The 230,686-nt window shown below is 38.0% G+C and carries 206 protein-coding genes, 10 tRNA genes, 10 rRNA genes, 1 other RNA gene, 1 pseudogene, 3 riboswitches and 1 other annotated feature (1 of these 232 running past the window's edge); of the genes and pseudogenes, 192 read left to right on the forward strand and 36 right to left on the reverse strand.

Going from position 1 to position 230,686, the window contains the following annotated elements; genetic code table 11:
• The 8 genes from chrA to GJE18_RS00345 form a co-directional block, all read left to right on the forward strand.
• Nucleotides 1-103, forward strand: partial view of a chromate efflux transporter gene (gene chrA, locus GJE18_RS00310; protein WP_060552196.1) — the end only. 1,055 nt of this gene lie to the left of the window's left edge; only the last 103 of its 1,158 coding nucleotides appear in the window; its start codon lies off the left edge, out of view; its stop codon occupies nucleotides 101-103.
• 123 nt (nucleotides 104-226) lie between these two features.
• Nucleotides 227-1,423 (forward strand): glycerate kinase family protein, encoded by a 1,197-nt coding sequence (locus GJE18_RS00315; protein ID WP_107368689.1) that lies wholly within the window; start codon nucleotides 227-229, stop codon nucleotides 1,421-1,423.
• A 1-nt stretch (nucleotide 1,424) separates the two neighbouring features.
• Entirely contained in the window at nucleotides 1,425-2,822 is a 1,398-nt protein-coding gene (locus GJE18_RS00320; protein ID WP_107368690.1) for an SLC13 family permease, read from the forward strand.
• Between the two features lie 9 nt (nucleotides 2,823-2,831).
• A complete protein-coding gene (locus GJE18_RS00325) occupies nucleotides 2,832-3,509 on the forward strand; it encodes a response regulator transcription factor (RefSeq protein ID WP_060552199.1) in 678 nt (225 codons plus the stop codon).
• Nucleotides 3,510-3,513: 4 nt separating this feature from the next.
• A complete protein-coding gene (locus GJE18_RS00330; protein WP_107368691.1) occupies nucleotides 3,514-4,884 on the forward strand; it encodes a sensor histidine kinase in 1,371 nt (456 codons plus the stop codon).
• Nucleotides 4,868-5,566 (forward strand): PepSY domain-containing protein, encoded by a 699-nt coding sequence (locus GJE18_RS00335; RefSeq protein ID WP_107368692.1) that lies wholly within the window; start codon nucleotides 4,868-4,870, stop codon nucleotides 5,564-5,566. The genes GJE18_RS00330 and GJE18_RS00335 overlap by 17 nt, the downstream gene beginning before the upstream one ends.
• 133 nt (nucleotides 5,567-5,699) lie before the next feature.
• On the forward strand, nucleotides 5,700-6,692 hold the full coding sequence (gene bioB / locus GJE18_RS00340) for a biotin synthase BioB (protein ID WP_037565066.1): 993 nt from the start codon (nucleotides 5,700-5,702) through the stop codon (nucleotides 6,690-6,692).
• A gap of 147 nt (nucleotides 6,693-6,839) precedes the next feature.
• Nucleotides 6,840-7,790 (forward strand): DUF1002 domain-containing protein, encoded by a 951-nt coding sequence (locus GJE18_RS00345; protein WP_060552203.1) that lies wholly within the window; start codon nucleotides 6,840-6,842, stop codon nucleotides 7,788-7,790.
• A gap of 120 nt (nucleotides 7,791-7,910) precedes the next feature.
• Here GJE18_RS00345 and GJE18_RS00350 read toward each other — a convergent pair whose 3' ends face one another.
• The 4 genes from GJE18_RS00350 to GJE18_RS00365 form a co-directional block, all read right to left on the reverse strand.
• Complete coding sequence (locus tag GJE18_RS00350) at nucleotides 7,911-8,384, reverse strand: hypothetical protein (protein ID WP_060552204.1); 474 nt, start codon at nucleotides 8,382-8,384, stop codon at nucleotides 7,911-7,913.
• Nucleotides 8,385-8,595: 211 nt separating this feature from the next.
• Complete coding sequence (gene ahpF / locus GJE18_RS00355) at nucleotides 8,596-10,119, reverse strand: alkyl hydroperoxide reductase subunit F (RefSeq protein WP_107368693.1); 1,524 nt, start codon at nucleotides 10,117-10,119, stop codon at nucleotides 8,596-8,598.
• Between the two features lie 341 nt (nucleotides 10,120-10,460).
• Complete coding sequence (gene ahpC / locus GJE18_RS00360) at nucleotides 10,461-11,030, reverse strand: alkyl hydroperoxide reductase subunit C (protein WP_037565060.1); 570 nt, start codon at nucleotides 11,028-11,030, stop codon at nucleotides 10,461-10,463.
• 369 nt (nucleotides 11,031-11,399) lie between these two features.
• Nucleotides 11,400-12,176, reverse strand: coding sequence for a 2-keto-4-pentenoate hydratase (locus GJE18_RS00365; RefSeq protein WP_060552206.1), 777 nt, complete (start codon nucleotides 12,174-12,176; stop codon nucleotides 11,400-11,402).
• 141 nt (nucleotides 12,177-12,317) lie between these two features.
• Here GJE18_RS00365 and nfsA point away from each other — a divergent pair, with 141 nt between their 5' ends.
• Nucleotides 12,318-13,073: an oxygen-insensitive NADPH nitroreductase gene (nfsA, locus tag GJE18_RS00370; RefSeq protein ID WP_060552207.1), complete on the forward strand. Its 756-nt coding sequence runs from the start codon at nucleotides 12,318-12,320 to the stop codon at nucleotides 13,071-13,073.
• Between the two features lie 40 nt (nucleotides 13,074-13,113).
• Here the strand turns inward: nfsA and GJE18_RS00375 are convergent, their stop codons facing one another.
• The 5 genes from GJE18_RS00375 to GJE18_RS00395 all read right to left on the reverse strand — a co-directional run bounded on the left by GJE18_RS00375 (nucleotide 13,114) and on the right by GJE18_RS00395 (nucleotide 17,841).
• Nucleotides 13,114-14,505, reverse strand: a complete 1,392-nt coding sequence (locus GJE18_RS00375) for an L-cystine transporter (RefSeq protein WP_085622253.1) — start codon at nucleotides 14,503-14,505, stop codon at nucleotides 13,114-13,116.
• A gap of 74 nt (nucleotides 14,506-14,579) precedes the next feature.
• Complete coding sequence (gene thiO, locus GJE18_RS00380) at nucleotides 14,580-15,686, reverse strand: glycine oxidase ThiO (protein ID WP_107368695.1); 1,107 nt, start codon at nucleotides 15,684-15,686, stop codon at nucleotides 14,580-14,582.
• 84 nt (nucleotides 15,687-15,770) lie between these two features.
• Nucleotides 15,771-15,874, reverse strand: a riboswitch (TPP riboswitch).
• Nucleotides 15,875-15,897: 23 nt separating this feature from the next.
• On the reverse strand, nucleotides 15,898-16,500 hold the full coding sequence (locus tag GJE18_RS00385; protein WP_037565048.1) for a DNA-binding protein: 603 nt from the start codon (nucleotides 16,498-16,500) through the stop codon (nucleotides 15,898-15,900).
• A gap of 112 nt (nucleotides 16,501-16,612) precedes the next feature.
• On the reverse strand, nucleotides 16,613-17,287 hold the full coding sequence (locus tag GJE18_RS00390) for a hypothetical protein (protein WP_060552210.1): 675 nt from the start codon (nucleotides 17,285-17,287) through the stop codon (nucleotides 16,613-16,615).
• Between the two features lie 143 nt (nucleotides 17,288-17,430).
• Nucleotides 17,431-17,841 carry a general stress protein gene (locus GJE18_RS00395; protein ID WP_107368696.1) on the reverse strand — a complete coding sequence of 137 codons (411 nt, stop codon included), beginning with the start codon at nucleotides 17,839-17,841 and terminating at the stop codon, nucleotides 17,431-17,433.
• A 241-nt stretch (nucleotides 17,842-18,082) separates the two neighbouring features.
• A riboswitch (purine riboswitch) is annotated at nucleotides 18,083-18,185 on the forward strand.
• A gap of 249 nt (nucleotides 18,186-18,434) precedes the next feature.
• Here GJE18_RS00395 and xpt point away from each other — a divergent pair.
• The 6 genes from xpt (at nucleotide 18,435) to GJE18_RS00425 (ending at nucleotide 26,193) form a co-directional block, all read left to right on the forward strand.
• Nucleotides 18,435-19,016 carry a xanthine phosphoribosyltransferase gene (gene xpt / locus GJE18_RS00400; RefSeq protein ID WP_060552212.1) on the forward strand — a complete coding sequence of 194 codons (582 nt, stop codon included), beginning with the start codon at nucleotides 18,435-18,437 and terminating at the stop codon, nucleotides 19,014-19,016.
• Entirely contained in the window at nucleotides 19,016-20,284 is a 1,269-nt protein-coding gene (gene pbuX, locus GJE18_RS00405; protein ID WP_060552213.1) for a xanthine permease PbuX, read from the forward strand. Before xpt ends, pbuX begins: the two co-directional genes overlap by 1 nt.
• Nucleotides 20,285-20,319: 35 nt before the next feature.
• Nucleotides 20,320-21,786, forward strand: a complete 1,467-nt coding sequence (gene guaB / locus GJE18_RS00410; RefSeq protein ID WP_107368697.1) for an IMP dehydrogenase — start codon at nucleotides 20,320-20,322, stop codon at nucleotides 21,784-21,786.
• A 20-nt stretch (nucleotides 21,787-21,806) separates the two neighbouring features.
• Nucleotides 21,807-23,348: a glutamine-hydrolyzing GMP synthase gene (guaA, locus tag GJE18_RS00415; protein WP_039647288.1), complete on the forward strand. Its 1,542-nt coding sequence runs from the start codon at nucleotides 21,807-21,809 to the stop codon at nucleotides 23,346-23,348.
• Between the two features lie 451 nt (nucleotides 23,349-23,799).
• Nucleotides 23,800-24,099, forward strand: a complete 300-nt coding sequence (locus tag GJE18_RS12315) for a hypothetical protein (protein ID WP_420853488.1) — start codon at nucleotides 23,800-23,802, stop codon at nucleotides 24,097-24,099.
• Nucleotides 24,100-25,362: 1,263 nt separating this feature from the next.
• Nucleotides 25,363-26,193 carry a class I SAM-dependent methyltransferase gene (locus tag GJE18_RS00425; RefSeq protein ID WP_107368936.1) on the forward strand — a complete coding sequence of 277 codons (831 nt, stop codon included), beginning with the start codon at nucleotides 25,363-25,365 and terminating at the stop codon, nucleotides 26,191-26,193.
• A 291-nt stretch (nucleotides 26,194-26,484) separates the two neighbouring features.
• Here the strand turns inward: GJE18_RS00425 and GJE18_RS00430 are convergent, their stop codons facing one another.
• Nucleotides 26,485-27,411, reverse strand: a complete 927-nt coding sequence (locus tag GJE18_RS00430) for a TDT family transporter (protein ID WP_107368937.1) — start codon at nucleotides 27,409-27,411, stop codon at nucleotides 26,485-26,487.
• 353 nt (nucleotides 27,412-27,764) lie between these two features.
• On the opposite strand from GJE18_RS00430, the gene GJE18_RS00435 reads away from it, so the two are divergent.
• Nucleotides 27,765-28,037, forward strand: a complete 273-nt coding sequence (locus GJE18_RS00435) for a DUF2087 domain-containing protein (RefSeq protein ID WP_107368938.1) — start codon at nucleotides 27,765-27,767, stop codon at nucleotides 28,035-28,037.
• A gap of 787 nt (nucleotides 28,038-28,824) precedes the next feature.
• Here GJE18_RS00435 and GJE18_RS00445 read toward each other — a convergent pair.
• Complete coding sequence (locus GJE18_RS00445; RefSeq protein ID WP_107368939.1) at nucleotides 28,825-29,388, reverse strand: hypothetical protein; 564 nt, start codon at nucleotides 29,386-29,388, stop codon at nucleotides 28,825-28,827.
• 241 nt (nucleotides 29,389-29,629) lie between these two features.
• Here GJE18_RS00445 and GJE18_RS00450 point away from each other — a divergent pair, with 241 nt between their 5' ends.
• From GJE18_RS00450 to GJE18_RS00460, 3 genes are all read left to right on the forward strand, one after another.
• Entirely contained in the window at nucleotides 29,630-30,604 is a 975-nt protein-coding gene (locus tag GJE18_RS00450; RefSeq protein WP_107368940.1) for a LacI family DNA-binding transcriptional regulator, read from the forward strand.
• 97 nt (nucleotides 30,605-30,701) lie between these two features.
• Nucleotides 30,702-31,664, forward strand: coding sequence for a carbohydrate kinase family protein (locus tag GJE18_RS00455; protein ID WP_107368941.1), 963 nt, complete (start codon nucleotides 30,702-30,704; stop codon nucleotides 31,662-31,664).
• Nucleotides 31,665-31,688: 24 nt separating this feature from the next.
• Complete coding sequence (locus GJE18_RS00460; protein WP_107396900.1) at nucleotides 31,689-33,107, forward strand: sucrose-specific PTS transporter subunit IIBC; 1,419 nt, start codon at nucleotides 31,689-31,691, stop codon at nucleotides 33,105-33,107.
• A gap of 85 nt (nucleotides 33,108-33,192) precedes the next feature.
• Here GJE18_RS00460 and GJE18_RS00465 read toward each other — a convergent pair whose 3' ends face one another.
• A complete protein-coding gene (locus GJE18_RS00465; RefSeq protein WP_107368943.1) occupies nucleotides 33,193-33,801 on the reverse strand; it encodes a stage II sporulation protein M in 609 nt (202 codons plus the stop codon).
• 170 nt (nucleotides 33,802-33,971) lie between these two features.
• Between GJE18_RS00465 and GJE18_RS00470 the strand changes: the two genes are divergently transcribed.
• Nucleotides 33,972-36,371 (forward strand): polysaccharide lyase 8 family protein, encoded by a 2,400-nt coding sequence (locus GJE18_RS00470; protein WP_107368944.1) that lies wholly within the window; start codon nucleotides 33,972-33,974, stop codon nucleotides 36,369-36,371.
• A 111-nt stretch (nucleotides 36,372-36,482) separates the two neighbouring features.
• Here the strand turns inward: GJE18_RS00470 and GJE18_RS12320 are convergent.
• A pseudogene (locus GJE18_RS12320) lies at nucleotides 36,483-36,608 on the reverse strand (hypothetical protein); the annotation flags it as partial.
• A gap of 235 nt (nucleotides 36,609-36,843) precedes the next feature.
• Between GJE18_RS12320 and GJE18_RS00480 the strand changes: the two are divergent.
• The 9 genes from GJE18_RS00480 to GJE18_RS00520 all read left to right on the forward strand — a co-directional run bounded on the left by GJE18_RS00480 (nucleotide 36,844) and on the right by GJE18_RS00520 (nucleotide 45,580).
• On the forward strand, nucleotides 36,844-37,095 hold the full coding sequence (locus GJE18_RS00480) for a hypothetical protein (protein ID WP_060552229.1): 252 nt from the start codon (nucleotides 36,844-36,846) through the stop codon (nucleotides 37,093-37,095).
• 268 nt (nucleotides 37,096-37,363) lie between these two features.
• Nucleotides 37,364-37,702, forward strand: coding sequence for a DUF4064 domain-containing protein (locus tag GJE18_RS00485; RefSeq protein WP_060552528.1), 339 nt, complete (start codon nucleotides 37,364-37,366; stop codon nucleotides 37,700-37,702).
• A 113-nt stretch (nucleotides 37,703-37,815) separates the two neighbouring features.
• On the forward strand, nucleotides 37,816-38,193 hold the full coding sequence (locus tag GJE18_RS00490) for a YbaN family protein (RefSeq protein ID WP_060552230.1): 378 nt from the start codon (nucleotides 37,816-37,818) through the stop codon (nucleotides 38,191-38,193).
• Nucleotides 38,194-38,196: 3 nt separating this feature from the next.
• Nucleotides 38,197-38,517, forward strand: a complete 321-nt coding sequence (locus GJE18_RS00495) for an antibiotic biosynthesis monooxygenase (RefSeq protein WP_039647259.1) — start codon at nucleotides 38,197-38,199, stop codon at nucleotides 38,515-38,517.
• A gap of 303 nt (nucleotides 38,518-38,820) precedes the next feature.
• A complete protein-coding gene (locus tag GJE18_RS00500; RefSeq protein WP_107368945.1) occupies nucleotides 38,821-39,735 on the forward strand; it encodes an iron-hydroxamate ABC transporter substrate-binding protein in 915 nt (304 codons plus the stop codon).
• 134 nt (nucleotides 39,736-39,869) lie between these two features.
• Complete coding sequence (locus GJE18_RS00505; protein WP_060552231.1) at nucleotides 39,870-40,661, forward strand: trypsin-like serine peptidase; 792 nt, start codon at nucleotides 39,870-39,872, stop codon at nucleotides 40,659-40,661.
• Between the two features lie 293 nt (nucleotides 40,662-40,954).
• Nucleotides 40,955-42,484 carry a coagulase domain-containing protein gene (locus tag GJE18_RS00510; RefSeq protein WP_107376467.1) on the forward strand — a complete coding sequence of 510 codons (1,530 nt, stop codon included), beginning with the start codon at nucleotides 40,955-40,957 and terminating at the stop codon, nucleotides 42,482-42,484.
• 563 nt (nucleotides 42,485-43,047) lie between these two features.
• Nucleotides 43,048-44,643: a coagulase domain-containing protein gene (locus GJE18_RS00515; RefSeq protein ID WP_107368792.1), complete on the forward strand. Its 1,596-nt coding sequence runs from the start codon at nucleotides 43,048-43,050 to the stop codon at nucleotides 44,641-44,643.
• A gap of 253 nt (nucleotides 44,644-44,896) precedes the next feature.
• Nucleotides 44,897-45,580 carry a YjjG family noncanonical pyrimidine nucleotidase gene (locus GJE18_RS00520; protein ID WP_107368791.1) on the forward strand — a complete coding sequence of 228 codons (684 nt, stop codon included), beginning with the start codon at nucleotides 44,897-44,899 and terminating at the stop codon, nucleotides 45,578-45,580.
• Nucleotides 45,581-45,623: 43 nt separating this feature from the next.
• Here the strand turns inward: GJE18_RS00520 and GJE18_RS00525 are convergent, their stop codons facing one another.
• Nucleotides 45,624-46,298: a hypothetical protein gene (locus GJE18_RS00525; protein ID WP_107368790.1), complete on the reverse strand. Its 675-nt coding sequence runs from the start codon at nucleotides 46,296-46,298 to the stop codon at nucleotides 45,624-45,626.
• A gap of 262 nt (nucleotides 46,299-46,560) precedes the next feature.
• On the opposite strand from GJE18_RS00525, the gene cntK reads away from it, so the two are divergent.
• Genes cntK through cntE form a run of 9 tightly spaced genes read left to right on the forward strand, consistent with a single transcriptional unit; the run spans nucleotide 46,561 to nucleotide 55,685 of the window.
• Nucleotides 46,561-47,370, forward strand: coding sequence for a histidine racemase CntK (gene cntK / locus GJE18_RS00530; protein WP_107368789.1), 810 nt, complete (start codon nucleotides 46,561-46,563; stop codon nucleotides 47,368-47,370).
• A 9-nt stretch (nucleotides 47,371-47,379) separates the two neighbouring features.
• Nucleotides 47,380-48,207 carry a staphylopine biosynthesis enzyme CntL gene (gene cntL, locus GJE18_RS00535; protein ID WP_165886063.1) on the forward strand — a complete coding sequence of 276 codons (828 nt, stop codon included), beginning with the start codon at nucleotides 47,380-47,382 and terminating at the stop codon, nucleotides 48,205-48,207.
• Nucleotides 48,204-49,496, forward strand: coding sequence for an opine metallophore biosynthesis dehydrogenase (locus GJE18_RS00540; protein WP_107368787.1), 1,293 nt, complete (start codon nucleotides 48,204-48,206; stop codon nucleotides 49,494-49,496). Before cntL ends, GJE18_RS00540 begins: the two co-directional genes overlap by 4 nt.
• 28 nt (nucleotides 49,497-49,524) lie before the next feature.
• Nucleotides 49,525-51,123: a staphylopine-dependent metal ABC transporter substrate-binding lipoprotein gene (gene cntA / locus GJE18_RS00545; protein ID WP_107368786.1), complete on the forward strand. Its 1,599-nt coding sequence runs from the start codon at nucleotides 49,525-49,527 to the stop codon at nucleotides 51,121-51,123.
• Between the two features lie 11 nt (nucleotides 51,124-51,134).
• Nucleotides 51,135-52,067, forward strand: a complete 933-nt coding sequence (gene opp1B / locus GJE18_RS00550; RefSeq protein WP_039647238.1) for a nickel/cobalt ABC transporter permease — start codon at nucleotides 51,135-51,137, stop codon at nucleotides 52,065-52,067.
• Nucleotides 52,068-52,934, forward strand: coding sequence for a staphylopine uptake ABC transporter permease subunit CntC (gene cntC, locus GJE18_RS00555; RefSeq protein WP_107368785.1), 867 nt, complete (start codon nucleotides 52,068-52,070; stop codon nucleotides 52,932-52,934). It begins immediately after the preceding gene.
• Nucleotides 52,931-53,749 carry a staphylopine uptake ABC transporter ATP-binding protein CntD gene (cntD, locus tag GJE18_RS00560; RefSeq protein WP_060552240.1) on the forward strand — a complete coding sequence of 273 codons (819 nt, stop codon included), beginning with the start codon at nucleotides 52,931-52,933 and terminating at the stop codon, nucleotides 53,747-53,749. Before cntC ends, cntD begins: the two co-directional genes overlap by 4 nt.
• The gene (locus GJE18_RS00565) at nucleotides 53,743-54,483 is read left to right on the forward strand and encodes an ABC transporter ATP-binding protein (protein WP_060552241.1); all 741 of its coding nucleotides are present in this window, start codon (nucleotides 53,743-53,745) and stop codon (nucleotides 54,481-54,483) included. The genes cntD and GJE18_RS00565 overlap by 7 nt, the downstream gene beginning before the upstream one ends.
• Before the next feature lie 11 nt (nucleotides 54,484-54,494).
• Complete coding sequence (gene cntE, locus GJE18_RS00570; RefSeq protein ID WP_107368784.1) at nucleotides 54,495-55,685, forward strand: staphylopine family metallophore export MFS transporter CntE; 1,191 nt, start codon at nucleotides 54,495-54,497, stop codon at nucleotides 55,683-55,685.
• 224 nt (nucleotides 55,686-55,909) lie between these two features.
• Here cntE and GJE18_RS12245 read toward each other — a convergent pair whose 3' ends face one another.
• A complete protein-coding gene (locus GJE18_RS12245; protein ID WP_275087391.1) occupies nucleotides 55,910-56,035 on the reverse strand; it encodes a hypothetical protein in 126 nt (41 codons plus the stop codon).
• 532 nt (nucleotides 56,036-56,567) lie between these two features.
• Nucleotides 56,568-56,671: riboswitch (guanidine-I (ykkC/yxkD leader) on the forward strand.
• A 50-nt stretch (nucleotides 56,672-56,721) separates the two neighbouring features.
• Here GJE18_RS12245 and GJE18_RS00575 point away from each other — a divergent pair.
• The 4 genes from GJE18_RS00575 to GJE18_RS00590 all read left to right on the forward strand — a co-directional run bounded on the left by GJE18_RS00575 (nucleotide 56,722) and on the right by GJE18_RS00590 (nucleotide 58,207).
• Nucleotides 56,722-57,042 (forward strand): DMT family transporter, encoded by a 321-nt coding sequence (locus GJE18_RS00575; RefSeq protein ID WP_085622274.1) that lies wholly within the window; start codon nucleotides 56,722-56,724, stop codon nucleotides 57,040-57,042.
• Nucleotides 57,043-57,357, forward strand: a complete 315-nt coding sequence (locus GJE18_RS00580) for a DMT family transporter (protein WP_085622276.1) — start codon at nucleotides 57,043-57,045, stop codon at nucleotides 57,355-57,357. It begins immediately after the preceding gene.
• A 30-nt stretch (nucleotides 57,358-57,387) separates the two neighbouring features.
• Nucleotides 57,388-57,573, forward strand: a complete 186-nt coding sequence (locus tag GJE18_RS00585) for a hypothetical protein (protein WP_107368783.1) — start codon at nucleotides 57,388-57,390, stop codon at nucleotides 57,571-57,573.
• Nucleotides 57,574-57,655: 82 nt separating this feature from the next.
• Nucleotides 57,656-58,207 (forward strand): hypothetical protein, encoded by a 552-nt coding sequence (locus GJE18_RS00590; protein ID WP_085622285.1) that lies wholly within the window; start codon nucleotides 57,656-57,658, stop codon nucleotides 58,205-58,207.
• 127 nt (nucleotides 58,208-58,334) lie between these two features.
• Here the strand turns inward: GJE18_RS00590 and GJE18_RS00595 are convergent, their stop codons facing one another.
• Entirely contained in the window at nucleotides 58,335-59,204 is an 870-nt protein-coding gene (locus GJE18_RS00595) for an oxidoreductase (RefSeq protein ID WP_107368782.1), read from the reverse strand.
• Between the two features lie 66 nt (nucleotides 59,205-59,270).
• Here GJE18_RS00595 and panB point away from each other — a divergent pair, with 66 nt between their 5' ends.
• Genes panB through panD form a run of 3 tightly spaced genes read left to right on the forward strand, consistent with a single transcriptional unit; the run spans nucleotide 59,271 to nucleotide 61,313 of the window.
• Nucleotides 59,271-60,083: a 3-methyl-2-oxobutanoate hydroxymethyltransferase gene (gene panB, locus GJE18_RS00600; protein WP_107368781.1), complete on the forward strand. Its 813-nt coding sequence runs from the start codon at nucleotides 59,271-59,273 to the stop codon at nucleotides 60,081-60,083.
• Nucleotides 60,076-60,933, forward strand: a complete 858-nt coding sequence (gene panC / locus GJE18_RS00605) for a pantoate--beta-alanine ligase (protein WP_107368780.1) — start codon at nucleotides 60,076-60,078, stop codon at nucleotides 60,931-60,933. Before panB ends, panC begins: the two co-directional genes overlap by 8 nt.
• A complete protein-coding gene (gene panD / locus GJE18_RS00610; protein WP_107368779.1) occupies nucleotides 60,930-61,313 on the forward strand; it encodes an aspartate 1-decarboxylase in 384 nt (127 codons plus the stop codon). The genes panC and panD overlap by 4 nt, the downstream gene beginning before the upstream one ends.
• 47 nt (nucleotides 61,314-61,360) lie before the next feature.
• On the opposite strand, the gene GJE18_RS00615 is transcribed toward panD, so the two are convergent.
• Nucleotides 61,361-62,233 (reverse strand): CHAP domain-containing protein, encoded by an 873-nt coding sequence (locus tag GJE18_RS00615; RefSeq protein ID WP_107368778.1) that lies wholly within the window; start codon nucleotides 62,231-62,233, stop codon nucleotides 61,361-61,363.
• A gap of 303 nt (nucleotides 62,234-62,536) precedes the next feature.
• On the opposite strand from GJE18_RS00615, the gene GJE18_RS00620 reads away from it, so the two are divergent.
• The 21 genes from GJE18_RS00620 (at nucleotide 62,537) to GJE18_RS00720 (ending at nucleotide 86,255) form a co-directional block, all read left to right on the forward strand.
• The gene (locus GJE18_RS00620; RefSeq protein ID WP_039647212.1) at nucleotides 62,537-62,830 is read left to right on the forward strand and encodes a WXG100 family type VII secretion target; all 294 of its coding nucleotides are present in this window, start codon (nucleotides 62,537-62,539) and stop codon (nucleotides 62,828-62,830) included.
• A 201-nt stretch (nucleotides 62,831-63,031) separates the two neighbouring features.
• On the forward strand, nucleotides 63,032-66,109 hold the full coding sequence (gene esaA, locus GJE18_RS00625) for a type VII secretion protein EsaA (protein ID WP_107396899.1): 3,078 nt from the start codon (nucleotides 63,032-63,034) through the stop codon (nucleotides 66,107-66,109).
• Complete coding sequence (gene essA, locus GJE18_RS00630; RefSeq protein ID WP_060552253.1) at nucleotides 66,109-66,543, forward strand: type VII secretion protein EssA; 435 nt, start codon at nucleotides 66,109-66,111, stop codon at nucleotides 66,541-66,543. Before esaA ends, essA begins: the two co-directional genes overlap by 1 nt.
• Entirely contained in the window at nucleotides 66,530-66,772 is a 243-nt protein-coding gene (locus tag GJE18_RS00635) for an EsaB/YukD family protein (protein ID WP_060552254.1), read from the forward strand. The genes essA and GJE18_RS00635 overlap by 14 nt, the downstream gene beginning before the upstream one ends.
• A gap of 12 nt (nucleotides 66,773-66,784) precedes the next feature.
• Entirely contained in the window at nucleotides 66,785-68,101 is a 1,317-nt protein-coding gene (gene essB, locus GJE18_RS00640) for a type VII secretion protein EssB (protein WP_107368775.1), read from the forward strand.
• Nucleotides 68,102-68,124: 23 nt separating this feature from the next.
• Nucleotides 68,125-72,558: a type VII secretion protein EssC gene (gene essC / locus GJE18_RS00645; RefSeq protein WP_107376465.1), complete on the forward strand. Its 4,434-nt coding sequence runs from the start codon at nucleotides 68,125-68,127 to the stop codon at nucleotides 72,556-72,558.
• 5 nt (nucleotides 72,559-72,563) lie between these two features.
• Nucleotides 72,564-72,863 carry a TIGR04197 family type VII secretion effector gene (locus GJE18_RS00650; RefSeq protein ID WP_060552257.1) on the forward strand — a complete coding sequence of 100 codons (300 nt, stop codon included), beginning with the start codon at nucleotides 72,564-72,566 and terminating at the stop codon, nucleotides 72,861-72,863.
• 9 nt (nucleotides 72,864-72,872) lie between these two features.
• Nucleotides 72,873-73,274: a YwqH-like family protein gene (locus GJE18_RS00655; RefSeq protein ID WP_060552258.1), complete on the forward strand. Its 402-nt coding sequence runs from the start codon at nucleotides 72,873-72,875 to the stop codon at nucleotides 73,272-73,274.
• Between the two features lie 13 nt (nucleotides 73,275-73,287).
• Nucleotides 73,288-74,886: a T7SS effector LXG polymorphic toxin gene (locus GJE18_RS00660; RefSeq protein WP_060552259.1), complete on the forward strand. Its 1,599-nt coding sequence runs from the start codon at nucleotides 73,288-73,290 to the stop codon at nucleotides 74,884-74,886.
• A gap of 11 nt (nucleotides 74,887-74,897) precedes the next feature.
• A complete protein-coding gene (locus GJE18_RS00665; RefSeq protein ID WP_060552260.1) occupies nucleotides 74,898-75,578 on the forward strand; it encodes a DUF5079 family protein in 681 nt (226 codons plus the stop codon).
• Between the two features lie 22 nt (nucleotides 75,579-75,600).
• Nucleotides 75,601-76,050 carry a DUF5085 family protein gene (locus GJE18_RS00670; protein ID WP_060552261.1) on the forward strand — a complete coding sequence of 150 codons (450 nt, stop codon included), beginning with the start codon at nucleotides 75,601-75,603 and terminating at the stop codon, nucleotides 76,048-76,050.
• Entirely contained in the window at nucleotides 76,043-76,492 is a 450-nt protein-coding gene (locus GJE18_RS00675; protein WP_060552262.1) for a DUF5085 family protein, read from the forward strand. Before GJE18_RS00670 ends, GJE18_RS00675 begins: the two co-directional genes overlap by 8 nt.
• Before the next feature lie 13 nt (nucleotides 76,493-76,505).
• Nucleotides 76,506-77,114 carry a DUF5080 family protein gene (locus GJE18_RS00680; RefSeq protein ID WP_060552263.1) on the forward strand — a complete coding sequence of 203 codons (609 nt, stop codon included), beginning with the start codon at nucleotides 76,506-76,508 and terminating at the stop codon, nucleotides 77,112-77,114.
• Nucleotides 77,115-77,252: 138 nt separating this feature from the next.
• Nucleotides 77,253-77,852: a DUF5080 family protein gene (locus GJE18_RS00685; protein ID WP_060552264.1), complete on the forward strand. Its 600-nt coding sequence runs from the start codon at nucleotides 77,253-77,255 to the stop codon at nucleotides 77,850-77,852.
• Between the two features lie 374 nt (nucleotides 77,853-78,226).
• Complete coding sequence (locus tag GJE18_RS00690; protein WP_157953375.1) at nucleotides 78,227-78,871, forward strand: DUF5079 family protein; 645 nt, start codon at nucleotides 78,227-78,229, stop codon at nucleotides 78,869-78,871.
• A gap of 126 nt (nucleotides 78,872-78,997) precedes the next feature.
• On the forward strand, nucleotides 78,998-79,663 hold the full coding sequence (locus GJE18_RS00695; RefSeq protein ID WP_107368806.1) for a DUF5079 family protein: 666 nt from the start codon (nucleotides 78,998-79,000) through the stop codon (nucleotides 79,661-79,663).
• 11 nt (nucleotides 79,664-79,674) lie between these two features.
• Nucleotides 79,675-80,340, forward strand: coding sequence for a DUF5079 family protein (locus tag GJE18_RS00700; protein WP_060552267.1), 666 nt, complete (start codon nucleotides 79,675-79,677; stop codon nucleotides 80,338-80,340).
• 11 nt (nucleotides 80,341-80,351) lie between these two features.
• The gene (locus GJE18_RS00705; RefSeq protein WP_107368807.1) at nucleotides 80,352-81,017 is read left to right on the forward strand and encodes a DUF5079 family protein; all 666 of its coding nucleotides are present in this window, start codon (nucleotides 80,352-80,354) and stop codon (nucleotides 81,015-81,017) included.
• A 273-nt stretch (nucleotides 81,018-81,290) separates the two neighbouring features.
• Nucleotides 81,291-83,915 carry a pyruvate, phosphate dikinase gene (gene ppdK, locus GJE18_RS00710; protein WP_107368808.1) on the forward strand — a complete coding sequence of 875 codons (2,625 nt, stop codon included), beginning with the start codon at nucleotides 81,291-81,293 and terminating at the stop codon, nucleotides 83,913-83,915.
• 1 nt (nucleotide 83,916) lies between these two features.
• Nucleotides 83,917-84,723 (forward strand): pyruvate, water dikinase regulatory protein, encoded by an 807-nt coding sequence (locus tag GJE18_RS00715; protein WP_086375134.1) that lies wholly within the window; start codon nucleotides 83,917-83,919, stop codon nucleotides 84,721-84,723.
• 203 nt (nucleotides 84,724-84,926) lie between these two features.
• Nucleotides 84,927-86,255 (forward strand): sodium-dependent transporter, encoded by a 1,329-nt coding sequence (locus tag GJE18_RS00720; RefSeq protein ID WP_107368809.1) that lies wholly within the window; start codon nucleotides 84,927-84,929, stop codon nucleotides 86,253-86,255.
• 107 nt (nucleotides 86,256-86,362) lie between these two features.
• Here the strand turns inward: GJE18_RS00720 and GJE18_RS00725 are convergent, their stop codons facing one another.
• Both GJE18_RS00725 and GJE18_RS00730 read right to left on the reverse strand, forming a co-directional pair.
• A complete protein-coding gene (locus GJE18_RS00725) occupies nucleotides 86,363-87,700 on the reverse strand; it encodes a carboxylesterase family protein (protein ID WP_107368810.1) in 1,338 nt (445 codons plus the stop codon).
• Nucleotides 87,701-87,711: 11 nt separating this feature from the next.
• Nucleotides 87,712-88,131, reverse strand: coding sequence for a GNAT family N-acetyltransferase (locus GJE18_RS00730; protein WP_060552272.1), 420 nt, complete (start codon nucleotides 88,129-88,131; stop codon nucleotides 87,712-87,714).
• A gap of 158 nt (nucleotides 88,132-88,289) precedes the next feature.
• Here GJE18_RS00730 and GJE18_RS00735 point away from each other — a divergent pair, with 158 nt between their 5' ends.
• The 3 genes from GJE18_RS00735 (at nucleotide 88,290) to GJE18_RS00745 (ending at nucleotide 91,755) form a co-directional block, all read left to right on the forward strand.
• Nucleotides 88,290-89,201 carry a PLP-dependent cysteine synthase family protein gene (locus GJE18_RS00735; protein WP_107368812.1) on the forward strand — a complete coding sequence of 304 codons (912 nt, stop codon included), beginning with the start codon at nucleotides 88,290-88,292 and terminating at the stop codon, nucleotides 89,199-89,201.
• Nucleotides 89,194-90,333, forward strand: a complete 1,140-nt coding sequence (locus GJE18_RS00740; protein WP_107368813.1) for a bifunctional cystathionine gamma-lyase/homocysteine desulfhydrase — start codon at nucleotides 89,194-89,196, stop codon at nucleotides 90,331-90,333. The genes GJE18_RS00735 and GJE18_RS00740 overlap by 8 nt, the downstream gene beginning before the upstream one ends.
• 405 nt (nucleotides 90,334-90,738) lie before the next feature.
• The gene (locus tag GJE18_RS00745; RefSeq protein WP_107376464.1) at nucleotides 90,739-91,755 is read left to right on the forward strand and encodes a LysM peptidoglycan-binding domain-containing protein; all 1,017 of its coding nucleotides are present in this window, start codon (nucleotides 90,739-90,741) and stop codon (nucleotides 91,753-91,755) included.
• 220 nt (nucleotides 91,756-91,975) lie between these two features.
• Here GJE18_RS00745 and GJE18_RS00750 read toward each other — a convergent pair whose 3' ends face one another.
• The gene (locus GJE18_RS00750) at nucleotides 91,976-92,248 is read right to left on the reverse strand and encodes a hypothetical protein (protein ID WP_037564939.1); all 273 of its coding nucleotides are present in this window, start codon (nucleotides 92,246-92,248) and stop codon (nucleotides 91,976-91,978) included.
• 226 nt (nucleotides 92,249-92,474) lie between these two features.
• Between GJE18_RS00750 and isaB the strand changes: the two genes are divergently transcribed.
• Nucleotides 92,475-92,981, forward strand: a complete 507-nt coding sequence (isaB, locus tag GJE18_RS00755) for an immunodominant staphylococcal antigen IsaB family protein (RefSeq protein WP_060552276.1) — start codon at nucleotides 92,475-92,477, stop codon at nucleotides 92,979-92,981.
• A gap of 105 nt (nucleotides 92,982-93,086) precedes the next feature.
• Here isaB and GJE18_RS00760 read toward each other — a convergent pair whose 3' ends face one another.
• From GJE18_RS00760 to gltC, 4 genes are read right to left on the reverse strand one after another with little or no spacing between them, the layout of a single operon-like run.
• Entirely contained in the window at nucleotides 93,087-95,345 is a 2,259-nt protein-coding gene (locus GJE18_RS00760) for an ATP-binding cassette domain-containing protein (RefSeq protein ID WP_107368815.1), read from the reverse strand.
• A gap of 40 nt (nucleotides 95,346-95,385) precedes the next feature.
• Nucleotides 95,386-96,168: a YibE/F family protein gene (locus GJE18_RS00765; protein WP_060552278.1), complete on the reverse strand. Its 783-nt coding sequence runs from the start codon at nucleotides 96,166-96,168 to the stop codon at nucleotides 95,386-95,388.
• A complete protein-coding gene (locus tag GJE18_RS00770; protein WP_107368816.1) occupies nucleotides 96,165-97,277 on the reverse strand; it encodes a YibE/F family protein in 1,113 nt (370 codons plus the stop codon). Before GJE18_RS00770 ends, GJE18_RS00765 begins: the two co-directional genes overlap by 4 nt.
• Nucleotides 97,278-97,289: 12 nt before the next feature.
• Complete coding sequence (gene gltC / locus GJE18_RS00775; RefSeq protein ID WP_085622527.1) at nucleotides 97,290-98,168, reverse strand: glutamate biosynthesis transcriptional regulator GltC; 879 nt, start codon at nucleotides 98,166-98,168, stop codon at nucleotides 97,290-97,292.
• Between the two features lie 122 nt (nucleotides 98,169-98,290).
• Here gltC and gltB point away from each other — a divergent pair, with 122 nt between their 5' ends.
• From gltB to rrf (GJE18_RS00845), 14 genes are all read left to right on the forward strand, one after another.
• Nucleotides 98,291-102,793, forward strand: a complete 4,503-nt coding sequence (gene gltB, locus GJE18_RS00780; protein ID WP_165886064.1) for a glutamate synthase large subunit — start codon at nucleotides 98,291-98,293, stop codon at nucleotides 102,791-102,793.
• Nucleotides 102,794-102,806: 13 nt separating this feature from the next.
• Nucleotides 102,807-104,264 (forward strand): glutamate synthase subunit beta, encoded by a 1,458-nt coding sequence (locus tag GJE18_RS00785; protein WP_107368819.1) that lies wholly within the window; start codon nucleotides 102,807-102,809, stop codon nucleotides 104,262-104,264.
• A 66-nt stretch (nucleotides 104,265-104,330) separates the two neighbouring features.
• Nucleotides 104,331-104,423 (forward strand) — tRNA-Ser (locus tag GJE18_RS00790).
• Nucleotides 104,424-104,777: 354 nt separating this feature from the next.
• Complete coding sequence (gene treP / locus GJE18_RS00795; protein WP_107368822.1) at nucleotides 104,778-106,214, forward strand: PTS system trehalose-specific EIIBC component; 1,437 nt, start codon at nucleotides 104,778-104,780, stop codon at nucleotides 106,212-106,214.
• A gap of 18 nt (nucleotides 106,215-106,232) precedes the next feature.
• The gene (gene treC, locus GJE18_RS00800; protein WP_107368820.1) at nucleotides 106,233-107,873 is read left to right on the forward strand and encodes an alpha,alpha-phosphotrehalase; all 1,641 of its coding nucleotides are present in this window, start codon (nucleotides 106,233-106,235) and stop codon (nucleotides 107,871-107,873) included.
• Between the two features lie 15 nt (nucleotides 107,874-107,888).
• Entirely contained in the window at nucleotides 107,889-108,614 is a 726-nt protein-coding gene (treR, locus tag GJE18_RS00805) for a trehalose operon repressor (protein WP_085622535.1), read from the forward strand.
• Nucleotides 108,615-108,708: 94 nt separating this feature from the next.
• Nucleotides 108,709-108,978: signal recognition particle sRNA large type (gene ffs / locus GJE18_RS00810), an RNA gene on the forward strand.
• Between the two features lie 158 nt (nucleotides 108,979-109,136).
• Complete coding sequence (locus tag GJE18_RS00815) at nucleotides 109,137-109,661, forward strand: GNAT family N-acetyltransferase (protein WP_060552286.1); 525 nt, start codon at nucleotides 109,137-109,139, stop codon at nucleotides 109,659-109,661.
• Between the two features lie 65 nt (nucleotides 109,662-109,726).
• Complete coding sequence (dnaX, locus tag GJE18_RS00820) at nucleotides 109,727-111,409, forward strand: DNA polymerase III subunit gamma/tau (RefSeq protein ID WP_107368821.1); 1,683 nt, start codon at nucleotides 109,727-109,729, stop codon at nucleotides 111,407-111,409.
• A gap of 97 nt (nucleotides 111,410-111,506) precedes the next feature.
• A complete protein-coding gene (locus GJE18_RS00825) occupies nucleotides 111,507-111,827 on the forward strand; it encodes a YbaB/EbfC family nucleoid-associated protein (protein ID WP_037564914.1) in 321 nt (106 codons plus the stop codon).
• A 1-nt stretch (nucleotide 111,828) separates the two neighbouring features.
• A complete protein-coding gene (gene recR / locus GJE18_RS00830) occupies nucleotides 111,829-112,425 on the forward strand; it encodes a recombination mediator RecR (protein ID WP_037564912.1) in 597 nt (198 codons plus the stop codon).
• Between the two features lie 405 nt (nucleotides 112,426-112,830).
• A 16S ribosomal RNA gene (locus tag GJE18_RS00835) occupies nucleotides 112,831-114,382 on the forward strand.
• A 381-nt stretch (nucleotides 114,383-114,763) separates the two neighbouring features.
• Nucleotides 114,764-117,690 (forward strand): 23S ribosomal RNA (locus GJE18_RS00840).
• A 244-nt stretch (nucleotides 117,691-117,934) separates the two neighbouring features.
• Nucleotides 117,935-118,049, forward strand: a 5S ribosomal RNA gene (gene rrf, locus GJE18_RS00845).
• Together the 16S, 23S and 5S rRNA genes form the textbook arrangement of a ribosomal RNA operon.
• 76 nt (nucleotides 118,050-118,125) lie before the next feature.
• On the opposite strand, the gene GJE18_RS00850 is transcribed toward rrf (GJE18_RS00845), so the two are convergent.
• Nucleotides 118,126-118,317 carry a hypothetical protein gene (locus tag GJE18_RS00850; RefSeq protein WP_037568125.1) on the reverse strand — a complete coding sequence of 64 codons (192 nt, stop codon included), beginning with the start codon at nucleotides 118,315-118,317 and terminating at the stop codon, nucleotides 118,126-118,128.
• Between the two features lie 139 nt (nucleotides 118,318-118,456).
• Between GJE18_RS00850 and GJE18_RS00855 the strand changes: the two genes are divergently transcribed.
• From GJE18_RS00855 to GJE18_RS01125, 55 genes are all read left to right on the forward strand, one after another.
• Nucleotides 118,457-119,797 (forward strand): Orn/Lys/Arg family decarboxylase, encoded by a 1,341-nt coding sequence (locus GJE18_RS00855; RefSeq protein ID WP_060552288.1) that lies wholly within the window; start codon nucleotides 118,457-118,459, stop codon nucleotides 119,795-119,797.
• A gap of 1 nt (nucleotide 119,798) precedes the next feature.
• Complete coding sequence (gene tmk / locus GJE18_RS00860) at nucleotides 119,799-120,413, forward strand: dTMP kinase (RefSeq protein ID WP_060552289.1); 615 nt, start codon at nucleotides 119,799-119,801, stop codon at nucleotides 120,411-120,413.
• A 147-nt stretch (nucleotides 120,414-120,560) separates the two neighbouring features.
• Entirely contained in the window at nucleotides 120,561-120,890 is a 330-nt protein-coding gene (locus GJE18_RS00865; protein WP_037568119.1) for a cyclic-di-AMP receptor, read from the forward strand.
• A gap of 144 nt (nucleotides 120,891-121,034) precedes the next feature.
• Nucleotides 121,035-121,964, forward strand: coding sequence for a DNA polymerase III subunit delta' C-terminal domain-containing protein (locus GJE18_RS00870; RefSeq protein WP_165886065.1), 930 nt, complete (start codon nucleotides 121,035-121,037; stop codon nucleotides 121,962-121,964).
• A 5-nt stretch (nucleotides 121,965-121,969) separates the two neighbouring features.
• The gene (locus tag GJE18_RS00875) at nucleotides 121,970-122,773 is read left to right on the forward strand and encodes a PSP1 domain-containing protein (RefSeq protein ID WP_060552291.1); all 804 of its coding nucleotides are present in this window, start codon (nucleotides 121,970-121,972) and stop codon (nucleotides 122,771-122,773) included.
• A 12-nt stretch (nucleotides 122,774-122,785) separates the two neighbouring features.
• Nucleotides 122,786-123,142 carry a DNA replication initiation control protein YabA gene (yabA, locus tag GJE18_RS00880; RefSeq protein WP_060552292.1) on the forward strand — a complete coding sequence of 119 codons (357 nt, stop codon included), beginning with the start codon at nucleotides 122,786-122,788 and terminating at the stop codon, nucleotides 123,140-123,142.
• 42 nt (nucleotides 123,143-123,184) lie between these two features.
• Nucleotides 123,185-123,910 carry a tRNA1(Val) (adenine(37)-N6)-methyltransferase gene (locus GJE18_RS00885; protein WP_037568110.1) on the forward strand — a complete coding sequence of 242 codons (726 nt, stop codon included), beginning with the start codon at nucleotides 123,185-123,187 and terminating at the stop codon, nucleotides 123,908-123,910.
• Nucleotides 123,903-124,157 carry a GIY-YIG nuclease family protein gene (locus GJE18_RS00890; protein WP_037568108.1) on the forward strand — a complete coding sequence of 85 codons (255 nt, stop codon included), beginning with the start codon at nucleotides 123,903-123,905 and terminating at the stop codon, nucleotides 124,155-124,157. Before GJE18_RS00885 ends, GJE18_RS00890 begins: the two co-directional genes overlap by 8 nt.
• A complete protein-coding gene (gene rsmI, locus GJE18_RS00895; protein WP_060552294.1) occupies nucleotides 124,154-124,990 on the forward strand; it encodes a 16S rRNA (cytidine(1402)-2'-O)-methyltransferase in 837 nt (278 codons plus the stop codon). Before GJE18_RS00890 ends, rsmI begins: the two co-directional genes overlap by 4 nt.
• A 97-nt stretch (nucleotides 124,991-125,087) precedes the next feature.
• The gene (metG, locus tag GJE18_RS00900; RefSeq protein ID WP_060552295.1) at nucleotides 125,088-127,055 is read left to right on the forward strand and encodes a methionine--tRNA ligase; all 1,968 of its coding nucleotides are present in this window, start codon (nucleotides 125,088-125,090) and stop codon (nucleotides 127,053-127,055) included.
• Nucleotides 127,056-127,218: 163 nt separating this feature from the next.
• Nucleotides 127,219-127,989, forward strand: a complete 771-nt coding sequence (locus tag GJE18_RS00905; RefSeq protein WP_107368843.1) for a TatD family hydrolase — start codon at nucleotides 127,219-127,221, stop codon at nucleotides 127,987-127,989.
• Between the two features lie 14 nt (nucleotides 127,990-128,003).
• Entirely contained in the window at nucleotides 128,004-128,543 is a 540-nt protein-coding gene (gene rnmV / locus GJE18_RS00910; protein ID WP_037568101.1) for a ribonuclease M5, read from the forward strand.
• A gap of 3 nt (nucleotides 128,544-128,546) precedes the next feature.
• A complete protein-coding gene (gene rsmA, locus GJE18_RS00915) occupies nucleotides 128,547-129,440 on the forward strand; it encodes a 16S rRNA (adenine(1518)-N(6)/adenine(1519)-N(6))-dimethyltransferase RsmA (protein WP_171509158.1) in 894 nt (297 codons plus the stop codon).
• A 99-nt stretch (nucleotides 129,441-129,539) separates the two neighbouring features.
• Nucleotides 129,540-129,806: a biofilm formation stimulator Veg gene (veg, locus tag GJE18_RS00920; protein WP_037568096.1), complete on the forward strand. Its 267-nt coding sequence runs from the start codon at nucleotides 129,540-129,542 to the stop codon at nucleotides 129,804-129,806.
• 259 nt (nucleotides 129,807-130,065) lie between these two features.
• Entirely contained in the window at nucleotides 130,066-130,914 is an 849-nt protein-coding gene (gene ispE / locus GJE18_RS00925) for a 4-(cytidine 5'-diphospho)-2-C-methyl-D-erythritol kinase (protein ID WP_060552298.1), read from the forward strand.
• Nucleotides 130,915-130,937: 23 nt separating this feature from the next.
• Nucleotides 130,938-131,765, forward strand: coding sequence for a pur operon repressor (purR, locus tag GJE18_RS00930; protein WP_037568092.1), 828 nt, complete (start codon nucleotides 130,938-130,940; stop codon nucleotides 131,763-131,765).
• Nucleotides 131,766-131,783: 18 nt separating this feature from the next.
• On the forward strand, nucleotides 131,784-132,164 hold the full coding sequence (locus tag GJE18_RS00935) for a RidA family protein (RefSeq protein WP_037568090.1): 381 nt from the start codon (nucleotides 131,784-131,786) through the stop codon (nucleotides 132,162-132,164).
• A gap of 63 nt (nucleotides 132,165-132,227) precedes the next feature.
• Nucleotides 132,228-132,542, forward strand: a complete 315-nt coding sequence (gene spoVG, locus GJE18_RS00940) for a septation regulator SpoVG (protein WP_037568088.1) — start codon at nucleotides 132,228-132,230, stop codon at nucleotides 132,540-132,542.
• A gap of 365 nt (nucleotides 132,543-132,907) precedes the next feature.
• Nucleotides 132,908-134,272 (forward strand): bifunctional UDP-N-acetylglucosamine diphosphorylase/glucosamine-1-phosphate N-acetyltransferase GlmU, encoded by a 1,365-nt coding sequence (gene glmU / locus GJE18_RS00945; RefSeq protein ID WP_060552299.1) that lies wholly within the window; start codon nucleotides 132,908-132,910, stop codon nucleotides 134,270-134,272.
• A gap of 69 nt (nucleotides 134,273-134,341) precedes the next feature.
• On the forward strand, nucleotides 134,342-135,307 hold the full coding sequence (locus GJE18_RS00950; protein ID WP_037567998.1) for a ribose-phosphate diphosphokinase: 966 nt from the start codon (nucleotides 134,342-134,344) through the stop codon (nucleotides 135,305-135,307).
• A 138-nt stretch (nucleotides 135,308-135,445) separates the two neighbouring features.
• Nucleotides 135,446-136,120 (forward strand): 50S ribosomal protein L25/general stress protein Ctc, encoded by a 675-nt coding sequence (locus GJE18_RS00955; RefSeq protein WP_060552300.1) that lies wholly within the window; start codon nucleotides 135,446-135,448, stop codon nucleotides 136,118-136,120.
• Nucleotides 136,121-136,500: 380 nt separating this feature from the next.
• On the forward strand, nucleotides 136,501-137,070 hold the full coding sequence (gene pth, locus GJE18_RS00960; protein ID WP_085622955.1) for an aminoacyl-tRNA hydrolase: 570 nt from the start codon (nucleotides 136,501-136,503) through the stop codon (nucleotides 137,068-137,070).
• Nucleotides 137,071-137,078: 8 nt separating this feature from the next.
• The gene (gene mfd / locus GJE18_RS00965; RefSeq protein ID WP_420853505.1) at nucleotides 137,079-140,579 is read left to right on the forward strand and encodes a transcription-repair coupling factor; all 3,501 of its coding nucleotides are present in this window, start codon (nucleotides 137,079-137,081) and stop codon (nucleotides 140,577-140,579) included.
• Complete coding sequence (locus GJE18_RS00970; protein WP_107368840.1) at nucleotides 140,569-142,098, forward strand: polysaccharide biosynthesis protein; 1,530 nt, start codon at nucleotides 140,569-140,571, stop codon at nucleotides 142,096-142,098. The genes mfd and GJE18_RS00970 overlap by 11 nt, the downstream gene beginning before the upstream one ends.
• Nucleotides 142,095-143,282 carry a MazG nucleotide pyrophosphohydrolase domain-containing protein gene (locus GJE18_RS00975; protein ID WP_107368839.1) on the forward strand — a complete coding sequence of 396 codons (1,188 nt, stop codon included), beginning with the start codon at nucleotides 142,095-142,097 and terminating at the stop codon, nucleotides 143,280-143,282. The genes GJE18_RS00970 and GJE18_RS00975 overlap by 4 nt, the downstream gene beginning before the upstream one ends.
• Entirely contained in the window at nucleotides 143,269-143,526 is a 258-nt protein-coding gene (locus GJE18_RS00980; RefSeq protein ID WP_060552305.1) for an RNA-binding S4 domain-containing protein, read from the forward strand. Before GJE18_RS00975 ends, GJE18_RS00980 begins: the two co-directional genes overlap by 14 nt.
• 24 nt (nucleotides 143,527-143,550) lie before the next feature.
• Nucleotides 143,551-143,937: an FtsB family cell division protein gene (locus GJE18_RS00985; protein WP_060552306.1), complete on the forward strand. Its 387-nt coding sequence runs from the start codon at nucleotides 143,551-143,553 to the stop codon at nucleotides 143,935-143,937.
• Between the two features lie 203 nt (nucleotides 143,938-144,140).
• Nucleotides 144,141-144,518, forward strand: a complete 378-nt coding sequence (locus GJE18_RS00990; protein WP_037568011.1) for a S1 domain-containing RNA-binding protein — start codon at nucleotides 144,141-144,143, stop codon at nucleotides 144,516-144,518.
• Nucleotides 144,519-144,590: 72 nt separating this feature from the next.
• Nucleotides 144,591-145,871, forward strand: a complete 1,281-nt coding sequence (gene tilS, locus GJE18_RS00995) for a tRNA lysidine(34) synthetase TilS (protein ID WP_060552307.1) — start codon at nucleotides 144,591-144,593, stop codon at nucleotides 145,869-145,871.
• On the forward strand, nucleotides 145,861-146,400 hold the full coding sequence (gene hpt, locus GJE18_RS01000) for a hypoxanthine phosphoribosyltransferase (RefSeq protein ID WP_037568015.1): 540 nt from the start codon (nucleotides 145,861-145,863) through the stop codon (nucleotides 146,398-146,400). The genes tilS and hpt overlap by 11 nt, the downstream gene beginning before the upstream one ends.
• A 124-nt stretch (nucleotides 146,401-146,524) precedes the next feature.
• Nucleotides 146,525-148,639, forward strand: coding sequence for an ATP-dependent zinc metalloprotease FtsH (gene ftsH, locus GJE18_RS01005; protein WP_060552308.1), 2,115 nt, complete (start codon nucleotides 146,525-146,527; stop codon nucleotides 148,637-148,639).
• Nucleotides 148,640-148,784: 145 nt separating this feature from the next.
• A complete protein-coding gene (gene hslO / locus GJE18_RS01010) occupies nucleotides 148,785-149,675 on the forward strand; it encodes an Hsp33 family molecular chaperone HslO (RefSeq protein WP_105996154.1) in 891 nt (296 codons plus the stop codon).
• A 166-nt stretch (nucleotides 149,676-149,841) separates the two neighbouring features.
• On the forward strand, nucleotides 149,842-150,771 hold the full coding sequence (cysK, locus tag GJE18_RS01015) for a cysteine synthase A (protein WP_037568020.1): 930 nt from the start codon (nucleotides 149,842-149,844) through the stop codon (nucleotides 150,769-150,771).
• Nucleotides 150,772-151,167: 396 nt separating this feature from the next.
• Entirely contained in the window at nucleotides 151,168-151,959 is a 792-nt protein-coding gene (folP, locus tag GJE18_RS01020) for a dihydropteroate synthase (RefSeq protein WP_165886066.1), read from the forward strand.
• Complete coding sequence (gene folB / locus GJE18_RS01025; protein ID WP_037568024.1) at nucleotides 151,949-152,320, forward strand: dihydroneopterin aldolase; 372 nt, start codon at nucleotides 151,949-151,951, stop codon at nucleotides 152,318-152,320. The genes folP and folB overlap by 11 nt, the downstream gene beginning before the upstream one ends.
• Nucleotides 152,313-152,792: a 2-amino-4-hydroxy-6-hydroxymethyldihydropteridine diphosphokinase gene (gene folK, locus GJE18_RS01030; RefSeq protein ID WP_060552311.1), complete on the forward strand. Its 480-nt coding sequence runs from the start codon at nucleotides 152,313-152,315 to the stop codon at nucleotides 152,790-152,792. The genes folB and folK overlap by 8 nt, the downstream gene beginning before the upstream one ends.
• Before the next feature lie 85 nt (nucleotides 152,793-152,877).
• Nucleotides 152,878-153,873 (forward strand): tRNA dihydrouridine synthase DusB, encoded by a 996-nt coding sequence (gene dusB / locus GJE18_RS01035; protein ID WP_037568028.1) that lies wholly within the window; start codon nucleotides 152,878-152,880, stop codon nucleotides 153,871-153,873.
• A 19-nt stretch (nucleotides 153,874-153,892) separates the two neighbouring features.
• The gene (gene lysS, locus GJE18_RS01040) at nucleotides 153,893-155,380 is read left to right on the forward strand and encodes a lysine--tRNA ligase (RefSeq protein ID WP_060552312.1); all 1,488 of its coding nucleotides are present in this window, start codon (nucleotides 153,893-153,895) and stop codon (nucleotides 155,378-155,380) included.
• 398 nt (nucleotides 155,381-155,778) lie between these two features.
• A 5S ribosomal RNA gene (rrf, locus tag GJE18_RS01045) occupies nucleotides 155,779-155,893 on the forward strand.
• A 9-nt stretch (nucleotides 155,894-155,902) separates the two neighbouring features.
• Nucleotides 155,903-155,978: transfer RNA gene (locus GJE18_RS01050), tRNA-Val, on the forward strand.
• Nucleotides 155,979-155,984: 6 nt separating this feature from the next.
• Nucleotides 155,985-156,060: transfer RNA gene (locus tag GJE18_RS01055), tRNA-Thr, on the forward strand.
• Nucleotides 156,061-156,067: 7 nt separating this feature from the next.
• Nucleotides 156,068-156,140: transfer RNA gene (locus GJE18_RS01060), tRNA-Lys, on the forward strand.
• A gap of 18 nt (nucleotides 156,141-156,158) precedes the next feature.
• Nucleotides 156,159-156,233 (forward strand) — tRNA-Gly (locus tag GJE18_RS01065).
• An 8-nt stretch (nucleotides 156,234-156,241) separates the two neighbouring features.
• A tRNA-Leu gene (locus tag GJE18_RS01070) sits at nucleotides 156,242-156,330 on the forward strand.
• Between the two features lie 9 nt (nucleotides 156,331-156,339).
• A tRNA-Arg gene (locus GJE18_RS01075) sits at nucleotides 156,340-156,416 on the forward strand.
• A gap of 10 nt (nucleotides 156,417-156,426) precedes the next feature.
• Nucleotides 156,427-156,500 (forward strand) — tRNA-Pro (locus GJE18_RS01080).
• A 23-nt stretch (nucleotides 156,501-156,523) separates the two neighbouring features.
• Nucleotides 156,524-156,599, forward strand: a tRNA-Ala gene (locus GJE18_RS01085).
• Between the two features lie 134 nt (nucleotides 156,600-156,733).
• Nucleotides 156,734-158,285: ribosomal RNA gene (locus GJE18_RS01090) — 16S ribosomal RNA — on the forward strand.
• 381 nt (nucleotides 158,286-158,666) lie between these two features.
• Nucleotides 158,667-161,593 (forward strand): 23S ribosomal RNA (locus GJE18_RS01095).
• Between the two features lie 244 nt (nucleotides 161,594-161,837).
• Nucleotides 161,838-161,952, forward strand: a 5S ribosomal RNA gene (rrf, locus tag GJE18_RS01100).
• Nucleotides 161,953-162,186: 234 nt separating this feature from the next.
• A 16S ribosomal RNA gene (locus GJE18_RS01105) occupies nucleotides 162,187-163,738 on the forward strand.
• 98 nt (nucleotides 163,739-163,836) lie between these two features.
• Nucleotides 163,837-163,913, forward strand: a tRNA-Ile gene (locus GJE18_RS01110).
• Between the two features lie 293 nt (nucleotides 163,914-164,206).
• A 23S ribosomal RNA gene (locus tag GJE18_RS01115) occupies nucleotides 164,207-167,133 on the forward strand.
• A 198-nt stretch (nucleotides 167,134-167,331) separates the two neighbouring features.
• Nucleotides 167,332-167,446 (forward strand): 5S ribosomal RNA (gene rrf, locus GJE18_RS01120).
• Between the two features lie 116 nt (nucleotides 167,447-167,562).
• Nucleotides 167,563-169,506, forward strand: a complete 1,944-nt coding sequence (locus tag GJE18_RS01125; protein ID WP_240928887.1) for an FUSC family protein — start codon at nucleotides 167,563-167,565, stop codon at nucleotides 169,504-169,506.
• Between the two features lie 82 nt (nucleotides 169,507-169,588).
• Here the strand turns inward: GJE18_RS01125 and pdxR are convergent, their stop codons facing one another.
• Entirely contained in the window at nucleotides 169,589-171,004 is a 1,416-nt protein-coding gene (pdxR, locus tag GJE18_RS01130) for a MocR-like pyridoxine biosynthesis transcription factor PdxR (protein ID WP_060552314.1), read from the reverse strand.
• 109 nt (nucleotides 171,005-171,113) lie between these two features.
• Here pdxR and pdxS point away from each other — a divergent pair, with 109 nt between their 5' ends.
• Complete coding sequence (pdxS, locus tag GJE18_RS01135; protein ID WP_107368325.1) at nucleotides 171,114-172,001, forward strand: pyridoxal 5'-phosphate synthase lyase subunit PdxS; 888 nt, start codon at nucleotides 171,114-171,116, stop codon at nucleotides 171,999-172,001.
• 1 nt (nucleotide 172,002) lies between these two features.
• Nucleotides 172,003-172,563, forward strand: coding sequence for a pyridoxal 5'-phosphate synthase glutaminase subunit PdxT (gene pdxT, locus GJE18_RS01140; protein ID WP_060552315.1), 561 nt, complete (start codon nucleotides 172,003-172,005; stop codon nucleotides 172,561-172,563).
• A gap of 194 nt (nucleotides 172,564-172,757) precedes the next feature.
• On the opposite strand, the gene GJE18_RS01145 is transcribed toward pdxT, so the two are convergent.
• Nucleotides 172,758-173,963, reverse strand: coding sequence for a NupC/NupG family nucleoside CNT transporter (locus tag GJE18_RS01145; protein ID WP_060552316.1), 1,206 nt, complete (start codon nucleotides 173,961-173,963; stop codon nucleotides 172,758-172,760).
• 164 nt (nucleotides 173,964-174,127) lie between these two features.
• Between GJE18_RS01145 and GJE18_RS01150 the strand changes: the two genes are divergently transcribed.
• The 30 genes from GJE18_RS01150 (at nucleotide 174,128) to tuf (ending at nucleotide 205,855) form a co-directional block, all read left to right on the forward strand.
• Entirely contained in the window at nucleotides 174,128-174,589 is a 462-nt protein-coding gene (locus GJE18_RS01150) for a CtsR family transcriptional regulator (RefSeq protein ID WP_037566295.1), read from the forward strand.
• An 11-nt stretch (nucleotides 174,590-174,600) separates the two neighbouring features.
• The gene (locus GJE18_RS01155) at nucleotides 174,601-175,119 is read left to right on the forward strand and encodes a UvrB/UvrC motif-containing protein (RefSeq protein ID WP_060552317.1); all 519 of its coding nucleotides are present in this window, start codon (nucleotides 174,601-174,603) and stop codon (nucleotides 175,117-175,119) included.
• Nucleotides 175,112-176,116 carry a protein arginine kinase gene (locus tag GJE18_RS01160; RefSeq protein WP_085622202.1) on the forward strand — a complete coding sequence of 335 codons (1,005 nt, stop codon included), beginning with the start codon at nucleotides 175,112-175,114 and terminating at the stop codon, nucleotides 176,114-176,116. Before GJE18_RS01155 ends, GJE18_RS01160 begins: the two co-directional genes overlap by 8 nt.
• Nucleotides 176,117-176,128: 12 nt before the next feature.
• Nucleotides 176,129-178,591: an ATP-dependent Clp protease ATP-binding subunit gene (locus GJE18_RS01165; RefSeq protein WP_107368324.1), complete on the forward strand. Its 2,463-nt coding sequence runs from the start codon at nucleotides 176,129-176,131 to the stop codon at nucleotides 178,589-178,591.
• 201 nt (nucleotides 178,592-178,792) lie between these two features.
• Nucleotides 178,793-180,163, forward strand: a complete 1,371-nt coding sequence (gene radA, locus GJE18_RS01170) for a DNA repair protein RadA (protein WP_165886067.1) — start codon at nucleotides 178,793-178,795, stop codon at nucleotides 180,161-180,163.
• A 14-nt stretch (nucleotides 180,164-180,177) separates the two neighbouring features.
• Complete coding sequence (locus GJE18_RS01175) at nucleotides 180,178-181,239, forward strand: PIN/TRAM domain-containing protein (protein WP_107368323.1); 1,062 nt, start codon at nucleotides 180,178-180,180, stop codon at nucleotides 181,237-181,239.
• Nucleotides 181,240-181,241: 2 nt separating this feature from the next.
• A complete protein-coding gene (ispD, locus tag GJE18_RS01180) occupies nucleotides 181,242-181,937 on the forward strand; it encodes a 2-C-methyl-D-erythritol 4-phosphate cytidylyltransferase (RefSeq protein ID WP_060552321.1) in 696 nt (231 codons plus the stop codon).
• Entirely contained in the window at nucleotides 181,930-182,406 is a 477-nt protein-coding gene (gene ispF / locus GJE18_RS01185) for a 2-C-methyl-D-erythritol 2,4-cyclodiphosphate synthase (protein ID WP_060552322.1), read from the forward strand. The genes ispD and ispF overlap by 8 nt, the downstream gene beginning before the upstream one ends.
• An 88-nt stretch (nucleotides 182,407-182,494) precedes the next feature.
• On the forward strand, nucleotides 182,495-183,949 hold the full coding sequence (gene gltX, locus GJE18_RS01190; protein ID WP_107368322.1) for a glutamate--tRNA ligase: 1,455 nt from the start codon (nucleotides 182,495-182,497) through the stop codon (nucleotides 183,947-183,949).
• A 329-nt stretch (nucleotides 183,950-184,278) separates the two neighbouring features.
• Nucleotides 184,279-184,905 (forward strand): serine O-acetyltransferase, encoded by a 627-nt coding sequence (gene cysE, locus GJE18_RS01195; protein ID WP_168429109.1) that lies wholly within the window; start codon nucleotides 184,279-184,281, stop codon nucleotides 184,903-184,905.
• Nucleotides 184,889-186,289, forward strand: coding sequence for a cysteine--tRNA ligase (cysS, locus tag GJE18_RS01200; RefSeq protein WP_060552324.1), 1,401 nt, complete (start codon nucleotides 184,889-184,891; stop codon nucleotides 186,287-186,289). The genes cysE and cysS overlap by 17 nt, the downstream gene beginning before the upstream one ends.
• Complete coding sequence (locus tag GJE18_RS01205) at nucleotides 186,282-186,683, forward strand: Mini-ribonuclease 3 (protein WP_037566306.1); 402 nt, start codon at nucleotides 186,282-186,284, stop codon at nucleotides 186,681-186,683. The genes cysS and GJE18_RS01205 overlap by 8 nt, the downstream gene beginning before the upstream one ends.
• A gap of 5 nt (nucleotides 186,684-186,688) precedes the next feature.
• The gene (gene rlmB / locus GJE18_RS01210; RefSeq protein WP_107368321.1) at nucleotides 186,689-187,441 is read left to right on the forward strand and encodes a 23S rRNA (guanosine(2251)-2'-O)-methyltransferase RlmB; all 753 of its coding nucleotides are present in this window, start codon (nucleotides 186,689-186,691) and stop codon (nucleotides 187,439-187,441) included.
• A complete protein-coding gene (locus tag GJE18_RS01215) occupies nucleotides 187,441-187,968 on the forward strand; it encodes an NYN domain-containing protein (RefSeq protein ID WP_085622192.1) in 528 nt (175 codons plus the stop codon). The genes rlmB and GJE18_RS01215 overlap by 1 nt, the downstream gene beginning before the upstream one ends.
• 71 nt (nucleotides 187,969-188,039) lie before the next feature.
• Nucleotides 188,040-188,612, forward strand: a complete 573-nt coding sequence (locus GJE18_RS01220; protein WP_085622190.1) for a sigma-70 family RNA polymerase sigma factor — start codon at nucleotides 188,040-188,042, stop codon at nucleotides 188,610-188,612.
• A gap of 92 nt (nucleotides 188,613-188,704) precedes the next feature.
• The gene (rpmG, locus tag GJE18_RS01225; RefSeq protein WP_081858204.1) at nucleotides 188,705-188,848 is read left to right on the forward strand and encodes a 50S ribosomal protein L33; all 144 of its coding nucleotides are present in this window, start codon (nucleotides 188,705-188,707) and stop codon (nucleotides 188,846-188,848) included.
• Nucleotides 188,849-188,921: 73 nt separating this feature from the next.
• On the forward strand, nucleotides 188,922-189,101 hold the full coding sequence (secE, locus tag GJE18_RS01230) for a preprotein translocase subunit SecE (RefSeq protein WP_037566310.1): 180 nt from the start codon (nucleotides 188,922-188,924) through the stop codon (nucleotides 189,099-189,101).
• An 18-nt stretch (nucleotides 189,102-189,119) separates the two neighbouring features.
• Nucleotides 189,120-189,668 (forward strand): transcription termination/antitermination protein NusG, encoded by a 549-nt coding sequence (nusG, locus tag GJE18_RS01235; protein ID WP_037566311.1) that lies wholly within the window; start codon nucleotides 189,120-189,122, stop codon nucleotides 189,666-189,668.
• A 331-nt stretch (nucleotides 189,669-189,999) separates the two neighbouring features.
• Nucleotides 190,000-190,422, forward strand: a complete 423-nt coding sequence (gene rplK / locus GJE18_RS01240) for a 50S ribosomal protein L11 (RefSeq protein ID WP_037566312.1) — start codon at nucleotides 190,000-190,002, stop codon at nucleotides 190,420-190,422.
• 212 nt (nucleotides 190,423-190,634) lie between these two features.
• On the forward strand, nucleotides 190,635-191,333 hold the full coding sequence (gene rplA, locus GJE18_RS01245; protein WP_037566313.1) for a 50S ribosomal protein L1: 699 nt from the start codon (nucleotides 190,635-190,637) through the stop codon (nucleotides 191,331-191,333).
• 107 nt (nucleotides 191,334-191,440) lie between these two features.
• Nucleotides 191,441-191,581, forward strand: a sequence feature (ribosomal protein L10 leader region).
• 45 nt (nucleotides 191,582-191,626) lie between these two features.
• Complete coding sequence (gene rplJ, locus GJE18_RS01250; protein WP_037566314.1) at nucleotides 191,627-192,127, forward strand: 50S ribosomal protein L10; 501 nt, start codon at nucleotides 191,627-191,629, stop codon at nucleotides 192,125-192,127.
• A 53-nt stretch (nucleotides 192,128-192,180) separates the two neighbouring features.
• Complete coding sequence (rplL, locus tag GJE18_RS01255) at nucleotides 192,181-192,546, forward strand: 50S ribosomal protein L7/L12 (RefSeq protein WP_037566315.1); 366 nt, start codon at nucleotides 192,181-192,183, stop codon at nucleotides 192,544-192,546.
• Nucleotides 192,547-192,624: 78 nt separating this feature from the next.
• Nucleotides 192,625-193,233, forward strand: a complete 609-nt coding sequence (locus GJE18_RS01260) for a class I SAM-dependent methyltransferase (RefSeq protein ID WP_060552328.1) — start codon at nucleotides 192,625-192,627, stop codon at nucleotides 193,231-193,233.
• Between the two features lie 211 nt (nucleotides 193,234-193,444).
• On the forward strand, nucleotides 193,445-196,996 hold the full coding sequence (rpoB, locus tag GJE18_RS01265) for a DNA-directed RNA polymerase subunit beta (RefSeq protein ID WP_060552329.1): 3,552 nt from the start codon (nucleotides 193,445-193,447) through the stop codon (nucleotides 196,994-196,996).
• Between the two features lie 174 nt (nucleotides 196,997-197,170).
• Complete coding sequence (rpoC, locus tag GJE18_RS01270; RefSeq protein ID WP_060552330.1) at nucleotides 197,171-200,788, forward strand: DNA-directed RNA polymerase subunit beta'; 3,618 nt, start codon at nucleotides 197,171-197,173, stop codon at nucleotides 200,786-200,788.
• A 144-nt stretch (nucleotides 200,789-200,932) separates the two neighbouring features.
• Complete coding sequence (locus GJE18_RS01275; RefSeq protein ID WP_037566319.1) at nucleotides 200,933-201,187, forward strand: ribosomal L7Ae/L30e/S12e/Gadd45 family protein; 255 nt, start codon at nucleotides 200,933-200,935, stop codon at nucleotides 201,185-201,187.
• Between the two features lie 98 nt (nucleotides 201,188-201,285).
• Nucleotides 201,286-201,699, forward strand: a complete 414-nt coding sequence (rpsL, locus tag GJE18_RS01280) for a 30S ribosomal protein S12 (protein WP_037566320.1) — start codon at nucleotides 201,286-201,288, stop codon at nucleotides 201,697-201,699.
• An 81-nt stretch (nucleotides 201,700-201,780) separates the two neighbouring features.
• Nucleotides 201,781-202,251 carry a 30S ribosomal protein S7 gene (gene rpsG, locus GJE18_RS01285; protein ID WP_014614746.1) on the forward strand — a complete coding sequence of 157 codons (471 nt, stop codon included), beginning with the start codon at nucleotides 201,781-201,783 and terminating at the stop codon, nucleotides 202,249-202,251.
• A gap of 143 nt (nucleotides 202,252-202,394) precedes the next feature.
• Entirely contained in the window at nucleotides 202,395-204,476 is a 2,082-nt protein-coding gene (gene fusA, locus GJE18_RS01290; RefSeq protein ID WP_060552331.1) for an elongation factor G, read from the forward strand.
• A 191-nt stretch (nucleotides 204,477-204,667) separates the two neighbouring features.
• Nucleotides 204,668-205,855 carry an elongation factor Tu gene (gene tuf, locus GJE18_RS01295; RefSeq protein WP_037566322.1) on the forward strand — a complete coding sequence of 396 codons (1,188 nt, stop codon included), beginning with the start codon at nucleotides 204,668-204,670 and terminating at the stop codon, nucleotides 205,853-205,855.
• 396 nt (nucleotides 205,856-206,251) lie between these two features.
• On the opposite strand, the gene GJE18_RS01300 is transcribed toward tuf, so the two are convergent.
• Entirely contained in the window at nucleotides 206,252-207,424 is a 1,173-nt protein-coding gene (locus GJE18_RS01300) for a M20 family metallopeptidase (protein WP_165805066.1), read from the reverse strand.
• A gap of 99 nt (nucleotides 207,425-207,523) precedes the next feature.
• Here GJE18_RS01300 and GJE18_RS01305 point away from each other — a divergent pair, with 99 nt between their 5' ends.
• The 3 genes from GJE18_RS01305 (at nucleotide 207,524) to GJE18_RS01315 (ending at nucleotide 211,213) form a co-directional block, all read left to right on the forward strand.
• Nucleotides 207,524-208,714: a glycine C-acetyltransferase gene (locus GJE18_RS01305; protein ID WP_107368317.1), complete on the forward strand. Its 1,191-nt coding sequence runs from the start codon at nucleotides 207,524-207,526 to the stop codon at nucleotides 208,712-208,714.
• A 169-nt stretch (nucleotides 208,715-208,883) separates the two neighbouring features.
• A complete protein-coding gene (locus GJE18_RS01310) occupies nucleotides 208,884-209,843 on the forward strand; it encodes an L-threonine 3-dehydrogenase (RefSeq protein ID WP_060552333.1) in 960 nt (319 codons plus the stop codon).
• A gap of 293 nt (nucleotides 209,844-210,136) precedes the next feature.
• Nucleotides 210,137-211,213 (forward strand): branched-chain amino acid aminotransferase, encoded by a 1,077-nt coding sequence (locus tag GJE18_RS01315; RefSeq protein WP_060552334.1) that lies wholly within the window; start codon nucleotides 210,137-210,139, stop codon nucleotides 211,211-211,213.
• Nucleotides 211,214-211,263: 50 nt separating this feature from the next.
• Here the strand turns inward: GJE18_RS01315 and GJE18_RS01320 are convergent, their stop codons facing one another.
• Both GJE18_RS01320 and GJE18_RS01325 read right to left on the reverse strand, forming a co-directional pair.
• Entirely contained in the window at nucleotides 211,264-211,731 is a 468-nt protein-coding gene (locus GJE18_RS01320) for a 2-thiouracil desulfurase family protein (protein WP_060552335.1), read from the reverse strand.
• A gap of 202 nt (nucleotides 211,732-211,933) precedes the next feature.
• On the reverse strand, nucleotides 211,934-212,269 hold the full coding sequence (locus tag GJE18_RS01325) for a hypothetical protein (protein ID WP_107368316.1): 336 nt from the start codon (nucleotides 212,267-212,269) through the stop codon (nucleotides 211,934-211,936).
• A 280-nt stretch (nucleotides 212,270-212,549) separates the two neighbouring features.
• On the opposite strand from GJE18_RS01325, the gene GJE18_RS12250 reads away from it, so the two are divergent.
• The 5 genes from GJE18_RS12250 to GJE18_RS01350 all read left to right on the forward strand — a co-directional run bounded on the left by GJE18_RS12250 (nucleotide 212,550) and on the right by GJE18_RS01350 (nucleotide 215,852).
• Nucleotides 212,550-213,422: a DMT family transporter gene (locus GJE18_RS12250; protein ID WP_261370722.1), complete on the forward strand. Its 873-nt coding sequence runs from the start codon at nucleotides 212,550-212,552 to the stop codon at nucleotides 213,420-213,422.
• 5 nt (nucleotides 213,423-213,427) lie between these two features.
• A complete protein-coding gene (locus tag GJE18_RS01335) occupies nucleotides 213,428-214,024 on the forward strand; it encodes a type 1 glutamine amidotransferase family protein (RefSeq protein WP_107368314.1) in 597 nt (198 codons plus the stop codon).
• A gap of 43 nt (nucleotides 214,025-214,067) precedes the next feature.
• Nucleotides 214,068-214,565 carry a MepB family protein gene (locus GJE18_RS01340; RefSeq protein ID WP_107368313.1) on the forward strand — a complete coding sequence of 166 codons (498 nt, stop codon included), beginning with the start codon at nucleotides 214,068-214,070 and terminating at the stop codon, nucleotides 214,563-214,565.
• Between the two features lie 21 nt (nucleotides 214,566-214,586).
• Nucleotides 214,587-215,006 carry a metallothiol transferase FosB gene (gene fosB, locus GJE18_RS01345; protein WP_107376401.1) on the forward strand — a complete coding sequence of 140 codons (420 nt, stop codon included), beginning with the start codon at nucleotides 214,587-214,589 and terminating at the stop codon, nucleotides 215,004-215,006.
• Between the two features lie 147 nt (nucleotides 215,007-215,153).
• Entirely contained in the window at nucleotides 215,154-215,852 is a 699-nt protein-coding gene (locus tag GJE18_RS01350) for an HAD family hydrolase (protein WP_060552337.1), read from the forward strand.
• 29 nt (nucleotides 215,853-215,881) lie between these two features.
• Here GJE18_RS01350 and GJE18_RS01355 read toward each other — a convergent pair whose 3' ends face one another.
• Complete coding sequence (locus GJE18_RS01355; RefSeq protein WP_107368311.1) at nucleotides 215,882-216,547, reverse strand: deoxynucleoside kinase; 666 nt, start codon at nucleotides 216,545-216,547, stop codon at nucleotides 215,882-215,884.
• Nucleotides 216,540-217,157, reverse strand: coding sequence for a deoxynucleoside kinase (locus GJE18_RS01360; protein ID WP_060552339.1), 618 nt, complete (start codon nucleotides 217,155-217,157; stop codon nucleotides 216,540-216,542). The genes GJE18_RS01355 and GJE18_RS01360 overlap by 8 nt, the downstream gene beginning before the upstream one ends.
• Nucleotides 217,158-217,223: 66 nt before the next feature.
• On the opposite strand from GJE18_RS01360, the gene tadA reads away from it, so the two are divergent.
• The 3 genes from tadA (at nucleotide 217,224) to GJE18_RS01375 (ending at nucleotide 219,313) form a co-directional block, all read left to right on the forward strand.
• On the forward strand, nucleotides 217,224-217,721 hold the full coding sequence (tadA, locus tag GJE18_RS01365) for a tRNA adenosine(34) deaminase TadA (protein WP_060552340.1): 498 nt from the start codon (nucleotides 217,224-217,226) through the stop codon (nucleotides 217,719-217,721).
• 138 nt (nucleotides 217,722-217,859) lie between these two features.
• Complete coding sequence (locus GJE18_RS01370) at nucleotides 217,860-218,729, forward strand: Cof-type HAD-IIB family hydrolase (protein ID WP_060552341.1); 870 nt, start codon at nucleotides 217,860-217,862, stop codon at nucleotides 218,727-218,729.
• A 17-nt stretch (nucleotides 218,730-218,746) separates the two neighbouring features.
• On the forward strand, nucleotides 218,747-219,313 hold the full coding sequence (locus tag GJE18_RS01375) for an NADPH-dependent FMN reductase (protein WP_060552342.1): 567 nt from the start codon (nucleotides 218,747-218,749) through the stop codon (nucleotides 219,311-219,313).
• Between the two features lie 107 nt (nucleotides 219,314-219,420).
• On the opposite strand, the gene folE2 is transcribed toward GJE18_RS01375, so the two are convergent.
• From folE2 to GJE18_RS01395, 4 genes are all read right to left on the reverse strand, one after another.
• Nucleotides 219,421-220,299 (reverse strand): GTP cyclohydrolase FolE2, encoded by an 879-nt coding sequence (gene folE2 / locus GJE18_RS01380; RefSeq protein ID WP_107368310.1) that lies wholly within the window; start codon nucleotides 220,297-220,299, stop codon nucleotides 219,421-219,423.
• A 78-nt stretch (nucleotides 220,300-220,377) separates the two neighbouring features.
• A complete protein-coding gene (gene bshB2 / locus GJE18_RS01385) occupies nucleotides 220,378-221,055 on the reverse strand; it encodes a bacillithiol biosynthesis deacetylase BshB2 (protein ID WP_107368309.1) in 678 nt (225 codons plus the stop codon).
• Nucleotides 221,056-221,067: 12 nt separating this feature from the next.
• Complete coding sequence (locus tag GJE18_RS01390) at nucleotides 221,068-221,427, reverse strand: YojF family protein (RefSeq protein ID WP_037566337.1); 360 nt, start codon at nucleotides 221,425-221,427, stop codon at nucleotides 221,068-221,070.
• A 109-nt stretch (nucleotides 221,428-221,536) separates the two neighbouring features.
• Entirely contained in the window at nucleotides 221,537-222,346 is an 810-nt protein-coding gene (locus GJE18_RS01395; RefSeq protein ID WP_060552345.1) for a MurR/RpiR family transcriptional regulator, read from the reverse strand.
• Nucleotides 222,347-222,472: 126 nt separating this feature from the next.
• On the opposite strand from GJE18_RS01395, the gene GJE18_RS01400 reads away from it, so the two are divergent.
• The 10 genes from GJE18_RS01400 (at nucleotide 222,473) to GJE18_RS01445 (ending at nucleotide 230,577) form a co-directional block, all read left to right on the forward strand.
• The gene (locus GJE18_RS01400) at nucleotides 222,473-223,999 is read left to right on the forward strand and encodes a PTS transporter subunit EIIC (protein WP_107368307.1); all 1,527 of its coding nucleotides are present in this window, start codon (nucleotides 222,473-222,475) and stop codon (nucleotides 223,997-223,999) included.
• 17 nt (nucleotides 224,000-224,016) lie between these two features.
• On the forward strand, nucleotides 224,017-224,688 hold the full coding sequence (locus GJE18_RS01405) for an N-acetylmannosamine-6-phosphate 2-epimerase (RefSeq protein ID WP_060552347.1): 672 nt from the start codon (nucleotides 224,017-224,019) through the stop codon (nucleotides 224,686-224,688).
• Nucleotides 224,689-224,693: 5 nt separating this feature from the next.
• The gene (gene nagB / locus GJE18_RS01410; RefSeq protein WP_107368326.1) at nucleotides 224,694-225,422 is read left to right on the forward strand and encodes a glucosamine-6-phosphate deaminase; all 729 of its coding nucleotides are present in this window, start codon (nucleotides 224,694-224,696) and stop codon (nucleotides 225,420-225,422) included.
• Nucleotides 225,423-225,507: 85 nt separating this feature from the next.
• A complete protein-coding gene (gene hxlA, locus GJE18_RS01415; RefSeq protein ID WP_107368306.1) occupies nucleotides 225,508-226,146 on the forward strand; it encodes a 3-hexulose-6-phosphate synthase in 639 nt (212 codons plus the stop codon).
• Nucleotide 226,147: 1 nt separating this feature from the next.
• Nucleotides 226,148-226,693, forward strand: a complete 546-nt coding sequence (gene hxlB, locus GJE18_RS01420; protein ID WP_107368305.1) for a 6-phospho-3-hexuloisomerase — start codon at nucleotides 226,148-226,150, stop codon at nucleotides 226,691-226,693.
• Between the two features lie 126 nt (nucleotides 226,694-226,819).
• Nucleotides 226,820-228,178 carry an AMP-binding protein gene (locus GJE18_RS01425; RefSeq protein ID WP_107368304.1) on the forward strand — a complete coding sequence of 453 codons (1,359 nt, stop codon included), beginning with the start codon at nucleotides 226,820-226,822 and terminating at the stop codon, nucleotides 228,176-228,178.
• Nucleotides 228,171-229,310, forward strand: a complete 1,140-nt coding sequence (locus GJE18_RS01430; RefSeq protein WP_060552351.1) for a thiolase family protein — start codon at nucleotides 228,171-228,173, stop codon at nucleotides 229,308-229,310. Before GJE18_RS01425 ends, GJE18_RS01430 begins: the two co-directional genes overlap by 8 nt.
• The gene (locus tag GJE18_RS01435) at nucleotides 229,285-229,641 is read left to right on the forward strand and encodes a hypothetical protein (protein ID WP_060552352.1); all 357 of its coding nucleotides are present in this window, start codon (nucleotides 229,285-229,287) and stop codon (nucleotides 229,639-229,641) included. Before GJE18_RS01430 ends, GJE18_RS01435 begins: the two co-directional genes overlap by 26 nt.
• On the forward strand, nucleotides 229,638-229,898 hold the full coding sequence (locus tag GJE18_RS01440) for a hypothetical protein (protein ID WP_107368302.1): 261 nt from the start codon (nucleotides 229,638-229,640) through the stop codon (nucleotides 229,896-229,898). The genes GJE18_RS01435 and GJE18_RS01440 overlap by 4 nt, the downstream gene beginning before the upstream one ends.
• Before the next feature lie 382 nt (nucleotides 229,899-230,280).
• Nucleotides 230,281-230,577, forward strand: a complete 297-nt coding sequence (locus tag GJE18_RS01445; RefSeq protein WP_060552353.1) for a hypothetical protein — start codon at nucleotides 230,281-230,283, stop codon at nucleotides 230,575-230,577.
• The last annotated feature ends 109 nt before the right edge of the window (nucleotides 230,578-230,686 follow it).

A 230,686-nucleotide genomic window follows, 5' to 3' on the forward strand; every position in this document is an offset into this window, starting at 1 on the left:
CTTTGTATTTGCGGCTATTTTATTTGTATTGTTGGCGTACTGTAAAGTGCCTTCTTGGGCGATTGTGATTTTAGGTATTATTGGCGGTGTCGCGCTGTATTAAACATATAAAATAGTAGTTACCTTTTTAATCGTTTTTTAATTTTTCTTTAAGTCAATTTCAATCTCTAATGATTAAAGTAACCATATATAACAGGGCGTTATTTAATTTGAGGAGTGTTGAAAGATGAAATGTACAGTGATTCCATCAGGATTTAAAGAAAGTCTGAGTGCAGAAGAAGTGGGTTATGCGATTAAAAAAGGGATTCATAATGTTTCACCGACACATGATGTTCACGTCATTCCTATGGTGGATGGTGGTGAAGGATTCGTTGAAACAATGATTAAAGTGAAAAATGGTTACAAAATAAAGACGCAAGTGACAGGACCTATAGGTAAACAAATCTCTTCATTCTTTGGTGTTTTTAAAGAAGACGGCCAAACTGTGGCGGTGATTGAAATGGCAGCTATTGCAGGACTGAGACATGTGCCTAAAACGAAGCGTAATCCTTTATATACAACGACATATGGTGTAGGAGAAACGATTTTAAAAGCGCTAGATTATGGTGTGGATCGTATTTTGATAGGTTGTGGAGATTCAGGCACATCGGATGGTGGAATTGGCATGGCCCAAGCAATAGGCGTACAACTATTCGACGCACAAGATGCGCTGCTTCATATACAAGGTGCTGCCGATATTCATAAAATTGCGTATATGGATTTGTCAGGTGTCGATCCACGGATACAACATACGCAAATGGATGTCGCTGTGAATTGGACTAATGTGTTATGCGGTGAAAACGGTGTTGCACGAGTGTTTGGACCTCAAAAGGGAGCGACATCAGAAGAAGTAGAACACTTATCTGCTAACCTTGAACATTTAGCAACTCTAATTGAACGTGAGACAGGTAAAAATTTACGAACAGTTGAAGGGTCAGGTGCTTCAGGTGGTCTCGGGGCAGGCTTAAGCGCATTTGCAAATGCGACGTTACATCCACGTTTTGATGTCATTATGACTTACATTAATGTTGAAACGGCGATTAAAGATAGCGATGTTGTTATTACCGCTGAAGGTTGTATTGATGATCAAACGCCTAATGGAAAAATACCAGCTGAAGTAGCACGAATCGCTAAAACATATGACAAACCCGTCGTGGCACTTGCAGGTACAATTGGTAAAAATGCGAAACGCAATTATCAAAGTGGTATCGATGCGTTTTCAAGCATTATTCCGGGTCCTACGACACTTGATAATGCTATTGAAGATGCAGAAAAATGGCTAGAAGGCTGTGCAGAAAGCGTCATCCGACATATTACTATTGGTATGTCTTTGATAGGATCAGAACAAAAATTTGATGCATCAAGCAAGAAAGTAGCGCTATAAAATGTTCAATAATGTATCATTAACCCAACTGATGGCGTGGTTAGGTTTTATCATTATCGCATTAAGTATCTTTTTAGGAACATCGTTAGCGTACCTGGGTAAGGTCAGTTTAATGTGTTTTGTTTTGGCACTAGGGCTATTTGTATTTTCTAAAGTACCTGCTGGACTTGTAGGGATGTTATGTCTTGTTGTCGCAGTAGTGTTAGGTGTGCCTGAAGCGATGTTATTTAATGCACTGAATCAACACATTGTATGGTTAATGATAGGTGCCTTTATCATGAGTGCTGTGATCGAATCGAGTGGATTGTTGCAGCGTTTGGTAAAGTGGATGGCTATGCACTGCTATACACCTTTACGTGCGATAGGGTTTATGAGTCTAGCTATTTTACTCATGACGTTTACGATTCCTTCCACATCGAGTCGTGCTGCAGCATTTATGCCTATTTTTCTAGCGCTTAAGACGCATTTTCCAAAATATCAAACATTCTTTGGTCTTTTAATTCCAATGTTGATTCTGATGATGACCAATGCCACATTAATGGGGGCAGGTAGTCATCTGATAGGTATTGGTATTTTAGAAGGTCAAACAGACGCTCAAATCAGTTATATGGCATTTTTGCTATGGGGGTTACCATTTGCATTAATCATAAGCTTATTAACGATTTTTGTACTGAGATGGCACATCAAGCCCAATACCGTCAATGTGCCTCTTGATAATGCTTCTGTACAGTACATTGAACATGCACGCGAGCCATTGACATCACAAGAAAAGATTGCGTTGAGTTTGATCGGACTAACGATTTTATTATGGCTTACAGAGGCGCTGCATGGCTTTGATATAGCGTTTGTGACGATAGCGATGAGTTGTATTATGGTGTTACCACAGTTCAAGTTAATTGCTTGGAATACCGCGTTAAAAAAAGTGTCTTGGAGTTTAATCTTTTTTGTTGCAAGTGCATCAGTGTTGGGAGAACTCCTTGTGAAGTACAAAGTGATTGCCCATTTCCAAACACTATTTATGCAAGGGTTACAACATATATCAATTATGAATGAATGGTTTTTAATTTTACTCATTAGTGTCATTAGCGTGATGTCACATTTATTGATTACAAGTCATACGACACGAGCGGTAGTGCTTATACCGACATTTCTAATACTCTGTAAGATGTTTGACCTTAATCCTGTTGCAGTAGTTTTTATTGCACTTATAGGTATCAACTATTGTGTGACATTTCCAGTAAGCTCTAAAGCATTACTTATTTTTTATGAGTTAGATGAACGACCATTTACAACGAGACAACTTGCTTATTTGAGTCTTTATTTAATGCCGATGTACATCATTGTAATGGTTGTTATGTATTTTATTTATTGGCAGTTTACGGGGTTACATTTAAAGTAGGGGGCTGACATGGAACATATTTTAATAGTTGAAGATGATGAAAAAATTGCACGTGTATTACAATTAGAACTTGAATTTGCAGAATATCATGTGACGAATGTCTACACAGGTAAAGAAGCATTACATGCGTATAATGAAGGGGCCTTTGATTTAATTTTATTAGATGTCATGTTGCCTGAACTCAATGGATTAGAAGTTTTAAGGCGCATTCGAATGAAAGATAAAAATATAAAAGTGATTATGTTGACGGCGAGAGATGCGGTTACTGACAAAGTCGGTGGTCTGGACTCTGGGGCGAATGATTATGTGACAAAACCGTTTGAAATTGAAGAGTTGTTGGCACGTATTCGTGTGCATTTAAAATCAGCGCAAATCGAAGCGAAATCACCTTCACACACACTTCAGTATAAACATATTCGTGTAGATACAAATTCACGAGAAGTATTCCGCGATGATACCTTAATCAATTTAACACCAAAAGAATATGAGCTCCTTGTGTTTTTATTAGAGCACAAAAATCAAGCATTAGAACGTGAACAAATTATTGAAAAAGTATGGGCTTATGACTATCAAGGAGATACCAATGTTGTAGATGTGTATGTACGTCATTTGCGAAAAAAGCTCGATCAATCTAAGCCATCGCTCATTTCAAGTGTTCGCGGTTATGGCTATATGATAAAGGATTGAAGTCATGCGTTTAGGAACTCGAATTCAACTGTATATTACGTTAATGACGGTAATTATAGTCATTTGCGTGAACATACTTGTCTATTTTCTATTTAAACATTATGCACTGGAATCCGAACTGAATCAACTCGAAAACCGTAGTGTCAATATTATGGAAGAAATGAAAGCTTCTGAAAACCAAACGAATACGGAAATTATGAACCACGGATATATTTTATCAGATGGCTATATTAGCGTGGTCAATCAAGATGATGTAGCAATTGTAAAATTTGCGACAGATGTGACTTACAACAATATGGAATTAGACTATCGTGCGCATCAATATAAAAGGACGATTGACTACAAAGGCCATCACTTTGCGATGGTGTCATTACCTATTGTTTGGAAAGATGGCAATGTCGTTAATTTACAATTATTTGAAAATGTCGACTTTAAATATGAATCTTTTCAAATGTTGAAATGGATTTTAGTCGGCTCCACCTTATTTGTATTAATCCTCATTTTTTATATCAATAATATGATAACCCGTATCATTACAGAACCGATATTGCAATTAATTCAACATATTAAAAAAACAGAGGATACTAAAGACTATCAACCTGTTCACATTCAAAAAAATGATTCATATGAAATTAAAGTATTATCAAATTCGTTTAACGATATGATGAACAAATTAAAAGAACATGATGAGAAACAACAAGCATTTATTATGAATGCGTCACATGAATTAAAAACGCCAATCACTGTCATTAGTGCCTACAGCCAAATGTTGAAACGTTTTGGAAAAAAAGATGAAAGAACATTAGATGAAAGTATTCACGCAATTCATGATGAAGCGCAAAAAATGAAGTTTTTAACTGAACAGCTACTGTATGTGGCTCAAATTACAGAAAATAAGACGGAGCGCAGTCTTGAATGTGTTCATTTACCGACCATTGTTCAAGAATTAGTAGACAGAATGACTAATGTCTACACTCATACCTTGAAAGTGGAAGATTATACGGCTTCAGGAAATGTACAGATAGATGTCCAATCCTTTAAACAATTGGTCCATATATTTTTAGATAATGCACACAAATATGGACGCACGTCAATTAATCTTATATTAACCGAAACAAAACAGCACGTGATGCTATCAATATCTGATGATGGTATAGGAATTCCTCAAGCGGAACTGCCGCACATTTTTACGCGATTTTATCGTGTGGACAAAGCACGTTCACGACAAACAGGCGGTTCTGGTTTAGGATTATCCATTGCCCAAGAAATCGCTAAGAAAGAACATATTACAATTCATGTGAATAGCGAAGTGAATCATGGAACGACTTTTACATTAACGATTCCAAAGGAGGTAAACTATGAAATCACTCCTTAAAATAGTTGTACTTATCATTAGCATCATATTAGCCGTTTTTTTAGGTATCGTTATTTATCTTAGCGCCAATCAATCATACATGAGTAAAGCGAGCGCAAAGCAATTGGTGGAAAACCGTTATGATGGCACAGTAAAATCAATTCATACGAATCAAAATGAAGCTGAATTTAATGTAAGAATGGTGAATAAAGAGGCAGAGTATCACATTGTGATTGATCGAAAAAAAGGGTCAATTATGCAAATGACGAAGACGAAAACATTTAAAAAGCAAGCAGCTCTGAAAAAAAGCCAAAAACAAAAGAAGAGGATGCATCACATCAGTGAAAACGAAGCGAAAACCATCGCTAAAAAGCATGTCGGTGGTACGTTTGTCGCAATCAAATTACAACAATCGAAAAATGCGCCACACTATGCAGTGACACAACATGTGAATCAAAGCGAAGGCGCTAATGTGATGATACATCGCCTAACTGGTAAAGTGACCTCAGTGTCATGGTTCACCCGTGCAGGCGCGACAACTCAAGAAGAACATGCTGCGACGCATCATCATTCACATGATGCATCAGCACCACAGTCCCATGAAACGCCAAACACGTCACAAGTGCCATCCTCGCCACAATCGCCAACATCTACCTCTGAGGATGATGATGTTGGAGAGGATGACTGGGGTGAAGACGACTAACACGACAAAATGCAACGCTAACCCGATTCGACATTAATCATGGGGACGTTGCATTTTTAACGTCAAATGTAAACTTATTTAAAATTTTGTTTACAATTATGCTATACTGTCCTATAGATTAGGAGGTTTTAGAATGAATTTAGCAATGCGCATTTTACAAGGTCACCCTTTAACACATCAAGAAGCTTATGACATATTTATTGATGATACGATGGATACGATGGATTTGGTACATGAAGCGTATCAACTGAGAAAACATTATTATGGGCACAAAGTGAAACTAAATATGATATTGAACGCTAAAAGTGGCATTTGCCCAGAAGATTGTGGTTATTGTGGTCAATCACGTGAAATGAAAGAAAAACAACGCTATGCTTTAATTCCTGAAAACCAAATTACTGAAGGGGCTAAAGTGGCAGCGGAGCATGAAATTGGTACATATTGTATTGTAATGAGTGGTAGAGGACCAAGTGATAAAGAAGTAGATCATATTACGAAATCTGTTGAGCGTATTAAATCAGAGCACCCACAATTGAAGATTTGTGCATGCTTAGGATTAACGAATGAAAAACAAGCAGCGCAATTGAAAGCAGCGGGTGTGGACCGTTATAATCACAACTTAAACACGAGTGAAAATTATCACGACGAAGTTGTTACCACACATTCATATCAAGACCGCGTTGATACGATTGAGACGATGAAGGCACACAATATTTCACCATGTTCGGGGGTCATTTGTGGTATGGGAGAAACGAACGAAGATATCGTGGATATGGCGTTTGCCTTGAGAGACATTGACGCAGACAGTATCCCGGTCAACTTTTTACATCCGATTAAAGGAACGAAATTTGGAGAGATGGATGATTTAACACCAATGCGTTGCTTACGTATTTTGGCACTATTTAGGTTAATTAATCCAACGAAAGAGATTCGTATTGCTGGTGGCCGTGAAGTCAACTTGCGTTCATTACAATCTACAGCTTTGATGGTAGCGAATTCTATTTTCGTTGGCGATTATTTAATCACAGGGGGTCAGCCAAATCAATTAGATTACGATATGATTAAAGATATGGGATACGAGATTGATTATAACCATGACGTTGCACAACCGGTTAAAACGGTATAATGATGTGTGTAAAAACTGTCGATGAAGCCATGTGCTTGATTGGCAGTTTTTTATTTAAAGTAAAAAGATAATAATTACGTCTATGGAAGGATAGCACGACACATCATCCATGTTAAAATAACGTTAATGGTAAAAGGAAGTGAACACATGTATAAGAAATTACTCGCTAGCGGTCTAGTCCTCACCTTATTAACGACAGGCACAACGTATCAAGCTGAAGCGGCCAATGAACATAAACCTAAAGAAGATATCTTTATTCAAGGGGCGGATTTAAATCAAAATCAGCTACACGAAACGAAAGAGCTTCTTGGCGTCGGTAAGAACGTCACAACATACGAAGTGAATCATAACGACGTTGTTCGTTATACAGGAACAGAATATGATTTCATTCATTCCAGTGCTTATATTAAGCCGAAGAAATTTGGTAGAGGCGTCTCTGTAACGATTGAAACCCCTGACAACATTACGCGTATTACACGTGAACAATATATCAACGCTGCGATTACCGCGGGTATTCAAGATGCGAAAATTAAAATTGCTGCAATTGATCGTGTTTCTGGAGAAGGCGCGCTCACAGGTATATATAAAGCGTACGAGACACAAGGTCACACATTAAATCAAAAAGACATTCAAAATGCACACCAAGAAATGAATGATTTAGCGAATATTAGTGAAACGCATGCGAAAAAAGAGGGCTATTCAGATGAAGTGTTGAACCAATCCATTGCTGATATGAAAGGTCAAATTGCAGAAGCCAAACAGAATAATCAACAAATTAATCAAACAACGATTAACCATATCGTTAATCAAACGATACATGAACACAACTTACATCAAATATTAAGTGATAATGATATTGCAGTGATTCAAAATTTGATGATGAATGTTGCAAAATCTGATGTCATTAACCAAGATCCGAAAGCATATGAAAAACAAGCGAACGCACTAAAAGATGATATTCGTAAACATGCAGGGGATAAAATTGAAGCGTTAAAAAACTTAAATCCTGAAGAAGCAGGCAACTTCTTCCAAAGAATATGGAATGCGATTGTCGATTTCTTTCAACGTATTTATTTATGGCTCATGTCATTTTTATAATGAATAATGCGTACTGGATATGTCTAATTAGATTAACAGAAAGCCTTCAAATTCATTGACTAGAATGTATTTGAAGGCTTTCTATATTGGGGAGTTATAAAGCATGAGTGTGGGCGTGAACTATTTACACAGCGCTTGAATCACAGGACGTCGGCTTAACGTTGGATAGAGTAATGAAACAACGATAAGTGTAAAACAAATGCCTGGCAATGCATGAGCAACCAGTACAATTGGCGGCAAATGTAAAAATTCAGCAAGAACAATACGAGATACTAGCGTTCCTACGCATCCAGCAATGCATAGCGTTCTTAACGATACCCCTAAACAATACACCACACTTATTGAGAGTATTCTAAAAATCAAAGAGATACATAAATGAAGTGGATTGAATGCGCCAATGATGAATAGAATCGCACTTGAAATCAGGCCACCAATAAAATAGCGTTTAATTCCAAAAAAAGCCAATATTAAAAGCGATACAGGTGCCGAAAGTTGGAATTCCAACCCAGGCAATATAGCCGGTAGTTTAAACAAAGCAAAAACAGTTAACAGTGCAGCAATAGCACTGATTTGAGTAATGGATTTCGTCGACATGATGAATTAACCTCTAAATAATAACTTATAATATTATTATATATTATAAACGCATATATGGTTAGGGTCAAATGCCAAAAACATAGCGTTCATTGTTGGTGTCCATGAGACGTATGAAGAGGCAGTCAAATTTAGAGATGCTACATTTTTATAAATAAAAAAGACTGGTAACATGAAGTGTTCATGTCGCCAGTCCGTTGTATTATTGATTTTAATTACGGATGAGGTAATCAAATGCAGATAATGCTGCGCTTGCACCAGATCCCATTGAAATAATAATTTGTTTGTAGCGTTGGTCTGTACAGTCACCTGCTGCGAAAATGCCAGGGACATTTGTTTGGTTCAATCTATCCACTTCGATTTCACCCATACGGTTACGTTGGACAGCATCGCCAACCCATTCTGTGTTAGGTGATAAACCGATTTGAACAAAGACACCGTCTAGTTCAACGTGTTTAGATTCGTCAGTTGCACGGTCTGTATACGTAATGCCGTTAACACGGTCAGTACCTGTAATTTCAGAAGTTGCAGCATTTGTGATTACTGTCGTATTTGGTAATGAGCGAAGACGATCTTGTAACACAGAGTCTGCACGCATTTCTTCACCAAATTCAAACAATGTAACGTGGTTACAAATACCAGCGAGGTCAATCGCTGCTTCGACACCTGAATTACCGCCACCAACTACAGCGACATCCTTACCTTCAAATAAAGGACCGTCACAGTGTGGGCAGTAAGCGACACCTTTGTTCGCAAATTCGCTTTCGCCAGGAACGCCAAGTTGACGCCAACGTGCACCTGTTGCAATGATTAAGGATTTCGTTTTTAATGTCGCACCGTTATTTAACGTAACGTCTGTGCCTTCGTCCGTTTTTTGAATCTTATCAGCACGAACACCTTTCATGATGTCTACTTTGTAGTCTGAAATGTGTTGTTCAAGGTTTGATGATAATTCAGGACCTGTCGTTTTCTTCACGCCGATTAAGTTTTCGATATCAGCCGTATCATTCACTTGACCCCCAATACGGTCAGCGACAATACCTGTTTTTAAACCTTTACGCGCAGCATAGATGGCTGCACTTGCGCTTGCAGGGCCACCACCGATGACAAGAACATCAAATGTTTCTTTACCTTCAAATTCAGATGCATCAGGACCTTCGCCTAATTCGTTTAAAATATCAGAAACAGTCATACGGCCATTTCCAAATGATTCACCATTTAAAAAGATAGCTGGAACTGCCATAATGTCTTCAGCTTCTTTTTTGAATACTGCACCATCAATCATCGTATGTGTAATATTTGGATTGATTACAGACATTAAGTTTAATGCTTGAACGACATCTGGACATTTTTGACATGTTAAGCTAACAAATGTTTCAAAGTTTAATGGTTTGTCGATAGCTTTAATTTGATCGATAACAGATTGAGACTCTTTTGGTGCACGACCACTGACTTGTAATAAGGCGAGTACAAATGAATTGAATTCATGACCTAATGGTACACCTGCAAATGTGATACCAGACTCTTCATTTGGACGATTAATACTGAAACTTGGTGTGCGTTTTAAATCAGCTTTTTCAACTGTAATGCGAGATGACATTTCTGCAACTTCATTGACTAAGTCGCTTAATTTTTGTGAGTGTTCATCAGTGCCAGCACTTAATTTGAACACCACGTCACCTTCCATTAAATCAAGAAGCTGTGTAAGTTGTTGCTTTAACTCTTGGTTTAACATATGTTTTGGCCTCCTAAAAATGTGAATGGATTGAGAGCGGGACAACAATCTCATTCAACGGGAAGATTGCTGTCCCGCCCAGGCAATAAGGAAACGTTTGAATACCTTCAAAAGGAGGCAATCAAACGCTTCATGTTGTGCCTAGACGGAATATTTATGAATAGAATTGGAATAAAATTTTATGGACAGTATGAACGGAGGAGCCAGAACTTAACACCTGGCTTGCCTAGTCCTTCATCATAAATACTAAAATTCATATTTTGCTTGGGTGATCAGATAGAATTTTAGTATTTCGAGTAGGCGTTGCCGCTCATGCATCATAAAGATTGTATTCGAACTTCTTAGATTTTACCTACTAAGTCTAAACCTGGTGTTAATGTGTCGTTACCTTCTTCCCATTTTGCAGGACAAACTTCACCTGGGTTTTGACGCACGTATTGCGCAGCTTTGATTTTGTGTACTAATGTGCTTGCATCACGACCGATACCATCTGCGTTAATTTCAGCTGCTTGAACAACACCGTCAGGGTCAACGATGAATGTACCACGTTGTGCAAGACCAGTGTTTTCATCTAACACGTCAAAGTTACGTGTAATCGCTTGAGATGGGTCACCAATCATTACGTATTGTAATGTGCTGATCGCATCTGAATGGTCATGCCACGCTTTGTGTACGAAATGTGTATCAGTTGAAACTGAGTAAACATTTACACCAAGCTCTTGTAATTTAGCGTAATGGTTTTGAACGTCTTGTAATTCTGTTGGACATACGAATGAGAAGTCAGCTGGATAGAATACAACTACACTCCAGTTACCTTTTAAATCTTCATGAGATACCTCAACGAATTCGTCTGTTTTTGCATTGTACGCTTGTGCTGAAAATTCTTCAATTTGTTTACCGATTAAAGACATAATGAAATTCCTCCTAAAAAATGATAATCATTATTATTGATTAGAATTGATGTGATTGAGTTCTTTATCATCATTCCTTATTAATAATAATTCTAATCTTGACTCTTATTATACACGAAAAGTGATAGACGTCAAACGAAATTACTCTCTTTTTACTTTAAATGCATTTTAAAGAATCACTAAATTCTTGTGAAAACCTCATACTTAACGTATCGACCTCAATACAATTTACACGTTTTCAATATTATTGACGATATAATTTTCTCAATTAGAGCTATATTTTATCAATTAAAGGCATTGAAGTTGATAAAATAACATAAATAGAAGTAAAGCCGACCCACACTCATTCAGCTTTACTTCTTAAATGCGTTATTCAAATGTGACATTGACATTACCAATATGCGTATACTCTACATGATACGTACCGACCTCTGCTTGAAGTGGTGTGATAAAAGTGCCTGAAGACACAATATCACCCGCTTTTAATGATTTGCCATGTGCAGCTAATTTTTCAGCTAACCATTGAATTGCTTTTACTGGATGACCTAAGACGGCAGACGAATGTCCTTCGGCGAGGGCGGTCTCATTATGTTGAAGTGTCATGGAGATATCTCCAAGCGTGTCATAATCAGGGGTATCTACAGCTTCTCCAACAATGACAAGGCCTGTAGCTGTATTATCAGCTAGTAAGTCGCCCAATGTAAAATGTGGAAACCAATCGATATAACGTGCGTCTGGCACTTCAATTGCTGGGGCAATCTTTGATTTAGATAGTACTTCTTCTACAGTAGGGTGATTAGATACATCTTCTGTGAACTCAAATACCAATTCGGGTTCAATTAAAGGTGAAAACAAGTCGTGTAAGTTAAGCGTGGTATTAGACGCTTTAACGACATGGCTTAATAATGTTCCATATGCCGGCTCATGAGTGTTCGCATACGCTTGAGTTGCTTTACTTGTCATACTGACTTTGTATCCAGCAACTGTTGATCCTGTCGCGGATTGAATGCGTTGTGTCAGTTCTTGTTGTACCGCATACCCTAACGTTTCATCTACAGCTGCATCGGGATTAAGAAAAGGGATGGGTTGATGATTTAAATACGCTTGATGAAGTTGTTTTGCTAAAGATTTTGTTTGATTCGTCATAGTGTCTACCCCTTTATTCTGAAAATTGTTACAATTAGGATAACTTTTATTTAAAAGTATTGCAAGTTAAGGTGAAACACGATTTATGCGCTAGGAAATAGATTTTGATAAAATGAGAAAAAAGTAATAGGGGTGGCACATATGTCTGAACATGTTTATGCGTTAGCGAAACAACATCATTCGGTACGGAAATTTAAATCAAAAGCGATTGACCGAGAAGTGATTCGTAAACTGATTGAAGCTGGTCAAATGGCGTCGACATCAAGTTTTTTACAAACGACTTCCGTTATTGGTGTTGAAAATCTAGACAAGAAAGAAGCATTAAAAGAAGTATCTGGACAACCTTACGTTGTTGAAAATGGCTATTTATTAGTATTCGTTTTAGATTATCATCGACATCATTTAATTAGTGAAAAGCGAGACGCACAATTAGAAGGTAGTTTTGAGTCAGCTGAAGGTTTACTCGTAGGTACAGTAGATGCAGCATTAATGGCTCAAAATATTGCGTTAACTGCAGAGGATATGGGTTACGGCATTGTTTATTTAGGATCATTGCGCAATGATGTACCGCGAGTACGTGAAATTTTAGGACTACCAGAGTTTACATTCCCGTTATTCGGCATGGCGATTGGTGAACCTGCGGATGATGAAAATGGTACACCAAAACCCCGTTTGCCGTTCGAACATGTCTTTCACGTCGATGGCTACAACACAGATGATACCCAACTAGAAGCACAACTTGAGGCCTATGATGAGACGGTTTCTAACTATTACAACGCACGCACACATGGAGAACGTACGGAAACTTGGTCAGAACAAATCACGCAATTTATGAACAGTAAACAACGGTTAGAAATGTTGAACTGGTTACAAATGTCAGGATTTAATAAGAAATAAAAAATAGAGAGTGTGACGTATTAGGGCACACTCTCTATTTTTAATGCTGTGATGCGAGTTCGTCATAGTGGTTAGATTTAAATGTTTCTTCATCTAATTGTTTCGTTAATTTTGCAGTGCCTGTACCGGCGAGTAATGAATCGTTCACGTTAAGTGCTGTACGTCCCATGTCGATAAGGGGTTCGACTGAAATTAAGACACCCGCAAGACCGACTGGAAGGTTCAGTGCGGATAATACAAGAATGGATGCGAATGTCGCACCACCACCTACACCTGCCACTCCGAACGAACTCAGTACGACAACAACGATTAACGTTAAAATAAACTGCCAGTTCAGTTCAACACCTGCCACTGGGGCAACCATCACGGCTAACATGGCAGGATAAATACCCGCACAGCCATTCTGACCGATAGAGAGGCCGAATGATCCCGAAAAGTTCGCAATCGCTGGTGGCACACCTAAACGTTCAGTTTGCGTTTGAATATTGAGGGGTAACGCACCTGCACTTGAACGAGACGTAAACGCAAATAAAATAACTTCTGCTGTTTTCTTCATAAACTGAAGGGGATTCACGCCCAAAATTGCCAAGATAATCATATGAATGAGATACATCGTGAGTAAAGCTGCATATGAAGCAATAACGAATTTACCTAATGTCCATATGGCCGCAAAGTCACTTGTCGCAATCGTCGTAATCATAATCGCTAAAATACCATAAGGTGTAAGGCGTAAAACAAACGTCACAATTGCCATAACAAGTGAATAGACGGCGTCAATGCCACGTTTTAAAATGTGACCTTTTTCTGGTTCTTTACGTAACACACGTAAGAAAGCAAATCCGATAAATGCTGCGAAAATCACGACAGCAATCGTAGACGTTGCACGCGCACCGGTAAAATCTAGAAATGGATTTGAAGGTAATAATTCTAAAATTTGTGCTGGTAACGTCGTTGCGGTCATTTCTTTTGCTTGGTTCGTAATTTCAGAGCTACGGGCATTTTCAGCCTGGCCTAAATCAATCGATGAGGCATCTAAACCGAATAATAACGCAAAAACAATTCCTACTATTGCAGCAATGGCTACAGTGCCAATTAAAAACATTAAAATGAGACTACCCATTTTAGCAAATTTTTCACCGATGTCGATTTTTGTAAATGCGACGACAATCGATACGAAAACAAGTGGAATTACAATCATTTTAAGTAATGAAATGTAACCTTGACCGACGATGTCTATCCAAGATGTTGTTTCAGTGATTATTTTACTTCCCGCGCCATAAGAAATATGAAGGATTAGACCGAGAAGAATTCCTAAACCTAATGCGATGAAGACACGTTTGGGGAATTTTATATGTTTTTTAGCCATCCACCATAGCCCAACAAGAGCAATGATGAAAATGACGAGATTAAGAATAATTAAAAATGTAGACATGGCAACACGCTTCCTTTTAATTCCGATTTATATAATAAGAATAATCGGTATGCGGTACAAAAGCAAGTACATTTTTAGTTTTGTTGCACGTTTGGTGTAAAAGGTTGCAATGTATCGAGCGCTTGCACGTCACCTTGAATCGCTTTCGCCATTAATTGACCTACAATTGGAGAGAGTAAAATACCATTACGGTAATGTCCCGTCGCTACAAAAAGCGAAGGGCTAATTGGACCCATGATAGGGACTTCTTGATGTGTAATAGGCCTAATACCCGTCCAAGTTTTAATAATGCGATGGTTTCGAAGTTGAGGGAGCATTTCCTGACTTTTATCATCAAGCCATTTTAAATTTGACGCATCATTATCAGTCGACCAATTGTCCCATTCAGAAGTCGCACCGATTAAATACCGATTGTGATGTTTTGGAACAATATAGCAACCATTGGCATTAAAAAGGGTCGTCTTTAAAATAGGGGATTGGGTTTCGACTAACTTCACATCGCCTTTCACAGGACGGGTAGGTAATGAAATATGTATATCTGATAACAATTTGCCACTCCAGGCACCTGCCGCAATAACGAGTAAATCTGCCATCATAGCGCCTTGAGAGGTATGAACGGTATAGCCATCTCGATGTTTTTCAATGTGTGTGACTTCAGTATGTGAATACAATTGCGTGTTTTTTTGAGATATTACCGCTTTTGTGAGTGCTTGAGTATAAAGGTTGGCATGGATTTGACCATCGTCTTGAATTTTAAATGCGGCTGTTGTTTTGGGGTTGAGGTGTGGAAACAAACGGTGCAAATCTTTCGGATGGAACCATTGAATGTGATGGTCATCTTGTTTTAAAAATGAAAATTGTTTTTTGATATTTTCGATATGTGTGACTTCTGTCGCGATTTTAATGAGACCGTGACATTGGAATTCAATATCTATACCTGTATCACGTTGGAGTTGTTGAGCAACATGTGGCATTAACGCACGACTTTGCATCGCTAATCGATAGAGTGGGGTAGCTTCAAAAAATTCATTTTGAGCACCTAACATTCCTCCAGCTGCATACGATGCATTCATGCGAGGTGTGGTGCGATCAATAATAGAGATATTATAGGGAGCGTTAGATAATTGGCGAGCGATAGAAAGCCCCATTACGCCGCCACCGATAATGATTAATTTTTGCATAAAAAAACCTCCTGCAATCTTGTGCAAGAGGTGTCACCTGTATTGAAACAATCTGAAAAAAGGACTTTTTCCAGACACATAAATTGTGTTCACATACGGCTTCCCTTCGTTGGTACTAACCACTTCAGGTTCAAAGAGTTAAGATGACGTCTTTCTCAGCTCACTTAAGAGCACCCCTAGCACTTGTATTGCGTATTTATTTTAGTGAATCTTAGCCGCCGAATAAGCGTGCCCAAAAACCTTTTTGCTCTTGGTTGTTTTTAATCGTTGTCACAAGTTCTTGTTGTTCTTTAGTTTGTGTTTCGATGCTTTCTTGTGTTTTAGATAATTGATCCGCTTGTTGTTTTTGACTTTCGGTAATGGCATTTAAAGATTTTGCGTTTGTTTCAAGTTGGTTGTTTAACTGTGTATGTAATGATTTCAATTCTTCTTGTTGTTGGTGGACTTGAGAAATCATTTGTCCCAAAAGTTGGCGTTCTTCGCGCATTTTATCGATTTCTGCTTTTAGTTCTTGCATCATTTGAGGGAATTGTTGGTCTGATGGCAAGTTTTGACCATTATCTTTGACGATGACTTGTAAAAAGTCTTTTTCTTGTTCTAATTCTTCAAATGCAAGTTCATAACTGTTCGTGCGTCCAACACGTTCTGCAATTTCTTGGAATAATTCAATGTCTTCTTCTTGGAAATCCGTTGCTTCACGTCCACGGTATTCCGTTTTTTTCAACTGGTAGCCACGTTCTTCTAGGTGCTGTACAATTTTGCGCACTTGCTTTTCACTAAGCTCTGATTTCTGTGCAAACTCTTTTGTTAGCATGTTCATAAATCCTTTCTGTCAGTCATTTTAGACTTACGGTAGCCTGAGTTCAGTGACCCGTCAGTCTTACCTCTATCTTATTGTAACGGCTTTAAGACTGGATTTCAAGGGCTTACGTATTCATATCTTTACTCAAATTCATTTTTATTAATAGTGGATAAATCACACGTCTTGGAATGCGATTAGCAAAGACGTATTTCAAAATATAGCACGATTTTACACTTGTACCGTAGATATCTTTCGTTAAAGGAATGTTTGCTTTGATATATAAATCAAGAGGTACAGGTTTTCCTTTACGGTCTAATGAAGGTTGAATATAAGGGATTTGCGTTTGTTTTTCATAACCATGATGTGTTAAGAAATGACGTCGAAACGCGATGTCTTCTGCTGTTTTGGCATCGACATCTGGATTTTCGAGCGTTGATTCAAACATAAAGAAGTTCACATCGCGCCCGTGCAATTGATTAGATAATCGATTAATGCCTTTTTCCACTTCTTCTAGCATCATAGCTAAATATGTTTCCTGTTCTGCACCAGGTTCTGCGATTAAATAGACAATGAAGCCTGTGTTAGTTGTTGCTTCATAATGTGCTGTCGCAAAACTCACCACACGATTGTCTTCAATGCCGACTAGAAAAACGTAATCATTGTGTGTTTTTTCAGTTTTTAAAGATTGCACAAAGACAGATTCGTCTTCTGTTACGAGGGGATCTAATTTATCCATATAAAAATCGAGTGCGGGTTCATACCATTGATCTTGGGTAGATTTTATTTGTACAAATTTCATTACGTTCACCTCTCTTGATTGATAACAGTATAGCACAGATAGTTAAAAACAGGCGTAGTAGACTGGCGCTTTCATATAAAAAGGACTAGAACATTTTATAATGTCCTAGCCCCAAAAATTCATCATTATGATTGATTTGAATTTCACTCGATATCACCTTTATGTTCAGAAGGCTTATGTTTATCTGTTGAAGGTTCAACATAAGCGGCATTGTTTTGCGTGACTTCACCATGTTTAATTGTGTCTTTTTGAACGATGACAACAATTTTATGATTGTTCAAGTCTTGTTTTAAATCTTCAGTTTTTTCTTCGCCAAAATCATAACGACTTAATGCGGCACTTTCAGCGTCTTCACCGATAAACATACGCATGAATTTATCACTGATCGTACCGTTAGTCGATTTGTGTTGAATTTGACAATCATTGAATCGATCTGTTTTTAATTTTTCTTTACTAATGACTACGATTTCTGATTCCTTATAACCGTTTCGTAAAAAAGAATCTACGACTTCAATTGCATCTTCTTCTGTGCGTGCTACTTTAAAATCTGCCATAATCGACGCCTCCGTTTTTAATATTCATATTAGTTTTACCCATGTTATATCGCAATTAACCGTTTGATACCTATAAGATAATCATAACAAATTTACGGCATTTAATTAACAAATTTATGATTGCGCTTCCATAATAATGTTGCCCTTAAGAAGGGTATTCTGCAATTAATTTACATAAATTTCTGAAAATAATTGATTTGACGCGACGGTATTGCGTATTAGCTTCAAATTTGCTATTATCATTAAATAATTTATACGCACTCATATAATCTGAAGAATATGGCTTTGGAAGTTTCTACCACGTTGCCTTAAACAATGTGACTATGAGTAAATGAAAATCAATGTAATGCTTTGTATCATTTTGTCATGTGTTTCATGATTTCAATGATATTTTTAGTGATACCTTTTATGTCTCACCCAATTCATGTCAATGACACACGTATCAAAGTGAACGCTATGACTATTTTGTTGAATGAATAGGGATTATAAAACGTGTCACACTTACAACTGTATTTCACTTACTCGTTCCTAAAACTATATTCTGAAGTTTTGGGCTTTTTTATTATCTTGACCAAAATTGAGGAGGAACCGAAGTGGAAAGGTTAAAAAACAAAGTCATTGAAGATGGCGTTGTCATTGATGAAAAAATCTTAAAAGTGGATGGTTTTCTAAATCATCAAATTGATGCTGAACTGATGCACGAGATAGGAAAAGTCTTTCATGAACAATTTGCGCATGAAAACGTCACAAAAATCTTAACGATTGAAGCCTCAGGTATTGCCCCGGCCATTATGGCAGCTTTACATTTTGATGTCCCTTGTCTATTTGCGAAAAAAGCAAAGCCGAGCACATTGAATAAAGGTTTCTATCAAACAGATGTGCATTCATTTACGAAAAATAAAACGAGTACCGTCATCATTTCAGAAGAATTTTTATCACCTGATGACCGCGTATTCATTATCGATGATTTTTTAGCGAATGGCGAAGCCGCACTTGGGCTACACCGTCTCGTACAACAAGCGAACGCGACAACTGTAGGAGTTGGGATATTAGTAGAAAAAAGCTTCCAACAAGGACGTACACGTCTTGAAGAAGCAGGACTCAATGTATCGTCATTGTGTCAAATTGGCTCTCTTAAAGGCAACAAAATTACATTAGTTGGAGATCAAGCATAATGAAAAGATTTCTATTAAGTTTACAACATCTCTTAGCTATGTATGCGGGTGCCATTCTTGTACCTATTATTGTAGGAACAAGTTTAAAATTCACCCCTGAACAAATCGCATTTCTTGTTACTGTCGATATTTTTATGTGTGGTGTTGCGACATTTTTACAAGTGTACCGCGGGGTCGGAATAGGTCTCCCGGTCGTGTTAGGATGTACGTTTACTGCTGTTGCGCCAATGATTATGATTGGGCAGTCTAAAGGGGTAGACGTCTTGTACGGTTCACTTTTCGCATCAGGGCTTTTGGTCATTATCATCGCACCATTTTTCGCTTATCTTGTGCGTCTTTTTCCACCAGTTGTGACGGGAAGTGTCGTAACCATTATCGGTATTACGTTAATGCCAGTCGCAATGAATTATATTGCTGGAGGGCAAGGTGCCAAAGATTACGGTTCACCGAAGCATATTTTACTTGGTTTTGCGACACTCATCATCATTTTAGTCATTCAACGTTTTGCGACAGGTTTTATTAAATCTATTGCCATTTTATTAGGATTAGTGAGTGGGACAGTGATCGCAAGTTTCTTAGGACTTGTGGATATCGCCCAAGTGGGTCAAGCCCATTGGTTTGAATTACCACGCCCATTCCGATTTGACGGATTCGCTTTTGACTTTGGTGCCATCGTCGTTTTCTTTATCGTCGCGCTCATCAGTTTAATCGAGTCAACGGGTGTGTATCATGCGTTAAGTCAAATTACAGAACGTCAATTAGAACGTAAAGATTTTAGAAAAGGCTATATGGCTGAAGGAATTGCGATTACGTTAGGTGCCATTTTTAATGCCTTTCCATATACAGCATATTCTCAAAACGTAGGGCTTGTGTCCTTATCTGGCGCTAAGAAAAATGATGTCATTTACGGCATGGTCATCATGCTTATCATTTGTGGCTGTATTCCTAAAATTGGCGCATTAGCGAACATCATCCCTTTGTCTGTTTTAGGTGGTGCGATGTTAGCGATGTTTGGTATGGTGATGGCTTATGGTGTCCGCATCCTCGGTGACATTAATTTCAAAAACCAAAACAATTTGTTAATCATCGCGATTTCAGTCGGATTAGGGGCGGGGATTACTGCCGTTCCAGAAGCCTTTAAAGCACTCGGTGATCAATTTACATGGTTTACTCAAAATGGTATCGTTTTAGGAACAATTTCCGCGATTATATTGAATTTATTTTTTAATGGTCTAAACTATCAACAAAACGAAGAAAATGTGAAATAATATAACTATCAATTTGAATGGAGGCTATACGAAAAATGTGGGAAAACAAGTTTGTTAAAGAAGCACTAACGTTTGATGATGTATTACTAATTCCAGCAGAATCAAATGTATTACCGAAAGAAGTAGATTTAAGCGTTAAACTTTCAGAACGTATTCAATTAAATATTCCAATCGTATCAGCAGGTATGGATACTGTTACAGAATCAAAAATGGCGATTGCGATGGCACGTCAAGGTGGTTTAGGTGTCATTCATAAAAATATGAGCATCGAACGCCAAGCAGATGAAGTTCAAAAAGTAAAACGTTCTGAAAATGGCGTTATTACGGACCCATTTTATTTAACACCAGAAGAAAGCGTATATGAAGCTGAAGCATTAATGGGGAAATATCGTATTTCAGGTGTGCCAATTGTAGACAATAGAGAATCACGCAAACTTGTCGGCATTTTAACAAATCGTGATTTAAGATTTATTGAAGACTTCTCAATCAAAATTTCTGATGTTATGACTAAAGAAGACTTAGTGACAGCACCAGTAGGTACAACACTTGAAGAAGCTGAGAAGATTTTACAAGACCACAAAATTGAAAAACTTCCATTAGTAGAAGATGGTATTTTACAAGGCCTCATCACGATTAAAGATATCGAGAAAGTGAACGAATATCCATATGCGGCAAAAGACAGCCACGGTCGTCTTATCGTAGCAGCGGCGATTGGTATCGCTAAAGATACAAGCATTCGTGCTGAAAAACTTGTAGAAGCGGGTGTTGACGCATTAGTGATTGACACGGCACACGGTCATTCACAAGGTGTTATCAATCAAGTGAAAGAAATCAAAGCAACATATCCTGAAGTAACAGTGATCGCAGGTAACGTTGCGACAGCTGCAGCAACAAAAGCATTGTTTGAAGCAGGTGCAGATGTTGTGAAAGTGGGTATCGGACCAGGTTCAATTTGTACAACACGTGTTGTAGCAGGTGTCGGTGTGCCTCAAATCACAGCAATTTACGACTGTGCGACAGAAGCGAAAAACCATGGTAAAACAATTATCGCAGACGGCGGTATTAAATTCTCTGGTGATATCGTAAAAGCCCTTGCGGCAGGCGGACATGCGGTTATGCTTGGTAGCTTACTTGCAGGTACTGAAGAGAGCCCAGGTTTAGTTGAAATGTTCCAAGGACGTCAATACAAAGTTTACCGCGGTATGGGTTCATTAGGTGCAATGGCGAGTGGTTCTAACGATCGTTACTTCCAAGAAGATAAAACACCTAAAAAGTACGTTCCAGAAGGTGTTGAAGGACGTATTGATTACAAAGGACCATTACAAGATACGATTTATCAATTAATTGGTGGCGTGAAGAGCGGTATGGGTTACACAGGCTCAAAAGACTTAGAAACGTTACGTGAAGAAGCACAATTTACAAAAATGAGTGCTGCAGGTCTAGCAGAAAGCCACCCACATGATGTTCAAATCACAAAAGAATCACCAAACTACTCATTCTAAGGGATAAAGGAGTACACATTATGGAAATGGCAAAAGAACAAGAACTGATTCTTGTCCTAGACTTCGGAAGTCAGTATAACCAACTGATTACACGACGCATTCGTGAAATGGGTGTGTATAGTGAATTACACGACCATGAAATTTCTATTGAAGAAATTAAAAAAATGAATCCAAAAGGGATTATCCTTTCAGGTGGACCAAACTCTGTTTACGCAGAAGATGCGTTTACTATTGATACGGAAATCTACAACTTAGGTATTCCAGTTTTAGGTATTTGTTATGGTATGCAATTAACTACAAAATTATTAGGTGGTAAAGTTGAGCGTGCGAACGAACGTGAATACGGAAAAGCGACGATCAACGCAAAATCAGACGAGTTATTCTTCGGTTTACCAGAAGAACAAACGGTTTGGATGAGTCACTCTGATAAAGTCATAGAAATTCCAGAAGGCTTTGAAGTCATTGCAGATAGCCCAAGCACACAATATGCGGCCATCGAAGACAAATCACGTCGTATCTACGGTGTACAATTCCACCCAGAAGTGCGTCATACAGAATTTGGTAATGACTTATTACGTAACTTTGTACGTCGCGTATGTAACTGTACAGGCGAGTGGACGATGGAAAACTTCATCGATATCGAAGTCGAAAAAATCCGTGAAAAAGTCGGCGACCGTCGCGTACTTTGCGCAATGAGCGGTGGGGTAGACTCCTCTGTCGTTGCGGTATTATTACACAAAGCGATTGGGGATCAATTAACATGTATCTTCGTTGACCACGGTCTTTTACGTAAAGGTGAAGGCGACATGGTAATGGAACAATTCGGTGAAGGTTTCAACATGAATATTATTCGTGTAAACGCACAAGACCGTTTCATGTCAAAACTTGCAGGCGTATCAGATCCTGAACAAAAACGTAAAATTATCGGTAACGAATTCGTATACGTCTTTGATGATGAAGCATCAAAATTAAAAGGTGTAGACTTCTTAGCGCAAGGTACACTGTACACAGACGTCATCGAATCAGGTACAAAAACAGCACAAACAATCAAATCTCACCATAACGTAGGTGGCTTACCGGAAGACATGGAATTCGAATTAATCGAACCAATCAACACGTTATTCAAAGATGAAGTACGTGCATTAGGTATCGAATTAGGTATTCCAGAACACCTCGTTTGGAGACAACCATTCCCAGGTCCAGGATTAGGTATCCGCGTCCTAGGTGAAATCACAGAAGAAAAATTAGAAATCGTCCGTGAATCCGATGCGATTTTACGCCAAGTCATCCGTGAAGAAGGCTTAGAGCGTGACATTTGGCAATACTTTACAGTATTACCAGATATCCGTTCAGTTGGTGTAATGGGAGACTACCGTACGTATGACTACACAGTCGGTGTACGTGCCGTAACGTCGATTGATGGTATGACAAGTGACTTCGCACGTATCGATTGGGAAGTTCTACAAAAAATCTCAACACGTATCGTGAATGAAGTGGATCACGTCAACCGTGTTGTTTATGACATCACATCAAAACCACCAAGCACAATCGAGTGGGAATAGTATTTTAAAAAGAAGAAACCCTTTAACCGCAATGGTTAGAGGGTTATTTGTGTGAGTTGAGGGTGGAAAAAGGGAGATGTGGAATGAGCTAGAGAACAAAGAAACAGCAGAACTTGCTAGAGTTATTAAAACAACAGTGATTAGCAGGGTCCAAATTTGGAATTTGTTAATTCAAATGATAGTATAAGACAATTATATCCATAATTTAATGCGTTAAATTGACGTAAGGAAGATAAGTATTTTTATGCTGTTATAAATCAAGCAAAGCTCAAAAATGAGCTGTGATAATAAATATAAAATGCGTAGTGAAATGTGACGACAATCATCGTTGGTTAATCAATTCGAGATTGGACGAAGATTAAAACATGTTAAAGAAAATGATAATATGATAGGCTAAATATCGGGATGTTTATTAAGGGATTGTTTAAATTCTGAATAAGGAGTTTTTACAATGTATCAGTTTAATAATTCAAAAGTTTTAAAGGGGTCACTTGCAATCGTTATTGCTACTGGTCTAATTGTAAGTTCAGGAGTAACTAGTGAGTATTCCTATGCAAAAGAAACTAATGTTACGCATCCATCTAAAAAAAGTTCAGGTGAAATTGTTAAATTGAATGATAATACAGCTAGAATTGATTTGAATAAAGGCATTGACTTTACTGTTGATAAAAATGGAGTAGCAACATTAAAAGATGTAAATACTGGTAAAAAGGAAATTTTGCCATCAACTGCAAAAGATAAAAATGGTTAAAATGTTACGCTGATTTATTATGAAAAAGGCGGTAAATTAGGAGTTTATGTTCAGAAAGCACAAGAAGATCGCGGCATTGGAAAATGCGTTTCTGGTATAGCAGGTGGCGCAGTTACAGGAGGTACTACCTTAGGTCTAGCAGGCGCAGGAGTTGGAACTGTTACGCTTCCATTAATTGGTACAGTTGGTGGAGGAGTAGTAGGGGCTGTTGGTGGTGCTGTCGGCGGTGGACTAACTGGTGGAGCTACTTTTTGCTAATCGGTAGGAGTGATACCATGGAAAAATTTTTCAATATATGGGTATGTTTTTTACTGTTTTTACTAATAACATCATGGTTAGTAATGAGTGTGAAATTTGGTAATATTAGCACTGATCAAATATTAATTTCTAATCTTTTTATTTTTATCGCTTATATACTATATTTAATTAAATTCATTAGTTTTATAAAAAAGAATGAAGATAAGTAAAAACGAAAAGTATCGTTAACTTGACTGACACTTATTGATGAGCTACTTTGTATCTAAACTAACAATTGGCGATATTTTAAGATGAATCTATCATACTTATGTAAATAATTTAGAATGAAAATTATGCATAATAAGACAAATGAATTGCGAGCAATTACTTTCGCAAATAGGGCGGTCAATATGACTTCCCTATTTTTTGTGTCATAAAGTCATTCTCTCAGCAAATATAATGTAATGTCCTGAAATGCCATAACATCTATTGCTGGTCAGTCGATTTTTGAAATAGTGCGGAGATTGAAACACGTGAAAGAAAATGACTTAGCACATGGTGAATTTGGTAAGTGGTTAGAAAAAGGCAGATGTGAAATGAGAGTTATAATTTTTTAAGCTCCATTGATCGTTCTAATATAAAAACTGATAAAGGTATAGCAGAAAAAGAAGGGTCAAAAATAGTTTTTTGAAATAGCTTATCTTGTCTATATAATTAGAGCAACCGTTGAGGTAACTGTTTTTTTAATCACAAAATATAATTCGCGTGAATTTAATTGAGCTAAATAGCATTGCTAATTAAGGTCTAGGGGAATAGTTGCAGCTATTGGAATAGGGAATGCAATTGGAGAACTCTTTGAAAAATAAAAAAATAATCTTAATCTTAGTTGTTTCGATATTTTGTATATTAAAAAGCGTCCAGTAAAAGTGGTGTTTTTTATTTGTGATGAATAATAATTATTGACTATCGTTTTGGATAATTTATAATTGATAATGATTATCAATTATTATTCTGAGGTGAGATACAATGGAAAAGCTCAACGGAATACCTGAATCGATGTTAATACCATTAGCTGCAAGAGCTTTGGAGAATAAAAGTGAAAGACCAATAATTGTAGATAAATACTCTGAAATGATATTTAATAAAATCGATTATGATTTTAATTTAATCTCTAAAGATTGGACTTCGCAAGTTGGAATAAGTGTTAGGACATACATATTAGATAAAATAGTAGATAGTTTTATAAAGAAATACGATAAAGTAATGATAGTAAATATAGGTTGCGGCCTTGATACAAGACAAAAAAGACTTAACATAGAACATATTCCTTGGGTTGATATAGATGTGCCTGATGCGATACAAATTAGAAAGAAATTCTTTTATGAAAGTGAACATCATAAGATGATAGCTAAATCCATGTTTGATTATACGTGGATAGAGGATATTAAGAAGTGGCATTTATATGATAAAGATGCACAAATGTTAGTTTTATTCGAAGGTGTCCTCATGTATTTTGATGAGACAGAAGTGAAAAATATTTTAAAGCATATAACTGATAGTTTTGATCAAAATGGATTATCTTTTGCTATTGAATGCTGTTCTAAAACTATAGCAAATAATACCAATAAACATAAAGCAGTTTCTAAACTACAATCTAAACCTGTTTTCAAATCAGGATACAACACTATCAAAGAAACGAAAAAATGGATTCCAAGCAATGTTACAATTGTTAAAGAATATAATTATTTTGATTATTTTCATAGTAGATGGAAAATGTTTGGTTTATATCGTTATATACCTTTTCTAAAGAATAGGTTTAACAATAAAATCCTTTTCTTAACAAAGAATAAGCAATAGAAATACTATATAATTAGAAAACACATGTTGCAGGTAGTGAATACGTATATGAATATGAAATACTGTAATGTCAATTGTTGTAAACACACATAAATGAATAAGAATTTACCATTTCATCGAATAGGAATTACGCAAACAAACACCCCTTTAACTACTATGGTTAGAGGGTTGTTTGTGTAGTTTGAGATAAGAAAAAGGCAAAACATCTGCGACCTGTGGGTTCTAGTTTTTTATAAACAAAAATAGGCAGAGTTATAAATTCAGCAGACGTTTAAGAACCTAATTGTTCGTTTATTGTGCATTTTTTGCCGGTTTTAAGAATAAATGAACGTAACCCAAAAATACTCTAAAAACGATTACAGTTGCTAATAACACTTCAAAATATAAGAGCCAATTCCAAAATTCTGGCAATATCAGTAAGGGGATACTGTTTTTTAAAGCCGTTGCTGAAATGACTAAAGGGAATGTGAATGCTGAAAATACCGGTGAAAAGGGTTCTCTTAGCAATTTTGGCAGCTGAAAAACGATATAAAAATAAAAAACTTGAGACAATATTAAAAAAAGGATGACAACAAAATCATGCGCCTCTGGGAAAGCCAAAACATAGGCTGCTGCTACTAAAGAAAATGGTGCACAAATTGTGGATGTGTTTGGTTTAATGGACGTTTGCAAAGGATAGACCTTTAAACGTTTGAAAACCAGTGGTAAGACGATGCATGTGGCTAAAAAACCATAAATCACTGTTAATTTACCTATAAAAAAATAGCCGCTTACTGGCGCTGTTAATCCCGCAATCGCTATACCAATATAAAGTACAGTCCAAGAAGGATATACGTTTTCAAGAGAGAACGACTTTAAATATTTGTGCGAAAAAATAATCATATGCGTCAAGATTCCAATAAGGCATAGAAGCCATAAAGGTGTGATGAGATGATGAACGAAGGAGATATGGCTGAAAAACGTGTTCAAATAAGTCGTTCCTAAAAAACCAGACATGAAAAAAGTGGTGAACACAGAAGAAACAAGAGGGCTATTTAATTGATCTTTAACATGATTCACATTATTGAACATACTGTATAAAAGATGAAGCCAAACGAGGATAGCTAAAATTCCGCATAATGCATTCAAACTAAGCGATATGTCTTTTAATAAATTCCCTAGCCCTAATAAACCTAAGACCAGTCCTGATGATACTAATGGTATGTTTTGAAGTCTCATGATTTATAACCTTCTCTTTGTGATTTTCTTCACTAATTATACCATGATATTTCGGTATTCTGAATATTTGGAAAGGAATTTTTGTAATGTATCGCATAAAATAGAAAAGAATTTCATCAAATCATTCAAATTAATTTACGAAGCTGAACACATCAAGTTAAAACTCCCTATACCTCTCACGTAATTTAAAATAGTCACATGAGTGTATGTTGTAATATAATAAAAAATAATTGTAAGATATCTAATATGCTAAGAATTATGTAAATTGTTCATAAGAGAAATACAGAATAATGGGGATGGGTTTAGTACAAGTAATAAACAAGCATCTATACTGAGATAAAGGGGAGTAAAAAATGAATAAGATTAAAGAAAGATTTATAAAAAATAATAGAATACAAGTCATACCTCGAAAAGAAAAGGATAAAAAAGCATTGATGGAAATCCTTGCCTCAGAATTTGAAAAAGGGAAAATCTATAATGAGAAAGAAATAAACGAAATACTAAAATCGTATTATGATGATTATGTATTATTAAGACGATATATGATAGATTATTCATTATTATCTAGAGATAAAGGTGGAAAAGAGTATCAATTAATAGCTAAAGAAAATAATGAAGATGCCTAGCAATAAATTAGATGTTTATTGTTAGGCATCTCTTTAAATATCCAGTGATTTTACATATTACTTAAAAAGATTTAAATCATTTCTTTCGACTAAAATACATTAATGTAATGATGATTGAATAAATGAATAGAAATAACATGATAAACATAACCATACGAATCACCCATTTTACTTCATTAATATTTATTTCATCTATTAATGTAACATTATTTAGATATAATATCAGTTCTGTTGAAATAATTTGTTATGTGTTGTGAAAATGACGTTTTAATATATCAGACAGATAAGCACGCACATCAAACACCTAAGAATTATGGAACACAAGTATTAATTTGTTTGATAGTGTGAATGACGTAACTTAGATAAAGGAGATATGGGTAACTGGTGGTATGTCAGATGCAGCAGTTAGTTGTTTTTAGGGGGTTAAACATGTTTAATAAACCACAAATAGCAGATAATACTTTTTTCAACATATGTCTAATTGTTGTCGGAATTATAGCGTTTCTAGTGTTTCATTTATATTTGATGCGGGGTATTTATTAAGCTTTATTATTGCGTTTTTGCCTGTACTTGTAGGAATAGTTAACTTAAAAGAAATTAGAAAAGATAAGTCTTAAATGTGTTAATAATTAATAAGCTAAGAAGAATAAGACATGCCTAAATTAGACAGTTTTAAAAAAGATAGCCTCCTCACATGGACGCTATCTTTTTTAAGTGAACTTATAGAATTATATTAATATGTGCGTAAGTCTTAATTTGTAAGAGAAATGAAATTTAAAAACAATTATCAATCATATAGTTCAAGGTAACGATCTGTAAATTCTTGAGACGTAATTTGGCCACTATCTCGCTGTTGTTGTAATTCTGCGGCTTGTCTTTGAATTTCATCATATTCTTCACGAGAATAGCCTTGTTTTTCCATCTCTTGATAATTGGATTCTTCTTGCGCTTTTTGTTGCTCAGGTGTTACACAACCGCCGACTGTACACTGAGTGCCATCGGGTTTGGTGTAGCCTACGACATCTCCGTTACCTGGTGCTTGATACCATGTATCTCCGTCGGCATCTACCATACCATTTACGTTTTCCCCATTACGCATTCTTTGAGATATTTCATCTTTCGTTAACGGTCTATTAGTTTGCTGTACTACTGAGGGCTGTTCAATAGTATTAGACTCAGCAGATTGTTCTTCAGTAAGATTTTCCTTAGATGCGGTTTTCTGTTTTTTATCTTCTTTCGTTTTCTTTGTTTCTTCTTTTGGCTTATTGTCTTTAGATGGCTTTTCATCATCATTTCCACATGCACTTAATATTAATGTGCTTGAAAGTAGAAAAAATAATACTTTTTTCATAAAATCCCCCCGAAATGTTTACTGTAAAACTTTTAACTAAATTTTTGTAAAACGAAACATATACAATATAAAGTATATATTAAAAACGCTGTGCACGTGATTGTTTTTAGTTATATTAAATGGTTCGCATGATAAGGTTAACTTTTATAAAAATCTTAAATGAATTTTTGAGTTAGATTGTATACCTATTCTTTACTTTTCCGCTCTATTGATGTGCTATGATATAAGCGAGGTGAATGCTATGAATATTCGTGATATCGCTAAGCTAGCGTGTGTTTCGAAAAGTACAGTGTCGAGGTATTTAAATGGGGGTTCGATTAGTCCTACAACACGTCAGAAAATTGATCGTGTGGTACAAGAAACAGGATATAGTCCAAATCAATTTGCGCAAAGTTTAAAGGCGAAACGAACGCAAATGATGGGTGTTATCGTGCCACGTTTAAGTTCTTATGCATCGAACCAAACGCTTTATGGCATTGAAACATATTTGAGAACGCAAAATTATCAAACCATCATCGTGAATACGGATTTAGATCAACAACGTGAAATTCATGCGATATCTACACTTGCGAAGAATAAAGTCGATGGCATCATTTTGCTTGCGACTGCGTTGACAGATGCGCATTTAAAAGCGATTCAATCGATTAAAGTGCCGATTATTTTAGTAGGACAGTCGTATGAAGGCATTCATTCAATTATTCAAAATGATTATGATGCGGGACGTCTTATGGGTAATTATTTTGGTAAGAGAGCGTTTGAACGCATCGCATATTTTGGGGTGGATGAAAGGGATGAAGCGGTAGGCGTACACCGCCGTCGTGGTGTCCTCGACGGACTTGCGGATTATCATCAAGATGCAACGATTTATACGTCGACATTTAAGTTAAGTGATGCGCAAGAACGTTCTAAAGCTTTTATTCATGATTATGATGCCATTATTTGTGCGACAGATAATATTGCTTTGGGCGTGTTAAAAACCGCGCTTGATATGAATATTGATGTTCCTCAAACATTATCCATTTCAGGGTTTGGAGGTTATGAAACAACTTCAATTGTGACACCGCGAATTACGACAATCGTGTTTCCTTATGAAGAGACAGGTCAGTGTGCTGCGGTATCGATGATGGCTTTATTAAATGGTGAGGAAGTCCCGCTATTACAACGCATGGATTACGCTATTGACGAAAAAGAAAGCGTTGACATTTTGCACCACTAAACGTAAAATTCTCGGTGAAGAGGGTTTTACTTTATAAACTATTTTGGTACCGGTTCCAATTTATGAATCATAAGTCATTAATGAAAGAAGTGAAATGATGGGAAAGTTGTATGCAATTGGTGAAGCTTTAATTGATTTCATTCCTCAAACGAAAGGCGTTGAGCTTAAAGACGTTAATGGGTTTGATCCTCAAGTGGGTGGTGCGCCAGCGAATGTTGCGAGTTGTGTGGCGAAGCTCGGGGAAGCCTCCGCGCTCATTACGCAACTAGGTCAAGATGCGTTTGGAGATCAAATTGTAGAAATGTTAGCACATCAAGGTGTTGATACATCTTTGGTTCAGCGCACAACTGACGCAAATACTGGCCTCGCGTTTGTGAGTTTAACAGAATCTGGTGAACGTGACTTCGCATTTTATCGCAACCCATCTGCGGATATGTTGCTTGAAGCTGCTACATTGAATGTGAATTTTCAACAAGATGACATTCTTCATTTTTGTTCCGTAGATTTGATTCCATCACCGATGAAAGAGGCGCATGTTAAAGCAATCGAATTAATGGAAAAAGCGGAAGGCACGATTATTTTTGACCCGAACTTACGATTTCCTTTATGGCCTTCGGTTGACGCTTTGAAAGCAACCGTACTTGAATTTACTCCGAAAGCCCATATTTTAAAAATTTCTGATGAAGAACTTTCGTTTTTAACAGGAAGTGATGACACTGCGTCCCTTCAACAATTATTTAAAGGTAAAACAGAAGTGATCATTTATACAGAAGGTGCGAACGGGGCCTCCATTTATACCAAAGAGGGTCAAATTGGTTATCACCCGGGTTATACCGTCGACGTTCAAGATACGACGGGTGCGGGAGACGCCTTTATTGGATCGGTTATTTTTCAATTGTTAAAAGCACAACAATCACTTAAGCCAATGGATAATCTTAAACAACATGCCAATGATATTTTGAAATTGAGTAATGCGGTAGGCGCTTTGACAACAACGAAAAAAGGTGCAATCGGGAGCTTACCAACTATTGATGAGGTACGTACATTAACACGTCGTTAGAGCTTTTATAAGGAGGGGTTACATATGGCAATGTCAGACCAACAAATCGCGAAACAAGTCATTGATGCGGTAGGCGGTAAAGAAAATATAAAATCTATTGCACATTGTGCGACACGATTACGCATTGTGGTTCATGATAAAGAAAAAATTGACCAAGCACAAATTGATAGTACCGATAAAGTAAAAGGTGCATTTTATAATTCTGGCCAGTATCAAGTGATATTTGGAACAGGAACCGTAAATAAAATTTACAGTGCTGTTGAAAGTTTAGGTATTGAAGGGCAATCGACAAGCGATGTCAAACATGAAGCAGGAAAACAAGGGAATATGTTCCAACGTGCGATTCGCACATTTGGCGACGTATTTGTTCCAATTATTCCCGTATTAGTCGCAACGGGTTTATTCATGGGCTTACGTGGCGTATTGATGAACGAACAAATTTTGTCATGGATGGGTATGACACCGAAAGACATTTCACCTAATTTCATCCTGTTCACACAAGTGTTAACAGATACAGCTTTTGCATTTTTACCTGCACTTGTCGCATGGAGTGCGTTCAAAGTATTTGGCGGAAGTCCGGTGCTCGGCATCGTGCTCGGTTTGATGCTTGTCAATCCTGCCTTACCGAACGCATATGAAGTAGGGAACGGCTCTACTGAAGCATTGAAATTTTTCGGTTTTGTCCCAGTTGTAGGCTATCAAGGCTCCGTTTTACCGGCATTCTTTGTAGGTCTCATTGGCGCAAAATTTGAAAAAATGTTACGCAAAAAAATACCAGATGCCATAGATTTAATCGTTACTCCGTTTTTAACATTACTTGTGATGATCACACTCGGATTGTTTATCATTGGACCGGTATTTCATGGGTTAGAAACTGTGATTTTAACAAGCACAATATGGGTATTAAATTTGCCATTCGGGATTGCAGGATTGTTAATCGGTTTTTTCCAACAAATAATTGTAGTCACAGGTGTGCATCATATCTTCAATTTTATGGAAATCCAGCTGTTAGAAGAATTTAAATACAATGAATTCAACCCAATTATCTCTGCGGCTATGACCGCACAAGGTGCCGCAACAGTAGCGGTTGGTCTGAAAACACGTCAGAAAAAGTTAAAAGCACTCGCATTACCATCAGCGTTTTCAGCATTTTTAGGGATTACAGAACCTGCTATCTTCGGTGTAAACTTACGTTACTTTAAGCCATTTGTATGTGGATTAATAGGTGGGGCAGTCGGAGGATTCCTCGCATCGTTATTCCATTTAAAAGCATCAGGGATGGCGATTACCGTACTACCAGGTATGTTGTTATTCATTAAAGACATCGGTCAATTGCCGTTATACATTTTAGTATTATTCGTTTCATTCAGCGTAGGATTCGTACTCACTTGGTTCTTCGGCTATAGTGATAAAATGGCACAAGAAATTAAAGAAGCGAAATAATAGAATAGAAGATGAAACACTCCCTAAAAGTACATAGGGAGTGTTTTGTTTATGTGGTGCTAAATTCAATAGTACATATACTAGATTATTGAAGTATCTCATAAATAAAATTCGATACATATGTTTCAGTAAAAGCTGCTAATATATACAGAGGTAAAGCAATTAAAAGATAAGATTTCATCAAGTTCATACATGCTGTTTTAAAGGAATAATTTTGTTTTTTATCTTGCCTGAAAAAGTTAGTGATTTTCCTGACGATAGATTGATTTAATTTAAATAAACTGCTCACAACGATACACATTGCAAACAATTCAAGAAAGTGATGAGGAATTGTGGAAATAATCATACTGATACCTTTATGTAAATCTATTTGAATCGCAATACTACAAATTACGCCTAGCAATGCTGATGTTGTAATGTAGTTTAAACAATAAAAAAATGGAATGGGAATGAATGCAAGAAGAAGCATTTGAAAAGGGACCATCGCTGCATTATGAACAATATATTCCCATACTTTTTCCAAACCTTGTGCTTGAGTCACACTGTCAGGAACCTTTCTAGCGATATTTTTAAAGGTATCTATAGAAGGGTTAACAATCAATGTTAAAACAAAAGAGATAATTGTAATCGCTAATGATAGTATGAAAAATTTCAAACTTCTTTTAAACCAATTCGTATCTTCAAAATTAAGCATAAGGCACCTCATAAATTATTTTATCTATATTTTATTAAAGATAATGTATTTAATTCAAATACTTAACTTTATAACTGGATATACAAAGAATAAAACTTATATATAATTAAGAGTATGTAAATCAATAAGGTGATTTACGCATTTATACACCTATGATAAGGAGACATAAGATGATATTAAATTTAAAAAGATATACGAAGCTCTATGCCATGATGCTTGTTGTAGTTACTATGAGTTGTATTGATGTTACTGAGGTAAAGGCGAATGAAGAGCGCTATGAAACTCAGGAACAGTCTCATCAAAGATCAAAATATCAAAAACTCAAGAAAATATGGCTTTCTACAAATTATGGTTATGAATACTATGATGCGCATAATGATGCGATGAAGAAACAACACGACTATATTGAAAAAGAAGCACAAAATTTATTGAATGACATGAACACACATTCTGATAAAACGTACTTATGGGATAGTGCGAAAGATGTTAAAACAGATTCGAGTCATATGACAAAAAGTTATAAAAATATTGAACGTATTGCGGAAGCGATGGGTCACCCTAAATCATCACTTAATACAGATGATAATGTGAAAAAACTAAAAGAAGCAATCGCTTGGATGCATGAACATGTTTATGGTAAACAAGTAGAAAATAATATAAGAACTTTGACAGCTAATTTTAAAGAAACAGATACGAATAAAAAGAAAGCAATAAATTGGTGGGATTACGAAATAGGGGCACCGAAATCATTAACGAATACGCTCATATTAATGGATGACAGATTCACTAGAGAAGAAAAGAAAACATACACGGCTCCGATTCAAAAATATGTACCGAAAAGTGATGAAATATTGGCCTCTGTAGGCAAACCTGAAAAAGCGACAGGTGGAAATTTAGTCGATATTACGAAAGTAAAATTACTGGAAAGTATCATCAACGAAGACGACAGTAAGATGAAATCAGCGATTGATTCGTTTAAAAACGTTTTTACATATGTTCAAGAAAGTGCGACTAGAAAAGCACGTAATGGTTTCTATAAAGATGGGTCATATATCGATCATCAAGATGTGCCATATACAGGGGCATATGGTGTTGTTTTATTAGAAGGCATATCTCAAATGTTGCCAGTAGTGAACGCGACATCTTTTAATTTAAATGAGACTCAAATGAAAACATTAGATCATTGGATAGATGATGCTTTTATGCCTATGGTACACAAAGGCGAGTTATTAGATTTTGTAAGAGGTAGAGCAATCAGTCGTGAACATGAAACCAGCCATTCTACATCTACAACGGTTATGAAAGCATTGTTAAGAATAAGCACTGCGACACAAGACCAAAATGTAAAAGCTAAATATCAACAATATGTTAAAACATCTGTGTTATCTGATAAAAGCTATAATCAGAATGATCAATTAAAATCATACGCAGATATTCAAATGATGAAAAAACTCATAAATGATACGTCAATTCATATAAAAAACAAGCCACAGCAAATAAAAATATACGATGAGATGAAGCGTGTCGTTTATCACAATTCAAACCTTAACTATACATTTGGTTTGAGTTTAACTTCAGACAAAGTGTCACGTTATGAATCTATCAATAACGAAAATCTAAAAGGTTGGCATACAGGGGCAGGAATGTCTTATTTATACAATGATGTTGTGACACATTATCGTAATCATTATTGGCCAACAGTGAATATGACACATCTTGCAGGAACAACAACTTTAGGTGACGAGCCATCTGGTGATAAAAAAAGTAAGAAAACTTTTGTCGGAGGAACATCATTGGGTGATAAATACGCAAGTATCGGTATGGATTTTGAAAATCAACAACAGACACTATCCGCAAAAAAATCATGGTTTATTTTAGATGACAAAATTGTTTTTGTGGGAAGCGGAATTAATAATCAAGATGCTAAAACAATAATTGAAAATCGTAAAGCGGACGGATTTACATTATTCAAAGACGGCAAGGCACTAGATAAAGCAATAAACGAAGAAGCAAACTCTATATTCTTAAAAGCTAAAGATCAACAAAATAATATCGGCTATCACTTTATTAAGCCTACAAAGCTAAATGTAGATAAAGTAGAGCGCAAGGGCAAATGGCAAGATATAAATAAAAGTCAAAGTAGTAAAGAAGTTAAACAAAACTATTATGAAGTGATGCAATCGCACACAGGTTCAAATGATCAATATGCCTACGTTTTATATCCCGGAATCGATCAAACTCACTTTAATCAAAAACATAACGATGTGAGTATCATTAAACAAGAAAATCAACTTCATGTCGTTAAAGACAATGTGAATAACGTATGGGGAATTGTTAATTATAATAATGAAACCAAAACATTTGAAATTGAAGGGACTAAAATTCAGATAAAAGCTAAAGGAATGTACATTATCAAGAAAAAGGATGACCATTCATTTGAAGGGACTTACCGCAATCCTGAGCTGTATAAAAACGTGTTAGATATTCAATCAATCATTAAAATTGAAGATTATAATACGGTTAATAAAAGTAACTCCGATGTGGTTATACGTTTTGAGTTAAGAAAATAAAGTATTTTTAAACTTTCAAGAATAAATATAAGAAAATTGCATCTCCTTCAATGGTGTATGATGACGTAATAATTAACATACACTTGATAAACATTGGAGATGCATTTTATATTAAATGTGGCTTTTATGATGAGATTGATATTTATGAAACATTATTCTAATCACTCTAATGAGTAAGAGTTTTAGTGATAAAAAGATAAACGCAAAACCGATTGGAATGAGAAAGAAGTATTCATGTAATACACCAGACTAATCTATATATTCTGGTGAAACACTTTTTAAAATAAGACAACCCACCCCAATGACAAAAGTGATGAATATGAGTTTTTTAGAAATTAGCCATTTCATTATAAGGAACTCCCTGTATGTGATTTAACTATATCTTAAAGGATTATATTGAAATTTAAATCATTCTCTAGGTGTACACCAAAACAAAATCGTAAACGTAAAAATGTATAGGTGGAGGAATTAAATGAACAGCAAAGATATTTTAATAAATATGTTTCCAGACGCATTACAACAAATCATTCGACATCAACGCTATGACGACATTTTAGGTTATTTTTTAGAAGAAAATATTAATGATTCTAAACTCGCATATCACTTATCTGTTCTAGCTACTCACATAGATACAATCCCTTGTCATGAATCGGTAGAGACATTATTTCATTTTCATTTTAACTATTTAGAAGACGCATATCATATGGCTTATTATCATTTTTAGCGGTCGCTTGAACTTTGTGAGTATAGTGATACAAAACTTTTAGAAGAGTTTTTACAAATATTAGAAGAACCTGATTTTGATATTGTAGATGAAGAAGCGATTGAAAAGGTGTCAAATAAAATAAAAAAGTGATTTATATATGTAAATTATGTTGTTAGGCTAAATATAGTATTATATAATTGAATTGAATATAGCTTGTAAAGTAATCACTAAGCTTATTTGATTGTTTAAAAATTAAATATAAGGGGTTGTCTTTTTGGAAAATCAGATGTATTCAAAACCTACTGGTAGAGTAGCTGAAATGGTGCTTGGAATTTTAGGAAGTGTGTTCGGAATTATAGGTGGTGTATTTGCCTTAATGCTAGGTAGTATTAGTAATGAATTTGAGGCAAGTGATTCTGGTCAAATTATGGGATTAGGTATTGCAGTTATATTAGTGTGTATTATCACATTAATTGTGAGTTGTATTATCAATAAAAAACGAATTGTTATGGGTGTTATATTAGTACTAGGTGGAATATTTAATTTTATTTTTATTGGATTATTTGGTATTTTATCTGGAATTTTGATATTAGTTGCGGGAGTTCTCGCATTAGTGCGAAAATAATATAACCTAATGTAATAAATATTTATTTAACCATCCTAATTTGGATGGTTTTTTGTTTACAAGAAACCGTTTTACTGTATAATTGATAATGATTATCAATTAGAGGTGTTTTTATGAAATATATATTGCTCACTTTGGGCTTGTTTTTCACCTTCGTAGGATTTATGGGCGTTATTTTACCTTTATTGCCAACAACGCCATTTCTTTTATTAGCTGCAATTTGTTTTGCGAAAAGCTCAGACCGTTTTAAAGAATGGTTAATACATACAAAAATATATAAAGAATACGTTGAAAGTTTTAAAAACGAAAGAGGCTACACGCTTATCAATAAATTTAAACTTTTAGTGAGTTTATATATAGTTATCGCATTTTCGATATATATGATTGATCATACAATCGTAAGAGTTTTGTTGTTAATAATGGTATGTTGTCAAACTATTTTCTTATTCACATTTGTAAAAACACTTCCAAAACAATCAAAGGAGAGATGAGACATGTTTATGGCAGAAAACTGTTTAAAGCTAAAAAAGGGGAGCGCACCAAAAATTGTAGAACGTTTCCAAAATAGACAAGGTATTGAAACAATCGAAGGGTTCAAAGAAATGATGGTTACAATTACCAAACATAATGAAGACTATGATGAAGTTAAAATATTAACACTTTGGGAAACAGAAGCGGCATTTAAAAATTGGCTAAATTCTGATGTGTTTAAAGCAGCGCACCAGAAAGTGAGAAGTCATCAAGAAGATGCAGAAAGTCCTATTCTTAATAATAAAGTTTCTAAATATGAGATTGCGTATAAGTTTGTGAAATAACGCGTTTAAAGCATTTTATGACATTCGCACATTTTTAAATTAACCTAAGGACTAAATGTAGCTAAAAGCACATTTAGTCTTTTTGGATGATTTCTCTAATAAAACCTAAAAAATGAGAACGTTATGACTATTCATTTAAACCAACTCAAGACACAACATTTAAATTTTTCAAAATGTATACCGTAATGCGATAGATCATTTAGAAGACGTATTGTAAATGGTTTAAAGGCAAAACGAGTACGTTAAAAAATTAAGCAACAACCTGAATTTGAAACGGAATATTGATTAGAAAGAGATGATAATATGAAGAAAGTGTTCCTAATGGTTTTATGTAGCATCTTATTTTTAGCGGCATGCACGCATACGAATCATAAAGAAGAGTCTTCACAAGAAACACGTACCTATACATTGGAAAACGGAAAAACAACGACTGTTCCTAAAAATCCTAAAAGAGTGGCGGTATTAACAGGATTCTATGTTGGTGATTTTATAGAATTAGGCATCAAACCGATTGCCGTTTCAAATATTGTGCAAGATTCATCAATATTAAAATCACATTTGAAAGATACAACATTCATTGGTGACGGAGATGTTGAAAAACTTGCTAAATTAAAGCCCGACCTAATCATTGTAGATGCTTCAGATAAGAACATTAAAAAATACGAAAAAATTGCAACGACGATACCGTATACATATACCAAATACAACCATAAAGAAATTTTAAAAGAACTAGGAAAACTCACAAACACAGAAGACAAGGCGCAAAACTGGATTAAAAAATGGGACACTCAAACAGCCAAAGATAAAAAAGACATTCAACAGAAAATAGGTCATGCTACTGCGTCAGTATTTGAACCTGATGTAAAAGAAATATATGTATACAACAGCTCGTGGGGTCGAGGCTTGGATATTGTTCATGATGCGTTTGGCATGCCAATGGCACAAAAATATAAAGAGAAGCTCCAACAAGATAAAAAAGGCTATGCAGCCATTTCGAAAGAAGAAATTGCTGACTACGCAGGAGACTATATTTTCTTAAGTAAACCTTCATATAGCACATTCGATTTTGAAAACTCTAAAACATGGAAAAATATAGAGGCAGTGAAGAAAAATAGAGTGATTTCATATAAAGCAGAAGATTATTGGTTTACTGATCCTATCACATTAGATCATTTAAGAGTAAAATTAAAAAAAGAGATTTTAAATAAATCTCAATAAATATGCATGTATGATAAAATTAATTTATATATGGCTACACTATCAATGTTATGATAAATAAATGATACAAAAATCATAAGTTTTCAATGCTTTATGAACAACTACAGAAAAACACATCGAAAGGAGATAAAAGCATGAAAAAATTATGTATTTCAATGTTAATCAGTTTATTCGTATTAGGAGGATTACTTTCATCGTCAATATGGGCAAACGGCATAATAAATACCAATACGACAGAAGGAAATCACTTATTTACCGCTAAATTTGAAGGTAACGGTAAATTCTGTACGGCTGTCGCAATTAATTCATCAACATATTTAACAGCAGCACATTGTGTAGATTATGAAAATAAACAAGGTAATATCGGTAAAATTTATCCGGCATTGTCAGGTATCTCTACGCAGCTAGATTCAGTAAATGTTAGCACGGCAGTGGTTTATGAGAAAGCAGATTCTTCAGGGCAAGTTAGGAAAGCAAAAGATTTAGCTATTTTAAAAGTAAAAGAACCATTACCTCTGTCCTTAGAACACTATCTAAAAGGAAGAAACCCCAAAATAGTCGGTGTTGAAAGTGATAGGACAGAAAAAGGAAATAATTCTTTAGTGAATAAACCTGTCTACTCAATAGGTTATTCATCGAGTAATGGTAATAATTATTCCACAAAATTTGATGGAAACATTAGTAGTATTTACATTGACAGCACTAGTAATGAAGCAGGGTACAATAAATCTGGTCTTATAACGACTGATATTAAAGCTGCACCAGGTCAATCTGGATCAGGGTTATTTTTAAAAGATGACGATAATAATGACCAAAATGATGAGTTAATTGGCATTTTGTCAACGTCTAACAATAATAATGAAAATGCGACCTTTGCACTTATTACGACTAAAGTTAAAGCGTGGATTGAAGAAAATTCAAACTAATTATCACAATATTTGAAAGAAGTCTCTTAAACATATGTTTAAGGGGCTTTTTTGCTTTGTAAATGCACACATTTTTTGTGTGGTTTAACTTAAACGGAACTATTTCGATGTACTTTTGCATTCAAAACGATAGTATACCACTTTTTATAGACATAAACTCTTTTAATGTAGAATTAATATTTGTTAATTCGTATTTAATGGTTTGTGTAGAATGAAACTTATATAATCGAAAAGCTGTGTCAAAAAGGGGTTTTTTGACAACTATTTTTATTTATATTAAAGGAGATTATAAAGTGAAAAAGAAATTATTAGTATTATCGGCAAGTGCAATCTTAGCATCTAATTTTATATTTGATAACAGTGCAAGCGCTGTAGTAGACGTGAGAGAGAATAAGTATGAATCAGAAGCATTAAAATTAAAAGGGTCGAAGAGTGATTATGAGCAAATAAAGCTTTATAAAGATAGTTTAGAGAGATTAATACACTCAATTTCTGTTAATATGCACGCAGGTTATGATGAGCCTGAATATAAAGAGATTTTCGATAAGTATCAAAAAAAATTCATGGCTGAAATGGGTGCTTTGAATACATTTGTACAGGAACAAAAAGATATAAGAAAGTATAAAAATAATCAACAACCTGTTCCAAATAATTTATACGGTTTGACCTATGAAAGGTACCTAGGTATATTTGAATCAATTAAAAAAAATAGATATGAATTTTACCAAGAAGCTAAAAAGGTTGAAGATAAACATGAAGATCTTAGAAGGTTTAATGAATTTCAACAAGATGAAGCAGATTTGAAAATAAACGAATTAGAAAATAAGATTTTAATGATAGGTAACACGTTTGTAAGGAAACCTTATGAAGTTCAAAATATGTATAATAAATTAGATATGGTTATTAGTAAAGATAAATATGAACGTTATGATATGTTACCAACTAATAAAAGAATGTTAAAAGAAAAGTCTGAGGATTTAGAAACTATAATTGACGAATTCTTTGAAGAAATAGGATATCCAAGGCCATTAGAGATTCCAACTTTAACAAGTGAAAATCAAAATGATGAATCTATTAAAGAGAAACTAAGAGAAGCCACAGCAAAAGCGAGAGAAGATGAAAGATACAGACATGAAAGATCGAAGGAAAGATATGCAAAATTCGAAAAAGAAAAATTAAATAGGACAAAGAAAAGTTCAAAAAAATATGAAAAGAAAACTTCTAATTTTTCATATAAGCAGCTTAAAAAAGCAGAGAATGTTAAAAAAGCTGAATCAACTCAAATTTCTCAATTAAATAACCAACCAAATCATGGCAACATTGTAAATAGTATTTCAGGAAATAGCCATAATAAAAAGCCAGCAAGTATTGGTGGTGAATCTAAACCTGTAAATATAATTCAAGATTCAGAAGCTCCAAGTCAATTTGGTAGTAATGGACAATTAATAGAATTTAGCGAAAATACTTTATCTAATTCAACAGGGTCGGTTAAACAACAACCAACATTTACTGAAGACACAAAGCCAACTAAAAAAGAAGTGATTACCGAGTCTCATGCAGTTGATCTCGATGAAAAAACTACGCATTATATGTCAGGGTACGCAACTGGATATAGTGTTGAAGATACATCTGGTTACACAGAACGAGACAAACGTGCAATTCGCCGTAATCATGTAAGAGAAGCTGAAGAATTAGTAAACAAATACGTTAACTCGCATGCTTATCAAGATCGTGTTGCTGCTCAAGCAAAAGTAAAAACATTAAGTCCTGAACAACAAAAACGGTTAAATCAACAAATCTACAAAATTTATAATGGTCAATAATATATCAAACTTAAGAAGGCTAGCTTTTTTGGGTAAAAACTAGCCTTTTTGTTTTGCGCGCATAAATCAAACCTAAACAAATAAGAAAGTTTAATGTGAAGTAATTAAAAAATCACTAACACCAATGTATTGAAAGGGCATAATAAGGCGTTAATACAGATTTAATACTGAGCTAAAACTAATTAAAAATGCAATTCGATATACTTAATTTAGCTTAAAACATTAACGCGAATTTATATACAATAGGCAAACTCGATTAATTTAAATCCTACTTAAATTATCTTAAATGCTCTTTAAAGGAATAAAGAAACAAGAAATTTTAGTGTATAATTACAATTGTAGTGAATAAAGTAAAAAGAATAAGGTATTCGCTACAATTTTCGGGTTTTAAAATAAAATTACACTACAAATTTTAAGGATAAACTAATTTAAAGTAGAATTAATGTTGTGTTAAAACTAACTTAATGGTTTATGTTGAGTGAAACTTATATAATCGAAAAGCTGCGCCAAAAAGAAGGAAATTTGACAAGGGTTATTTTATTTAGAATAAAGGAGAACAAAATATGAAAAAGAAATTATTAGTATTATCAGCAAGCGCTATTTTAGCGTCAAACTTTATATTAGATAGCAATGCAAGTGCAGTTGTGAGTAAAGATAGATATGAATCTGAGGCATTGAAGGTAGAAGGGAAAATTAATTATTCAATAAGTGTAGATAGATATAAAGAGCATCTTGAAAATTTAATATATTCTCAAAGCTTAAATGATTTTGCTGGTTATGACCAACCAGAATATAAGGTTGCATATGAGAAATATCAAGGGCGTTTCTTAGCAGAGTTAGATGCATTTAATAAATTTTTATTAGAAGAAAAAGAAATGGAAGAAAATTATAAAAACAAGGTTACTAATTACAATTATAGAGGCGATAAAAAATTATTTGGATTAACTCAAGAAAGATATCAATCTATTTACGATGCTTTAAAAAAGAATAGAGAAGAGTTCGATGTTGAAGTAGAGAAAATAGAAGAACAACATGCAGATTTAAAAAGATTTAATCGCATAGAAAAACATAATGCGAAACGCGAAGTATTTGAATTAGAACATAAAGCCCTAATGTTGCCGGTTGTTTTTACAGAGCACGAGGAAGCAAGAGATGATATGTATAATAAATTAGATATGCTATTAGGCTTTAAAAAAGATGAGCGTAGATTAAAAGAGCCAACCAACGAAAGAATGTTAAATGATATTAAAGAAAGTCTTGAAACGATTATAGACGAGTTTTTTAAAGATATTAAACATGTAAGACCAATTAACATTCCAGTATTAACTGAATACAATAAAGATAACTATGTTGTAAAAAAACAATTAAGAGATGATACACTTTCTGCTACAAAAAATGAAAAATTTGCAGATCCTAATTTCTTAAAAAGGGCTGAAAATTTACAAAAAGCTAAGGCAGAGCGTGATGCGAAGATTAAAGATTTAAGAGAAAAGGGGTTAAACAAAGTGAAAAAATTCACCCCACAAAACTATCCATTATACTTTTCTCATAAAAAACTGAAGGATCACTCACAAAGTGACTCTAAAAATGAACTTGTTTTCAAAGAGACTAATGAACAGCCTAAAGAGCTTCCAACATACACTGAATCAATCACTCAAACTCCACAACCTGTCTTAAAACAACAAACGCGTAAGGAAACTTTCACTTTAGAAAGCGCACCACGCTTAAACCAAAGTAAACCTTTAAATGGTTTAAATGGAGAATCTAATCTTGTAACAATTGATGAAAGTGCTAATGCTTCAACACAATTTGGTAGCAACGGTCATGTATTTGAGTATAGTTTTGACTCAACACCTAAAACGACAAATGTTGCGAAACAAAACGTAAAACAAGAAAACTATAACTCTGTAAATAATTTAGCGGGTATGAGCGGTGAATCACAGCATGTTGATTTTACACAAGATTCTAACCCTTCAACGACGTATGGTGGATACGGTAATGCTGTTGATTTCACAGAAGATACGGCTCCGAAACAACCAGAAACAATTACAGAATCACATGAGATTGTTCTTGACTATCAAACTCATGCAACAATGTCTGGCTTTAAAACAGGCGAAAGTACGGAAGCGTATTATTCTTCAAATGAACTTACGAAATAAACGATGTATTAAATAATTAAAAAACCTTGAGCGTTAAACCACGCTAATATAATCTGTTATAACCTCTTATTAATAAGTGAAATTTAAACCAAGACAACCAATTCAATACAGTTTACAATAGACTTAAATATAGACATACGAAAAGACTAGCTTTTGGGAGAAGCTGGTCTTTTCTTTTTCTTACGATAATTCAGTTTAACGATGTTTTTCTGTTACAATGGTGCTAAATGACGTTTGAGCGGGAGTGACGATGATGGGTTATAAAGTAGTTTTACTTGATTTTGATGATACGTTGGTAGATTTTCATGATGCTGAGGTGAAGGCGTATACGTATTTAATGGACCAATATAAGGTGCCGGAATCTAAGCGGGATTATGAGACGTTTCAAGCAATTAATCAGGCACATTGGGAAGCGTTTCAGCGTAATGAACTTACGAAAAGTGAAGTTCTAAGTCACCGTTTTATTGAAACGTTTCAACAATACGAGATGTCGGTCGACGGTCATGAAGCAGATGTGACATTTCGAGATGGGTTGGCGACGGCCAAAATCAAATGGCATGAGGGGGTTGAAGAGGCCCTTGCGTATTTGAAGTCAAAATATACCCTTGCGATTGCGACGAATGGCGTAACGCATACACAAAAGCGCCGTATTGCGCAAACGGATTTGATGTCGTATGTTGACCATTTGTTTGTTTCAGATGAAATGGGCGCCCAAAAGCCGAGTCGTCAGTTTTTTGATATCGTTTTTAACACTATGCCTGAGTTTGATACTAAAGACTTCATTATTATTGGTGATTCGCTCACTTCTGATATTCAAGGTGGCATTAACGGGGGGATTGATACGGTGTGGTTTAACCATAAAAGCGTAGAAAATAACACGCGTATTATGCCCACATATACCATCAACACGATGCATGAAATCGAGCATATTTTATAAGCAAAAAGGCAAGAAGTACATGCACGTACGGCTTGCCTTTAGTTTATTTTCTATAATGATCGTATTTACCTGCTGCGATATCGGCTTCGCGTTGTTGTATTTCTTTGTAAACAGCTTCTGCATCATCGCCCTCATAGTATCCTTGTTCTATCGCATTTTTCGTCTGTAGTTCTCCTGATGATAACCCACCATTGTATTTTTTGCGTAATGCGTTAATCAGTTCATCTTTAGTCGTTGCTGCATTAATTTCTGCATTCACATCTTCTGTTGTATCAGTATGTTGGGAATGCGTTTTGTAAATCGATTGTTCTTCCCCACGTGCGATGCGTAATGAACTTTCGTAAGCTGCCGCAGCGGGACCTTCCATGACATTGCCTTGTGGAATGACGCCATTCGCCACAGCGCTTTTATAAGCGGCGATTTTATCGATTTCTGTATAATCTCCATAAATAATCGCCTCTAACATTGCTCTGTCTGTGACATTGTTTACGTCGTATTTTTGTGTAGTGACTGTTTCAGTCGACGCTTTGTCTGTTTGATTTTCTTCTGTTGATTGTGCTTCTTTTTTAGTTTTGTCTTTATCTTTTTTCTCTTTTTGTTCTTTCTTTTGATGTGACTCTGATTTTGCTTTTTTATCCTCATCTTCACCAAACAAGCTACATCCTGTAAGTAGCACGAAACTTGTTAAAACGAGTCCTAATAATGCTTTCAATTTCATCCCTACATCCCTTCATCCCTTTCATTTCATTCTAAATTGTTCAACATTATTTTACCTCTAAATTTATGCGTTGTGTCATGAAAATTTCACAAAATGTAAAAACCTTATATATAAGGAAGAAAGTCGGGCAAAAATCTTGAAAAAATTTAATTGATAATGATTATCACTATTGACAGAGGCAACTAAAATAAGTATTATGTTTTTAAATCGTTATCATTACGATTTGTGCATTGAACAATTGCTTTTCAAAGGAGATTTATTAATGAAAGATATTGTTCATTTTTCTAAATTTAATCCGTCTGGGAATATGACGGTATTAGTAGATTCTGAACATGATGCGTCGCGTTATGTGTCTATCGCAAATCAGTTGATGCAAACGTCACACGTGTGTTGTGAACAGGTCGGGTTTGTTATTAAGCCACAATCATCTGACGACCTTTATGGGTTACACATGAGTGGCAATGAGTTTTGTGGGAATGCGACGTTATCGATGTTGCATTATTTATTGGAACGTGATCTTGTGCCGTTAGGTAAGCTGTCGTTACAGGTTTCTGGGGTTTCAACACCGACCGTATGCGAAATTCATGCTTTAGGTGATTATGAAGCCACGTTACCCGCACCACATACATATGAATGGACAACACTTGTGCTCGGTACGGAAAAGTTTGATGTGTTGAAAATCACATATGCATCCTACTGTCATTTTGTCGTCCCGGTTGTAACGTTTGAAGAAGCTTTATATCGCGATGTTGAAACGTTTGTTACGTCGCAAACTTGGTCTAAGTCGTTTAAAACGATTGGACTGTTGTTATATGACGCAGAGCGGTGCCAATTGCATCCACTGATTTATGTGCCGGAACTTGGTAGTATCATTTGGGAGCAAAGTTGTGGTTCTGGTACAGGTTCTATCGGTGTTTATGAAGCGCTACAACAACCGGAAAAGTGTACAGATAGTATGGTACATCAACCAGGGGGCGTCTTACGTGTTTGTGCGCAGATGGCTGCGTCACCACTTATTACGATTAGGGGGCATGTTAAAACAGTTGCAACGGGGTTAGCTTATATAGAATAGGAGCTTAATATGATACAAAATATCCAACTTGAGACAGAAATGGAACTAGAACTCGCAACGTTTTATCGGAATTTTGTTGACCACTATCAAAAAGTGGCCCTCAATTTCGAGTCAATTTCAGAGTTAGAACGTGAGATAAACGTTTTTAGTCAATACATACTAAATGAACAGAATGCGCTGCGTTTTGATGATTGGCGTGCAACGCATCTTGGTACGCCGAATATTGTGCCAGCATTGGCTGATATTACAGCGAAATGCGTAAAATTAATGGAAGTGCTTCGCGCAAAACGCCATATTCTGGGCGAGGCGACAGAAACGACGTATTTTCAAAATATTGAGCATTGTATTCAGGAAGAATTTGGGCAATTTCAAATTACTTCTGATGATACGGTGTTATTAGTTGGTTCTGGGGCGTTTCCGATGACACCGATTCAAATTGCGAAAGAAACCGGTGCGTCTGTTATCGGAATTGATATTGATGCAGAGGCTATCGCGTATGGGCGCAAAGTGGTGGCAGATTTGGCACCAGAGGCCTCAATTGAATTGCACCAAGCTACGGTCGATCAGTTGCCTCAAATTAAAGACGTTACGCATGTCATTTTCAGTTCAACGGTCCCTATTAAATATGACATTTTAGAAGATTTGTATACGTTGACTGGACCTAATACAGTTGTGGCGATGCGTTACGGTAATGATTTAAAAGCGATATTTAATTATCCTAAACGTGATACTGACGCTAAACAATGGGTGTGTGTCGATGAGGTAATTCAACCTAATCAAATTTTTGATATTGCGCTTTACCAAAAAGCAGATGTTGCAAGAGGTGTCGGCTCATGAGGCCTAGTATTCTCATTGTAGGCACAGGTCCTGTGGCGGTGCAACTTGGTGTGCTTTTTGACAAATACCTAGACGCAGAAATTGCGTTTGTAAGTCGTAGTCATGTGTCTGCACGTTCGAAGCAATTTGTCGAAGCAGTCGCGGCCTCAGGCGATATTGAAGCACATGTTCAAAATAAGCAACATGACACACTCACAGGGACTGCCACACCGCGTCACGTGTTTGATGCGTACGCCTCGGTAACGGGAACGTATGATTATCTTGTACTTGCATGTACTGCAGATGCTTATGTGGATACGTTAAAACAACTTCCGAATGCCGTGTTAGAAAAGATTAAAAGTGTGTTGCTCGTGTCGCCAACGCTTGGTTCTAACATTATAGTACGTACACAATTAGAGCCGATTCAACCTCAAATTGATGTTGTCAGCTGTTCGACGTATTTAGGTGATACACGTGTCCTCGACCAGACGAAACCTTATCGCGTCACAACGATGGGGCTCAAAAAGCATTTATATTTAGGGGCGACCGCCGACACATCTGAGTTGTTGGCGCGTTTAACACACATGTTTGAATGTATTGATTTACCTGTTACTGTCGTAACCAATCCGATAGAAGCAGAATCGCGCAATAGTTCGTTGTATGTACACCCCGCACTATTTATGAATGCGCATGCTTTAAAGGCCATTTTTTATGGTACAGACGTCCCGTTTTATGTGTATAAATTATATCCTGAAGGTCCGATTACGATGGATTTAATTCACGAAATGAGAGGGATGTGGCAAGAAATTACATCGATTTTAAAGGCGCTAAACGTAAAGCCTCTGAACCTACTGCGTTTTATGGTTGAGGAGAATTATCCGTTACGCCCTGAGACGATGTCCAAAACTAAAATTGCACAATTTGAATCACTGCCGGAAATGGAACAAGAGTACTTACTTTATGTGCGTTACACGGGAATACTGATTGATCCGTTTTCAACACCGAATGCGAAAGGGTTTTATGAGGATTTTTCAGCGGTTCCGTTTCGCCAAATTTATCAAAATCATGAAGGTATTTGGGAAATACCGCGCATGCCACATGAAGATTATTATCGCACTAAAATCATTCAAGGACTTGGGCGTGCGTTATGCATTGAAACACCGATGATTGATATGTTACTGACACGATATGAAACAATGCTTCAGCACTTTCACGAAGAACGACCGCATTTAAAAAAATCACAACAATTTTTCCCGAAAACATTTGAAAGTGATATGACTTGTATTCAACAAGGGCTTCAAACAACTTAAGGAAAAGTAGAATGAAAGGAATAAGAGAATGAAACAGACATTTAAATGGTTTATTTTAGCATTAACGGCACTCGTTGTATTAGCGGCGTGTGGCAACTCCAAGGCACTAGAGCAAAAGAAAGAAGACAAAAATATTACGTATGCGACATCTAAAGATATTGGCGATATGAATCCACATGTCTATGGAGGTTCAATGTCCGCACAAGGCATGGTATACGAGTCACTTGTAGATAATACGCAAAAAGGGATTCAACCATTACTTGCGAAATCTTGGGATGTTTCTGAAGATGGTAAAACCTATACTTTCCATTTACGTGAAGGTGTGAAATTCCATGATGGCACACCATTTGATGCGGAAGCGGTGAAAAAGAATTTTGACGCCGTTCAAGCGAACAAGTCTTTACACTCATGGATTAAACTTTCAACAATTATGGATAAAACAGAAGCGAAAGATGCACATACATTTGTATTAACGTTAAAAGAACCATACAACGCAACTTTAGAAGAGCTTGCGATGACACGTCCTTATGTTTTTGTTTCTCCTAAGGCCTTTAAAAATGGCGGGACAAAAGATGGCTTGAAAGCTTTTAGTGGTACAGGACCATACAAATTAAAAGACCATCAGAAAGATGAAAGTGCAACATTTGAACGTAACGATGATTACTGGGGCGGCAAACCTAAATTGAAAAGTATTGTTGCTAAAGTGTTACCTGCAGGGGAAACATCATTTTTAGCATTACAAAAAGGGGAAGTGAATTTTGCGTTCACTGATGACCGCGGAACAGATAATATCGATAACGAAGCCGTGAAAAAACTAACAGATTCTGGTGACTATCAATTAAAGCGTAGCCAACCGATGAATACAAAGATGATTGTTGCTAATTCTGGTAAAAAAGACAGCCCAGCTCATGACAAAGCAGTGCGTATTGCGCTATGGCAAAGTGTCGATCAAAAGAGTATCTCAGACAAAATTTTAGATAAGACAGAAAAGCCTGCGTTTACATTGTTCTCTAAAAACGTACCGCATGCGAATGTAGATTTAAAACCACGTCACTTTGATTTGAAAGAAGCGGCGAAAACGTTAGACGAAGCAGGATGGAAGCAAGAGAAAAAAGGTGAGTTACGTCAAAAAGATGGCAAAAAGTTAGAGATGAAATTATATTACGACAATAACTCTAATTCACAAAAACAAGAAGCTGAATTTATTCAAGCAAAAGCAGAAGAAATTGGTATGAAATTAAATATTGTAGGAGAAACGTCAGACAAAATTGCAGAACGTCGTACATCCGGCAATTATGATTTGTTGTTCAACCAAACATGGGGCTTACAATATGATCCACAAAGTACTATTTCAGCCTTTAAAACGGATACAGGTTACAAAGCTGCAACATCTGGAATCGACAATAAAGATGCGTTATACCAAAATATTGATGATGCATTAAGAACACAAGATGTGAAAGAGCAAGATCAAAAATATCACAGCATTTTGAATACGGTTCACGACGAAGCGATTTTTATTCCGATCTCTCATGGTGGTATGACAGTGATTGCACCTAAAGATTTTAAAGGTATTACATTTAAACAATCTCAATATGAATTACCATTTGAAGAAATGGATTACAAATAAGGAGTGACATAATGGGATACAGTATCGTTAAACGGTTATTACTGACCCTGCCGCTTCTAATTATGATTAGTTTTCTTACATTCGCATTGACGCGGCTGTCTGATGAAGATCCCGCTGTTGTCATTTTACATGCGCAAGAAGTCCCGAATATTACACAAAGTCTCATTGAAGAAACACGCGCGAAATACGGCCTCGATGAACCGTTTCTTGTGCAATATTGGGAATGGCTCAAAGACGCATTACAATTTAAATTTGGTCAAAGCTTTGTCACGGGTGATGATGTCAGCACCCGTGTTTGGCCAGCATTTTTTAATACTTTAAAGTTAACACTCGTTTCGAGCGTAGTGATTATAACGATGTCTATCATACTCGGTACTTTGACAGCACTTTGGCGTGGCACATGGTTTGACCGTATCACACGTAGTACGGCATTTATATTAACGGCGATACCTTCGTATTGGTTAGCAGCATTATTAATCATTTACGTGTCAGTAGGTATGAATCTGTTGCCGACTTCAGGGCTGACAGGGCCCGAAAGTTATGTATTGCCGGTGCTGACCATTTCGTTAGGTTATATCGGGATCTACTTTAGAAATGTGAGAAGTGCGATGATTCAACAATTGGATCAAGATTATGTCTTATATGCCCGAGCGATGGGTGTACGCTATCCTACAATTGTCCTACAAGTGATTCGCAATGCGATGCAAGTCGTTGTATCGATATTTTGTATGTCAATTCCAATCATTTTAGGCGGGTCGGTGGTCATCGAAAACATTTTCGCTTGGCCAGGGATGGGGCAATTAAGTGTCAAAGCTGTGATGGAACAAGACTTTCCAATTATACAAGCATACGTATTAATTATTTCCGTACTGTTTATTTTATTAAATACACTCGCAGATATTATTAATATGTGGCTCAATCCTAAATTAAGGGAGGGCAATTAAATGGTAGTCCTTCAACGTTTATGGCAAGACCGAGGTGCAAAAATAGCACTCTTTATTATAGGATTGTATTTATTATTAGGTATCTGTGCGCCACTGATAACGCCATATACCCCTACCGCCGTCAATATTCAGAATAAATTTGCTGGTATGTCTTTTGCGCATTGGCTAGGGACGGATCATTTAGGACGTGACATTTTGACACGACTCATTTATGCGATTCGTCCAAGTTTAATGTTAGTATTAGCGGCTCTTTTATGTGCGGTGGTCATTGGGATGATTTTAGGCTTTATTGCCGGCTATTTTGGTCGATGGATTGATACGATTTTAATGCGCGCTTGTGACGTCATGTTATCGTTTCCAACTTATGTGATGACGCTCGCATTAATTGGTGTATTAGGTATCGGCTTGGAAAGTATATTTGTCGCGTTTATCATTACACGGTGGGCATGGTTTTGCCGAATCATCCGAACGAGTGTGATGCAGTATCGTGACTCAGATGACGTTAAATTTGCGCGTGCTATTGGTTTATCACATACGCGCATCATTATGACGCATATTTTACCGTTAACGCTAGCAGATATTGCGGTGATTTCGTCAAGTTCTATGGTATCGATGATTCTACAAATTTCTGGATTTTCTTTTATTGGTCTTGGTGTCAAAGCCCCAACAGCAGAGTGGGGGATGATGATGAATGAAGCACGCAAAGTGATGTTCAGTCATCCAGAATTGATGTTTGCGCCGGGGATTGCGATTATTATTATCGTCCTCGCCTTTAATTTCTTATCTGATGCTATTCAAATTGCCGTTGATCCAAAATTATCACAACAACAAGTAAGGCAGCGTGTGAAACGTGGGGTGATGTCATGAGTCAACCGATTTTAGATGTTCAAAAATTAACGCTGATTGATGGTAATACGAATCACGTCCTTGTCCATCATTGTTCATTTAAGTTGGACAAGGGAAAAATTTTAGCGATTATTGGTGAAAGTGGCAGTGGGAAATCAATTACGTGTAAAGCACTCCTTGGGCTGAATGACCACAACATTCAAATGAGTGGTGAGGCGCACTTTAATACGATGGATTTATTGCAACAAAGCGAAACTCAATTACGTCACATTCGTGGTAATGAAATTGCGATGATTATGCAACAAGGCGGTACGGCGTTTAACCCTTCTTTTACGCTTGGCTATCAAATGCGTACCATTTTAAATCATCATCATATCACAAATGCGACAACCCAAAAGACCCTTCTCAAGTCTTATTTTGATATGTTAGGCTTACACGATTTCGATCGAATCATGCGTGCATATCCTCACGAACTGTCTGGCGGTATGCTACAACGTTTAATGATTGTAATGGCACTGGCGTTAAAGCCGGAACTCATTATCGCGGATGAACCGACGACGGCACTAGATGTTATTACTCAATATGACGTGTTAAAAGAGTTTCAACACATTAAAGAGACGGTAGGTTGTGCGATGATTTTTATTTCGCATGATTTAGCAGTCGTGAAACATATTGCGGATGATGTGCTCGTTATGAAAAATGGCGATGTTATTGAATATGGACCGGTGAAGGATGTGTTGGAAAATCCACAACATGCGTACACGCAATACCTTGTGAATGCGCGTCGTAAGTTGACATCTTATTTCCAGAAAGTAAGAGGTGACCACTCATGTTAACCATTCAAGATGTGTCCAAATCATACCGAGATAAAGGCACGCGCCAATATCGAGAAGTTGTTAAAGGCGTAAGTTTTACATGTGAGAAAGGTGAGAGTATCAGTATTATCGGTGAAAGTGGGAGTGGTAAATCCACACTTGGTCGGATGATCCTTGGTATTGAAAAACCTGACCGCGGGCGTGTCGATATTAACGGCCAATGTGTCTGTCGTCGTGAGGTGAGACGTGGTCAAATGAGTGCAGTGTTTCAAAATTATAAATCATCGTTACACCCGTATTTTAATGTTGAACAGATTTTAAAAGAGCCGCTTCAACAACTTAAGTTATCTAAAGAAGATATGCATCAAGAAATGATTCGTTTACTTGAAGAAGTAGGCTTAGACAAAAGTTTTTTAAAGCGATATCCACAGATGATGTCTGGCGGGGAAGCACAACGTGTCGCGATCGCGCGCGCCATTAGTACTAAGCCAGACTATTTATTATTAGATGAAGCGATTAGCGCATTGGATATGTCAATTCAAACGCAAATCTTAGATTTATTAGTCCGATTACGACATGAATATCATTTGAGTTATATATTTATTACACATGATATCCAAGCAGCCACGTATTTATGTGATCGTTTATTTATTTTTAAAGAGGGTGAAATTCAAGAGTCACTCGCCAAAAATCAAATTCACGATGCGACACATCCGTATACGCGCGCATTGCTTGAAAAACAACTTATCTATTAGGAGGCGACGTAATGAAAGGCGCGCTCGCTTGGCCTTTTTTAAGGCTCTATATTTTAGCGCTATTTTTCTTTAGTGCCAATGCAATTTTGAATGTCATGATTCCATTACGAGGTCATGACTTAGGTGCAACAAACACGACCATCGGTATCGTGATGGGGGCCTACATGTTAACAGCAATGTTATTTCGTCCATGGGCAGGCCACGTCATTGCTAACATTGGCCCCATTAAAATTTTGCGATGGATTTTAGTCATTAATGGTGTCGCATTAGTCATGTATGGTTTTACGGGACTTGAAGGATACTTTATTTCCCGGGTAATGCAAGGGGTGTGTACCGCCTTTTTCTCAATGGCCCTTCAAATTGGGATTATCGATGCATTACCGGAAGAAGACCGTGCACAAGGCATCTCTCTTTACTCGCTCTTTTCATACATACCGGGTGTCATTGGCCCATTAATTGCGGTAGGTATTTGGCAATTAGGCAATATGAGCTACTTTGCGATTGCGATGGTTGTCATTGCGATTACAACTGGGGTGTTCGGTTTTAGTGCGACGTTAGATCAACATGTTCAAGATGAACCTACGCCTCAAAAGAAGGAAGCTTTGCCATTTGGCCCGGTTTCCGTATTTACACAGTTTTTTAAAAATCAGTTTTTATTTAAAGCAGGATTAGTCATGTTAGTGGCGTCTATTGGTTTTGGAGCGGTGGCAACATTTATTGTGTTATATACACAAACGTATGGTGTAGGTCACGCAGGTCTTTTCCTTGCATTACAAGCGATTACGGTAGTATTGGCACGTTTTTATTTAAGACGTTATATTCCATCAGATGGTAAATGGCATGTTGGATTTATGTTAAAAGTGATGAGTTTATTAACCCTAGCGGTATTAGGAATTAGTGTGGGGCATATCGTTGGCGCATTTGTCTTATACATCAGTGCGATACTTATTGGTATCGCCCAAGCGCTTATTTATCCAACATTAACATCATTTTTAAGTTTCAAATTGCCAAAATACGGCCGAAACATGTTGCTTGGGTTATTTATTGCCACAGCAGATTTAGGTGTGTCATTGGGTTCCGCGTTAATGGGGCCTATTGCTGACTTAACGAACTATGCGGTCATGTATTTAATTTGCGGCATCATGTTAATCGCAACGACACTCTTTTGTATCGAACGCCGACAACAATTTATCGGCGAATAACATTACACGGGACGGGGTATCTCGTTCTCAATATGGCGTTTTGATTTAGTCAACGTTTCTCAGAAGTCTCAGCTAAGAAATCAATCAAAATGTTATTTTTAATTCATCAAAGTTTTGCACGTTCATCACTAATTTATTAGTATAAATACAACAGCCAACAATGTTCATTAAAAATGAATGTTGCTGGCTGTTTTTTTGATTGACAGGATTGAGATGCATCACCCTCATGCATTTGTGTTAGCTTCTTCGTTATCATCTGTTGAACGGGATATTTCGATTTCTTTTGGAGTCATGATTTCGTCCTCCATTTCTTCATCCATCCCCGGTTCATCATTAAGGTATCCTCTCAAATCCCCCCTTATTAAGGAAAAACAATCTTTATTTATTAGACAATATGTACAATTAATTTTACTTTTACGGAATTAAACTTAATGAAAAATATGATAAAAAATAAAAAAACGTCGGGAGAGATTGAAAAAGTGCACTTAAACAGGGTATATTAGTAAGACAGCCGTACTAAAAAAGACCGGAAGTGGGGTTCCGGCCTACACTAATAGCACGTGCTAAGAGGATTATGTTGTTAGAAATTGAAATAATTAGGATTGTCTGTATCAAAACTTGGAAAAATGATAGACATTCGATCGTTTTTCAATTTCTAACACGTATGATTATAATGCATGAACATTAGAAACAAATTAAAAATGCTCAAATTACTTAACTTTTTCTCTATATGTTTAAAAATTTTTCTAAAAAGGACAGCAAGGCTTCCCAAATGTCTGGCCTTGCAGTTTCATGATGGTCTAAGCATAAAAACGTCTGTTAAGGTTTACACATGACATAGGGTGTGATACCATGGTGGACGTTCAATTCAATGATATGAATATTAAGATTTTCTAGGGTTCCGTATTCTTAGGAATAGTCTGGTCCGAGAGAAAATCCATGTAATGTGGCGTTACATGACACGGAAGGACAAAAGCCTGGGAGATTTATGAATGCATAAGTCTCTCGGGTTCTTTTATTTGAGGAGGATGATCTCATGAATTGGTTAAAAGTAGTGGCTGGCGCATGTTTTGAGGTGGCTTGGGTCATTGGGATTACACATGCGACAACGGTATGGATGTGGATATTAACCGTGAGTGCGATTGCATTGAGTTTCGCACTGTTACTCAATGCGAGCCAATCATTACCCGTCGGTACGGCATATGCGACATTTGTAGGCCTCGGGACGTCTGGCGTGACACTTGTGGACTTTCTCATATTTGGTGAACCATTTAGCATGGCGAAAGTACTGTTAATCATCTGTCTTTTACTAGGAGTGATAGGGCTTAAAATGACGACAACAGAGGAGGCGGCATAAATGGCATGGATATTTTTAATCATCGCGGGATTGCTTGAAATGATAGGCATCGTGTTTATGAATATATATGCGCAACATCGTAAGAAAATGGCTATTTTAGGTGTAGCCTTCACATTTATGTTGAGTTTAACGACACTGTCAATAGCACTGCAATCGATTCCGATGAGCACTGGTTATGCTGTGTGGACAGGTATTGGCGCAGTAGGGGGCACGCTTGTAAGCATCGTCTTTTATGGTGAAAGCAAACACGCATTACGTTTATTGTGTATAGCGGTGATCTTAGGCTGCACGATCGGTTTAAAATTAATGCATTAAATAACATATATATAAAGGAAGGAATTAAACATGAAATTTGTAATCAGTTGGATTTGTATGAGTATATTAGGGTTTTTAGGTTTAACGCTACTTGCGGTAGTGGGGCATAATATTGACTGGATGAATATCCTGGTGGGGGCAGCGCTATTTGGGTTATTACTCACATGGACATTGCACCCGATTGCTCCGAAAGCTTTTTTAGGTCAACACCATTAATATTTCCCGGTTTACGTTAAAGTGTACGTGGAATAACACAAATACTGCTTTTAACATCTTTTAAAGGAGGTATTTGGTGAGTATTATAAATATCTTGTCCGCGGTAGGATCTTTAGGGACATTTATCATGGCTTTATTCTATTTCATTTCCGTTTCTGTACAGTTGTACCAAATGAAAATGAGCTTTTTACCCGCACTTGGGTTTAATCAAATATTGATGACACGAGACGGCGATCATTTAACATTAAGAAACACGACAGATGCGACGGATGATGATTTAGGCGACGACTTTTTAAAGTTATATAATATGGGGGCTGGTGCTGCAAAAGAGCTCCAAATTAAAATTTATATTGATGAAGATAATGTTTTACAACAAAAATATGCCAGCATTTTACCTAGTAAAGAGGGGTATATGTTGCCTATTAATAATGAAGTGTTTCATGAGTTAGAAAGTACGATTCAAAACAATGGCTATGAATCTAATTTGAAAATCAAAATTCAGTTCAAACATAATGCGAGTCGGAAACAACAAACACTTTATTTAAAAGGTAAAATAGATCATTTTAATAGTTATCAAGACCGTGATGTTTATGAGCTCCAATTCATACAAACATCTGAAAACGACAACATGTAAATCAGTAAGTTTAATATCATAAATGCATCATCTCTCGTTCAACGTGTTTTTAACAAAATAAAATTTAAAATATGAAATTGCCTTCAAAATACACCCGTTTATGTGTTTTGAAGGCGCTTTTTATATGCTATAACCTCATCGCTTTTTGGTGTTCATAGTGCAGTAACGTATAGGCCATTGAGAGATAAGGGACATGTATCTGATGTTTTTGAGCTTGTCGCAAAATATATCCTTGAATGTTTTCAACTTCTAACGGCCGATGATGCATGAGGTCATAATACATGCTTGTACCCATATCGTCTGGGTATCCTGCATAAATATGCATAATGTCTGTTGTAATGGTTGTGTCAAAGTGAATGCCTTCTGCTTCTGCAACTTTACGCCCTTCTTCGATTAACTGACGACATAGTTTAGCCATAGATGCCTGCTTTAATACTTGAGCAGTGTCACGGGAAAGTGCCGTGATGGAATTGATCCCTAAATTCACAAGGAGTTTGTACCAAATCTGTTGTTCAATGTGTGGTTTAAGTTCTAATGTTAATGGTGATTGTGCGCAAATTTGTTGAAGGGCTTCAGTAAACGTGTCTTTTTGGATTTGAAGTCGATAATCACGAAAATGTGTAATGTGTTGTCCCTCTTTTTGACCGCTGATGTAGACAACAGCTGGATAAACATAGGTGTGCTTGATTTTCTCGTGCTGACCATAGCCATTTTGCGCCAAAATTATACGGGTATCTTTGTGGATGCAGCGATTAACATCAGCAAGGATCGCATCCAGTTGCGTCGTTTTGACTGCGATGATTAACCAATCGTATTGCATGTCGGTCGTATTCAACGCCTTGACCGTTATCGGAAATGTCTCTTTCGTCGCATATTCATGAAATATTAGCGTTTCATCGCGTTTACCTAGAAGGTCGACGTGAATGGAACATCCTTTAAGTGCATGGGCAATGCCAGTGCCGACAGCGCCGGGACCGATGATGCCAATTGTAGTCATATTAGTTGCTCCTTTGAGTGAATTAGATATACTTATCATGAAGTATATCAAAAAAGGGTGAGTACGTTGAAAACTTTAAGCCAATTACATCAAATGAAACGAGAGAATGAGAAAATTACGATGGTGACGGCATATGATTATCCGAGTGCCAAACAAGTAGAAGCTGCCGATATTGATATGATTTTAGTCGGGGATTCACTTGGGATGACGGTACTTGGATACGAGAGTACGGTAGACGTGACGTTAGAAGATATGTTACATCATAGTCGTGCTGTACGTCGTGGTGCGCCAAACACGTTTGTAGTGGTAGATATGCCATTTGGTTCAGTCGGTATTGATATGACCACAGATTTAAATAATGCCGTGAGGTTGTATCAACAAAGCGGTGGTAATGCGCTTAAAGTAGAAGGTGGACATTTAACACCATTCATTCAACAAGCTACACATATGGGCATTCCAATTGTCGCGCACCTCGGTCTTACACCACAAAGTGTGGGTATTTTAGGGTATAAAATGCAAGGTGCATCTAAAGCGGCCGCTACAAAACTGATCGAAGACGCTAAAGCAGTTGAAAAGGCGGGCGCAGTCGCGCTTGTACTTGAAGCCATACCAAGTGACTTGGCAAAAGTTGTTTCAGAACAGCTTTCTATACCAGTCATCGGGATAGGTGCGGGTAAAGATACTGATGGCCAAGTGCTTGTCTATCATGACATGTTAAGTTATGGCGTTGACCGTTATGCGAAATTTGTGAAACAATATGGTGACTTTTCAGTCGGTATCGAAGCGTTAAAAACGTATCATCAAGAAGTAAAGTCAGGTATGTTCCCATCTGAAGCTTATATGTATCAAAAACAAATTATGGGTGATTTCAATGACTAAAGTAATTACATCAATACAAGACATGCAACATTTGACATCAAGATTACGTCTCGAAGGTAAAAGCATCGGTTTTGTGCCGACGATGGGTGCCTTACATGAAGGGCATTTGACGATGATGCGTCAATCGATCGAATACAATGACATCACAGTCATAAGTGTGTTCGTTAATCCATTACAATTTGGTCCGAATGAAGATTTTGATGCGTACCCACGACAAATTGAACAAGATACGGAGGCAGCACGACTCATTGGTGTCGATTACGTCTTTTATCCAAGTGTAGAAGACATGTATCCCAACCATTTAGATATTACGTTGAAAGTAGGACGCCTTGCATCTGTGTTAGAAGGAGAAAAACGACCAGGGCATTTTGATGGGGTAGTTACCGTTGTGAATAAATTGTTTAACATTGTACAACCCCATGTGGCCTATTTTGGTAAAAAAGATGCCCAACAATTGGCGATAGTGACTCAGATGGTAAAAGAAATGAATCATTCTGTAGTCATTGAAGGGGTAGACATCGTACGTGAACGCGACGGTCTCGCTCGAAGTTCACGAAATGTGTATTTAACCGAGGCGGAACGTCAACAAGCACCGCACTTATATAAAAGCTTACAGTTGGCGCATGCAATGTATACAAATGGGGAACGTCAAAGTGACAAGATAATCGAAGCGGTCACGGAATATCTTAAAGCGCATACCGATGGCACAATTGAAGAAGTTGCCATATACAGTTATCCTGAGTTAGTACAACAAAGCACTATTGCTGGTCAGATTTTCATCTCTTTAGCTGTAAAATTTTCAAAAGCACGTTTAATAGATAATATTATTATTGGAGATGAAATAAAATGATAAGAACAATGATGCATAGTAAGATTCATCGTGCACGTGTCACGGAGTCAAACTTAAATTATGTCGGAAGTATTACAATCGACCAAGATATACTCGATGCGGTGGATATATTACCCAATGAAAAAGTTGCGATTGTGAATAATAACAATGGTGCGCGTTTTGAAACGTACGTCATTGCAGGAGAAAGAGGTAGCGGTAAAATTTGTTTAAATGGCGCTGCTTCTCGCCTCGTAGAAGTAGGTGACATCGTGATTATTATGACGTATGTGCAACTGGATGACCAAGAACTGGCAACACATAGTCCGAAAGTCGCAGTGATGAATGAACATAATGAAATTGACCACATGATTATTGAAAAAGAAAATACTGTTATCGTTTAAAAAGTAAAATCCATGAATGGCTATAACGCTGTTCATGGATTTTTATTTTAATGAATATAATTGTGAGCGTGTACAGATCCGGCAGGTATTGTGCGCGTAGAAGTAATATATGGCGCAATGTAGTTCATCTCTGAAATGAGAATGCTACCGTCTAAATTGACACGCTCGACATAAGCAACATGGCCATAAGGTCCTTCATAATTTTGCATAATCGCACCAACTTTAGGTGTTTTATTGACTGTAAATCCTTCGCTTGTTGCTTTTGCGGCCCAATTGCGCGCATCGCCCCAAAATGTACTAATGGTTTTTCCAGCTTGTGCACGTTTACTAAAGACGTACCATGTACACTGCCCCGCAGTATAAAGGTTGTTCTTACTTGTATAAATCGGTTGATCGATAATTTTGCCGTTTCCTAAAGCGAGAGGCTTGCCATCGGGTGTTAAAGCATCCTCATTAAAGTGAAGAATTTGTAACTCTTCGTATAAAGTATCAGTATTAATCGATGTAATAAAACCTTTCGCATCGCGCTTAAACGCTTTTGATTCAGGAGTCACAGACCTAGATGCATCCTCATTCGGTGCCGTTGGCGGTGTTGGCAAAGGTGGCTGAGGTGACACAGGTGATACCGGAGCATGCACGGGTGGTGTCACAGGATATGTTGATGAATGTGGTGCGCGTGGTGAATATGACGTATGAGAAGTTTCAGATTGATGATTTGATTGCTGATATCCACGTTGAGGAATGGGTGTATTGCCATAATGATATGTATATGAGCCATCTTTTTGAACATGAAAAGTTGCATTTGGATGTGCTTTTTGATCTTCTTTGAGTGATGCATAACTCGTTGAAACACTGACTGTAGAGCCAATTATAGTTAAAGTGGATAGAGTTGTAAGACATTTATAAAAATAAGTACTCATGTTGTAACGTAGTTCCTTCTTTTAGAATTTAATGTTAGTATACACAAAAATGATAATAAGTGGAATGATAAATTAATTAATTGTATCTTGTATAAAAATTAAACCAACTTAAATTCCTAGTGCTATCAATAATTTAGAGTTTTAAAAGTAAAAGATTAAAGTAATTTTAAATAAACTATTTACATTAAGAAGTGAATTTTGTATCCTAAGTAGGAAGATTGAGTATAAAAATTTTAATGAATTTATATACGTCTAATTTTCAGCAATAGTTATTAATTGAAAACATCTAGGAGGTTATTTATTATGGCAATGATTAAGATGAGTCCTGAAGAAATCAGAGCAAAGTCTCAAGCTTATGGGAATGGTTCTGAACAAATTCAACAAATTTTATCTGAGTTAACACGTGCGCAAGGCGAGATTGCTTCTAACTGGGAAGGTCAAGCTTTCAACCGCTTTGAAGAGCAGTTCCAACAATTAACACCTAAGGTAGAAAAGTTTGCGCAATTATTAGAAGAAATCAAACAGCAATTAAATAGCACTGCAGATGCTGTTCAAGAACAAGACCAACAATTATCGAACAACTTTGGTTTAAATTAATTTTTAGCGTACATAGTTGATAGATATATATGGGTTCGATTAATAACACATTGCTACCCATATAAAATAAATCTGTGATATAGACTTATTCTAAACTAATCACAGGAATTTATGATAGTGAGACTTAGATCAAATATATCATTTGAAATTTGTCTCACTTTTTATTTTATTAAGCGGGGAAAATGAGAGGAAACAACTAGAATGAAAAAGAAAAAATGGATTATCGGTGCTTTAGCAATATTTATTTTATTATCAGTCATTTTAGCATTATTCATTATGACGCAAAATAAAGAAACGAAAGAGAATTCAAAGCATGACAATTCGCATAACGAAGAAAAAAACGTCAAAATTGCCATTGTCAATGAAGATCAACCAACGACGTATAACGGCAGCAAAGTCGAACTTGGGAAACCTTTTGTGAAGATGCTTTCTCATGAAGATTCGCATGATTTTGAAACGGTTTCACGTCACGTAGCAGAAAATGGTTTGAAGCATGGCCAATATCAAGTCATGGTCGTGATTCCTAAAAACTTTTCAAAACTAGCTATGCAACTTGATGAAAAATCACCTTCTCAAATGACATTGCAATATAAAACAGCAGTTGGCCAAAAAGAACATGTTGCTCGAGAAACAGAAAAAGTTGTTAGTGACCTTTTAAGTCAATTCAACGAACGTTTAATCCAAATATACTTATCAAGTATTATCGACAATTTACATAACGCTCAAAAAAATGTGGATGACATTATGTCTCGTCAAGGGCAAGTCGATCAACGTTTTTCCAACTTTTTAGTGGACCCATTAAATGACTTTCCAAGGCTTTTTACAGACTTAATGGTGCATTCTATTTCTGCAAATAAAGATATTACGACATGGATTCGTGAATATAATCAATCATTACTGAGCTCAGATTATAAAACATTCCAACTACCATCTGATGAAAATGTGTCTACATTAGTGAATCAACAACAAGAGACATTCGCGCACTATCTATCAGAGTTTGACAAAACCATTGAGGATTATCAATCGCAAAAAGACAGCGTGGATTTATCACGTTATATTCAGCAACTACAAATGACTGATGAAGGGCTGAAACATTATAAAGAGACGAGTGATTCCTCTAAAGATGCTTATGAAGAAGCGTTTAAATCACACTTAGAAGATATAAAAAAAGAGATTGAAGCGGAAGAGTCACCTTTTACAGAGGACATGATTGATGCATATAAAGAAAAATTAACTGAATCGATGAAACATCAACTAGAAGAAAATCCAGAACTGAACGATGCACTATCACAAATGAAAGATCAAAATGAAAAGTTGCGTAATGATTTACTTCAAAATATGTTATCAACGATTCAAAAAGATCCTGCACAACAAAACGACATGTATATCGCCAACCTTTCTCATAATGACTTAACGAAAATCGGATTAAGCGATGAAAAAGTTGATGCATACCAAAAAATATTGGCGAAGTTGAATGAATTTAAGCGTAGTTATAATGAGGCACATCCGAACAACCCAGTGGTTCAAGAACCTTATCACAATGAACTGACAGCGGATGATACGTCTTCATTAATCTCTAAAGGTATATCTATTGAACGAAACGAAACAATTAAAAGTAAAGATATTAATCAGTTATCTGTAGCTGTAGATCAAAATTTTGATTTCGAAGGTGAGATTAAAATTAATGGCAAATCGTACGATATCAAAAATCAAGATATTAAATTAGATACATCTGAAAAATCATATCGCGTTGAAGTTAAAGGTACAGCCAAATTAAAAGCCGGTGACGAATACAAAGAAGCTTTTCTGAAAGATAAAACAATGCATTTACAACTGGTATTCGGTGCAGCAAACCAATCAGATGATAATACGTCACCTGATGGGCCGACAGCGACGCCAGATACAGCGGATAAAGGTGATGTTAGCGTTGTAGACATTTCAATTCACCATAATTTAGAAGGTCTTTTAATTCACGCCGATGTGCAAGATCAATTGCGCGCGTTAGATCGTTTTGATAATTATTATGATATATACAGTAGCCAATATTTAACACCGAATGCACCTGAATTAAATAATGACATGATTATTAAAATGCTTGTCGATGAAGTGGTTAATGAAATGTCAGCATTCAAAAATGACAAAACTACAATTCTACAAAAAATAGATGAATTGAATCAATCTTCAAGTGATTTAATCTCAGAGATGCTACAAGGACAAGAAGGATTATTGGATAACCAAAAAGAATTAAGTGCGCTCATTAAAGAATTAGATGACACAAATCAAACATTCCAAGAGAATCCTAAAAAGCCTGAAGTTGATAAAGGTAAAGAAGAAGACTTTGTGACATTGTCGACGAAAATAGATAAAGACATTCAAACACTGTCAGAACGAAGTACGCAATTATTAACAGATAGTCAAAAATCACAATCTACTGCTAATACAGTGAGCTCGGAACTGAACCAGTTAGATACGAATGTGACCCAGTTACATGCGAGTGGTCGTGCACTTGGGGAGCGTGCGAATGCGATTAATCGTGATATGACAAATAACGCGAAACAAAACAAATTATTCGCAGAACACTTTGAACGCGTCTTAAAACATTCGAAAGACGGTGACAAGCAAAATGAAGCGTTAAAAGCCTTCATGAGTCATCCGATTCAGAAGAAAAACCTTGAAAATGTCCTTGCGAATAGTGATGAGAAGGATACAACCTCACCGAGTATTTTCGTATTATTAATGTATTTGATGTCAATGATGACTGCATATGTCTTCTATAGTTATGAACGTGCTAAAGGTGAGTTGCAATTCATTCATAATCATTTTAGTCAACATAATAAGATTTGGAATAGTATCGCAGTGGCAGGTGTCATTTCAGGTGTTGCGTTATTAGAAGGACTTGTCATTGGACTTGTCGCAATGAATCAGTTTGAAATATTAGAAGGTTACCGCTTGAAATTCATCGTGATGGTTGTGTTAACGATGAGTGCTTTTGTACTTGTGAACACGTACTTATTAAGACAAATTCGTACAATCGGTATGTTGATGATGCTTGGGATTTTAGCCATTTACTTTGTGGCAATGAATCAACTAGGTCAAGGTTCAACACAAACGACGCTTGGAAAAATTTCCCCATTATCATATGTCGATGCGGCATACTTTAATTTCTTAAATGCAGAACAGTCGACATTACTGGTTGTTATATTACTGTTAGTGATTTCCATCATAGGCTTTTTACTGAATTTAGTAATTAAGCCACTTACGAAAGTGAGATTATTCTAATGATTTTAGAAAGTATTTTGGCGCTTTCTATCCTCGGCACAACAACGCATAATGGTGGTTTAGAAATAAAAGTAGACCAAGAAACAAAAGAAAATGTTAATAAAAATTTAAATCAATATGACACCCCGCTTTTCAACAAAGAAAGCGAGACATTAAATTCGGAAATTCAAAAAAAGAAAGATGCACGTCAACAGACGATTAAACAATCTATGTTCGAAAATCATCAGCGATCTACCTCTCAGATCGCTGATACAAAGCGAACATTGTTTGAAGAACATAAAGAACCAACAACGAAGGCCCCATACATTCAACAAGATCAAGAGAAAAACATCTTGCCCTACTTTTTGATGAGTGTAGGGGCTCTTTTTACAATAGGCTTTGCGATTTTAACTATATCTAAATGGAGAAAGCGTGAGAAACATGATGCAACATAAACGCGTGACGGTCGATTTTTCAAACTACAACAAAGGTACCTATGACTTGGCGCTACCGATTTTAATGCCGATGCGTACATTAATTCCTTTAATTATGGATAGTTTAGATATTGAACTCACAAGAATACCAAAGTATGTCAAAATCACCACAAAACATCACTTGCTCGTTGAAAATGATCGATTAATAGATTTTCAAATAGCAGATGGTGACATTTTAAAAATGATTTAGGAGGCGACACTCGTGTCTGAAAAGAAATTACCGGAACTTAAAGGTTTAGACGCTGATTTAACATCTGAACAGGACACACGTGCGTATTTAAGAGATATTCCTAAATCCGCCGTTAAACCTGAACATTATCATTTAATGTATTTACTCGAACAACGCGTGACGCACTTTTTAGATGGTGAAGTCACAGAGCTACAAGATTGTTTCCAAATTAATTATCATCTTCACGAAAATGTCGTGACGTACGATGCGATAAAGACGTTATCTAAAAATGAAAAGTTACGCTATTTATTGAATATCGCAAAGTTAGAAGAATTACAACATACGCGCTATACATATGTGTTAGAACCTAAAGAGCTACATTTTACTAAAAATGGCTTGCCACTATTAAAAACGCGAGGTATACGTAACGTTATTGAACCATTACCTTATACGGAAGAAGAATTTTTGATACGTTATAAGGCACTTATTATTGAAGCTTTTAATGACAAAGTGCAATTTGAAAGTTTGGTAGAAGGCAATTTAGATCTTTATAAAGGTACACCTTTTGATCAACAAATTATTCAAGCGTCTAACTTACAAGATTTAAAAGCGGTTTTACAACGTCACTACAATCAACAAGAAGAAAATTATAAACATCACTACGCATACGTTCAAAAGAAACGATATGCACTGTATAAATGGGCTAGCATTGGGACGGCAATTTTAAGTGCTGTTTTACTCGCATGTTTAGCGTACTTGTACTTTTTTGTGATGAAACACGATGCACAAGTTGACGCAGGATATAAGTCGTTTATTAAAGAAGATTACACCCAAGTTTTAAATGATTATGAAAATGTGGACGCAAAAAGGTTAGATAAAGAAGCGTTATTCGCCTATGCGAAAAGTTATGTTGAAACAAACAAGCAAGGCCTTGAAAAAGAGAAAAAGAATAATGTATTAAATCATATTACACCATCTGCCAATAAAGATTATTTGTTGTATTGGGTGGTGCTAGGACAAGGAGATATTGATGAAGCGCTAAATATCAGTACGTATTTAGAAGATAATGATTTAACAAAACTTGCATTAATCAATAAACTTAACGACATTAAAAACAATCCTAAATTGTCATCAGAAAAAAGAAGTGAACAGACGAAAAAATATAATGACAGACTGCAAGATATTTTAGATAAAGAAAAAGAAATTAAAGATGAAAAGTCTAAAGAACAAGAAGCGTCCGCAAAACAAAATGATGAACGTCTAAAACAACAAGAAGAAAATGAGAAAAAACAAAAAGAACAGGCTCAAGAAGATCGTAAAAAACGTCAAGAAGCTGAAAGAAAAAATTAACGGATAAGAACTGAGGAACTTCTATGAATAAGTTGATGATACAATATGACAATCAATTAAAATGTCTGAATCTACAATCTCGTAAAACCTATATCATTAATGGTCAAGAAGACGGGAGTATCTCTTTTAAAGGTCTTCGTTCAGACATTACAATAACGCAAACACAATCGGGTACGTGGTATGTCGATGATTACCCATTACAATCCCAAACTTCCATCAATGGTGTAGACATAACATGGTTCACAGAGAATAATTTCCATGCATTTTATTTAAAATCGGCACCAGTGATGACGCTTGGTCCAAATCCGTACGACGATGTGTATATCCCTGACCTAAAAAACACGTTAATTGTAAAAGGTATAGAAGACTATAAAACAACGCAATCCTTACAGTTCATTTATGATACTGATCACCCCGTCTTTATCAACTATGAGAAGCAAAACAGAGGTACGTACACGCTTTATATCGGAGACCATTTTTACTTAGAAGGGATGTTGATGGAATTACGAGAAGACGGTTTTTATCTCATCACTCAATATACAGTGAACAGCCAGTTGGTTCGCATGGATGTTGTGAAGCCAAGTGCAGCAAAAGAACACTACCATGATTATCAACGATCGCCTAGAATGATTCATCGTGAACCGAAAGAACCGATAAAAATTGAAAAGCCACCACAACCGGTTCAAAAGAACAATTCAGCAATATGGCGCTCAATAATTCCGCCACTCGTGATGATTGCGTTAACAGTAGTCATTTTTTTAGTACGTCCAATTGGGATTTATATCATTATGATGATTGGAATGTGTTTAGTGACGATTACGTTTGGGATTACATCCTATTTTTCAGATCGAAAACGATATAAAAAAGAAGTGAAAGAACGAGAAACCGCGTATTTGAAATACTTAAGAGAAAAAACAACACAAATTCATAAAGCGATGAATCAACAGCGATTTAGTTTAAATTTTCACTATCCAACGTTACATGAAATCCAAGACATTATTGAAACGCGCGCACCCCGTATTTATGAAAAAACGGTTCACCACCATGACTTTTTACATTATCGATTAGGTGTGGCCGATATCGATAAATCATTCAAAATCGATTATCACGAAGAGGAATTCAATCAACGTCGTGATTTCTTATTCGATGAAGCTAAAAAATTAAATGATTTTTATCAAAAATTAGAACAAGCACCATTAATCAATGATTTAACCCACGGTCCTGTGGCCTATGTTGGTGAACGGCGTCACATCCTCACGCAATTAGAACAAACGCTATTACAACTGGCCACGTTTCATAGTTATCACGAAGTAGAATTTCTTATTGTGATGGATGAACAAGAACGTGAGGCTTTTCAATGGGCGAGATGGTTACCACATATGAACTTGCGTCATCACAATATACGTAGTTTCGTATATAACCAAAGAACGCGTGATCAAATTTTAACGTCTGTTTACACGATGATTAAAGAGCGTGTCCATCATGTAAGAGCATTACAACAAAGTGAACAAGTGATTTTTACACCACATTTAGTGTTTGTTATTACGGATATGTCTCGTATATTGGATCATGTCATTTTGGAGTATATTAACCAAGATTTAACAGCTTATGGCATCTCACTCGTATTTGTAGAAGATGTCGTAGAAAGTCTGCCAGAACATGTAAAAACGATTGTAGATATTAAAAGTGAGACTGAAGGCGAATTACTGATGAAAGCAGGCGAATTGGTTCAATTGAAATTTACGCCTGTCAGTGCCAATGGTGTTGAAAAAGATTATGTGGCACGTCGTTTAGCCAATTTAAATCATGTAGAACAAATGAAAAACGCGATTCCTGAAAGTATTACATTTTTAGATATGTATCAAGTTGAAAATGTGGAAGCGCTCAATGTCAAACAACGTTGGCGTGAAAATGAAACATATAAAACAATGGCAGTTCCATTAGGTGTGAGAGGTAAAGACGACATTCTGTATTTAAACTTACACGAAAAAGCACATGGCCCTCACGGACTCATAGCCGGGACAACAGGTTCAGGTAAATCTGAAATTATACAATCTTATATTTTGTCATTAGCAGTCAATTTCCATCCTCACGAAGTGGCCTTTTTACTAATTGACTATAAAGGTGGAGGTATGGCGAACTTGTTTAAAGATTTAGCACATCTTGTGGGTACGATTACAAACCTTGATGGGGATGAAGCGATGCGTGCGTTAACATCGATTAAAGCAGAATTACGTCGTCGTCAACGCCTTTTTGGGGAACATGATGTCAACCATATCAATCATTACCACAAACTTTTCAAAGAAGGCGTTGCAAAAGACCCAATGCCACACCTATTCATCATTTCCGATGAGTTTGCGGAGTTGAAATCCGAGCAACCTGAATTTATGAAAGAGCTTGTGTCGACTGCACGTATTGGACGTTCATTAGGAATTCACCTTATTCTTGCGACACAAAAACCTTCAGGGGTTGTAGATGATCAAATTTGGTCCAACTCGAAATTTAAGTTGGCATTGAAAGTTCAAGATAAACAAGATAGTAATGAAATTTTAAAAACACCTGACGCTGCAGACATCACGTTACCTGGACGTGCGTATTTACAAGTAGGTAATAATGAAATTTATGAACTTTTCCAATCTGCATATAGTGGTGGCACGTATGACCAAACAGGAGCACATGTTGAAACAGAAGATCAAACGATTTATTTGATTAATGACTATGGACAATTACAAGCTATCAATAAAGATTTGAGTGGTTTAGAAGAAGTAGAAACAGCGTCAAATGAGACAGAACTTGAAGCGGTGATTCGTCATTTACAAGACGTCACAACAGCGCTGAACGTACCACGCGTTAAGCGCCCATGGTTACCACCTTTACCGTCACATGTGTATCAAAGTGACTTGGTTGAAACCGCATTTCAACAGTTATGGGATGATCAATTAAAGCCTGTGACGCTGACATTAGGATTAAAAGACGTACCAGAAGCCCAATATCAAGGGCCACTTGAACTAAAATTAAACCAAGCCGGTCATGTGGCAGTTATCGGAAGTCCTGGATACGGCCGTTCGACATTTTTACACAATGTAATTTTTGATATTGCGCGCCATTACCGTCCAGATCAAGCACATATGTATTTGTTTGATTTCGGTACAAATGGATTAATGCCGGTCGTTGATGTACCTCATGTGGCCGATTACTTTACCGCAGACCAAGAGGATAAAATAAAAAAAGCGCTCAAACGAATCCATGAAGCGGTTAGCGAACGTAAAAAAATACTCAGTCAAAACCGTGTCGTCAATATAGAACAATATTATCAGTTTACAGGGAATACAGTTCCGAATCTTTTTATCATCATTGATAATTACGACACAATTAAAGAAACACCGTACCAAGAAGCATTTGAAGCTATGATGACAAAACTGACACGTGAAGGACTCGCGTTAGGTATGTATTTAATTTTAACTGGGTCTAATACGAGCAGTATACGTACACCGATTTACACAAACATTAAAACAAAAATTGCCCTATACCTCTTTGAACATAGTGAAATTACAAATGTCATCGGTTCGTACAAAAAAGGCGTGAAAGATATTAAAGGGCGTGCAGTGATCAATGATGACGATTATACACAGTTTCAAATCGCCTTACCATTTAAACCTGAAGAAGGTCTTACGTATAATGATCAAATTCAAAATGAAATTGCGGTGATGAAAGAAAACTTTGTAGGCGATATGCCAGCACATATTCCTATGATGCCTGAAAAAGTATTGCGTACCGAGTTGGAAAAAGAATATAATTTAGAGGATATTGTAACAAAATCACATCAAATTCCATTAGGATTAGATTTTGAAACTGTAAAATTAGTTCGATTAGATTTAAATGCGCCAAGTATCGTGACGGCTAAAGTTCCAAAAGACCTAGACTTAATAAACAATAGAATATTTAATGATTTATCAATACTTAAGCAATATTTGACAGTTATATTAGTTGATGCAGAAGGTAATTTAAATAAAGAAAAAAATAAAGTAACTTCCTATTATTCAGAACATGAAGAACTATCATTTATTAAACAAGGTTTCAAAGTTGAAATTGAAAGAAGATTAAAAGGCGACATTAATAAAGATGAAGCGAAAATCATTTTTATTAATAATATTAAAATGTTCATCGAAACAACAGGACTTACTGAAAAAGATATTAAGTATATGTTGTCTGAGGGCCCTAAAGTAAATATAAAGATAATCATTAATGGCTTATATAACGATATTATAGGCTCTTATATTAAAGAAATTAAAATGGTTAAACAAATAGTTAACCAAGCTGTTATAGTTTCGAGACTGTATGATCAAGAATTTATAAGTACAAAAGCGACTAATAGAGAACCAGCGTTAAGACCGAAAGAAATGTATTATATTAATGATGGAGAATATGAGAAAATTCAGTTATTAGAAGGAGAGTGATTGAGTTGGTAGAAGTTAAATTAGAAACAGCTTCAACAAGTGATTTGGTAAATAATATTTCTAATTCAGGAGATAAAGTTACCTTCAATAATGTTACAGATACATTAGATAATACAAATATTACTCCATTTATAGGATATGCAGCAGCTATTCAAACTTTAAGCAATGCTATTAACAATTATAATGGAATAATCACTCAGGATGCTCAAGCAATGGCTGAAACAATTATCGACTTTGAACAAAATGATCAAAACATTTCATCTCAAATATATAGTAATACTCATGCCCAAATGGGTTTATATTAGGGGGAAACTATGTCAAATAAATCAGGTTTATTAGCTCAAAAGCTTGTTTTAGAAGCTTCTAAAGCAACAAAAGAATCTTCTTTATCTGGTTTGAAATCTGATAAAGAAAGGCTAGAAAAGGCAATTAGTACTGCAAAAATAATTAAAGAGGATTTTAATGATTATAAGTCAACTTATAATGGTATTACTATTGACAAAACACAATGGTCTGGAACTGAACGAGATAATTCAGATAAAAAGAAAGATGAATTAGATGAAGCAATAAAAGATTATGAGGATAAGTACGATAAAATTCTGGAAGATATGGACAAAGACCTAAAGGATATCAACTCAGATATTGAAAATGTTCAATCAGAAATAACTAGAATTACTAATGAAATTCGGAGTATCACAAGTCAACTCGAAGCTTAATTGGGGGAATTAGATGTCTAATAAAGTGAAAATGTCAGAAGTGCATGATATGTATGATACGTTAATCAATGCTCTTAAAACATTAGATGAAAATACAAAAACGTTAAAAACAAATATTGAGCATTTAGATAAACATAATGATTTCAAAGGTAAAACTGCAGAAAGTATAAAAAATTACAATAAATCATTTCACATAGAGACTATCAACCGAATAGGTAACATAAAAAAGGAATTTGAAAAATCGTTTTCTAAATCAATTGAGAGTTTTCATTCAGACGTAGATACCAGTCATAGCGCTGTCCTTGACGATGAATCGATAAAAACATATAAAGACGATATTAAAAAAGCTGCTAATAACATTGAACAAACTAGGATTAGAATGAATAGTAATTTAAGCAGTGTCACAGATATAACTTCGGCAAAAACAATTGTTAGCACTGATGTTAAAGACAAAAATGATGAATTTAAAAAACACATTAATGAAACTTTAAGGAATTTTGATGACTTTCAATCTAGTCATAACCTTGATGAAGTCGATTTATTAGCATTAATATCGCCAGTAGCAACACTTACTTCAAAAGTAATAAACATGCCTGCTAATAGAGCGAAAATTAGTACCTCAAGTACACTTATTTCTAATCAATATCAGCTTTATTCCGAAAATAACCAGATAGCACAACTAAAAAAAGAACTCGAAAAATATCAAAATGCCGTATATGGTGGGGGAGATGTGAGTAAATATGTTAAAGGTGCCTTACAATTGAAAAATTATCTTCTGGCAGCATATATAGCTGGAGACGGTGATTTTATAAAAGGAAATAACTTATTTACAAGTGGTAAAATGGTAGCAACACTAGGTAAAAGTAAAATTAAACTTATAAATTCTGTGCTAAATACAAATTTAGAAAATGTTGAGGGTAAGAGAATTGCTAAAGCAATAGGTTTTATTAATGATAAAAGTAAAAATTTACCTATGAGTAATAAATTAGAAATAGCTATGAAAATGACGCTGAATTATAATGATACCACCCTTAAGAATTTAGACAAAATAACAGGTAAACCTAGCTTAAAAAAAATTGGTCAATCATTTAAAACAGGGTTTTTAGATAATTTAAAAGAATCAACTGGATTAAATCTTTTAATTGATAAAGATGGTGTAAAAAGTGCTCTATCTAAGGAATTAAAAGATTTTAAATCTAAAAATTTTCTTGGAAAAGGGTTAAAAAGTTTAAAATATTTCAGTAAAGGGCTAGGGCCAGTCGGAGGTTTAATTGCGGTAGGATCTAACTTTGCTAATGAAAAATCTGCTCAAAAACGAATTGTTGGTTCTGCTGTTGACTTAGGAGCAATGGCGGCCTCTACAGGAACAGGTATGGCGGTAGGTACTGCTATTGGTGGACCTGTAGGAGCGGGAGTAGGCTTAGTAGTTGGATTTGGTGTAGGATTGGCTACTGAGGCCAAGGTATTCGATGGTAATAAATCTTTGACTGATATAACTAAAGACACAATTAATTCTAAAATCAGCAGTATTAGAAATTCTGGTGTAGTAAAGAAAACAGAAAATTTTTTCAGTAATAGTAGCATTGGAAGTAGTTTAAGTAAAATATTTTAAGGAGGAAACTTATGTTAGAAGATGTTTCAATAGATTTGATTCGTAAACCTGCAGGACAAGCATTAAACTTATTTGCATTATTTATGATTCTTTTTACAAGTATAACTTTATTTAATGGTCTGGATTATGAAAATATTCCCTTGTATTTAAAAATATCCACTCTAATACAGCTAATTATTATCATAATAAGCATCCTACAGTGGATTCCATTTGTAAAAATCAATCATACATCGAGTAAGTTAAAAAAGAAAAGCTATGCTAAATTTTTATCAATCATTAATGTGCTTTCTTGTGTGAATGCCATCTTAGCTTTTAATAATTTGTTTTACTATATGGGAATTCAGCATAATGTTGACTTATATGAATATTGGTTACACAACACTGTAACAATGATAATGAGTTTTCTATTGCTTTCTATCGGTGCATTAATGATGCTAAATGAAGGTAAAATTATCGCTCGATTCGCTAATGGAAAAACGAGGTCGAAAATTGGCTTAGTAGCATTATTACTTTCGAATTTTATTTACATTACTAAGTTTTTAGAATACTTATCAATTCCAAATATAGCAGACTCTAAATTCCTGGTTTCAGGGTCAATGTTAATTATAATACCCTTACACTTTGTTACCTTTATGTTTATAAAAAGATATGTAGATTATAAAATACAGGAAAAAATCATGGTCATAGAATAAATATTGAAGGTGGTAAATTAGTATGGAGTTAGATGCGTTAATAATGCCAAGTGTTGCTAAGTTTGAAATATCTGCAACACCTGAAAAATGGTCGAAAGAAATCACTTCAATAAAAGAAATGTTTGTTGAAGAGGATATCTATACTGTTGGACCAATAATGTATACTGAAGTCCCAATAGGCTTAGATGAAAAAAGCTATATAACATATATCCCTATTAATCAGGAGATTGATAAGTCAGATTTTAATATTGAATTTTTACAGTCTATAGAATTATTTCCTACAATATCTCATAAATGTTTTGAAAAAGAAGAGTTTGATGAAGTCTATCAAAAGATAAGAAACTTTTCAATGGAAAACAACATAATTCTTAAAGAACAACCTTTTTACCATGTTATCCTGGAGTATGCAGGTGGTAACCTGTATGAAATTCACGCTGAAGTTGACTTAGATAGGACTGAAATTAATGAATGAAATTAGTTTTGATAATATGGTATTTCGTGATGTAGCATATAAAGAATATTTAGATTTTAGTATTTCAAATATGGATATTTACATTAAAATGTTTTTGAATTCTATAAGAAATAAAGGTTTAGAACCGATTGGTCCTTTAATTATGGCTTATACACAAATTATGAAAGATCAAAAAGTGAATGTTGAATTCTTAATGCCTGTAAATGGTGTTTTCAAATCAGATATGAATTTGAATTTTAGAAGTTATTTATGTATAGATGAGATGTTACATGGAAGGCTAATAGGTAATGATTTTGAAAAAGGGGAAACACAAGCATTATTAGAAATTGAAAACTTTGCTAAAACCAATCACTTAAAGCGCATTTCTCCTTACTACCATATTATTAATAATTTTAATAATTACAGATGGATTGATATTAAAGTGAAAGTACGTTCATATTAAAGGAGATTATGAAATGTTTTATATATTATTAATACTGGTCTTTGCGATGTATTATGTAGTTTATTTCACAGCTGTAATGTATCAAGAAGGATTTAAATTACTTCAACTTATCGTATATAGTGTTGCGCTAGGGATTTTAGGTATTGTATTTCTCTTTATAGGGGATGATTATCAAAACATATCTAATTATGCGTTAGTACTGAGTATTGGTTTTTTACTCTATACGTGGTTAGCCATTAAGTCATTTTGGACCCGTCCGTATAAACTTAAGTTAGAAGACATCACTTTAAAAAGCGGCAAAGTTAAACGTGCTGAAGAATATGATAAATTAGAAAGCATGAAAATAAATTTAGAAGCTGCAAAATATAGAGGGATTATTTCTAGTATAACAGCTATAATTTGCGGTTTAGCAATTTATCTTAAAGTAGACCATGCGATAGCTCAAGAGCTTGTTGAAGCAAGTATTACATATATTTTAGGGTTATTTATAGCCGTAATAATATGGGCAATTGTAGATATATATTTATGGATTAAACGCAGTGCTTTTGCCTTTATTACGATTCGTCCTCTACTCACATTTATACTTTTGATTATATTTTTAAGAATTATAAATACTATTTAATATTATCGATTTTTGTGATAATTTTAAATGAATTATCAGTAAGATGTCTGAAAATAAATATTTAAGCGCATAACGTCATGTTATGCGTAATTTTAAAAATCAAACTATGGCGTGCAAAATATAATAAGGAGAATCATTATGATATATATTGTTTTATTCGGTTTGTTTGTGATTTTTTATGCCGCAATCATGTCGAGTCTTTTTAAAATTGAAGGTGGATTATTCATCAGTTTACTCATTGATTTAGGGATAATTATCGGACTCATTGTGATTTATGTTATTGGGGGACATCTTGAGCTCCATGATTTAAGAAATTATTTAGTGTTCACTTATTTTGGATCTTATATTTATATGTATTTCACGATTAAAACATTTTGGACTAAGCCAAGACTTTTAAAATATATGGTTGAAAAAGAACAAAATCAAGATGAAGAACAATTGGAAGTTCAAGAATCTGACTTGCGTTCTTCAAGAGTTCGTACGGTTTATTATTTAATCATTTCTGTAGTGTTAATGTGGTTCACACATATACATATGCATCCACTTCTACAAGAAGATATCATTTCAATCGATCCAGTCATCATTTTTATAGGATTTATAATTACAATAATTTGGTTGATTTTAGACATTTATCGAAAAATTAAATATGGTGTATTTTTGTTTAAAACCATTGTGCCGTTAGTCGTTACACTTTATATATTCGTCAATTCAATTGTTCTGTATTTACCTTATGTGTAAGAAAGAAAAGAAGTATTGATTTAGGACAATTTTATGTTAGAAACGTACGTTACAAATTTGAAGAAATCTCATATGAAACTCTTTATCGTTTTTAAGCGGTAATATTTTTTCATTGAATGAATTTCACACTTTAGGACAAAATGCTAAAACTAGTTTTAATATTTTTGCTGTGATATTAAGGTTATAAAGTGTTGGAATGATTAATTATATTAATATAATTGTTTCTAGGGCAGGCGATAAAAATATGTGAATAGGGTTATTGATTCTGTTAAAGGCAGCAATAGCTGCATATTTAATAAGATTATTTCTATACTACGCACTTATATTAGGTGAATTATGAAATGAATCACTTAATTTGGAGAGGGAAGATGACAATGAAAAACCAGTATATTAACGATATTAAAAAAGCATATATTACACCTTTATCTATTTTATTCATAGTTGTCATGAGCATTATGAACGCAGTCGTTATAATTGCTAACATAGATACAATTCAAGTACCGTTTTACTATGTTTTGTTTCTAATAGTAGTCGTGATTATTAATATTATTAGCATTATTAAAGAGAAAATGAAAAAAGTTTATTATACTAAAAAAGCTGCGTTAGTTTATTTAATCATAACAATTTTAGCTGGATATAGCTTGCCATTATTAGTGTCTAGTTTTTTTATGACAGGACCTATGACACAGGGATTGAATGTAGTTGGATATTGGCTGATTGTAATGATTTTAACATTTTTATCGTTTTTAGCTGTCCATATTTTCGTAGTTCGTGAGTTTAGGATTACAACTCGATTTGACAGTATTATAGTTAGAATTTTTGCAGTTCTGCTTAAACTAGCTTCTATGATTAGCTTGATTTATATGAGTTGGATTGTGCCATCTGTCGCAGAAGAAAACAGATCTATAGGGATAAGCGTTTTAATTATAATTGCTGCAGATTTATTAATTATTAGAAATTATTTTAGTTACTCTATGTATTTATACGAATGTGAGCTTAAGAAGAAGGGTGAATGTTAGTAGATGTAGGAAGGTTGAAGGTTTTAAAATGACCATCTTTTCCTTTGTATGACCTTTATTCATAATAGTTCATGCATTCGTTACAAATTTACTATAATTTGAACCATCGATATAAGGGTGAAGGTTATGTTAGAAACGTATATTACAAATTTGAAGAAATCACATATGAAACCTTTTATCATTTTCTTAATGATATTAGTTTTATTTTTTAACACTCTAATGATATATGGCACAAATGCATGGAACAAAATACCTATATACCTATATGTTACTTATGCAGTATGGGTGGTATTTAGTCTTATATTATTTAAGCAAGATCGTTTTGAAAATGTAAAAGTTGATGAGTTAAGTGCATTAAGATATTTAACAATAAATATCATTGCAGGATATATACAACCCATTGCCGTTGCTTCTTGTTATTTAATTGGGATTGCGTTTACCCCTTGGAACGGGATAACCTATTGGTTTCAAATTATAGGAGCCGTTATGTTGTCAGTACTTGCGATTACATTATTTTCAATAAATGAATTTCATCTATTGGTTAAAAATGCCAAAGGTTCATTAAATTTCATAGCAATATTAATCAAACTTGTGAGTCTGGGCTGGATAGCATATTTAGCGAAAACTGTACCAGTTACTGCAGAAGAAAACGGATTTATATGGATAAGCATATTATTTCTACTTTGCATAGATTTATTAATCTTAAGATCATTCTTTAATTATGGTCTTGTGGTAAGAACGCTTAATGGTGATTTTGAACAGCCGGGAAATTCATCTATAAGTGAGGAATAAAGGGGTATATCATGTTAGAAACGTATATAACTAAATTGAAGAAGTCATATTTAAAACCTTACGTCATATTTTTGATGTTACTTTTGGGGGTTTTTTACACAATAGCAATGGTTTTTACACAAGCGTGGTCTGAGGTATCTATTACTATTTATGTGACACTTGTTGTTTGGCTTATCTCGTGCTTAGTTATTATGAAACAAGATAGTTTCAATAATATTAAAGTTAACAAACTCTCAGCATTTAGATACTTAATAGTTAATTTATTTGTGGGTTATATGCAACTTATTGCCACTTCTGTGGGATATATATTAGGCAATGCATATACACATTGGGACTTACTTGATTACTGGCTTTGGGTCCAATTTGCTATATTTATTTCCTTTCTTGGTCTTCTACTTTTTTGTATCAATGAGTTTCATATTATGGTCAAAAAAGCGAAAATAAGTCTAAATATTTTAGCGGTTTTATTAAAGTTATTTAGTATTGGATTAATAATATATATCAGTTTAACTGCACCTAGCATCGGAGATGAAAAAGTTTATTTTTGGTTAGTTATAGTAAATTTAATACCAATAGATGCATTTTTAATAAGATCATTCTTTTTTTATGCCCTTGTGGTAGGAACACTTAATGGTGATTTTGAACAGCCGGGAAATGCATCTATAAGTGAGGAATAAAGGGGGATGTCATGTTAAAAACGTATATTACAAATTTGAAGAAATCATATTTAAAACCTTATGTAATATTTTTAATGATACTTTTAGGCATTTTTTTTACTTTAGCAATGATTTTTACTCAAGCGTGGTCTGAGGTGCCTATTACTATTTATGTGACACTTGGGATTTGGCTTATCTCGTGCTTAGTTATTATGAAACAAGATAGTTTTAATAATATTAAAGTGAACAAACTTTCAGCATTTAGATATTTAATGGTTAATTTATTTGTGGGTTATATGCAACTTATTGCTACTTCTGTAGGATATATATTAGGCAATGCATATACACATTGGGACTTACTTGATTATTGGCTTTGGGTCCAATTTGCTATATTTATTTCCTTTCTTGGTCTAGTCCTTTTTTGTATCAATGAGTTTCATATAATTGTCAAAGATGCGAAAGCAAGTCTAAATATTTTAGCAGTTTTATTAAAATTATTTAGTATTGGATTAATAATATATATCATTTTCACCGCACCTAGCATCGGAGACGAAAAAGTTTATTTTTTGTTAGTTATTGTAAACTTGATTCCTATTGATGCACTACTAATTAGATCCTTCTTAAATTACGCACTCTTCATGGATGAATTACGTAATGGGCCATACAAAATGGAATCTTATCAATCAAATGTTCAATAATGTTTCGCGGGAAGCTTAAGTGACACATCGGTGTTGTGACTTAAGCTTCTTTTTTATATGTCACATGCAAATCAATGAATTGTGTCACGTCAATTAACTAAATGATTCTAAATTAAGAATATGATACGTATATTAAGCCTTAATCTTAACAATTTGGTGTCGTTAATTCTTAAATTTTTTATGATTTATCTATTTTTCGTTGCGTTTTCAAAAATAATGTGACATACTCATATTTATTAGTATGACATATTAAACTATTTGAGGTGAAACAGTATGACGAAATACATTTATGCTTTTGATGAAGGTCAAAAAGACATGAAGGATTTGCTGGGTGGTAAAGGTGCGAATTTATCTGAAATGAAACGTCTTGGCTTACCAGTACCTGATGGTTTTACGATTACAACAGAAGCGTGTATTGAATACTTAAAACAAGGTGAGACACTTCCTGAGGCTGTCATCACACAATTAAAAGAACAATTAGGAGCTTTTTCAACGCGTACGGGTAAAGCGTTCTCAGATGATCAAAATTTACTTCTTGTATCTGTACGTAGTGGTGCAAAGATTTCCATGCCAGGTATGATGGACACGATTTTAAACTTGGGGCTTAATGATGACAACGTTGAAAAATTAGCACAAAAAACAAATGATGCGCGTTTTTCTTATGACTGTTACCGTCGTTTACTTCAAATGTTTGGTGAAGTCGTTTACAACATTCCGATGCATGCGTTCCATACATATTTTGAAGGCTATAAAAAAGAACATGGCTATGAAACGGATGCGGATATTCCAGCTGAAGGACTTAAAAATATTTGTGAAAAATATAAAGAAGTTTATGTAGAGGAAGTGTTTAAACCGTTCCCTCAAGAGCCACTGACACAATTAACTGAAGCGGTTGAAGCGGTATTTAAGTCTTGGGATAACGACCGTGCCCGTGTGTATCGTGATTTAAATGATATTCCACATGATATTGGTACGGCTGTCAACGTCCAAGAGATGGTGTTCGGAAATAGTGGTGACCAAAGTGGTACAGGTGTAGCATTTACACGTAATCCTGTATCTGGTGAAGCGAAACTTTTCGGAGAATATTTATTAAATGCGCAAGGTGAAGATGTCGTAGCGGGGATTCGAACGCCGAAAGACATTCAAACGTTAAAAGATCAAATGCCACATGTGCATCAAGAATTTGTAGAGGTTTCTGAACAATTAGAAGCGCATTATAAAGATATGCAAGATATTGAGTTTACGATTGAAAATGAGAAGCTCTATATTTTACAAACGCGTAACGGTAAACGTACGGCGAAAGCAGCGATGAAAATTGCGGTAGACCTTGTAGAAGAAGGAGTTATTTCTAAAGAAGAAGCGATGACAAAAGTTGATGTGAAATCCATCGATACATTACTTCATCCAACATTTGAAGAGAAAGCACTCGCAAATGCTGAAGTGGTCTCGCAATCTGGTTTGCCTGCAAGCCCTGGTGCTGCGGTAGGTCACATCGTCTTTACGGCTGAAGAAGCGAAGGCACGCGCTGAACAAGGTGAAAAAGTCATTTTAATGCGTCCTGAAACGTCTCCAGAAGATATAGAAGGTATGATCGCAAGTGAAGCGATTGTAACGACGCATGGTGGGATGACATCGCACGCGGCAGTAGTTGCTCGTGGGATGGGTAAATGTTGTGTGACTGGATGTTCAAATCTAGAAATCAACACGGTTGAAAAGGTAATCACGTATCCAGGTGGTACGCTTCATGAAGGAGATATGGTGTCTGTTGATGGCGCAAATGGTGACATTTACGCAGGTAAAGTTGAAACAACAAACGCAGAGCATAGTGAAGAGTTCGAACAATTTATGCAATGGGCAGAAGATATTGCGCGTCTGAATGTCCGCATGAATGCAGAGACGAAACCTGATATTGAGGCGGGTTACCAATTTAATGCGAAAGGTATTGGCCTTGTGCGTACGGAGCATATGTTTTTTGGTGCAGAGCGTCTTGTTGAAATGCGTCGTTTCATCTTATCTTCGGATGAAGAGACACGCATCCAAGCTTTAAATCAAATTCGGGAATACCAAACTGAAGATTTTGAACAAATTTTCCGTTTATCAGGTGAACGCCCATCAATCGTTCGTTTGTTAGACCCACCATTACACGAGTTTTTACCTAAAGCAGGTGAAGAAGTCACAAATGTTGCACAACAGTTAGGCATTTCGGAAGACAAATTAAATAAGCGTATCGCAGAACTTCACGAAACGAATCCGATGTTAGGTCACCGTGGTTGTCGTCTTGCGATTACGTACCCAGAATTGTACGTAATGCAAGCGGAAGCGATTATGACAAGTGTGGCACGTTTAAAAGCTGAAGGTATCGCATGTCAGCCGGAAATTATGATTCCACTCGTTTCAACAGTTGAAGAATTTACAACATTAAAGTCACAAATTGTTGAATGTATTAAAGGAATTGAAGAAAAAACAGGTCAGTCGTTAAATTACCTTATTGGAACAATGATTGAAACACCACGCGCATGTATGGTAGCCGGCGCACTCGCAAAAGAATGTGATTTCTTTAGTTTCGGTACGAATGACTTAACGCAATTAACATATGGATTCTCACGTGACGATGCCGGTAAATTCATTAATGACTATATCCAAGGTGGCATTTTAGAGGTTGACCCTTTCCAAACGCTCGATGTGAATGGTGTCGGTGCGATGATACAAACAGCGGTAGACCAAGCAAAACAAGCGAAGCCAACGATTAAAATTGGCGTATGTGGTGAGCTTGGTGGTGACCCTAAATCCATCCATCACTTCAACGGAATGCAAATTGATTATGTTTCATGTTCACCATTCCGTGTCCCTGGTGCGATTTTAGCGACAGCTCAAAGTGTTGTGGAAAGCGGGCGATAATGTGACGCAAAAACAACTTACCATTTTTGTGGTGTCGGACTCCATTGGAGAAACGGCACAACGCATGATACATGCGGTCATTAGTCAGTTTCCAGATTTAACCCAAATCGAAGTGAAGAAGTTTTCATTTATTAAAAATGAAGAAGAATTACTAAACGTCCTAAAATTAGCAGAAACTAAAGGTGCTATCGTGGTCACAACGCTTGTGACGGAAGAATATAACGCGGCGGGTCAAGCGTATGCGAAAGCGCATGGTATTCCATATGTCGATTATATGTCGCCCCTCATGGCATTAATCGAAGACAAAACCCAATTAGAACCTGCGAAAGAGACAGGACGTATTCGTAAGCTCGATGATGATTATTTCAAACGTATCGATGCAATCGAATATTCCGTGAAGTACGATGACGGCAAACATTTTACGGACATCGGAGAAGCGGATGCGCTGATAGTTGGGGTGTCCCGTACATCCAAAACCCCACTCAGCATGTACTTAGCCAATAAAGGATATAAAATTGCGAATATCCCACTCGTTCCAGAAGTGGGTATTCCAGAAGATGTGTTTAAACATCGTAACTTAAAAGTATTTGGTTTAACTGCCAGTCCTCAATACATCATGAATATCCGCACAGAACGCGTGAAAGTATTGGGTATGAAGGGAAAAGCCAACTACAATGATCTCGAACGTATTAAAAAAGAACTCGCTTATGCCGAGGAAGTTTTTAAACGATTGAATGCGACAGTCATTAATACTGAATATCGTTCAATCGAAGAGTCTGCATTTTATATTGAAAAATTTCTACAATAACCTATTCCATGAACGGTCTAAGTGCCTCCACGCTTAGACCGTTCATTTATGGTGTTAAAAGAAATTTTAACAAAGTGTGACAGTAATTATGAGTGGGCTTAAAAAATGTGTCGTGAGAGATTGATAAATGCGTTATATTATGGTATATTTTCAACAATTCGTTTTTAAACTTTACCGCTTTAAAGTGAAAGGGAGGTCATTCTGTGTCTCAACAGTCACAGTGGAAAACATCTACGGGATTTATCCTCGCAAGTGCAGGCTCTGCGATTGGGCTTGGCGCGATGTGGAAGTTTCCATACATGGCAGGTATGTATGGGGGCGGGGCATTTTTATTGATGTTTTTAATCTTTACGATACTTGTTGGTTTGCCATTACTCGTCATGGAATTTACAGTCGGAAAACTTGGACGCACGTATACGACTGAAATTTACGGTAAATTAACTGGAAAAAAATGGCTGAATATTATCGGGTGGAACGGGAATTTAGCTGTTTTTGTGTTATTTGGATTTTATAGTGTAATCGGCGGCTGGATTATTATTTACATTAGTATTGTCTTACTTCAATTATTACACATTCTACCGTCATCATTACGCGACATACAATTTGAGGCCATTATCAGTAATCCGGTGTATACGTTATTCGGTCAATTTATATTTATTGGTTTAACATGTATTATCGTGATGCTGGGTGTTGAAAAGGGACTTGAAAAAGCATCTAAAATCATGATGCCATTATTGTTTATCTTTTTAATTATCATTGTTGTAAAAGCGTTGTCTTTAGATGGTGCTATGGAAGGTGTGCGCTATTTGTTACAACCACGTGTTGAGGATATTACGATGGAGTCGATGCTGTTCGCATTGGGTCAATCCTTTTTTGCACTCTCACTAGGGACAACTGGGATGATTACGTATGCGAGTTATGCGCCTAAAGCGATGACGATTAAAACATCTGCGCTGACAATTGTCGTGATGAACATTGTCATATCAATACTCGCAGGATTAGCTATTTTCCCTGCATTACAAGCTTTTGGATATAAACCAGAGGAAGGACCTGGTTTATTATTCAAAGTATTGCCGCTCGTATTTGAAAGTATGCAGTTAGGTGGATTGTTTTATATTGCCTTCTTAATTTTATTTTTATTTGCGGCATTAACGTCATCAATTTCTCTTTTAGAGTTAAATGTATCGAATTTTACGCGTAATGATAACCGTAAACGCCGTAAAGTTGCTTTAATCTTTAGTATTGCCGTGTTTATCATCAGTATTCCAGCGATGTTGTCTTTCGGCACACTTAGTCATGTGACGTTTGGGGCAGGGACCATTTTCGATAATATGGACTTTTTAGTTTCCAACCTTTTAATGCCAATCGGCGCTTTAGCAACGACACTTGTTGTCGGTTATGTCATTGATTTTAATGCATTAAAAGAAGGTTTTGGACCTGACCGTTTTAAATTCATTTATCCGTGGTACTTTTTGGTGAAGTATATTTTACCTTTCGTAATTTTAGCTGTCTTTATCATGCAACTTTTATAATGGCATGAATGACCTCAAACAGTCTAACGCGCATTAATTTGATATCCCAAAAGCCATCAACGTTCATTTATAAAAATGAATATTGATGGCTTTTTATGTACCGAGATTTACTGATATATTTTATGCGCATCCCAAGGTAGACAGCCTGTTTGAGCGAAAGTGGTTAAGTCTTGCATCATGTCTTGGCTTACATTGTAATCATGCGCACGTAACCTCAAGCCGTGTGCAGCTAAAATTTCAAGTTGCCCGAACCAAAACGGAACGTCGAGGATATGATAGCTTGACGCATAGTCTCGGTGATCGGGACGAGACCACGCAAATGTTGCACACCAAGTGTCAGTATAAGTCGATAGCGCTTTAGAAAGTGTCGCTATTGGACGATGAAAATAATGTGTGGTAATCCAATCGCGCTGTTGTGATGCAGTTTGAATCTGTGAACGATGCGGGACGTCTAAACCATTTCGTTCGGCCACTTTTTGAAATTGTTGCGGGTCTAACGTATGTTTTTCGGACTTAATGTAAATATCTCCTTCTGCTTCCGTTTGAACAATGAGGACGGGTAGTCTTAGATGTGCAAAATGGTTAGTAAACTGTGATGTTTTGATGGGCGCATATAAAAATTCAAGTCCTTTAGACTTTCCATACATCACTTGCTGATGCGCCATTAACGTTAAGATGTGATTGGGTGATAGTGCAGTCCATGGTATAGAAGGGAAGTGAGTCTGTTTTAACGTCTCAAATTCTTGGGCTTTTAAAGTTGACGTGTCATAGGTCATCCATTGTAACGCGCCGCTTAATAAAACAGCTCGATGTATAAGGTTATGCGTTTTAGGATGACAGAGTAACGCTTGTATACTCATTGCGCCGGCAGACTGCCCCATCGCGGTCACACAATGTGGATTGCCGCCAAAAAAGCTGATATGGTCGTGTACCCATTGAAAAGCGCACTGTTGATCTGACAGCCCCAAATTGTAATCCCACGCTGGGTTGATTTCTGACCAATTTAAAAACCCAAGTGCACCAAGACGGTAATTGAATGTCACGACAATGACGCGATGCTGTGCGACGAAGTGTTCTGGGTTATACATATCGAGTGCGCTATGCCCATTTACAAAACTCCCACCATAAACGTATACGATGACTGGCAAGCGGTCACTGTCTGTTGTACCATGTGGTCGCCAAATATTGAGTGTTAAACAATCTTCGCTTTGAGTGTAGTGTGTGGGCGTTACATTGAAAAATGATTCTAAACTGTTTGGAGGTTGAATAGGCACAGCGCCAAATTGCGTCGCTTTAAATTCATCTAATCGCTTGGAATAGGGGCGTGCTGCTTGAAAGCGTAAATCTCCTACAGGTGGGATGGCATAAGGAATGCCTTTAAATACATCATAATGAGGATGGGATTCACCTAAGATATCGCCTAACTCTGTTTCAACACGTATCATGTCATGCACCTCTATTCTAAATATTGTGTCGCTAATTTTGGATGTTGATAAATGGCCATGCCAGTTGTCAGCTTCCTAAAACCACACTGCGCATAAAACGCTTCATTGCCAAGTGTGCTAATTAAATGTATACATGAAACTTCACCAATGTCTCTAACTAAGTGGGTCACAATGTGTTGACCAACGCCTTGACGTTGATATGTTGGACGCACGACAACGTCATAAATGGCTGCGTTAAACACGCCATCGGATAATGCGCGACCACACCCAATCAAGTCCTCACCGTGATATGCCAATAGAATATGGGTGCTTTGTTTATAAATGGTAGTAATGTTTTCAGGCGTGTGCCCATGCCAACCCACGGAAGCGTAAAGATTAACGAGTGCGTGTATCTCTTGTTCATTTAGTGTCTCTTTCGAAATGATTTGCAATGCCAACCACCTCTTTTTTTTATTTAGTATAGCGTATTTTGATCTCATCTTTTAAATGGTTCCCTTACAACGCCTTAAAAACGTATCAGAAGATTGAATCTTTAGCTTTTATATACTATAATTCATATTTGTAAACTAAGGATTAGGGATGGAGCGATATGACAACTAAAGTATTAGACTTAATAGGACATACACCGCTAGTGCGTTTGTCACATTATAGTACGAATGATGTACACATATATGCGAAATTGGAAATGTTTAATCCAGGTGGGAGTATTAAAGATCGATTAGGAAAGCACTTCATTGAACAGGCGTTAAACAAAGGTGATTTAAAAAAGGGAGGCACAGTGGTCGAAGCAACAGCTGGGAATACGGGTATAGGATTATTAATGGCTGCGAAACCATACGGCATTCAATGTGTGATTTTCGCACCTGAAGGGTTTGCTGAAGAGAAAATGACTGTGATGCGCGCATTAGGTGCAACGATTTATCGCACACCAAATAAAGATGGAATGACCGGTGCAAGACAAGCAGCACAAGCTTATGCCATAGAACATGATGCGTTTTATACGAATCAATTTGAAACGATAGAAAACCCTAAAGCATACCAACACACATTAGCATCAGAAATTTTAAATGATCTACCAAATATCGATTATTTCGTCGCAGGTGCAGGGTCAGGTGGAACTTTTTCGGGAGTGGCAGAGCGCTTTGTTTCTCAAGGAATTCGATGTGTAGTAGTAGAACCACAAGGCTCTATTTTGAGTGGTCAAGAAAAAGGCAAACATGATACAGAAGGCATTGGTGTTGAAGTGTGGCCCACATTTTTGGAACAACCATGGATTGATAAAGTCGAAGTCGTATCAGACGCATCAGCATTTCAACATGTGAAAGACTTGGCACGTTATGAAGGGCTACTTGTCGGTAGTTCATCAGGTGCGGCATTAGAAGGGGCGCTTCAAACCGCACAACGCATTCAAAAGGGAAATATCGTTGTTGTCTTCCCTGATGGTAGTGATCGTTATATGTCGAAAAATATATTTACATATGGAGGAATGGAAAATGAATAAAAAAACGTTATTAATTCACGGTGGTCAGACGACAGATCCTTATACAGGTGCGGTGACTACACCGATTTATCAAACAAGTACGTACGAACAAGATGCCATCGGTGCGTTACGACAAGGCTATGAATATTCACGCTCTGCGAATCCAACACGAACGTCACTGGAGTCAGTGATTGCAGCACTTGAACATGGAACGCATGGGTTTGCGTTTGGTTCAGGGATGGCAGCAATTAGTGCGGTAGTCATGCTATTAGACCAAGGTGACCATATTATTGTGGGGTCTGACGTATATGGGGGTACGTATCGCGTCATGACGAAAGTGTTTAACCGTTACGGCATTACGTTTGATTTTGTGAATACGACAAATATTGATGACGTGGAAGCTAAAATTAAAGATAATACAAAAATGTTGTTTATTGAAACACCATCGAATCCGTTATTACGCGTGACGGATATTGAAGCTGTCAGTCAACTTGGGAAACAATATAACTTAATTACTGTGGTTGATAATACCTTTATGACGCCGTACTATCAAACGCCACTAACACTTGGTGCAGATATCGTGGTACACTCGGCTACCAAATATTTAGGTGGTCACAGTGATGTTGTTGCGGGGCTTGTCGTAGTGAATGATGCGACACTTGCGGAACGAATTGGTTTCATTCAAAATTCAACAGGAGGCGTACTCGGCCCACAGGACAGTTATTTACTCGTTCGTGGGATGAAAACATTAGGATTACGTTTAGAACAAATTGAACGTAACGCTCTAGCTATTGTGGAAATGTTAAAACAACACGACAATGTAGCGAAGATTTATCATCCAAGTATAGAAGGTCACTTGAACAGAGACATTCATCAAAAACAAGCAGACGGAATGCCAGGTATCGTGTCGTTTGAAGTGAAGGATGTGGAAACTGCTAAAAAACTAGTAACGCAAACACAATACTTTACATTAGCTGAAAGTCTAGGGGCTGTTGAAAGTTTAATTTCAGTGCCAAGCCTAATGACGCATGCATCGATTCCAGCAGAAGTGCGTGCGAAAGAAGGCATTGCCGATGGCCTGGTTCGATTATCACTTGGAATTGAAGATACTGCTGACTTAGTAGCAGATTTAAAGCAAGCGCTAGATGCCTAAGTAGGATGCATATTATAAATAAAAAACACCGCCTTCAATATTCTGTTATAAAGGAATGTTGAAGGCGTTTTTGTATATGTAAGATAGTGATGTTGGTCAACGCAAGGGTATGAATGATTACAAAATAGTTACTGGAGATGACTTAATAAGAGGTGTGATATCTTAAATATTCTGTAATATTTCAATTGTTACAAGATATGCTTAATTTATGTCTAAAGAAAATGCCGTTAAACCCTTTAAAAATATAAATCGAAGTGGCAACACTCATTTCAAACGTAAATTAGGTGGGAATATTTGTAATAAGAATGTTATATAACGGATATATGTTTTTCGCAAAGGTCTGTGTATAATAAATTTGTATATCAGTAAAAGTAAACTTATTTCACTATTTAGGAGGGGAAGCGCGTGCGTAAAAAAATAATCGCAGCGGTGATTGGGACATCGGCTGTATCTGCTATCGCTGCACACGATGCTGATGCTGCAACGTATCGTGTACAAGCTGGCGATTCGTTATGGTCTATTGCCAATCAATTTAACATTACTATCGCTCAACTTAAGTCTTACAATGGTTTAACTTCAAATTTAATTTTCCCAGATCAAGTTTTAAAAGTTTCAGGTGGCAGAACGTCATCTAACACATCTCGAGTAACGAATACTGGCGGTTCAAGTTCAGGTTCTACGTACACGGTACGTAGCGGGGATACACTTTCTTCAATTGCAGCACGTTACGGTACATCTTATACGAACATTATGCGTTTAAATGGTTTAACAAGTACTTTGATTTACCCGGGTCAAACGCTAAAAGTAAGTGGTAGAGCCTCTGTGCCAACGCCAACGCGTACACCACGTACGCCATCGCGTCCAGCATCAACATCAACGGGTACGGCACAAACGTATACAGTTCAAGCGGGGGATTCATTGTCTTCAATTGCAGCGCGTTATGGCACAACGTATCAAAACATTATGGCATTGAATGGTTTAACGTCATTCTTAATTTTCCCAGGACAAACATTAAAAGTAAGTGGTTCAGCATCAACGCCTTCTACACCAAGCCAACCATCGACACCTGGCTATTATTCTCCAGTATTTAATCATTCAAATTTATACGACTGGGGTCAATGTACTTGGCACGTGTTTAATAAACGTTTGGCAGCTGGTAAAGGCATCAGCACGTATTGGTGGAATGCGAACGCTTGGGATGACAATGCCGCACGTGATGGCTATACAATCAACAATCGTCCAGCAGTGGGTTCAATTTTACAAACAGATATTGGCTACTATGGTCACGTTGCATACGTTGAGCGCGTGAACGCAGACGGCAGTATTTTAGTTTCAGAAATGAACTATAGTGCAAGCCCAGGTATTCTCACATATCGTACGATTCCTGCTTATAGCGTAGCACAATTTAAATATATTCATTAATTGATCACTATCATGGTGAGTCTCAACGACGTGGATGTTTCTACGTTAGAAGGACTCATCGTTTTTTTGCGTTTCATTTTAAACTGCACGCGGGACCATATACGCCTACATGTTTGGTTGGTGTGTATCTCTACGAAATTAATATTTAAAACAGTAATATACTAAAACAGCCTTCAAAATTCTTAGTGTGAATTTTGAAGGCTTTAAGCGCATGTTGTATTTAAGATGCTTTAATTGTTTTATAACGTTCTAATGATGATTTTAATTGGCGACCTAATGAGAGTAGTGACCAAGCCTTGGCAATACTACTTTTTGCACCGAATGTAAGATAAAAATCAAGCAACATATCGCCAACCCCAATACCTAACGATAAATAGCTTAATTGTTTATTTTTGTTTTTAAAGTTCGATTCATTGTATGAGTCAATGGCAACAGTTGCACTTGAAAGTACGAATGAAACGGCACTTAATGTTGAATTATCTTTTTTAGACATAATCATTCTCCTTACGCTAACATAGTCTTTGTAATAGTATAACATTTCAAAATGGAATGTCATCTGTAACGGAAATCCGTCTCTAGTAGTATACCCACATACATCCAATTTATGATGGTAAAATGAATGATATTTTCATATCATTTTGTTAGAATAAATCACATAATAATAAGGGAATGTTTTTATAACAACTTAATATTATAAAGAGAACAAGGAGTATCAAAAAATGAAAAACATCTCAAAAACTTTATTAGCAACTGGGTTATCTGTGACAATGTTAGTAGGGGCGGGGGCTGTGAGTCAAGGTTCGGATACCGCACATGCTGCGACGTCACAACCTCAAACACCTTATTATACGTATAATGGACAATTTAATATACCGAATAATAACGCTTTAGAAGATAAAAACTTTTATGCTGGTTTAAAGGCCGATCAATTTATATTTAATGGATTAAAAGTGGGTCAATCTACGAAAGCGGATGTCTTTAAAGCGTTAGGTTCTGATTTCAAAAAATATTATGGAAAAAAAGACTTAACGTTCTTTGAAAAAAACGGTGTCATTGTTGGTTTTGATCACAACAATAAATTAGTAAATCTTACATTACGTATTAATCATATTAAAAATAGTACGACATCGATTGAACATCATGTAAAAAAAGGTGAAGTGTACAATACTAAAACAACTGAAGTGGCATTTTATCCTGGTAATTCAATCGTTATTAAAGCGAAATAACGCTTATTTAGTATATATAAATAAATACGTCTTAGAGTTAAAAATAGCCTTCAAATTTTATCGAGTGATAAATTTTGAAGGCTATTCGTTTGGTTTGAGAGGTACTTATTCAATATAACGTGCGAGATGTTTTGCGGTGACTGAGTTTTGAATATGAAAGAGGTCTTGTGGAGGACCACTATATAAAATATGTCCGCCTTTCGTTCCAGCCCCCGGCCCCACATCAATGAGCCAATCCGCTTGAGTCATCATTGTTAAATTGTGTTCAATCAGAATGACTGTATTGCCGTCTTTGATCAATTGTTCAAATCGAGACTGTAAAATTGGGATATCGTCTTCATGTAAGCCAGTTGTAGGTTCGTCAAAAATAAACACGTGATTGGACATTTTTTCTGTTAAATAACGGCTTAATTTAACCCGCTGCATTTCACCGCCCGAAAGTGTATCTAATGATTGACCTAGCGTCATGTAATAAAGGCCTGTAGATTGTAGGGCTTTAAGGCGAGACGCGATTGTTGGTTCTTTTTCAAACAGGGTGATAGCTTCCTCGACCGTTAGAGCTAAAACATCCGCAATTGACTTACCTTCCACTTTGGCATCTAAGACCTCTTGCTTATAGCGTGTCCCACCGCACACTTCACATACTTGTGAAAAATCTGGCATAAATGCGAGTTCGGTTTTGAGCACGCCTTTACCATTACAGTTGGGACATGCACCTTCTGAATTATAACTCAACATGCCTTTTTTAAGACCCGTTGCTTTACTAAAAAAGTCGCGTACTTCATCAAAGACATCCATATAGGTGAGTAGGTTCGACCGGTTAGACGCATGTACAGGCTTTTGATCAATAAATATGGCATTCGGCTCTCTTTCAAACCCAGCTTTGATTAAAGAGCTTTTACCAGAACCTGCGACACCAGTGAGCACCGTGAGCGCCTGCTTCGGTATTTTAACTGAGACGTCATTTAAATTATTACGTGAGATGTGATTTAACGTATACCAATTCTTGTAATGGGTCGGTGTATGCGTTTTTAATTGATGATGGCGTGTTAATGCACGTCCTGTGTCAGTATCTGATTTTAATAAGTCACGATATGTGCCTTCAAAGGTAACATTGCCACCATTTTTGCCAGCGCCCGGTCCGATGTCTATGACATGATCAGCGATTTTAATAACATCGGGATCATGTTCAACGATGATGACACTGTTGCCTTTGTCACGTATGTTTAACATAATTTGATTGATCTTTTCAATGTCTTCAGGGTGCAATCCAACACTTGGCTCATCAATGATATAGACTAAATCGGTAAGCGGGCTATTTAAATGACGAATCAGTTTGATGCGCTGGGATTCACCCCCTGAAAGGGTTGTCGTTTCACGCCCAAGTGTTAAATAATTCAATCCAATATCATTGAGCGCTTCAAGTTGTGTCAATAAAGGTTGGATGATAAATGCAGCTTTATCGCTTTGAATCGTTTTTAAAAATGGAATGGTTTCTTCTATGGTTAATGCAGTAAATTCTGAGATGTTCATACCATTGATTTTACAACGAAGTACCTTCTGATTTAGCCGTTGTCCGTTACAAGTAGGACATTGATGTGTGGTGACAACACGTTGTATGTCTTTTAAAAACCGTTTCTTCTCAAAATTGTCATTGATTAAAAATGAGCGTCGGAACCGATGGATTAAACCTTCGAACTTGGCTGTTTTTGGCCAGTTGGAAGGGGGATTTTTAAGTGTAGTCGGTTCTGTATATAAGAAAGTGTGCATTTCTTCTTCTGTATAATCTTTTAATTTTTTGTCGTTATCAAAAAGACCTGAATAGCGATAACGTTTTCCTCGCCAGCTGTCCGGTTTAAATGATGGGAAGTTAATCGCGCCTTCATTGAGCGATTTTTCATAATCTAATAACTCGTTTAAATCAATGTCTTCAACATAGCCTAATCCTTGGCAAGTTTCACACATTCCATTTGGGTTATTAAAGGAAAAGACATCCGAATAACCTACAAATGGTTCGCCAATCCGTGACCATAATAAGCGAACGGAGGCATAAATGTCAGAAATCGTTCCCACGGTTGATCGTGAATTACCGCCAAGTCGCTTTTGATTAATAATCATGGCTACGGGCAAGTTTTCTATTTGGTCTACATCTGGTTTATCATAGTGTGTTAATTGATGTTGGATGTAGCTTGAGTACGTTTCGTTTAATAAGCGCTCAGATTCAGCCGCAATGGTACTAAAAATGAGAGAGGATTTACCTGACCCTGAGCGACCGGTAACGACTGTGAGTTGATGTTTTGGAATCGCTACGTGAATATTTTTTAAATTGTTTTGACGTGCGCCGCGTATGTGTATATGCGTCATGACATTCACCTCCATGTTCTTTTACCCTAATGGCGTCATCTCATGTACGGCTATTAAATGAAATCGGTAATCGGTGATGATTGTGAATGAGCCAAGCAGTAATCGCAGCAGTTATTGGTATACATATGGCGATGGCAATACCACCAAGAACGATGGTTATCAGTTCTTGGACGAATAGTTTGGCATTAATGAGATGCCCAAAGTGATAGTGTAAATTAAAAAACCAGAATACGAGTGTCATTGAACCACCAATAAAAGCTAAATAAATGGTATTGGCAGAAGTTGCCAAAATTTCACGGCCAACACGCATTCCAGATTCAAATAATGCGCGTGAAGAAAGTGATGGATTTGTTTCATGAAGTTCATACATTGGTGAACTGATGGTAATGGCTAAGTCAATTACTGCCGCAATCACTGCAAGAATTACGACGAAAATCATGAATTGTTCCATATCAATACCGATATTCATTGAAAAAATATACGTCTCATCTTGTTCTTCTTGGGTGAAACCTTGTAGATGTCCGAAATGAATTGATAAATATATCGCTGCAAGCATAATAACGGTTGTGACAATGCTTGCGATAAACGCTGCGAAAGTTTTAATGTTAAAACTATTGAGTGCGAATAAGTTAATCGCTGCTACGATAATACAAAAAATCAGCGTTACGATATAAATGGGTATACCAAAAATCATCATTATAATTGCGATGACGAGCAATATAAAATTTAAAAATAATGTACCGAAAGCGATAGCGCCCGATTTACCGCCAAAAATCAACATTAATACAAATAAAATCAGCGCTAAAACGACGACTGCGTTCATGTGCGGTCACCTCTTTCCCAAAAATGCCAAAGTTGCATCAATGCAATGGTGATTGGAATGGTTAACACTATGCCGATGCCACCTGTAATCGCACGTGCGATTTCTAAAGACCAGTTCATGGAAATACTGTAGGTGAGTGTATTCGCATTTTTTAAATATAGAAGCAGTAATGGGAGACCGCCCGCTAAATATGAAAATAGCAATATGTTCGTCATGGTCCCCATAATATCACTACCAATATTACGTCCTGCTAAAATCCAGCGTTTACGTGAAATATGTGGGGAACGTTGCATAATTTCATACATACCACTCGATATCGTAATGGCAACATCCATGACGGCTCCGAGTGATCCTACCATCACAGATGCTAAAAAGATGACATGGGGTGGCAAAGTTAAAAAACTCATCGTTTCATATTTAATACCTTCTGCGTGCGTCAACATAATCACTACCCACGACAAACCGACCGAAAGCCAGGTACCGAGTAACGTACTAATGATTGTTACTATAGTACGTTTCGTCCATCCAATAACGAGCCAAAGTGTTATCGCGGTTGCGATGAGTACAGCAATACTCATGAGCATAAATAAATTAAGGTGAGTATATGCATTATAGAGTGCGATTGCTGATAATATTGCTATCGTATTTAATACAATTGATAAAATGGATTGTACACCAACGCGGTGGCCTACAATTAATAATGCGATGGCAAATACACTCATTAACGTTGCGACAAGCGTATCCCGTTTTTTCTCTTGTATATAATGATCGTGTGCGTGTTTGCCGAGATGGATCAATACTTTGTCTCCGGGGTGATACGCTTGTTCTTCCGTTTTAGATTGATTGTAAGGGTGATGGACGGTAATCGTTTTTCCTTCATCCTTTGTGTTCAGTAATTTAATATGTAGTGTATCTGTATATTTAATATCTTTATTTTTATGTTCATCGATTGACGTTTCTTTATGATGTTTGACGACTTCAGTGACTTTTCCAATTGGAGTCGAATAAAAGCGTGCGTTAAAACATGTGAATACAATGACAGCTATTGCCAAAATCACTGTAATCAATAACGTCAACAAAAATGAGCGATGCGATTGAAATCGTGTCATAAATGTCTCCTTTTAATGATAAGTTGCATGTTGTTGTAAATGTGAGATAAGCATGTTAATCATTTTTAAGTGGTCCGTATGTGCATAGTCTTTACGATATACGAGTGACACCGTCTTACGCATATCGGTATGTGATAATGAGATTTTAGACCATTGATGTGTATGACTATATAGATTTATATAAGATGGTGCAACGACAAAGCCTTTTTCACGTTGTAAGATAAAGCGTGCGAATTGTGTTACTTTACACTGATAAACGGGATGTATTGCATGGGCGTGTAGATAGGTTTTAAAGTCTTCGGATACGGGTTCATGAATGTAAAGTTGATGCTTTAAAATATGTGACATCGGTGGATTCGGGACGGTCATTAATGGATGATGTGGTGGACCGTATAAAACGTATGTTTCTTCAAATAGTGGGTGGTGCTCAAATTGCGCATCTGCAATCCCTTCATTGGTGATGGCAATATCAATTTCATTGCTGGCTAAGGCCGTTTTAATGTCTTGTGCTTTAAGTAAGGTAGGAATGATGGAGATTGCCATCTCAGTTTCAATTTTATCTAACACTTGCGGTAAAATTTGGCCAACGGCACCATCTATATATCCCAACATCACGGTGCTTGAACGGACTTCTTGTTGCATTTGAAAATAGTCTAACGTTTGATCCACTTGTTCTAAAATAGGACGCGCAACATTAAGTAGATGTTTCCCTTCTGTCGTTAAATATACATTGCGCCCTTTACGGTGAAATAAAGCAGTACCTAATTCACTTTCTAAATTACTAATGTGACGGCTAATGGCTGATTGCGCGACATTCAATTCTAAAGCGGCTTCAGATATATGTTCTCTTTTAGCAACTTCTACAAAATACTTTAATTGTTTTAGTTCCAACGTTCTCCCCCCATTTATGTCCATATTATCTCAAAATGAGATAGATTTCATCTCAATTATATATTGATGTGATAAATGAGTATCTATATAGTTGATTGTATTACTGAAGAGAGGTGTCAGAAATGTCTAACAATTTATCGTATGCTCAAAATGGACTCTATGATGCGCGTGAAGAGCATGACGCGTGTGGCATTGGCTTTTATGCCAATATGGATAATAAACGTTCGCACCATATTGTGGAAAAATCATTAGAAATGCTACGTCGACTAGATCATCGTGGAGGCATTGGTGCAGACGGTATTACTGGTGACGGTGCTGGCATAATGACTGAAATTCCTTATGCGTATTTTAAGTCGGTGGTGGCACTGGATTTACCCCAAGAAGGGGATTATGCGGTGGGTATGTATTTCGCTAACGAAGACATTTCTCAATCTAAGCACCACCCTAAAATTGCTCGTATTTTTGAAGCGGAAGGGTTGGCGCTTCTCGGTTACCGAGACGTTCCGGTAGATGTAACTTGCCTGGCACCACACGTTGCCAAAACGATGCCTACCATTCAACAACTGTTCGTGGTCAATCGCTCAGCGAAACATTTTGATCGTGCACTTTATCTCGCGCGTAAACAAATTGAACATTATAGTAGTAAAGAAAAATTAGGCATCTATTTTACGAGTTTGTCTCGACGTACCATTGTATATAAAGGATGGCTGCGTTCAGATCAAATTAAAGCCTTATATGTCGACTTACAACAAGCGGCGTATGTTTCAAAATTCGGATCAGTACATTCACGTTTTAGTACGAATACGTTTCCGAGCTGGGAGCGGGCACATCCGAATCGTTTGTTAATGCATAATGGGGAAATTAATACAATTCAAGGTAACGTGAATTGGATGCGTGCCCGTCAAAAACGTTTAATTCAAACGGTATTTGGTACAGATGCGCATAAAGTGCATCGCATCTTGGATGAATCGGGCAGTGACTCGGCCATCGTTGATAATGCGCTTGAATTTTTAAGTTTAGCGATGCCGCCAGAACAAGCAGCGATGTTGCTTATTCCAGAGCCATGGTTGTACAACGAGAGCAATGATCCCAATGTGCGTGCCTTTTATGAATTTTATAGTTATCTCATGGAACCGTGGGATGGACCGACGATGATTTCGTTTTGTGATGGGGATAAACTCGGTGCGTTAACAGACCGAAATGGCTTGCGTCCAGGTCGTTATACGATTACAACAAATAACGAAATTATTTTTTCATCTGAAGTGGGTGTCGTAGATGTTGATGAGACAGAAGTGGCGTATAAAGGGCAATTAAACCCAGGGAAATTATTGCTCGTTGATTTTAATGAACATCAAGTCATCGGAAACGAAGCGTTGAAACAAACCATTGCATCGCAACAACCCTACGCGCAATGGTTATCAGATGAACGTATTAATCTCGATATAGACCACATCCCATATCAAGGGTTAAATGTGTCTGATGAAACGGTATTTCAAATGCAACAACGCTTTGGTTACACGAAAGAAGATATTGATAAATATTTAACTGAGTTAATAACGGGTGGAAAAGACCCGATTGGTGCTATGGGGTATGATGCGCCACTTGCTGTATTAAATGAACAACCGGAATCGCTATTTAATTACTTTAAGCAACTGTTTGCGCAAGTAACCAATCCGCCTATTGATGCCTACCGTGAAAAAATCGTCACGAGTGAGCTCACATATTTAGGTGGGGAAGGCAATGTACTTAAACCAGGACCAGATGCACTGAAGCGGGTGCAATTAAAACACCCTGTGTTAACAGAACATCAATTGCAACATATTGCATCACATGCGTTAAAAACGGCTTATTTTTCAACGGGATACACAGAAAACTTAAAAGAGGCGTTAAACAATTTGGGGAAAGCTGTGATTGAAGCAGTACAACAAGGGGTAGAAGTCGTCGTTTTAGAAGACAAATCTGTGAGCGAGGCAACGCAATTTGCGATGCCAATGTTACTTGCGGTTAGTCATATTCATCAATTACTTATCCGCCATGACCTTCGTATGCAAACCAGTATCGTTGCGATGTCTGGGGAAATGCGTGAAGTTCACCATTTAGCTTGTCTTGTAGGCTACGGAGCCAATGCAGTCGTACCGTATTTAGCGCAAAAAACCGTTGCCGATTTAACTGAAAATAAACGTATACAAGGGGACGTTGCGTCTAATGTGGCGCAACTGAATACGATTTTTTCAGAAGGACTTATAAAAGTGATGGCGAAAATGGGGATCTCCACGGTACAAAGTTATCATGGGGCACAAATTTTTGAAGCGGTTGGTTTAGGAGACGATGTAATTGAACATTATTTCCCAGGAACACCGTCTAAACTGTCGGGCATTTCATTAGCGACATTGGATGTTGAAAATAAACGCCGTCAAACCATTGACCAGCCTTATTTACAACCGGGTAGTACATTCCAATGGCGCCAACAAGGGCAATATCACACATTTAATCCAATGACCATCCAGTTATTACAACATGCGTGTCGCGACAATGACTATGAAAAGTTTAAGCAGTTTTCAGAAGTTGCGAATCATCATACGGCAAGTCATTTGCGAGACTTGTTTGATTTCAAAACGCAATCAAGTATTCATATAGATAAAGTTGAGTCTGTGGAAGCCATTGTTAAACGTTTTAAAACAGGGGCGATGAGTTATGGTTCGATTTCTCAAGAGGCACATCAAACTTTAGCAGAAGCGATGAACCGTCTTGGTGGGAAAAGTAACAGTGGAGAAGGTGGCGAAGCACTTGAACGTTATAAGGTGTCCGAAGATGGGGCGGACTATAAAAGTGCGATTAAACAAGTGGCATCAGGTCGCTTTGGTGTGACCAGTCATTATTTACAACATGCTAAAGAAATTCAAATTAAAGTTGCACAAGGCGCTAAACCAGGCGAAGGGGGACAACTTCCGGGGACAAAAGTATATCCTTGGATTGCTGAAGTAAGGGGATCAACACCAGGTATTGGCTTAATTTCACCCCCACCACATCATGATATTTATTCTATTGAAGACTTAGCTCAGTTGATTCATGATTTAAAAAATGTGAATCGCCAAGCCGACATTACGGTAAAACTCGTATCAAAATCAGGGGTAGGTACGATTGCCGCAGGTGTGGCGAAAGCTTTTGCAGATAAAATAGTGATTTCTGGATACGATGGAGGTACAGGAGCTTCCCCTAAAACGAGTATTCAACATGCTGGATTACCATGGGAATTAGGATTGGCAGAAACGCATCAAACACTGATGCTCAATGGATTGCGTTCACGCGTACGCCTTGAGACAGATGGTAAGTTACTCACAGGCCGTGATGTAGCCTATGCTGCTGCTTTAGGTGCAGAAGAGTTCGGTTTTGCGACAGCACCACTCGTAGTACTAGGTTGTATTATGATGCGTGTATGTCATAAAGATACGTGTCCTGTCGGTATCGCAACACAAAATGGAGATTTACGCGCACTGTTTACAGGCAAAGCAGATCATGTGGTTCATTACATGCACTTTGTGGCGCAAGAATTACGTGAAATTTTAGCGGAACTCGGTTTACGTTCAGTAGATGAACTTGTGGGTCGAACGGATTTATTAACACCATCTTATAAAGCGCGTAAGCATCCAAAAGCGCGTGAACTGAATTTAAATGCATTACTACATCAAAATGAAGGGGAGCGTACGAAGTCTATCGAGCAACAACACGGTCTAGAGCATGGATTTGATCTTACTGAACTTTTACCTGCAACGCATCAAGCGATTGAGCGTGGTGTACCTTTTAGCGGTACGTTCACAATAGGTAATGAACAACGTAATGTCGGTGTCATTACAGGGAGTGAGATCACACAACAACACGGTTTAAAAGGGCTTGAACCTAATACGATAAACGTGTATACAACAGGTCATGCGGGTCAAAGCTTAGGTGCATGGATTCCGCAAGGGCTTACGTTACATCACACCGGAGATGCAAACGATTATGTCGGTAAAGGTCTATCTGGTGGACAAATCGTCGTGAATGCGCCTAATGAAGCACGCGAACGTGACATTATCGTTGGTAACGTATGTTTTTATGGCGCAACGAGCGGAAGTGCATATATTAACGGCCGTGCAGGTGAACGTTTTTGTATCCGTAATAGTGGCGTGAATGTTGTGGTCGAAGGTGTTGGAGATCACGGATTAGAATATATGACTGGTGGACGTGTTGTGATATTAGGAGACGTCGGTAGAAACTTCGGCCAAGGGATGAGCGGTGGTGTGAGCTACATTTTCCCTTCAGATGTTGAGGCGTTTAAAGCGGCACATGCGTTAAATACATTAGATTTTGATGCTGTAACGGATGCTAAAGAAGCCGAAATGTTGAAGCAAATGTTAGCCAATCATGTAACGTATACACAAAGTACAAAAGCGCAACGTATTTTAGAAAATTTTGAGGCACAGCTCGCAAATTGTATTAAAGTGATTCCGAAAGATTATAAACGTATGATGCAAAAGATTTATCATTATGAACAAAATCAAGGCCGTCAAGAAGCCTTGTTGTCGGCGTTTAATGATCAATCTGATCTCGCTGTATCAAGTTTAGATACGACGATTTCGGTTTACTAAAGGAGGTCTAATAATGGGTGAATTTAAAGGATTTATGAAATATCCAAAACGAAAGCTTGATGAGTTGCCTTTGACGGACCGAATTGCGAATTTTGAACCGTATCAGTCTCGATTCACAAATGGGGATGCACAACAACAAGGGGCACGATGTATGGACTGTGGCACACCGTTCTGTCAAACTGGTGTTCAAATTGAACGTGAAACGCTCGGTTGTCCGCTAGGCAATTATATACCTGAATGGAATGATTTAGTATATCGCGGTGATTTCAAAACGGCGTTTGAGCGCTTGTCAGAAACAAACAACTTTCCAGATTTTACTGGCTATGTATGTCCTGCACCTTGTGAAGCCTCATGTGTGATGAAAATCAATCGAGATGCTGTGGCCATAAAGGGGATCGAACGTACCATTATAGATGAAGCTTTTGAAAATGATTGGGTTAAACCACGCATGCCTCACGCACGTATTGACCAAAAAGTTGCCATTATTGGGAGTGGTCCTGCTGGATTGGCAGCGGCTGAAGAATTAAATGCGTTAGGATATTCGGTAGATATCTTTGAAAAACAAGCACAACCAGGGGGCTTATTGACATATGGCATCCCCAATATGAAATTGGGTAAAGATGTTGTATTTCGACGCATTGATTTGATGAAAGAAGCGGGCATTCATTTTTATTGTAATGTAGAAATTGGTAAGGATATGACAAAAGAGGAATTAGATCGTACGTATGATGCCATTGTTGTATGTACAGGTGCTGAAAAACCACGGAACTTACCTTTAGAAGGCCGTATGGGGTTAGGGATTCATTTTGCGATGGATTATTTAACTGAACAGACCCAATTGTTACTTGGGGAAACGTCACAACAAACCATTTCTGCTAAAGGGAAAAATGTGGTCGTTATTGGTGATGGCGATACCGGTGCGGACTGTGTTGCCACGGCGTTGCGTGATGGGTGTAAATCTGTCGTTCAATTTAATCGTAAAGCCAAAAAGCCTGAGCGTTTTGAAATGAACTATAGTTGGCCATTTCCTGAACCTGTTTTGAAAAAAGATTATGCGCATCAAGAATATGAAGCGAAATTTGGGGTGGAACCAAGAGCTTATGGAATTCAAACGATGCGATTTGACATTGATGATATGTTTCATGTACGTGGCATTTATGCGCAAGTACAACGAGATCAAGCAGATGGCTCGCTTGTGGGAGATGACCGTGAGATTTTAATCCCAGCGGACCTTGTGTTATTGGCGATAGGTTTTGAAGGGGTAACGTCTCAAATTACCCAAGCGCTTGACCTTAAAGTGAATCGTCAAAAGATTGTTGCGAATACGCAAGATTATAAAACGAATCAAGCTAAATATTTCGCGGCTGGTGATGCACGTCGTGGCCAAAGTTTAGTCGTTTGGGCAATTAAAGAAGGGCGTGAAGTCGCTGTTTCAGTTCATGAACATCTCAAGCGCAAAACTTTTGTTTAATTTTTGTAAAATTTTTGTTGACATTGTGTGCGGGCTATAATATTATATTTTATGTGCTCGTAACACGGAGGAATACCCAAGTCCGGCTGAAGGGATCGGTCTTGAAAACCGACAGGGGCTTAACGGCTCGCGGGGGTTCGAATCCCTCTTCCTCCGCCATTATAAGTAAAATCCAAGACTAATAGATATAAAAGCCAAATGTTTAACGCGATTTGAACATTTGGCTTTTTTACGTTGTTGAAAAATGTGTGATTGAAGACGCATTTAAAACGAACCCAATGTAAAAAAGGTGACTTTGCTATGAGCTAAAACAAAAGTGTTTAAATGAACAAAGTATAAAAAAGTAGTTTAATCAAAAATGACGTCGTTCATTATGCCTAATTGATGTGCTAAGTATGAGGGGTGTTATTTATTTTATGGACATTTGCATAAAGATTTATGAAAGCCTTTACAAAACTTGTCTATACAACATATAATTTGTATAGACAAGTCGAAAAAGAGGGAGTGTATGGGATGGCTGTAAAAGTATCAGATGTGCGTGACATTATCGATGCCATTGGTGGTAAAGCCAATTTACAAACCGCTACACATTGTGTGACACGCTTACGCTTAGTATTAGAAGATGATAGTAAAGTGAACAAAGACAAATTAGCTGCAAATCCGCTTGTGAAAGGTCAATTTAAGGCAGATAATCAATACCAAATCGTTATTGGTCCAGGCACTGTAGATGAAGCATACAAAGTGTTAGTTAATGAAACAGGAACTACAGAAGCGTCGAAAGATGAAGCTAAAGCGATGGCTGCGAAAAAGGGGAACCCAATCCAGCGCTTAATCAAATTGTTAGGTGATATTTTTATACCGATTTTGCCTGCGATTGTAACAGCAGGTTTACTGTTAGGGATTAACAACGTTTTGACGATGCCATTGATTAATAAATCGCCGTCTATCGTCGAACGTGTACCGCAAATTGCTGATTTCGCGAATATCATTAATGTCATTGCGACAACTGCGTTTATTTTCTTACCGGCACTTGTCGGTTGGAGTGCGATGCGCGTATTCGGTGGGAATCCAGTGCTCGGGCTTGTACTGGGGCTCGTATTGATGCACCCACAATTAGTATCTCAATATGATATCGGGAAAGTCGATAAAATTCCTACATGGCACATTTTTGGTTTGAAAATTGAACAACTTAATTATCAAGGTCAAGTATTACCCGTATTACTTGCTTCCTATGTGTTAGCTAAAATTGAAAAAGCACTGAATAAAGTGGTGCATGATTCGATTAAATTGTTAGTAGTTGGACCTATAGCGTTACTCGTAACAGGATTTTTAGCCTTTTTAATCATTGGTCCAGTCGCGTTAGTGTTAGGTAAAGGCTTAACAGGCGCAGTGACATTTTTATTCCAAAATGCAGGATGGCTTGGCGGTGCATTTTATGGCTTATTATATGCACCATTAGTCATTACAGGATTACATCATATGTTTTTAGCAGTGGACTTCCAACTGATGGGAAGTAGTGTTGGTGGCACATATTTATGGCCGATTGTGGCTATGTCCAATATCGCACAAGGCTCTGCGGCGTTTGGTGCATGGTATGTCTACAAGAAACGTAAGCTTGAGAAAGAACAAAGTTTGGCTGCAACATCAGGGATTTCAGGGTTCTTAGGTGTGACAGAGCCAGCAATGTTTGGTGTGAACTTACCATTAAAATATCCATTTATTGCGGCGATTTTAACATCTATGTGCGTTGGTGCTTTCATTGGAGCATCTGGTGTCATTGGTAGTGTTGGTGTTGGCGGTGTTCCTGCCATTTTATCCATTAAACAACAGTTTTGGGGAGTATACGCGATAGCAACAGTCGTTTCAATGATTGTCCCTTGTATATTAACAATCGTTTTATCGCGATTTAGTCGTGAAAAAACGAAAAAAATGGTAGATGAAAATCTTTAAGTTTAAGGTGGGATTACATTGGTACAACGAGATTGGAAGAAATCGGTTGTGTATCAAATTTATGTAAAATCTTTTAATGATACAACAGGCAATGGTGAAGGCGATTTACAAGGTATTGTTGAAAAGTTAGATTATCTCGCGTTTTTGGGTGTGGATTATATATGGCTAACGCCGATATACGATTCGCCGATGAACGATAACGGCTATGATATTCGAGATTATTATCAAATTAATAAACATTTTGGTGATGAAGCAGATTTAAAAATGCTCATACAAGAAGCGCATGATCGAAATATTAAAATTATGTTGGATATTGTTGTCAATCATACGTCAACGGAACATCGATGGTTTCAAGAAGCATTGAAGTCTAAATCGAGTCCTTATCGGGATTATTATTTTTTCAAACCTTCAGATGATGGGCCTCCTACCAATTGGGAATCTAAGTTTGGCGGTAATGCTTGGGCGTATGATACGAGTTCTGAAGAATATTACTTACATTTATTTGATGTTACACAAGCGGATTTAAATTGGGATAATCCTAAAGTGCGACAAGAAGTGTTTGATATCGTAAATCATTGGATTGATTTAGGTGTGGATGGTTTTCGTTTTGACGTGATCAACTTAATTTCTAAAGGTGAATTTAAAGATTCTGAAGCGATTGGAAAAGAATTTTATACTGATGGACCCCGGGTGCACGATTATTTACATGAATTAAATCGTAATACTTTTGGAGATAAAGGTTTAATGACAGTGGGGGAAATGTCTTCAACCACGTTAGATCATTGTATTCGGTACACGCGTGAAGACCGTCAAGAACTAAGCAGTGTATTTAACTTTCATCATTTAAAAGTCGATTATAAAAATGGTGAAAAATGGACGGATCAATCATTTGATTTATACCAATTAAAGTCCATCTTAATGGATTGGCAACGTGGCATATATGATGGTGGCGGTTGGAATGCGATATTTTGGTGTAATCATGATCAACCTCGCGTTGTCTCACGTTTTGGTAGCGATGCGGACGAGGTGCTACGACAAAAGAGTGCCAAAACGCTTGCGATAGTACTGCATATGCTGCAAGGAACACCTTATATTTATCAAGGGGAAGAAATCGGTATGACCAACCCACACTTTACATCAATCAAACAATACCGCGATGTGGAGTCTTTAAATGCATATCAAATGATGAAAGATAAGGGAATGGCAGAATCTGACATTTTGACAATTTTAGGTCAGAAATCACGGGATAATTCGAGAACGCCTATGCAATGGGATGCTTCAGCTCATGCAGGATTTACATCGGGCACGCCATGGATAGAAGTGGCACATAATTACCGGACAATTAATGTTGAAGCGGCTTTAGCGGATGAAAATTCCCTCTTTTATACGTACCGAGACCTTATTCGTTTACGACATGATCATGACATTATCACATATGGCAATATCGTACCAAAACACATGTCGCATCCGGCGCTATTTATTTACGAACGTCATTATAAAGGTGATGTATGGCTCATTGTCGCCAATATAACAGGTGATACAGTGACACTACCTGATGATATAAATTTAGATGGTCATATTGTGATACAAAATGGTACGATAAATAAAAATGACGTTGGTGGCTATAGTGCGATTGTAATCGCAAAAGAAAATGAATAAGAGGCGAGGACGACGATGAAACAAAATAAATTCAAACTGATTTACGAAAATATGCGACGCGCAATATTAGAGGGCGATTACCGTTATGGTGAACGATTGCCGTCTGAACATCAGTTGGTAGAAAATTACAACGTGTCACGTGAAACAGTGCGTAAAAGTTTGAATATGCTCGTATCTGAAGGCATGATTCAAAAGATTCGAGGAAAAGGATCTGTCGTCATTTATCAAGGTGTGACAGAGTTTCCGTTTGCGGATTTAATGAGCTTTAAAGAAGTTAAAAAATATATGAATTTACAACATCAAACCGTTGTCCATACGTTCGAGCGCATCGTTGCAAAAGACGTGCCACATGTCAAACAAGCATTGAAAATTTCAATGGACACGCCATTATGGCATTTTATACGTTATCGTCAAGTTGAAGGCGTCACTAAAATTATCGATGAAGACTATGTGCGTGCCGACATGTTTCCTGATTTAACAGAAGTCATCGTCCAAGAATCTCTCTATGATTATATTGAGAATGTGAAAGGATTTGAAATTAGTTTTTCCAGTAAATCCATTACGTTTGAACCATTTGGACAAATAGAGCGTGAAGCGTTTGGGGCGATGGCACCAGAATATACAGCGACAGTACGTGGTATTGTACACCTCAAAGATACGACGAAGTTCCAGTATAATATCTCGAAACATATCGCGACAGAGTTTAAATTTATGGATTTTTCACGCCGTCATAAAATATAGGGTAAGTGGATAGGTGTTCTGTTCAATGGTTTGTCAAAGTTAAAGTAAGTTAGGGCTTGCATTTGCATAATAGGATATAGTAATATTAATTTTACCGTGCTAAGCGGGGAGGTAGCGGTTCCCTATTCTCGAAAACCGCTTTATGCGAGGCTGAATTCCTTTGTTGCGGATGTGTATTTGTGAAGTCTGCCCAAAGCACGAGGTGTTTGAAGATTTCGGTCCCATGCAATATGAACCCATGAACCATGTCAGGTCCTGACGGAAGCAGCATTAAGTGGATTCTCATATGTGCCGTGGGGTAGCCGAGATTTAGCTATCGACTTTGGTAACGTTTATGATGCATATACAACGCGAAGGTGCACGGTTTTTATATGCAAATCAATAACATTTATAGAGTACAAGAACTTCTCGATATGAGGAGTTCTTTTTTTATCTTGTCGTTTTCACAGTTTATCAACGTATGGCATACGTAATTTTGATATAATGTGCGTAATTATTGTATGTAAAGAAAGGAGCGATGAAATGTCTGTATATATAAGTACATTAACAGAAAATGACTATGAACCTTCGCTTGAAATGATTCAAGACGCGTATCAAGACGTGGACGCTAACGCTTATGAACGTATACAACAATTACGATTGGCCCCTGAGTATCATTATGAACTTGAAGTAATCGCGAAGGATGAAGCAGGTGATATTATCGGTCATGCCTTATGTACACCGATACACATCAAAAGTGAACAAGAGGCGTATCATGCGTTAATGTTAGCTTCCCTATCTGTAAAAACTTCATATCGACAGATGGGATTAGGGAAAGCGCTCGTTCGTGCATTAGAGGAACGTGCACAAGCGCTAGAATATACAACGATGATTGTCGTCGGTCAACAAGCATATTTTGAGCCGTTAGGATATGAACTGGCCTCCCAACACAGCATTACACATGCAAATCATGCGTTACAAACGCAAACATTCGTAAAATTTTTATGGGATACGCTTGAAAGTCCGCCCCATGGAGAAATTGCGTATGTTTCATCTGATTTTGATTGAGTTAACACATACAATTTAAAGTAGACATGCTATAATGAGACTATTGTAAAAACGGAGGTGCCATAGTGAATTATCAAGCATTGTACCGAATGTTTAGACCACAAAGTTTTGAAGATGTTGTCGGTCAAACGCATGTCACAAAAACATTGAAAAATGCCATCGCTAAAGAGAAACAATCACATGCGTATATTTTTAGCGGGCCAAGGGGCACTGGTAAGACGAGTATCGCTAAAATATTCGCAAAAGCGATGAATTGTGAGACGCGTTCAGACGGTGAACCGTGTAATGAATGCGCGAGCTGTGTAAGTATTACACAAGGGACGAATTCAGACGTTATAGAAATCGATGCAGCGAGTAATAATGGTGTCGATGAGATTCGTAACATCCGTGATAAAGTTAAATACGCACCAAGTCAGTCTAAGTATAAAGTGTACATTATCGACGAGGTTCATATGCTGACAACAGGCGCATTTAACGCGCTATTAAAAACGTTAGAAGAACCACCAGCACACGCCATTTTTATTTTGGCAACGACTGAACCTCACAAAATACCCCCTACAATCATTTCGCGTGCACAGCGCTTTGATTTTAAAGCCATTAATACTGACAGCATTGTCGAACGCTTGCAATATGTTGCCGAATCACAAAGCATTGCTTATGATCAAGACGCATTAGCGTTTATTGCGAAAGTATCAGAAGGGGGTATGCGTGATGCGTTAAGTATTATGGACCAAGCTATTGCTTTTGGTGATGACCGTTTAACACTTAAAGACGCATTAGATGTGACGGGAAGTTTGGATGAATCAGACTTAAACGCACTATTTCAAGATGTGGTACAAGGTGATGTCCATGCCGCATTTGAACGGTATCACAGTTTTGTCAGTGAAGGTAAAGAAGTCAATCGCCTCATTAACGATATGATTTACTTCGTGCGCGATACGATTATGATTAAAACGACAGGTGAAACGCCAACGTTTGATGCGCTCGTTCAATACGACTTAGAAATTTTATATAAAATGATTGATATTATTAATGATACGCTCGTATCGATACGGTTCAGCGTCAATCAAAATGTGCATTTTGAAGTATTGCTTGTAAAGTTATCTGAAATGATTAAAGAAGTAGCCCAAACAGGTGACGTTGTCGTCAATCATGCACCTTCAGAAAGTAATGATGCGATGGTCAGACGTATGGAAGCATTAGAGTCTGAATTACGTACATTGAAATCTCAAGGGATTACAGGTCAAAGCGCACCACCTAAGCCTAAACAAACGAAACGTCGTGGTGGGGGTTCTACATATTCTGTGGAACAAATTGCAAAAGTATTGGATAAAGCGAATAAAGAAGATATTGCCCGTATTAAAGAGCGTTGGGCAGATGTGATTCAATATGCAAAAGATCGCGATCAAAAGTCATTGGTGAGCTTATTGCAAAATTCAGAACCTGTAGCGGCAAGTGAAGATAAAGTACTTGTGAAATTTGAAGATGAAATTCATTGTGAAATTTTAAAAAGAGATAATGAAAAGAAAGAAAGTATTGAAAATGTCGTTCGTGACATTATTAATAAATCAGTCGAAGTTGTGGGTGTTCCAGCTGATAAATGGATGCAAGTGCGAAGTGACTATATAGACCAGCGTAAACATGGCAAAACACAACAAACGACACCTCAACAACAAGATAATGTCGTCCAAAAAGCGAAAGACTTGTTTGGAGAAGACACTGTACATGTTATCGAAGACGAAACATGACAATCGTCTGAAAGGTATGTATAATTGTAAACGAATCTAAAGGGGTAACGCCCATCTATTATATGAATGAAGAATTATTTTTAGGAGGAAGATGAATATGCGCGGTGGCGGAAATATGCAACAAATGATGAAACAAATGCAAAAAATGCAAAAGAAAATGGCAGATGAACAAGAAAAATTAAAAGAAGAAAAAGTAGAAGGTACTGCTGGCGGCGGTATGGTGAAAGTCATCGTATCTGGTCATAAAGAAGTTGTAGATGTACAAATCAACGAAGAAGTTGTAGATCCTGAAGATGTAGAAATGTTACAAGACTTAGTGTTAGCTGCTACAAATGAAGCGATGTCTAAAGCGGATGATTTAACTGCAGAACGTTTAGGCAAGCATACTAAAGGTCTTAACATTCCTGGAATGATGTAAGATGCATTATCCAGCACCTATTTCTAAACTGATTGACAGTTTCATGAAATTGCCAGGCATTGGCCCGAAAACGGCGCAACGTCTGGCTTTTCATGTATTAGATATGAAAGAAGATGACGTCGTACAATTTGCCAAAGCACTTGTGGATGTTAAACGTGAACTGACTTATTGTAGTACGTGTGGGCATATCACAGAACAAGACCCGTGCTATATTTGTGAAGACAAACAACGAGATCGTTCTATTATTTGTGTAGTAGAAGATGATAAAGATGTCATCGCAATGGAAAAAATGAAGGAATATAAAGGGTTGTATCACGTATTACATGGTACCATTTCGCCGATGGATGGTATTGGGCCAGAAGATATTAACATCCCAGCGCTCATTGATCGCTTAAAAGACGAAGAAGTAGAAGAATTGATTTTAGCGATGAATCCAAACTTAGAAGGTGAATCTACATCGATGTATATTTCTAGGTTGGTAAAACCTTTAGGCATTCGTGTCACACGATTGGCACAAGGTCTTTCTGTAGGTGGCGACTTAGAATATGCGGATGAAGTTACATTATCGAAAGCCATCTCTGGTAGGACTGAAATGTAGACAGACATCCACCTTGATACAAATAACTGATATTTTCCAAGTTTTGAGCGAAGATATCAGTTATTTTCTTGATTAAATGTTGTAAAACAGGCGTTTTGTTTTCAAAAAGCTGTATAGAGTGTAATTTTTAGCGTTGTGCATAATGATAAATGCCTGTATAGTTATATCTTGTTGAGCGGCACAAAAGTGATTGCGAAACACAACGAAAAAATAATTTCAAAAAGTTGTTGACTTGAGAATCGAAAGTGTGTATAATTAATTCTTGTCGAGTCGAAAGAAAACGACGTATGAACATTGAAAACTGAATGACAATATGTCAACGTTAATTCCAATAATTTGAGTACGTAACGTACTTTCAAGAGTGATTGGCTTAACCAATCAACGAGCTATATCAAGCTTACTTCTTTTATGGAGAGTTTGATCCTGGCTCAGGATGAACGCTGGCGGCGTGCCTAATACATGCAAGTCGAGCGAACTGACGAGGAGCTTGCTCCTTTGACGTTAGCGGCGGACGGGTGAGTAACACGTGGGTAACCTACCTATAAGACTGGAATAACTCCGGGAAACCGGGGCTAATGCCGGATAACATGTTGAACCGCATGGTTCAACAGTGAAAGACGGTCTTGCTGTCACTTATAGATGGACCCGCGCCGTATTAGCTAGTTGGTAAGGTAACGGCTTACCAAGGCGACGATACGTAGCCGACCTGAGAGGGTGATCGGCCACACTGGAACTGAGACACGGTCCAGACTCCTACGGGAGGCAGCAGTAGGGAATCTTCCGCAATGGGCGAAAGCCTGACGGAGCAACGCCGCGTGAGTGATGAAGGTCTTCGGATCGTAAAGCTCTGTTGTTAGGGAAGAACATATGTGTAAGTAACTGTGCACATCTTGACGGTACCTAACCAGAAAGCCACGGCTAACTACGTGCCAGCAGCCGCGGTAATACGTAGGTGGCAAGCGTTATCCGGAATTATTGGGCGTAAAGCGCGCGTAGGCGGTTTTTTAAGTCTGATGTGAAAGCCCACGGCTCAACCGTGGAGGGTCATTGGAAACTGGAAAACTTGAGTGCAGAAGAGGAAAGTGGAATTCCATGTGTAGCGGTGAAATGCGCAGAGATATGGAGGAACACCAGTGGCGAAGGCGGCTTTCTGGTCTGTAACTGACGCTGAGGTGCGAAAGCGTGGGGATCAAACAGGATTAGATACCCTGGTAGTCCACGCCGTAAACGATGAGTGCTAAGTGTTAGGGGGTTTCCGCCCCTTAGTGCTGCAGCTAACGCATTAAGCACTCCGCCTGGGGAGTACGGTCGCAAGACTGAAACTCAAAGGAATTGACGGGGACCCGCACAAGCGGTGGAGCATGTGGTTTAATTCGAAGCAACGCGAAGAACCTTACCAAATCTTGACATCTTTTGACCGCTCTAGAGATAGAGTTTTCCTCTTCGGAGGACAAAATGACAGGTGGTGCATGGTTGTCGTCAGCTCGTGTCGTGAGATGTTGGGTTAAGTCCCGCAACGAGCGCAACCCTTAAGCTTAGTTGCCATCATTAAGTTGGGCACTCTAAGTTGACTGCCGGTGACAAACCGGAGGAAGGTGGGGATGACGTCAAATCATCATGCCCCTTATGATTTGGGCTACACACGTGCTACAATGGACAATACAAAGGGCAGCGAAACCGCGAGGTCAAGCAAATCCCATAAAGTTGTTCTCAGTTCGGATTGTAGTCTGCAACTCGACTACATGAAGCTGGAATCGCTAGTAATCGTAGATCAGCATGCTACGGTGAATACGTTCCCGGGTCTTGTACACACCGCCCGTCACACCACGAGAGTTTGTAACACCCGAAGCCGGTGGAGTAACCATTTTGGAGCTAGCCGTCGAAGGTGGGACAAATGATTGGGGTGAAGTCGTAACAAGGTAGCCGTATCGGAAGGTGCGGCTGGATCACCTCCTTTCTAAGGATAATATACGGAATATCGCCTAAGGCGATAAGGAATAACGGAGACATATTGTATTCAGTTTTGAATGCTCATTTTTGAGGATTCAACATTGTACATTGAAAACTAGATAAGTAAGTATAGATTTTACCAAGCAAAACCGAGTGACAAGCGAAAAGCTTGAAACAAAAAATTATCGCTAGTCGTCGACAGACGACTCACAATAATTAATAACTGGTGGATGGTAAGTAGTGCATATGTTATAGATACGATAAACGTGAATTGAAAGCGTTTGTCAGTCTATGAATCACAAACAAGAGCGAAGGCGCTTACTTTTGTAAGTAACTGAGCGATTTGTGCCGTGATGAAGCAGAATGCGAACGCTTATCAACACGTTTAGATTAAGTTATTAAGGGCGCACGGTGGATGCCTTGGCACTAGAAGCCGATGAAGGACGTTACTAACGACGATATGCTTTGGGGAGCTGTAAGTAAGCTGTGATCCAGAGATTTCCGAATGGGGGAACCCAGCACGAGTTATGTCGTGTTATCCGCATGTGAATACATAGCATGTGAGAAGGTAGACCCGGAGAACTGAAACATCTTAGTACCCGGAGGAAGAGAAAGAAAAATCGATTCCCTGAGTAGCGGCGAGCGAAACGGGAAGAGCCCAAACCAACAAGCTTGCTTGTTGGGGTTGTAGGACACTCTGTACGGAGTTACAAAGGAATACGTTAGACGAATAACCTGGAAAGGTTAATCATAGAAGGTAATAATCCTGTAGTCGAAAACGTATACCCTCCTGAGTGGATCCTGAGTACGGCGGAGCACGTGAAATTCCGTCGGAATCTGGGAGGACCATCTCCCAAGGCTAAATACTCTCTAGTGACCGATAGTGAACCAGTACCGTGAGGGAAAGGTGAAAAGTACCCCGGAAGGGGAGTGAAAGAGAACTTGAAACCGTGTGCTTACAAGTAGTCAGAGCCCGTTAATGGGTGATGGCGTGCCTTTTGTAGAATGAACCGGCGAGTTACGATCTGATGCAAGGTTAAGCAGAAAATGTGGAGCCGTAGCGAAAGCGAGTCTGAATAGGGCGAATGAGTATTTGGTCGTAGACCCGAAACCAGGTGATCTACCCTTGGTCAGGTTGAAGTTCAGGTAACACTGAATGGAGGACCGAACCGACTTACGTTGAAAAGTGAGCGGATGAACTGAGGGTAGCGGAGAAATTCCAATCGAACTTGGAGATAGCTGGTTCTCTCCGAAATAGCTTTAGGGCTAGCCTCAAGTGATGATTATTGGAGGTAGAGCACTGTTTGGACGAGGGGCCCCTCTCGGGTTACCGAATTCAGACAAACTCCGAATGCCAAATAATTTAACTTGGGAGTCAGAACATGGGTGATAAGGTCCGTGTTCGAAAGGGAAACAGCCCAGACCACCAGCTAAGGTCCCAAAATATATGTTAAGTGGAAAAGGATGTGGCGTTGCCCAGACAACTAGGATGTTGGCTTAGAAGCAGCCATCATTTAAAGAGTGCGTAATAGCTCACTAGTCGAGTGACACTGCGCCGAAAATGTACCGGGGCTAAACATATTACCGAAGCTGTGGATTGTCCTTTAGGACAATGGTAGGAGAGCGTTCTAAGGGCGTTGAAGCATGATCGCAAGGACATGTGGAGCGCTTAGAAGTGAGAATGCCGGTGTGAGTAGCGAAAGACGGGTGAGAATCCCGTCCACCGATTGACTAAGGTTTCCAGAGGAAGGCTCGTCCGCTCTGGGTTAGTCGGGTCCTAAGCTGAGGCCGACAGGCGTAGGCGATGGATAACAGGTTGATATTCCTGTACCACCATGATTCGTTTTAAGCGATGGGGGGACGCAGTAGGATAGGCGAAGCGTGCTGTTGGAGTGCACGTCTAAGCAGTGAGACTGAGTGTTAGGCAAATCCGGCACTCATTAAGGTCAAGCTGTGATGGGGAGAAGAAACATGTTTTCTTCGAGTCGTTGATTTCACACTGCCAAGAAAAGCCTCTAGCTAGAAGATTGGTGCCCGTACCGCAAACCGACACAGGTAGTCAAGATGAGAATTCTAAGGTGAGCGAGCGAACTCTCGTTAAGGAACTCGGCAAAATGACCCCGTAACTTCGGGAGAAGGGGTGCTCTTTGAGGTTCACGCTTCGAAGAGCCGCAGTGAATAGGCCCAAGCGACTGTTTATCAAAAACACAGGTCTCTGCTAAACCGTAAGGTGACGTATAGGGGCTGACGCCTGCCCGGTGCTGGAAGGTTAAGAGGAGTGGTTAGCATTAGCGAAGCTACGAATCGAAGCCCCAGTAAACGGCGGCCGTAACTATAACGGTCCTAAGGTAGCGAAATTCCTTGTCGGGTAAGTTCCGACCCGCACGAAAGGCGTAACGATTTGGGCACTGTCTCAACGAGAGACTCGGTGAAATCATAGTACCGGTGAAGATGCCGGTTACCCGCGACAGGACGGAAAGACCCCGTGGAGCTTTACTGTAGCCTGATATTGAAATTCGGTACAGTTTGTACAGGATAGGTAGGAGCCTTAGAAGCGTGAGCGCTAGCTTACGTGGAGGCATTGGTGGGATACTACCCTAATTGTATTGGATTTCTAACCCGCAACTCTTATCGAGTTGGGAGACAGTGTCAGGCGGGCAGTTTGACTGGGGCGGTCGCCTCCTAAAGAGTAACGGAGGCGCTCAAAGGTTCCCTCAGAATGGTTGGAAATCATTCATAGAGTGTAAAGGCATAAGGGAGCTTGACTGCGAGACCTACAAGTCGAGCAGGGTCGAAAGACGGACTTAGTGATCCGGTGGTTCCGCATGGAAGGGCCATCGCTCAACGGATAAAAGCTACCCCGGGGATAACAGGCTTATCTCCCCCAAGAGTTCACATCGACGGGGAGGTTTGGCACCTCGATGTCGGCTCATCGCATCCTGGGGCTGTAGTCGGTCCCAAGGGTTGGGCTGTTCGCCCATTAAAGCGGTACGCGAGCTGGGTTCAGAACGTCGTGAGACAGTTCGGTCCCTATCCGTCGTGGGCGTAGGAAATTTGAGAGGAGCTGTCCTTAGTACGAGAGGACCGGGATGGACATACCTCTGGTGTACCAGTTGTCGTGCCAACGGCATAGCTGGGTAGCTATGTATGGACGGGATAAGTGCTGAAAGCATCTAAGCATGAAGCCCCCCTCAAGATGAGATTTCCCAACTTCGGTTATAAGATCCCTCAAAGATGATGAGGTTAATAGGTTCGAGGTGGAAGCGTAGCGATACGTGGAGCTGACGAATACTAATCGATCGAAGACTTAATCAATTTAGTTCATAAGGTGATGCTTGTGAAATAATACTTACTATCTAGTTTTGAATGTATAATCATTCATTTTACGAAGTGACATGTTCGAATGCGAACGTTTGTCACATATCGTATTTTACGAAGTGAAAACGTTTGAAGTCTATGAATCGCAAGGAAGAACGAAGGCGTTTACTTACCGTAAACAACTGAGTGATGACGTAGCGATGAAGACGAATGCGAACGTTTGCCACGAAGTAAAACATTGTTTGGTGACAATAGCAAAGAGGCCACACCTGTTCCCATGCCGAACACAGAAGTTAAGCTCTTTAGCGCCGATGGTAGTCGGACTTACGTTCCGCGAGAGTAGGACGTTGCCAAGCAAACGAACCCCAAGTACAAATTGTACTTGGGGTTCTTCGTTTATCTAGCTGTAAATCTTGATAGCAAGTGAGTGGCTCAAAAAAACGGCATACGTTCACTTGCTTTTATAATATCTTTTGTATAAAAGAATTGTTTTCCTTGGCCTGTATAAGCAGGTTCTAAAATTAAATTCGTTGTTGCAGCATATAACCATTTGGGATGAATACCTGAATTTAGAATGTCTTGAAATTCTTGGAAATCTTTATTCCAATCTAAATGTATGTCCATGTTTTTCACCTCAGTTGTATTATAGAACGTATGTACGTGTTTTTGAAGTATATTCACTTAATTGTCGAACATTCATGCATAGGCAAGCGAACAAAAGCGTGATAGGATTAATTTAAAATGAGGGAAAAGGAGAATTTTGATGAAAGGACCTTTGAATAAACAACTAGAAACATGGTCGAAAACAGCACCGATTTCGATGCATGTACCTGGACATAAGAACGCAACCATCGGTGATTTGTCATATGTAAATGGGAAACATGATATCACTGAAATTACAGGTTTTGACGATTTGCATCATGCGGAAGGTGTTTTAAAAGAAAGTATGCAGATGATTCAACGTCATGAGGATTACGATGCATTTTATCTCGTTAATGGAACGACGAGTGGTATTTTGTCGGTCATACATGCGTTTTGCAATGTGCCAGGTGACGTTATTATGGCGCGCAATGTTCATAAATCTGTCTTTAATGCGCTAGATTTAGGTCATCAACGTGCCAGTATTTTACCAACTGAGGTCGACAATGATACACTTCAATATGTAAAACCAATATTGTCTCCCTCTCATTTATACTGTGGAAAATTAGCTGTTCTCACGTATCCCAATTATTATGGCCAAACGTTCGACATCCAATCTACGATACAACACTTTCATCAACATCATATTCCCGTACTCGTAGATGAGGCTCATGGGGCGCATTTTGATATTCAAGGATTTCCCAATTCTGCTTTAAACTATGGTGCAGATTATGTGGTGCAGTCTTTTCATAAAACGTTACCAAGTTTAACGATGAGTTCGGTATTGTATATCCATAAAAAAGCACCGCAACGTGACATTGTGACACATCTCTTACAAACTTTTCAATCTTCAAGTCCATCCTATTTATTGATGGCGAGTTTAGAATCAGCAAACGGTTTTTATCAATCTTATCAAAGCGACTACTTTTTTGAACATCGTACAAAAGTGATTCAAGCGCTACAGGAAAAGCATTTAAGCCTCACACAAGTGGATGATCCATTAAAATTGTTGATTCATCACCCTGCATTATCGGGCTATGAACTTCAACAACTGATGGAAGCTGAGCATATTTATGTAGAACTTGCAGATGAGAAACATGTGTTATGGATATTGCCACTATGGCACGAGGGGGATACATTTCCTATGAATGCGTTATTGCACCGTATTCGTCAACTGAATTTGCCCCATAGCATCAATAATCAGAGGTTGATGCCAAATGTGCTATATAAAGAAGAGGGTGTCTATATGCCTGACGTATTTGACCGGGTGCGTGATGTCCATTATCTTGATGCTGAAGGTGCAATTTTAGCCCAACATCTCATTGTATATCCTCCAGGTATCCCTACTTTATTAAAGGGAGAAAAAATGAACGCATCTATGATAAAATTAATAGACTATTGGCATAAAAGAGGGCTTCGTGTAGAAGGACTTAGTGAAGGTAAAATTAAAGTGAAGGATGACTAACATGGCATTATTTATTACGATAGAAGGACCTGAAGGCTCTGGGAAAACAACCGTTTTAAAAGCAGTGGTGGAGCAACTTTCGAAAGATTATGATGTGATTGCTACGCGTGAACCAGGCGGGGTTAAAACAGCAGAAGCCATACGTAACATTTTATTAGAAGGAGATGCGATGGATCCACGTACTGAGGCATTATTGTTTGCAGCAGCCCGTCGTGAACATCTTGTAGAAAAAGTGTTACCTGCGCTCGATAAAGGCATTACGGTGATTTGCGATCGTTTTATAGACAGCTCACTTGCTTATCAAGGCTATGCGCGTAAAATTGGGGTGGAAGCGATTCAAACAATTAATGATTTTGCGATAGAAGGTCATGCGCCTGATTTAACGTTATATTTAGATATTCCTGCAGAAGTGGGGCAAGCGCGTATTATGCAAAATCAGCGTGCTCAAAATCGTCTTGATAAAGAAGATAAAGCATTTCATGCACGTGTAATCGATGGGTATCAACAATTGATTCAAAGTCATCCAAAACGTTATGAAGTGATTGATGCGACGCAGTCAATTGATGCTGTAATCCAAGATGTGTTAATGGTTATTAAGCAACGTTTAGCACAGTAAGTCATTCAATACAAAACAAGATACATCATGTTTTAAGTGTAAAAAATAGTTTATAATGTAATGAACACATCCATTTGAATTTTGTGATTCATCCATGAGTGTTGACGTGACATATGATATAATATTGTTCAAGAGGTGCATGAGACTATGAAAATGATAATTGCAATTGTTCAAGACCAAGACAGTCAAGAACTCTCTGACCGACTCGTCGAAAATAATTTTAGAGCAACAAAACTCGCTTCAACAGGTGGTTTTTTACGCGCAGGGAACACAACATTCTTAAGTGGTGTGGATGATGATCGTGTAGACGATATACTCGAAGTGATTAGTCAAACATGTGGAAACCGCGAGCAATTGGTTTCTCCAATTACACCGATGGGTGGCAGTGCGGATTCGTACATTCCTTACCCAGTTGAAGTAGAAGTAGGCGGGGCAACCGTTTTTGTAATGCCAGTCGAATCGTTTCACCAATTTTAGATGATAACGAAGGTTGTGGCGGCGTATGCGGGTCTTTAAGGCGGTGTATACGACTGTCCAACCTTTTTTCTTTAAATATGTGTTTTATTAGATGATTTTTAAATTAATTCAAATCATCAGGATGGAAGATAAAGGAGTTGTGACATGAAAGAAATAGATCAATTATTAAAAACTTATGCGAATGAAAAGCTTTCACATGCCTATCTATTTGAAGGTGATGATTTAGAAACGATGATCGAAACGGCTGAGGCCTTTGCGATGAATATTTTATGTCAAGACAACGACCAATGCAAAACTAAAATAGAAGCGCGCAATCATCCTGATTTTCATTATGTCAAAACAGATGAAACAACAATTAAAAAGGAACGCATTGAGCAACTTGTGCACCATATGAATCAATTGCCAATCGAAAGTGACTATAAAGTTTATATTATTCAAGATTTTGAACGTTTAACTGTGCAAGGTGAAAATAGTATTTTAAAATTTTTGGAGGAACCGCCTTCTAATACAATTGCGATACTCATTTCATCTAAACCGGAACAAATTTTAGACACGATACATTCAAGATGCCAACATGTCTATTTTAAACCGATGCATCGTCACACGTTTATTGAACGCCTTGTTGCGCACGAGGAAGTGTCGAAGCCGGTGGCTGAATTATTAAGTACATATACGACACAGTTTGAAGAGGCACGTCAATTAAATGAGGAATATGATTTAACACAATTGCGCAAACAACTATTACAATGGTGTGAGCGTTTGTTGAAGCAACGTGAGATGGCATTAATAGGTATTGTGGAGTTGTTAAAACATGCGAAAAATCGTCGGCTCCAACTACTGGCATTGGCGGGGATTAATGCGTATTTTCAAGACATGATGTATGTCAAATCAGGCATGACCTCGCGCATTACATTTTCAGAACTACAATCTTATTATGAATCACGTGCGCAACAATTAAGTTATCGCCACTTAACCTACATTATCGAACAAATTACTGAAGCACATAAAAAGCTCAATCAAAATGTAAATCCGACACTTGTATTTGAGCAAATTGCAATTAAAGTGAAGGGGTGATGCACATGTGCATGGTAGTAGGTGTTTATTTTAAAAAGGCCAATACCTTAGAATATTACGCACCTTGTCCGGGTGACTTAGATGAAGGTACACGTGTTGTAGTAGAATCTCAACGCGGTTATGAAATGGGGATGGTCAAACATGAACCAAAAGCAATTAATGGTGAAGATGTGGCACAACCTTTAAAGCCTGTGTTACGTGTGGCCACAGAAGAAGATCTTAATGCGCATGAAGCAAATGAAGTTGCTGCCGATGAAGCGTTAGCTTTATGTAAAACGTTTGTATCTGAACTTGAACTAGACATGCGTTTAGTGAATTGTGAGTATACGTTAGACCGCTCTAAAGTGATTTTTAATTTCACTGCAGACGAGCGTATTGATTTCCGTAAATTGGTACGTTTACTGGCGCAAAAATTAAAAACGCGTATAGAATTAAGACAAATCGGTGTGCGTGATGAAGCGAAACTTTTAGGTGGTATCGGTCCATGTGGGCGCTCATTATGTTGCTCTACATTTTTAGGTGACTTTGAACCTGTGTCTATCAAAATGGCGAAAGATCAAAACTTGTCATTGAATCCATCGAAAATCTCAGGCGCTTGTGGGCGTTTAATGTGTTGCTTGAAATATGAAGATGACATGTATGAAGCTGCGCGCGAACAACTTCCTGACGTAGGTGACGTCATTGATACACCTGAAGGTCGTGGAGAAGTCGTAAGTTTAAATGTCATTAATGTAACGATGCACGTTAAAGTTGAAGGTTACGAACAAACGTTGGAATATCATATTGAAGAATTAAAAACAATGAATTAAGGAGGAGGGCCATTGGATCGAAATGAACTTTTCGACCGCTTAATGCAACTTGAGCAAAATGTGACGTTGATTCAAGAAAACATGCAACAACTGAAAGCATTAACGGTAGAACTTGTTGAAGAAAATGTGGCATTACAAACGGAAAATGATCATTTGAAATCATTATTACATCAACAACAAGCGACTTCAGAGCAAGAGGCAACGAAAGTGAAAAAACGTGCCACAAAACAACTTCAAAGTCGTGAATATTTTGCGAAATTATACCACGAAGGTTTTCATATTTGTCATGATGTATTCGGTAAACATCGGAAAGGTGAAGACTGTATATTTTGTTTAAATGTATTAAATAGTAAGCGAGACCATGAGTGATTCGAATTGAGATATGGTGGAAAAACGATAAGAGGTGGCAGAGTGTTACGACAGGGCGAGCGTTTAGATTATTTGGTCAAAGAAAATATGCGAATTATTCAAAACGATGCAGTATTTTCTTTTTCAACCGATGCGTTACTTCTTGGGCATTTTACAAAACCAAGAACGCGTGATCGCATTTTAGATTTATGTACAGGAAATGGTGTAATTCCATTATTATTGTCCGCAAAAGGATCCAATCATATTACAGGTATTGAGATTCAACCAACGCTGGTTGATATGGCTCAACGTAGTGTGGCGTATAATGATGTATCATCACGCATTGACATCCTTCATGATGATATACAAAATGTCACACGTCGTTTTAAACCTTCATCCTTCGATTTAATCACATGTAATCCACCGTATTTTAAAATCAATCAAATGAATCAACACCAAATTGAAGCACATAAAATCGCGCGACATGAGGTGTATTGTACGTTAGATGACTGTATTCGCGTCAGTGGTCATGCATTGAAACAAGGTGGTCGACTGATGATGGTGCATCGCGCAGAGCGTGTGTTAGATATTTTTGAATCTATGCGCCGTTACGCTATAGAACCAAAACAGTTACATATGATATATAGTAAACCTGGAAAAGATGCGCAAACAATTGTTGTTGAAGGTCGTAAAGGTGGCAATGAAGGATTAAAACTTGCGCCCCCTTTTTATATTTATGATGCTTCTGGCGCATATACGGATGAGATGAAGGCGGTGTATTATGGCTAACCATTATATTTATATCGTTCAGTGTAAAGATGCCTCGCTCTATACGGGTTATACAACGAATATCGAAGCACGTATCGCGAAACATAATGAAGGTAAAGGGGCTAAATATACAAAAACACGTCGTCCTGTTCAATTGATGTATCAAGAATGCTTTGACACAAAATCAGAAGCGTTAAAACGAGAACATGCCATTAAACAATTAAGTCGCGATGCGAAATTACGACTCATAAAAGGAGCCTTAGCATGACACATTTATATTTAGTGGGAACCCCCATCGGTAATTTGGATGACATGACCTTTCGGGCGATTGACACACTTAAAACAGTAGATTTAATTGCATGTGAGGATACGCGTGTCACTAAAAAACTTTGCCATCACTTCGACATATCAACGCCATTACAATCCTATCATGATCATAATAAAGACCACATGACTACAGCGTTAATCAAAACGTTGTTAGACGGTAAATCAGTCGCACTCGTCTCTGATGCAGGGTTGCCGTTAATATCCGATCCTGGTTACGAACTGGTCGTGCAAGCACGTGAAGCGAAGATTCCAGTAACGCCTATTCCTGGTGCTAATGCGGGTTTAACCGCATTAATGGCGAGTGGGTTACCCTCTTTTGTATACACATTTCTAGGATTTTTGCCACGAAAAGCACGCGAGAAGAAAGCAATTTTAGAAGTGCGTATGTTTCAAGAGAGCACGTTGTTATTATATGAATCTCCTTATCGTGTCAAAGATACGTTAGAAGTCATTCATGACATCGACCCTGAAAGACACATCACCCTCGGACGTGAATTAACGAAAAAATTTGAACAAATTACAACAGCAAAAGTGAAAGCGTTATTAGTACAACTAGATGATACGATTCCTTTAAAAGGTGAGTTCGTCATTCTTATCGAAGGACAAGAGGCGATTGAAACGACAAAGTGGTTTGAGTCACTCTCCATAGAAGATCATGTAGACCATTATATTCAGCAAAATATGAAGCCCAAACAAGCGATTAAACAAGTCGCAAAAGATCGGGAGATGTCGAGCAAAACGATATACAATGTCTATCATGATATAGAGGTATAACCTATGACATCAATTCGGCAAGATGTATCGTTGGTGGATTGAAAAAGACAGCGATTTTAGATATATTAGATAAGATAAGAAATGAGGAGGAGCGCTGATGGTAAAAGATACATTTTATATTACTACACCGATTTATTATCCAAGCGGTAATTTACACATTGGCCATGCATACTCTACTGTAGCAGGGGACGTTATTGCACGTTACAAACGTTTACAAGGATACGATGTACGCTATTTAACGGGAACAGATGAGCATGGACAGAAAATACAAGAAAAAGCTCAAAAAGCAGGCCAGTCTGAAATAGAGTATTTAGATGGCATGATTGACAGCATTAAAGCGTTATGGAAAAAACTAGATATTTCTAATGACGACTTCATTCGTACGACAGAAAAACGTCATACAGAAGTTGTTGAGAAAATTTTTGAAAAGTTACTAGAACAAGGTGATATTTACCTTGGCGAGTACGAAGGTTGGTATTCTGTTCCGGATGAAACGTACTATACTGAAACACAATTGGTTGAACCTGTATATGAAAATGGCAAAATTGTCGGTGGTAAAAGTCCGGATTCAGGTCATGAGGTAGAGCTTGTAAAAGAAGAAAGTTATTTCTTTAAACTCTCGAAATATACAGATCGTTTACTTGCATTTTATGATGAACATCCTGATTTTATTCAGCCTCCATCTCGTAAAAATGAGATGATCAATAACTTTATAAAACCTGGGTTAGATGATTTAGCGGTGTCACGTACCTCGTTTGACTGGGGTGTAAAAGTACCATCAAACCCAAAACACGTCGTTTATGTATGGCTTGATGCGCTTGTAAACTACATTTCAGCGCTAGGTTATTTAACAGACGAAGATGAAATGTTTAAAAAATATTGGCCGGCTGACATTCATCTTATGGCAAAAGAGATTGTACGTTTCCATTCAATTATATGGCCGATTATTTTAATGGCATTGGATGTCCCACTACCTAAAAAAGTGTTTGCGCACGGTTGGATTTTAATGAAAGACGGTAAAATGAGTAAATCTAAAGGTAACGTCATGGATCCGAATGTGCTTATCGATCGTTATGGTTTAGATGCGACACGTTATTATCTCATGCGTGAATTGCCATTTGGTTCAGATGGTGTCTTTACACCTGAGGCTTTCGTTGAACGTACGAACTATGATTTAGCTAATGATTTAGGAAATCTTGTGAACCGTACGATTTCAATGATTAATAAATATTTTGACGGTCAATTACCAGCTTATCAAGGGCCACAACACGAACTTGATAAAGATATGGAACAGATGGCATTAGATACTGTGAACGCATATCATGAAAGTATGGATAACTTACAGTTTTCTGTCGCATTAGCGACGGTGTGGAAGTTTATTAGCCGTACCAATAAATATATCGACGAAACGACGCCTTGGGTGTTAGCAAAAGATGATACGCAAAAAGAGATGCTTGGTAATGTTATGGCACACTTAGTTGAAAACATTCGTTATGCCGCTGTGTTATTACGTCCATTCTTAACGCATGCACCGTATCAAATTTTTGACCAATTAAACATTCAAGATCAAGCATTACATGAATTTGATAGCTTAAAAGCTTACGGTCAACTTAAAGACGACATTACGGTCTCTTCTAAACCAACGCCAATTTTCCCACGTTTAGATGTGGCTGCTGAAGTGGAATATATAAAAGCAAGTATGCAACCCCCTAAACCTGAAGTAGAAGATGTACCGGCGAAAGCACAAATTGATATTAAAGATTTTGATAAAGTTGAAATTAAAGCAGCAACAATTATTGATGCTGAAAATGTAAAGAAATCGGATAAATTATTAAAAATTCAAGTCGATTTAGACCATGAACAACGCCAAATTGTATCGGGTATTGCGAAATTTTATCAACCTGAAGATATTATTGGTAAAAAAGTGGCGGTTGTTACAAATTTAAAACCTGCAAAATTAATGGGACAAAAATCAGAAGGTATGATTTTATCTGCTGAAAAAGACGGCGTATTGTCTTTAGTGAGCTTACCTAATGCGGTTCCTAATGGTGCAATTATTAAGTAATTCCCATCTGAAATGATAAGGTACGCATAAATTAGCAACTGAAATGAACCTTATTTTGCATTGAGGCTAAATTGAAAGACACTTAGGGGTGGGACATGCACATCAAATGGTTCATAATTTGATGCCAGTCTCACCCCTTTAATACGACATAGGAGGAATGACAATGTTAATCGATACACACGTACATTTAAATGCGGATCAATATGATGAAGATTTAGAAGCGGTCATTGACCGTGCGCGAGACGCGGGTGTAGATCGCATGTTTGTAGTAGGTTTTGATACAAAAACGATTGAACGTGCGATGAAATTAATTGATGACTATGATTTTATTTACGCCATTATCGGTTGGCACCCAGTGGATGCGATAGATTGTACAGATGAGCGTTTAGATTGGATTGAATCCTTATCGCAACACCCAAAAGTTATTGGTATAGGTGAAATGGGCTTAGATTACCATTGGGATAAATCACCGAAAGAGATTCAAAAAGAGGTATTTAGAAAACAAATTGCATTAGCCAAACGTGTGAAATTACCGATTGTGATTCACAACAGAGATGCAACGCAAGATTGTATCGACATTTTATTAGAAGAACATGCTGAAGAGGTAGGGGGCATCATGCATAGTTTTAGTGGTTCACCAGAAATTGCAGATGTTGTCACAAAAAAACTAAACTTTCACATTTCACTTGGTGGCCCAGTAACGTTTAAAAATGCGAAACAACCGAAAGAAGTGGCGAAACATGTACCGTTAGATCGTCTGTTAGTAGAGACAGATGCCCCATTTTTAACACCGCATCCATATCGCGGTAAACGTAATGAACCTGCTCATGTGACGCTCGTCGCACAACAAATTGCTGAATTACGTGGCATTTCATATGAAGAAGTAGCGCAACAAACTACTCAAAATGCAGAACGTTTGTTTAACTTGAGTTAAAAAGAGGTGCCTAAGTGAAAATAAATGAATTTATCGTTGTAGAGGGTCGTGACGACACTGAACGCGTCCAACGTGCTGTTGAATGTGATACGATTGAGACGAATGGCAGTGCGATTGACCGTGCGTGCTTAGATGTTATTCGTAAAGCGCAAGAGACACGAGGTGTCATCGTACTTACCGATCCGGATTTCCCGGGTGATAAAATTCGCAATACCATTCGCGATGCTGTGCCAGGTGTCAAACATGCCTATATTGACCGCGAAAAAGCGAAAAATAAACGTGGTAAAATTGGTGTGGAACATGCGTCATTTGATGCTATTCGTGAGGCGTTAATGCATGTGTCTTCACCTTTATCAGAATCTGAAGAAACAATCGATAAAGCGACACTGATTGATTTGGGACTTATCATTGGTCCAGATGCAAGACGTCGCCGTGACATTGTTGGACGTCAACTACACATTGGTCATTCAAATGGGAAACAATTATTAAAGAAACTCAATGCGTTTGGTTATACAGAACAAGACGTGCGCCGCGCATTAGGAGAAGAGGAGTAACACATTATGCATGAGAAAGATATCGCTACCCCAACCCGCACCCGTGCATTACTAGAACAATATGGCTTTAGTTTTAAAAAGAGCTTAGGTCAAAACTTTTTAATTGATGTAAATATTATCAATAATATTATTCATGCGAGTGGTATCGACGAACGCACAGGAGTCATCGAAGTGGGACCGGGTATGGGATCGTTAACTGAGCAACTTGCTAAAAACGCTAAACACGTCATGGCTTTTGAAATTGATCAACGTCTCATTCCTGTTTTAAAAGATACATTATCACCATACGACAATGTAACAGTGATTAACGAAGATATTTTAAAAGCTGATGTCAAAACAGCGATAAACACGCATTTAGCGGATTGCGACAAAATTATGGTTGTTGCTAATTTACCTTACTATATTACAACGCCAATTCTATTATCGTTACTCGAGTCTAACTTAAATATTGATGGTTACGTTGTCATGATGCAAAAAGAAGTCGGGGAACGCTTAAATGCGGCTGTTGGGACAAAAGCATATGGCTCATTATCTATCGTAGCGCAATACTATACTGAAACGTCTCGCGTACTTACAGTGCCTAAAACGGTCTTTATGCCACCACCGAATGTTGATTCGATTGTAGTTAAATTAATGAAACGGTCGACACCTATCGTCCAAGTGAACAATGAACAACAATTTTTTAAATTGACGAAAGGTGCATTTGGACAACGTAGAAAAACCATTTTTAATAACTATCAAAATGTATTTCAAGATGGTAAAAGTTTGAAAACGGAAATTATGGCATGGCTAGAAGCTGCTGGTATTGATCCTAAACGCCGTGGCGAAACGCTTTCTATACAAGAATATGCACGTTTGTATGCAGAGTTGGAAAATTTCCCAAAATTGACATTATAAAATGATTGACTTTCTAAACTGGCATTGATAAAATTAAAATTTTATTTGACCTCAACGCCCTAAATGTGTTATACTACACTAGTAGCGAGGTGGAGCAATATGCCAAAATCTATTATAGACATCAAAAATCGTCTTGATTGTCAGTTAGGAAATCGTATTGTACTAAAAGCTAATGGGGGACGTAAAAAAACAATTGAACGTTCTGGTGTGTTAAAAGAAACATATCCTTCTGTGTTCATTGTTGAATTAGACCAAGATAAGCACAACTTCGAACGAGTGTCCTATACTTATGCGGATGTACTTACTGAAAATGTACACGTATCATTTGTAGAGGAAGACTTACAACAAGAAGCAGCGGCGCAATAATACTTATTTGATTGATAAGTTGTACATATTTGAGAGTGGGAATGAAATCTTTAGGAGTGGATTTCATCGTCTCGCTCTTTTTTAGTGCGCGAAGTTATAAGAAGTGTTGTAATTATTATTAATTAGAATAAATGAATGATTGATAATGCCAAAAGTTAGATTTGGTTACTTTTTAAATATTTAGCTTATGAGCGCCTCCATCATTAATGGAGTTATGGTAAAATCACAGTAATACCATTTAAAAAGAGGAAATGATAGTATGATTTATGAAACGGCTCCTGCTAAAATTAATTTAACGTTAGATACATTATTTAAGCGAGAAGACGGTTATCACGAAGTGGAAATGATTATGACGACTATTGATTTAAATGATCGATTATCTTTTGAAAAGCGTCATGATGATAAAATCGTACTTCACGTTGATGAAACGTATATTCCATCGGATGATCGTAATTTAGCTTATCGTGCGGCACTTTTAATGAAAGAAGCCTATCAGATTAAAGAAGGCGTGACGATTACTTTAGAGAAAAACATTCCGGTTGCTGCCGGTTTGGCAGGTGGTTCTAGTGATGCCGCTGCAACAATGCGTGGGATGAATCGTCTATTTGAATTGAATAGAAGTTTGGATGAATTAAGTGCGTTATCGGCAGAAATAGGGTCTGATATTCCATTTTGCGTTTACGGAACGACTGCTTTATGCCAAGGTCGCGGTGAAAAAATTACGTTACTCGATCGACCACCTTCATGTTGGGTCATTGTCGCGAAACCGCAAGCTGGGTTGTCCACACCAGAAATTTATAATGGTCTTAATTTGAACCTTCCATTTGATGTGCATACATCAGCATGTATGGATGCGATTAAACAGCAAGATTACTTAGGTGTATGTCAAAGTTTATCCAATCGTTTGGAACCAGTTTCTATGGCCTTACAACCTGAAATTCAAAAAATAAAAGAGAACATGTTAAACAATGGTGCGGATGGTGCGTTGATGAGTGGCAGTGGTCCCACTGTGTACGGTTTTGCGCAACGAGAACGCCAAGCACGTCATATTTATAATGCCATTTGTGGATGCTGTAACGATGTGTATTTAGTGCGTACATTAGGATGATTTTTGAAAGGAATTGATGATGCATGAGATATAAAAGAAGTGAACGTATCGTCTTCATGACACAATATTTAATTAACAACCCGAATAAGCTCGTGCCACTCACGTTTTTTGTAACGAAGTTTAAACAAGCAAAGTCATCAATTAGTGAAGATGTCCAAATCATTAAAGATACGCTTATTGAAGAAGGACTTGGAACGATAGAAACGGTGGCAGGTGCGAGTGGTGGTGTGCGCTACAGACCTGAAATGCAAAAAGCAGAGGCGGAAGCAGTGATTGAAGAATTAATCCACTTACTTCAAGAAAAAGAAAGGTTACTGCCTGGAGGCTATTTATTTTTATCAGATTTAGTAGGCAATCCACCGCTTTTAAAACAAGTGGGTAAACTTATTGCGACGATTTATATGCATGAAGATTTGGATGCGGTCGTAACTATCGCAACGAAAGGGATATCGCTAGCTAATGCGGTCGCGAGTGTATTGAATTTACCAGTTGTCGTGATACGTAAAGATAATAAAGTGACTGAAGGGTCCACTGTTTCAATAAATTATGTATCAGGTTCAACACGAAAAATCGAAACAATGGTATTATCTAAACGTACACTAAAAGAACACTCAAAAGTTTTAATTGTAGATGACTTCATGCGTGCGGGTGGTTCGATTAATGGTGTAATCAATTTAATGAATGAGTTTAAGGCTGAAGTAAAAGGGGTATCGGTACTTGTAGAATCTAAAGAAGTCAAGCAAAGATTAATCGAGGACTATACTTCCTTAGTACGGTTGTCCGATGTCGATGAATATAACCAAGCGTTTAAAGTCGAAGCGGGTAATAGCCTTTCTAAATTTAATAATTAAAAAGGAGCGTTTATCGTTATGCAAACAATTAACACAGATAAAGCGCCTGCTGCAGTTGGACCTTATTCACATGCATCTATTGTCAATGGTATGGTCTATACGTCAGGGCAAATACCTTTAAATTTAGAAGGTAATATTGTAAGTGATGATGTTGAGGCACAAACTAAACAAGTGTTTGAAAATTTGAAAGCTGTACTAGAAGCAGCAGGATCTGATTTAGATCACGTTGTGAAAGTGCTCGTTTTCTTATCCGATATGGAACATTTCCAAAAGGTGAACGATGTTTACGGCACGTACTTTACGTCGCATAAACCGGCGAGAAGTGCAGTTGAAGTGGCACGTTTGCCAAAAGATGTTAAAATTGAAATCGAAGTCATCGCTGAAGTAAAGGATGTATAATATACACTTGAACTTCTTAAATCACTACATTTTCTAACTTATATACTATGGGGGGCTCACTACATGAAAGTGACAGATGTCAGACTTAGAAAAATACAAACAGATGGAAGAATGAAAGCGCTCGTGTCTATTACACTTGACGAATCATTCGTTATCCATGACTTGCGCGTTATTGAAGGCAATTCAGGACTTTTCGTAGCAATGCCAAGCAAACGTACACCAGATGGTGAATTCCGCGACATTGCGCATCCAATCAATTCAGAAATGCGTCAAGAAATTCAGGATGCAGTAATGAAAGTATATGAAGAGACTGATGAAGTCATTCCTGCTCAGAATGATGACAATAAAGAAGAATCTGAAAATAACGCTGAAGCGTAATTTTCAGTCCTATACACAGGGTTTTGAAGTTATAAAAAAGTAACTTCAAAACCCTTTTCTTTTGATATGCCCGTTTATCTTGAAAGTTTTGATTACTTCATGAAAGTATGCTAACGGATACATCACGTCATCATGGATATAAGTGCTTCAAATAATTGACCGTAAATGGTGTTGCTATACACCATTTTAAAAATTATTTTTTTAGTTGTAATAGGATATCATTTCAGAGGTTATGCGTCTTCAACGCATCGAAAGCTTAAATATTTACGCGCATGAAACTTCAATTCTTCTTTTACTCCTTGAAAGTGACAGTTCGCATAAATTATAATTGTATAGAAGTGTAAAAAAACTGGAGGGTTCATTCCATGCAAAAACATGCAGTCGTTTTAGCAGCTGGTAAAGGTACACGCATGAAGTCTAAGAAGTTCAAAGTGCTTCATGAAGTAGCTGGAAAGCCTATGATTGCCCATGTTATCGATCAAGTGAAATCAACAGGTATTGATAATATCGTTACAATTGTAGGACACGGTGCTGAAAGCGTGAAAGAAACATTAGGGGACGTTTCTAAGTACAGTTTTCAACAAGAACAACTCGGAACAGCGCATGCGGTGCAACAAGCCGAAGCGCATTTGGGACACTTAACAGGTACAACGATTGTTGTTTGTGGTGATACACCGCTTATTACTGGTGAGACATTAACGCAACTCATTGCACACCATGAGGCATCTGAAGCACAGGCAACAGTATTGTCCGCAACGACAGCGCAACCATTTGGATACGGTAGAATAGTGCGTGATTCTAGTAGTGGCGCACTTAAACGCATCGTTGAAGAAAAAGACGCAAACGATGAGGAAAAACAAATTACGGAAATTAGTTCGGGAATATTTGCATTTGATAACCAAACGTTATTTACATTATTAAAAGACGTTGACAATCACAATGCTCAAGGTGAATATTATTTGCCACAAGTCTTGACTTTGATTTTACAACAATCAGGAAAAGTTGCGATTTACCACACAAATCATTTTGATGACATTTTAGGTGTTAATGATCGTGTTGCGTTAAGTCGTGCAGAACAACTATATCGTACACGCACAAATCACATGCATATGCGCAATGGTGTGACACTACTTGATCCTGCTACTACGCATATCGGTGCGGATGTGAAAATTGGTGCAGATACTGTGATTGAAGCAGGCGTTAAACTTTCAGGAAATACAGTGATTGGTGAAGATGTGGTTGTAGGTCAGTATTCTGAAATCCATGACAGCGTAATTGAAGATGGCGTTACAATTAAACAATCCGTTATTTCTGAAGCAAAAGTAGGTCGGAATTCTAAAATTGGTCCATTCGCACAACTTAGACCGGGCAGTGATTTAGGCGCAGAAACAAAAGTGGGCAACTTTGTTGAAATTAAAAAAGCGCGTCTTGACGATGGTGCAAAAGTATCTCATTTAAGCTACATTGGAGACGCTGAAATCGGTGCACGCACGAATATTGGTTGTGGATCAATTACGGTGAACTATGATGGTGTGAATAAGTTCAAAACAATTGTAGGCAAAGATGCTTTTATTGGATGTAACACAAACTTAGTTGCGCCTGTATCCGTTGGTGATGGTGCGTTAATTGCTGCTGGTTCCACAATTACTGATAATGTTCCGGAAGAAAGTTTGGCACTCGCACGTGCAAGACAAACAACGAAACCTGGATATTTAAACAAAGAGAAATAGACTTTCAAAGCGATAAGATGCTTAAAACATATCAATTCATAAACCCTAAATTATATTGGAGGATAAAACATGTTAAACACCGAATATAAAAATTCGTCTTTAAAAATTTTCTCGTTGAAAGGTAATGAACCCCTTGCTCAAGAAGTAGCAGATCACGTTGGTGTTGAATTAGGTAAATGTACAGTTAAACGTTTTAGTGATGGTGAAATTCAAATCAATATCGAAGAAAGTATTCGTGGTTGTGACGTCTTTATTATTCAACCTACATCTAACCCTGTAAACGTTCATTTAATGGAACTTTTAATTATGATTGATGCATGTAAACGTGCATCAGCGGCGAACATTTCTATCGTGGTACCGTATTATGGTTATGCACGTCAAGATCGTAAAGCGCGTAGTCGTGAACCGATTACAGCAAAATTAGTGGCAGATTTATTCGAAACTGCTGGCGCTGACCGCATGATTGCATTAGACCTTCATGCGCCACAAATTCAAGGATTCTTCGATATTCCAATCGATCACTTAATGGGTGTACCTATTTTAGCGGATTACTTCTTAAATAATAAAGACATTGATCCAGATAAATATGTGGTTGTTTCTCCAGACCACGGTGGTGTGACACGTGCACGTAAACTTGCAGACTTCTTAAAAACACCAATCGCGATTATTGATAAACGTCGTCCAAAACCAAATGTTGCCGAAGTCATGAATATTGTCGGTGAAATTGAAGGGCGCACAGCAATTATTATCGACGATATTATCGATACAGCAGGGACAATTACGCTCGCAGCACAAGCTTTAAAAGACAAAGGTGCGACAGAAGTTTATGCATGTTGCACACACCCAGTATTATCTGGTCCAGCTAAAGAGCGTATTGAAAATTCAGCGATTAAAGAATTAATTGTGACGAACTCGATTCAACTTAAAGACGATCAAAAGCCAAGCAATATCATTGAATTGTCAGTGGCTGAACTTCTTGCACAAGCGATTGTACGTGTATACGAACGCGAATCAGTAAGTGTATTATTTGATTAATCGGTGTTGACTTAATTGTTAAATTTGTGTAAAATACTTCTGTTCGTGTCATAACGGACAAATACACACTTGCAAGCGACGCACAGTTGATGGGCAAGTGCTTGCACATAAGTGCATCAAGAAAGGTGGAAACGAAATATGGCTTCTTTAAAGTCTATTATTCGTAAAGGTAAACAAACACGCGGTGAATTACGCAAAATCCGTGAAGCAGGTAAAGTACCAGCAGTTGTTTATGGATACGGTACTAAAAACGTATCTGTAAAAGTTGATGAAGTAGAATTCATCAAATTAATCCGTGAAGTTGGACGTAACGGTGTTATTCAATTAGGCGTTGGTTCAAAAGAAATCAAAGTTATGGTATCTGATTACCAATTTGATCCACTTAAAAACCAAATCACTCACATCGACTTCTTAGCAATCAACATGAGCGAAGAGCGTACTGTAGAAGTACCTGTAAGCTTAGTTGGTGAAGCGAAAGGTGCAAGTGAAGGTGGCGTTGTTGAACAACCATTATTCAACATCGAAGTAACTGCTACACCTGATAACATTCCTGAATCAATCGAAGTTGACGTTACAGAATTAGACGTTAACGACAGCTTATCAGTTGCTGACATTAAAGTATCTGGTGACTTCACAATTGAAACAGCTGCAGACGAAACAGTTGTATCCGTTGTTGCACCGACTGAAGAGCCAACTGAAGAAGAAATCGCTGCTATGGAAGGTGACGCTGAAACTGCTGAACCAGAAGTTATCGGTGAATCTACTGAAGAAGGCGAAGAAGATTCAGAAGAAAAAGAAGATAAAGAAGCGTAATCTTTATCCACTTGTTAGACATAATAACGTGCCTAGTGCCGTTATTATGTCTTTTTTGTGTTTAGGTATACGGCGTGGGCATACGTGTGCATTGATTAATAAGATAGGAACACAACGAGTTTAAGAACCTAAAAGCATTTTGTTCATAAACTTTATTGGCATTTTGATAACTATTGAGTCATTACGGAAGAAAAATATAAAGCAATTTAACACATCATATTGATAGAATCCGTAGCTAAGATGCCTAGGGTGTTAGAAGCAAAAATTGAACTTATAAGTGCCAACCCTGTGTTAGTGTTTAATTCTCGTCTATGACCTATTTTGTGTTAGTATGGAATATGATTAAACTGTAAAATAGATGATTTCAAGGAGGATACATGATGAAACTCATCGTCGGCTTAGGGAACGTTGGCAAAAAATACGAACAAACACGCCATAACATTGGTTTTGAAGTGATTGACCATCTTATAGAGCGTCATGATTTAAAACTAGACAAGCAGAAATTTCGCGGTGCATACACTGTCGCGCATTTATTTGGTGAGAAAGTCGTATTTTTAGAACCTCTCACGTATATGAATTTATCGGGTGAGGCGGTGCGTCCACTTATGGATTATTATAATATTGAAGTTGAGGATATATTAGTGCTTTATGACGATTTAGATCTTGCGCAAGGGCATATACGCCTTCGTCAAAAAGGCAGTGCGGGTGGTCATAATGGCATTAAATCACTCATTCAACATTTAGGTACACAAGAATTTAAACGTATTCGTATCGGGATTGACCGTTCATCACGTATCCCTGTCGTTGATTATGTATTACAAAAATTCTCTGCTGAGGAAATGAAAACGATGCAACCGGTGATTGCACATGTTGCTGATGCAGTAGAGGCATTTATTCAAAACGAAAAATTTGAGAATATCATGAATCAATATAATGGTGAAATAAAGTGAAAACAATAATCAATGAAATAATCAATAGAGATCAACAATTTAAAGACCTTTCTGCACATGTAGGTGAAGACAATGTGCTCGTGACAGGACTGATGCCAAGCGCAAAAGCGGCAATGATTGCAGAACTTTATCATAATAGTCATCGACAAGTGTTATTAATTACAAATAATGTCTATCAAATGGATAAATTAGAAGCTGATTTATTACAATTTGTTCCCGATGATGAAATATACAAGTATCCTGTTCAAGACATCATGACTGAAGAATTTTCAACGCAAAGCCCGGAGCTTATGAGTGAACGTGTACGTACTTTGACGGCACTTGCTCATGAACGTCGAGGCTTGTTTGTCATCCCGTTAAACGGCTTGAAAAAATTAGTGACGCCAAAAGCGATTTGGCAAGATCATCAAATCCAACTCAATATAGGGGATGAATTAGATGTCGAGCGCTTGTTAACGCGCCTTGTAAATATGGGATATCGTCGAGAATCGGTCGTTTCTAATATCGGTGAATTTTCTTTACGCGGCGGTATTATTGATATTTATCCGTTACTCGGTGAACCAGTACGTATTGAACTTTTTGATACTGAGGTAGATTCGATTCGGAAGTTTGATGTAGAATCACAACGCTCTTCTGACAATATTCAAAATGTCGATATTACATCAGCTCATGACTTTATCATCACTCCAGAGGTTCGGCGTCAATTAATAACGAACTTAAAAACGGCATATGAAACGACGCGTCCAAAAGTGGATAAGTCTGTACGCCAAGAAGTGAAAGATACGTATGATAGTTTTAATATTGTTGAAGATGAAATGTTTGATCCTCAAGTATTACGTCGTTTAATCGCATTTATGTATGATACGGAAACGACATTGCGCGATTATTTCAAAGATAATGCTATTGTATTGATGGATGAGTTCAATCGTATTAAGGAAACCGAAGAAACGTTAATAACAGAATCAGAAGACTTTCTTCAAAACTTAATTGAATCTGGAAAAGGGTTTATTGGTCAACGCTTTATGACGCATGATACAGTTGAACAATTGCTTAAACATACGCCTGTGACTTATTTCACATTATTTACAGCGTCGATGTCTGTGAAGCTCAATCATATGGTGAAATTTTCATGTAAACCGGTACAACAGTTTTACGGTCAATATGATATCATGACGTCTGAATTCCAACGTTATATGAAACAGGGCTACCGTATGGTTATTATTGCGGAAACGGAAACGAAAAAAGACCGCATCCAGTCGATGGTAAGTGAACTCCACGTTCCTACTCTTATGAATGTGGACCTAACGCAACTAGAAGCAGGGCACGCGGCCATTATTGAAGGAAGCTTATCTGAAGGGTTTGAACTTCCTTATATGTCGCTCGTCGTTGTGACGGAACGAGAATTGTTTAAATCAAAACAAAAGAAAGCGTCGAAAAAAAGGCGCAAAACAATCAGTAACGCAGAAAAAATTAAATCTTATCAAGAATTGAATGTGGGGGACTATGTCGTTCATATTCATCATGGTGTGGGTCGCTATTTAGGTGTAGAAACGTTGGAAGTTGGAGACGTCCATCGTGACTATATGAAAATTCAATATAAAGGTACGGATCAATTATTTGTACCTGTCGACCAAATGGAACAAGTCCAAAAATACGTTGGGTCTGAAGATAAAACACCTAAATTATATAAATTAGGCGGTAGTGATTGGAAGAAAACAAAAGCTAAAGTTCAAAGTAGTGTCGAAGATATCGCTGATGAACTGATTGCTTTATATAAAGAACGTGAGAAGTCTGTAGGTTACCAGTTTAGTCCGGATACGGAAGAACAACACGTTTTCGAAATGGATTTCCCATATGAATTAACAGATGACCAAGCAAAGTCTATAGAAGAGATTAAAGGAGATATGGAACGTGCTCGACCGATGGATCGTTTGTTGTGTGGCGATGTGGGTTACGGTAAAACAGAAGTAGCCGTACGTGCTGCATTTAAAGCTGTTATGTCAGGAAAGCAAGTCGCTTTCCTCGTGCCTACAACGATTTTGGCGCAACAGCATTATGAAACGCTTATTGAACGCATGCGAGACTTCCCAGTAGAAATTCATTTAATGAGTCGCTTTAGAACGCCAAAAGAAATTCGCGAAACAAAAGAGGGGCTTAAGTCTGGCTTCGTCGACATCGTTGTTGGTACGCACAAATTGCTAGGGAAAACTGTTGAATATAAAGATCTAGGGTTACTTGTGGTTGATGAAGAACAACGCTTCGGTGTGCGCCATAAAGAAAAAATTAAATCATTAAAAGCAAATGTAGATGTGCTTACTTTAACGGCAACACCAATTCCAAGAACGCTGCATATGAGTATGCTTGGTGTGCGTGATTTATCGGTAATCGAAACGCCACCAGAAAACCGTTTCCCAGTTCAAACATATGTGTTAGAACAAAATGGTAATTTTATTAAAGAGGCATTAGAACGCGAATTATCTCGCGATGGACAAGTGTTTTATTTATACAATAAAGTACAATCTATTTATGAAAAACGAGAACAACTTCAAATGTTGATGCCTGAAGCGTCTATCGGTGTCGCGCACGGGCAATTACCTGAACGCGATTTAGAAGAAACGATGCTTGATTTCATCAATGGGGCTTACGATATCCTAGTTACAACAACGATTATTGAAACGGGTGTAGATGTTCCGAATGCGAATACATTAATTATTGAAGAAGCCGATCGTTTCGGATTGAGTCAGTTGTATCAATTACGTGGGCGTGTCGGTCGTTCGAGTCGCATTGGTTATGCTTATTTCCTTCATACACCAAATAAAGTTTTAAACGAAACAGCTGAAGAACGCTTACAAGCCATTAAAGAATTTACGGAACTAGGCAGTGGTTTCAAAATTGCGATGCGTGACTTAAATATTCGTGGCGCAGGTAATTTACTTGGTAAACAACAACATGGCTTTATTGATTCTGTCGGTTTTGACTTATACTCTCAAATGTTAGAAGAAGCAGTGAATGAAAAACGGGGTATTAAAGAAGTACAACACGTTCCAGAAATTGAAATGGACTTACGTTTAGATGCTTATTTACCGGCTGAATATATTCGCAATGAACAAGCGAAAATCGAAATTTATAAAAAGTTACGTGCAACTGAAACACTCGCACAATTAATGGATATTAAAGATGAACTCCTTGACCGCTTCAACGACTATCCTACAGAAGTGGCGCAACTACTTGATACTGTTGAAATCAAGGTTCATTTAATGAATGTCGGTGTGCAACATGTTAAAGATAAAGGGAAAGCCGTTGAAGTATTATTAACGGAACAAGGGACACAACGTATAGATGGTGAGGCACTCTTTAAAAATACGGAAGCTTTAGGGCGAGGTATGAAAGTAGGCGTTGAAGCAAAATGTATGAAAGTGACACTTACGAAAGGTACTCAATGGTTAGACGCACTTAAATTTTTAGCGAAAACAATTGAAGAAAGTATGATATTAGATCATGTCGAGTAAATCTGCTTTCAATGGTGTCGTTGTCTTAACGCTTGCATTAATCGTCGTTAAAATATTAAGTGCATTGTATCGTGTCCCGTATCAAAACATATTAGGTGACGATGGCTTATATGCATATCAACAAATTTACCCCATCGTCGCATTAGGTGTCGTCTTAGCAAGTAATGCAATTCCAAGTGCATTAACGCAAATTTTAGGAGGTAGAGAGGCCAATCGCATGCTTATCCGCCGACTCATTATCGTACTTGAACTCATAGGGTCTCTCATTTGTCTCTTCCTCTTTTTAGGCGCAGACCTTATTGCGTTCTTAATGGGTGATTCGCATTTAGCGCCGATGATTCGCGCAGCAAGCGTTACATTTATCATCGTCGGTGCACTCGGCGTTTTAAGAGGATATTTTCAATCGACTTTCGATATGAATAAGCCTGCATTTTCACAAGTCATTGAACAAATGATTCGTGTCAGCATGATTGGGATAGTCATCCTCTTTTTTACGCATCAACAGCTTTCTATTTACGACGCTGGCATGTGGGCAATCTTAGCTTCATCGTGTGGTTTCATAGGCGCAACCCTCTTTTTATGGTGGTTGATGTCTTTATCAAATGCTACATTGCCTCAAACAATCCCTTGGCGTCAGTTTGCGATTGCAACGGTTATTTTTGCTTTAAGTCAATTGATTGTGATTTTATGGCAAGTGGTGGATAGTTTTACCGTGATTAACGTTCTCCAACACGGCCAAGGATTGACCTTTAAAGATGCTATTACGCAAAAAGGGATTTACGACCGTGGTGCATCGTTTATTCAAATGGGATTAATTGTAACAACAACGTTTTGTTTCGTACTTATTCCGTTATTAACTGATACACAAAAAGCGGGTCGTTATGACCAAATGAACAGTTATGCAAATGCGTCATTAAAAATTACAATTGTTATGAGTTGTGCGAGTGCGATTGGCCTAATGAATTTGTTACCACTTTTGAATGCTGTGTTTTTTAAAAGTAATGACCTTACAATCACATTATCCATTTACATGTTAACGGTCATTTTTGTGTCTCTAATCATGATGTATATTGCATTACTCGAAGTTCAAAATCATTACCGAGTGGTTTTTATAGGAATTATTATAGGATTAGTCATCAAGCTACTATTGAATCTCATTTTAATTTTAAAGTTTGGTATTGTCGGTGCGAGCATTTCTACAGTTGTCGCACTAGTCGTTTTTGCAATCTATTTACACAGACATATGATTCAGTTGTATGCGCTCTATGCATTGCGTAAATTTTATTTGAAATTAGTTGTTGCTTTATTGACGATGACAGCTAGTGTACAATTAACGCATTACATCATCCCGTCGATGTCTAGAATTGGAGGTCTTCTAGAATTAATTATCAGTGTGTGCATTGGTGTGGGGAGTTTAAGTGTAATGCTTGTGTGGATGCGTATTTTAAATGAAGACGAATGGGTGCATTTGCCATTTGGCGATAAAATCATTGAGATAATGAAAAGGAGAAAATCATGACACACCATATTACGATTATTGGTTTAGGTAATTATTGTTTAGACGACTTACCATTAGGTATCTATCGTTTTTTACAAAATCAATCTAAAATATATGTGCGAACGAAAACGCATCCTGTGATAGCAGAACTGCAAAATATTGATATTGAAAGCTTTGATGCGATTTATGAACAACACGATACTTTTGAACCTGTTTATGATGCGATTACAGATCAACTTTTACAACGTGCACAAACTGAAGATGTTGTCTATGCTGTGCCTGGTCATCCCCGTGTTGCAGAAACAACCACGCAATTGCTATTCCAAAAAGCAGCACATTATGATGTTGTGGTAGATGTGCGAGGTGGACGTAGTTTTATCGATGATGTGTTTGAAGCGGTAAAAATAGATCCGAATGATGGTTTTACGATGTTAGATGCAACCGCACTGGAAAAAGAAACATTGAATCCACGTACTACGACGCTCATTACTCAAGTATATAGTGCCATGGTTGCTGGTGATTTAAAATTGACGCTCATGACGCGATATCCAGACGACTTTGAAGTGCATATCGTGGATGGTGCGAACCAGTCAGGTGCGAAACGCTACACGTGCCCATTATATGAACTTGATCATAATGATGTCTTTACTAATCTTACAAGTGTCGTGGTTCCAGCTATTACTGAAGAAACAGCTTTATATGGTGATTTTGACTTCGCAGATCGCGTGATCGCAACATTAGTAGATGACGAAACAGGATGTCCATGGGATAAAGTGCAAACGCATGAATCATTGAAGCGCTACTTACTTGAAGAAACGTTTGAACTTTTTGAAGCGATTGATCATGAAGATGATTGGCATATGATTGAAGAATTAGGTGATATTTTACTGCAAGTTCTTTTACATGCCAATATTGGCCAAAAACAAGGCTATATGGAGACACGTGAGATTGTTGCAAGTCTTTCAGAAAAAATGATACGTCGTCATCCGCATATTTTTGCTGAGGGTCAAGCTGACAGTGTGGAAGATGTTAAATCGATTTGGTACGAGCAAAAAGCGGCGGAAGGTAAACCATCACGTGTTAAATTCGAAAAAATATTTGCGACGCACTTCTTAAAATTGTATGATGAAGTCAAAAATCAAGACTTGTCAGAAGAGGCGCTGCAAGCTTATTTAGAACAAGGGGGACATCATGAGACTAGATAAATATTTAAAAGTATCTCGCTTAATCAAGCGACGTACCTTAGCAAAAGAAGTGAGCGATCAAGGTCGTGTGAAAATCAACGGCCAAACCGCTAAAGCTGGTACAGATGTGAAAGTAGGAGATACGATAGAAATACAATTTGGACAAAAAATCGTGACGATTAAAGTCACTGGGCTTAATGAACATGCAACGAAAGAAAATGCTAAAGGGATGTATGAAATCTTAAAAGAGGAACGGATTGATTAGGGATACGAAGAAAGGTGACGCCACATGAATGATAAAGTTCAAAATATCGGCAATCAATATACATCACAAAAAAATGCTAAAAAACGTCGGCATGAACAACGTAAACGTATTGTAAAAAAGCGTATTTTAGTTTTTGGTGGTATTTTATTAGCCATTATCGCAGTGATGTTAGTATTAGTATTTGCACAAATGAAAAGTAATTCGGATGCTTCAAATGAACGTCAGGCGAAAGAAGAAGAATATCAAAAATTACAAGATAAAGAAATTGAACTTAAAGAGCAGCTTAACAATTTAAATGATCCATCTTATATCGAAAAAGTGGCGCGTGATGAATATTATTTAAGTAACGACGGTGAAATCATCTTTAAGTTACCTGAAGACCAACCGAAACAAAATAATAAGAAAAAGTAATAGACTGAGAAATAGCGCGTACACATGATGAGTTACATTGACATTCGATTAATGCAGTTTTAAAGTCGAAAAATAGTGTGTTTCATTATCGTTTTAGTAAAATACGTAAATAAAATAGTGAATCATCAATTTGTCATTGTTAAAATACGGAAACAAACGTATAATAGAACTAAATATCGAATTCAGGAGGATGCATTAAAACAATGTCAATCGAAGTAGGAAGTAAGGTTAAAGGTAAAGTCACTGGTATCAAAAAATTCGGTGCATTTGTGGAGTTGCCTGAAGGTAAAAGTGGGTTAGTTCATATCAGTGAAGTCGCTGATAACTATGTAGAAAACGTAGAAGATCACTTAACTGTCGGGGATGACGTTGAGGTTAAAGTATTATCCATCGCCGATGATGGCAAAATTAGTCTTTCAATTAAAAAAGCCAAAGAGCGTCCACGTAGACAAAAACCGGCGCAAAAACCAGAAGACTTTGAGAAAAAACTATCAAACTTCTTAAAAGATAGTGAGGATAAACTTACTTCTATTAAGCGTCAAACAGAATCTAGACGTGGTGGTAGAGGCGCACGTCGCTAAATTTAATGCAAGGGGTTGAGAAACGAAGGCATACTTTGAATCTCAACCCTTATTTTGTGTGGGGGTTAAATGATGAAGGTAACTTGGAAAGAAGATGACCATATCGTTGTTGCAGTGTCCACTGGCATTGATAGTATGGTTTTGTTGCATCGATTATTACATCAATATCAAACGACATACAAACAACTTTCCGTGCTTCATGTACATCATGGATTGCGGCGCGGTTCTGACGAAGAAGCGGAGTTTGTGACACAATATTGTGAACAGTACGGTATCCCCATTTACGTCAAGCGGCTTCATTTACAACCTATTGTTGAAGCAGGGCGCAGCATTCAAAGTGACGCGCGCGTTGCACGTTATCGCTGGTTTGAAGATATGATGCATCAATTGAAAGGGGACGTATTAATGACGGCCCATCACTTTGATGATTTGATAGAAACCGTGTTCTACCGTATTTTTACTGGTAAAGTGTATCGTAGCGCTTTAGGCATGCAAGCATGTGAGCAACGTCACGGGTATCGTTTAATGCGCCCTATGTTGGAAGAAACTAAAAGTGACATTGCGACATATCAACACGATCACAACGTGCCATACTTTGAGGATGAAAGTAATCAAGATACAAAATACGTACGGAATATGATTCGTCATGATATGTTACCGATCATCGACGCCCACGAACAATTTAAAATTACGCATTTGAAAAAACTCTACGACATGCATCTAGAGTCTATCCGGGTTTTTGAACAGATGGCTGATGACTACATCGCAGTCCAAGTGAAACAAACCGACCATCAATATGAGATGTCTATCCAATCATTCAATAAATGTCCAGAACATGTTAGAATGATTATTCTGGATAAATTAATACAAAAATGGGAAAATATCGTACCGGTGAGTGATGTTCAATATCATCAATGGTTTGTGCAACTGACACAACCTATAGCACAAATTGAACTACATGCTTCAAACACATGGCGTATCAATAAGGTGTATGATAAATTAACCTTATCAACGGTTGAACAGGCACCATTACAAGCGATGTATTTGAAGACGCCTGGCTATTATCAATTCGGTGATTATGAGATTAGAGTGGCATCGCTTGATGCATTGCGTGGACCACTTCTTATACGGACACGTCAAGATGGCGACCGCGTTCAACTACATTCCCATGGTCATAAAAAAGTATCGCGTTTAATGATTGATGCCAAAGTGCCTCAACATACGCGAGACCGTATACCAGTCATTGAAGATGCAACGGGTGACATAGTGGCTGTTGGCACGCTGTATCAACATATAAAAGTGAACCAAATAATAACAATCGCATATTTAGGAGATGAAAATAATGAGAAATGATTTGAAAGATGTATTACTTACGGAAACTGAAATTTATGATATTTGTGACAAGCTAGGTCATGCTATTACGGAAGATTACCGTGGTAAAGATTTGCTATGTGTAGGGATTTTAAAAGGCTCTGTTTTATTTATGACAGATTTAATTAAGCGTATTGATACACCACTATCGATCGATTTTATGGATGTATCTAGTTACCATGGTGGTACGGAGTCTACTGGAGAAGTACAAATTTTAAAAGATTTAAGCACATCGATTGAAAATAAAGATGTTTTAATTATTGAAGATATATTAGAAACAGGTACGACTTTAAAATCTATAACAGAATTATTAGCGTCTCGTCGCGTCAAATCTTTAGAAATCGTGACGTTATTAGATAAGCCAAACCGTCGTAAAGCAGATATTGAAGCAAAATATGTTGGACGTCAAATTCCTGATGAGTTTGTTGTAGGATACGGCTTAGATTATAAAGAAAAATATCGTAATCTCCCATACATTGGAACATTAAAACCAGCGATTTATGAGCAATAATATCAAAGAAAATGACAACGCATATCGTTGAAGGATGTTTGTCAATGTCTATTACTAGCCAGTCGTAATTAGATTATGGTAAAATTTTTGTTAGTTTTATATTTGAAGTAGGAGGAAACGACGCATGCAAAAAGCTTTTCGTAATGTGCTGTTTATAGCTTTAATCGGCGTTGTTATTTTTGGGCTTTTTTCTTGGATTAACGGAAATGGAAAAGTGCCTAAAGAGCTTACGTATAATCAATTTACACAACAATTAAAGGACGGCAAAATTAAGTCTTTAGAAATTCAACCGTCTCATAATGTGTATAAAGTGAGTGGTAAGTTAAACAACGGTGATGATTACTCATCAACGATTCTATTTAATAACGATAAAGAGCTAGAACAGGTTACTGATATTGCTCATAAACAGAAAGATTTAGAATTAACTGTTAAAGAAGAAGAAGGTCAAAGTGTGTTTGTTAGTATTTTAACGACACTGATTCCTGTCTTAATCATTGCACTTTTATTTATCTTCTTCTTAAGTCAAGCACAAGGTGGCGGTGGCGGCGGTCGTATGATGAATTTTGGTAAATCAAAAGCCAAAATGTACGATAATCAAAAACGACGCGTGCGCTTTACAGATGTTGCTGGTGCAGACGAAGAAAAACAAGAATTAATTGAAATTGTTGATTTCTTAAAAGACAATAAGAAATTTAAACAAATGGGTTCACGTATTCCAAAAGGGGTCTTGCTTGTTGGTCCTCCGGGAACAGGGAAAACGTTACTTGCGCGAGCAGTTGCTGGTGAAGCAGGTGTACCATTCTTCTCAATCAGTGGTTCAGACTTCGTTGAGATGTTTGTAGGTGTAGGTGCGAGCCGTGTGCGTGACTTATTTGAAAATGCGAAAAAGAATGCGCCGTGTATCATTTTTATAGATGAAATTGATGCTGTAGGTCGTCAACGTGGTGCAGGTGTTGGTGGTGGTCACGATGAACGTGAACAAACATTAAACCAATTGCTTGTTGAAATGGATGGATTTGGTGAAAATGAAGGTATCATTATGATTGCCGCAACAAACCGCCCAGACATTTTAGATCCAGCGTTATTACGTCCAGGTCGATTTGACCGACAAATTCAAGTAGGCCGTCCGGACGTTAAAGGCCGTGAAGCTGTCTTACATGTACATGCGAAAAATAAACCTTTAGATGAAACGGTTGATTTAAAAGCGATTGCACAACGTACACCAGGTTTCTCAGGTGCAGATTTAGAAAACTTGCTTAATGAAGCATCGTTAATTGCTGCACGTGGTGGTAAGAAGAAAATTGACATGCGTGATATTGAAGAAGCGACGGACCGTGTTATCGCAGGACCTGCTAAGAAATCACGTGTTATTTCTGACAAAGAGCGTAATATTGTAGCACACCATGAAGCGGGTCATACTGTGATTGGTATGGTACTTGATGAAGCAGAGGTTGTGCATAAAGTAACTATCGTTCCACGTGGTCAAGCCGGTGGTTATGCGATGATGTTACCGAAACAAGATCGTTTCTTAATGACAGAGCCAGAAATGCTCGACAAAATTTGTGGTTTACTTGGTGGTCGTGTGGCAGAAGATATCATTTTCGATGAAGTATCGACTGGTGCTTCTAACGACTTCGAACGTGCGACGCAGTTAGCACGTCAAATGGTTACTGAATATGGTATGAGTAAAAAGTTAGGACCGTTACAATTCTCACACGGCGGTGGACAAGTATTCCTAGGTAAAGACATGTCTGGTCAACCAGAATACTCTGGCCAAATTGCTTACGAAATTGATAAAGAAGTGCAACGCATCATTAAAGAACAATATGAGCGTTGTAAACAAATTCTTACAGAACATGAATCTCAATTGCGTTTAATTGCTGAAACATTATTAACTGAAGAAACGTTAGTTGCTGAACAAATTCAGTCACTTTTCCATGAAGGACATTTACCGGTCGTTAATTACGATGATGCAAAAGTGGTTGAGCGTAATGGCGATGATGATTTCGATCAAGGTAAGTACGGCAAATCTTATGATGAGATTCGACGTGAGCAAGAGGAATTAACAAACCGTTCACGCGCAGGAAAATCTGAGCGTCGTGAAGATGAATCAACAACTCAAGACGGACAAGATGCTTCACATGATACAAAACAAGATGAAGCACCGTCTGAAGATACGACAGGTTACGAAGAAGAACCTAAAATTGATCGTCCTGGTGAAGATAAACCACCACATTAACGTGATGTACACCGTCTCGAAATCATTATTTTCGAGGCGGTGTCTTTTTGTGTTAAAGTTAGCTTAAATATAAGTCATTTTAGTTGAGTGGATACGTTAATGCGATTATGATAAACAAATGAAAGCAATAAAGGAGCGAATAGGAATGACTCAAGACTATATCGTCAAGGCGCTTGCCTTTAATGGTGAAATACGTGCATATAGTTCTAAAACTACAGATACAATTCAAGAAGCACAAACGCGTCATTACACTTGGCCGACTGCTTCTGCAGCACTAGGGCGTACGATGACGGCTACGTTAATGATGGGAGCTATGTTAAAAGGTGACCAGAAATTAACAGTGACCGTAGATGGTGATGGCCCTATTGGCAAAATCATCGCTGATGCTGATGCGAAAGGACGTGTACGTGGCTATGTCGCACAACCACAAACACATTTTCCATTAAATGAAGCAGGTAAATTAGATGTACGACGTGCCGTTGGGACATCAGGTGCGATTAATGTCGTTAAAGATGTTGGCATGAGAGATTACTATACGGGTAGTAGTCCGATTGTTTCTGGAGAACTTGGCGATGATTTTACGTATTACTTTGCAAATAGTGAGCAAACACCATCGTCGGTAGGTGTCGGTGTTTTAGTAAATCCAGACAACTCAATTAAAGCAGCGGGCGGTTTTATCATCCAAGTGATGCCTGGTGCGAAAGAGGAAACGATTGATCAATTAGAAGCTGCCATTACAACAATGACGCCAGTTTCTAAATTAATCGATGAAGGGTTAACGCCAGAAGAGATGTTGATTCACATTTTTGGAGAAGGCAATATAGAATTTTTAGAAACCATTCCAGCTCAATTTGAGTGTCAATGTGGCCACGATAAATTTTTGAATGCCATGCGTGGTTTAGGAGAAGCTGAAATCGAGAATATGATTAAAGTAGATCACGGCGCTGAAGCAGAATGTCATTTTTGTCGCTCTAAGTATCAATACACTGAAGCAGAATTGCAAGGTGTGTTGAATGAACTGAAGCAACAACATTAAAAGTGATACTACGGGATAAATGGTGAAGGTTGTCCGCAATTGTTTTTGTTTGAGATCAAGCTTTATGCTTTTTTAATTGTCAGAAAAATGGTACACTGTTTTTATATCCGATTCGATAACTATGTATTCAGTGTATGAATATTAATTTAAAGTGAGGTTGTTTTAAATGGTAAGAAAACCTGTAGAAAATATTACTGAAATTATTGGTCAAACACCCGTAGTCAAATTAAGACATCAAGCTGGCGAAGATGCAGCGGACATTTATGTTAAATTAGAATATCAAAATCCTGGTGGCTCAGTGAAAGACCGTATTGCACTAGCGATGATTGAACAAGCTGAAAAAGACGGCAAAATCAAACCCGGTGACACAATTGTTGAACCGACAAGTGGTAACACAGGTATTGGTTTAGCGTTTGTATGTGCGGCTAAAGGCTACAAAGCAGTATTCACTATGCCGGAAACAATGAGTCAAGAACGTCGTAACTTATTAAAAGCGTATGGGGCAGAACTGGTTTTAACACCAGGTTCAGAAGCGATGAAAGGTGCCATTAAAAAGGCGAAAGAACTTAAAGAAGAACATGGATATTTTGAACCCCAACAATTCGAAAACCCAGCGAATCCTAAAGTGCATGAGCTTACAACTGGTCCAGAGCTCGTGGAACAATTCGAAGGCAAAACAATTGATGCATTCTTAGCGGGTGTCGGTACTGGTGGTACATTGTCTGGTGCTGGTAAAGTGTTAAAAGAAAAATATCCTGATATTCAACTCGTTGCGATTGAACCTGAGGCTTCTCCGGTATTAAGTGGTGGTGAGCCAGGACCTCATAAATTACAAGGTTTAGGTGCAGGGTTTATTCCTGATACATTAAACACAGATATCTATGATGAAGTCATCACAGTAGGTAATGACGTTGCAATGGAGACATCACGTCGTGTTGCCAAAGAAGAAGGTATTTTAGGTGGTATTTCTTCAGGTGCAGCCATTTATGCTGCGATCCAAAAAGCGAAAGAGTTAGGTAAAGGCAAAACAGTCGTTACTGTATTACCAAGTAATGGTGAGCGTTATTTATCAACACCATTATACAATTTTGAATAATCATGAGGGATTAAGAATGAGGGTGAGACATAAATCATTTTAATTTATGATTGTCCCTAACGCCTCGCTTTTCTAGGCGCCTTACCTCAACTAATTTTAAGAGCAGAAATCTCCTGGATTTCTGCTCTTAAAATGGATTTTCGGTTTCGGCATAATGCCTCAGAAGTCTCGGCTAAGGGATCAATCACAATTCATCACATGATTCATCACCAAAATTAAATTAATTAATATAAATCATAGCCAATAAAGTTCATGTATTATTGAATTTTGTTGGCTAATTTTAATTAAAAGAGATGCTATGTCCCACCCTCTTTTTTATAGTGAAACACACGTAACGCACGCATTACCGGTAAATTTGCTATAATGGTCGTATTCATAGAGAAAGGATGACCGAGTATGAAAACTACACAAATTATGGGTATATTAAATGTGACACCCGACTCATTTTCGGATGGCGGTCAGTATAACAATGTTGAAAAAGCAGTTTCACATGCACATCAAATGGTTGAAGCAGGAGCGCATATTATCGATGTGGGTGGCGTATCAACGCGACCAGGTCATGAAGAAGTAACGGTCGAAGAAGAATTACAACGTGTTGTGCCAGTAGTTAAGGCTTTAAATGGTATTGATGCTCAAATATCCGTGGATACATTTAGAAGTGAAGTCGCTGAAGCAGCACTTGAAGCAGGAGCGCATATTATCAATGACCAATGGGCAGGGCTATATGATGAAGCGATTTTTGACGTTGTTGCCAAACATCACGCTGAAATCATTTTGATGCATAACGGTGATGGTCAAAGAGATACGCCTGTTGTGGATGAAATGTTAGTTACTTTATTAAAACAAGCTAACAAAGCAGTATTAGCAGGGATACCTCAAGAAAATATTTGGTTAGATCCAGGCATCGGTTTTGCTAAAACGCGTGAAGAAGAGCAAATCGTGATGGCACGTTTAGACGAATTAGTAGCTACAGGGTTTAAAGTACTACTCGCAACGAGTCGCAAACGCTTTATAAAAGAATTGTTAGGTGTCGATAATAAGGTGGATGAACGTGACGAAGCGACGGCAGCAACAACAGCGTACGGCATTATGAAAGGTGTCGACGGTGTGCGCGTACATAACGTATTAATGAATGCACGCCTAGCAAAAGCGATGGATGCGTTGAAAGGATATGAAGATGAACGATAAAATATTTTTACAAGGACTTGAATTTTACGCATATCATGGAGCGCTGCCAGCTGAAAATGAAATCGGGCAAGTGTTCATAGTGGATATCGAAATGAAAGTGGATTTATCTGAAGCAGGCGAATCAGATCGTGTAGAAGATACGGTTCATTATGGTGAGGTATATGAAGATGTTAAAGCAATCATGGAAGGTCCTCCCGTGAATTTACTGGAATATCTCGCGGAACGTGTTGCAAAGCGTATAAATTCACACTATAATCGTGTAATGGAAACGAAAGTTAGAATTACAAAAAAGAACCCGCCTATTCATGGTATTTATAATGGTGTAGGCATTGAAATTGTGAGGTTGAATCATCATGATTGATGTGTATTTAGGTTTGGGAAGTAATATTGGCGATCGTGAACAACAATTAAAATCAGCTGTAGAACGTTTGGATCAAGTGACTGACATTCATGTACAACAGGTATCATCTATGTATGAAACAAAACCTGTAGGCTATGTCGATCAACCTGATTTTTTGAATGTATGTCTTCATATTAAAACTTCGTTAAGTCCAGAAGTATTACTACAACAATGTTTAGATATTGAAAAAGAGCTCCACCGTGTGCGTAAAGTGCGCTGGGGCCCTAGAACGATAGACATTGATGTGTTGTTATATGGAGATCGAATAATAGAGTCGGAGCAACTCATCGTGCCACATCCTAGAATGACTGAGCGTGCTTTTGTGATGATTCCATTAAATGAAATTGCATCACACGTCATTGAACCACGTAGTAAAAAAACAATTCAATCCCTTGTTCACCCTGATGAAACTGTTGTAAAATATCAAAATTAAATGTTTAATTTAGGCAAGGTTCGACATAAATCGTTGAAATCGGTGTCTAAGTATACAGATAAAGTATTTATTGGAGGCACGACTTATGTGGAAAATAGGAGACGTCGAAATTCAAAATAGAGTCGTACTTGCACCTATGGCTGGTGTGTGTAATTCTGCATTTCGCTTAACAGTCAAAGAATTTGGTGCAGGACTTGTTTGTGCAGAAATGGTGAGTGACAAAGCGATTTTATTTAATAATCCTAAAACAATGAAAATGTTATATATCGACGAAAATGAACGCCCACTATCGCTACAAATTTTTGGTGGGGAAAAAGAAACGCTTGTTGAAGCAGCGGAATACGTAGATAAAAATACAACAGCAGATATTATTGATATCAACATGGGATGTCCAGTGTCAAAAATTATTAAATGTGAAGCCGGAGCACGATGGTTACTTGATCCGAATAAAATATATGAAATGGTATCCGCTGTTACAGAACGTGTGAGTAAGCCAGTAACATGTAAAATGCGTATTGGTTGGGATGAAGATCATATTTATGCAGTTGAAAATGCTAAAGCAGCAGAGCGTGCTGGTGCAGCCGCGATTTCATTACATGGTCGTACACGCGTTCAAATGTATGAAGGCAAAGCGGATTGGGATATTATTCGTCAAGTTAAAGAAGCGGTTAACATTCCAGTAATTGGTAATGGTGACGTGACAAGTCCTGAACTTGCTGAAAAAATGTTGAAAGAAACAGGAGTAGATGCGGTCATGATTGGCCGTGAAGCACTTGGTAATCCATGGATGATTTATAGAACTGTTCATTACCTTGAGACAGGTGAATTGATTGATGAGCCAGAAGTAGACGACAAAGTGGAAATCGCATTGTTACATTTACGTCGACTTGTTGATTTAAAAGGTGAAAAAGTCGGAGTTATGGAAATGCGCAAACACGCATCTTGGTATTTAAAAGGTGTTAGAGGTAACGGAAAAGCGCGAAAAGCTTTAAATCAAGCTGAAACTGAAGCAGAAATGATTGAAATTTTAACGGAATTTCGTGACGAAATGCGTGCGCAACAAAATAAAGTAGAAGCATAGACAAAAAGGAGAGGTAAGCATGTCAGAAGAAATGAACGACCAAATGCAGGTACGTCGACAAAAACTGCAAGAATTACGTGATTTAGGAATTGATCCATTTGGTGAAAAGTTTGACCGAACAGGCGACGCAGCATCATTAAAATCTACGTGGGATGCATTTTCAAAAGAAGAACTTGCAGAAAAAGAAGCGGAAAGTCATACTGTTATCGCCGGTCGATTAATGACAAAACGTGGTAAAGGTAAAGCTGGTTTTGCACACATTAAAGATTTATCAGGTCAAATTCAAATATATGTACGTAAAGACCAAGTTGGAGAAGAACAATTCAATATTTGGAGTACAGCAGACTTAGGCGATATTGTCGGCGTAGAAGGTGTAATGTTTAAAACAAACACAGGTGAGCTTTCTGTTAAGGCAAAATCATTTAAATTGTTATCGAAATCATTGCGTCCATTACCGGATAAACATCATGGTTTGCAAGATATTGAACAACGTTACCGTCAACGTTACTTAGATTTAATTACAAACGAAGAGAGCACAGAAACATTCATTAATCGTAGTCGTATTATTCAAGAAATGCGTACGTACTTAAATGATAAAGGTTTCTTAGAAGTTGAAACGCCAATGATGCATCAAATTGCTGGTGGTGCTGCTGCACGTCCATTTGTAACACACCATAATGCGTTAGATGCAACATTATATATGCGTATCGCGATTGAATTACATTTAAAACGTCTCATTGTTGGCGGCTTGGAAAAAGTATATGAAATTGGTCGAGTATTTCGTAACGAAGGCGTGTCTACACGTCATAATCCTGAGTTTACAATGATTGAACTGTATGAAGCGTATGCAGACTATCAAGACATTATGAACTTAACTGAAGAATTAGTGGCACACATTGCACGCAAAGTATTAGGTACAACGTCTATTCAATATGGTGAGAATACAATTGAATTAGAACCGAAATGGCGCCGCCTACACATTGTTGATGCTGTTAAAGAAGCCACAGGTGTTAACTTCTTTGATGTGAAAACTGATGAAGAAGCACATGCTTTAGCTAAGGAACATGGTATTGAAGTGGACAAAAATATGAAATACGGTCATATTTTAAACGAATTCTTTGAACAAAAAGTAGAAGAAACGTTAATACAACCAACGTTTATTTATGGTCATCCGATTGAAATTTCTCCATTAGCTAAGAAAAATCCAGAAGATCCACGTTTTACAGATCGTTTCGAATTGTTTATTGTGGGACGTGAACATGCGAATGCATTCACAGAATTGAATGACCCAATCGATCAGCGTCAACGTTTTGAAGCGCAACTTGTCGAAAAAGCTCAAGGTAATGATGAAGCGCATGAGATGGACGATGATTTCATTGAGGCATTAGAATATGGTATGCCACCAACTGGTGGGTTAGGTATCGGTATTGACCGATTAGTGATGTTGCTTACGAATTCTCCATCTATTCGTGACGTGCTGTTATTCCCTTATATGCGTCAAAAATAATACAACATAGTGTGACATGGTTAAATGTATGCCTCTTTAGACACGTGGACATACGAACTATGTCACTTTTTTTGATGAAATATAAATATTTCTACATAAGTGTTAAAAAACAGCTTGATATTTTAAATGAAACCCTTTAGAATATTTCAAAGTGACCACGTTAAAGTGTTGAAATGTCACCGATACATATGGTTGAAAAAGTTTTTGAAAAAATGCTGTTAAAGTGTTGACACTAACCTTTAAATTATGTAATATATAAAAGTCGCCGAAACAAGCGGCAACACAAAGTAAAATGTTTGTAAAAAACTTTAAGAAAGTGTAAAATTAACTATTGAAAAGTGTTTGCAAACTGTGTATTATAAAAAGGTAGCCGACATGAGCTACACAATAAAATATTGTCTGGTGACAATGGCAAAGAGGTCACACCTGTTCCCATGCCGAACACAGAAGTTAAGCTCTTTAGCGCTGATGGTAGTCGGACTTACGTTCCGCGAGAGTAGGACGTTGCCAGGCAATTATTTCGGAGAATTAGCTCAGCTGGGAGAGCATCTGCCTTACAAGCAGAGGGTCGGCGGTTCGAACCCGTCATTCTCCACCATTTATAGCCGGCCTAGCTCAATTGGTAGAGCAACTGACTTGTAATCAGTAGGTTGGGGGTTCAAGTCCTCTGGCCGGCACCATTTATATGAGCCATTAGCTCAGTTGGTAGAGCATCTGACTTTTAATCAGAGGGTCAGAGGTTCGAATCCTCTATGGCTCATCATTCGAATACTATTGAGCAGAAGTAGTTCAGCGGTAGAATACAACCTTGCCAAGGTTGGGGTCGCGGGTTCGAATCCCGTCTTCTGCTCCATTATTTTTGCCGGGGTGGCGGAACTGGCAGACGCACAGGACTTAAAATCCTGCGGTGAGAGATCACCGTACCGGTTCGATTCCGGTCCTCGGCACCATTTTAAATAGCGCCCGTAGCTCAATTGGATAGAGCGTTTGACTACGGATCAAGAGGTTATGGGTTCGACTCCTATCGGGCGCGCCATTTTTAATAACGGGAAGTAGCTCAGCTTGGTAGAGCACTTGGTTTGGGACCAAGGGGTCGCAGGTTCAAATCCTGTCTTCCCGACTTCTTAGAAATACCTTTCACATGGGGGCTTAGCTCAGCTGGGAGAGCGCCTGCTTTGCACGCAGGAGGTCAGCGGTTCGATCCCGCTAGTCTCCACCATTTTTATTTAAAACCATGAACATTGAAAACTGAATGACAATATGTCAACGTTAATTCCAATAATTTTGAGTACGTAACGTACTTTCAAGAGTGATTGGCTTAACCAATCAACGAGCTATATCAAGCTTACTTCTTTTATGGAGAGTTTGATCCTGGCTCAGGATGAACGCTGGCGGCGTGCCTAATACATGCAAGTCGAGCGAACTGACGAGGAGCTTGCTCCTTTGACGTTAGCGGCGGACGGGTGAGTAACACGTGGGTAACCTACCTATAAGACTGGAATAACTCCGGGAAACCGGGGCTAATGCCGGATAACATGTTGAACCGCATGGTTCAACAGTGAAAGACGGTCTTGCTGTCACTTATAGATGGACCCGCGCCGTATTAGCTAGTTGGTAAGGTAACGGCTTACCAAGGCGACGATACGTAGCCGACCTGAGAGGGTGATCGGCCACACTGGAACTGAGACACGGTCCAGACTCCTACGGGAGGCAGCAGTAGGGAATCTTCCGCAATGGGCGAAAGCCTGACGGAGCAACGCCGCGTGAGTGATGAAGGTCTTCGGATCGTAAAGCTCTGTTGTTAGGGAAGAACATATGTGTAAGTAACTGTGCACATCTTGACGGTACCTAACCAGAAAGCCACGGCTAACTACGTGCCAGCAGCCGCGGTAATACGTAGGTGGCAAGCGTTATCCGGAATTATTGGGCGTAAAGCGCGCGTAGGCGGTTTTTTAAGTCTGATGTGAAAGCCCACGGCTCAACCGTGGAGGGTCATTGGAAACTGGAAAACTTGAGTGCAGAAGAGGAAAGTGGAATTCCATGTGTAGCGGTGAAATGCGCAGAGATATGGAGGAACACCAGTGGCGAAGGCGGCTTTCTGGTCTGTAACTGACGCTGAGGTGCGAAAGCGTGGGGATCAAACAGGATTAGATACCCTGGTAGTCCACGCCGTAAACGATGAGTGCTAAGTGTTAGGGGGTTTCCGCCCCTTAGTGCTGCAGCTAACGCATTAAGCACTCCGCCTGGGGAGTACGGTCGCAAGACTGAAACTCAAAGGAATTGACGGGGACCCGCACAAGCGGTGGAGCATGTGGTTTAATTCGAAGCAACGCGAAGAACCTTACCAAATCTTGACATCTTTTGACCGCTCTAGAGATAGAGTTTTCCTCTTCGGAGGACAAAATGACAGGTGGTGCATGGTTGTCGTCAGCTCGTGTCGTGAGATGTTGGGTTAAGTCCCGCAACGAGCGCAACCCTTAAGCTTAGTTGCCATCATTAAGTTGGGCACTCTAAGTTGACTGCCGGTGACAAACCGGAGGAAGGTGGGGATGACGTCAAATCATCATGCCCCTTATGATTTGGGCTACACACGTGCTACAATGGACAATACAAAGGGCAGCGAAACCGCGAGGTCAAGCAAATCCCATAAAGTTGTTCTCAGTTCGGATTGTAGTCTGCAACTCGACTACATGAAGCTGGAATCGCTAGTAATCGTAGATCAGCATGCTACGGTGAATACGTTCCCGGGTCTTGTACACACCGCCCGTCACACCACGAGAGTTTGTAACACCCGAAGCCGGTGGAGTAACCATTTTGGAGCTAGCCGTCGAAGGTGGGACAAATGATTGGGGTGAAGTCGTAACAAGGTAGCCGTATCGGAAGGTGCGGCTGGATCACCTCCTTTCTAAGGATAATATACGGAATATCGCCTAAGGCGATAAGGAATAACGGAGACATATTGTATTCAGTTTTGAATGCTCATTTTTGAGGATTCAACATTGTACATTGAAAACTAGATAAGTAAGTATAGATTTTACCAAGCAAAACCGAGTGACAAGCGAAAAGCTTGAAACAAAAAATTATCGCTAGTCGTCGACAGACGACTCACAATAATTAATAACTGGTGGATGGTAAGTAGTGCATATGTTATAGATACGATAAACGTGAATTGAAAGCGTTTGTCAGTCTATGAATCACAAACAAGAGCGAAGGCGCTTACTTTTGTAAGTAACTGAGCGATTTGTGCCGTGATGAAGCAGAATGCGAACGCTTATCAACACGTTTAGATTAAGTTATTAAGGGCGCACGGTGGATGCCTTGGCACTAGAAGCCGATGAAGGACGTTACTAACGACGATATGCTTTGGGGAGCTGTAAGTAAGCTGTGATCCAGAGATTTCCGAATGGGGGAACCCAGCACGAGTTATGTCGTGTTATCCGCATGTGAATACATAGCATGTGAGAAGGTAGACCCGGAGAACTGAAACATCTTAGTACCCGGAGGAAGAGAAAGAAAAATCGATTCCCTGAGTAGCGGCGAGCGAAACGGGAAGAGCCCAAACCAACAAGCTTGCTTGTTGGGGTTGTAGGACACTCTGTACGGAGTTACAAAGGAATACGTTAGACGAATAACCTGGAAAGGTTAATCATAGAAGGTAATAATCCTGTAGTCGAAAACGTATACCCTCCTGAGTGGATCCTGAGTACGGCGGAGCACGTGAAATTCCGTCGGAATCTGGGAGGACCATCTCCCAAGGCTAAATACTCTCTAGTGACCGATAGTGAACCAGTACCGTGAGGGAAAGGTGAAAAGTACCCCGGAAGGGGAGTGAAAGAGAACTTGAAACCGTGTGCTTACAAGTAGTCAGAGCCCGTTAATGGGTGATGGCGTGCCTTTTGTAGAATGAACCGGCGAGTTACGATCTGATGCAAGGTTAAGCAGAAAATGTGGAGCCGTAGCGAAAGCGAGTCTGAATAGGGCGAATGAGTATTTGGTCGTAGACCCGAAACCAGGTGATCTACCCTTGGTCAGGTTGAAGTTCAGGTAACACTGAATGGAGGACCGAACCGACTTACGTTGAAAAGTGAGCGGATGAACTGAGGGTAGCGGAGAAATTCCAATCGAACTTGGAGATAGCTGGTTCTCTCCGAAATAGCTTTAGGGCTAGCCTCAAGTGATGATTATTGGAGGTAGAGCACTGTTTGGACGAGGGGCCCCTCTCGGGTTACCGAATTCAGACAAACTCCGAATGCCAAATAATTTAACTTGGGAGTCAGAACATGGGTGATAAGGTCCGTGTTCGAAAGGGAAACAGCCCAGACCACCAGCTAAGGTCCCAAAATATATGTTAAGTGGAAAAGGATGTGGCGTTGCCCAGACAACTAGGATGTTGGCTTAGAAGCAGCCATCATTTAAAGAGTGCGTAATAGCTCACTAGTCGAGTGACACTGCGCCGAAAATGTACCGGGGCTAAACATATTACCGAAGCTGTGGATTGTCCTTTAGGACAATGGTAGGAGAGCGTTCTAAGGGCGTTGAAGCATGATCGCAAGGACATGTGGAGCGCTTAGAAGTGAGAATGCCGGTGTGAGTAGCGAAAGACGGGTGAGAATCCCGTCCACCGATTGACTAAGGTTTCCAGAGGAAGGCTCGTCCGCTCTGGGTTAGTCGGGTCCTAAGCTGAGGCCGACAGGCGTAGGCGATGGATAACAGGTTGATATTCCTGTACCACCATGATTCGTTTTAAGCGATGGGGGGACGCAGTAGGATAGGCGAAGCGTGCTGTTGGAGTGCACGTCTAAGCAGTGAGACTGAGTGTTAGGCAAATCCGGCACTCATTAAGGTCAAGCTGTGATGGGGAGAAGAAACATGTTTTCTTCGAGTCGTTGATTTCACACTGCCAAGAAAAGCCTCTAGCTAGAAGATTGGTGCCCGTACCGCAAACCGACACAGGTAGTCAAGATGAGAATTCTAAGGTGAGCGAGCGAACTCTCGTTAAGGAACTCGGCAAAATGACCCCGTAACTTCGGGAGAAGGGGTGCTCTTTGAGGTTCACGCTTCGAAGAGCCGCAGTGAATAGGCCCAAGCGACTGTTTATCAAAAACACAGGTCTCTGCTAAACCGTAAGGTGACGTATAGGGGCTGACGCCTGCCCGGTGCTGGAAGGTTAAGAGGAGTGGTTAGCATTAGCGAAGCTACGAATCGAAGCCCCAGTAAACGGCGGCCGTAACTATAACGGTCCTAAGGTAGCGAAATTCCTTGTCGGGTAAGTTCCGACCCGCACGAAAGGCGTAACGATTTGGGCACTGTCTCAACGAGAGACTCGGTGAAATCATAGTACCGGTGAAGATGCCGGTTACCCGCGACAGGACGGAAAGACCCCGTGGAGCTTTACTGTAGCCTGATATTGAAATTCGGTACAGTTTGTACAGGATAGGTAGGAGCCTTAGAAGCGTGAGCGCTAGCTTACGTGGAGGCATTGGTGGGATACTACCCTAATTGTATTGGATTTCTAACCCGCAACTCTTATCGAGTTGGGAGACAGTGTCAGGCGGGCAGTTTGACTGGGGCGGTCGCCTCCTAAAGAGTAACGGAGGCGCTCAAAGGTTCCCTCAGAATGGTTGGAAATCATTCATAGAGTGTAAAGGCATAAGGGAGCTTGACTGCGAGACCTACAAGTCGAGCAGGGTCGAAAGACGGACTTAGTGATCCGGTGGTTCCGCATGGAAGGGCCATCGCTCAACGGATAAAAGCTACCCCGGGGATAACAGGCTTATCTCCCCCAAGAGTTCACATCGACGGGGAGGTTTGGCACCTCGATGTCGGCTCATCGCATCCTGGGGCTGTAGTCGGTCCCAAGGGTTGGGCTGTTCGCCCATTAAAGCGGTACGCGAGCTGGGTTCAGAACGTCGTGAGACAGTTCGGTCCCTATCCGTCGTGGGCGTAGGAAATTTGAGAGGAGCTGTCCTTAGTACGAGAGGACCGGGATGGACATACCTCTGGTGTACCAGTTGTCGTGCCAACGGCATAGCTGGGTAGCTATGTATGGACGGGATAAGTGCTGAAAGCATCTAAGCATGAAGCCCCCCTCAAGATGAGATTTCCCAACTTCGGTTATAAGATCCCTCAAAGATGATGAGGTTAATAGGTTCGAGGTGGAAGCGTAGCGATACGTGGAGCTGACGAATACTAATCGATCGAAGACTTAATCAATTTAGTTCATAAGGTGATGCTTGTGAAATAATACTTACTATCTAGTTTTGAATGTATAATCATTCATTTTACGAAGTGACATGTTCGAATGCGAACGTTTGTCACATATCGTATTTTACGAAGTGAAAACGTTTGAAGTCTATGAATCGCAAGGAAGAACGAAGGCGTTTACTTACCGTAAACAACTGAGTGATGACGTAGCGATGAAGACGAATGCGAACGTTTGCCACGAAGTAAAACATTGTTTGGTGACAATAGCAAAGAGGCCACACCTGTTCCCATGCCGAACACAGAAGTTAAGCTCTTTAGCGCCGATGGTAGTCGGACTTACGTTCCGCGAGAGTAGGACGTTGCCAAGCAAACTTTTATCATGACCTAGCGGTCATTTTTTCTTTGGGAAAATTGAATAAAAGTGTTGACTTTACAATGAAAAGTCTGTATAATTAATTCTTGTCGAGTCAAAAGAATCGACACATGAACATTGAAAACTGAATGACAATATGTCAACGTTAATTCCAATAATTTTGAGTACGTAACGTACTTTCAAGAGTGATTGGCTTAACCAATCAACGAGCTATATCAAGCTTACTTCTTTTATGGAGAGTTTGATCCTGGCTCAGGATGAACGCTGGCGGCGTGCCTAATACATGCAAGTCGAGCGAACTGACGAGGAGCTTGCTCCTTTGACGTTAGCGGCGGACGGGTGAGTAACACGTGGGTAACCTACCTATAAGACTGGAATAACTCCGGGAAACCGGGGCTAATGCCGGATAACATGTTGAACCGCATGGTTCAACAGTGAAAGACGGTCTTGCTGTCACTTATAGATGGACCCGCGCCGTATTAGCTAGTTGGTAAGGTAACGGCTTACCAAGGCGACGATACGTAGCCGACCTGAGAGGGTGATCGGCCACACTGGAACTGAGACACGGTCCAGACTCCTACGGGAGGCAGCAGTAGGGAATCTTCCGCAATGGGCGAAAGCCTGACGGAGCAACGCCGCGTGAGTGATGAAGGTCTTCGGATCGTAAAGCTCTGTTGTTAGGGAAGAACATATGTGTAAGTAACTGTGCACATCTTGACGGTACCTAACCAGAAAGCCACGGCTAACTACGTGCCAGCAGCCGCGGTAATACGTAGGTGGCAAGCGTTATCCGGAATTATTGGGCGTAAAGCGCGCGTAGGCGGTTTTTTAAGTCTGATGTGAAAGCCCACGGCTCAACCGTGGAGGGTCATTGGAAACTGGAAAACTTGAGTGCAGAAGAGGAAAGTGGAATTCCATGTGTAGCGGTGAAATGCGCAGAGATATGGAGGAACACCAGTGGCGAAGGCGGCTTTCTGGTCTGTAACTGACGCTGAGGTGCGAAAGCGTGGGGATCAAACAGGATTAGATACCCTGGTAGTCCACGCCGTAAACGATGAGTGCTAAGTGTTAGGGGGTTTCCGCCCCTTAGTGCTGCAGCTAACGCATTAAGCACTCCGCCTGGGGAGTACGGTCGCAAGACTGAAACTCAAAGGAATTGACGGGGACCCGCACAAGCGGTGGAGCATGTGGTTTAATTCGAAGCAACGCGAAGAACCTTACCAAATCTTGACATCTTTTGACCGCTCTAGAGATAGAGTTTTCCTCTTCGGAGGACAAAATGACAGGTGGTGCATGGTTGTCGTCAGCTCGTGTCGTGAGATGTTGGGTTAAGTCCCGCAACGAGCGCAACCCTTAAGCTTAGTTGCCATCATTAAGTTGGGCACTCTAAGTTGACTGCCGGTGACAAACCGGAGGAAGGTGGGGATGACGTCAAATCATCATGCCCCTTATGATTTGGGCTACACACGTGCTACAATGGACAATACAAAGGGCAGCGAAACCGCGAGGTCAAGCAAATCCCATAAAGTTGTTCTCAGTTCGGATTGTAGTCTGCAACTCGACTACATGAAGCTGGAATCGCTAGTAATCGTAGATCAGCATGCTACGGTGAATACGTTCCCGGGTCTTGTACACACCGCCCGTCACACCACGAGAGTTTGTAACACCCGAAGCCGGTGGAGTAACCATTTTGGAGCTAGCCGTCGAAGGTGGGACAAATGATTGGGGTGAAGTCGTAACAAGGTAGCCGTATCGGAAGGTGCGGCTGGATCACCTCCTTTCTAAGGATAATATACGGAATATCGCCTAAGGCGATAAGGAATAACGGAGACATATTGTATTCAGTTTTGAATGCTCATTTATTGAGAATTCATATTATGGGCCTATAGCTCAGCTGGTTAGAGCGCACGCCTGATAAGCGTGAGGTCGGTGGTTCGAGTCCACTTAGGCCCACCATTTATTTTGTACATTGAAAACTAGATAAGTAAGTATAGATTTTACCAAGCAAAACCGAGTGACAAGCGAAAAGCTTGAAACAAAAAATTATCGCTAGTCGTCGACAGACGACTCACAATAATTAATAACTGGTGGATGGTAAGTAGTGCATATGTTATAGATACGATAAACGTGAATTGAAAGCGTTTGTCAGTCTATGAATCACAAACAAGAGCGAAGGCGCTTACTTTTGTAAGTAACTGAGCGATTTGTGCCGTGATGAAGCAGAATGCGAACGCTTATCAACACGTTTAGATTAAGTTATTAAGGGCGCACGGTGGATGCCTTGGCACTAGAAGCCGATGAAGGACGTTACTAACGACGATATGCTTTGGGGAGCTGTAAGTAAGCTGTGATCCAGAGATTTCCGAATGGGGGAACCCAGCACGAGTTATGTCGTGTTATCCGCATGTGAATACATAGCATGTGAGAAGGTAGACCCGGAGAACTGAAACATCTTAGTACCCGGAGGAAGAGAAAGAAAAATCGATTCCCTGAGTAGCGGCGAGCGAAACGGGAAGAGCCCAAACCAACAAGCTTGCTTGTTGGGGTTGTAGGACACTCTGTACGGAGTTACAAAGGAATACGTTAGACGAATAACCTGGAAAGGTTAATCATAGAAGGTAATAATCCTGTAGTCGAAAACGTATACCCTCCTGAGTGGATCCTGAGTACGGCGGAGCACGTGAAATTCCGTCGGAATCTGGGAGGACCATCTCCCAAGGCTAAATACTCTCTAGTGACCGATAGTGAACCAGTACCGTGAGGGAAAGGTGAAAAGTACCCCGGAAGGGGAGTGAAAGAGAACTTGAAACCGTGTGCTTACAAGTAGTCAGAGCCCGTTAATGGGTGATGGCGTGCCTTTTGTAGAATGAACCGGCGAGTTACGATCTGATGCAAGGTTAAGCAGAAAATGTGGAGCCGTAGCGAAAGCGAGTCTGAATAGGGCGAATGAGTATTTGGTCGTAGACCCGAAACCAGGTGATCTACCCTTGGTCAGGTTGAAGTTCAGGTAACACTGAATGGAGGACCGAACCGACTTACGTTGAAAAGTGAGCGGATGAACTGAGGGTAGCGGAGAAATTCCAATCGAACTTGGAGATAGCTGGTTCTCTCCGAAATAGCTTTAGGGCTAGCCTCAAGTGATGATTATTGGAGGTAGAGCACTGTTTGGACGAGGGGCCCCTCTCGGGTTACCGAATTCAGACAAACTCCGAATGCCAAATAATTTAACTTGGGAGTCAGAACATGGGTGATAAGGTCCGTGTTCGAAAGGGAAACAGCCCAGACCACCAGCTAAGGTCCCAAAATATATGTTAAGTGGAAAAGGATGTGGCGTTGCCCAGACAACTAGGATGTTGGCTTAGAAGCAGCCATCATTTAAAGAGTGCGTAATAGCTCACTAGTCGAGTGACACTGCGCCGAAAATGTACCGGGGCTAAACATATTACCGAAGCTGTGGATTGTCCTTTAGGACAATGGTAGGAGAGCGTTCTAAGGGCGTTGAAGCATGATCGCAAGGACATGTGGAGCGCTTAGAAGTGAGAATGCCGGTGTGAGTAGCGAAAGACGGGTGAGAATCCCGTCCACCGATTGACTAAGGTTTCCAGAGGAAGGCTCGTCCGCTCTGGGTTAGTCGGGTCCTAAGCTGAGGCCGACAGGCGTAGGCGATGGATAACAGGTTGATATTCCTGTACCACCATGATTCGTTTTAAGCGATGGGGGGACGCAGTAGGATAGGCGAAGCGTGCTGTTGGAGTGCACGTCTAAGCAGTGAGACTGAGTGTTAGGCAAATCCGGCACTCATTAAGGTCAAGCTGTGATGGGGAGAAGAAACATGTTTTCTTCGAGTCGTTGATTTCACACTGCCAAGAAAAGCCTCTAGCTAGAAGATTGGTGCCCGTACCGCAAACCGACACAGGTAGTCAAGATGAGAATTCTAAGGTGAGCGAGCGAACTCTCGTTAAGGAACTCGGCAAAATGACCCCGTAACTTCGGGAGAAGGGGTGCTCTTTGAGGTTCACGCTTCGAAGAGCCGCAGTGAATAGGCCCAAGCGACTGTTTATCAAAAACACAGGTCTCTGCTAAACCGTAAGGTGACGTATAGGGGCTGACGCCTGCCCGGTGCTGGAAGGTTAAGAGGAGTGGTTAGCATTAGCGAAGCTACGAATCGAAGCCCCAGTAAACGGCGGCCGTAACTATAACGGTCCTAAGGTAGCGAAATTCCTTGTCGGGTAAGTTCCGACCCGCACGAAAGGCGTAACGATTTGGGCACTGTCTCAACGAGAGACTCGGTGAAATCATAGTACCGGTGAAGATGCCGGTTACCCGCGACAGGACGGAAAGACCCCGTGGAGCTTTACTGTAGCCTGATATTGAAATTCGGTACAGTTTGTACAGGATAGGTAGGAGCCTTAGAAGCGTGAGCGCTAGCTTACGTGGAGGCATTGGTGGGATACTACCCTAATTGTATTGGATTTCTAACCCGCAACTCTTATCGAGTTGGGAGACAGTGTCAGGCGGGCAGTTTGACTGGGGCGGTCGCCTCCTAAAGAGTAACGGAGGCGCTCAAAGGTTCCCTCAGAATGGTTGGAAATCATTCATAGAGTGTAAAGGCATAAGGGAGCTTGACTGCGAGACCTACAAGTCGAGCAGGGTCGAAAGACGGACTTAGTGATCCGGTGGTTCCGCATGGAAGGGCCATCGCTCAACGGATAAAAGCTACCCCGGGGATAACAGGCTTATCTCCCCCAAGAGTTCACATCGACGGGGAGGTTTGGCACCTCGATGTCGGCTCATCGCATCCTGGGGCTGTAGTCGGTCCCAAGGGTTGGGCTGTTCGCCCATTAAAGCGGTACGCGAGCTGGGTTCAGAACGTCGTGAGACAGTTCGGTCCCTATCCGTCGTGGGCGTAGGAAATTTGAGAGGAGCTGTCCTTAGTACGAGAGGACCGGGATGGACATACCTCTGGTGTACCAGTTGTCGTGCCAACGGCATAGCTGGGTAGCTATGTATGGACGGGATAAGTGCTGAAAGCATCTAAGCATGAAGCCCCCCTCAAGATGAGATTTCCCAACTTCGGTTATAAGATCCCTCAAAGATGATGAGGTTAATAGGTTCGAGGTGGAAGCGTAGCGATACGTGGAGCTGACGAATACTAATCGATCGAAGACTTAATCAATTTAGTTCATAAGGTGATGCTTGTGAAACCAATACTTACTATCTAGTTTTGAATGTATAATCATTCATTTTACGAAGTGAAACCGTTTGAAGTCTATGAATCGCAAGAAAGAGCGAAGGCGTTTACTTACCGTAAACAACTGAGTGATGACGTAGCGATGAAGACGAATGCGAACGTTTGCCACGAAGTAAAACATTGTTTGGTGACAATAGCAAAGAGGCCACACCTGTTCCCATGCCGAACACAGAAGTTAAGCTCTTTAGCGCCGATGGTAGTCGGACTTACGTTCCGCGAGAGTAGGACGTTGCCAAGCAAACATCATTAAGTGATGCGATGAGCCGAATCGAGACCGAGAGGTCTCTTTTTTTTATTTAAAAATGATATTCTAATAGAAGATGAAGTTTAGAAATAAAAAGAGAGTTTAGGTGAATGACATTGAAAGGATATATGAAGCAACTTGCGTTGATTGATAAGACAAAAATAGATATTCGAAAAGGATCGCGACAAGGGATTGTTATGATTATTCCTTTATTGTATGGATTATTATTTAATGATTTTCCTTCAGCACTACTTATGTCAATTGGTACACTTGCACATATTTATGCGTTTGATTGGACATTTACCTCACGCATTCGTATCGTTTCATTAACGTCACTAAGTTTTGTCACTGCGATGATGCTTGGCACGTTAACGTCAGGTAATCCTATTGTATTTGCGATTTTTTTACTTATGTTTTCAGTTATCCCGTATTATATCTTTACAACATTAAATGTCCCGGGGCCTTCGTCTACTTTTTTTATCATTGCTTATAGCCTTTCTATCGTTATGCCACAACAACCAGAAGATTTTCTATATCGCGGTGTAATGGTTGGTGTCGGTGGATTATTGTCATTGAGTATCATTGTTGTGGATCATGTAATTAAGCGAGAATCTCGAGAAAGCAATGCGATTAAAGGTGAATACCAATTATTACAAAAGTTGGTTCATCAGTTTAATGATCAAGCGCAATTTAATGAATTAACAAAGGTCGCCGTGAAAACATTTATAGCGACTTCAGAGACATTAAACACGACAGGTTCATCCTTACAGAAACGGTCTGTAGCTTATCAAAGAGCGGTATTACTCCATCAATGGGCTGAAGGCGTATACTCAGAATTGCTTGAATTAAACGCAAAAGGGTTTCGTCCAATGCCCAAAGTTATCAAAGATATGGTAGATCATGTCACTAATGCGGTTATTCATCCAAATACAGAACGTAATATGTGGAAAGCGCGCATTGATATTGATAACAAATTTGATGAGTTGGTGACGTTAATATTTAAAATTGATGAAACCCTAGCTTCAACAGATATTAAAGTAAAAGAGAATTTAGAAGTGCGTACACCTCAATATAAGCACCGTTTACTCAATCATCTCACACCAGAGTCAGCTGCTTTTGTGTCGACTATGAAATATTCATTGATTATGGGTGTGTCAATTTTAGTGGCGCTGGTATTTAATCTTGAACGTGCGTATTGGGTGCCGTTAAGTGCACATACGGTGCTTATCGGTGTTACGAATGTAGCGAGTTTACAACGCGCTTTAGCACGCTGGATAGGTACGATGGTTGGAGTCATACTCACAGCAGGGTTTTTAAGTTTAGATCCGCATATCGGCGTGGTAATTGTGGTCCTTGCATTGAGTGGTGCCATCACTGAGACATTGGTTGGGGCGAATTATGCGATTGCAATGATTACCATTACATCACAAGTCTTGTTACTGAGTGGACTCGCTCAAGGAGTGTTTACGCCAATGATTGCGATTCCTCGCCTTTTAGATACAACAGTAGGGATAGTGATTGCGGTTATAGGAGTGCTTATGATAGGGCGTAATATTGCTTCGAAACATTTACCTATCATTATGGCAGATGTTGCACGTGTGGAAGCTCAAATCTTTCACTATGTATTCTCAAAGCAACAATATCCAAAAGTATTCAAAGGATATAACCCACGTAAAGATAAATTACGTATGAAACTAAAAGTTGAAAATATGGAGATGATGTATACGCGCGCTTACGGTGAAATCTCTTCAAATCATAAGCGAACGCAGTATTACTATCCTGCAATTTTCTTACTGCAACAAATTCACTTCAAACTCACTCAAATTTTACATGATGATCGTGGTGTTTATTTAGATGATCGCGCGTTAGGTGATTACTTGGTTGTCTTTGAAAACATTGCGAAATTATTTGAATGTGGGAAATATCATAATGAGGTGATTAATCTACCTGAACTAAAACATTATGTCCAATTGCGCCAGTTTTTAATGCAACTTCAAGAAATTGAACTATATGATTATCAAAATGAAAGAAATCCGCATTTATTAAAAGATTAAAAACGACTTAAACTATGTGGCTACATAAAATACAAAAACCGTTTAACTCCTGCAGTCAAGGGGCTGAACGGTTTTTGTATTTTTAAGTACAAGTAGCTTCTATTTCTAGACTCTTCAGTAACTGTGTAGCATGTGCTTCCACTTCTTCCATTGGAATACCGCCAAACCCTAATACAAATTGCGGTGTGTGTGGTGTTGAATGATAACAATAGGCGGATAAAGGCTTTAAATCGATACGATGGCGTTGAAATTGTTTAAGACATTGGTCCTCGGTCCAGCCGTTTTTGATTGTTATTACGAAATGCATCCCTGTCATTTCACCCGAGATTTCGATATGCTCTGGGTACTCGCGCAGTATGGTAATCAGTTTGTCGCGCTTTTGACGATAGATTTTACGCATTCTGTTCAGATGACGTTCAAAATGATGTGATGCCATAAATTGACTGACCATATATTGTGTATGCCTTGGTACACTACCACCTTCTATATTTTGTGTCTGTTGATATTGCTTTTGAAGTGTTTCGGGTAAAACTGCATAGGCGATTCGAATGGAAGGGGCGATGGATTTTGAAAACGTACTGACATAAATGACGCTTCCTGATTGATCTAAACTTTGAAGTGCAGGAATGGGTTTTCCTTCATAGCGAAATTCTGAATCATAATCATCTTCAATGATATAGCGTGTGGGTGTGGCGTGTGCCCATTTCAACAAAGCGATTCGGCGTTTAAGTTTCATCGTGACACCGGTCGGGAATTGGTGACTCGGTGTGATATAGACCACATCTTTTTCACCATGATGATCATCAACGTGCAAACCATCATGATGTACTTGAAGAAATGAATAATGAATGTGTTTTCGTTTTAACAATTGATGGACTTGAGGATACAAGGGATCTTCTAAGAGATAATGACTTTTGGGTGATAAGAGATCCGTAATAATCGATAAAATTTGATCGGTTGATGACGCAACAATGACTTGTTCAGGTGTGGCTTGGACACCGCGACTATGGAAAAGATAGTGACTGATTTCTTTGCGTAAGGCATAATCTCCTTGTTTATGGCCCGTTTCAACGAGATGATGTTGTAAATCTTCAAATGCTTCTTTGGCAAACTTTCTTAAAATAGCAAAAGGAAAGTGTGCTTGATCAATCGCGCCTAATTGAAAGCGATATTGGTAAGAAATGTCATTCTGGGAAGATGCTTGAAATGTGACGGGTGTTTTTGACGGTCTAGCGATAAAGGGTAAGGATTCGATATCACTTACATAATATCCAGATTTTGGTTTACTCACGATAAATCCTTCATCAATCAACTGTAAATAAGCATGTTCAATGGTCGTTTGACTCACTGACAAATATTGGCTTAAATGCCGTTTAGAAGGAAGTTTCTCACCTTCACGTAACGTACCTTCGATTATACTTTCTTTAATATTGTCATAAAGCTGTATATAAATGGGTTGATTACGTTTTTTATCTATATGAAACATCAGCATTTCCATGTCTATCACTCCAAACTGACCACTTTAATTTGTTTATTTCTGACTCTTTTATAGGTTCAGATTATAGTATAAGCTACTCTTGTATATTCGAAAAGGGGGCAATATTAATATGTCTAAACAAGTAGGTTCAGATCGCGTTAAACGCGGTATGGCAGAAATGCAAAAAGGCGGCGTAATCATGGATGTGGTTAACGCTGAACAAGCTAAAATTGCGGAAGAAGCAGGTGCTGTAGCAGTTATGGCACTTGAACGTGTGCCATCTGACATCAGAGCAGCTGGTGGCGTGGCACGTGCATGTAATCCTAAAATCGTAGAAGAAGTTATGAATGCAGTATCTATTCCAGTTATGGCGAAATGTCGTATTGGTCATATTACAGAAGCTCGCGTTTTAGAAGCAATGGGTGTCGACTATATCGACGAATCTGAAGTATTAACGCCTGCGGATGAAGTATTCCACCTTAAGAAGAGTGATTATACTGTCCCATTTGTATGTGGATGTCGTAATTTAGGTGAAGCGGCACGTCGAATTGGTGAAGGTGCTGCGATGTTACGTACGAAAGGTGAACCAGGTACAGGAAATATTGTTGAAGCAGTACGTCACATGCGTCAAGTGAATCAAGAAGTGAACCGCATCACTGTGATGAGCGACGATGAGTTAATGACAGAAGCGAAAAACTTAGGCGCACCATACGATGTTCTAAAAATCATTAAATCAACACGACGTCTTCCAGTTGTTAACTTTGCGGCTGGTGGTGTAGCGACACCTCAAGATGCAGCGTTAATGATGGAATTAGGTGCGGATGGTGTCTTTGTAGGTTCAGGTATTTTCAAATCTGAGGATCCTGAAACATTCGCAAAAGCAATTGTTCAAGCAACAACACATTACCAAGATTACGAATTAATTGGTAAATTAGCGAAGGAACTTGGCACAGCAATGAAAGGATTAGATATTAATTCCCTTTCATTAGAAGAACGTATGCAAGAGCGTGGTTGGTAAGATGAAAATAGGTGTACTCGCTTTACAAGGTGCTGTACGTGAACATATTCGTCATATTGAAGAGAGTGGTCATGAAGGCATTTACGTAAAAAAAGTAGAACAATTAAATGATATCGATGGTTTGATTATTCCAGGTGGCGAGTCAACGACGTTACGTCGTCTAATGACTTTATATGGTTTTAAAGAAGCCCTTCAACAATCGGAGTTACCGATGTTTGGCACCTGTGCTGGGTTAATTGTTCTTGCAAAAGATATCGTTGGAGAAGAAGGATACCTTCAAAAGCTCGATATTACCGTTGAACGTAATTCATTTGGTCGCCAAGTAGATAGTTTTGAAGCAGACTTAACGATTAAAGGCATCGAGGCGCCTGTTGAAGGTGTGTTTATCCGTGCACCACATATTCAATCTGTTGAAGATACAGTAGATGTGCTTGGCATCATTGATAACAAAATCATTGCAGTGCGTCAAGGGAAGTATTTAGGTGTGTCTTTTCATCCGGAACTGACTGATGATTATAGTATTATTGATTATTTCATCAATGACATTGTAGCCAAAGCCTAAATATGTTCGTTTACATTTAAAAATAGTTTAGCGCATCATCTTTTTATGGTTACTTTCATTATTAAGGTGATAGCGCTTGTGAAATATAAAAAATCGGGCTGGTGATATGATAATACATATCATCAGCCCGATTTATGTTGTCATGTCTTTTATTGGCTACCGCTCAAAAATTGTAGGTTGTCTTGTATTTATATTTAAATAAAGAATCCTGCAATAGTAGCTGAAATAAATGATACAAGTGTTGCACCGAATAATAATTTAAGACCGAAGCGGGCAACCACGTCACCTTTTTCGTCATTTAAAGATTTAATTGCACCAGAAATGATACCGATAGAACTAAAGTTAGCGAATGATACTAAGAATACAGATACAATACCTAATGCACGTTCTGATAATCCGTTCGCTTTACCTAATTCTGTCATTGCGACGAATTCATTCGATAATAATTTTGTTGCCATAATTGATCCCGCATCCACTGCATCACTCCATGGAATACCCGTTAAGAAGGCAAGTGGGGCGAAAACAAAACCAATTAATGTTTGGAAGTTCCAATCTAATGTACCACCAGAAACATTGTGGATAATGCCACCAATCGTACTATTTAAGAATGTAATTAACGCAATATAACCAATTAACATTGCACCAACAATCACTGCTACTTTGAAACCATCTAAAATATATTCGCCTAACATTTCAAAGAATGATTGTTGTTTTTTCTCTTCTTCAATTAATAATTTGTCATCTTTTTCATTTACTTTGTAAGGGTTTACAATTGACGCTACAATGAAACCACCAAATAAGTTTAAGACGACTGCTGTTACGACATATTCAGGTTTAACCATCGTGAAGTATGCCCCAATAATTGATGCTGATACAGTAGACATCGCTGACGCTGTTAATGTATATAAACGATGTTTTGGTATATATGGAAGTTGTTTTTTAAGTGAAATGAATACTTCAGATTGCCCTAAGATTGCTGAAGCAACAGCATTGTAAGATTCTAAACGTCCCATGCCATTCACTTTTGAAATTAAAAACCCTAAAACATTAATAATTACAGGTAAAATTTTGAGATACTGTAAAATACCAATTAACGCTGAAATGAAAACGATAGGAAGTAATACATTTAAGAAAAATGACATTGCACCATCGTTAGCTAATCCACCAAATACGAAATTCACACCTTCAGCGGCTTGTTTCAATAAGTATTCAAACCCTTTTGCAATGCCTCCAACAATGGTAATACCAATAGTAGTCTTTAATAAAATAAAGGCTAAAATAGTTTGGATGACTAACATTAAACCAATGTAATGCCAGCGAACATTTTTCTTGTCAGAACTTGCAATCCAAGCTAACCCTAAAAACACAAGAATTCCGACTATCCCAATTAAAATGTGCATGAAATAAACACCTCTGTCTAATTTATAAATATTTACTAAGACTATCATACACCAAATATGTAAGCAGTAACATAACAATTTTATGTCACTTATAATCAAATTGGTTGAAAAAGGTCAAACCAACTTTTATAATATAGTCAAAGATGGTCAAAAGAGGTGATACCATGCATAATATGTCTGACATCATAGAACAGTACATTAAGCAATTATTTGAAGAAACGAAAGATGATGTCGTTGAAATTCAGCGCGCCAATATCGCACAACGATTTGATTGCGTACCATCTCAGCTGAATTATGTAATTAAAACACGTTTTACGAATGAACACGGTTACGAAATTGAAAGTAAGCGTGGGGGTGGCGGATATATTCGAATTACTAAGATTGAAACAAAAGATCACGCCTCATATATTAAACGTTTAATGGACTTAATCGGTCCTTCTATATCTCAACAACAAGCCTATTATATTATTGATGGCTTATTAGATAATCAACTGATTACTGAACGTGAAGCGAAATTAATTGCTGCAGTTGTCGATAGAGAAACATTGACGATGGATGTCGCATCAAGAGATATCATTCGTGCTAATATTTTAAAACGATTACTTCCAGTCATAAATTATTACTAGAAGGTGATGCTATGACACAATATGAACTGAAATTAACGCAACCCCGTCAGCATAAACGTAATACAGATATGCTGAAACAAGACGGTATTCAGAATCAAGCTGATGATTGGCAACAAGGTGAAGATGTTGAAGGAACGTTTGTTGTTCAACAAATTTTACAACATCTTGCAGCAAAGTATGGGATTAATGTGGATCAACTTGTATATCGTGAGGAAAAACGATGTCCGACATGTCAAATGTCGCTTAAAGATATCGCCCATGTTGGAAAGTTTGGTTGTCATGATTGTTATGCCACATTTAAAGATGATGTTTATGACATTGTCCGACGCGTACAAGGTGGTCATACAACGCATTCTGGGAAATATCCACTGTCTTCACACCGTAAGCGCGCTTTAAAACAACAAATTGAATCTAAACGTGACACGCTTCAACAACTAGTCGAAGCGCAAGAGTTTGAGCAAGCTGCGGTGGTCCGTGATGAAATAAAAGCGCTTGAAGCAGCGCAAAGCGAGGTGTCTCACGATGACTGATCATCTTGAACATCATATGAGTGGTTGGTTACAAGCATCAAACACGTCACCAGTGGTGATGTCATCTCGTATTCGCTTAGCACGTAACCTTGAAAACTATGTGCATCCGCTCATGTTTCCATCTGAAGAAGAAGGGCATCGCGTCATCAATGAAGTGCAAGATGCATTATCCAGCTTGAAAGTTGTACGGCTTGATGAATTAGACCAACAAAATAAGTACAAATTAGTGGCCAAACATTTGATTAGCCCTGAATTAACTAAGCAACCGGCGTCAGCAGTTTTACTCAATGAAGATGAGTCCGTCAGCGTGATGGTAAATGAAGAAGATCACATTCGTATTCAAGTGATGGGGAAAGATTTGTCACTGAATGACCTATATGAAAAAGCATCTGCAATTGACGACGAACTCGACGCGGCAACTGCGATTAGTTATGACGATGATTTAGGTTATTTAACGACATGTCCTACAAATGTAGGAACTGGGATGAGAGCGAGTGTCATGCTCCATTTACCAGGGTTATCCATTATGAAGCGTATGTCACGTATTGCACAATCCATTAACCGTTTTGGTTTTACAATCCGAGGTATTTACGGTGAAGGCTCACAAGTGTATGGCCATGTGTACCAAGTTTCAAATCAACTGACACTCGGCAAAAGTGAACAAGAAATCATCGAAGCTTTAACAGAACTCGTACAACAAATTATTAATGAAGAATTAGAGTTTAGAACGCGTTTACACACGCACAAAGAAACCGAAACACTCGACCGTATTTATCGCTCGTTAGGCATTTTAAAATACAGTCAGTTAATTTCAGTAGAAGAAGCATCATATCGTTTGAGCGACATTAAACTTGGTGTTGATTTAGGCATTTTAGATATGGACGATTTTCAATTTGATGAATTAATGATTGCCATTCAATCGCCATTTCTCATCGATGATGATGAAACACAATCTATAGAAGCTAAAAGAGCAGAAATATTACGAACACACATATAAGGAGGTTCGATTATGTTATTTGGAAGACTTACAGAACGTGCGCAACGCGTGTTAGCACATGCGCAAGAAGAAGCAATTCGACTGAATCATTCAAATATTGGAACAGAACATTTATTACTTGGTTTAATGAAAGAACCAGAAGGCATAGCAGCTAAAGTTTTAGAAAGCTTTGATATCACTGAAGAAAAAGTAGTAGCTGAAGTTGAAAAATTGATTGGCCACGGCCAGGATAGTATGGGCACGCTTCATTACACACCTAGAGCCAAAAAAGTAATTGAGCTTTCAATGGATGAAGCACGCAAATTACAACATAACTTTGTAGGCACAGAACATATTTTACTTGGATTAATCCGTGAAAATGAAGGTGTTGCGGCACGTGTCTTTGCGAATTTAGATTTAAATATTACGAAAGCACGCGCGCAAGTTGTGAAAGCATTAGGTAATCCTGAGATGTCCAACAAAAATGCGCAAGCGACTAAATCTAATAATACACCGACATTAGATGGTTTGGCCCGTGATTTAACAGTCATTGCTAAAGACGGTACGTTAGATCCTGTCGTTGGGCGTACGAAAGAGATTACACGTGTCATTGAAGTATTAAGTCGTCGTACGAAAAACAATCCAGTGCTTATCGGTGAACCTGGTGTGGGTAAAACTGCAATTGCAGAAGGCCTTGCGCAAGCGATTGTGAACAATGAAGTGCCTGAAACGTTAAAAGACAAACGTGTCATGTCTTTAGATATGGGGACAGTTGTAGCGGGTACGAAATATCGCGGTGAATTTGAAGAACGTTTGAAAAAAGTGATGGAAGAAATTCATCAAGCAGGCAATGTCATTTTATTTATTGACGAATTGCACACGTTAATTGGCGCGGGTGGTGCTGAAGGTGCGATTGATGCTTCTAACATTTTAAAACCTGCACTTGCGCGTGGTGAATTACAATGTATCGGTGCTACAACGTTAGATGAGTACCGTAAACATATTGAAAAAGATGCAGCTTTAGAACGTCGTTTCCAACCCGTTCAAGTTGATGAACCAAGTGTTGAAGACACGATTAAAATTTTAAAAGGTTTACGTGACCGCTATGAAGCACATCATCGCATCAACATCTCGGATGAAGCGATTGAAGCGGCAGCGAAATTAAGTGATCGCTATGTACAAGATCGTTTCTTACCTGATAAAGCCATCGATTTAATCGATGAAGCAAGTTCTAAAGTACGTTTACGCCACCACACAACACCTACCAATTTAAAAGAAATTGAGCAACAAATTGAACAAGTGAAAAAAGAAAAAGATGCAGCGGTACACGCACAAGAATTCGAAAATGCAGCGAATTTACGTGATAAACAAACAAAACTAGAAACACAATATGAAGAAGCGAAAAACGAATGGAAAAACAACCAAGGTGGTCAACATACAACGTTAAATGCTGAAGATATATCTGAAGTTATTGCAGGTTGGACAGGCATTCCGTTAACACGCTTAAATGAGACGGAATCAGAACGCTTACTCCACCTCGAAGACACACTTCATGAACGCGTGATTGGACAAAAAGACGCCGTTACTGCAATCTCTAAAGCAGTACGTCGTGCACGTGCAGGTCTTAAAGATCCGAAGCGTCCAATCGGTAGCTTTATCTTCTTAGGGCCTACTGGTGTGGGTAAAACAGAACTTGCGCGTGCCTTAGCTGAGACAATGTTTGGTGAAGAAGATGCGATGATTCGTGTTGATATGAGCGAGTTCATGGAAAAACACGCTGTAAGTCGATTAGTCGGAGCACCTCCTGGATATGTAGGACATGATGATGGTGGACAGCTGACTGAAAAAGTACGTCGTAAACCGTATTCAGTTATCTTATTTGATGAAATTGAAAAAGCACATCCAGATGTCTTTAACATTTTGTTACAAGTTTTAGATGACGGACATCTTACAGATACAAAAGGACGTCGTGTCGATTTTAGAAACACAGTCATCATTATGACATCCAATGTCGGCGCACAAGAACTTCAAGATCAACGTTTTGCCGGATTCGGTGGTCAAGGTGGCGGTGAAGATTACGAAACGATTCGTAAAACAATGATGAAAGAATTAAAAAATGCATTCCGCCCAGAATTTTTAAACCGTGTGGACGATACGATTGTCTTCCATAAATTAAGCCAAGAAGAATTAAAAGAAATCGTAACAATGATGGTAAACAAATTAACGACACGTTTATCTGAACAAAACATCAATATTAAAGTTACAGATGCTGCTAAAGATCAAATTGCTTCTGAAGGCTATGATCCTGAATATGGGGCACGACCACTTATTCGTGCGATTCAAAAAACAGTTGAAGATAACTTAAGTGAATTGATTTTAGAAGGTAAAGAATTAGATGGAAAAGATGTGACGGTGGATTATGATGGAAATTCATTCCAATATGACATTCAAGACCGTGACACATCAACAGAAGATAAAAATGAAGTAACGTCTTAATCGTTAGTTAAACAGATAGAGGTTAGAACATGTAGGTCGTGTTCTAGCCTCTTTTGTTTAATGTGTGCCATGATTTCAGTGTGTGTGGAAGGTTAATGCAAATAGGGTGCTTAGATTCCTAATTTTTTAGATACTTCATTTGTCAGATTGCGGGGACAAGTATAAAATAGATTTGTTATAGCTAAATAAGGAGGCGACAACGTGGCCAAAAAAAAGATTACATTTGAGTGTACTGCATGCGGATACCAGTCTCCAAAATGGATGGGGAAATGCCCAAATTGCGGTGCATGGAATTCAATGGAAGAATCATTGGAACAAAAAACAGCTCACCCTAAACATGGCGTGCGTGCGCAAAAAACACATGCAAAAGTGCAAACATTAAATGAAATTAAAAATGAACAGACACCACGTATTCTTACTAAAAGTGAAGAATTTAACCGTGTGCTTGGAGGCGGAATTGTTCAAGGTTCTCTCGTGCTCATCGGGGGCGATCCAGGTATCGGTAAATCAACACTCCTCCTTCAAATGTGTGCTACGTTATCTAAAACTAAGAAAGTACTTTATATTACCGGTGAAGAATCGCTAAATCAAACGAAACTACGCGCCGACCGTTTAGATGAAGATGCTAGTGCACTCAATGTGTTTGCAGAAACGGATCTTGAAGTCATTCATGATGCAGTAAAAAAAGTGGAGCCTGAGTTAATCGTTGTAGATTCCATTCAAACCATTTATCACCCAGAAATCAGTTCTGCACCGGGGTCAGTATCTCAAGTGAGGGAGAGTACACAAAGCCTCATGCATATTGCCAAACAAATGAATATCGCTACATTTATCGTTGGACACGTTACGAAAGAAGGCCAAATTGCGGGTCCTCGATTGTTAGAACATATGGTGGATACTGTGCTCTATTTTGAAGGCGATGCACATCATGCATATCGCATTTTGCGTGCGGTGAAGAACCGGTTTGGTTCTACAAATGAAATGGGAATATTTGAAATGAAACAATCAGGTTTAAAAAGCGTGCCGAATCCGTCCGAAATGTTTTTAGAAGAACGCTCTACAAATGTACCAGGTTCTACGATTGTGGCAACAATGGAAGGAACCCGTCCGTTACTGATTGAAGTGCAAGCTTTAGTCACACCAACAACTTTTAACAATCCTAGACGAATGGCTACAGGTATAGATCATAATCGCCTAAGTTTGTTAATGGCTGTTTTAGAGAAAAAAGAAGGGTATTTACTCCAGCAACAAGATGCATATATTAAAGTAGCAGGTGGTGTCAAATTAAGTGAACCCGCTGTTGATTTAGGTATCATTATTGCGACAGCTTCGAGTTTTAAAGATCAAGCTGTTGATGGATTAGATTGTTTTATAGGTGAAGTAGGTTTAACCGGGGAAGTGCGCAGAGTCTCCCGTATTGAACAAAGGGTTCAAGAAGCGGCGAAGTTGGGATTCAAACGCGTCATTATTCCGAAAACCAATATCGGTGGGTGGACATTCCCAGAAAATATAGAAGTAATCGGTGTGTCTTCAACAAATGAAGCATTAAAGCATGCCTTAAAACAAAGATAAAAAGGAGGCTTAGAATGGACTTTGTGAAATTTCTAGTGGTTATCTCGTATATGATTATTGGCAGTGTAATAGGAATATTTTTAATTCCTGAGTTACTTGTTGATTTTCATGTCAATCATCCACCTATTCTAGATAATAATTATGTGACAGCATTTATTGGTATGGTCGTTTTCTTTCTTATATTTGGTTGGTTTATACCGCGCATCGCCAATATGCTGAAAAATATAGAACAATTTATTTTAAGTTACAGTGCAATAGAGATCATTTTCGCAACAATAGGATTGTTTACAGGATTAACAATTTCAGTCATGATTTCATTTATTTTAGAATTTATCGGTACGAATTTTATCAATCGCATTGTACCGCTTATCATTACGTTATTACTCGGTTACCTCGGGTTTCAATTTGGTTTGAAAAAACGTGACGAAATGCTTCTGTTTTTACCAGAAAACATGGCGCGTTCAATGTCCATTAACGCTCGGAATGCAGTGCCTAAAATCATTGACACTAGTGCTATTATTGATGGACGCATCTATAAAATTTTGGAAGCAGGCTTTATTGATGGTGAGATTTTAATTCCTCAAGGCGTCATCAATGAACTTCAAGTCGTTGCCGATGCCAATGACAGTATTAAACGCGATAAGGGGCGTAGAGGTTTAGAAATTTTAAATGCGATACATGACTCCAAACACCCGACGCGTATCATTTATCCTCAAAAAAGTCATCATGATATTGATGACCTCATTGTGAAGTTAGCGCAACACTTTCGTGCGCATGTTATTACAACAGATTACAATTTAAATCGGGTTTGTGCGATTCAAGATATTAAAGTACTCAATGTAAATGATTTATCTGATGCGATAAAACCAGAAGTACATCAAGGTGATCGTTTTGAATTGATGATCACGAAAGTTGGTAAGGAACCTGGTCAAGGGGTAGGGTATTTTGAAGATGGCACGATGGTTGTGGTTGATGATGCGAAACAACATATCAATGAGACTTTAGAATTAGAAGTGATTAGTATGCTTCAAACTGCGTCAGGTCGTATTATTTTTGCTAAAAAGGTGGAGGAATAAGCATGCAAAGTTATCACGTTATTATTCCAGCAGCAGGTAAAGGTACACGTATGAAACGTGAATTTAATAAATTGTTCATTAAATTAGAAACGATGACAATACTTGAACATACGCTTACAGCTTTTCAATCGGATGCAGCGTGTAAAGGAATTTATTTAGCGATTCATCCTAGAGACCGTGAGCGTATGACGGCCATTTGTGCGCGGTTTGATAAAATTAAGGCGATAGTAGATGGTGGCGATACACGTCAAGAGAGTATTTATAACGCACTTAAACAATGTCATTTAGATGCTCAAGATGTTGTGTTTGTTCATGATGGCGCACGTCCTTTTATCTCACATCACATCATCCGTCAATTAAGTGAGGGTGTTCGTGAGTATGGTGCAGCTATAGTCGGTGTGAAAGCGAAAGATACGATTAAAGTCGTTGAAAGAGGCATGGTTGTTCAGACTTTAAATCGTGCGTTATTGTGGCAAGTGCAAACACCTCAAGGTGCAACATATGATATGTTGATGAAGGCGTATGACAAGGCAGACCAAGAGCATTTTGAAGGGACAGACGATGCGTCGCTATTAGAAAATGCAGGACAAGCTATACATATTGTTGAAGGTGAATATGACAATATTAAAATAACGACTGAAGAGGACTTATGGGTAGGTCGCGCATTTTTAGAGAAAAGGAGAAATCAACATGTTTAGAGTAGGGTTAGGTTATGACGTACATGCGTTTGATGAACATAGACCATTGATCATAGGTGGAATTGAAGTACCACATACGAAAGGACTCAAAGGACATAGCGATGCGGATGTGTTATTACATGCGATTACAGATGCGATGTTAGGTGCGTGTGCTTTAGGAGATATTGGTAAGTTATTCCCAGACACGGATCCAGCATTTAAAGATGCAGATTCAAAACAATTACTTGTTGAGGCTTATGCTGCAGTAAAAAAAGAAGGTTTCATCATGAATAATGTTGATGCAACTATTATTGCCGAAAAACCTAAATTCCGACCGCACATCGATACGATGCGTCAAGTGATTGCAGATTTATTCGATGTGGAGATTGGGCGCGTTAATGTTAAGGCGACTACGAGTGAAAAGCTAGGATTTACAGGGCGTGAAGAAGGTATCGCAGCACAAGCCATTGTCTCTTTGACACAAAAATAGTGCGCTTAAATTTATAAAATTTTAGATTTTAGTTTCGGTGTCACATGCTATAATAAAAATATTGAAAATGAAAACAGGAGTGAACAAGATGAGTAACCGAGTAAGAGTAAGATATGCACCAAGTCCAACAGGCTACTTGCATATTGGTAATGCACGTACTGCATTATTTAACTATTTATTCGCTAAACATTACGATGGAGACTTTGTGATTCGTATTGAAGATACAGATACGAAACGTAATCTAGAAGATGGCGAAACGTCTCAGTTTGATAACTTAAAATGGTTAGGATTAGATTGGGATGAATCTGTAGATCAAGATAGAGGCTACGGTCCTTACCGCCAATCTGAACGTGGCCACATTTATCAACCGTTAATTGATCAATTATTAGCTGAAGATAAAGCGTATAAATGTTATATGACTGAAGAAGAATTAGAAGCAGAACGTGAAGCGCAAATTGCACGCGGAGAAATGCCACGTTATGGTGGTCAACATGCGCATTTAACTGAAGAAGAGCGTCAACAATTTGAAGCGGAAGGACGTCAACCTTCAATCCGTTTCCGTGTACCTCAAAATAAAACATATCGATTTGAGGATATGGTTAAAGGCGATGTTTCATTTGAATCTGATAATTTTGGCGATTGGGTTATCGTTAAAAAAGATGGTATTCCAACATACAACTTTGCGGTTGCTGTCGATGATCATTATATGGAAATCTCAGACGTTATTCGCGGAGATGATCACATCTCTAACACGCCTAAACAATTAATGATTTATGAGGCATTTGGTTGGGAGCCACCACGTTTTGGACATATGACATTGATTGTAAATGAGCAACGTAAAAAATTAAGTAAACGTGATGGTCAAATTTTACAGTTCATAGAACAATATCGTGATTTAGGCTATTTACCAGAAGCGTTATTTAATTTTATTGGTTTATTAGGTTGGTCTCCTGAAGGGGAAGAAGAAATCTTTAGTAAGGATGAATTTATTAAGATTTTCACTGAGAAACGTTTATCAAAATCGCCTGCCTTTTTCGATAAACAAAAGTTAGAATGGATAAACAACCAATATATGAAAGAAAAAGATACAGATACGGTATTTGAAATGACACTACCGCATATGATTAAAGCAGGTCTATTACCAGGATCTCCTTCTGAAGCAGAGTTAGATTGGGGACGTAAGCTCGTAGCATTGTATCAAGAGCAAATGAGTTGTGCAGGCGAAATCGTACCTTTATCAGAATTATTCTTCCGAGATGAGAAAGAGTTAGATGAAGCGTCTCAAGAAGTATTGAATGGCGAACAAGTGCCTGAATTAATGCGCACATTGTATAGCAAACTTGAGGTATTAGAACCGTTTGAAGCAGCTGACATTAAGAAGACGATTAAAGCTGTACAAAAAGAAACAGGTATAAAAGGGAAACAACTCTTTATGCCAATTCGTGTGGCTGTGACTGGTCAAATGCATGGTCCGGAATTACCAAATACAATGGAAGTATTAGGTAAAGAGAAAGTGTTAACGCGTTTAAAACAATTATTGTAAAGCTTTTATTAGCCCGAATAGACAATTACATGGTTTCATAGATGTGTAAGTTTTTTAACTTGCAATCAATGTACAAATAGCATACGATTAGAGTGATTTTAAACATAAAGGATAAGTAAGCAAATGCTGTGTTTCAGAGAGTGTACGGTTGCTGCGAGTACACCACGAATTTTGTTGAATGCACCTTTATGGATGTAGTTGAATAATTTCTAAAAGTGAGTACATGAATAGCATGTACTAATTAAGAGTGGAACCGTGCACAAGCACCTCTGACATTTGTTAGGGGTGTTTTTATTTTTAAAGGAGGATTTGCTGTGATAAAAAGAATAATGGATGATGTAAAGATGGTTTTTGAACAAGACCCCGCAGCACGCTCTACGTTTGAAGTCATTACCACGTATGCTGGATTACATGCCGTATGGTCCCATTTAATTGCACATCGTCTATACAATAAAAAACACTATACGTTAGCGCGGACGATTTCTCAGATTTCACGGTTTTTTACCGGCATTGAAATACACCCTGGTGCTAAAATTGGGCGCCGTTTATTTATCGATCACGGCATGGGTGTGGTGATCGGTGAAACATGCACGATTGGTGATAACGTGACGATTTATCAAGGTGTGACACTTGGAGGTACTGGAAAAGAAAAAGGCAAACGTCATCCAGATATTGGGGACAATGTTTTGATCGCAGCAGGTTCAAAAGTGTTGGGGAATATAAAAATTGCTTCAAACGTCAATATTGGTGCGAATTCAGTTGTATTAAGAGATGTACCGAGTTACACAACAGTTGTAGGTATACCTGGACGCATTGTCCGTCAAGATGGCCAACGCATTGGTAAAACGTTTGACCACCTCAATTTACCTGACCCGATTTATGAACAACTTAAGCAACTTGAGCGACAATTGGAACAAACTAAAAATGGAGAGATCAAAGATGATTACATTATATAATACACTGACACGTCAAAAAGAACCGTTTAAACCTTTAGAACCTGGAAAAGTAAAAATGTATGTCTGCGGCCCAACCGTATATAACTATATTCATATCGGAAATGCGAGGCCTGCTATCAATTATGATGTTGTGCGTCGCTACTTTGAATATAAAGGGTACGAGGTTGATTATGTTTCAAACTTCACTGACGTAGATGACAAATTAATCAAACGCTCACAAGAATTAGGTGAAACCGTACCTGAAATTGCAGATCGTTATATTAAAGCATTTCATGAGGATACAGAAGCGTTAAATATAAAAAAAGCAACATCCAACCCACGCGTCATGGACCACATGGATGATATCATTAAATTTATTAAGAATTTAGTAGACCAAGGGTATGCCTATGAAAGTGGCGGAGATGTGTATTTCCGCACACGTAAATTTGAAGATTACGGTAAACTCAGTCACCAATCTTTAAATGATTTAAAAGTGGGCGCGCGTATTGAACAAGGTGAACAAAAAGAAGACGCATTAGATTTCACGTTATGGAAAAAGGCAAAACCAGGTGAAATCAGTTGGGAAAGTCCATTCGGAGAAGGTCGTCCGGGCTGGCACATCGAATGTTCTGTGATGGCTTTTGAAAAATTAGGTCCAACCATTGACATTCACGCAGGAGGCAGTGATTTACAATTTCCACATCATGAGAACGAAATTGCACAATCTGAAGCCCACAACCATGCTCCTTTTGCCAACTATTGGATGCATAACGGCTTTATCAATATCGATAATGAAAAAATGAGTAAATCACTTGGTAACTTTATTTTAGTGCATGACATCATTAAAGAAGTTGACCCAGATGTCTTACGTTTCTTCATGATTAGTGTACATTATCGTAGTCCAATCAATTACAATATCGAATTGGTTGAAGCTGCGCGTAGTGGTTTAGAACGTATTCGTAATAGTTACCAGTCACTCACTGAACGCGAAACCATTGCCACAGACTTAACAGAAGACCACCAATTTTTAGAACAAATTGAAGCAACGTTAGCTCAATTTGAAAAAGTGATGGACGATGATTTTAATACAGCGAATGCGATTACGGCTTGGTATGATTTAGTCAAATTAGCGAATAAATATTTACTTGAAAATCAAACATCTACAAAAGTAATTGCGCGTTTCAAAGAAGTTTTTGAAATCTTTAGTGACGTATTAGGCGTACCATTAGTATCTCGAAATGCGAACGCATTATTAGATGAAGAGATTGAGAAACTAATTGAAGAACGTAATGAAGCGCGAAAAGCAAAGAATTTTGCACGTGCCGATGAAATTCGCGATCAATTAAAGGCGCAAAATATCATCTTAGAGGATACGCCACAAGGTGTGAGATATAAACGTGGATAAATCGTTAAACGCTAAATTGTTAAATCCGTTATCCTTAGCTTATGTTGGTGATGCGGTGCTAGATCAGCATGTACGGACGCATATCATCTTGAAACAACAAAGCAAACCGAACCGGCTACATCAAGCAGCAACACGTTTTGTATCTGCTAAAAGTCAAGCGGCGACGTTAGAGGTACTACTAGCTGGTGATTGGTTTACAGAAGCAGAATTAGACGTTTTAAAGCGCGGTCGTAATGCTAAAAGTTATACGAAAGCAAAAAATACAGATATTCAAACATATCGTAAAAGTTCAGCATTAGAAGCGGTCATCGGCTATTTATATTTAGATGGTCAACATGAACGTGTCACAGCTTTATTAAATAAAATCGTATTAATCGTTGAAGAAAGGAGTTGAGTACATTGGAAACTGAAGTCATTGTAGGACGCCATGCAGTAAGAGAAGCGATTCAAACAGGGCACGCCATTAACAAAGTGCTCATTCAAGAAGGCGTAAAAAAGCAACAGATTGAAGATATTTTAAATTCTGCAAAATCTCAAAAACTGGTTGTACAAACGGTTCCTAAATCAAAATTAGATCAAATCTCGAATGCGCCTCATCAAGGTGTAGCTGCGTATGTTGCACCATATGAATATGTAGCGTTAGATGATTTCTTGGCTAAACAAGCGCAAAAAGAGACCTTATCAACAGTCATTATTTTAGATGGTCTAGAAGATCCGCATAACTTAGGATCGATTTTAAGAACGGCGGATGCAACTGGTGTAGATGGCATTATCATTCCAAAGAGACGTTCGGTGGCGTTAACGCAAACAGTTGCTAAAGCATCTACAGGTGCGATTCAACACGTCCCGGTCATACGTGTGACGAATTTATCACAAACCATTGATACGTTGAAAGACCAAGGTTACTGGGTGGCAGGTGCCGAAGCGAATAATGCGACGGATTACCGTAACATGCAAGCGGATATGCCCTTAGCATTGGTCATTGGTAGTGAAGGACAAGGGATGAGTAAGCGCGTCAAAGATAAGTGTGATTTTTACATTAAAATACCTATGGTGGGTCATGTGAATAGTTTAAATGCCTCTGTCGCAGCGAGCTTATTAATGTATGAAGTGTTACGTAAACGCACGCCCATTGGTGGTGACAACGCATAATGATTGATTATTATGTGATTATTGACGGCTATAACATGATTGGTCAATCCCCTGAGTTAAGTCGCTATGCGAAAGAAAATTTAGAAGAAGCAAGAGAACAATTGCTCATTGCGATTTCAAATTACAATGCACACATAAAAGGCAAAGTGATTTGTGTATTTGATGCCTATGATACGGATACACCCCAATCCGAAACCGTTTATCATGGAGTAAACGTTATTTTCACGAAAGAAAACGAAACGGCAGATAGTTTTATTGAACGTTATGTTTATAATATCTACAACAAATACACGACGCATATTACTGTTGTGACAAGTGATATGAGTGAACAACATGCGATATTTGGTACAGGCGCCTACCGCATGTCCTCAAGAGAAATGTGGCGTGACCTAAAAGAAAACGAAAATCATGTTTCTCAATCAATGTCATCGTTTGAAGCGCGTAAACCTAGAACGCGTATTCAATTATCAGATGATGTATTGTCAGAATTTGAAAAAATTAGACGTGGTCAATCCAAAAAGCGTTAATTTCTCGCCTTGATTCAAAAGGTCTTCACTCGGTATGATGAGGCAAATCGAGTGAAAGGCGAGGAACGTTAATGACTTTAAATCCTATCAGTGAAGTTGAACGCCAGCAATTGATTAAAGAGCTCAAAGCCCATCGTCCCGACGCATTACGAGAATTGATAGCGGTGGTGCGCCGATGTGCGCAGGTCGTTCTGAGAGACTTTCGCATCACCCCGCAAGATTTTGAAGATATCGTTCAAGAGTCGATTTGGTCGATTTATCAAAAAGTATGTCAGCCTGATTTTCATATGAACATTCCATTAGAACATTACATTAATAAAACGCTTTTCTATAAAAAGATGGATTATCGTCGTAAACGTGTGTACTATCAATCGTTCATTTCACATATGATTGAGGACGTTTCGATGCAATATCATCAGCAAACGTATCGGCACCATATGACGCTAACGCTTAATGAATGCTTAGAAGATGTTAAAAATTCAGCGCAAACGTTAAGCGCATTTGAACTCAAAGTGCTTTATTATTTAATTGATGAATGGGTCCCAAATGAAATTGCACAACAACTCAATGTACCAGTAAAGCGGGTTTACAATGCAATTTATAGACTTAGACGAAAGATGCATATTTTAAAACAAAGTGAGTAAATGCTTCTCATGATTGTAAAGAAATGGCGTTTGACAATTGGACACAATCTTATGTATAGTAAACTGGTATTATAGGAGTAAGGTGAGTTCATGTGAAAAAAGTACCGCTCAATTGTGAAAAATGTGGAATGCGTAATTATCACGTACCGAAATCAAACCAACATACGACACGACTAGCGCTTAAAAAATTCTGTGCCACATGCCAGATGCATACATTACATAAAGAGTCGAAATGATGTAATGGGCTTAAAAGCGTTATAAAGTAATGTTACAAATGCGATTATAATTTAAAAATTGGAGGGAATCCGAATGGCTAAAAAAGAAAACTTCTTCCAAGGCGTTAAAACTGAAATGGAAAAAACAAGTTGGCCTACTGGTCCGGAACTTGTGAAATATACGACAATTGTCGTGTTTACAGTAATCTTTTTCTTAGTATTCTTCTGGGGTCTAGATATTGGAATCGGCCAAATAATTGAAATGATAAAATAGAAATGAGGAGTTGTCAGCATGTCTGAAGAGTTAGGGGCTAAACGTTGGTATGCCGTTCATACCTACTCAGGTTACGAAAACAAAGTCAAAAAGAATTTAGAAAAACGTGTTGAATCAATGAACATGACTGAGCAAATTTTTAGAGTTGTGATTCCTGAAGAAGAGGAAACACAAGTTAAAGATGGCAAAGCGAAAAAACAAATGAAAAAAACGTTCCCTGGCTACGTTTTAGTTGAATTAATTATGACAGATGAATCATGGTACGTTGTACGTAATACGCCAGGCGTGACTGGGTTTGTTGGTTCAGCAGGTGCAGGCTCAAAACCAAACCCATTATTACCTGAAGAAGCACGCTTTATCTTAAAGCAAATGGGTATGAAAGAAAAAACAATCGATGTAGAAGTGGAATTAGGCGAACAAGTTCGTATTACTTCTGGCCCATTCGCAAACCAAGTGGGCGAAATTGATGAAATTGAAATGAATAAATTTAAACTTACAGTATTGGTGGACATGTTTGGTCGTGAAACACCAGTAGAAGTAGAATTTGATCAAATCGAAAAATTATAATGTGACGCGGGGTGGAACGTAAAGTTTCGCCTCTTTTTCTATCTATCGTAGTTTTGAGCATACCTCATAGCATATCAAATGAAAATATAATTGTTGATGATTAACGTCCATCTCGCTATCGCGTCTATGTAACTGAATTTAAAAGTGTAACAATGAGTACTTTGGTGTGGTTTTGTGAAACTTAAAAATTTTTGTTGTCAAGTAAAATTACAAATGTTATAATAACGAAGTCGCGCGTAAATAGCGCTACATTTCGTCACGAAATGTTAAATGAGTGGGAGGGCAAAACTGAGCCCTGTGACCACATCACGATATCAAGGAGGTGCACATCGTGGCTAAAAAAGTAGAAAAAGTAGTTAAATTACAAATTCCTGCAGGTAAAGCAAACCCAGCACCACCAGTTGGTCCTGCATTAGGTCAAGCCGGTGTGAACATTATGGCTTTCACTAAGGAATTCAATGCACGTACGCAAGAACAAGCAGGTTTAATTATTCCGGTTGAGATTTATGTTTATGAAGATCGTTCATTTACATTCATCACTAAAACACCACCTGCAGCAGTATTACTTAAAAAAGCAGCTGGTATTGAAAAAGGTTCTGGTGAACCAAACAAAAACAAAGTTGCTACAGTAACTAAAGATCAAGTACGTGAAATTGCTAACACTAAAATGCCTGACTTAAACGCTGCTGACGAAGAAGCGGCTATGCGTATCGTTGAAGGTACTGCACGTAGCATGGGTATCATTGTTGAGTAATTCTCGTAATTAATGACCATAAAGCAAACAAGAACATTAATGATGCATTTTGAGTATCATTTATTGAAAGAAGACACTCGTAGATAAAAGATAACATGACAGTTTATCTACGCTCGAGGGGCGGGACTCAGAAATTGAATCATAAATTGATTTCTGACCCGCTCCCAACGTGGGAGGACATTCCGCTAAAACCACTAAAGGAGGAAAAAACGATGGCTAAAAAAGGTAAAAAGTATCAAGAAGCTTTAAGTAAAGTTGACCGTCAAGCATTCTACTCAGTAGAAGAAGCAATCAACTTAGCTAAAGAAACAAGCGTTGCTAACTTCGATGCTTCAGTTGAAGTAGCATTCCGTTTAGGTATCGATACACGTAAAAACGACCAACAAATCCGTGGCGCAGTAGTATTACCACACGGTACTGGTAAAACACAACGTGTATTAGTATTCGCTAAAGGCGATAAAATTGCAGAAGCAGAAGCAGCAGGTGCTGACTATGTTGGTGATGCTGAATATGTTAACAAAATCCAACAAGGTTGGTTCGACTTCGACGTAGTCGTTGCTACACCAGATATGATGGGCGAAGTTGGTAAATTAGGTCGTGTATTAGGACCTAAAGGTTTAATGCCTAACCCTAAAACAGGTACAGTAACAATGGACGTTAAAAAAGCTGTTGAAGAAATCAAAGCTGGTAAAGTTGAATACCGTGCTGAAAAAGCAGGTATCATCCATGCTTCAATTGGTAAAGTATCATTCGATACTGACAAATTAGTTGATAACTTCAAAACATTACAAGATGTATTAGCGAAAGCAAAACCATCTTCAGCTAAAGGTACGTACTTCAAATCTGTAGCTGTAACAACTACGATGGGTCCTGGTATTAAAGTAGATACTTCTAGCTTTAAATTAAACTAATCTTTACAACGATAGATGTAGCGAGATGCCGTGATTGTATCTCGCTAAATTTTTGGTTGAATTCATAAAATAACGGTTGACTATTTACACAAAAGCCGTTATATTTATATATGTTGTATATTTTACCTAAGACAGTAGGAGTTCATTGAGAACTTAATACAAGATCCTACCGAGGCTAAAATTGACTTGAACGTGAAAACATTCAAGCACTTTTTGCTGTGGGTAAAAAGTGCTTTTTTATTTGTTATTAAACAAATATACAAAGCACCAAATAATTTGATGGAGGTGTCTAAATGTCTGGAATTATTGAAGCTAAAAAACAACATGTTGATGAAATTTCTGAACAACTTAAAAGTTCTGTTTCTACAGTTTTCGTTGACTACCGTGGTTTAACAGTAGCTGAAGTTACTGAATTACGTAAGCAATTACGTGAAGCAGGTGTACAATACAAAGTGTACAAAAACACGATGTTACGTCGTGCAGCTGAAAAAGCCGGTATCGAAGGTTTAGATGAGTACTTAGCAGGTCCTACTGCTGTAGCGTTCACAACTGAAGATGTTGTTGCACCAGCAAAAGTTATCGCTGGATTTGCAAAAGAACACGAAGCTTTAGAAATCAAAACAGGTGTTATGGAAGGAAGCGTTATCTCAGCTGAACAAGTTAAGACAGTGGGTTCTTTACCATCACACGAAGGTCTTGTTTCTATGCTATTATCAGTATTACAAGCACCAATGCGCAACTTCGCTTATGCAGTTAAAGCTGTTGGTGAAAGCAAAGAAGAAAACGCAGAATAATCTAATTTACGTAAAGTAACAACTAATTTTTAAAATAATGGAGGAATATAAAAATGGCTAATCATGAACAAATCATTGAAGCAATTAAAGAAATGTCAGTTTTAGAATTAAACGACTTAGTAAAAGCAATTGAAGAAGAATTTGGTGTAACTGCAGCAGCACCAGTTGCAGCAGCAGGTGCAGCAGGCGGAGACGCAGCAGCAGAAAAAACTGAATTTGACGTTGAGTTAACTTCAGCTGGTTCATCAAAAATCAAAGTTGTTAAAGCAGTTAAAGAAGCTACTGGCTTAGGCTTAAAAGACGCTAAAGAATTAGTAGACGGAGCTCCAAGCGTAATCAAAGAAGGTTTACCAAAAGAAGAAGCTGAAAAACTTAAAGAACAATTAGAAGAAGTTGGCGCTTCAGTAGAATTAAAATAATTCTTTTGATAAGTGAAAACCCGCTATTTCATGTGAATAGCGGGTTTTATCAATATTATATAAAAAGGTGTGAATGCGATGAGTCATTACTATGATTCACATCCAGATAGTGAAACAAATGAGCAAACCATCACTTATGACACAGGACACCATCAGTTAACTTTAACGACTGATGCTGGCGTATTTTCAAGAGATCGTGTGGATTTTGGATCAGATTTATTAATCCGAACATTTCTCAATGCACATCCACCGGGTGAGGTAAAACATATAATTGATGTAGGCTGTGGCTATGGGCCGATTGGTTTGATGCTTGCTAAAGTAGCGCCGCATGACCAAATTACCATGCTAGATGTTAATCATCGCGCGCTGTCACTCGTCGAGAAAAATGCACAACACAATGATATCCATAATGTTACAGTGCAGGAAAGCGATGGCTTGTCTGTCATTGCTGCGAATCAAGCAGATTATATATTGACTAATCCACCAATTCGCGCTGGTAAGCAAGTGGTACACCAAATTTTAGAAGATGCGTTTCAATGTTTGAAACCTGAAGGTGCATTGTATGTGGTGATTCAGAAAAAGCAAGGTATGCCATCTGCGAAAAAGAAAATGGAAGCTGTTTTTGGTAATGTCGCATCTATTAAAAACAGTAAAGGGTATCACATTTTGAAGAGTATTAAGGGTTGATTTAAACCTTTTTTTATGATAAAGTATTAAGATGAAAAAATTATGTTCAATAAGTGTGTACTTTTACCGCTAAAGTTTCATTGTAACATTTCATAAATACGCAATTAGAATAGAAAATGGTGTCATCGTATCGTGAACAACCGTTTTCTTTTTGTCTTGTTGCATAACACTTTTATTAGAGAGACACACAATTTTTGAGGGGTGAATCTGTTTGGCAGGTCAATTTGTCCAATATGGAAGACATCGTAAACGTAGAAACTACGCAAGAATCTCAGAAGTATTAGAATTACCTAATTTAATTGAGATTCAAACAAAATCATATGATTGGTTTTTAAAAGAAGGACTTTTAGAAATGCTTCGCGACATTTCTCCAATTGAGGACTTCACAGGAAACCTTTCTTTAGAATTTGTTGATTATAGACTAGGTGAACCGAAGTACGATTTAGAAGAATCAAAAAACCGCGATGCGACTTATGCAGCGCCATTACGCGTTAAAGTACGTTTAATTATTAAAGAAACTGGCGAAGTGAAAGATCAAGAAGTATTCATGGGAGATTTCCCATTAATGACTGAAACGGGCACTTTCGTCATCAATGGTGCAGAGCGTGTTATTGTATCACAATTAGTACGTTCACCATCCGTTTACTTCAATGAAAAATTAGATAAAAATGGACGTGTAAACTACGATGCAACTGTAATTCCTAACCGTGGTGCTTGGTTGGAATACGAAACAGATGCAAAAGACGTTGTCTACGTACGTATCGATAGAACACGTAAATTACCATTAACTGTGTTATTACGTGCATTAGGTTACTCCACAGATCAAGAAATTATTGATTTATTAGGAGATAACGAATACTTACGTAACACATTAGAAAAAGATAGCACAGAAAACACAGAACAAGCTTTACTTGAAATTTATGAACGTTTACGCCCAGGTGAACCACCAACTGTAGAAAATGCGAAGAGCTTATTATACTCTCGCTTCTTTGACCCTAAACGTTACGATTTAGCTAGCGTAGGACGTTATAAAGCAAATAAAAAATTACATTTAAAACACCGTTTATTCAATCAAAAATTAGCTGAACCAATCGTGAATACTGAAACTGGTGAAATCGTTGTTGAAGAAGGTACAGTCTTAGATCGTCGTAAATTAGACGAAATCATGGACGTATTAGAATCAAATGCAAACGCGCAAGTCTATGAGCTTCCAAATAGCATTGTAGATGAACCTGTAGAAGTTCAATCTATTAAAGTGTATGTACCTAATGACGATGAAGCACGTACAACGACAGTAATTGGTAATGCATTCCCTGATTCTGAAGTGAAATGTATCACGCCAGCAGATATCGTTGCGTCAATGTCTTATTTCTTCAACTTATTACACGGCATTGGTTATACGGATGATATTGACCACTTAGGTAACCGTCGTTTACGTTCAGTTGGTGAATTGTTACAAAACCAATTCCGTATCGGTTTATCTCGTATGGAACGTGTGGTGCGTGAAAGAATGTCTATTCAAGACACAGAATCGATTACGCCACAACAATTAATCAACATTCGCCCAGTTATCGCATCAGTGAAAGAGTTCTTTGGTAGTTCTCAATTATCACAATTCATGGACCAAGCGAACCCATTAGCAGAGTTAACACACAAACGTCGTTTATCTGCATTAGGGCCTGGTGGTTTAACGCGTGAGCGTGCACAAATGGAAGTGCGTGACGTTCACTACTCTCACTATGGTCGTATGTGTCCGATTGAAACACCAGAGGGACCAAACATTGGTTTAATTAACTCGCTTTCTAGTTATGCGCGTGTCAACGAATTTGGTTTCATTGAAACGCCTTACCGTAAAGTGGACCTTGAAACGAATACAATTACAGACCAAATTGATTACTTAACTGCGGATGAAGAAGACAGTTACGTTGTTGCCCAAGCGAATTCTCGTTTAGACGAAAATGGCCGCTTTATCGATGACGAAATTGTGTGTCGTTTCCGTGGTAACAATACAACAATGGCTAAAGAGAAAATGGACTACATGGATGTATCGCCTAAGCAAGTTGTTTCTGCGGCGACAGCATGTATTCCATTCTTAGAAAACGATGACTCGAACCGTGCATTAATGGGTGCGAACATGCAACGTCAAGCCGTACCTTTATTGAACCCAGAGTCACCGTTTGTAGGTACAGGTATGGAGCACGTCGCTGCACGTGACTCAGGTGCTGCAGTACTTGCGAAACATCGCGGACGTGTTGAACACGTTCAATCAAGTGAAATCCTTGTACGCCGTCTTGTAGATGACAACGGTATTGAAGTTGAAGGCGAATTAGATCGCTACCCATTAGCGAAGTTTAAACGTTCAAACTCAGGTACATGTTACAACCAACGCCCAATCATCGCTGCAGGAGACATCGTTGAGAAAAACGAAATTCTTGCGGATGGTCCTTCTATGGAACTTGGTGAAATGGCATTAGGTCGTAACGTTGTCGTTGGATTCATGACGTGGGACGGTTATAACTATGAGGATGCCGTAATCATGAGTGAACGTCTTGTGAAAGATGACGTATACACATCTATTCATATTGAAGAATATGAATCAGAAGCACGTGATACGAAACTTGGACCTGAAGAAATCACACGTGATATTCCGAACGTATCTGAAAATGCACTTAAAAACTTAGATGATCGTGGTATTGTCTACATCGGTGCTGAAGTTAAAGATGGAGACATCTTAGTGGGTAAAGTAACGCCTAAAGGTGTAACGGAATTAACTGCTGAAGAACGTTTATTACACGCTATCTTTGGTGAAAAAGCACGTGAAGTACGTGATACATCATTACGTGTGCCACATGGTGCAGGCGGTATCGTTCTAGACGTTAAAGTCTTCAACCGTGAAGATGGCGATGATTCTTTATCTCCAGGTGTTAACCAACTTGTACGTGTTTACATCGTACAAAAACGTAAAATTCACGTAGGAGATAAGATGTGTGGTCGTCACGGTAACAAAGGTGTCATCTCTAAAATCGTTCCTGAAGAAGATATGCCATATTTACCAGACGGACGTCCAATCGATATCATGTTAAACCCACTTGGTGTACCATCACGTATGAACATCGGACAAGTATTAGAGCTACACTTAGGTATGGCGGCTAAAAACTTAGGTATCCATGTTGCATCACCAGTATTTGACGGTGCGAACGATGATGACGTATGGTCAACAATCGAAGAAGCTGGTATGGCACGTGACGGTAAAACAGTACTTTACGATGGTCGAACAGGTGAACCATTCGATAACCGTATTTCTGTTGGGGTTATGTACATGTTGAAACTTGCGCACATGGTTGATGATAAACTTCATGCGCGTTCAACTGGACCATACTCACTCGTTACACAACAACCACTTGGTGGTAAAGCACAATTCGGTGGACAAAGATTTGGTGAGATGGAGGTATGGGCACTTGAAGCATATGGTGCTGCTTACACATTACAAGAAATCCTCACATACAAATCAGATGATACTGTAGGTCGTGTGAAAACTTACGAATCTATCGTTAAAGGTGAAAACATTTCTAGACCAAGTGTTCCTGAATCATTCCGCGTATTGATGAAAGAACTTCAAAGTTTAGGATTAGATGTCAAAGTGATGGATGAGCAAGATAACGAAATTGAAATGCGTGACTTAGAAGAGGACGATGTGCCTGATCGCAAAGTCAATTTACAACAACCAAGCGTTCCAGAATCACAAAGAGATATCACTGAATAATACTGACATCATTATAATAAATAAACACATGTGACATACGTAAGAGGAAGGTGTTGTATGACAGAATCATAACAGTTTCTATGCAACTTCTTTCTCCTGCGATACACATGTATGCCATTGTTTTAAGGAATCAATCAACTAGCACAGCTAATTAAAATAAAGGAGGTAGGCTCCTTGATTGATGTAAATAAATTTCATTACATGAAAATAGGACTCGCTTCACCTGAAAAAATCCGTTCTTGGTCATACGGTGAGGTTAAAAAGCCAGAAACAATTAACTATCGTACTTTAAAACCAGAAAAAGACGGTCTATTCTGTGAACGTATTTTCGGACCAACAAAAGACTGGGAATGTAGTTGTGGTAAGTACAAGCGTGTACGTTATAAAGGTATGATTTGTGACCGTTGTGGCGTTGAAGTTACAAAATCAAAAGTACGTCGTGAACGTATGGGTCACATCGAGCTTGCGGCACCTGTATCACACATTTGGTATTTCAAAGGCATTCCAAGTCGTATGGGCTTATTGCTAGATATGTCACCACGTGCCTTAGAAGAAGTCATTTATTTTGCTTCTTACGTTGTGGTCGATCCAGGTCCAACTGGTTTAGAAAAGAAAACATTACTCTCAGAAGCTGAATTCCGTGAGTACTATGACAAATTCCCTGGTCAATTCACTGCAAAAATGGGTGCTGAAGGGATTAAAGATTTATTAGAAGAAATCAACTTAGATGAAGAATTAAAAATGTTACGTGATGAACTTGAATCTGCTACAGGTCAACGTTTAACACGTGCGATCAAACGTTTAGAAGTTGTGGAATCATTCCGTAATTCAGGCAACAACCCTGCATGGATGATTTTAGACGTACTTCCAATTATTCCACCAGAAATTCGTCCAATGGTGCAATTAGATGGTGGACGTTTTGCGACAAGTGATTTGAACGATTTATATCGTCGTGTCATTAACCGTAACAACCGTTTAAAACGTTTATTAGACCTTGGTGCACCTGGCATCATCGTTCAAAACGAAAAACGTATGTTACAAGAAGCTGTTGATGCATTAATCGATAACGGTCGCCGTGGTCGTCCTGTTACAGGTCCTGGTAACCGTCCATTAAAATCACTCTCGCATATGTTAAAAGGTAAACAAGGTCGTTTCCGTCAAAACTTACTTGGTAAACGTGTTGACTATTCTGGTCGTTCGGTTATCGCGGTAGGTCCGAACTTAAAAATGTACCAATGTGGTTTACCTAAAGAAATGGCGTTAGAATTATTCAAACCTTTCGTAATGAAAGAATTAGTTCAACGTGAAATTGCTACAAACATTAAAAATGCGAAAACGAAAATTGAACGTACGGAAGATGAAGTTTGGGACGTTTTAGAAGATGTCATCACTGAACACCCAGTACTTCTTAACCGTGCCCCTACGCTTCACAGATTAGGTATCCAAGCGTTCGAACCAACGCTTGTAGAAGGACGTGCGATTCGTCTACACCCACTTGTAACGACAGCTTACAATGCGGACTTTGACGGTGACCAAATGGCCGTTCACGTACCTTTATCAAAAGAAGCACAAGCAGAAGCGCGTATGTTAATGCTTGCGGCGCAAAACATCTTGAACCCTAAAGACGGTAAACCAGTTGTAACACCATCTCAGGATATGGTACTTGGTAACTACTACCTAACTTTAGAACGTAAAGATGCGGTAAATACAGGTTTATTATTTAACGATGCCAATGAAGTAATCAAAGCGTATGCAAATGGCTATGTACATCTTCATACACGTATTGGTGTTCAAGCAGCATCATTCAATAACCCAACATTTACTGAAGAACAAAACCGTAAGATTTTAACAACATCTGTAGGTAAAGTGATTTTCAATGAAATCATTCCAGATTCATTTGCATATATCAATGAGCCAACTGCGACAAACTTAGAGAAGAACACACCAGATAAATACTTTGTTGATGCGTCTGATCTTGGTGAAGGCGGTTTAGCGGAATACTTTGAAAACACTGAACTTGTTCCACCATTCAACAAAAAATTCTTAGGTAACATCATCGCAGAAGTATTCAATCGTTTCAGCATTACAGATACGTCTATGATGCTTGACTTAATGAAAGACTTAGGATTTAAGTATTCATCTAAAGCAGGTATTACTGTAGGTGTTGCTGACATCGTGGTATTACCAGACAAGAAAGAAATTCTTGATGAATCAGAAAAACTTGTTGAACGCGTACAAAAACAATTTAACCGTGGTTTATTAACTGAAGAAGAGCGCTATAATGCGGTTATTGAAATTTGGACAAATGCAAAAGACCAAATTCAAGAAGAGTTAATGCAATCACTTGAAAAAACAAACCCAATCTTTATGATGAGTGACTCTGGTGCCCGTGGTAACGCATCTAACTTTACGCAACTTGCAGGTATGCGTGGATTAATGGCCGCACCATCAGGTAAAATCATCGAACTTCCAATCACATCATCATTCCGTGAAGGTTTAACCGTATTAGAGTACTTCATCTCTACTCACGGTGCGCGTAAAGGTCTTGCCGATACAGCCCTTAAAACAGCGGACTCAGGTTACCTTACTCGTCGTCTTGTTGACGTGGCACAAGATGTTATCGTGCGTGAAGAAGACTGTGGTACAGACCGTGGTTTACTCGTTTCAGATATCAAAGAAGGTACTGAAATGATCGAACCATTTATCGAGCGTATCGAAGGTCGTTATGCTAAAGAAACGATTCGTCACCCAGAGACAGATAAAGTTATTATCCGTCCAGACGAATTAATCACACCAGATATTGCGAAAGAAATTACAGATGCGGGCATCGAAGAGATGTACATCCGCTCAGCATTTACATGTAACACACGTCACGGTGTATGTGAAAAATGTTATGGTAAAAACTTAGCAACTGGTGAAAAAGTTGAAGTTGGTGAAGCAGTGGGTACAATCGCTGCACAATCTATCGGTGAACCTGGTACACAGTTAACAATGCGTACTTTCCATACTGGTGGGGTAGCCGGTAGCGATATCACACAAGGTTTACCACGTATCCAAGAGATTTTTGAAGCGCGTAACCCGAAAGGTCAAGCCGTGATTACAGAAATCGAAGGTACAATTGATAACATTACAATTGGTAAAGATAGACAACAAGAAATCGTGGTTAAAGGTGCGAACGAAACACGTTCATACCTCGCGCCAGGTACGTCACGCTTGAAAGTTGAAATCGGACAAGCAGTTGAACGTGGTGAAGTGTTAACAGAAGGTTCTATAGAGCCGAAAAACTTCTTAGCAATTGCAGGTCTTACTGCAACTGAAGCCTACTTGCTAAAAGAAGTTCAAAAAGTTTACCGTATGCAAGGGGTAGAAATCGACGACAAACACGTTGAAGTTATGGTTCGTCAAATGTTACGTAAAGTTCGCATTATCGAAGCTGGTGACACGAAATTATTACCAGGTTCATTAGTGGATATCCACCACTTTACAGATGCGAACCGTGAAGCATTTAAAGAACGTAAACGTCCAGCAACGGCTAAACCAGTACTTTTAGGTATCACAAAAGCATCACTTGAAACAGAAAGTTTCTTATCTGCGGCATCATTCCAAGAAACAACGCGTGTACTTACTGACGCTGCGATTAAAGGTAAACGTGATGACTTACTTGGTCTTAAAGAAAACGTTATTATCGGTAAGCTGATTCCAGCGGGTACAGGTATGAAACGTTATAGCCAAGTAGATATCGAAAAAGAAAAATCAACGATTGACGCACAAGAACACATTGTGACGGAATAATAAAATGTTTAAAAAGGCGCAGTGATCTGACCATTGCTGCGCCTTTTACTTTTGTGATTTATCATTGAAAAATTGTTGACGTTATACAATTGAGATGATAATATAGAAAAGGTTGATGCAAGCAGTACTTTGGAGGATATGCAAATGTCTAATGAAAAAGTCACACGCTTAAACAAACAAGCCTACGTTGTTGGTTTGAAACAGACGCTTAAAGCGTTGAAAAATCATAACGTATCACAATTGATTATCGGCGAAGATGTTAATGTGCATCTCTTAGCGCGCGTGTTAAGCTTTGCCAATCAAAATAACGTACCAATCACGTTTTTTGAAAGCCAAAAAGCTTTAGGAGAACATGTTGGTATTAACGTAAAGGCAACGGTTGTTGCTTTGCTCAAATGAGATTAGTAAGGACAATGAGGACTTACTAAATTTTATTTAATCTAAAAATGAACCACCTGGATGTGTGGGATTAAAAATCGAGAGAGGAGGAAACATAAATGCCTACTATTAACCAATTAGTACGTAAACCAAGACAAAGCAAAACTAAGAAATCTGACTCACCAGCTTTAAACAGAGGTTTCAACAGTCAAAAGAAACAATTCACGAAGTTAAACTCTCCACAAAAACGTGGTGTGTGTACTCGTGTTGGTACTATGACTCCTAAAAAACCTAACTCAGCGTTACGTAAATATGCACGTGTGCGTTTATCAAACAACATTGAAATCAACGCATACATCCCTGGTATCGGACACAACTTACAAGAGCACAGTGTTGTACTTGTTCGTGGTGGACGTGTAAAAGACTTACCTGGTGTGCGTTACCATATCGTACGTGGTGCGTTAGATACTTCTGGTGTTGATGGACGTATGCAAGGACGTTCATTATACGGAACTAAAAAACCTAAGAAATAAGGTTAAATTAATGTAAATTTCGTCGGTTACAATGACTGATAGATTATAAATATACTATAATAGGAAGGGAGGACTTGTATTATGCCTCGTAAAGGATCAGTACCTAAAAGAGATGTGTTACCAGATCCAATTCACAACTCTAAATTAGTGACAAAATTAATCAATAAGATCATGTTAGATGGTAAACGTGGAACAGCTCAACGTATTCTTTATTCTGCATTCGACTTAGTTCAAGAACGTTCAGGTCGCGATGCAATGGAAGTTTTCGATGAAGCGATCAACAACATTATGCCAGTACTTGAAGTTAAAGCTCGCCGTGTAGGTGGTTCTAACTACCAAGTACCTGTAGAAGTTCGTCCAGAGCGTCGTACTACTTTAGGTTTACGTTGGTTAGTAAACTATGCGCGTCTTCGTGGTGAAAAAACTATGGAAGAGCGTTTAGCTAACGAAATCTTAGACGCTGCTAACAACACTGGTGGTGCCGTTAAGAAACGTGAAGACACGCACAAAATGGCTGAAGCGAACAAAGCATTCGCTCACTACCGTTGGTAAGATAGATGCCTATTCCCTGAGCATACATGTCATTGGCAACCATCAACGTGCACATCGCATATTGAACGTTTGTCATGCGTTTGCTTAGGGTAAAGCTATATCTGATCATATTATCCTATATTCTGGAAGGAGAAAGAATACCCATGGGAAGAGACTTTTCTTTAAAGAACACGCGTAATATCGGTATCATGGCCCACATCGATGCTGGTAAAACGACTACTACTGAACGTATTCTTTATTACACTGGACGTATCCATAAAATTGGTGAAACACATGAAGGTGCTTCACAAATGGACTGGATGGAGCAAGAGCAAGACCGTGGTATTACGATTACATCAGCTGCAACAACAGCTGCTTGGAATGGTCACCGTGTTAACATCATCGACACACCTGGACACGTAGACTTCACAGTAGAAGTTGAACGTTCATTACGTGTACTTGATGGTGCGGTAACTGTACTTGATGCGCAATCAGGTGTTGAACCTCAAACTGAAACAGTTTGGCGTCAAGCAACAACATACGGCGTTCCTCGTATCGTATTCGTAAACAAAATGGACAAAATGGGTGCAAACTTCGATTACGCTGTAAGCACTTTACATGACCGTTTACAAGCGAATGCAGCTCCAATCCAATTACCAATTGGTGCTGAAGATGAATTCCAAGCGATCATTGACTTAGTAACAATGAAATGCTTCAAATATAACAATGACTTAGGTACAGACATTGAGGAAACTGATATTCCTGAAGATATGCAAGAACGTGCTGAAGAAGCGCGTGAAGCATTAATCGAAGCTGTAGCTGAAACAAACGATGACTTAATGGAAAAATACTTAGGTGGAGAAGAAATCTCTGTAGATGAGCTTAAAGACGCTATCCGTCAAGCTACTACTGACGTTGAATTCTACCCAGTATTATGTGGTACTGCATTCAAGAACAAAGGTGTTCAATTAATGTTAGATGCCGTTATCGATTACTTACCATCACCACTTGATGTTAAGCCAATCGTTGGTCATCGTGCTGACAACCCTGAAGAAGAAGTTATCGCGAAAGCGGATGACAGTGCTGAATTCGCAGCATTAGCGTTTAAAGTTATGACTGACCCTTATGTTGGTAAATTAACATTCTTCCGTGTGTACTCAGGTACATTAACTTCAGGTTCTTATGTTAAAAACTCTACGAAAGGTAAACGTGAACGTGTAGGTCGTATCCTACAAATGCACGCGAACTCTCGTGAAGAAATCAGCTCTGTATATTCTGGTGATATCGCAGCTGCTGTAGGTCTTAAAGACACTGGTACAGGTGACACACTTTGTGGAGAGAAAAATGACATCATCTTAGAGTCAATGGAATTCCCAGAGCCAGTTATCCACTTATCAGTAGAACCTAAATCAAAAGCTGACCAAGATAAAATGACTCAAGCGCTTGTAAAACTTCAAGAAGAAGACCCAACATTCAAAGCGCATACAGATGAAGAAACTGGTCAAGTTATCATTGGTGGTATGGGTGAGCTTCACCTTGACATCATTGTTGACCGTATGAAGAAAGAATTTAACGTGGAAGCAAACGTTGGTGCGCCAATGGTATCTTACCGTGAAACGTTCAAATCAGCAGCTGCTGTTCAAGGTAAATTCTCTCGTCAATCTGGTGGTCGTGGTCAATACGGTGACGTTCACATCGAATTCACACCTAACGAAACAGGTGCTGGTTTCGAATTCGAAAACGCTATCGTTGGTGGTGTCGTTCCTCGTGAATACATTCCATCAGTTGAACAAGGTCTTAAAGACGCAATGGAAAACGGTGTCTTAGCTGGATATCCATTAATCGATGTGAAAGCAAAATTATTTGATGGTTCATACCACGATGTCGATTCATCTGAAATGGCCTTCAAAATTGCTGCATCATTAGCACTTAAAGAAGCTGCTAAAAAATGTAACCCAGTGATCTTAGAACCAATGATGAAAGTTACAATCGAAATGCCTGAAGAGTACATGGGTGACATCATGGGTGACGTTACAGCACGTCGTGGCCGTGTAGACGGTATGGAACCACGTGGTAACGCTCAAGTTGTTAACGCATACGTACCACTTTCAGAAATGTTCGGTTATGCAACGTCATTACGTTCTAACACGCAAGGTCGCGGTACGTACACAATGTACTTCGATCACTATGCAGAGGTTCCTAAATCAATCTCTGAAGAAATTATCAAAAAGAACAAAGGTGAATAATAGATTACCCAACCCGTCTATGAGATAATGACCCATGTGGCGTTATCAAGCCTTTACCTTCTTTTAAAATTGATTTTTTCAGTAAAATGATTTATAAAGGTAATAAAGATTATCTATCTCATGAAGGTGAGTAACTTTCATGAGAGATATTTAAAATATTAATTCTTAATTTGAAGAGGAGAGATTTCATAATGGCTAAAGAAAAATTCGATCGCTCAAAAGAACATGCCAATATTGGTACTATCGGTCACGTTGACCATGGTAAAACTACATTAACAGCTGCTATCGCTACAGTATTAGCGAAGCACGGTGACTCAGTTGCACAATCATACGACATGATTGACAACGCTCCAGAAGAAAAAGAACGTGGTATCACAATCAACACGTCTCACATTGAGTACCAAACTGAAAAACGTCACTATGCACACGTTGACTGCCCAGGTCACGCTGACTACGTTAAAAACATGATCACTGGTGCTGCTCAAATGGACGGCGGTATCTTAGTAGTATCTGCTGCTGACGGTCCAATGCCACAAACTCGTGAGCACATCCTTTTATCACGTAACGTTGGTGTACCAGCATTAGTTGTATTCTTAAACAAAGTTGACATGGTTGACGACGAAGAATTATTAGAATTAGTAGAAATGGAAGTTCGTGACTTATTATCTGAATACGACTTCCCAGGCGATGACATCCCTGTAATCGCTGGTTCAGCATTAAAAGCTTTAGAAGGCGACGCTGAATACGAAGGTAAAATCTTAGAATTAATGGAAGCTGTAGACAACTACATCCCAACTCCAGAACGTGATTCTGACAAACCATTCATGATGCCTGTTGAGGACGTATTCTCAATCACAGGTCGTGGTACAGTTGCAACTGGCCGTGTTGAACGTGGTCAAATCAAAGTTGGTGAAGAAGTTGAAATCATCGGTTTAACTGAAGAATCTTCTAAAACAACTGTTACAGGTGTAGAAATGTTCCGTAAGTTATTAGACTACGCTGAAGCTGGTGACAACATCGGTGCATTATTACGTGGTGTTGCTCGTGAAGACGTTCAACGTGGACAAGTATTAGCTGCTCCAGGTTCAATCACACCTCACACTAAATTTAAAGCGGAAGTTTACGTATTATCAAAAGACGAAGGTGGTCGTCACACTCCATTCTTCTCTAACTACCGCCCACAATTCTATTTCCGTACTACTGACGTAACTGGCGTTGTTCACTTACCAGAAGGTACTGAAATGGTTATGCCTGGCGATAACGTAGAAATGGACGTTGAGTTAATTTCTCCAATCGCTATCGAAGACGGTACACGTTTCTCTATCCGTGAAGGTGGACGTACTGTAGGATCAGGCGTTGTAACAGCTATCGAAAAATAATATCATTTATCTTTGAGATAGATAAAAAGAGTTGGCATCATGCCAACTCTTTTTTTGTGCATGCTAAGTTACTCTTTAAAGGTGATTCTTAATTAGGGATGCGATAAGCTTACAAGCACATACGTTATCCAGTCAAATACTGTCTTCGATTATTTTATATTAACTATAATTTTTTAGTTATCTCGCGGTTAAAATAGATTTACAGTTTCGGATTAAAGCTTTGTGCGTCTAGGATAAGGTATTGATCAAAAAGTATATTAATTCATTATCATTTCCATTAAAATGACAAAATGTATTCATAAAGATTAAAAAACATCCAACATCGTTCATGAGCTCATGAATGATGTTGGATGTTTTTGGTGAATAGGGTTGCGATGTCCCATGTCTTTGTATCATTTATAATACGTTTTCAAGCTCTAGTATTTTCATAAATGTACTGACAGTGTACTTCATCGCAGATTCATCAATGTCAAAATGTGGGCTATGATGCGGCCATTCACTATTCTTCTCAGGGTTGCCACAACCTGTGAAGAAGAAAGCACCTGGACGTGCCTTTAAATAGTAGGAGAAATCTTCGCCTACCATCATTAAGTCAGCATCGTGATATCTAAAATTGAGCGTATTGGCTGCTTCTTTAACAATGTTTGCAGATGCTTCATGATTATATACAGGTAAATAGCCTTTAACGTAATCAAAATCGTATGTGATATCATTTGCTAATGCCAAACCTTGAAGCAGTTTATCCATTTTATGATAAATATGTTGTTGTACTTCTGGTTCAAACGTTCTGACGGTGCCTCTACATATGGCAGTATCTGGAATAACATTATCAGCTTCACCCGCTTGAATTTTGCCAAATGAGATGACAGCTTGTTTCACAGGATCAATGGTGCGTGAAACGATTTTTTGCGCACTTAATATAAATTCAGCGAGAATGACGACGGGATCAATCGTTTCATGCGGTTTTGCACCGTGTCCACCCTTACCATGGATCTTAATGTTAAATTCATCAGGTTGCGCCATCATTGGACCGGGTCTTGTGTGAATTGTACCCGTAGGATAGCCGCTCCATAAATGGTTGCCATATATTTTATCGACGCCCATTAATGCATTATCAGCAATCATCTCTTGTGCACCACCAGGCGTTACTTCCTCACCATATTGAAAGATGAGAACGACAGTACCTTTAAGTTTTTGTTGATGTTCATGTAAGAGTTCAGCGACAGTGAGTAACGTCGCTGTATGGCCATCATGTCCGCATGCGTGCATGACGCCCGGCACTTTAGAGCGATACGGTACATCTTTTAAATCCTCAATCGGTAGCGCATCAAAGTCAGCTCTTAAGGCAATTGTAGGGCCTTGTTTATTCCCGGAGATTTTGGCGATGATCCCATTTTGCCCAACATGGTCATTAATTTCAAAGTCGAGTTGTTCAAGACGCTGAACAATATAGGCGTGTGTATGTTTTTCAAAAAATGAAACTTCAGGGTATTGATGAAGATAACGACGCGTTTCTATCATTCGCGCTTCTTTTTCGCGTGCAAGTTGGAACCAATCCATCTGTGTCATCTCCTTTTTAAATCGTTATCTTTATATTATACACATGCTTTGAAGTTTGTACAAAATACGTTATTATTAAAGTGATTGAAAATTGAAAGGGGAATGAACATGGTTCAAAAGTTAAATGACTTTTTACAAGAAAACATTAACTACCTTAAAGACAATGGGTTGTATAATGAAATTGATTCAATTGAAGGGGCAAATGGTCCGGAAATTAAAATCAAAGGCAAATCATATATTAACCTATCATCAAACAACTACTTAGGATTGGCAACAAATGAAGATCTTAAAACAGCAGCAAAAAAGGCGATTGACTCTCACGGTGTAGGTGCTGGTGCAGTACGTACAATTAACGGTACTTTAGATTTACATGATGAACTCGAGCAAACATTAGCAAAATTTAAAGGTACTGAAGCTGCTATCGCTTATCAATCTGGTTTCAATTGTAATATGGCTGCGATTTCTGCAGTAATGAATAAAAATGATGCGATTTTATCTGATGAATTGAACCATGCATCGATTATCGATGGATGTCGTTTATCTAAAGCGAAAATCATTCGTGTTAAACACTCTGATATGGATGACTTACGTGAAAAAGCGAAAGAAGCAGTTGAATCAGGCCAATATAATAAAGTGATGTACATTACTGATGGTGTTTTCAGTATGGATGGGGATGTTGCGAAACTCCCTGAAATTGTTGAAATCTGTGAGCCATTAGGTATTATGATTTATGTTGATGATGCGCACGGTTCTGGTGTCATGGGTAAAGGTGCTGGAACAGTGAAACACTTTGGTTTACAAGATAAAGTAGACTTCCAAATCGGTACTTTATCAAAAGCTATTGGTGTGGTAGGCGGTTATGTTGCTGGATCACAACAATTAATTGATTGGTTAAAAGCACAATCACGCCCATTCTTATTCTCTACATCATTAGCACCTGGAGATACAAAAGCAATTACTGAAGCGGTAAATAAATTAATGGCTTCTACAGAATTACACGATAAACTTTGGGATAACGCAAAATACCTTAAAGATGGTTTATCAAAATTAGGTTTTGACATTGGTGACTCCGAAACACCAATCACACCAGTAATTATAGGTGATGAAAAGAAAACGCAAGAATTTAGTAAGCGTTTAATGGATGAAGGTGTTTACGTAAAATCAATCGTCTTCCCAACTGTCCCACGTGGCACAGGCCGTGTGAGAAATATGCCTACTGCCGCACATACAAAAGCCATGTTAGATCAAGCATTAGAAGTATATGAACGTGTAGGTAAAGAACTGAACGTCATTCAATAATCATCATTTTAAAAGCAAAGTAATTCATGCAGAATTGCTTTGCTTTTTGTTTTCTCAGGATGTACAAGTAAGCGCTTAAATGTTATAATGTCCCTGTAAACCAAGAAAATGACTGCAAGATATAGACGTATGTCCGTCTCAAAAAGACAAAAAGGGAGAATGAGTGTTTATGAAAAAAATATTTATTACAGGTGCTCTGGGCCAAATTGGTACAGAACTTGTCGCAAAATGTCGTGAAATTTATGGGAATGAGAATGTATTAGCAACAGATATTCGTGAGCCAGAAGCGGGTTCAATTGTTGCTGAGGGGCCATTTGAAATTTTAGACGTGACTGATGCTGACAAAATGGAACAATTAGTAGAGAAGTTCCAACCAGATACGATGATGCATATGGCTGCACTTTTATCAGCAACAGCGGAACAAAAACCACTTTTAGCGTGGCATTTGAATATGGGTGGCTTAGTGAATGCGCTTGAAGTCGCACGTAAGTATCACTTACAATTTTTTACACCAAGTTCTATAGGTGCATTTGGACCGAATACACCGAAAAAAAACACGCCACAAGTCACAATTCAACGTCCTAACACGATGTATGGGGTTAACAAAGTTTCAGGCGAATTGCTTTGCGATTATTACTTTACAAAATTTGGTGTTGATACACGTAGCGTTCGTTTCCCAGGTTTAATTTCTTACGTAAAAGAACCAGGTGGCGGTACGACAGACTATGCGGTTGATATTTATTTTAAAGCCGTACGCGAAGGTAAATACACAAGTTATATCGCAAAAGATACGTACATGGATATGATGTTTATGGACGATGCCATTGACGCCATTATTCAATTAATGGAGGCAGATAGCGGTAAATTAATTAACCGTAATGCCTATAACTTAAGCGCAATGAGTATTGAACCCGAAATGGTAAAAGAAGCGATTCAAGAACATATGCCTAACTTCACATTAGATTATGATGTTGATCCTGTACGTCAAGGTATTGCGGATAGCTGGCCTGATAGTATTGATACGAGCTGTGCACGTGGTGAATGGGGCTTTAATCCAAAATATGACCTTAAAGCAATGACATCACGTATGATTGAAGCCATTCAAGAAAAAGAAACGCATAAAGCTTAATCACACGTAGTACATCAATTTAAAATTTAAAGCGCAAAATCTCAATTTCATATAGAGCAAAGAGACATGTGACGGGCATGTCTCTTTTTATTTTCGTATCATTTTCATAACTTCGACAAAATTTGTATAATGGGATTCTGAGTGATGATAAAATCAACAGTTTCACCGCATGAGTCTAAATTATGTAAGCGTTTTCTTGAAATCAGACTAATTCTAATTTTCGGAAAACTCATTGAATTGTCGTATGCACATTGATATAATGCATATATTACATTTAAATAGGAGGAATAATCATGTCAGACAAAATTCAATTTCAACAAAGAGAACAACTTAAAGAAAAGCCAGATCAATCCTCACTTACTTTTGGTAAAGTATTTACGGATTATATGCTTAGCTTTGAGTATTCTATTGACAAAGGGTGGCACGATTTAAAGATTATTCCTTATGGTCCAATCGAACTTTCACCGGCAGCACAATGTATCCATTATGGCCAATCAGTTTTTGAGGGCTTAAAAGCATACAAGCACGACGATGAGGTTGTTTTATTTAGACCTGAGGAAAACTTTAAACGTATTAATATGTCACTATCACGTTTAAAAATGCCTGAAGTGGACGAGGCATTATTACTCGAAGGTTTAAAACAATTAATTGATATCGAACGTGACTGGGTGCCTCAAGGGGAAGGTCAATCTTTATACATACGTCCATATGTTTTCGCGACGCAAGAAGGGCTTGGCGTGCATCCATCGCATGAATATCGTTTATTAATTATTTTATCTCCATCTGGATCTTATTATGGCGGCGATTCATTACGTCCTACGAAAATTTATGTTGAAGATGAATATGTGCGTGCAGTCCGAGGTGGTGTAGGTTATGCGAAAGTTGCTGGTAACTACGCGGCGAGCTTACTTGCACAATCTAATGCGAATTCAGAAGGCTTTGACCAAGTATTATGGTTAGATGGCGTTGAACAAAAATACGTTGAAGAAGTAGGAAGTATGAACATCTTCTTCGTAATCGATGGGAAAGTAGTAACACCAGAATTAAACGGAAGTATTTTACCAGGTATTACACGTAAAACCGTACTTGAATTAGCAAAAACGCTTGGCTATGAAGTTGACGAGCGTCGTGTGGCGATTGACGAACTTTATCAATATCATAAAGAAGGACGTCTTCAAGAAGTCTTTGGTACAGGGACAGCCGCAGTGATTTCGCCAGTTGGTGAATTACAATTTAAAGACGAAAAAATTGTCATTAATGATAATCAAACGGGGCCAATAACACAAAAATTGTATGACAACTATACAGGAATTCAAAGTGGTAAACTAGAAGATCCTCACGGTTGGAGAGTCGTTGTACCGAAATATTAATATTAAAACGCATAAAAGTTAGAAACCTCATTTACGTAGGTTTCTAGCTTTTATAATTTATGTGATAACAATGCTAAATAGTCGTCTTCATCATATACGGTAATCCCGTTCTGTCTTAAAAGTGCCGTACATACGCCGACACCCTCTTTTTTAGTGCTATTAAAGGCACCACTGTAAATTTGTTTAGACCCGCATGAAGGGCTATCTGATTTTAAAATGACTGCCTTACATGCCATGGCTTTGCATTGTTCTAAAGTTTTTTGAGCACCACTTAAATACATTGCCGTCACATCATTGCCATCACTATCCATCACTCGGGCATGATGATTTAATACATCATAGCCATCACCACCGACAATCTCTGCAGGGTTTCTCGGGATAGGAAGGCCACCTAATATCTCAGGACAAACGGCGCGAGCATGCCCGGTTTCTATTAACTTTAGCAGTGCAGGTTGTAATTTGTTTTTACCATCATAGCGTACATTTTCTCCGACAAGACAACTACTGATTAAAATCATTGTTATCCCCCTTATATACATCTCAACGACATACATCAAAAACAAACAATTTATTGTTAATATTATTATATAATATGAGTGCATTCATGTAAGTAATAAATTTATTAGAATGGGTGCATAGCGTACCAATCAAAACGTTTGAGTGGTCGTTAAATTGACGTCCATGTAGTTATTGTGGCGTTTAACAATGGTCTTAAGACGATTAACCTTGTAGTAATAATTGAAAACCTTTCACTAAGTTGTAAATTGCTAATGAAATAGCGATGAATAAGCAAATGAATGTACATCCTAATAAAATATTAGAGAACATAATTTGATGATTGTACGGTTTTTCTAATATGACTTGTGAAAAATAAAAGCCTGTCATACCTAAAAAATAAAATATTACGCCTCCTAAATGATTCAATAAAGCAATCTTGGCATGATGAGAGGTAGGTCGATCTGAAAAAATCCATATAAGAATGGGTAATACAAACGGTGCGAAGAAAATACTCCAATAACTAATACAGGATAGCAATTTGTTGCTTTTAGTTTCCATATGATTCACCTCCTCAAACATATTAAATCACAACTATGATAATAATTAAATAGCGAACAACATATCTTACAATATTGTAAGTTTCAAGTATTATATTGAAAGAAATATGTAAGTTTGAAGCGGTTATTCACGTCATACTGACTACTAAAAGCGTGCAGCAACAACAATTTACAATTAATTATTATTATCCTAAAATATAAAGATATCAAGAATATAAAATGGAGTGTTTGAATGATGTGTAAAAACTTAAAATGGTGTGAACATTAAAATGAACTATGTTATGTATGTACTTTGTATGTTGATATGGGGGCTTAATTTTATAGCTGTTAAAATTCAAGGTAATCACGTGTCATTAGAAGTTGCTTTATTATATCGGTCCGTGATAGCGCTAATTCTTTTTACATGTTTACTTTCATTCGTCTATAAAAAGATAAGTATAAAAGATTTCAATTTATATACTGTATTAGGGTTTGGTTTATGTAACTTTATGATAAGTTATCTTTTACTATATTATGGTACGTTTTACAGTACTGCTGCTATGGTCACACTTATATTTTCAATGAAGGCAATCATTACTCCAATTTGCATTAGTATTGCTTTTAAAACTAAAATTTCAAACCGTATATATATAGGTGGAATCATGGGAATATTAAGTGTTTTAGTCATTTTATTTCCCGATTTAAAACAGTTGTCCAATCAATTCATTATTGGAATTTTATTAGCTATTGCAGGTACGGTAATTACATCTATTGGAGATGTGTTGTCACTCTATAATAGTAAGCAACGCGTCAATCCTATAGTAGCCAATACAATTGGTATGATGGGAGCTGTCATTTTATTGTTTATGTATACCTTTATAAGAGGAGAACACTATACGATGCCGCATCAGTTTAACTTTTGGATTGGCTTGCTTTATTTATCGGTGTTAGCTTCTTTTATTGCATGGTTGTGTTATTTGAAATTAATTAATAATATTGGTGCAGCTGAAAGTGGCTATATGGTCGCAATGTTCCCAGCGATAGGAGGCATTGCGAGCGTAATGATGGGCGAATCTACTTTAAATATACACCTTATCATTGGTATTGCATTAGCAACATCAGGTGCGTATATTGCTCTAAAAAAACCTAAACATACAAAAGTTAAAAGAGGATGATAGATATGAAGAAGGCTTTGTTTCTGATCTTAGATCAATATGCCGATTGGGAAATGGCACATCTTTCTACGATATTGAATCAACATGATAAGTGGTGTACTAAAACCATAAGTTTAACAAATAATGTAAAGTCAATTGGAGGCTTATCAGTAAATGTAGACTATAATATTAAAAATTATAATGATGATTTTGATTTATTAATTCTTGTGGGTGGCAATACGTGGAATACGAACAATCAAGCACTTTTAACTTTTATCCAAAAGGCATTCAAGAAAAATATTGTGATTGGTGCAATATGCGGAGCAGTAGATTATCTTGCTAAAAATGGGTTACTCAACGATTACAAGCATACAGGAAATGCTTTGAGTTTATGGAATGACTTTGATAAATACACAGGGAGTCATTATTTTATTGCAAAACAAGTTGTTAGAGACCGGAATTTGGTAACAGCAAATGGTACAGCTTCAGTAGAATTTTTAGAACATGTCTTAAAAACGATTTCATTTGATAGTAATGAAAATATACATCAGAAAATATTCATGATTAATCATGGTTTTTATAAGTATTGTGACATTTACGGAGATCCGTTCGATAAAATGTGAGATACCTCAAATCAACCTTAAAATGATGGAGTTGGATTAAGTTATGGAGGCATATCAATCCTTAAAATTAATAAAATATATTGTTAATCAAAGTGATGTCCTAGTACTTAGTGATTATAAAAAAGAGTTATGGAATAAGAAATATGAAGCGCTCAATTTACATATTAATGGACGTTTATTTAAAAGTAGATTAGCAAATAAAACGCCTAATAAAGAAGGATATTTTTTATTCATTTGGCAAAAGAATCATATAAATAAAAATGTCCCTTTTCATAGTGAGAATCATATTGATAAAGTCATTATTACTGTAATAGATGGTGCTAAAGTAGGACAATTTATATTTTCAAAAGAAGCACTGATTGATCATGGTATTTTAAGTTCAACGACGCATACCGGTAAAATGGCTATTCGTGTTTATCCTACTTGGATAAAGCATCTCAATGCAACAGCGTTATCAACGCAGAAATGGCAATCAAATTATTTTATTGACTTGTCAGATGGAATAAATATCAATGATATAGAGTCAATGTATTTAAACTGAATAATAAACAAGGAGTAATTTATGATTCAGGGAATTAATCATATTACATATTCAGTTTCCGATATAAAAAGGTCAAAGCAATTCTATAAAGAAGTTTTAAAGGACAAAATAGTTATGGAAAATGAAACAATTGTCTTTTTTACTCTTGGAAATGTTTGGTTTGCACTAAATGAAGAAAAAGATATCCCAAGACATGATATGCAAATCGGTTATACACATTTGGCATTATCTATTTCTGAAAAAGATTTTGAAGATTGGTATTATTGGTTAAAAGTAAACAAAGTGAATATTTTAAAAGGGAGAAATAGAGATATTAAGGAGAAAAATTCTATTTATTTCACGGATCCAGATGGTTATTTATTAGAACTTTATACAGGAACACTGATGGATAGAATTAATTATTATAATCATTTAGACAATGATACTAAATGTTTTGAGTAATAAAATATAGTCTCTTTATATTAATAACTATCAAGCTATTCACTGTAATGATACGCTTCATAGAGTGGCATACTCATATACATAAAGCGACTTTTAATTAACAACATCTTATGAATGAAATATCTCATGTGTAATGGAGGTGACAAAATGCCAAACGCGATATGGTTAATGTTTGATAAGGATGGTACATTAATTCAATTTGATCAAAGTTGGATTAAAATTGGTATTCAACTCGTTGAAAATGTGTGTGCGCATTTTCATATTAAAGCGTTAGATGACGTGAAAAAAGAACTAGGTATCGTAAATGATGGCTTTTCACCAGGAAGCATTATGGCTTCAGGTACTTTAGAGGAAATGGTGACCGTGTTTAATCAATATACAGATCAAGATACGACGTCATACACGACACAAAGAAGCCAAGCGCTCATTCATGCACGTGAACCCGAGGTCATATTATTTGAAGGGGTGGTCTCTATGCTCCATACGCTAAAATCACAAGGATATCACCTCGGTATTTTGACGAGTGACAATCGTACAGGTATGGCGCACTTTTTTGAGAAAACACAACTGCAATCGTTATTTGACATCGTTATTTCTACCAATGGTGATCATTACGAAAAGCCAGACCCACGTATTTTAGAGCCGTTATGGGAGCGAGGGGTAAAAGGTCGCGACATGATAATGATAGGAGATACCGATAATGATATGAAAACAGGGCGAAATGCACATGCACTATTCAACGTCGGTGTGCGGACAGGATTAGGAAATCAAGCTACCTTTGCTGATGCGGATATTATTTTAAATGAAGTTACGGAACTTCCTAGTATATTAAAAACAACCCATTGAATGCGTTATAGCTTCAATGGGTTGCGTAATTATTGACGTTGGTCAACTTGACGGTGTGCTTGAATGATGTGTTCTACTTTTTCAAGTACTGCATCAATGGAATTAGGATCATCATATAAATCATATTCATTGATATTGACACGTACGACAGGACATGCATTAAATTGATTAATCCACGCATCATAACGTGCAAATAACTTTTTCCAATATTCTGGATCTGTATTCATTTCCATTTCGCGCCCACGCGCATGAATGCGATTAATGACACTTTTATAATCTGATTCAAGATAAATTAAAACATCTGGTTTAGGAAAATAAGGTGTCATTACCATCGCATTAAATAAATTTGAATAGGTTTCAAAGTCTTCAGGTGTCATAGTACCTTGTTCTTCATGCATTTTAGCGAAGATATCGACATCTTCATAAATAGAACGGTCTTGGATAAAACCACCGCCATATTCAAACATACGCTTTTGTTCTTTAAAACGTTCTGCTAAAAAGTAAATTTGTAGATGGAAACTCCAACGCGTGAAATCCTCATAAAATTTATCTAAATAAGGATTATGATCTACGTTTTCAAATGACGTTCTAAAATTTAATTTGTCAGCAATTGCTTGGGTTAATGATGATTTTCCTACACCGACTGTACCAGCAATCGTGATGACCGCATTTGAGGGTATACCAAAGTTATTCAAATGTTTTTCCTCCAATTAGTTCATTAATTTGATTTAAAATTGTGTCATAATCTGTACTGTTTTTAACAAAGTCCAGATGAGTGGTATCGATACGTATTACGTGATGACCATTTGCTTTTAATGACTCGTAATAAGCCAAATAATCCGCTTTTAATTTTAATAAATAGTCATCTTCAATATGTATTTCAAAATCACGGTTTCTAATTTTGATGCGTTCTTTTAAACGGAATAATTCAGCGTCTAAAAAAACGATATAATCGGGCATTCTTAAATCTTCGGTTAAAATATCATAAATTCTAGAAAACTTATCAAATTCTATAGGTGATAAGGTATTTCGTGCGAAGATTTTGTTTTTATAAATATGATAATCACTTACAATACCTTGATGCATCGAACCCAAATCTTGATAATCTTTATATCGATTACACAAGAAAAACATTTCTGTTTGGAAACTCCATTTAGAAATATCTTCATAAAAATCGGATAGAAATGGGTTTTCACCTACAATTTCTTTTGCCTCATAAAAATGATAAGATTGACTCAACTTATGTGCTAGCGAAGATTTGCCAACACCAATCGGGCCTTCAATTGCTATAAAAGGTTTATCCATATTTTTTATCTCCATTTTTTATTTTATCAGTATTACAAATTTTATCACATGTTGGGGTGTTTCTGTATGAGAAGTCATGAATTTTATATGTCAGTCGCGATTGAAGCAGCGAGAGCGGCTGAAAAGTTGGGGGAAGTGCCTATAGGGGCAGTCGTTGTTAAAGATGATGAAATTATTGCGACAGCCTATAATTTAAGAGAAACGTCACAACTTCCAATGGCGCATGCGGAACATTTAGCGATTGAGCGTGCCGCAAAAAAACTAGGAACTTGGCGCCTTGAAGGCTGTACGCTATATGTCACACTTGAACCGTGTGTCATGTGTTCTGGAACGATTGTTATGAGCCGTATTGATACCGTAGTCTACGGTGCGAAAGACCCTAAGGGTGGGTGCAGTGGCAGTTTAATGAACCTTATACAAGATTCACGAATGAACCATCGCGTTAATCTTATTACAGGTGTATTAGAATATTCATGTGGAGAATTATTAAAACAGTTTTTTAAACGTCTACGTGAAAATAGGAAGCGCACAAACAAATTAAAATACAATCCACCGAAAGTTTGATAAAATGAATGGCGTACGAAGCGGTTCATTAAAGGTGAATACGTTATTCATCATTTCATATGTAATATGTGATGCTAATGGATACATGTATATAACAAATTTAATGTGAAATGATTTGGCATAGAGTGAGGTAAACATATGATTAAATTAATTGCGACAGATATGGACGGTACATTACTTAACGCGGGGCATGATGTTTCAGAAGAGAATGTGAAAGCCATTCAATATGCACAGTCATTAGGAATTACAGTGGTAATTGCAACAGGACGTGCGTTTTATGAAGCGCATGACCCGATTCAGCCCACGGGTTTGAAGGTACCTTATATTTGTTTAAATGGTGCCGAAGTACGAGACGAATGTTTCGACATCGTCCATACATCAAACTTAAACCATGAATTATACCAACGTATACGTAATGTGTTGGATGAAGAAAATATTTTTTATCAAGTGTATACAAATTTAGGTATTTATACTGAGGATCCTGAACGTGACTTGGCGATATATCTTGATATTGCGAAACAAATGGGGCAAACACCTAACGTAGAAAAGATACGTGCACATATACAGCATCGTATTGAAGTGGGGTCTTTAAAAGTCGTAGATAATTACGATAAAGTCGAAGATATTCCAGGTGAGCTTATTATGAAAGTATTAGCGCACGATGTTGATTTAGATAAAATTAATCGTGCAAAAGAACGGTTGGCCAAAAGTGGCAACCTCGCTGTGTCTTCATCAGCAAGAGGAAATATCGAAATTACACATATTGATGCGCAAAAAGGATTAGCATTGCGCACCATTGCGGAACAACTCGGTATTGAAATGAAAGATGTCATGGCGGTGGGAGATAATTTAAATGATAAATCAATGTTGGAAGTAGTGGGTCATCCTGTTGCGATGGCAAATGCGCTTACGGAATTAAAAGACATCGCGTCATTTGTGACGGATACTAATGAAAATAGTGGTGTCGCGAAAGCGATTTATCACATTATAGATGAGACAAAGAAATAGGGAGTGACAGTTCAATTATGAAAGGATTAATTATTGTAGGAAGTGCGTCACCCAATTCGCATACACGCGCACTTGCTCAATTTCTAAAAGGACAAATTGAAGCACATCATCATGAAGTTGAAATTTTTGATTTAGCTGAACGTCCTTTGCATATGTTAGATTTTTCAGGACAAAATCCAGTACCTGAGGCGTATCAACGTAATGCAGAACAATTAAAATCTTTAGCAATGGAAGCAGATTTTCTTATACTCGGTACACCAAACTATCATGGTTCTTATTCAGGAAGTTTAAAAAATGCGCTAGATTACTTGAATATGGATTACTTCAAAATGAAACCAGTTGGATTAGTGAATAATAGCGGAGGTATCGTAAGTGCGGAACCATTGTCGCACTTAAGACTCATCGTACGTTCATTACTGGGTATTGCTGTACCTACACAAATTGCAACACATGATTCGGATTACGACAAATTAGAAGATGGCACGTTATATCTATCTAATGAAGAATTTCAACTACGTGCGAAATTATTTATTGATCAAATTTTATCGTTTGCGAAAAATAGTCCATATGAACATTTAAAATAAAAAATCACCTTCAATATTTATAAAATGACGCAAATTGAAAGTGATATCATGATATTCACAGTAATAAAAAAGGGGTGAGCACGATTTTAAGTGACTCACCCTTTCTTTTATTTTCGATATTTTAACTTAGCAAAGGCATCATGTTGGTGAATGGATTCTTCATTTCGACATTCGATATCAAATCCCTCCAACCAATCGAGTTCAACTAAGTCAGCTGCGATGAGACGAATTAAATCTTCAACAAAACGCGGATTTTCATATGCACGCTCTGTTACACGTTTTTCATCTGGACGCTTTAATATAGGGTAGAGCATGGAACTCGCATTTGCTTCCATCGCATCTAGAATAATCTCTTTATAGTCATCTGATAATTTGGCAGTTTTATTCATATAAGCTTTCACCGTAATAATGCCACGTTGGTTGTGCGCAGAATATTCACTGATTTCTTTAGAACACGGACATAACGTTGTCACAGCCGCTTCTATTGTTAATTCTTTACGTGTTATTTCATCTCCACGTACCGCCAAGCCATAAGTGACATCAGCGTGCCCAACCGCTTTTATGTCAGTGACAGGACTTTTACGTTCAAAGAACCATTTTCCTGAAACATCGACTCCTGCACTATGTTGTTTCATATGCGATTTTAAACGGTTCAACAACTGTGTTAATGTATCGAATTCAAGTCGAATCCCATTATCATATTCAGCCTCAACCGCTTCTAAAATTCGGCTCATATTGATGCCTTTTTCATCTTTATTTAAACTTGTAGAAAAACTAAAGTTGCCTGCTGTTTGAAATTGATCAATCCATACAGGATAAACTAAGTTTTTAATACCTACTTCTTCTATTTCAAACAAAAAGTTTTTATGTGTACTTTGAAGATCGGTCATTTCAGCTTTCGTTGTTGGTTTTGTACCTTGGATAGGGTCTACAGAACCAAAATGTTTCCAACGACCTTCTCTGGTTGATAAATCAAATTCAGTCATGTTACTTCCTCCACTATATTTGCTCAGGATTAAGACTCATCATTTTTGGCTTAATCCTTCAATTCGAATGTTTTGGATTTAATCAAAATGATACGTCCAAAATGTTTCGGTAGTTAAAAATGCGGCCACATCACTCGGCACGCCTGAAGCACGTCCTTGAGGATTTGCCAGTTGTTCTAAAAACGGCCCTGTTTGTGATTGATGTGCTTCAAAAGCTTTTAATTTTTGTTCTTTATACTCAGAAATGTCATTGACGATATCCGGTTCGCCCAATGCATCTACAGCGTCATTACTAAATGCAACGAGTTGCAATTTCGGTCGTTCTGTTTCAGGGAGACGTTGAACAGTCCGAACAACAGCTTCTGCAGTCGCTTCATGATCAGGATGAACGGCATAACCTGGATAAAATGAAATGATTGTAGAAGGATTCGTGTCATCAATAAGTCCTTGTATCATTGCATCCATTTCATCATGAGGCTCAAACTCAACTGTTTTATCACGTAAGCCCATTTTGCGCAAATGCGTGATACCAATAACGTTGGCCGCTTCTTCAAGTTCGCGCTCACGAATATGCGGTAATGATTCACGCGTGGCTACAGGAGGGTTGCCTAAGTTGCGTCCCATTTGCCCTAATGTTAAACATGCATAAGTGACAGGGACGCCCTCATCAACAAAGCGTGCAAGGGTACCTGCAGATGAAAATGTTTCATCATCAGGATGTGGAAATATCACTAAAATATGTCGTTCCATAGCCATTATGCATCCCTCCTAAATTTCAAACGCTTGTCGACTAATTTCAAGTGCAGCCGCAAGTTGTCCTTCATAATTAAATCCCGCTATCAACAAAGCATCATTGTCAGCGACTTCATAATGCGTCAGTCCTTGAACATACACCCAGCCATGATTGTCCAATTTAAGGCCAATACGGTAAGGCTCTTTGCCGCCGCCTTTTAATTGTGCGTGTTGATAATTGACTTGAATATTGCGTAAAAATGTCCCTGCATTGAAAACACGTTGATCGAAATGGTTGGCATAGGCACCATTAGTCGTTTCAACGTGCAAATAGACAGGTTGATTTGCATATTGATTTAATAAAGCTTGAAGCTTGTCTTCATGAATAGGTTGCAAAGCGTTCACTGCCTCCCTGATATGATTATCTGTCTATTTTACTAAAAAATGTGTCAAATTTGTATATGTCTGCTCATTTTATATTGCAAAATTCATAAAGTATTTGAGCCTATCGCTGTTTGCGCTTAGCAACTAATCTCTCATAACTTTGTGAAAAGTGATGTAAACGGGATGTGTCTTGAAGTAAATGATAGCTTACCAAATCAATAATAAAATGTGTGGCTAATTGTGAATTGATAAAATAATGATCGTGGGTAAATTGACGATCCGCTGTCAAAATAATATGGTCGCACACGTTTTCTAATGCGGCGGTTTTATAATGTGACAATGCTAAAATTTTAGCGCCTGCTTTTTGAGCCTGACTTAAACTATCTAATATTTCAGCTGTTGCGCCACTATTGGTAAGGGCAACGACGGTGGTTTGTTCATCACACATTTGTTCAATTACTGCCATTAAGTGTGTATCTGTGATCGCCATCGCATTAAAGCCCATGCGGATGGTACGAAAATAAAATTCTTGGGCACTTAACCCAGAACTACCAATACCAATAAATATGATTTTTTGACTATGTTGAATCGCTTCTACGAGTGCCAACAAGTCAGATTGAATAATAAATTCACCTGTATGATTCAAAATAGACATATAATGTTGATGCATAATTTGAATGGCAGGCTCGTTTTCGATGACATCTTGATGAAATTCATGTTGAATCGCAAAACGTAACGATTGAAAACTATCATAATCTAACTTATGCGCAAAGCGACTCACACTTGAAGAAGACACACCAATATCACGTGCAAAAGATTGTATATTCCCAATATCCGTAGCACAGTCTAATTTTAAAATTGCTGCTGCGATGATACGTTCAGATTTCGTAAAATGAGGATAAAAATGTTGAATACGATTTTCAAGTTTCATCTTATCGCGCTCCTTTTATTCAGTATAATTGAAAATATTTTTCAAAACAATATAACATATTGACAGTTTATTTCACGGTGCTATATTGAACTTAGAAGCATAAGGGAGAAAGGGGTTTGGGGTATCATGAAAAAAGCGTTTGAAAAGGCACAACAGTTCGGTAAGTCTTTTATGTTGCCAATTGCTATTTTACCAGCAGCAGGTTTGTTACTTGGTATTGGGGGTGCTTTAAGTAATCCGAACACAATTAAAGCCTATCCCATCTTAGATGTTCAATTTTTACAGCACATATTTGTTTTAATGAGTTCAGCGGGTAGTATTGTCTTTCAAAATTTACCCGTTATTTTTGCGGTAGGTGTTGCAATTGGATTAGCTAAAAATGACAAAGGTACAGCTGGGTTGGCTGCTTTATTAGGCTTTTTAATTATGAATGCAACGATGAATGCTTTATTAACTATCAATGATCATCTTGCGGTAACTGAAGAACTTGCCAAAAAGGGACAAGGTATGGTTCTAGGCATACAAACTGTGGAAACAGGTGTGTTTGGAGGAATCATCATTGGTATCATGACTGCGTTTTTACATAATAAATATAATAAAGTCACGCTACCACAGTTTTTAGGATTTTTTGGAGGTTCGAGATTTATACCTATTATCACATCGTTTAGTGCTATATTTGTGGGTGTCTTAATGTACTTTATATGGCCATTTATTCAAGACCTTATCTTTGGTGCAGGTGGAATTGTGAATAAAACAGGTGTAATAGGGACATTCTTTTACGGGTTTATTTTAAGAATGTTAGGACCTTTTGGTTTGCATCATATTTTTTATCTTCCATTTTGGCAAACAGCTTTAGGGGGTTCGCTCGAAGTAAAGGGACATCTTGTGCAAGGCACGCAAAACATCTTTTTTGCACAATTAGGTGATCCGAATGTACACCGATATTATGAAGGTGTATCTAGATTTATGTCTGGTCGTTTTATCACTATGATGTTTGGTTTGTTAGGTGCAGCGCTGGCGATTTACCACACGTCGAAGCCCGAAAATAAAAAAGTTGTGGGTGGATTAATGTTGTCAGCGGCGCTAACGTCACTCCTGACAGGGATTACTGAACCATTAGAATTTAGTTTTTTATTTGTTGCACCGTTATTATATGTGATCCATGCGTTATTAGATGGTTTGGCATTTATGATGGCAGATATTTTTAACATTACAATTGGTCAAACGTTTAGTGGTGGATTTATAGATTATATATTATTTGGTGTTTTACAAGGAAATGAAAAGACAAATTTCTTATATGTGATACCTATAGGCATCGTGTGGTTTTGCTTGTATTATTTCATATTTAAATTACTCATTATTAAAATGAATTTTAAAACGCCTGGCCGCGAAGACGAGCAAATGAATGTTTCTGTCGGTAAAAGTGAAAGAGCGCAAACCATTATAGAAGCTTTAGGAGGTAAAGCCAACATCAATGTGGTGGATTGTTGTGCAACGCGTTTGAGAGTTACACTGTATGATAGTGGAAAATTAAACGAAACCCAATTAAAAATGACCGAGGCGAAAGGGGTTATTAAACAAGGTAATGGCGTTCAGATTGTGTATGGACCGCATGTGACAAGTATTAAAAATGAAATTGAAGAACAGTTATAAATAAAGGAGCGACGTATATGTTACCTCAAGGATTAATTGTATCTTGCCAAGCTTTACCTGATGAGCCACTGCACTCATCATTTATTATGAGTAAAATGGCGCTAGCAGCTAAAGAAGGTGGTGCTGTAGGGATACGAGCGAATACGAAAGCAGATATTTTAGCGATTAAACAAGAAGTAGATTTACCTGTCATTGGTATTGTTAAAAGAGATTATGAAGGGTCTAGCGTGTTTATCACAGCGACACGTAAGGAAATTGATGAATTAATAGAAAGTGGTTGTGAAGTGATTGCAATGGATGCAACGTTACGCGAACGACCGGCAGAAGATTTAGAAACATTAGTGGCATATGTGCGTCAACAAGCGCCGCATATTGAATTGATGGCAGATATCGCTACGGTTGAAGAAGCGCAACATGCAGAAAATTTAGGATTTGATTACATTGGCACAACATTACATGGTTATACTGAACAAACACAAGGACAGGTGCTCTATGCCAATGATTTTCAATTTTTAGATGAGATTTTAAAACATGTCAATCAAAAAGTGATTGCTGAAGGGAATGTCATGACACCGGAAATGCTAAAGATTGTTACGGATAAAGGTGTTTATGCGTCTGTTGTTGGGGGAGCAATCACGCGCCCGCGCGATATCACGAAACGTTTTGTAAATGCATTACACGGAGGATGATTCAAATGAAAGTAACAAATCTCGGTACGAAAGATCGTGTGTCATGTTATGTTGCGACTGAATTGTATCAGTTTATGTTGCACCAACCACATGCACGTCTCGGTTTAGCGACAGGGGGAACGATGGTCGATATGTATGGTCATTTAGTAGCTTTATTAAATAAAAATAATCTCGATGTCTCACATATCCATACTTTCAATCTCGATGAATATGTAGGCTTACATGCAACACATCCAGAAAGCTACAATCACTATATGCACCAAATCTTGTTTAATCGTTATCCAAAATTTACAGAAGCGTTTTTGCACATTCCAAATGGAGATGTTGATGACGTTAATAAAGAAGCCATGCGATATGAGACGATTTTAGATCAAGAAGGACCCATTGATATTCAAATTTTAGGTATCGGACAAAATGGTCATATCGGTTTTAATGAACCTGGGACACCGTTTGACACAGAAACACATTGCGTCAATTTAACTGAAAGTACAATAGAAGCGAATAGTCGTTATTTTGAAAATAAGCGTGATGTACCACGTCAGGCCATTTCGATGGGACTTCAATCAATCATGAAAGCAAAACGCATCATTTTAATCGCACTGGGTCCGCATAAAAAAGCGGCAATGACACGCTTGATGACAGGTGAAGTGACGCCAGATTTACCAGCTTCTATTTTGCATCGCCACCCCAATGTGGAGGTTTTTGTTGATGATGAAGCAATGCCGAACTTATAAGCGCATCGTTTGAAACTCCTATTTCTAGGGTATATCCTGAAAATGTAGTTCGTAAAGATAAAAATATGGAGGATTGATTCTAGACATGGAATTACAATTAGCGATTGATTTATTAAATAAAGAAGATGCGGCTGAATTAGCAAAAAAAGTCACAGATTATGTAGATATTGTAGAAATCGGTACGCCGATTGTGATCAATGAAGGCCTCCCAGCAGTCCAACATTTAAAAGATAATGTTGAAGATAGAGATGTTAAAGTATTAGCAGATTTAAAAATTATGGACGCTGCGGATTACGAAGTGAGTCAAGCCATCAAATTTGGTGCGGACGTCGTAACGATTTTAGGTGTTGCAGAAGATGAATCGATTAAAAATGCGATTACGGAAGCACACAAACATGGAAAACAATTACTTGTGGATTTAATTGCAGTTCAAGATTTAGAAAAACGTGCAAAAGAAATAGATGCAATGGGTGCAGACTATATTGCTGTGCATACAGGTTATGATTTACAAGCGCAAGGCCAATCACCACTTGAAAGTTTGCGTAAAGTGAAATCAGCAATCAGTCAATCCAAAGTTGCTGTTGCAGGTGGTATTAAGCCTGACACAATTAAAGAAGTTGTCGCTGAAAATCCGGATTTAATCATTGTTGGTGGGGGTATCGCAAATGCAGATGACCCTGCTGAAGCCGCTAAACAATGTCGTGAAATCATGGATGGTCAATAAAATGACAGTATTCAATTACCAACTCATTTTAAATGAAATCGAACAGACGTTAAATTCAGTGAATCCTGAATCAGCGCAACAGTTTGAACAACAGGTGATTGATGCGCCTACAGTATTTGTTTCAGGTAAAGGGCGGTCAGAATTTGTGGCGAATGGTTTTGCGATGCGTTTAAATCAACTTGGTAAAAAAGCGTATGTTGTAGGGGAGTCGACAACGCCGTCGATTCAAAAAGGAGACGTCTTTGTCATTATATCCGGTTCCGGTTCTACGGCGCATTTAAAATTACTTGCTGAGAAAGCAAAAGAAGTTGAAGCGGACGTGTTACTCATTACTACGAAACCTGATTCTGCAATAGGACAGTTGGCGAATCTCGCAATTGAATTGCCGGCGGGCACGAAACATGATGCTGAAGGTTCAGACCAACCGTTAGGAAGTTTATTTGAACAAAGCGCGCAACTCTTTTTAGATAGTCTCGTATTAAATTTACAAACACGTTTGAAAATTTCTGAAGAAACGATGCAACACAATCATGCCAATTTAGAATAAAAGACTACTCAAACTTCTATCAATAAGGCCGATATAAGGCATGCGATAGAAGTTTTTTATGTCGTTAATATGCGGTTAAGATGCAGTGTGATAAAATGAAACAAATGTGAGTAAAGAAGTGAAACGATGGCACAATTACTAGAACGTATTGAAACGTATGCGACATGTCAACCGCATGCAATTGCTATACATATTGATGATGAACGCATAGATTATAAGCACTTACAACAACAATTAGAACAGAAAGCAATGCAATTGCCAGATGCGTGCAAAGGTCAACGTGTGGGGCTTTCTTTTAATCGAATTCAAGACTTTGTAGTGCATTATTTGGCAGTGTTACATAAGGGAGGTATTCCTTGTGTTATTGATCCGAAATGGACAGAAGCGCGTCTTCACGCGTTATATGAACGTTATCATATCGGTTTTGTGTTAAATGAGTCAGGTATCGAAGCCACGTCTTATCAATGCGACACACAAACGCGCCCTTTATTACATATCGGCTTTACATCCGGCACAACAGGGTTACCGAAGGCATTTTACCGAAATGAAGCGTCATGGATTGCCTCATTTGAACAAAATGACGCATTAATAGAAAAAACATTAGATGAGCGGTGTACACTTGTTGCACTAGGACCCTATGCACACTCTTTAACGTTGTACGTAATGATATATGCATTATTTTATGGTCGTACCTTTTTGGGGCAAAATAATTATAATATTCAACAATGTGCAACGAGAATTGCATCTTTACACACGCCGTGCATACTCTTTTTAGTGCCCACAATGGTGTATGATTGGGTGCGACATGCGCATCAAAATTCTAACGTGACACATGTATTTATATCTGGAGATAAATTGTCATCATCATTACATCAGCAATTAAAGGCACAATTGCCTTTAGCGACGATTGATGAATTTTTTGGTACGTCTGAAGCGAGTTTTATTAGTGTGAACCGTAATCAAACAGCCCCGTTAAATTCAGTAGGTACGATTTTTCCTAATGTTGACATACACATCGACCAGCCAGACGTGAATGGGGTGGGCAAGTTGTTTGTGCATAGTGCGATGGCTTTTCAAGGGTATGTCGGTCAGACACCATCGATGTGGATTCAAACCGGTGATTACGCACGAGTTGAGCATGATGTCTTATATTTGCACGGACGTATAGAAGATATGATGATTATTGGTGGACGTAACGTCTACCCATCAGTAGTTGAGCATTATATTAAAAAATTAAAAGGGATTGAAGACGTGATTATCGTCAAACAACCGCATTCAAAATTTGGTGAATTAGCTGTTGCCCTGTATATCGGAGCATGTACGTTTCACTATCAAACAATGAGACAACAGCTTGCAAAAGTGCTCACTCGTTATGAAATTCCGTCAAAATTCATTCGCGTAACCACACTCCCTTATACGTCAAGTGGGAAAGTATCTCGACGTTTAGCACAACAAAAGTATGAAAGTGGTGATTTTGATGAATAAAGCAGTAATAGTGGCGGCAAAACGAACGCCGATAGGGGTATATGGTGGTAAGTTAAATAAATGGGAACCAGAAGATTTACTGAAACCATTACTGCAACATTTTCAGAAGATGCTCCCATGCGATTTGAATACATTAGATGATGTCATTTTAGGTAATGTGGTTGGAAATGGTGGAAATATTGCACGCAAAAGTCTGTTAGAAGCAGGCATTGATGTACGTGTGCCTGGTTTAACAATTGATCGTCAATGTGGGTCGGGTTTAGAGGCGATCCAATTAGCGTGTCGTCTTGTAGAAAGTGGTGCAGGTGACTTTTATATTGCAGGAGGCGTAGAGAGTACAAGCCGGGCACCTTGGAAAATGAAGCGACCGACGTCTCTCTATCCTTCAGAGCCTCCACAATTTTTTGAGCGTGCCTCATTCGCACCAAGCGATCAAGATCCGTCCATGATTGAGGCAGCTGAAAATGTAGCCCATACCTTTCAAATAACGCGAGAGGATCAGGACAGATTTGCATATACCAGTCACATTAAAACTGCTAAAGCTTCTGAAAATCATCAACTTGACGATGAAATCGTACCTTTAAAAGTTCAAGGATCATGGATGACGCATGATGAAAGTGTACGTCCTGATATTAAATTATCGCGCTTAAAACGTTTAAAGCCGTTACTTCCAAATGGCACTGTAACAGTAGGGAATTGCTGTTTAAAGCATGACGGGGCAGCGCTTGTAGTTGTAATGTCACAAGAAAAAGCACGTACGCTTGGTCTAACTAAAGGGTTATATTTTAAAGGCTACGCGATTGAAGGGGTTGCGCCTACGCTTTTAGGAAGTGGGCCCATTCCAGCGGTAAAAGAACTTTTAGAAAAGCATCATCTGACTATAACAGATATTGACGCGGTAGAGTTGAATGAAGCTTTTAGCGCACAAGTACTTGCATGCCAACGAGAGCTTAATATTTCTGACGCACAACTCAACCGATACGGTGGCGCTATTGCGATGGGACATCCCTACAGTGCAAGTGGGGCTATTTTAGTGACGCGCTTGTTGTACATGACAGATGCAATGCGGACGATAGCGACGATGGGTATTGGAGGAGGCATGGGTAATGCAGCACTGTTCGAACGTTGGTGATAGTGAAACTCGGACGCTTATTATTGATGAGTTTGAATTACAAGCCTATCAAGCATCGTTTCATTATGCTGAAAATGACATACCACCGTTATTTTTTGCGCGTTTTTGGCATGTGTTTGAGTTGTTTCAACCTTTCATCACTTTACCGATCACGCTAGTCGAAACGCAAGTCACACAAAATGCCCCTCTCCCTAAACAACCGCACGTTCAAGCGACACTGACCTTATTAGAAGCGACAAAGATAAAACATTTTGAGCGCTACCGTTTTGAGATGAATGTCAATGACGTACTAACCGTGCATCACACATTTATAAAGCAGGTGAAACTATGACTTTTAATGAAGCAGACGTGCGACACTATTTGAACATTGTTCAAGATGACAATCCACTTCATCCAAAAATTGTGCCAGGACAGATGGTTATTGAACGTATATGGCAATCACTACATCGCTATCCTTTAACGTACCACGTTAAATATGTAAAACCGATTCATTTAAATGAATCATACAAAGTAGAAGATCACAACACATTCATTTTAGTAAAAAATACTTTAGATGAAACGAGGTTGAAAATCACCTTATCTTTTTAAATATGGTGTTGTGATAAAAATTCTAGTAAAAAAAGCATCGATTAGGTAAAAGCGTTTTTACTTAATCGATTTTTTATATTATTTCATTTACTCTCCCTATATCAAATAGAATGATTTCAAGATAGGTCTACCTACCTACAAATCACATAAGGGGCGAGAAATGGCTGAAAGACTTAAAGAAAGGTCTAAGTCTCTATAGCGATTTTTATATTTCTGTTGAAAAATGATTGTATATTGTTCGCTCATAGACGGTGGGAACATTTAGTACACAAGAAGATTCAACGATACTCAAAGTATGATAAGAATTTACAATATCATTTTTATAACAATATGTTTTTAAGTATGTTACAATGCAAGGAATATTTATAGGAGTTGATTATATATGAAATTGATTGATAATTTGGATTATTCAGATGAACAAAAAATATTTCTTTTAAATATTGGTGGGTTGGATTTATATAAAGTCCGTAAGCATGTAATAAAAACAATTGAAAAATTAACTAAACCCTATTTACCTAAACATCATAGTTATACATTTATGGATATCGATAACATGACTGTGTTGCTAATCAAATCAGAAATTCAATTTATTCCTGATTTGATTAGAGCGCTTTGTAAAAAGAATTTAGGTGTCTATGAGGTTAGATTATTTGAAGAAAAAGAAAATATTTTTGAGTAATTGGTATGCATAGTTTGTATACCATTTTTTATAGCGTCATTGATTAATGAATGCGTTTGGCAATTACTATAACACTATCCTAAAGTTTACAAAGTAAAATATGTGAACC

This window comes from Staphylococcus agnetis, from assembly GCF_011466855.1.
GTDB lineage: Bacteria > Bacillota > Bacilli > Staphylococcales > Staphylococcaceae > Staphylococcus > Staphylococcus agnetis.

What these genes read in the sequence shown, in the direction of transcription:
- GJE18_RS01150 (WP_037566295.1), top strand. Translation starts at nt 174,128, where the DNA reads ATGCATAATATGTCTGACATCATAGAACAGTACATTAAGCAATTATTT.
- GJE18_RS00670 (WP_060552261.1), top strand. Translation starts at nt 75,601, where the DNA reads ATGGAGTTAGATGCGTTAATAATGCCAAGTGTTGCTAAGTTTGAAATA.
- cntA (WP_107368786.1), top strand. Translation starts at nt 49,525, where the DNA reads ATGAAACAGACATTTAAATGGTTTATTTTAGCATTAACGGCACTCGTT.
- pdxT (WP_060552315.1), top strand. Translation starts at nt 172,003, where the DNA reads ATGAAAATAGGTGTACTCGCTTTACAAGGTGCTGTACGTGAACATATT.
- ispF (WP_060552322.1), top strand. Translation starts at nt 181,930, where the DNA reads ATGTTTAGAGTAGGGTTAGGTTATGACGTACATGCGTTTGATGAACAT.
- GJE18_RS01430 (WP_060552351.1), top strand. Translation starts at nt 228,171, where the DNA reads ATGAATAAAGCAGTAATAGTGGCGGCAAAACGAACGCCGATAGGGGTA.
- pdxR (WP_060552314.1), bottom strand. Translation starts at nt 171,004, where the DNA reads ATGGAAATGCTGATGTTTCATATAGATAAAAAACGTAATCAACCCATT.
- GJE18_RS01340 (WP_107368313.1), top strand. Translation starts at nt 214,068, where the DNA reads ATGGAGGCATATCAATCCTTAAAATTAATAAAATATATTGTTAATCAA.
- hxlA (WP_107368306.1), top strand. Translation starts at nt 225,508, where the DNA reads ATGGAATTACAATTAGCGATTGATTTATTAAATAAAGAAGATGCGGCT.
- GJE18_RS01275 (WP_037566319.1), top strand. Translation starts at nt 200,933, where the DNA reads ATGTCTAATGAAAAAGTCACACGCTTAAACAAACAAGCCTACGTTGTT.
- GJE18_RS01145 (WP_060552316.1), bottom strand. Translation starts at nt 173,963, where the DNA reads ATGCACATTTTAATTGGGATAGTCGGAATTCTTGTGTTTTTAGGGTTA.
- GJE18_RS00445 (WP_107368939.1), bottom strand. Translation starts at nt 29,388, where the DNA reads ATGAAAAAAGTATTATTTTTTCTACTTTCAAGCACATTAATATTAAGT.
- metG (WP_060552295.1), top strand. Translation starts at nt 125,088, where the DNA reads ATGGTAAAAGATACATTTTATATTACTACACCGATTTATTATCCAAGC.
- folK (WP_060552311.1), top strand. Translation starts at nt 152,313, where the DNA reads ATGATTGATGTGTATTTAGGTTTGGGAAGTAATATTGGCGATCGTGAA.
- lysS (WP_060552312.1), top strand. Translation starts at nt 153,893, where the DNA reads ATGTCAGAAGAAATGAACGACCAAATGCAGGTACGTCGACAAAAACTG.
- veg (WP_037568096.1), top strand. Translation starts at nt 129,540, where the DNA reads ATGCCAAAATCTATTATAGACATCAAAAATCGTCTTGATTGTCAGTTA.
- GJE18_RS00335 (WP_107368692.1), top strand. Translation starts at nt 4,868, where the DNA reads ATGAAATCACTCCTTAAAATAGTTGTACTTATCATTAGCATCATATTA.
- GJE18_RS00725 (WP_107368810.1), bottom strand. Translation starts at nt 87,700, where the DNA reads ATGATACGTGTTGAAACAGAGTTAGGCGATATCTTAGGTGAATCCCAT.
- GJE18_RS01405 (WP_060552347.1), top strand. Translation starts at nt 224,017, where the DNA reads ATGTTACCTCAAGGATTAATTGTATCTTGCCAAGCTTTACCTGATGAG.
- bshB2 (WP_107368309.1), bottom strand. Translation starts at nt 221,055, where the DNA reads ATGGCTATGGAACGACATATTTTAGTGATATTTCCACATCCTGATGAT.
- GJE18_RS12315 (WP_420853488.1), top strand. Translation starts at nt 23,800, where the DNA reads ATGTATCAGTTTAATAATTCAAAAGTTTTAAAGGGGTCACTTGCAATC.
- GJE18_RS01395 (WP_060552345.1), bottom strand. Translation starts at nt 222,346, where the DNA reads ATGAAACTTGAAAATCGTATTCAACATTTTTATCCTCATTTTACGAAA.
- GJE18_RS00430 (WP_107368937.1), bottom strand. Translation starts at nt 27,411, where the DNA reads ATGAGACTTCAAAACATACCATTAGTATCATCAGGACTGGTCTTAGGT.
- GJE18_RS00390 (WP_060552210.1), bottom strand. Translation starts at nt 17,287, where the DNA reads ATGAAATTTGTACAAATAAAATCTACCCAAGATCAATGGTATGAACCC.
- GJE18_RS01325 (WP_107368316.1), bottom strand. Translation starts at nt 212,269, where the DNA reads ATGGAAACTAAAAGCAACAAATTGCTATCCTGTATTAGTTATTGGAGT.
- GJE18_RS00540 (WP_107368787.1), top strand. Translation starts at nt 48,204, where the DNA reads ATGAGGCCTAGTATTCTCATTGTAGGCACAGGTCCTGTGGCGGTGCAA.
- GJE18_RS00615 (WP_107368778.1), bottom strand. Translation starts at nt 62,233, where the DNA reads ATGAGTACTTATTTTTATAAATGTCTTACAACTCTATCCACTTTAACT.
- recR (WP_037564912.1), top strand. Translation starts at nt 111,829, where the DNA reads ATGCATTATCCAGCACCTATTTCTAAACTGATTGACAGTTTCATGAAA.
- GJE18_RS00565 (WP_060552241.1), top strand. Translation starts at nt 53,743, where the DNA reads ATGTTAACCATTCAAGATGTGTCCAAATCATACCGAGATAAAGGCACG.
- GJE18_RS00985 (WP_060552306.1), top strand. Translation starts at nt 143,551, where the DNA reads ATGAATGATAAAGTTCAAAATATCGGCAATCAATATACATCACAAAAA.
- GJE18_RS01315 (WP_060552334.1), top strand. Translation starts at nt 210,137, where the DNA reads ATGTCAGACAAAATTCAATTTCAACAAAGAGAACAACTTAAAGAAAAG.
- GJE18_RS01260 (WP_060552328.1), top strand. Translation starts at nt 192,625, where the DNA reads ATGAGTCATTACTATGATTCACATCCAGATAGTGAAACAAATGAGCAA.
- GJE18_RS00395 (WP_107368696.1), bottom strand. Translation starts at nt 17,841, where the DNA reads ATGGCAGATTTTAAAGTAGCACGCACAGAAGAAGATGCAATTGAAGTC.
- GJE18_RS00320 (WP_107368690.1), top strand. Translation starts at nt 1,425, where the DNA reads ATGTTCAATAATGTATCATTAACCCAACTGATGGCGTGGTTAGGTTTT.
- isaB (WP_060552276.1), top strand. Translation starts at nt 92,475, where the DNA reads ATGAAAAACATCTCAAAAACTTTATTAGCAACTGGGTTATCTGTGACA.
- GJE18_RS00460 (WP_107396900.1), top strand. Translation starts at nt 31,689, where the DNA reads ATGGCAATGTCAGACCAACAAATCGCGAAACAAGTCATTGATGCGGTA.
- GJE18_RS01220 (WP_085622190.1), top strand. Translation starts at nt 188,040, where the DNA reads ATGACTTTAAATCCTATCAGTGAAGTTGAACGCCAGCAATTGATTAAA.
- nfsA (WP_060552207.1), top strand. Translation starts at nt 12,318, where the DNA reads ATGTCTGAACATGTTTATGCGTTAGCGAAACAACATCATTCGGTACGG.
- GJE18_RS00980 (WP_060552305.1), top strand. Translation starts at nt 143,269, where the DNA reads ATGAGACTAGATAAATATTTAAAAGTATCTCGCTTAATCAAGCGACGT.
- cysS (WP_060552324.1), top strand. Translation starts at nt 184,889, where the DNA reads ATGATTACATTATATAATACACTGACACGTCAAAAAGAACCGTTTAAA.
- GJE18_RS00505 (WP_060552231.1), top strand. Translation starts at nt 39,870, where the DNA reads ATGAAAAAATTATGTATTTCAATGTTAATCAGTTTATTCGTATTAGGA.
- GJE18_RS00620 (WP_039647212.1), top strand. Translation starts at nt 62,537, where the DNA reads ATGGCAATGATTAAGATGAGTCCTGAAGAAATCAGAGCAAAGTCTCAA.
- rpsG (WP_014614746.1), top strand. Translation starts at nt 201,781, where the DNA reads ATGCCTCGTAAAGGATCAGTACCTAAAAGAGATGTGTTACCAGATCCA.
- GJE18_RS01175 (WP_107368323.1), top strand. Translation starts at nt 180,178, where the DNA reads ATGGACTTTGTGAAATTTCTAGTGGTTATCTCGTATATGATTATTGGC.
- fosB (WP_107376401.1), top strand. Translation starts at nt 214,587, where the DNA reads ATGATTCAGGGAATTAATCATATTACATATTCAGTTTCCGATATAAAA.
- GJE18_RS00490 (WP_060552230.1), top strand. Translation starts at nt 37,816, where the DNA reads ATGAAATATATATTGCTCACTTTGGGCTTGTTTTTCACCTTCGTAGGA.
- ftsH (WP_060552308.1), top strand. Translation starts at nt 146,525, where the DNA reads ATGCAAAAAGCTTTTCGTAATGTGCTGTTTATAGCTTTAATCGGCGTT.
- essC (WP_107376465.1), top strand. Translation starts at nt 68,125, where the DNA reads ATGAATAAGTTGATGATACAATATGACAATCAATTAAAATGTCTGAAT.
- rplJ (WP_037566314.1), top strand. Translation starts at nt 191,627, where the DNA reads ATGTCTGGAATTATTGAAGCTAAAAAACAACATGTTGATGAAATTTCT.
- GJE18_RS00735 (WP_107368812.1), top strand. Translation starts at nt 88,290, where the DNA reads ATGACAACTAAAGTATTAGACTTAATAGGACATACACCGCTAGTGCGT.
- GJE18_RS00365 (WP_060552206.1), bottom strand. Translation starts at nt 12,176, where the DNA reads ATGACGAATCAAACAAAATCTTTAGCAAAACAACTTCATCAAGCGTAT.
- GJE18_RS00345 (WP_060552203.1), top strand. Translation starts at nt 6,840, where the DNA reads ATGTATAAGAAATTACTCGCTAGCGGTCTAGTCCTCACCTTATTAACG.
- rplL (WP_037566315.1), top strand. Translation starts at nt 192,181, where the DNA reads ATGGCTAATCATGAACAAATCATTGAAGCAATTAAAGAAATGTCAGTT.
- treP (WP_107368822.1), top strand. Translation starts at nt 104,778, where the DNA reads ATGGCTGTAAAAGTATCAGATGTGCGTGACATTATCGATGCCATTGGT.
- thiO (WP_107368695.1), bottom strand. Translation starts at nt 15,686, where the DNA reads ATGCAAAAATTAATCATTATCGGTGGCGGCGTAATGGGGCTTTCTATC.
- GJE18_RS00680 (WP_060552263.1), top strand. Translation starts at nt 76,506, where the DNA reads ATGTTTTATATATTATTAATACTGGTCTTTGCGATGTATTATGTAGTT.
- GJE18_RS01375 (WP_060552342.1), top strand. Translation starts at nt 218,747, where the DNA reads ATGAAAGGATTAATTATTGTAGGAAGTGCGTCACCCAATTCGCATACA.
- GJE18_RS01310 (WP_060552333.1), top strand. Translation starts at nt 208,884, where the DNA reads ATGAAAAAAATATTTATTACAGGTGCTCTGGGCCAAATTGGTACAGAA.
- GJE18_RS00525 (WP_107368790.1), bottom strand. Translation starts at nt 46,298, where the DNA reads ATGAAATTGAAAGCATTATTAGGACTCGTTTTAACAAGTTTCGTGCTA.
- secE (WP_037566310.1), top strand. Translation starts at nt 188,922, where the DNA reads ATGGCTAAAAAAGAAAACTTCTTCCAAGGCGTTAAAACTGAAATGGAA.
- ahpC (WP_037565060.1), bottom strand. Translation starts at nt 11,030, where the DNA reads ATGTCTTTAATCGGTAAACAAATTGAAGAATTTTCAGCACAAGCGTAC.
- GJE18_RS00700 (WP_060552267.1), top strand. Translation starts at nt 79,675, where the DNA reads ATGTTAGAAACGTATATAACTAAATTGAAGAAGTCATATTTAAAACCT.
- GJE18_RS12250 (WP_261370722.1), top strand. Translation starts at nt 212,550, where the DNA reads ATGTATGTACTTTGTATGTTGATATGGGGGCTTAATTTTATAGCTGTT.
- GJE18_RS01445 (WP_060552353.1), top strand. Translation starts at nt 230,281, where the DNA reads ATGAAATTGATTGATAATTTGGATTATTCAGATGAACAAAAAATATTT.
- GJE18_RS00515 (WP_107368792.1), top strand. Translation starts at nt 43,048, where the DNA reads ATGAAAAAGAAATTATTAGTATTATCAGCAAGCGCTATTTTAGCGTCA.
- GJE18_RS00870 (WP_165886065.1), top strand. Translation starts at nt 121,035, where the DNA reads ATGAAAGAAATAGATCAATTATTAAAAACTTATGCGAATGAAAAGCTT.
- rsmI (WP_060552294.1), top strand. Translation starts at nt 124,154, where the DNA reads ATGACACATTTATATTTAGTGGGAACCCCCATCGGTAATTTGGATGAC.
- tuf (WP_037566322.1), top strand. Translation starts at nt 204,668, where the DNA reads ATGGCTAAAGAAAAATTCGATCGCTCAAAAGAACATGCCAATATTGGT.
- GJE18_RS00665 (WP_060552260.1), top strand. Translation starts at nt 74,898, where the DNA reads ATGTTAGAAGATGTTTCAATAGATTTGATTCGTAAACCTGCAGGACAA.
- GJE18_RS00760 (WP_107368815.1), bottom strand. Translation starts at nt 95,345, where the DNA reads ATGACGCATATACACATACGCGGCGCACGTCAAAACAATTTAAAAAAT.
- nusG (WP_037566311.1), top strand. Translation starts at nt 189,120, where the DNA reads ATGTCTGAAGAGTTAGGGGCTAAACGTTGGTATGCCGTTCATACCTAC.
- GJE18_RS00855 (WP_060552288.1), top strand. Translation starts at nt 118,457, where the DNA reads ATGAAAGGACCTTTGAATAAACAACTAGAAACATGGTCGAAAACAGCA.
- cntC (WP_107368785.1), top strand. Translation starts at nt 52,068, where the DNA reads ATGGTAGTCCTTCAACGTTTATGGCAAGACCGAGGTGCAAAAATAGCA.
- esaA (WP_107396899.1), top strand. Translation starts at nt 63,032, where the DNA reads ATGAAAAAGAAAAAATGGATTATCGGTGCTTTAGCAATATTTATTTTA.
- nagB (WP_107368326.1), top strand. Translation starts at nt 224,694, where the DNA reads ATGAAAGTAACAAATCTCGGTACGAAAGATCGTGTGTCATGTTATGTT.
- GJE18_RS00770 (WP_107368816.1), bottom strand. Translation starts at nt 97,277, where the DNA reads ATGACACGATTTCAATCGCATCGCTCATTTTTGTTGACGTTATTGATT.
- GJE18_RS00325 (WP_060552199.1), top strand. Translation starts at nt 2,832, where the DNA reads ATGGAACATATTTTAATAGTTGAAGATGATGAAAAAATTGCACGTGTA.
- hxlB (WP_107368305.1), top strand. Translation starts at nt 226,148, where the DNA reads ATGACAGTATTCAATTACCAACTCATTTTAAATGAAATCGAACAGACG.
- GJE18_RS00685 (WP_060552264.1), top strand. Translation starts at nt 77,253, where the DNA reads ATGATATATATTGTTTTATTCGGTTTGTTTGTGATTTTTTATGCCGCA.
- panC (WP_107368780.1), top strand. Translation starts at nt 60,076, where the DNA reads ATGACTAAAGTAATTACATCAATACAAGACATGCAACATTTGACATCA.
- pbuX (WP_060552213.1), top strand. Translation starts at nt 19,016, where the DNA reads ATGAAAAGATTTCTATTAAGTTTACAACATCTCTTAGCTATGTATGCG.
- cntE (WP_107368784.1), top strand. Translation starts at nt 54,495, where the DNA reads ATGAAAGGCGCGCTCGCTTGGCCTTTTTTAAGGCTCTATATTTTAGCG.
- GJE18_RS00655 (WP_060552258.1), top strand. Translation starts at nt 72,873, where the DNA reads ATGTCAAATAAATCAGGTTTATTAGCTCAAAAGCTTGTTTTAGAAGCT.
- GJE18_RS00500 (WP_107368945.1), top strand. Translation starts at nt 38,821, where the DNA reads ATGAAGAAAGTGTTCCTAATGGTTTTATGTAGCATCTTATTTTTAGCG.
- GJE18_RS00785 (WP_107368819.1), top strand. Translation starts at nt 102,807, where the DNA reads ATGGGTGAATTTAAAGGATTTATGAAATATCCAAAACGAAAGCTTGAT.
- GJE18_RS00765 (WP_060552278.1), bottom strand. Translation starts at nt 96,168, where the DNA reads ATGAACGCAGTCGTCGTTTTAGCGCTGATTTTATTTGTATTAATGTTG.
- GJE18_RS01400 (WP_107368307.1), top strand. Translation starts at nt 222,473, where the DNA reads ATGAAAAAAGCGTTTGAAAAGGCACAACAGTTCGGTAAGTCTTTTATG.
- ppdK (WP_107368808.1), top strand. Translation starts at nt 81,291, where the DNA reads ATGACGAAATACATTTATGCTTTTGATGAAGGTCAAAAAGACATGAAG.
- hslO (WP_105996154.1), top strand. Translation starts at nt 148,785, where the DNA reads ATGACTCAAGACTATATCGTCAAGGCGCTTGCCTTTAATGGTGAAATA.
- GJE18_RS00865 (WP_037568119.1), top strand. Translation starts at nt 120,561, where the DNA reads ATGAAAATGATAATTGCAATTGTTCAAGACCAAGACAGTCAAGAACTC.
- GJE18_RS00875 (WP_060552291.1), top strand. Translation starts at nt 121,970, where the DNA reads ATGTGCATGGTAGTAGGTGTTTATTTTAAAAAGGCCAATACCTTAGAA.
- GJE18_RS01370 (WP_060552341.1), top strand. Translation starts at nt 217,860, where the DNA reads ATGATTAAATTAATTGCGACAGATATGGACGGTACATTACTTAACGCG.
- GJE18_RS00520 (WP_107368791.1), top strand. Translation starts at nt 44,897, where the DNA reads ATGGGTTATAAAGTAGTTTTACTTGATTTTGATGATACGTTGGTAGAT.
- GJE18_RS01425 (WP_107368304.1), top strand. Translation starts at nt 226,820, where the DNA reads ATGGCACAATTACTAGAACGTATTGAAACGTATGCGACATGTCAACCG.
- GJE18_RS01165 (WP_107368324.1), top strand. Translation starts at nt 176,129, where the DNA reads ATGTTATTTGGAAGACTTACAGAACGTGCGCAACGCGTGTTAGCACAT.
- opp1B (WP_039647238.1), top strand. Translation starts at nt 51,135, where the DNA reads ATGGGATACAGTATCGTTAAACGGTTATTACTGACCCTGCCGCTTCTA.
- GJE18_RS00435 (WP_107368938.1), top strand. Translation starts at nt 27,765, where the DNA reads ATGAATAAGATTAAAGAAAGATTTATAAAAAATAATAGAATACAAGTC.
- cntL (WP_165886063.1), top strand. Translation starts at nt 47,380, where the DNA reads ATGATACAAAATATCCAACTTGAGACAGAAATGGAACTAGAACTCGCA.
- purR (WP_037568092.1), top strand. Translation starts at nt 130,938, where the DNA reads ATGAGATATAAAAGAAGTGAACGTATCGTCTTCATGACACAATATTTA.
- GJE18_RS00675 (WP_060552262.1), top strand. Translation starts at nt 76,043, where the DNA reads ATGAATGAAATTAGTTTTGATAATATGGTATTTCGTGATGTAGCATAT.
- fusA (WP_060552331.1), top strand. Translation starts at nt 202,395, where the DNA reads ATGGGAAGAGACTTTTCTTTAAAGAACACGCGTAATATCGGTATCATG.
- tmk (WP_060552289.1), top strand. Translation starts at nt 119,799, where the DNA reads ATGGCATTATTTATTACGATAGAAGGACCTGAAGGCTCTGGGAAAACA.
- GJE18_RS00350 (WP_060552204.1), bottom strand. Translation starts at nt 8,384, where the DNA reads ATGTCGACGAAATCCATTACTCAAATCAGTGCTATTGCTGCACTGTTA.
- ahpF (WP_107368693.1), bottom strand. Translation starts at nt 10,119, where the DNA reads ATGTTAAACCAAGAGTTAAAGCAACAACTTACACAGCTTCTTGATTTA.
- folP (WP_165886066.1), top strand. Translation starts at nt 151,168, where the DNA reads ATGAAAACTACACAAATTATGGGTATATTAAATGTGACACCCGACTCA.
- GJE18_RS01360 (WP_060552339.1), bottom strand. Translation starts at nt 217,157, where the DNA reads ATGGATAAACCTTTTATAGCAATTGAAGGCCCGATTGGTGTTGGCAAA.
- GJE18_RS00955 (WP_060552300.1), top strand. Translation starts at nt 135,446, where the DNA reads ATGGCTTCTTTAAAGTCTATTATTCGTAAAGGTAAACAAACACGCGGT.
- GJE18_RS00950 (WP_037567998.1), top strand. Translation starts at nt 134,342, where the DNA reads ATGTTAAACACCGAATATAAAAATTCGTCTTTAAAAATTTTCTCGTTG.
- GJE18_RS01320 (WP_060552335.1), bottom strand. Translation starts at nt 211,731, where the DNA reads ATGATTTTAATCAGTAGTTGTCTTGTCGGAGAAAATGTACGCTATGAT.
- GJE18_RS00580 (WP_085622276.1), top strand. Translation starts at nt 57,043, where the DNA reads ATGGCATGGATATTTTTAATCATCGCGGGATTGCTTGAAATGATAGGC.
- rpsL (WP_037566320.1), top strand. Translation starts at nt 201,286, where the DNA reads ATGCCTACTATTAACCAATTAGTACGTAAACCAAGACAAAGCAAAACT.
- GJE18_RS01440 (WP_107368302.1), top strand. Translation starts at nt 229,638, where the DNA reads ATGACTTTTAATGAAGCAGACGTGCGACACTATTTGAACATTGTTCAA.
- GJE18_RS00815 (WP_060552286.1), top strand. Translation starts at nt 109,137, where the DNA reads ATGTCTGTATATATAAGTACATTAACAGAAAATGACTATGAACCTTCG.
- GJE18_RS00970 (WP_107368840.1), top strand. Translation starts at nt 140,569, where the DNA reads ATGTCGAGTAAATCTGCTTTCAATGGTGTCGTTGTCTTAACGCTTGCA.
- bioB (WP_037565066.1), top strand. Translation starts at nt 5,700, where the DNA reads ATGAATTTAGCAATGCGCATTTTACAAGGTCACCCTTTAACACATCAA.
- GJE18_RS00450 (WP_107368940.1), top strand. Translation starts at nt 29,630, where the DNA reads ATGAATATTCGTGATATCGCTAAGCTAGCGTGTGTTTCGAAAAGTACA.
- GJE18_RS00595 (WP_107368782.1), bottom strand. Translation starts at nt 59,204, where the DNA reads ATGACTACAATTGGCATCATCGGTCCCGGCGCTGTCGGCACTGGCATT.
- dusB (WP_037568028.1), top strand. Translation starts at nt 152,878, where the DNA reads ATGTGGAAAATAGGAGACGTCGAAATTCAAAATAGAGTCGTACTTGCA.
- GJE18_RS00585 (WP_107368783.1), top strand. Translation starts at nt 57,388, where the DNA reads ATGAAATTTGTAATCAGTTGGATTTGTATGAGTATATTAGGGTTTTTA.
- panD (WP_107368779.1), top strand. Translation starts at nt 60,930, where the DNA reads ATGATAAGAACAATGATGCATAGTAAGATTCATCGTGCACGTGTCACG.
- GJE18_RS00455 (WP_107368941.1), top strand. Translation starts at nt 30,702, where the DNA reads ATGGGAAAGTTGTATGCAATTGGTGAAGCTTTAATTGATTTCATTCCT.
- GJE18_RS00470 (WP_107368944.1), top strand. Translation starts at nt 33,972, where the DNA reads ATGATATTAAATTTAAAAAGATATACGAAGCTCTATGCCATGATGCTT.
- GJE18_RS00660 (WP_060552259.1), top strand. Translation starts at nt 73,288, where the DNA reads ATGTCTAATAAAGTGAAAATGTCAGAAGTGCATGATATGTATGATACG.
- GJE18_RS00315 (WP_107368689.1), top strand. Translation starts at nt 227, where the DNA reads ATGAAATGTACAGTGATTCCATCAGGATTTAAAGAAAGTCTGAGTGCA.
- GJE18_RS01335 (WP_107368314.1), top strand. Translation starts at nt 213,428, where the DNA reads ATGAAGAAGGCTTTGTTTCTGATCTTAGATCAATATGCCGATTGGGAA.
- GJE18_RS00330 (WP_107368691.1), top strand. Translation starts at nt 3,514, where the DNA reads ATGCGTTTAGGAACTCGAATTCAACTGTATATTACGTTAATGACGGTA.
- GJE18_RS00425 (WP_107368936.1), top strand. Translation starts at nt 25,363, where the DNA reads ATGGAAAAGCTCAACGGAATACCTGAATCGATGTTAATACCATTAGCT.
- folB (WP_037568024.1), top strand. Translation starts at nt 151,949, where the DNA reads ATGAACGATAAAATATTTTTACAAGGACTTGAATTTTACGCATATCAT.
- GJE18_RS01215 (WP_085622192.1), top strand. Translation starts at nt 187,441, where the DNA reads ATGATTGATTATTATGTGATTATTGACGGCTATAACATGATTGGTCAA.
- GJE18_RS00695 (WP_107368806.1), top strand. Translation starts at nt 78,998, where the DNA reads ATGTTAGAAACGTATATTACAAATTTGAAGAAATCACATATGAAACCT.
- GJE18_RS00890 (WP_037568108.1), top strand. Translation starts at nt 123,903, where the DNA reads ATGGCTAACCATTATATTTATATCGTTCAGTGTAAAGATGCCTCGCTC.
- GJE18_RS00485 (WP_060552528.1), top strand. Translation starts at nt 37,364, where the DNA reads ATGTATTCAAAACCTACTGGTAGAGTAGCTGAAATGGTGCTTGGAATT.
- rplA (WP_037566313.1), top strand. Translation starts at nt 190,635, where the DNA reads ATGGCTAAAAAAGGTAAAAAGTATCAAGAAGCTTTAAGTAAAGTTGAC.
- GJE18_RS00740 (WP_107368813.1), top strand. Translation starts at nt 89,194, where the DNA reads ATGAATAAAAAAACGTTATTAATTCACGGTGGTCAGACGACAGATCCT.
- GJE18_RS00480 (WP_060552229.1), top strand. Translation starts at nt 36,844, where the DNA reads ATGAACAGCAAAGATATTTTAATAAATATGTTTCCAGACGCATTACAA.
- GJE18_RS01125 (WP_240928887.1), top strand. Translation starts at nt 167,563, where the DNA reads ATGACATTGAAAGGATATATGAAGCAACTTGCGTTGATTGATAAGACA.
- GJE18_RS01300 (WP_165805066.1), bottom strand. Translation starts at nt 207,424, where the DNA reads ATGACACAGATGGATTGGTTCCAACTTGCACGCGAAAAAGAAGCGCGA.
- GJE18_RS01435 (WP_060552352.1), top strand. Translation starts at nt 229,285, where the DNA reads ATGCAGCACTGTTCGAACGTTGGTGATAGTGAAACTCGGACGCTTATT.
- treR (WP_085622535.1), top strand. Translation starts at nt 107,889, where the DNA reads ATGAAACAAAATAAATTCAAACTGATTTACGAAAATATGCGACGCGCA.
- GJE18_RS00850 (WP_037568125.1), bottom strand. Translation starts at nt 118,317, where the DNA reads ATGGACATACATTTAGATTGGAATAAAGATTTCCAAGAATTTCAAGAC.
- GJE18_RS00385 (WP_037565048.1), bottom strand. Translation starts at nt 16,500, where the DNA reads ATGCTAACAAAAGAGTTTGCACAGAAATCAGAGCTTAGTGAAAAGCAA.
- GJE18_RS00690 (WP_157953375.1), top strand. Translation starts at nt 78,227, where the DNA reads ATGAAAAACCAGTATATTAACGATATTAAAAAAGCATATATTACACCT.
- GJE18_RS00990 (WP_037568011.1), top strand. Translation starts at nt 144,141, where the DNA reads ATGTCAATCGAAGTAGGAAGTAAGGTTAAAGGTAAAGTCACTGGTATC.
- glmU (WP_060552299.1), top strand. Translation starts at nt 132,908, where the DNA reads ATGCAAAAACATGCAGTCGTTTTAGCAGCTGGTAAAGGTACACGCATG.
- GJE18_RS00705 (WP_107368807.1), top strand. Translation starts at nt 80,352, where the DNA reads ATGTTAAAAACGTATATTACAAATTTGAAGAAATCATATTTAAAACCT.
- folE2 (WP_107368310.1), bottom strand. Translation starts at nt 220,299, where the DNA reads ATGACTGAATTTGATTTATCAACCAGAGAAGGTCGTTGGAAACATTTT.
- GJE18_RS00935 (WP_037568090.1), top strand. Translation starts at nt 131,784, where the DNA reads ATGCAAACAATTAACACAGATAAAGCGCCTGCTGCAGTTGGACCTTAT.
- gltB (WP_165886064.1), top strand. Translation starts at nt 98,291, where the DNA reads ATGTCTAACAATTTATCGTATGCTCAAAATGGACTCTATGATGCGCGT.
- essA (WP_060552253.1), top strand. Translation starts at nt 66,109, where the DNA reads ATGATTTTAGAAAGTATTTTGGCGCTTTCTATCCTCGGCACAACAACG.
- GJE18_RS00750 (WP_037564939.1), bottom strand. Translation starts at nt 92,248, where the DNA reads ATGTCTAAAAAAGATAATTCAACATTAAGTGCCGTTTCATTCGTACTT.
- GJE18_RS01350 (WP_060552337.1), top strand. Translation starts at nt 215,154, where the DNA reads ATGCCAAACGCGATATGGTTAATGTTTGATAAGGATGGTACATTAATT.
- pth (WP_085622955.1), top strand. Translation starts at nt 136,501, where the DNA reads ATGAAACTCATCGTCGGCTTAGGGAACGTTGGCAAAAAATACGAACAA.
- spoVG (WP_037568088.1), top strand. Translation starts at nt 132,228, where the DNA reads ATGAAAGTGACAGATGTCAGACTTAGAAAAATACAAACAGATGGAAGA.
- GJE18_RS00825 (WP_037564914.1), top strand. Translation starts at nt 111,507, where the DNA reads ATGCGCGGTGGCGGAAATATGCAACAAATGATGAAACAAATGCAAAAA.
- GJE18_RS00905 (WP_107368843.1), top strand. Translation starts at nt 127,219, where the DNA reads ATGTTAATCGATACACACGTACATTTAAATGCGGATCAATATGATGAA.
- guaA (WP_039647288.1), top strand. Translation starts at nt 21,807, where the DNA reads ATGGAAATGGCAAAAGAACAAGAACTGATTCTTGTCCTAGACTTCGGA.
- GJE18_RS00465 (WP_107368943.1), bottom strand. Translation starts at nt 33,801, where the DNA reads ATGCTTAATTTTGAAGATACGAATTGGTTTAAAAGAAGTTTGAAATTT.
- GJE18_RS00975 (WP_107368839.1), top strand. Translation starts at nt 142,095, where the DNA reads ATGACACACCATATTACGATTATTGGTTTAGGTAATTATTGTTTAGAC.
- GJE18_RS01155 (WP_060552317.1), top strand. Translation starts at nt 174,601, where the DNA reads ATGACACAATATGAACTGAAATTAACGCAACCCCGTCAGCATAAACGT.
- cysK (WP_037568020.1), top strand. Translation starts at nt 149,842, where the DNA reads ATGGTAAGAAAACCTGTAGAAAATATTACTGAAATTATTGGTCAAACA.
- guaB (WP_107368697.1), top strand. Translation starts at nt 20,320, where the DNA reads ATGTGGGAAAACAAGTTTGTTAAAGAAGCACTAACGTTTGATGATGTA.
- GJE18_RS00375 (WP_085622253.1), bottom strand. Translation starts at nt 14,505, where the DNA reads ATGTCTACATTTTTAATTATTCTTAATCTCGTCATTTTCATCATTGCT.
- gltX (WP_107368322.1), top strand. Translation starts at nt 182,495, where the DNA reads ATGAGTAACCGAGTAAGAGTAAGATATGCACCAAGTCCAACAGGCTAC.
- tilS (WP_060552307.1), top strand. Translation starts at nt 144,591, where the DNA reads ATGAAGGTAACTTGGAAAGAAGATGACCATATCGTTGTTGCAGTGTCC.
- cysE (WP_168429109.1), top strand. Translation starts at nt 184,279, where the DNA reads ATGGATGATGTAAAGATGGTTTTTGAACAAGACCCCGCAGCACGCTCT.
- GJE18_RS00495 (WP_039647259.1), top strand. Translation starts at nt 38,197, where the DNA reads ATGTTTATGGCAGAAAACTGTTTAAAGCTAAAAAAGGGGAGCGCACCA.
- GJE18_RS00575 (WP_085622274.1), top strand. Translation starts at nt 56,722, where the DNA reads ATGAATTGGTTAAAAGTAGTGGCTGGCGCATGTTTTGAGGTGGCTTGG.
- cntK (WP_107368789.1), top strand. Translation starts at nt 46,561, where the DNA reads ATGAAAGATATTGTTCATTTTTCTAAATTTAATCCGTCTGGGAATATG.
- cntD (WP_060552240.1), top strand. Translation starts at nt 52,931, where the DNA reads ATGAGTCAACCGATTTTAGATGTTCAAAAATTAACGCTGATTGATGGT.
- pdxS (WP_107368325.1), top strand. Translation starts at nt 171,114, where the DNA reads ATGTCTAAACAAGTAGGTTCAGATCGCGTTAAACGCGGTATGGCAGAA.
- GJE18_RS00635 (WP_060552254.1), top strand. Translation starts at nt 66,530, where the DNA reads ATGATGCAACATAAACGCGTGACGGTCGATTTTTCAAACTACAACAAA.
- GJE18_RS01305 (WP_107368317.1), top strand. Translation starts at nt 207,524, where the DNA reads ATGGTTCAAAAGTTAAATGACTTTTTACAAGAAAACATTAACTACCTT.
- ispE (WP_060552298.1), top strand. Translation starts at nt 130,066, where the DNA reads ATGATTTATGAAACGGCTCCTGCTAAAATTAATTTAACGTTAGATACA.
- ispD (WP_060552321.1), top strand. Translation starts at nt 181,242, where the DNA reads ATGCAAAGTTATCACGTTATTATTCCAGCAGCAGGTAAAGGTACACGT.
- GJE18_RS01160 (WP_085622202.1), top strand. Translation starts at nt 175,112, where the DNA reads ATGACTGATCATCTTGAACATCATATGAGTGGTTGGTTACAAGCATCA.
- tadA (WP_060552340.1), top strand. Translation starts at nt 217,224, where the DNA reads ATGAGAAGTCATGAATTTTATATGTCAGTCGCGATTGAAGCAGCGAGA.
- hpt (WP_037568015.1), top strand. Translation starts at nt 145,861, where the DNA reads ATGAGAAATGATTTGAAAGATGTATTACTTACGGAAACTGAAATTTAT.